We start from the raw sequence: 222,713 nt of genomic DNA, 5'->3' as shown, positions 1-222,713 counted from the left end.
ATGTGAGCTAATTCATGAGAGATCACACAAGCTAATTGAGTTGGCTTCCCCATAAAATCTTTCATTAGGGGAATATTTAAAAACAGTGTTCCGCTATTGCTGTAAGCAAATGCATTTGGACTCCCAGCCATTGTATTTACAACTTGTCTTGCCCATATATCAAAATTAGTTGACTTATCTATGTCTGGAAGTAATTGTAAAGCCTGACAAGCTTGATCATTCATATCACAAAAAGCCCCTTTTCTAACAGCTACTCTTATGGGTCTTTTTATTTCATTTGACTCTAATATTCTGTCAGTCAATCTATAAGTAAGATATAAATCTGGATCAAGTTTTTTCTTTGCTCTTTTATATGCTGTAGATTTTTCTGGATTAATACGCTCTTTATATAAATTGTTTACTACACCTATTGAAAATAAGGCAATTAAGCCAATTAAAATATTCTTTTTCGAAAGGCATTCTTTGAATTTCATTGAATAATCTTTAAATTTCTTTTTTTACTCTTGCCCACTTTACTAGTCAACCTAGTTCATGTAGATAGTGTTTACCTTTTGAATTCTTGTTGTATCGATTAATTCAAAGGAGTTAAAAGATTAGAAACCAATATTTTTGATTTTCGAAGGTTAAATCAATTCTTTAAAAAATGGATGCTAATTCAAGGCTTGCATGGTTTCCAGCTTCAGTCTGGCTTTTTGCTATTTCTAATTAAAGATGTCTCGTCTGGTTGTCTAACTTTTTAGCGTTTATGTCTAACCGCGATTTTTGCTTGTAATCGATTGGTATAACTGAATGTGATTGAGTTTTTATTCAACGTATAAGCGTCAAGTTATACCAGAGGTTCTCGTCATTCTCAATAGGCTTCTATTCTAACTTTGTTCTAACTTTTATGCATGTTTTGTGGGTGAAATCCTTAATTGATAAATCATAGAAAATGATTTAATAATTGCTGGAAGGAATCGTTTTTATCGAGAAAATATAGATATACTAGAAGAAGTATAAAAAAAGAAGATGAAGAGTGAAGACAAGTCTCAGCTGAACATTAAGATTGATCCGAAACTCTTGCTTAGATTGAAGTCTAAGGCAATTAAGAGTGGAAAAACACTAACAGCTTTTATCACTGAACTATTAGAAGAAGGTTCTGTCAAAGCGAGTGGTGATTTTGAAATCCTTGAAAAGAGAGTCTTAAGAATAGAAGAACAACTTAATTTAAAAGATAATTTTTGGTCTGATAAAGAAGAAGATTTAAATCAAAGGGAGTGTATTTTTTCTGATAGTGGAGCAAAGAGATATGGTGATGTTGCTAAAGAATTGTTTGAACTTCATCGTAAAGAAAAGAAACTCTCTATGAAAGATGCTTTAGGAGAGTTATCTATTTGTCTTAAGAATTACGATAGTTATCCCGAATTAGTTTTTCAAATCCTCTCCGGTGTGCATGCGTTAACAGGCTTAGAAATGACAAATGCCTATAGGAATGGATCTTGTGGAATGAGAAGTGCTCTTCATGAATGGACTAACAGCTCTTTAGAACCATTAAATGAAGCTTTTCTAAACGCTGTGGAGGTTAAAAATCTTGTATGACTACAAATGGATAGGATTACTGCAAGTTTCTTATCCAGATTAAGTTATCTAATTTTGTTCCTGCTCTTCTAACCTACATCTAACCGCGATTTTTCCTTGTAATCGATTGGGATAACTGGACGATAAGGAGTTTTTATTCAACGTATAGCAGAATAGTCATACCAGGGTTTCTCAGTATCCTCAATGAGCTCCTGTTCTGACTTTGTTCTAAATTCTAAAAAAAATTCCTTATACGACTATTGATTAGAGAGATAAAGAGTCCTGTTATTCAAGTCAGTTGTTTAACTGAATAAAATATATCCTGTTATGAACTCCTTCTTGGATTTGCAGAATAAGCAGGGAATAAAACTCTTTTCACTGCAATGACTGGATTGAGTTAAAGATAATGAGCGGTAAGAGTAGAACTCATCCCTACCTAAGGTTGAGTAAGGATTAATCCTGATAGTTTAAATCAGTCGTTCTAAATTCGTCCTAGTCTTCTAACTTAGGTCTAACCGCGATTTTTGTTCCAATCAACTGGTAAGACGTGAAGCTATTGAGTTTTTATTCGATGTCTAGAAATCTGGGAAGAATCAATTTTTTGAAAGTCAAGCTAAGGTTTTGGCTAACCATTTGAGGAAAAAATGATTTTTTGAGATAAGAAAGACTTGGCTATTTGATCTTGATGTTTATAAAATCCTTTAACTTTGATGAAAGTTCTAAATGTTTTTATCTATTATCCCAGTCCTGTCATTTCAGTAAAGAGAGCTTTGTTCTCAGCTGATTCAGAGAATCCTAGAAGAACTTCGTATCGTGTTTCAGCCCCACTATTTAATTGACCCAACCAATAGTTCAATCCTCCAGTATCAGCATCACGTCCAAGAACATTTTTATAGAGTGTATTCACATAGGTTGAATCAGAAACGTTGTCTCCATAACGTTCAGCAAATTCAGCTGAACCTAAAAATGATGATGCAACGACTCTGATACTATTTCGTCCTGAACTGAAATTATCAATCCAATAAGCAAGCCCATCTGAATCAGGCAACCGTTTAAATGATGCGTTGTATAAACGAAACATACGCCCTGAATCTGTGTCTAAACCAGTGACTTGATCAAACGTTCCTTTGATATCAGCAATGGCACTAATGTCTTTAAAAGAACTTGTCGTTGATTCTCCTGTAAAGGTTAATAAGGGAAAGCCAGTAATATCGTCATAGCCAGAATCTGTTTTGATCTGATAAACACCATTGCCTTTATTGTAAAACTTGTAATCACTAAATTTACCGCTATAGCTTTTAACAACGTCTACTTTCGATTCTTCTACTGTTTGATCTGAGAACTGAATGTATTCAATATTTGAAAGATTGTCTTTCCCATCATTACTACCTGTTCTTAGATCGGTAATGGTTAATGAATTGACTTCTCTTGTAAAGGAATAATCAGAAAATTTTCCAGAATAAACTGAAGTGTCGTTACCTCCTTCACCATTAATTGTATCGGATCCTTCTGAGGCGAAGAAAGTTTCATTGCTACTACTACCAGTAAGCTCATCGTTTGAACTGCTCCCAGTGTTTGCAATATACCCAGAAAGCCCTTGATTTTTTTCTTTGAAAATTTTTTCTAGTTCATTGCTGGAAGGCTTACTAATTACTTTCTTAATATAGTTTTCATACAAGCTATGTCCTAAGGGATTTCCTTCTTTAATCTTATCGGGAGTTAAGTAATTATCTGACCATTCTGGATCAAGACTACCTGAATATTTTTCAATATATCCCCACTCAGCAAAAGTTAAAGCATATTGATATTCAACCATTACTGTTTTCCAATATGTGAAACTACCCACTCCCATGTGGTTGTAGCTTGAAGCATCAAAAACACCATTATTAATAGCTTCTTTTGCTGCTTCATAAAGCAAACCAGACAATATTGGCTCTTCTTTTGAGGCATCTCCACCATACTCAGGGCTTCTGTCTTCAATAAATAGAAATTGCGCTGGGAAAGCACCTGGCAAGGCAAATCTAACTAGTGTATGGAGTAAATGTTCGAGTACTTCTGTTATTTGAGTGTTAGCTGTTTTCTCTGAATCACCAGAAAGGTTGAATTGCCATATGAAATCGGTAAGACTATGCTTATCATTTGTTAAATCCCATCCTGAATAATTATCTCCGTTTAACCTAGGAGTGTAGGAATTCATTTCCTCAACTCCTATTCTTTGTAGGGTATTTATAGTTTTTAAATGCTTAATAGCTTTAATTTGAGAGTCTGAATCAATAGAGATGTCTTCTGGGTTGAGTAATAATTTTGTTGTTTGAGCTATCTTTCTAATAAATTCATCTTCTACGGCAACGTTTCCTCCTGTTGCTTTCAAGCCAGCTATTTTGACTCCATAAACTTCTATGTATCTGTTAAAAGGCTCTATTTCTATACTAGTTTCAATTTGATAGCATTTATATACAGCGTCTAAATTTCCCATTCTCAAAGCTAAAACTCTATCGTATCTAAAAATATATTTGAATGAGTAGTCTCGATCTGTCTCAACAATGGTCTAACTTTTTCAGCTGTTTTCATTAAAGATCTCTAGCCTGGCCCCTTACTTTTAATAAAGCTTTTAGCCTCTTAGAAGTGAATTTATATAGGTGTATGCACTGCATTTAATTAATGTTACGCCATGATGAATACTTGATTACTTGCCATAGCAATATTTGCTGTGAAGAAGTTATGAAAAAAAGTTATTAATACATAACTTCGACTTCTTAGAAAATCAGATGAAAGGTTTCAAAGATTTTCAGAAAATGATTAATAATTTGAATGAAGAAAATCTGACAGAGCTATGTGAGCGGTTTCTTACTGACCACGATTCCGCAATGAAAATGTTGTCTAAGTATTGTAAAGATTTTGGATTCACTTTCGATAATACAGAAATCAAAGATCATATGTCCACTATGCATAGTAATGGTGACTTTGATGATGTTGTTTGTTTTGGGATTGAATTATCAGAGAATCAGTTGTATAAAAAGTTTCATCCTGATTAGAGTATTACCCTCTTCTCAGTCCCTTTGAATTTTGATTGATATAGTTCAAATCTTTTTAAGTTTTATCACCGTTTTAAGATATATTTAAGCTCGTAATAAATGATATAAATCGAATTTTCATTATTTAATGAAAAAAATAAAAAAGCTGCAAATTCTTTGCAGCTTTAACTAAGAATTTTGATTTATTTGAATTATAATTGTGTTTACTTTTAACCAAATAAAGCTGAAGCTACGCCAGCTACGGCTATTACTATTCCACCCCATTTGATTGCGGGCTGACCCTTGTCATAGGTATTCGATACCAGAATTGCAGCAAGAAGGATTTCTACAAGGTTTTCGTTAATCATGGGTCGAAGCCAAAATAGTAGATGTTTATACTTCTTTAGCTGATCTTTGTCTAATGGGCAACTTTTATTAAGCATTTATCAGATTGATTTGTAATTTATTCTATGGTTGAAAATGATTGTCTAATGATTCCATTTAATTAATAAAATTACTTTAGTTTATAAATAATTTACTCTTACTGATCAGTTTTCCTCTTGTGTCTATCTCTTGTCTAGGGTCAGAACCTCTAAGATTTCTAAAGTAATAAATAACTGAAAGAAACCTTCTTGTCTCCTTTTGACGCAAAGCATAAATAGAAAAAAGCAAAAAAAAAAGCCCTCGAAAAGAGGGCCTTAAAGAATCAAGTTAAAGACTTAACCGATTGCAGGTGCAACAAGAGCTACAGAAGTAGACTCAGCAGCTGCTAGGTCAAGTGGGAAGTTGTGAGCGTTACGCTCGTGCATTACTTCCATACCAAGGTTTGCACGGTTAAGTACATCACCCCAGGTTGGTACAACCTTGCCTGAAGTATCTACAACAGACTGGTTGAAGTTGAAACCGTTCAAGTTGAACGCCATGGTGCAGATGCCCATAGATGTCAACCAAACACAAATTACTGGCCATGAAGCCAAGAAGAAGTGAAGGCTGCGGCTGTTATTGAAGCTTGCATATTGGAAGATCAAACGACCGAAGTAGCCATGAGCTGCAACGATGTTGTATGTCTCTTCTTCTTGTCCAAACTTGTAACCGTAGTTCTGTGAATCAAGTCCTGTGGTCTCACGTATAAGTGATGAAGTAACCAAAGAACCGTGCATTGCAGAGAACAAAGCACCACCGAACATACCTGCTACACCAGCCATATGGAATGGGTGCATCAAGATGTTGTGCTCAGCCTGGAAAACGAACATGAAGTTGAATGTTCCAGAAATTCCTAGAGGCATACCATCAGAGAATGAACCCTGACCGAATGGATAAACAAGGAATACAGCGAAGGCTGCTGATACAGGCGCTGAGTAAGCAACACAGATCCATGGGCGCATACCTAAACGGTATGAAAGCTCCCACTGACGTCCCATGTATGCAGAGATACCGATAAGGAAGTGGAAGATTACAAGCTGGTAAGGGCCACCGTTGTATAGCCACTCATCAAGAGTTGCTGCTTCCCAGATTGGGTAGAAGTGAAGGCCGATAGCGTTACTTGAAGGAACAACAGCACCAGAAATGATGTTGTTTCCATACATGAATGAACCAGCTACTGGCTCACGGATACCGTCGATATCAACTGGAGGAGCAGCGATAAATGCAACGATGAAACAAGTTGTTGCCGCAAGAAGGCAAGGGATCATCAATACACCGAACCAACCGACATATATACGGTTGTTAGTGGAAGTAACCCACTCGCAGAATTGTGGCCAACCTTTGAGCAACGAAGAACGCTGCTGCTGAATGGTGGTCATGAATAAGAGCGTTTAGTATTTGCTCGGAAGAGCAATAAGTAAGATCAGAAAAAAATCCGACGACTTAAATTTAGCTTTAACGTCAGAAAATTAGTATCGGTATACCGCCCACCTTTTCCTTGTTTCTTATAAGGATTTCTATTCTAAAAAATAAATATTTTTTATGTTATTAGTTTTACATTGATAAATTTAATTATCAATAATAATAGCAAATAATTATTTCTTAATTTTTTTGATCTTAAGCTACTGAAAAACGTTACGGACAAATGACTATTATTTTTATTGTCACCATATTCTTTTGAACGAAATAGGCATAGGTGTTTAGCGTTTAATTTACTATATTATCTAGTATTTATAGATCAGCTATAGATTCTTTTTTTTAGGTCTTAAATTTTGTATAATCATGCTTGTAGACTTACAAGAAATGACTATAGTTGTTTAATAAAGTTGAGATTAAATGATCAAAAGTCAGTTTAATATAAAAATCTCAAAAGACTTGTTAAGCAAAATCAAGAAACAGGCAATGATGTCTGGGAAAAGCCTTACTGAACACATTACTGATTTAGTCACTAAATCGTTATCAGAAAATGATTCTCCAAAATCAGAAGACTTTTACAATAAAAGGATTCAAACTTTAGAACAAAGGTTAATAAACATTGAGTCCATAGTTAGTAATCGTGAATACTTAAGTCAAAAACTCAAGCCATTTTCCAACCCAGAGGCAGTTAACTGTACATTGTTCATGAAAGGACTCTTTGATAAAGAAGTTAAAAAAAGAAACTTTGTTGATAAAAATCAAGCCTTTGATGACTTTTTTAATCATTTAGTAAATTATGTACAAGTAGATCATTTCCCGACTGAACGATTGAGGGAAGTGATGCTTAATGAACAACCTGATCCTTGGACAGGCAAAGAACTTAATGAATTAGCTAGAGACAACAAATGTAATTGTCCAATTAGAAAAGGTTTAATTGATTGGACTGGAAAGTTTAATTGTCCTTCTCAGCAAGAAATTTGTGATAAAGGAGAAAAACTACTTGCATCCATCTAATTGTGGTTAAGTATCGTTAATGAGGTCTTTACTGACGTCCCATAATCTTTTTCTTGAAAGATGATTTAGAGCTTTTGGGGCATTTCTACATACCTTCGGGGTCCCTCTAAAGTTAAATCTTGGACCATACTGTTGGCCTCCCCTCACCCCAGGCAAGGTCGCTGCTGCTATTTGAGGGAGTGCGCCCATTTTGGCGCTTTGAAATATAGGATCCATCAATTTATAAGCAGTTTCTTCTTGCCATGATTGATTCGCTTTAACAGATTTTGGCTGTAAGTTTGTACGAGCTAGTCCAGGATGAGCCAATAAAGAAATAACTTTTGATTTGCTTCTCTCAAGTTTTAAATTAAGTTCCAGACCAAACATTACGTTGGCAAGTTTACTTTGCGCATATGAAGCCCAACGATCATATTTAAGTTTTCCTTGCAAGTCATCCCAATAAATATTACCCAAATATTGAACCCCCGAGGTGACGGTTACAACTCTGGCATCACTGGCATGTTTCAGCAACGGCAATAATTCAAGTGTTAAGGACATGTGAGCAAGGTGATTAACAGCAAATTGTATTTCTAATCCTTGTTCGCTAAGAGTAAAAGGTGGAGCCATTATACCGGCATTATTTATAATTACATCTATATGATTAAATTTATTTTTAATCTTATTTGATGCACTCTTTACATTAATTAAATCAGATAAATCTAATTCAACAAGTTCAATATTACCAGTATAATTATGCTTTGAAAGTTCTTGCTTAGCTTTTTCACCTTTGATTAAATCTCTACAACACATGATTACAGTTGCACCCTTTTTCAGGAGGAATTTAGATGTCTCATAGCCAAGTCCACTATTAGCACCAGTTATTAAGAATATTTTTTCCTTTTGCGATGTTATTTTGCTTAATTCAACTTTCATTGATCTAAAGTTTTTCTAATCATAGTTAAAATTTGTATGTATGTGAGTTTTAGAACTTTTTACTTTTGCTTAACTATAAATCAAAGTCTTAATAATTATCGCTATTAATAAATGATTTTTTAAATCTATAAAAACCGGAATTTGCAAATTTCCAATTTAGCAGATCTTTATCTCTATAAATATAATTGATATTGTTTCCATTTAGCTTTGAATAATTATTTATTAAGTCTAGGTTATTTCCCACTCCAGGGTAGATAATATCGATAGATTTTACATCTTTTAGAATTAAATCAATATCATTTGAATTTGATATCTCTGAGTTTGGGATTAGTTGGTTGACTTTTTCAAGTAAAGTTTGTTTAAAGTAGCATACTTTGTTACTTCGCCTTGAATTATCTTCCATCAAATCATTTTGCAATATATAAACTTTTGCATATGAGTTAAATAAGCTAGACCTGTTATTAATATTTAAATCGTTATCAAACATAACTAGATGATTATTATTGGATATTTTCTTAATTGGTAGTTTATTTGATAGGTGCTCACTTCCATTGATTGGACTTACTCCATTGGGAAGTTTAATATAAATATTATCAAACCTATTATTGGTGAATTTATCGATATTTTCTTTTGATGCTAAATAGGGTTTTTTATTTGTATGTAGCCCCGCTACCCATCTCCAACTAAGAGTATTTGATGCGGCATCACCATCTAATAGATGTTTCATGAAAAACCTAGAGCCTAATTCCCATGGTAGTTTTAATGTGAATATCCATATACTTGCAAACCACATTCTAGAGTGATTATGCAAGTAGTTACTGTCTCTAAGTTCTTCAACCCACCTATCAAAAAAATCTATACCTGTATTTCCATTTTGTGCGATCTTTAGAAGATTTGAATTGTATGATATACCCTTAAAATTTTTGTACTTTATCCAAATTGAATAGTAATTTTCCAGGTAACCTTTCCAATATAATCTCCATAAAATTTCATCACTAAATTTTCTTTTCTTGTCAACTAATTTTAATTTTTCAAGGATATCATATTCGTAAAGAATCCTATGTGATGTATATTTAGAAATTTGTGATACTTTAGAGTGCTTGCCAATTCCGTAATCATAATTCCTTAACTCATGGTATTTATTAAGATTATTTTTAATAAAGTATTCTAGACAACTGTTGGCTTCTTCAAAAATGTTCATTTTAAATATTATTTTTTACACTTGAAGCTCTTTCAATGCTCGTATTGCCTCTTTTATATGGGCTGGCCCATTTAAAAGGTCTTCGTATATGTGAGTAATTATTCTTTCTGAATTTATTATGTAAGTTACCCTTCCTTGAATAAACCCAAGTGCTTTTGGAACCCCGAATTTTTTCCTGAGCCTATTGTTTATATCGCAGAGTAATGGGTATTGAAGATTATTTTTATTAGCAAAATCAAGATGACTTGTGCTGTTGCCATTGCTTATCCCCCAAACCTCGGCTCCTAGAATTTTGAAGAGGTCGTATTTGTCGCGGAATCCACAAGCTTCAATTGTGCAACCAGGAGTGTCGTCTTTAGGATAGAAAAATAAAACTAACGGTTTTTTAATTTGCGCTGGTGACCTTATGTTTCCATATTGATCTTTCAAAGAAAATGATGGAATTTTATCCCCAACTTTCAAATTCACTTTGATAGAACAAAATTCAATTATAAGTATTTTTGTGTTTTCCGAGAGTTTCAGAAAGGAATAAATACAAGACCTTATTTTAAATAAGTCTTGATATGAAATTTTTTGCGATAGTTCTATGAAAGTTTTTTTTCTTGATATCCATTTTTTCAAGATTTTTTAAAATCATTGAAAATCTAAATTGACTTTTAAACACGTCTTTATAATCATCTATAAATGTCCAAAAAAGACCATCCCAGATTTCAGACCATTTACCTGGTTTATAATTAGACATTTTTCTTACGTAATTGGATCCGGATATATATGGTTTAGTAGTAAATAATCCCCCATTTGAAAATTGACTCATTCCATATACATTAGGGACCATAACCCAATCATATGCATCAACAAATAGCTCCATAAACCATTTATAAACTTGATTTGGATGGAATCTACATAAAAGCATAAAATTTCCAATTATCATTAATCTTTCAATATGGTGAGCATAACCTGTTTCTAAAATATTATTTATTGAATCATCAATTGGCTTAATACCTGTCTCTCCGGTGTAGAAACATAATGGTATTGATTTATCCTCAAAGCCCCAGAAGTTTCCATTTCTAAGTTCTAAACTATTACGCTTGTAGATTATTAACATAAACTCTCTCCATCCAATAATTTGTCTAATAAAACCTTCGTATGAATTGAGTGCTATTTCATTTGATTTAAAATAATTGTCGGCTTTGTCAATTATTTGTTTAGGCGTAAGTAATCCAGTATTTAACAATGGAGAGAGGACACTATGCCAAAGAACTCTGTGCTCTGAACTAATTGCATCTTCATAGTCTCCAAATAGAGAGAATCTTTCAAGCAGAAATATATCAAGCCACTCTTCTGCATCTTTATGCGTAACTGGATAATTAAAGTTATTAGTATTACCAAAATAGTCTTTATAATTCTTAGAAACATCATTTTTTGCTTTCTCTATAAATTTATTTGTAGTTAAAGCAGGTACTTTTGGTACTTTAATTTTTTGTGGTAATTTTTTCCTATTGAGTTTGTCAAAACTCCAATCTCCCCCTGTGGGAGAACCATCTTTTTCGATTAAAATTTTCAGGCTTGTTCTTTGCTTCTTATAGAATGTTTGCATGCCGTAAATTTTTTTTTGTTTTATTAATTCTTCTACCAGTCTTGCATTAGTTAAAAACATACTATCTTTTTTAATTTCTATTATGATTTTATTCTTTATACAGAAATCTTTTATTCTTTTATTCAATGACCAATCATATACTTCATAAGTGATAAAATGATTAAATCCTTTTCTAACCAAATAATTTAGGTTATCTTCAGTTCTATTATTTTTTTTGTGATCTAATTTTATTACTTTATAACCTTTATCTTCGAGATTTTCCTGATAAGCTTGAATTGCGGCTTTGTGAAATATAATTTTTTGTTTATGAAACTTCTGTTTCCACTCCGAATCGCAACCAAAAAATAAAGAATCTTCTATTAGAGCAATATTTCTTATCTCAGAAAATTGATTTTCTATTTTGAATAGTTGATTTGGAAAAATTAAAAATATTTTTTTCACTTTTCAAACTAGTTATGATTAAAACACTAACTATATTATTTGTTAAACGTGAATTTATAAGTAACGCTTACTTTATTTTTTCTTCTTCTGCATCTTTCAGAACAATAGACAACGTTCTCCCAGTCTTTGGACCATTTTTTTCTCCATTCGAAATCCTTTTTACACTTTGGACAATTTTTCGTCAATTTTATTTTCACTTTTGATTAGGCGATTTGAATTTTGTTTTGAACTCAGGAAATCCATGTTTTAATTTCCTTCCTGAAACTCTCTTCCTCCATTTGTTGAATGAAGATCTTTTTAAATTGGATCTCATAAGTTGAATTACATCTTTTTCTTTTAAATTAAATTGAAAGTTGATTGCTTCGAAAGGTGTTCTATCTTCCCAAGCCATTTCAATAACTCGTTCAAGATCAATTTGATCGATATGTTTGTTTATGGTGCTTTAAGTTAAGTAATAACATATTAATAAATTTCGCTCGTCACTGTATGGGCTTTATTTAGTCTGGCTTCTTAAAAGTATTGGGTTTTCATTTTGTTTTGGATGCATAAAATGATTTGTAAGTTTCCCACGCTCTTAGAAGTTTTTTGTTATGACTACCGTGTTGTAGGGAATTGAAGTCGAAGTTCTTTCTCTATCAGCACAGGAAGAGTGCTTGCACTCTTCCTGTTAAACATAAAAAAATATTAACAGTTAAGAAAATTTTATCAAATGTTTAATTTTGTATTAACTCATTATATGTAATAATTTCATCCTTTCTGACTGTTAAGTTATTCTTATCAATTTGTATAAAATGATATTTGATTATTAATCAATAGCTATTTATCTTCGTTTTTAATAGTTAAAAAGACTTGTAACTTGTAGTGTGGAAAATATATTTACTCCCCCCTGAACTGATATGCAGACCTATGGAAACCCAGATGTCACCTACGGGTGGTGGGCTGGCAATTCAAGGGTTACTAACCGTGCTGGAAAGTTTATTGCAGCCCATGCTGGACATACCGGCTTGATTTCTTTTGCTGCTGGAGCCAGCACTCTTTGGGAATTAGCTAGGTTTGATCCCTCTATAGCTATGGGGCATCAAAGTTCCATTTTTCTAGCTCATCTTGCATCTATTGGAATTGGATTTGATGATGCAGGTGTTTGGACTGGAGCCAATGTTGCTTCGGTAGCAATTGTCCATATTATTGCTTCTCTTGTTTATGCAGGAGGAGCTCTCTCTCACTCTTTGCTGTTTGACGGTGATTTGGCTGATGGGCCAGGACCTACTACTCAAAAATTCAAGCTTGAATGGGACAACCCTGATAATTTGACATTTATTTTGGGTCATCATCTTATTTTCTTCGGGGTGGCATGTATTGCTTTTGTTGAATGGGCGAGAATTCACGGAATTTATGACCCCGCAATAGGAGCTGTTCGCCAAGTTGAGTACAACCTTAATTTGACCAATATTTGGAATCATCAGTTTGATTTTTTAGCTATTGATAATCTTGAAGACGTTTTGGGAGGCCATGCTTTTTTAGCATTTGTTGAGATAACTGGTGGTGCTTTCCATATCGCAACGAAGCAGGTAGGAGAATACACAGAATTTAAAGGAGCTGGGATCCTTTCTGCCGAGGCTGTTTTGTCTTTTTCATTGGCAGGTATTGGTTGGATGGCGATTGTCGCAGCATTCTGGTGCGCAACAAATACAACTGTTTATCCTGAGCCTTGGTTTGGAGAGCCTTTAGCTTTGAAATTTGGAATTTCTCCCTATTGGATTGATACTGTAGAGGTAAGTGAGAGCACTGCACTAGCTGGCCACACCACAAGAGCTGCTTTAACAAATGTCCATTATTATTTTGGATTCTTCTTCTTGCAAGGTCATTTATGGCACGCTATTCGTGCATTAGGCTTTGACTTTAGAAGGGTTACCAATGCTGTTGCTGGTCTAGATAGGGCACAAATCACTCTTAATGACTAACTGATTTAATTGCTTGATATTCAATAAAAGCCCCGTATTGTTTTTTGCGGGGCTTTTTGTTGGAAAAAAATTGACTTGTATTTATTCAGAATTCTCGAATCCTCTCAGAAACTAGTTTCCTACGGAAAATTAAATAATAAGAGCAACTCTTTTATTATTTAGCTTTGACCATTAAATAAAGACCTTTTACGATTTCAAGCAAATTTATTGGACTAAATGTAAGGTAGGTCGAATTTCGACTTCAATTTCCTCAATTATGCAGACCTACGGAAACCCAGACGTCACCTACGGGTGGTGGGTTGGTAATTCTGTTGTAACAAATAAGTCTAGCCGTTTTATTGGCTCGCATGTTGCTCATACAGGATTGATTTGTTTCGCAGCGGGTGCAAACACACTTTGGGAGCTCGCTAGATACAACCCAGATATCCCAATGGGTCATCAAGGAATGGTAAGCATTCCGCATCTTGCCTCTATTGGTATTGGTTTTGATCCAACCGGGACAGTTTTTGATGGAACATCAATTGCTTTTATCGGTGTATTCCATTTGATTTGCTCAATGGTTTATGCAGGAGCAGGACTTTTGCATTCACTTCTTTTCAGTGAAGACACTCAAAATAGTTCAGGTTTGTGGGCTGATGATCGTCCTGAGCATCGTCAGGCAGCAAGATACAAGCTTGAATGGGATAATCCAGATAATCAGACTTTTATTCTTGGTCACCATTTGATTTTCTTTGGTGTCGCATGTATCTGGTTTGTAGAGTGGGCTCGGATTCATGGAATTTACGATCCTGCCATTGGAGCTGTTCGGCAAGTCGAGTACAACCTTAATTTGACCAACATTTGGAACCATCAGTTTGATTTCTTGTCTATCGATAGTCTCGAGGATGTTATGGGTGGTCATGCATTCCTAGCATTCGTTGAGATTACTGGAGGAGCATTTCATATCGCTACTAAGCAGGTAGGCGAGTACACCGAATTCAAAGGAAAGAACATTCTTTCTGCTGAGGCAGTCCTTTCTTGGTCTCTTGCTGGGATTGGATGGATGGCAATTATTGCCGCTTTCTGGTGTGCAACCAATACAACTGTTTACCCAGAGGCTTGGTACGGAGAAACATTAGCTCTTAAGTTTGGGATCTCTCCTTACTGGATTGATACTGCCGATATGACTGGAGTTGTCAGCGGTCATACTTCAAGAGCTTGGCTTGCGAATGTTCATTACTATCTTGGTTTCTTCTTCATACAAGGTCATCTATGGCATGCGATACGTGCTTTAGGCTTTGATTTTAAAAAGGTTACTGCTGCGATTAGTAATCTTGATGGAGCAAGAGTTACTCTGACTGACTGATAATCGGAATCTTTCAGAATAAAAAAAGAGTCCCGTCTTTTAGACGAGACTCTTTTTTTATTAAAAATTAAAGAGGATTTAACTTCCTTTAGTTTTTGAAGTTGTCAGGCTTAGCCCAAGGATCGATCCTTTTTGAATCATCAGAATAATAGAAGAACTGTGACGCTCCAAAAACTGCTCCAAGTCCACAAAGAGCTGCGGCTATATTAAATCCACCGGATGGTTTGATTAAACCAATATCTGATGGGTGTGGAAGTTGAGTGGCAAAATCAAGAAGGTGAGAAAAATCAATCATTGAGTAAAAAAATTGTTTTTATTGTTAACCCAGGTGGCCACTATGCCAGACCCGTGTTTGAGGATATTACATTAAATTGAGAAATAACATTGAAAACCAAAATTTTCTTAGTGATTTAAAACCCTTTTGGTCGAGATTTGCTCTCTTTTGTAGAAACCTCGACTTTTTTTCTTTTGGATAAGGAATTTTTTTGAAATAAGTAAAAAACAACAGCTAAAAGAGAAACTGCAAGCAGTACGAACCAAACTATTGTTGCGATATAAGGAAGACCATGAAGGTCTTGCAATTCAAGTTGTAAAGCAGATTTCATTTTTGATATTTAAATTTTTCTTTAATATTTCCATGAAAACCTAGTTTAGTTGGGGGTTAAGCCAATTTGAAGAAAAAAAACTTTACTAATTGTTTATACGCCTTATGACTATTGGTAGTTTTTGAATTCAGCTGCCTGTAAGGTGTGGTCACCGTATTACGCCAAAAATCTTAAATCATGCAGACCTACGGAAACCCGGATGTCACCTATGGTTGGTGGGCTGGAAATGCTGGGGTTACAAACAAATCAGGTAAATTCATTGCTGCACACATTGCTCACACTGGCTTAATAGCCTTTGCAGCAGGTGGAAGTACCCTTTGGGAACTAGCAAGATACAATCCTGAGATTCCAATGGGACATCAGAGTTCTATCTTTCTTGCTCATTTAGCTTCAATTGGTATCGGCTTTGATGAGGCTGGTGCTTGGACTGGGGCAGGAGTCGCCTCTATTGCCATAGTCCATTTGGTCCTTTCAATGGTTTATGGAGCCGGTGGCTTATTGCATTCAGTGCTATTCGTTGGCGATATGCAAGATTCAGAGGTCCCTCAAGCAAGAAAGTTTAAACTTGAGTGGGATAACCCAGATAATCAAACTTTTATTCTTGGCCACCATTTGCTTTTCTTTGGTGTTGCATGTATTTGGTTCGTTGAATGGGCCAGAATTCATGGAATTTATGACCCTGCAATAGGAGCTGTTCGACAAGTCGAATACAACCTTAATTTGACAAACATTTGGAACCATCAGTTTGATTTCTTGGCTATTGATAGTCTTGAAGATGTTCTAGGAGGTCATGCTTTCTTGGCTTTCTTAGAAATAACAGGTGGAGCTTTCCATATCGCTACTAAACAAGTAGGTGAATACACCAAATTCAAAGGAGCTGGTCTCCTTTCTGCTGAAGCAATTCTTTCCTTCTCATGCGCAGGCCTTGGTTGGATGGCTGTTGTTGCAGCTTTTTGGTGTGCACAGAACACAACTGTTTACCCTGAAGCTTGGTATGGTGAAGCGTTGATCTTGAAATTTGGTATTGCTCCTTATTGGATCGATAGTGTTGATCTTTCAGGAGGCCCTGCTTTCTTTGGTCATACGACTAGAGCTGCTCTAGCAAATGTTCATTATTACTTTGGGTTTTTCTTCCTTCAAGGTCATCTATGGCATGCTTTAAGAGCTATGGGATTTGATTTTAAGAGAATTCTTAAGGAGCCTCTTCCTGCTCAGCTTTACGAATAAACAGTAAAAAAACTTTTTTCTTAAAGAGAGGATTTAATCCTCTCTTTTTTTTTATTTTTTCTTTTGCTGTAATAATTTCTTTAGCAGCATTGATTTGTTAAAGCTGATAAGAATTGACGTCTCTCTTAATTATCCGGAAAAAAGAATTTCAAACATAACGACCTTTAACTATTCTGCACATATCAATTGAACAGAGTGTAATCTGCATCCATATTTCCCTGATTCGCTTAGACATTATGCAGAGCTATGGAAATCCAGACGTTACTTACGAGTGGTGGGCTGGTAATTCTGTGGTCACCAGTCGTTCCGGTCGTTTCATCGCCTCCCATATTGGGCATACAGGCTTGATCGCATTCGCGGCTGGAGGAAGTACCCTTTGGGAACTTGCTCGCTACAATCCAGAGATCCCTATGGGGCATCAAAGCTCCTTATTCTTGGGGCATCTTGCCGCTTTTGGAGTAGGTTTCGATGAGGCTGGAGCTTGGACTGGTGTTGGTGTGGCTGCCGTAGCCATTGTTCACTTAGTGTTGTCAATGGTTTACGGAGGTGGCGCTTTACTGCATGCAGTTTATTTTGAGGCTGATGTTGCAGATAGCGAAGTTCCAAGAGCTAGAAAATTTAAATTGGAATGGAATAATCCAGATAATCAGACTTTTATTCTTGGCCACCATTTGTTTTTCTTCGGAATGGCTTGCATAGCCTTTGTTGAATGGGCAAGAATCCACGGTATATACGATCCAGCTATTGGTGCAGTAAGACAGGTTAATTACAATCTTGACTTGACAATGATATGGAATCGTCAATTTGATTTCATTGGAATTGATAGTCTTGAAGATGTAATGGGTGGACATGCTTTTCTTGCTTTTGCGGAATTGACTGGTGCAACTATTCACATGGTTGCAGGTTCAACAAAATGGGAAAACAAGAGACTTGGTGAGTGGAGTAAGTACAAAGGAGCTGAATTGCTTTCTGCAGAAGCGGTACTTTCATGGTCTCTTGCAGGTATTGGTTGGATGGCAATTGTTGCTGCGTTTTGGGCTGCTACTAACACAACCGTTTATCCTGTTGAATGGTTTGGGGAGCCTTTGAAGTTACAATTCTCAGTCGCACCATATTGGATAGATACAGCTGAAAGCACAGACATAACTGCTTTCTTTGGTCATACAACTAGAGCTGCTTTAGTGAATGTTCACTATTACTTTGGATTTTTCTTCCTACAGGGTCATTTCTGGCATGCTTTACGTGCATTAGGATTCGATTTCAAGAAGGTTTCCGAAGCAATTGGTAACAGTGAAGGCGCAACAGTCAGAGTTGAAGGCGCTGGTTTTAATGGAAGAGCTCCTAGATAAATTAAACAAAAAACATAAAATATCCCTTCCTTTTTGGGGGGGTATTTTTTTGTCTAATTTTCAGTAAAAAGAGATTTTTTGGTAAAAAAAGAGAGATACCTATAAAGACCTCTAACTATTCTGGTAAAAACAATTCCAATAAGTGTATGGTAGCCCAAATTTCGACTTTAATTCCTTAATTATGCAGACCTACGGAAATCCAGACGTCACCTATGGGTGGTGGGTTGGCAATTCTGTGGTGACCAATCGCGCAGGTCGATTCATAGGGTCACATATAGGCCACACAGGTCTTATTTGCTTCGCAGCAGGCGGAAGCACACTTTGGGAGCTTGCCCGGTATAACCCAGAAATACCAATGGGTCATCAAAGTTCCATATTTCTTGCTCATTTAGCTTCTCTTGGAATTGGCTTTGATGAGGCTGGTGTATGGACCGGAGCTGGTGTAGCAACAATTGCTATTTTCCATTTGATATTTTCAGCTGTATATGGAACGGCTGGATTAGCTCACTCACTCTTATTTGATCCCGACTTGAAAGATGGTCCAATCCCTACCACCAAGAAATTCAAACTAGAGTGGGATAATCCTGATAATTTGACATTTATTCTTGGTCATCATTTGATTTTCTTTGGGGTTGCAAATATTTGGTTCGTTGAGTGGGCTAGATGGCATGGAATTTATGATCCAGCCATAGGTGAAATCAGAACAATCTTCCCTGGATATGGGGATTTTGGAATGGTTTACGGGCATCAGTTCGACTTCCTAACCATTGACAGTCTTGAAGAGGTAATGAGTGGTCATGCATTCTTGGCATTTGTTCAAATAAGTGGTGGTGCGTGGCACATAGCTACAAAACAGCTTGGAGAATATACCGAATTCAAAGGTAAAGGATTGCTTTCAGCGGAAGCAGTCCTCTCATGGTCTCTTGCCGGTATTGGCTGGATGGCAATTGTTGCTGCATTCTGGTGTGCACAAAACACAACTGTTTATCCAATAGATTGGTACGGAGAGCCTTTGGCTTTGAAGTTTGGTATTTCTCCTTATTGGGTAGACACAGGAGATGTCTCAGATAGCACTGCTTTTTTAGGTCATACAACTAGAGCAGCTTTGTCAAACGTTCACTATTACTTTGGATTTTTCTTTATCCAAGGTCATATATGGCATGCTCTTAGGGCTATGGGATTTGACTTCCGTCGTGTTGTTGGATCAGTAGCTTCTCTCGCAACGACTGAGAGCTAGTTAATTCAAGCTCAAATTTCCCTAATAAAAGCCTCATCAAATTTGATGAGGCTTTTATTTTGAAATGACATTTAATTTAAAGTTACTCCCTTTTTATCTCAATATTTTCGTCATCAATTGAATCTTCAGAGGAGTGCTTTGATTCGCTGGTTGTGGTGATTTCCTGTTCAGCGTTCACCTCTGGCTGAGCAGGCACCTCAGGCTCAGCAGGTACTTCAGAATCAGCGGTCACTTCAGGCTGAGCAGGTACTTCAGAATCAGCGTTCACCTCTGGCTGAGCGGTCACCTCTGGCTGAGCAGGCACCTCAGGCTCAGCAGGTACTTCAGAATCAGCGGTCACTTCAGGCTGAGCAGGTACTTCAGAATCAGCGTTCACCTCTGGCTGAGCGGTCACCTCTGGCTGAGCAAGCACCTCAGGCTTAGCAGGTACTTCAGAATGAGCGTTCACCTCTGGCTGAGCGGTCACCTCTGGCTGAGCAAGCACCTCAGGCTTAGCAGGTACTTTAGACTCAGCGGTCACCTCTGTTTGGGACTCGCTTGCTTCATCTTTCTGTTGAGTTGCTTCTTGATCTAATCTTTCCACAATTAGCTCTTTAATTATCAAAAAAAGCTTTTTCAAGTTTGAAAAGAGTTCTTTGAAATTTTCATATATGTCTTTAAGAATGCTTTTAATCTCTTGAGATTTCTGTCCTTTATTGAAAAAAAGTAAGGCTGAAACTATTAATACTGAGATTAATGTGAAAATAAATAGGGTAAGCATTTTTTTTATCAGTTAGATATCATTAAGATCCCTCTTTCTTCGCATGCTTTCAAGTGTTTATTTACATTGAACAACGAAGATACTGTTTCCTTGCTTAAATTCAATAACTTGTGAGTAATTAAACTTTATGAATACAGTCAAACTTACTATTTTTTTTGATGGTGGGTGCCCCTTATGTAAAAGAGAGGCTGATTTCATGCAATCAAGAAATCAAAAAGGATTTTTAGAATTTATTGATATTAATAGTTCGGATTTTTCGTATCGTTTTAATAATAAAATTACTTACAAACAAGCCATGGAGAAAATCCATGCTTTGAAGAGTGATGGTTCAATTATTAAAAATATTAAAGTTTTCCAAGAGTCCTATGATTTGATTGGCTTGGGTTGGATTTATGCCCCAACAAAAATCCCTTTTTTTGACAAATTTTTTGAGTTTATTTACAGATTATGGGCTAAACACAGATTGAAAATCACTTTCAGACCTTCTATCGAAAAGCTCTGTGAAGAAAGAGGTTGTGATATATATTGATTATATGTAGAACTATTTTCCTTGATACTACATGGTTAAAGATTATGAACTATAGATGATAGACTTATTATCCAAAAGTTCTACAATTAAATCCCCAATTTGAGGCTCTTACGTCTGTAAATTCAATGTAAATTCTGCTAGTGCTTATATTTGTTTTAGATGCAATTAATTCGCACAAAGACTTGCTCATTGAGGAGGGACTAAGTGACCCAATTGATTTAACTTTAATAAAACAGCATGGTTCATCGGATCCAGCAAACGTCATCTTGATATCTCTTTGAAGCATTGTCATTACGTAATTTTCAGGTTTTCCAGTAAGTTCAGCAACCATTTTTGAAATATCATTTTGGAGCAAAGCATCATCTTCTAAAACACTTTTGGAGGAGGTGTTGACTTGAATGAATGGCATGAGTTACTAGGTCTTTAAAAAATACTAATACTGAAACGGGAGATTGATTTTTTTTAACTTAGAAAAATCCTTATATTCTTCGTTAAAAATATGAGTAAAAGATTTTTGAAATCTTAAAAAATTAGGAAGATCTTGTTAATTATCCTGTTGGAGCCTCAATAATTTTATTTTTCCAGTAACTTGGTGCTGTCTTTTAAGGAAAAATGAATCAGAATTTTCAGGCAATAGTGCAAGAAACTGCAAAAAAAAATATTTCCTCGAATGACCAGACTCTTTTGCTTGGTGGGGCTCTGATACTTTTTAATTTGCTTGTAATGCTATTCGTAGGGTTTTATTGGATGAACCCTGAAATGCATGAATTCATCTCTGGAAGCCCTCTTTTGTAAATTGATAGATTTAAATAAATCTCCTTTACATTAATTTGTCTTATCAATGAGCATAAAATTCTTTGACAGGGGAGATAATTGCACTATTCAGGTTGATTATCATTTTTTACTCATGAGTTTAGATCTCTTTTTTACTAAAATAATCAAATATCTATTCAGCTTTTTTATTATATTCTTTGCTGTGAATCCAGTTTTTGCCGGGGCTAATGTTGCGGTTAAGGGTGAAGGAGATGAAGTGCCAAGCTACGTTAGATCTGACATAACTGGTTTTGATTTTCACGGAGAAGACTTGCATCTCTCTTCAATAGCCGGAGCCATGGCAAGAGATGCTGATTTCAGTGATGTTGATCTTCATGGAACAACATTAACTTTGTCTGATCTTAAAGGTTCAAATCTTAACGGCATAGACCTTACTGATACTCTTTCAGACAGGGTTAATTTTCAGAAAACAGATCTTAGAAATGCAGTTTTGATAAATATGATTGCTTCTGGCAGTAGCTTTGCTGGTGCACAAATTGAAGGAGCAGATTTCACTTTCGCAATTCTTGATAGCGAGGATCAAAGAAACCTTTGTAAAATAGCTGATGGTGTAAATCCAACTACTGGTGTATCCACTAGGGAAAGTCTTGAATGTGTAGGAGATAAAGATTCATATAAACCTGCTATGCCATCAGCTTAAATTCTAAGTTTAACTAAATAGATTTGTTATAAAAAAAAAAGGATTAGTTGCAATTTTATTATTTTTGGGTTTCTTGATAAAAGAGTCTAATTTTTATCTTGAAGAATTTCTGGCCTCATCGATCTAATCCAAAAGGGTTCTCAATTCAAAATTTTGCTCGTAAATATTGTTCGAAGATTCCAAGTATCTCTTCTAATAAAACTTTAAATCAATTTCAGGATGATAAGAATTTGATATCTATGAAACAAGAAATTAAAAAGATTTCAATCTATGATCTATCTATACAAAAAATGCACTGGGCTAATAGAGATTTTTCAGAATATAAAAAGGTGGTTTAATTTTTACTTTTTAGAAGATGTATTTTTTGCATCTTGTATGTTTTTAGTAAGAGGAATTGTTGATAATATAAAAGAGATGACAAATAATAAAGTAATACCAACAAGGCTCCAAAAAGTTAGGTTAGATAGTTCTAACTCCCCAAATGATACTGTTAAGTATAAATTCAATTTGAAAGTACTGATAGATTACAAATATTTTAACAATAATTAGATTTTTTTATAATGATTATTTTTTGTCTTTTAAAATTTACACATATTTTTTCTTTCCATCAGCACTTATTTTGTAAATACCTCCTTTAGGTCCAACAAATAGCATTTCACCGTTAATTTTTGATTTTCCAAATTTACTTAGTCTTGATCTATGAATATTTGCTTTTTCTCTTAGTTCTTCCTCTGAATACCATGTCCCTATAGGTATATTCTTGGAAGGGTCAAGTAAAAGTGAATTTGTAAATTCTTCCGATATCCTTTTTCGACGAATATTTATATTCTTGAATCTTTTCTTGAATCTTTCCATTAAAGTCTTTCGGTTAGAAAACTTTTTTCTCTTATTTGATATTAAGAATATATATATAAAGAATATTATTGAAAATATCAGAATTAATTTCACTATGTGCAAATATAACATAATCCTATTAAAGCAATTTCTTGGAATAAAGCCAGTTGATTGAAAACGATAATATTGATTTGTCTTGACTTGCCCTCTTTATTTTCTCTTGATAATTAAATCGAAGCCAAGATTAGTTTTTTTTGAAAGTATTTCTCTTTTTAAAATTCCTTTTTTGGATAAACTCATAATTATTATTATTGATTCAAAAAAAAGAGATATAACTGAAAATATTAGGATTATAAAATTATGAGTAATCGAATTATTTTTTTTTGGATTTGTGTTTTTGGTGTCTTGATTTTTCATCCTAATAAGGTCCGTAATGCGTTGAGCATTCGGCTCCACAATAGGCTCCTATATTAATCGCCTGATTTAAATTTAGTTTTGCAGAAAGTGCAGTAGTAACTCCTCCTGCAAAGCAATCTCCACATCCGTAGGTATCTAACTCTTTTGAGCTAGGTGTAATTGATTTGTAGTGTTGATTTTTAGGGAAAATGGTTCCACCTGATTTCCCTTTTGTTGCTATGTATAAATCTGGTTGAGGTAAAAGTTCTTGATGATTTATTTTTTCGCCAGGATCAAGAGCACTGCCAATTAATGCGTTAATTCTTACTTTTGATTTCCTTAAGGTGTTTTCACCTGCTCGCGGAGTCGCAGAGAGAAATTTGGCTTCTCTGGCCAGCCTTAGTCCCTCCTTGTCAGTAGCGGTTACAAAAATACCATCGTAATTTTTCATGTCACTCCATGGGAGATTGTCAGAAGCGATTGGTTGTAATCTCTCTCCAATAACAGTAATAGCTCTTTCTCCATCTTTGGTGATAAGGCTAATACCTTTTCTAGTTGGTTTTTTACGCCAAGCAACTTTTAAATTTAAACCGAGTTTGGTAAGTCTTTCATAGCATTTTTCACCATAACTGTCTTTCCCTAGTGATGTGAATAAATCAACAGGCTCATTTATTAATCTTGCCATCTGAACAGCTGCAACTGCCGCACCTCCTGCTGCTTCCTCTAAGCATTCGTTCGCATGTGAAATTTCTCCTGCCAATGGAAGCTGATCGACTTTTAAGAATGTTATCCATTCAACATGGCCAATCACCGCTAATTTAAGTTTAGGCAGGTTAAATATTTCTTTGGGCGCATTATTAATTTCCATTCTTAACTATAAAAGTTGTCTCTAATATAGTTATTTTAGTTCATAGATAAAACTATTATATTTTTTTTATCAAATAGAAAAGGTTTCTAATGTTTCTGATATGTTATTTTGTGTCAAATAAAAAAAACCTTATGATTAGTCAGATTAAATGGTTGAAATGGGTTTATTTGTTATTAGCTATATTAGGAGCTGTTTTACCTACACTTGCTAATATTGAATTCGCGAAAAGTTTTGGCCCTTCTTTTGATATTCAATTATTTATAGAGTTGGCTAATAATAATCCAGCCTCTCAGTCCTTGTCTAGAGATCTGTTAATTGGATCAACGGCTGTCTTTATTTGGATAATCTCCGAATCAAAGAGATTAGAGATGAAAAATTTATGGATTGTAATATTAACTACATTTACAATCGCATTTGCCTTTTCTGCCCCTCTATTTTTATATTTAAGGGAATTAAGAATAGAAGAAATTAATAGGAATTAAATTATTTAAAGGTCTAGATGTTTTTATTTAATATTCTTAGAAATAGGTAGTAAAAATATACAAATAAGACTAATAATTAACCACAATTGAAATGCTGTTCCGTAGTTATCCATTAATTTGCCAGCAATCCATGGTACGGTTAGAGAACTAAAGCCAAAACACTGAGAATATAAAGCTATAGCTGAACCTTGATATTTAATTGGAGAAGTTTTTATTATTGCATCTGAAGCAGATGGTAGGAATATACATAGGGAAATTGTTAGAGGCACGAAAGCTATAAGTATTAATAAATATCCATGAAGTAAGAAATTTGATAGCGATAAGAAAATAGAACCTATAAGAAGTGATATTAAGCATATTCTAAATTTAAAAGATGATCTTTTATCTCTTAAAATATAACCAACTGGCCATTGAAAAATAGCAACTAAAACAAGTTTAATTGTTACTAATGTGGCAACTCTTTCCTCCGATAATGGTGGTCTTATGATTCCTCCATTTGCCAAATCAAGTGGTAGAATACTCTGCAATAAACTCATCACTCCTGTTATAAATAAAGTTATTAATAATAAAGGCACTAACCTTATTAACCATTTTTTATTTGATAGTTTATCTTTCCCTTTGTATTTGGCTTTTAAATCATCTTTGGATTGGCATTGATTATTTTTATTTTCTGATTCTAACTTATTAATTAGCATGTTAAATATATACAACATGCAAGAAATGTCTATAAAATATATCATTCTTGCCAATTCAAAGTATGTTCCAAGGGTGCCTAAAAAAACCCCAACAGTTACACCAATTGCATCAGCACTTCTTGCAAGTGAATACCCTTCGCTTGACTTGATGTCATTATTGCAATTCAAAGGGACTCCTAATTCTGCTGAGGGCCAATAAATTCCAGCCGCTGCACCTAAAAAAAACTGACCACAAAGATAAGCTGTATAGTTCTGCGAATAAAAAAGAATAAAGTCAGAAAATATTGCCACTAAGCATGCAGCTTCAATTGCTTTTGCATAGCTTAATTTTTTGTCAAGTAAATACCCTGTCCCTAATCTTGTGGTTATTCCCGCAAATGCAGCAATAGTGATCCCACTCCCGATTTGTCCAGCTGTAAAGCCTAGAGTATTAAAAATTATTGGACTTAAATACAATACCCCGCCTGCTCCTATCGCTGTCCAAAATCGAGCCTTTATGATTAATCTTAGGGATACGGGGAATCTTTCCCAATAATTGCTAACACTAGAAGTTGAGAACAAATTCATTCATTAAAAAATTAGTTGTTCTTGGAACAGTTGGAAGCTTACTAGCTCCTTATTCTATTTATCCAAAACTTCATGCAGCGGAGAGATTTGAAATCCATTTTGATGGAATGTCTATTCCAATTTCTATTAAAGAATTGATTGATTGGAGTAATGGTTTAGAGGAAACAAATTCAGAATTGGCAAGCTGGCTCAATTTACTTGGATTTAAAGAAAGGAAAGGGTTGGCAAAGTTTTTAAATACACCCTTGGTAAGAGATAAAAGTATGGCAAGACAAATTTTACGAAGTTGGTCTGGCCGCAAATTACTTGATGAAGTAAGTGATCTAATACTCATGGATGAAGATAGCTCTGGTGAGAGTGTTCTAGATACTTTGGAAAACCTTCTAGTGAAAAAGGATGAGGTGACAACTTTTGATCTTCTAAATTCACTTTCTGTTAAAGCAATTCATATAGATTTAGATGGGTGGATTGAAGTTGCTAAAAATTGGAGAAGTGAATTAAATAAACAGCAAAAACTCATTTCAGATTTGGGAGCAATTAATGAAATATCTTCTAAAAGGGAGGAACGCAATGTATTACCTTTCGAGATTAAAGAAACTGAATATAAATTGGTTTCCTTAATTGTGCCTCATCGAGATGAGCCCTTAAATTTAGAGGTTTGGAACCCAACCTTTAGAGAGGAAACAAGAAAGAACTGGGTTTTGTTAATGCCAGGATTGGGAGGTGATCGTAATCATTTTAATTGGCTGGCAAGAAGTCTTAGTCATAATGGTTGGCCTGTTGTAGTTCTTGATCATCCAGGAAGTGACTCGTTAGCATTAGAAGCCTTGGTCAAAGGAAGACTTCCCCTCCCTGGCGCTGAAGTTATCCCTGATCGATTGAATGATTTAGATAGTGTTCTCAAGGCAAAAGAATTAGGCAAGATTGATATTTCAATTGAGAACGTTGTCTTGATGGGTCATTCTTTAGGTGCTCTTACAGCTATTTTGGCTTCAGGAGTTGAAATAGATGATCTTCTTGAGAATAGATGTCAGAAGGTACTTGATAATCTTTCTCTTACTAATTTATCTTCGCTATTGCAATGTCAGCTAGTTGATATCAGTTTGCCAGAAAGAAAAAGCATGGAAAATCTTTCATCAATTATTGGTATGAATAGTTTTGGGAGTTTCTTGTGGCAAAAGAATTTAGCTAAACAGATAAATGTTCCTCTTCTTCTGACTGGAGGAACTTTTGATTTGGTCACACCATCTATTAGTGAACAACTTGGATTATTGCTTTCTTTGAGTTCTAGCCCATCTAGCAGAGTCCTTTTAATAGAAGGGGCTAGTCATTTCTCACCTATTAGAGTGGAGGGGCAAATGTATCAGTCCGAAGGTAAAGATTTATTTAATCTAGGAGAATCAATCGTTGGTTATCACCCACTTTCTGTACAGAGTTTATTATCTTTTGAGATAATAAACTTCTTAGAAAAATTAGAAGATAAAGAATCAATTACTTCTAATACAAATTTAACTAGAGATGAGCTAACATTTCATATTTTGGACAGAAATACAATTCAAAGGCTTATCGATATTCAATAGCTTACTCTTGGATCAATAAATGCATTAAGAATATCTATAAAAATACTAATAAATACAACAATACTTGATATTACAACAACTATGCCTTGAACAACTGCATAGTCTCTCTGGTTAATTGCCTCTTGGAGTCCAAGAGCAATACCAGGCCATGAAAATGTGATTTCAATTAAAAGGGCACCACCAATTAAAGAAGAAACTGTTAATCCAGTAATTGTCAATATTGGAAGAAGTGTATTTGGTAAAGCATGTTTAAAAAGCAATCTGATATCACTTATGCCACGACTTCTTGCAGCCTCGATATAATCTTTTTTAAAAATCTCCTCCAAGTTCAATCTTAATGAACGACTAAATATTCCGCTTAATAATATCCCTAGAGTGAGAGAAGGTAATAATAAATGTTTAATAGAACTAAAAAATACTTCAATGTTTTTATTTAAAAGACTATCTAAAAGTAAAAAACCAGTAAGGGCAGGAGGCGAACTCAGCCCAGGAGCTAATCTTCCACCAATGGGTAGCCAACCAAGCAATACGGCAAAAATTATTTGAATTAGCATCGCTGCCCAAAAAGGGGGTAGAGCGTAGGTTCCAATACCAAAGAGCCTTCCAAAAAAATCTATTTTCCCTTCTGGTTTAACTGCACCTAAAAAACCAATTAAATATCCAAATAATGATGCTATTAATAATGCAAATATAGCTAATTCTATACTTGCTGGAAGAGCTCTAGAAATAATTACTTTTACAGGTTCTTGTGTGTTTAACGAAATTCCTAAATTTCCATGCAGTAAGTGATTTATATATTCAAGGTATTGATTAATTAAAGGTTTATCTAATCCAAGTTTGATTCGAAGACTTTCTCGTGCAAATTCATTAGCACGAGTTCCTAGAATTGCATCTACGGGATCGCCTGGTGCGATTCTAAGTAATATAAAAACCAAGCTGGAAATGATCCAAAGCATAATTGGCAATAGAGCTAATCTCGAGAGGACATATTTGAATAGTTCCTTTTTAGGTGTCAAAACTAATCTCTTTTTAAGTTTTTTAGAATAATTAATCCATCCCTTGAGAATTCTGGTTGACTTATATCTTTTAAAGACCAAGCTTTAGGATTAACTAGCCAAACAGGGAGGTAGGCACTTCCTTTTGCTGCAAGTTGTTCCACTTTTATTAAAATATTTAATCTTAATTCCCCCTCTAATTCTTCACTTTTTTGCAATAATTCTTTCACTTCATTATTACCCCAGAAACTACCACTGAAAACTGCTTCGCCCTTAAGGCAAATATTATTTTCTATTTCATTACAACTTAATAAAGGATTTAAATATGCTTCTGGGTCTGGATATGCTCCAGTCCAATCTAGTATCACTGCTTCAAAAGCTCCTTCAGAAAGTTGCTTGTAAACGGTGGTTGATTCAATTCCATTTAAAGTTATTTTGATACAATCAGATAAATCTCTTTTGATTTGATCTTTCCATGTTAGGGCAAGTAATTTATCAGCAGGTACATTTGATCTAAACGTTAGTGGAATAGTAAGAATATCAGTTTCACAATAACCTTCTTTCTTTAATAAGAATCTTGCAAAATCAGGATTATATTTAGGCCATGGAGAAAGTTCTTTTTTATGTAATTGAGTAGGCACTATTGATCTGAGTGGTTTTCTAAGCCCAAAACTTACTTGCTGACTAATTAGTTCTCTATCAAGCGTATAAGAAATTGCCTCCCTAATTGTTTTACTTTTTAAAGGAAACTTGTTGCTTCTTAAAGTTATAAACCCTATCTCTAGCGGCTCACCTTGACCTGAGTTAAGCTTTTCATTCTTGACCATATTATTTAATGCTAAACGCTGCATATCATCTATTGAATTTGAGATAAGTACGTCAACTTCTTTCGCTTTAATAGCTCCAAAAAGAGTACTAGAACTACTATAATTAATAAAGTCAATACCTTTGTTTAATGGCTTTTGACCCCAATAGTTTTTGTATGGTTTGATTATTTGTTGATTTGAGCTGAAATCTTCTAATAAGTAAGGACCAGTTCCTATAAAAGTTTTATTGTTAAACTTATTTTTGTATTTCGAATATGAACTAGGAGATATAGGTGTTAAATTTACTGACGTTAATAGGCTTTTTAAAGAACTCGAGGGCTTCTTTAACTTTATTCTTAGGAGGAATTCATCTTTGACTTGAATAGCCTCTACCTTGTCATTTAATAGATAATTTAAAGTACCTATCTTCATGAAGCGATCAAGACTAAACTTCATCGCTTTTGCATTGAAAATAGTTCCATCGTGAAAAGTAACATTTTCTCTGAGCGGTACATCTATTTGCATTCCATCCTTGCTTACTTTTGGTAAATCATTAGCCAAGCTTGGGTAAAGATTCCCTTCCTTATTTATTTTGTATAAAGTGTCACCTAGAGCACTTAATATTTGTATTGTTCTAAGAGTATTTGCCTGAGCAGGATCAAGAGATTCTATTTTACCTGCACTTGCTACAATAATATTTTCTCTTTTATTACTTTGAACGCATGAAAACTGTAGAAGGATTAAGAGAATGCTTGATAGGTATAAAATATTATTAATATAATTTTTTTTGAACATTTAGTGTAATTTTCTAAAAAGATTTTTAAGGTCACTTCTTAATGATTTGGAGATACTTGTTTGATTGATATCTCAAAGACAGGAGATCCATTAGAATTAAGCGGCCATTCACGAACCCAGCATTTTTTATAAGCATTATCTATTCCTAATACTTGAAAAAGTTTTTTTTGATTTTTTAGGTAAACACAATCTCCTTGATTAATATTCTTTTCTACTTCTTTTCTGGTTTTTTCAATTACGTTTTTGGATGATGTCATGGTTTAGTTTCGAAAAGAAACTTAAACGAAAATTTCTTTTGTTCTATTTATATAACTAGCAACTTAATTTTGATTTGACTAGTTTTCGTTAGCTAAAGGCAACCCATTGTTGCAGCAATTCTTTTAACTTGTGATAAATTTTTTATATCTAAAAGAGCCTCTTCAAGTTGACCTTGCTTAATCTTGTGAGTAATAACTACTATCTCTGCTTCCTCCTCGGTTATATCAAACTGGACAATTGACTCAATAGATATTCTCTTTTGTCCAAAAATAGTACCTATTTCTCCAATAACTCCAGGACTATCTATGGCAATTAGCCGTATGTAATTCTTTTTCGTGATTTGCTTCTTTTCTGCTACGTGACAAGTTCTCCAACTCTTTGCAGATAGAAGTGGGTCTAAACTAAATATATTGCTATCACTCATAGACTGAATACCTGCAATATTAAGTATGTCTGCAACGACAGCTGAGGCGGTTGGACCTGATCCCGCACCTGGTCCGAAAAACATTACCTGCCCTATAGGATTTCCTTCAACAAGAATTGCATTATTCACTCCATTTACCCCTGCTAATGGATTATCTTCTGGTACCAATGTGGGCTCAACCCATATTGATAGGGGTTGACTCCCGTTGATCTGGGATGGAGAGTTATCCTTTTCGGAAATAGCCAAAAGTTTAATTCCATATCCTAATTTTCTGGCGTAATTAACATCTACCGCTTCTAGACGGTTTATTCCAGTTGTTGGAATGCTAGATCTATTAATTGCTCCCCCAAATGCAAGTCCACTAAGGATTGCAATTTTGTCGGCTGCGTCTGATCCCTCTACATCAGCTGCAGGGTCACTTTCTGCATATCCAAGCTCTTGGGCGTCTTTTAAAACATCAGCATAATTAACTCCTTCTTTATCCATTCTGGAAAGTATGTAATTAGTTGTTCCATTTATTATTCCGCTTACTTTTGTTATTTGATTCCCCCCTAAAGATTGCTTTAGAGGCTCGATTATTGGGATTCCTCCTCCTACTGCTGCTTCGATGAGGACATAAACCCCAGCGGCTCTAGCTTCATTTGAAATTTCTTCACCATGCCTTGCAATTACTGCTTTATTTGCTGTGACAACAGACTTGCCTGCTCTTATGGCTTGGATGATTAGTGATTTTGCAGGCTCGATACCACCCATAACTTCAACCACTATTTGAATTTGGGGATTTTTTACTATTTCTATTGGATTTGTCGTAAGGATTGAATTTGGTATGTTGATTTGTCTTTTCTTTTGAAGATCTCTTATTGCAATGCCAACAAGTTCAAGTTCACCAACCAATGGATGTCTATCATTTGGGTTGTTAATGATATTTGCAACACCCTGCCCAACAGTGCCTAGGCCAAGTAAACCGATACCAATTTTTTTCATGTTTTATAAGGCGATAATTTTGTTCAAATACTATTTATTCGTTATTTGAGCTTGGTAATGACAGGTTTTTAGCTTGAGATCTCATTTTCAGGAATATGTTGAGAAAACCATTCGCTCTTGATGGAGTCAAGCTTTTGCTTAATCCTGTCATCTCAATGAATTTTTCATCTATCGAGAGTACTTCAAAAGGGGTAAGTTCATTCAAAGCTTTTATTAGAAAAGCTAGCAATCCTTTTGTTATGAGTGCATCTGAATAGCCTTTCCATTGAATTTTTCCATTCATAAGAATTCCAAGAACATATACTTCTGAAATGCATCCATTTACTTTAGTAGTCTCCATACGAAGATCCTCATTTAGTAATGGCAAGCTTTTAGCTAGCCATAAGATATATTCATAGCGCCTTTTGGGATCTGAGGTTGATTGTAGACGCTCTATGAGATTATCCAATGAATCACTTCCATAAGATTTTTCTTTGATTTCAGTCACCTCTTTAGATCAGAATTGATTTATCTTAAACCCTAACTAATTATTTAGTTGCTTCAATTTGATGTAGCCCTTTTTCGCTAATCCAACCATTAAATGGCAGGTCCCATTTATCTCTAGGGAGTGGTTTTTTAGATATGCAATTATCACTGATCACTACAAATGATGGTATTGAAAACCACAAATCTTTTTGTCGAAGACGATCAAAGTACCCTCCTCCATAACCTAATCTGTAGCCATTTTGATCTATAGCTATTGCAGGAACAAGCAGAATAGAAATATCAATAGGGTTAATAGAATTTTCTTGCTTTGGTGCTGGAATTTTGTTTGAATCCAGTACTAATTGATTGTTTGACCAATGATGATAACTAATTGTTTTATTTTTACAACTTGATGGTAAAGCAAATTTTTCATCGCTATTGTCTTTGATAAATCGTATATCTACTTCTCCTTTTAATGGCCAATAAATACCTATAAATTTATCTTTAACATGATATTTAGGTAAAAGTATTTTTAAAGCTAATTTTACTTTGTTTTGTATCCTATCATGTACTAAGGATGAGTTCGATTTGCGTATCAAATTATATTCTTTTCTTTTAATCTCTTTAATTAATTTAATATCTTTATGCTTATTTTTCATGAACTATTATAGTTAAATTTTATTCGAATTATTTAAGAAAGATTCCAGTAAGAGCAATTGCTAGTGCATCTGCAGCATCATCAGGCTTTGGCGGTGAAGTGATACTAAGCTCATCCATCACAGAGCTCAACACCTCATCTTTATCTGAATGACCATAGCCAGTAACTGCAAGTTTGATTTGCATTGGTGGGAATTCTTGAATTGGAAGATTGTGTTTTCCTAAAGTCATCATTATGACTCCGCGAGCCTGGACAACGCTAATTGTCGTGCTTGAGCGATAGAAAAAAAATTTTTCTACTGCGGCACAACTTGGATTCCACTTTCTTATTATTGAGCTTAAATCATTTGAAATTTCTAAGAGTCTATTTTCTTCTTTTTGTGTTGATTTTGTTTCTATGATCCCGCAATCAATCATTATTTTCTTTCCTTCTATGTCATCAATAATTCCATAACCTACCCTTGCTAGTCCTGGATCTATTCCAATTATTCGCACTTAATTTTTTGTAGCTAATTCAAATTCAGAAACATCATCACTTTCATTTCTCTCAAATACTTTACAAAAAGCTTTTATAACTCTATCTCCTGAATCGACTGTTTCTAGAGGGTCTTTTCGAAGTCTGTGCCTTAAAGCCGTTGAGACAACACGAGCAATATCCTCTTCGGTTACCTCTTTTCGTCCTTCAAAGGCTGCAAGAGCTCTAGCTGCTCTATTGGTAACAATATCTCCTCTAAGACCATCAACATCAAGTTCACCACAAACTGCAGAAATCCTTAGTCTGAGATCTTCATCGATAGAAACCTCGTTAAGCAAGTTTTGAGCATCAACCACTTTTTTCTGAAGGATGTCTTGTTTTGCCTGAACCGAATCGCTAAAAGCATCAGGATTATTGTCAAAGGCTGTGCGTTGGTCTACAACTTGAACGCGAAGTTGTGCTTCCCTTACAGTTCTTACCTCTACGCTCATTCCAAATCTATCAAGTAATTGCGGCCTTAATTCTCCTTCCTCAGGGTTGCCTGAACCAATAAGTACAAACCTTGCCGGATGTCGAACCGATATACCTTCTCGTTCAACTGTATTCCAGCCTGAGGCAGCAGAGTCAAGAAGTACGTCAACAAGGTGATCGTCTAATAAGTTGACCTCGTCAACATACAACAACCCTCTATTCGCTTTCGCTAGAAGTCCTGGCTCAAAGGCTCTAACTCCCTCACTAAGAGCCTTTTCAATATCAATAGTTCCACAAAGCCTATCTTCAGTAGCACCTAATGGAAGATCAATCATCGGTACTTGTTTCTCTCCTTTTTGAATGTCACCCCCACCGTCTATTTTCTCTCTGACGTCATTGCTTTGAAGGTCTGGATCATCAAGCGAACTGTTGTAGGGATCTCCTTCAACGACTTCAATAGCAGGTAAAAGATCCGCAAGAGCTCTTATTGTAGTTGATTTCCCAGTGCCTCTATCACCCATTATCATCACTCCGCCAATCCTCGGGTCAATAACATTTAAAAGAAGCGCTAGCTTCATTTCCTCCTGTCCAATCACTGAGGTGAACGGAAAAACTCTGCGTTTTCTAGTTGAACTCACTTTCTTAGTACTATTAACAAGATTGTTTCATAAGCAGGCCACTTTAGATTGATTAAGTTCAAAAAAAAAACGATAATAAATAGCAAAAGTTTATTTAAGCCGGTAAAAATTTTAATTTTGATTACTTGATTTTTGATCTGGAACTAAAAATGGTACTAATTCTGCGGATAGATTTCTTATCAACTCTGCAGACCTTGGGTCGTTATAGGGGCCTTTAACTATAAAACTTGCGAATGCTCTGGAGTTATAAGGAGTTTGAATTAGAGCGGTATCTGAATAAGCGATTCCAATATCACCAGTTTTGTTGTGAACTAAATAACCTTTCAATGAAAGATGATAGTCAGTTTCTTGAGACTCTTTCCCCAGACCTCTTAAAATTCCAGATGGTATTAGTGTATTTGTTTTTGATTTTTGCATTATTTCTCTAAAAATATCTCTAGAACTAACATTAAGTAGATAACCATTGTCTACAAGAGCCATTGCTAATGATAGATCCTTTGTAGATGTAAGATTTGTTCCATCTAGGTCAGGAAGATAGTTATTTAGCTGTGTATTTTTCAACCCAATTTCTTTGAATTTTTCATTAACTATGTTTATTCCTCCTATTCGTTTTATTAGTAAATTAGTTGCTGTATTATCACTAACTCTGATCATTTCTGAAGCTACTTCAAAAACAGGGAATCCTTCTCCAATTTTTTGATATGCCATCCATCCTGAACCACCACCAATTGTATCTTCTGTCAGTATCAATTTTTCATTCCAAAATATTTCTTCTTTCTCTAGCATCCTAAGTAAAATAATTAATATAGGAACTTTAATGCTACTTGCTGCAGACAAACTGGTTTCAGATTCTATTCCAGCATAGATTTTATTGTCTAATGACAAGAAAAAAGCACTAACATTTAAATCTGGATTTTTTACTATAAGGGTTTCCCATTTATTGATTAATTCTTTTTGCCTTTCAAATCCCTCTAATTTATTACTGTAAAATAATGACAAGTTGGATCTTCTGGTTAGCAATTCTTTTCCCAAAGACCTTGATGATTTTTTTCCTATATTGATTTTTTTGTTTATTTTATAGCTTTGATTAATAGGACCAATTATGCTTAGTAAGGTCCCAAGTAAAACTGATATTCCGATACTCGTTAAGAATATGTTTATTATTAATTTGAGATAACTTTTCACTTTGAATTAAATGTATATAAATCTTTCCTGTTTATTGTAGCTTGTTATTTTAATAATTCATTCTTTATTTTTAATCTTCCATCTTGCTTGACTAATTATTCCTCTAATTAGAGCAACTTCATCATCTTTTATCTCACCTCTTACAAGCAATTTTTTTATTTTTGCCATTTTGGCTTTGTAAGTATGTTTCATTAAAAAACCAATATCAAGTAAAAGGCTACCTGCATCATCAATACAATCTTCTAATTTAATTAAATTAGCAGGATAGCTTATTGTTTTATGGTGTTTTGATAAACCAATCTCATTAAATTGATTTAATTCATGAAGAATGATTGCTACTGCATGAGAAAGATTTAGGGATGGATAATCTCCACTTGTATTAAGACTGATTACTTTGTTTGCTTTAAGAAGTTCTTCGTTAGACAAACCTCGATCTTCTCTTCCGAAAACCAAAGCTATTGTTTCTTCTCGTTTTGACTTGAGAGCCCAGCAGAGTGCATCTTTATTTGAATTAAGAGGGATATCTCCATGTTCTGTTCTCCCGCAAGTAGCGATAATCCTAGAGCAGTCTGAGAGGGCTGAATTTAGATCCTCATATACAATTGCTTCTTTTAAAATGTTTACTCCTCTGACGGCCATCCTTTTTGCTTCTTGATTTAAATAATCACATTTAGGAGAGACTAGCCTTAATTCATTAACACTAAAGTTTTTACAGAGTCTTGCGACGCTACCAATATTGATTGGTCCTGATGGCTCAACCAGCACTACAATCAGAGTTTTTTTATTAATCACTATTTATTAAGAGAGTGCATATAGGCCAATAGATCTGCCATTGATTGAGGGTCAATTTCAAAACTTGGCATTGGCGGAGTCAATCCACGAATAACTTGATTTATTATCTTTTTATCATTCATTTCTTGGGTAGCTTCATGGAGGTCGGGGCCTACAAAACCTTGAGCGGAAATCCCATGGCAACCGACACAATTGATTTTGAATAATTTGCTGCCAGATAAAGCTTCACCTTGAATAGACAAAGTTTCAGTTATGAAAGGGTCTTGTTTAAAGCTTCCCATGCTCCAAAGAAAGATAATGAAGACAAAAGTTGCAGAGGATAACAAGAATATTCTCCAAGGACTAATCTTTTGATCCTTATTAATTAATGCTTTTGATGACGGAGTATTCACTAAAACCTCTTTGACATGAAAGAATTGTTTTTAGTAATCAATAGAAATCTTAGCCAATGATTGAACCACTCTTGTGTGGGATTGTTCTTGGGCTTGTTCCAATAACTTTATTAGGTCTTTTTGTCAGTGCATGGAATCAGTATCGTCGAAGTAGTTCAATGCCTGATTGGGAATAAGAAAAAGAAGAGAGGTGTTTCCATAAAATTTCTCTTTGTTTAGTTCCCAACCATTATGTATTCTTGGCATTGATTTTGATGAGCATTCGCATATCAAAGTAGATGATTCTTTAACCCATTGCTTAGACAATAAAAGTTCTTGAGAAAGTTCATATAAACCAGATTCGTATGGAGGATCAAGAAAAACAAAATCAAATTTTTTCTCAGTACTTTGAGAGTCTTTTGTAAATTCAATTTTTTTGTTTTTTGGTCCTTTTTTTAAAAAGGAGATCAGTTCATTGCATATGACTTCAACATGTATTGAATTATCCATACTATTAGATACTTCGATAAGGTTTCTCTTGCATGTTTTTGCTGTTTCCCTCTGATTCTCAATTGCAAGTACCCTTTTTACACCTTTTTGAAGTGCCTCGCATGCCATTGCGCCGCTTCCACTGCAAAGATCTAACCAACATGCTCCTTCCAGGTCTTTCCCAAGAATATTTATTATTGCCTCTCTGACTTTGGAAGAAGTAGGCCTTGTTTTTTTGTTTAAAGGACTTTCTATTCTTTTCCCCGAAATAAGTTTAAGTTTTCCTTTCAAGTTAAAATGTTGTTTTTTTCAACCAATTAATCCAATTGAAAATAAGTTTTTGTCCTGCGATTCCTGATTTTTCGGGATGAAATTGACAGGCACCAGTATTTTTATGCCAGACCATGGATGAAAAATCAGTCTTACCGTATTTTGTAGTGGCAACGGTGTTTTTCTGTTCTAAAGGACATGCCGAGTAAGAATGGACGAAATACATCCAGCTAGAATCAGAATAATTTTCTAAAATAGGACATTTATTTGTTTTATATATTGGAGACCAACCAATGTGAGGAATCCTCTCATTTTTTTCTTGAGGTAATTTACGAATATGTCCTTTTATAACTCCTAAACCTTTTGAGTTTCCCTCATCACTAGTCTCGAAAAGAAGTTGTAACCCTAAACAAATTCCAATAAGAGGTTTTCCGTTATTTATCCAGTCAGTTATTGAAGGAATTAAATCAGTTTTTTTTAAATTACTCATAGCAGGATCAAAAGCACCTACTCCAGGAAGAATTAACGCATCACAAGAATTGAGTTTTTTTACATCGCTGATAACATCCAAAGGTTGATTAACCCTTTTAAAAGCTTGACATACTGAAAAAAGATTACCCATCCCATAATCTATTAATCCAATTTTTGCCAATAGATCTACCCTGAAATCATTTAATAGGAGCTTGAAAAGCGAAATCTACAATTTGCCATTTAGAGATGCTTGGATATCGTCCCAGAGAGGGTTGCTTTAGGAACTGCACCAACAACAGTATCTACTTTCTGCCCTCCTTTAAAGATCATTAAAGTTGGAATGCTTCTGATCCCATATTGACTAGCAACATTGGGGTTCTCATCAGTGTTTAATTTGAAAACTTTTATTTTTCCTTCGAAATCTTTTGAGATCTCCTCAACAATTGGTGCAACCATTCTGCATGGCCCACACCATGGTGCCCAAAAATCAACCAAAACAGGCACATCACTCTGGAGGACTTCTTGTTCGAATGATGAATCAGTTACTGCAGAAGCTGTGGACATACCTTGGAAGTCTTAAGAACTTGATCATAACAATTGTATTTTGCCTAAAAAAAGCTTTGCTGCCATTTTTAAACGAAGTTTGAATATTGATTTAAGTGCATTTAATAATAAAAACCCGAACGTGTCGGGCATTTTTGTGTGTGAGGAGTGTGAAAGCTGAGGCTCTCACTACTTAATTTTAGCGATTGTATTTAATTATGAAATCTTTCGGTAACTTTATTTTCCCATTCCAAGTTGTTGTGCTTTTTGGTAAACCTTTCCTTCTGTTAACAAAGATGGTGCCACAACTACCTCAACTTTTTGCATTTCTTTGATATTGGTAGCACCTAAAGTTCCCATAGAGGTTTTGATTGCACCCAATAAATTGTGCGTTCCATCATCAAGAACTGCAGGGCCACATAGGATACTTTTTAAACTTCCTGTTGTACCCACTTTGATCCTCGTTCCTCTTGGTAGGACAGGGCTTGGAGTTGCCATCCCCCAATGAAAACCTTTCCCAGGAGCTTCCTGAGATCTTGCAATTGGGGATCCAATCATAACTGAGTCGGCACCACAAGCTAAGCACTTGCAAATATCCCCACCAGTGATAATTCCACCGTCAGCAATGATTGGAACATATTTTCCGCTTTCTTTTTGAAAATCATCTCTTGCGGCAGCGCAGTCAGAAATAGCTGTTGCTTGTGGAATACCAACACCTAATACCCCTCTTGAGGTACATGCTGCTCCAGGGCCGATACCAACCATTACCGCGGCTGCTCCTGCTCTCATTAGCTTTAAAGAGACTTCGTATGTAACACAATTTCCAACGGCAACTGGCAATCCAATATTTTGGCAAAGATCATAAATGTCGAGGTTTTGACTACCTTCTTTCCCCAGGTGTTCTGTTGAAACAACAGTTGCCTGTAAAAAGAACAGGTCAGCTTCTGATTCTTTGATTAACCCCTTGTACTTAATCGCGGCTAATGGGGTTCCGCTTACTGCAGCAATTCCCCCACCTTTTTTAATTTCTTGAATTCTTTTTGAAATTAATTCTTCTTTTATCGGTTGCTTATAAATTTCTTGCATTAAAGGAACAAATCCTTCCTTCCCAATTGATTGGATTTTGGTTAGTACTTCTTCAGGATCGTCATATCTAGTTTGAATTCCTTCTAGATTTAAAACACCCAGGGCTCCTAAGCTCGAGAGGGCCAATGCCATCTTTACATCCACAACGCCATCCATTGCACTAGCGATTATGGGAATATCTCTTTTAATGCCACCGATTTCCCAATTGGTTTTTGTGATTTCAGGGTCAACTGTTCTTCCTCCGGGAACTAATGCAATTTCATCAATTCCGTAGGCTCTTCGAACGGTTTTGGTGCGTCCTAGTTGAATATTCACACCTAAATTTTGTAAGTTCTCGTCAAACTACCAACTCAAGTGCCAAATTGAGCAAATGTTGGGAATAGATAATCAAGATTTTGGTGTTTCTTTCATTATTGGAAGATTATTTGGGCTGCTTTGAGCCAATTTATATCATGTTTTTGTAATAGTTGATTTCGTTTAGGGTGATTTACTTTCAGATGTATGGTTATTCACTTTAAAAGGTTTATTAATTCACAGATGTTCTTATAATTGGTAAAACACTTATATATGGCTGATCCATTGGGGCCTAATAGTACTGGTCCTGGGGAATCCGACGATCGGATCATACAGACTGATTTAAGAAACGAAATGTCGCGTTCCTACTTGGAATACGCGATGAGTGTGATAGTTGGCAGAGCTTTGCCTGATTCGAGAGATGGACTTAAGCCTGTTCATAGAAGGATTTTGTATGCCATGTATGAGCTTGGGCTAACTAGTGATAGGCCATACAGGAAATGTGCACGTGTGGTTGGAGAAGTTTTAGGTAAATTCCATCCCCATGGTGACACAGCCGTTTATGACGCCTTGGTTAGGATGGCGCAAGATTTTTCAATGCAAATGCCCCTCATTGATGGGCATGGGAATTTTGGATCTGTTGATAATGATCCACCGGCTGCAATGAGGTACACGGAATCAAGATTGCAATCTTTGACCACTGATAGCTTGCTTGAAGATATTGAATCTGAAACAGTTGATTTCGCAGATAATTTTGATGGATCTGTTCAAGAGCCAACAGTATTGCCTGCAAGAATACCTCAATTGTTATTAAACGGATCTTCTGGAATAGCTGTAGGTATGGCAACAAACATACCTCCCCATAATCTGGGGGAATTGATTGATGGATTGATGGCTTTAATTTCTAATCCTGAGTTAGAAGAAATAGAGTTGATGAATATTATCAAAGGCCCGGATTTTCCAACTGGTGGACAGATACTTGGCAGAAGTGGAATTAAAGAAACATACATTACAGGCAGAGGATCAATAACAATGCGTGGAGTTGCTGAAATAGAAACAATTGAGAATACAGGTAGACCAGATAGGGATGCAGTGATAATAACTGCACTTCCTTATCAAACAAATAAAGCAGCATTAATAGAGCGAATCGCTGATATGGTTAATGATAAAAAACTTGAAGGGATTGCAGATATAAGAGATGAAAGTGACAGAGATGGAATGAGAATTGTCGTTGAGTTAAGAAGAGATTCTTACCCTCAAGTTGTTTTAAATAATTTATTTAAGCTCACTCCTTTGCAGACTAATTTTAGTGCAAATATGCTTGCATTAGTCAATGGTGAACCAGTTACATTGTCACTTAGAAAGATGTTGCAAGTATTTCTAGATTTTAGAGTAGAAACTATTGAAAAAAGAACTAAATATCTCCTAAAAAAGGCAGAAAGTAGAGATCACATATTACTAGGATTATTATTAGCTTTAGATCAATTAGATGAAATAATTAGTCTCATTAGATCAGCCTCTGATTCGGCTACAGCTAAAACTAAATTACAAGAACTTCATGGCTTAACAGATATTCAGTCTGATGCTATTTTGCAGATGCAGCTAAGAAGGCTGACTGCATTAGAAGCAGATAAAATAAGACTAGAACATGAAGATTTAGTTGAAAAAATAATTGATTTAAAAGATATTTTAAATAAGAAAGAAAGGGTTTTTGAAATCACAAAAATAGAATTAAATGAAATAAAAGATAAATATAATTCTACAAGAAGAACAGAAATACTAGATCTAGGGGGAGGTCTTGAGGATATTGATTTGATTGCAAATGAAAGATCAGTTGTTTTGTTGACCGAAACAGGATACCTAAAGAGGATGCCTGTGAATGAATTTGAAGCAACGAGTCGAGGTACTAGAGGTAAAGCAGGAACCCGAAGCCAAGGAGAGGAGGAAGTGAAAAAATTTATTAGCTGTAATGATCATGATAGCCTCCTCCTTTTTAGTGATAGAGGAGTTGCTTATGCACTTCCCGCTTACAGAGTTCCTCAATGTAGTAGAACTGCAAAAGGCACTCCCATTGTTCAATTGCTTCCAATTCCAAGGGAAGAAGCTATTACTTCATTACTTTCTGTGAGTTCTTTTGATGATGAAAACTATTTGTTAATGCTTACGAGGGGAGGCTTTATAAAAAGAACACCTCTTTCATCTTTTAGCAAAATTAGAGCAAATGGATTAATTGCAATAGGTCTAGAGGGTGGAGATGCTTTGACTTGGGTTCGATTGGCTGAATCTGGCGACAGTGTTTTGATTGGTTCTAAAAATGGAATGACTATCCATTTTAGATTAAATGATTCCGAATTACGTCCTTTAGGTAGAGCAGCAAGAGGGGTTAGGGCAATGAATCTAAAGTCTGGAGACTCACTTGTAAGTATGGATGTTTTATCTACTGAGTTAGCTGACCATGTTGATAAAAGTGAGGTGCAAGAAGAACTAGAGGATGAGTCATCAGTCTCTGAGGGCCCTTGGGTTCTTGTTGCGTCAGGAAATGGACTTGGGAAAAGAGTTCCTGTTACACAATTTCGTTTGCAAAAGAGGGCAGGCATGGGACTAAGAGCAATAAAATTCAGAAAAGATGGTGATGAGCTTGTAGGTCTAAGGGTTCTAGGAAAAGGAGAAGAATTATTATTGGTTAGTGAAAGAGGAGTAATTGTTAGAACTAGTGCCGATAAAATCTCTCAACAATCAAGAGCTGCAACAGGGGTAAGAATTCAGAAACTTGATAATGGTGATAAGTTGTCGGAGGTTGTTTTAGTCCCTCGAGAACAAACAAATGATGAGGAAGGGAGAGAATCATCCACAATTGATGAACCAATAAATACTGATCCAATGTCTAACAATTGAAATTGATTGATTCTGCTGACGTATTAGTTATGGGAGCAGGACCAGCTGCTCTTTGTATTACTGCTGAGTTGGTTCAACAAGGAATTAAAGTTCAGGCAATAGCTTCTAAGTCTCCTCTAGAACCCTGGCCAAATACTTATGGGATCTGGGCCTCTGAGCTTGAGTCTTTAAATATGCAGGAGTTACTTAAATATAGGTGGAAAGATACTGTTAGTTTTTTTGGAGATGGTTTGAATGAAGAAGGCAATATTTGTACAAACCATTCTCTTGATTACGGTCTGTTTAATTCAATTAATTTTCAAGAAGCTCTTCTAGAAAGATGCAATGGACTTTCTTGGCAAGTTGAGACAGTAAAAAAAATAGATTTTCGTGAAAAAGAAACAACTGTGATTTGCACTTCTGGAAACAAATATTTCGCCAGGCTTGTAATTGATGCAAGCGGTCACAAAACCCCTTTTATTAGAAGACCTGATCATGATGAAATTGCTAAGCAGGCGGCGTATGGTGTAGTTGGGAAGTTTAGCTCTGCTCCAGTAGAGAAGAATCGTTTTGTCTTAATGGATTTCAGACCTGACCATTTGAATTCAAAGCAACTAAGTGAGCCCCCTTCTTTCCTTTATGCAATGGACTTGGGAGATGGAAGTTATTTTGTTGAGGAAACTTCCTTGGCATGTGCGCCTCCTGTTTCTTTTGAAATTTTAAAAGCAAGATTAATTGCACGATTATCAAGCAAAGGAATTCAAATTGAAGAGATAATTCATGAAGAGCATTGTCTTTTTCCTATGAATTTGCCATTGCCATATAGAGATCAACCTCTTTTGGCTTTTGGAGGCTCGGCCAGTATGGTTCATCCTGCATCTGGTTACCTTGTCGGATCACTTTTAAGAAGAGCACCTTCATTAGCAAAGGTAATAGCAAAAACAATTAAAAAAGATCCTTCTCTGCCTACATCTCAGATAGCTAGAAGAGGATGGAATACTCTTTGGACTACTGAATTAGTCCAAAGACATCGGCTTTATCAGTTTGGACTTCAACGTCTAATGAGTTTTGACGAATCCCTCTTAAGATCTTTTTTTGATACTTTTTTTAAATTACCCAAAAAAGATTGGTATGGATATTTAACTAATACGCTTCCTTTGCCAAGACTTTTTATTGTTATGCTCAAATTATTTTCTATTGCCCCATTCAAGGTTCGGTTAGGAATGATTAACTTTCTAATAAAAAAGAAAATTTAGATTTTCTTTTTCCAATCTATAGGAGAGATTAGAGGAAAAATACAATCCTCTCTCTCTATTTCTTTAAATGTTTTTTGATTGATGATTTTACTATCTTTAATAGCATTAATTAACATCCAAAATCTTTTTAGATGCAAGTTGATTCTCTCTCTAGCAAGCTCTGTAGTTGTTCCTGCCTTGAGAATAAAACTCCAATCAGAGGATTGACACAATAAAAGTTCTCTCCCAGCCTGTCTAATTATTTTTATATTTGATTCATCTATTAAACCATCTGAGCAAATACTTACCATCTCTCTCCCAGCTTTACTCCATTCATGAACAATCCATGCATTTGATTTGTCTAACCAATAATCATGAAAGCCACCTTGTCCCCAACTAGATGGAGAAGGATTGCATAATTGGATTTTAGATGTTGATTGAAGAGCCTCTTTTAGCGTGATTAATTTAATACCTTCATTTTTTGATTTGACAAATATATTTGAGAGAAATTTTGGTCCTTCAAACCACCAATGTCCAAAAAGCTCTGCATCAAATGGAGCAATTAACAATGGCTCTATTTGCATTGAATTAGATAGATTTATAAGTTGCTTCTTTCTTGCTTTTAAAAAATTTTCGGCGTCTTTTTTAATACTTTCTTTTGCAGCTTGTGGATCATATTCTTCTTTGTTAGCTAAAGATGTATTTTGAGAAGTAATCTTAAATAATTTAATTCCTAATGGCCTTTTCTCGTTAATACCTATTTTTTTTAAACTCTCTATCGATAAATCCCATCCCAAGTCTCTATGGAATTCTCTGTAGTTTGGATTGCCAGGATAACCATCCCTTGCTGACCAAACTGGAAGAGTTGATTCACTATCCCTACCAAAAAAAGCAACTCCTTTTTTAGTGCAAATTGGAGCATACAATCCATATCTTGGTCTGGGTTCTGCATTCAATAATCCATGTCCATCAAGAACTGCATATCTAAGGCCAGCTTCAGCCATTAATTCATCTAAGCCTTCGTAATACGCACATTCGGGTAACCAAATGCCTAACGGAGCGTTCACAAAAAGTCGTTGATGTTCTCTGACTGCAGTTCTTAATTGAGCTCTAACTGCTTCCGGGTTTTCTCTTAAAAGCGGAAGATATCCATGAGTGGCTGCACAAGTAAGAATATCAATTACTTCTGATGATTGTAATTGCTTAAATCTTCCTACTAGATCACCTTTGCACCTCTTCCAGCTTTCTAATTGTTTTTTAAAGTGATTTTTTAGATGCAGGACTGCTGCTCTGCAGTTTGTTTCAAATGTATTTAAGAGTTCTAATCTAATAGCTACCCATGCTTCAAAGCGATTCTTTAATAGGTCATCCTCTAAAAGCGAAAGCAAAGTTGGCGATAAACCTATTGTGATCTTAGGTGTTTGATCTTTTGCATTCGAGGCCTCTTCAAGGGTTTCTAAAAGTGGTAAATAACATTCCACCAGAGCTTGAAAGAACCAATCCTCCTCAAGTGAACCAGGTTCTTCTGATCTCACGTAAGGTAGATGGGCATGCAGGACTATGGCGAGATTGCCTTTAGCCATTAAAACTCCAAGATTTTCGAAATAGATCTTTGGATACTTATACTCTTTAGTCGCACTAGAATAGATAAACTTTAAGTTCTAATCCAAATCTAGTTAGATTAGACACGTGATTTAGTAAGTTAGAAATAGTTAATTTTGAACTATTACTTAGAATTTCTTCATGCAAATTTGAGGTTCAATCTTAAATTTTAAATTTTTAGAAATAAAAAAAAGAAAAAGATCAATTGATTAGTTAGAAACTTAATGTTTTTTGTAAAAATTTGTTAGAAATATACTACAATTAAATTTATTCTAGACTTCAAAAAGTCTAGTTATTTTTATATTTTTCATGCTATGGCCAAAGATCCAGGCCGAGTGTTAATTTTTGATACCACATTAAGAGATGGAGAACAATCCCCTGGCGCGAGTCTGAATTTAGAAGAAAAGTTGGCTATTGCTCAACAATTAGCAAGACTAGGCGTAGATGTTATTGAGGCAGGATTCCCTTTCGCTAGCCCTGGCGATTTTGCTGCAGTTCAGAAAATAGCTGAGCAAGTAGGTGGAGAAGAAGGACCTATTATTTGCGGATTATCAAGAGCCTCAAAACCTGATATAAAAGCTTGTGCCGATGCAATAGCTCCAGCACCAAAAAAAAGGATACATACCTTTATCGCAACTAGTGATATTCATCTTGAACATAAATTAAGGAAATCCAGAAAAGAAGTTCTCGATATTGTTCCAGATATGGTTAGCTATGCTAAAGGTTTTGTAGATGATGTTGAGTTTTCTTGTGAAGATGCAGCAAGAAGTGATTTGGATTTTTTATATGAAATAATTGAATTAGCCATATCTTCAGGTGCCAATACTATAAATATTCCAGATACCGTTGGATATACAACACCTTCTGAGTTTGGAGATTTAATATTGAATATTAACAAAAATGTTCCAAATATAAATGAAGCAGTTCTTTCTGTTCATGGCCATAACGACTTAGGACTTGCTGTGGCAAATTTCCTTGAGGCGGTAAAGAATGGAGCTAGACAACTTGAATGCACGATTAATGGAATCGGAGAGAGAGCAGGTAATGCTGCTTTAGAGGAATTGATTATGGCTTTACATGTAAGAAGATCATATTTTAATCCTTTTTTTGGGAGACCTCCTGAATCTCCAACCCCTTTAACAGCAGTTAGAACAGAGGAAATAACTAAGTCCTCACGATTGGTCTCTAATTTAACTGGTATGGTCGTTCAACCAAATAAAGCAATTGTTGGAGCGAATGCTTTTGCGCATGAGTCTGGAATACATCAAGATGGAGTTTTGAAGAATAGGCTCACTTACGAAATTATCGATGCAAAAACAGTTGGCTTGTCAGACAATAAAATTTCTTTAGGTAAATTAAGTGGTAGGAGTGCAGTTCGAGCTAGATTAGAAGACCTTGGGTATGATTTGAATAGAGAAGATCTTAATGATGCTTTTGCTAGATTTAAAGACTTAGCTGATAGAAAGAGAGAGATAACAGATCGTGATTTAGAAGCCATTGTTAGTGAGCAAGTTCAACTTCCAGAAGCTTTTTTCCAATTAAAATTGGTCCAAGTAAGTTGTGGCACATCGCTAAGACCCACTGCAACCGTAACTGTCGTTGGAGAAGATGGTGAGGAAAAAACCGCTGTTTCCCTAGGTACAGGTCCTGTTGATGCAGTAGTGCGAGCTTTAAACTCTCTAACTGAAGAACCGAATGAATTAATTGAATTCTCTGTAAAGTCCGTTACGGAAGGAATAGATGCTTTAGGAGAAGTTACGATTCGAATAAGAAGAGATGGAAGCCTGTTCTCGGGTCATTCAGCTGATACTGATGTTGTTGTTGCAGCTGCGCAAGCATACATAAATGCGCTTAATAGATTAGTAGCCGCTGAGGGAAGGAAATCCATTCATCCGCAACATGATCTCGCCAAGGCAGAGAAAAAAGGTGTTTAACTTAGGCCCTTTTTGATATGTGAAATAGGGTTGCGTAAATTTTTTTTTAGAAAAACTTCATTAAACATTATTCAAAGATTAATATATCTTGTGACGATTCGATAAGCGCACATAAATGGCTTTAAAAAGAAATCTTTACCGACTTACAGGACTTGATGGGGCTCCTCATCATGTCCTAGATGCTCCTTATGAAAGTATTGATGCAGCACTTTTTGCTGCAAAATCTTGGTGCAATGGACAAGGATTGAAGTGCACAATTAAAGACAGAGGAATAGGTGTACAAGTGCTTGCAGGAAATGGAACTTGGAGAACAGTTTGTTATCCATCTAATTGTTTGCAATTGTCTCTCGCTTAAAATAAATTGTGATTAAGGTCGTATGTTTCTATTGGAAGGAATAATTTTTTAAAAATGGGTTCAGGAATGCGCGGCTACTGGACACTTGCTTGGTTTGGCTTAGTCTCAAATACTCTTGCAATTCCATTTATTGCCTATGTAGTTGGATCAGGACCACCTCTTCAAACGGCAAATATAACAATTGCTATCAGCCTTGCTTGGCCATCTGCAGCAACTGGGATTGTCGCTTCTGCGGGTTTATTTGCTCAAAGAGGTTGGGGTGTGATTTTATCAATAGTTGCTTTGTCTATGACTCTTTCAGGAACTTTGCCTTATGGGATAATTAGGTTGATCAAAGTAAATGATCTTTTTGGTATTAGCGGCTTATCATTACTTATTGCTTTTCTGAATTTATTAGCCCTACTCTACTGGTGTAGAAGAGGTCACAGAAGAATTAGGCTTTAACTCATTAAATGTTTCATTTCAATAGATACTAATTTCCTACCTTGAATTTAAACTGGGATATTTCAACCTTCTGTGGCGCATCCTCCTCCAGACAGAGACGAAAGCCCTGAGTATTATTTCTATTTCTGCTCTCGTTAAACTACTTTCTTTTAATTGGCCATCAATCTGACGAGACTGAATTATTTTCCTTACTGTTTTGCAAGCATCATTATCCGATGATGATGCGTCTAGAGCTCTTAATGCTGCTTCGCAACCATCTGCAAGCATGAGTATTCCCGTTTCTTTGGAATGAGGAATAGGGCCTTTATATCTGAAACGTTTTTCAGAAACAGAAGGATCTCTTTCTTTGGCTTTATGAAGAAAATAACCCATTTTTAAAGTACCTTGATGTTCTGGAATGAAGTCAGCAATGGGTGATGGAAGTCGATATCTCCTTGCAAGCTTTAATCCTTCATCAACATGTGCTTGAAGAATATCTGCGCTTTTATATGGATTTTTGATTTCTTCATGGGGGTTTATTCCATCTTTCTGATTTTCAATAAACCAATTAGGAGCGTGAAGCTTTCCAACATCATGGTATAGGGCTCCAGTCCTTATTAAGTCAACATCAGCTCCAATTACTCTTGCTCCTTCCTCTGCAAGACTTAAAATTGTTAAAGTATGCTCAAATGTACCTGGTGCTTCTCTAGATAATCGGCGAAGTAACGGACGTTCTTGATCAGCTAGCTCCATTAATCTTGCTCTTGTAAGTAATCCAAAAGTATTTTCCAATATAGGAATAATTAATATCGTTACCATCAGCATTGCACTTATAATAAGTGTTTCATTCAGTAGAGAATTAGTATCAAATGATAGATTATTAAATTCTAAATTTTTTGCTTCAATTAGTTGATTAAATATAAACCATTGTCCTAACAATGCCCCAAAAGGTATAAAAACTGCTATTTGAAGAATTTGTGCACGGCTTCTCATCCTTCTGCCTAAAAAGGCTATAAATGATCCAGCAATGCAAGCAATTATTAATCTAATTTCATTTGAGCTATCAAGAGATGTTGGCCATATTAAACTTGCAGCAGCCATCCAAGCTAATGAGGTCGTTGTACCTATTCCTTGTGAAAGAAGGAGTGTAGGAGGTAATATTAAATGCAATGGGCTTGCAAGCGGACCAAGCCAGTCTTTTGTTAGTTGAACTACAAATAATAAAGTTAAAGAAAGTAATGCATGCTTAGCTTTAAGTCTGGGCTTCTCTCTTCTCATGATCATAAGAAGTAACCCACAACTTCCCATAGATTCTATGAAGGTTATTAACCACTTTAATGGCCTAGGACTTCGACTTACCTTGTTAAAATGTTCTAAGATATCAAAGTCTTGAGAACTTATTGGCTCTCCTTTCTTTGATATTAAGCTACCTTTTTTAACTTTAATAATTTTTAGTCCGTCATTATTTATTAAATTTTCAAGTAATATATTTGTTTTCGAATAATCAATTTTTAAATTACTTTTCTGATAAAAACTACTCGATAATACTTTCGCTCCTAATGATCTGCTTGGATATTCTTTGACACCTAGATCTAGTAACTGTAGAGATGAAGCTTCATTAAGCTGATCAAATGCAAGCGTATTTATAATTCCTTGAGATAACATTCTCTTTGATGCTTTTTTCATCTCTTCTTCCCAGCTTTTCCATTCACTATTGGAAACATTAATCAGCCATTTCTTTTCTGAATCGGTTGGATTAATTTTATTTAGATCTGCTTCGAAAGTAGAATCTTTTAAGGTGCGAAGTTTTTTTATTTTCTTTAAAACAATCTTTTCTAAATTATTTGTTTGATTTTCATCGATAACTTGGAGGAAATTGTCTTCTAAGCCTTTTTTCTTCTCTTTTAGTGCTTTTGTATCTATTACTAATGCATCTTTTGGTGCTATTTCGTTGATTTGAGCAATATCTCCAGGTTTGAGATCCGGAACAGCAAGTAACTTATAACTTGAAAATATTGCTACTAATAGGCAGACCAATAGTAGACCTAACTTGTCAGTTGCTGACCAGCGAAGTATTGGACGTCTGGGAGATTGGCTCCCTAACCATATTCTCCATATTTTTTTTGGACTCGGTAATTTAGCCATAGGCTTTTTTCACCTACGCCTAACGCTAGGTTTAATGCGTTGATTAATTGTAATTGTATTCATTTTTATTTATGCCAAACATTTTAGATGGAAAAAAACTTGCTCAGGAGATTGAACTAATTCTTAAACAGACTATAGAATCTGGATCACAATTTGCGAAGCGACCCCCAGGTTTAGCTGTGATAAGGGTTGGTAACGATCCTGCAAGTGGAGTTTATGTCAATTACAAGGAAAAAGCATGCGATCGAATAGGTGTTAGAAGTTTTGCTAATCATTTAAAAGAAGATATTTCATTGGAAGAACTTAGAGAAATCATTAAAAGTTTGAATGAGCAGAAGAATGTTGATGGAATTTTATTGCAACTTCCTTTGCCTTCGCATCTGGATGAGGATTCCTTGCTTAGGAGTATTGATCCTGACAAGGATGCTGATGGATTACACCCTTTGAATCTTGGACGATTAATAAAGGGTGAAAAAGGCCCAAGATCATGTACCCCTGCAGGTGTTATGGCTCTGCTTAAGAGAAACCAAATAACAATAGAAGGAAAAAGAGCTGTGGTAGTTGGAAGGAGCATCCTAGTTGGCAAGCCAATGGCTCTAATGCTTGAAGCCGCAAATGCCACTGTTACGGTTGCTCATTCAAGAACTAAAGATCTAGTCTCTATAACTAGGGAGGCTGATTTGCTTGTTGTAGCTGCTGGAAAGCCCTATTTAATAGGAAAAAATCATGTAAGTGATAATTGTGTCGTTATTGATGTAGGTATTCATAGACTTAAAGCTGAAGAAGAAAATCTGAAAGAGAGAAAAAAGATCAAACTGTGTGGAGATGTAAAGATGTTTGAAATTGAAGATAAAGTAGCTGCTTATTCTCCTGTGCCTGGAGGTGTGGGGCCTATGACAGTAACAATGCTCCTAGCAAATACCGTTGATAGGTGGCAGAAACATTGTGGATTACCTTTAACTATTAGTCATTTACTTCCATGAATCACAATGTCCTGACAGAATTGATACAAATTAATTTTTTGCATGCAGGAAGCAATCGCTTCTTTTGACTTCGCGGAGTATCTAGAAAAATCTAGAGCTCGCGTTGAACATGCGCTGGATGCCTCTCTGGGCCCTGAAAAGCCTGAAAAATTAAGAGAATCTATGCGCTATTCCCTTTTGGCCGGAGGGAAAAGATTAAGGCCGATTCTTTGTCTAGCTGCTTGTGAACTTGCTGGAGGAGAAGTCGAAAAAGCTCTCCCTACAGCAGTAGCTCTGGAAATGATTCACACGATGTCTCTTATCCATGATGATCTACCTTCAATGGATAATGATGATTTACGTCGAGGACGTCCTACTAATCACAAAGTCTATGGAGATGCTGTAGCAATACTTGCTGGAGATGCTCTATTGACTAGGGCTTTTGAGATGGTATCAATTCGGACCAAGGGTATACCATCAGAGAGACTCTTGAAAGTAGTAGGCGAGCTCTCATTAGTGGCAGGAGCTCCTGGATTAGTGGGAGGGCAAGTGGTTGATCTTGATTGTGAAGGTAAAGAGGTTGATTTGGAGACCTTGGAATATATTCATCTTCACAAAACAGGAGCTTTGCTAAAGGCATGTGTTACTTGTGGAGCATTAATTGGTGGGGCTGATCAGAAGCTTCTGGAAGCATTAAGTGTCTATGCAAGAGGGATTGGATTGGCATTTCAAATAATTGATGACATTCTTGACGTAACAGCAAGTAGTGAAGTGTTGGGCAAAACAGCAGGAAAAGATTTAATTGCTGATAAAACTACTTATCCAAAATTACTTGGTCTTGAGGAATCTAGAAGGAGAGCGGATCTATTAGTTGCTAAAGCAAAAAATGCTCTTGATCCTTGGTCTGAAAAATCAAAACCTCTTCTTGCATTGGCTGATTACATAACAAGTAGAGATAGATGAGTACCAATCCGGCTTTCGAATCTCAATTTATTTATATTCTTGATAACGCTGTATTGGCTTGGGGCCTTGCAGCATGTGGTATTGCTCAATTTTCTAAATTATTATTTGAATTAATTTTTAAGCAAAGATGGAGACCATCAGTACTTATAGAAACGGGCGGTATGCCCTCCAGTCATTCGGCTTTGGTAACAGGAACTGCTGCAGGAATTGGGCTTCAGCTTGGTTTTAATGATCCTTTATTTGCTTTGGCTTCAACAATTGCTTTTGTCGTTATGTATGATGCTGCTGGGATTAGAAGATCGGCAGGTTTAACGGCGGCAAAAGTTAATGAGATTTTTAAAGATAATTACAGTGAATCATCGACTGAAACTATTTTAAAAGAGTCTTTAGGACATACTAAAATTGAAGTATTAGTTGGCAGTTTTGTTGGACCTATGGTTGCTTTGCCAGGTATTTTCTTCCTTGGCTCTCCTTTACATATTTTGCAAACGATAGGATTATTTGCTGTGTGAAAGAAGTAAAAATAAAAGAAGATTGTGTTTTTTTAACCAAGGACCAAGAAAAATCTCTCGAATTATTTTGTGAGTGGTTAAAGGAACCATATTCCTTTAAACCTTTTGTAATGAAAGGCTTTGCAGGTAGTGGAAAAACATATTTGTCAATGAAACTATTAAAAAAGGTAGATGAATTAGGTTTGAGTTGGACTGTTGTTGCACCAACTCATAAAGCTGTAGGCGTATTAAGGCAGGGATTGAAAAGTGAATCTATTCAGCCAACATGGTTCCCTTCTACCATTCACCGTTTGCTTCGTCTTAAGTTAAAAAGAAAGGCGGATGCCGAAATATGCGAGAAAACAGATCAAACGGAGAAATCTTTAGAGAATTTAGGACTTGTTCTGATTGATGAGGCATCAATGATTGATTCCAAATTATTGGAGATAACTCTTGAATGTGCAAGATGTAACTCGACTCGGTTGGTTTTTGTTGGTGATCCTGCTCAACTCCCACCAGTAGGAGAAAGCTCTAGCTCAGTTTTTTTAATGAAAAGAGCAATAAATACAGAACTTAGAGAAGTTGTTCGTCATCAAGGACCTGTTCTTAAATTGGCAAAGATAATTAGAGACGGGCAAATCCCTTGTAATCAGCCATCGATACTTCCAATTTTTCATTCTAAGAAAGGTAATGTTGGAATATTAGATAGAAAAAGTTGGCTTGAAAGAGCTAAGGCAACATTACGATTATCTTCTTTAGAGGATGATCCAGATAAAGCAAGAATTCTTTGCTATACAAATAGAATTGTTGATAATCTAGTCCCTCATGCAAGAAGAGCTATTCATGGTGATATGGCAGATCAATATCAGGTTTTACCTGGTGAGGTTTTAATTAGCCGTAAGGCTGTAATGGTAAACGCTTCATTAAATGAGGATGAGCTTGGAGAAGAACCAGATATTTTGATTGGTTCCAACAGAGAACTGCTGGTAGAAGATGTAATCCCAAATAGTTTTGACTTAGCCCCTTTAGACATTAATCATAGTTTTGAAAATCTTTTACCTGTTATCCAAACTCAGATAGCTAAAGTTAGCTGTGATCAAAAAGAATTCTCTCTAAGGTTAATGCCTCAAATAGGTTCTAAATCTCGAAGCGAGTTGGACTTCTCTTTGAATAAGTTGAGCAATTTAGCAAGAGAGAGAGGAAAAAAAAATAGCGCTTCGATTTGGAAACTTTTCTTTTTTATTAGAGATTCATTCGCTTCTTTAGGTCCCGCTTCTGTCCTTACAATTCACAGAAGTCAAGGAAGTACTTTTGGAGAAGTGTTTATAACTTCCGATGTTTTTTGGCCTAAAGATCTTGAATTTAGAAAACGACTTGTATACGTCGCAGTAAGTAGAGCAAGCGATGGCGTTTGGATTGTTGGTGACAGTAAAAGCAATAAGAATAAAGCTCTTTTAGAGAAACTATTAATTGATTAATTTCTAAAAATCTTATTTTTGAAAATAAATTTACTTTAGGCATAATTCCTAACACTTCTTTTCCAGTTTTCTATTATGAGAGGCGAACTTGCCCAATGTAGATGTATCCAACTTGCATGAATTAAATGATTGCAAAAACCTTCCTTCTTTATCTTCATATTCCATCCTTTGATATCCCATATGTGATTTATTTGTGAATTATATTTTTCATTAATTAATTCCCATCGATGAAATTCATGCCCTATTAGTTTATTCCCAGGACTGGTAATAGGACTTTTATTTTTACTTCTTGCTTCTCTATAACCAATTTTTAAATCACCTTTTTTGACCTTAAAAGGTAATACGCCAGACATTGAATGTTCTCTTCCTTCAAGATCAAATATACTTTTACCTAAAAGCATCATTCCACCACATTCAGCGTATATAGGAAACTGTTGAGAAAAAATTCTTAATGAATTAAGGCTATTTTTTGAATTACTTAATTGTTTTGCATGTTGCTCAGGAAAACCACCAGGTATTATTAATCCTCTAGCTTCTTTTGGAATTTGTTCATTTTCAAGAGGTTTCCAAGTAATAGTTGGCATACCGTGATCTTCTAACAATTCTTTTGTTTCTTGATACCTAAAATGGAAAGCTTTATCTTCAGCTATAGCGATTGGGTGAATAAATCTTGGATCTTTCCTTGGCAAAAAGTGATATATTTTGTGGTTGGATTTTGGAGCTAATAAAAGTTTTTTAAAACTTTCAATGTCTATATATTCTTTGGCTATTGATGCCCACTTCTTAACTTTAATTTCTAACTCAAGAATTTCATGTGCTGGTGCTAAACCTAAATGCCTTGTAGGAAGATATAAGTCTTCGCAGGGAGGTAAAGAACCCAATGACTTTATATTGATTTGATCAAGAACCTCCAATAGTATCTTTTCATGTCTAGGAGTTTGAACATTATTTAGAACAACGCCTGCGATTTTTAATTCCTTATCATGTTCTCTAAATCCTTTTATTAAGGCTGCTATTGACGCAGCCTTCCCTCTGGCATCAACAATTAGAACTATTGGCAGATTTAAAACCTTAGCTAATTCAGCTGTACTCCCTTTGGTACTACTGCCAATTCCATCAAATAATCCCATTACACCTTCAACAAACGAATAATCAGTTAATCCTCCAAAGCGATTAAAGTTTTCTCTAACCCATCTTTCTCCAGAGAGAATTAAATCAAGATTTCGACAAGCTTTCTTTGATACCGCTGCGAGTTGTTGAGGGTCTAAATAATCAGGTCCAACTTTAAAAGTTTGGACTGTTTTATTGATACTTTTTAAATAAGAAATTAAAAGAAGACTTAAAAGAGTTTTACCGCTGTTACTTGATACAGCAGAAATTACGCATGCCATCTAATGACTATATTTATTTGGATTGATTAACTAAATCAAGGATCTCATTTGCTATTGGTGCCGCACTCGCAAGTAAAGGACTTGTGTTTCCTCTACTACTGGAAAGTAATCGAGCAACATCACTCTCTAAAGAGGTCTTTTGAATAGGAACTACTTGTTCAATAAGTTCCATTCTTGCCATGCCTCCAGCTTCTAATCTCATACATTCCCCAGATTCTGATGCCAGAATTACACAAAGATCGTTTTTTTGTTTGTTCTTGGCTTTTGAAATTAATCTTAAACCAACTATTTGGCCAGGATTAATGCTTGGCTTACCAATAGGTAGAGAAGTTATGCTGACTTCAACAAGAGTGTTGTCTTGACGTAGAAAATTAACTTTCAGCTGATCTTTTTTTGAGCAGATGAACTTTTCAAGTTTCCAGTTGAGACGATCGGCAATCCATGCACCAAGTAAAAGCCCTTGAACTGTTTGAGAACCCTCAATATCGATGTCAATTTTTTGTAAATTCTCAAGAGCATTTCTTCTTTGAAGTGGATCAAACACCATCGCTAAAGTCTCTCTCCAGCTTCTAAGACGAAGCCAATTAAGGTCGTTAACAGCTTGGCCCGATTGAATCCTTTGAAGTAATAAATTTAAGCAAACGCTTGGTTCTCCATGCGCAGTATCAATAATTAATCTTCGATTTGGCAGAGCTAGAGCATGAAGGAATTCTGGAGCCTCATCAACTCTTCCATTCCACCACAACCAAGAAGGAAGTTCATCAGGGACAAGAGTCTCAACAATTTCAAGCCCATCATTAATTACGTTTTTATTACCTCGTAAAACAATTACGTCGCCACAAGCTGTTTTGCCTCCGCCCTCTTCGGGAAGAGGACAATATGCGGCAACTAATGTCTCTAAATTATTTTCTTTCTCAATTGTTGGTGCAATAGTTATTAGTCTTCTAGGTTGTAAATTACTAATTGAAGTATCAATGTGTTGCCCTCTAAGGTCTTCTACATTTTTAATTAGCTCTTCACATTGTATTGAAGATTGAACTCTAAAATCTAATGGTGAAGTACTGTTGGGGAGATTACCTTTTAAAATAATTTCTCTTGCAGCCTCTATAAGATCATTTCTTTGACTACCTACTACTGGCCCAGATATTTTTCCAGTTTTGACTAGTTTTTGTTCGATCCAAGCAGGTTGCCAGACAATTAAACAAAAAGTGTTGGCTCCTTTGTCTCCTCTTTCTTCATGAGACCATAGTTGCTCAAGGTAAGTAGGAATTTCAGCTGGAGGTAGCTGAAGAGGCGTTTGAAGTGTTAGTTGAGGAGACATTTAATTTGGTTCGAATAAAAGATTTAGATTCAATTTTTTCAAGGTCTTCTCCATAGAAGCTGATCTTTTCCAATTAGTAAGTCTGATTCAGTAGGCCCCCATGTCCTTGATTCATATGGATAAACAGGTAATTCCCAAGGGGAATCCTCAATTTTATCTAAAAGAGGAGTATATAAACGCCAAGCAGCCTCTACTTCATCGCTTCGAGTAAACAATGTTGGATCTCCAAGCATTGCATCAGCTAGGAGCCTTACATAACCCTCATCTGATGGCTCTCCAAAGGATTCATCATAAGAAAACTCCATATTTACAGGTCTACTTCTCATACCAGAACCTGGGGATTTCACCTCAAAACTAAATTCAGCTCCTTCATTGGGTTGAATTCTGAGTATTAATTGGTTTGATGTTGGGCATCCCCCAGCTGCATCAAAAAGATGAACAGGAGCTTCTCTAAATGTAAGAACAACTTCACTAAGTCTTTTAGCTAATCGTTTTCCTGTCCTCACGTAAAAAGGGACCCCTTGCCATCTCCAATTGTCTATGAAAAGCTTCATTGCTACATATGTTTCGGTTGTACTGTTTGGATTAACACCAGGTTCTTCTCTATATCCAAGGAGTGGATCCGCATCGCTTCCTCCTTTTGAATACTGTCCCCTTACGCAGCATTCCCATGGCTTCTCTTCATTGGCAAGCTTTACTGCTTGTAGTACTTTGGCTTTTTCATTCCTTATGGCTTCTGGATCAAAATGCCCAGGTGGTTCCATTGCGGTTAGTGCAAGCATTTGAGTTAGATGGTTTTGAACCATATCTCTTAACGCTCCTGAAGATTCGTAATAGCCTGCTCGATCTTCAACTCCAACTGTTTCGGAACTGGTGATTTGAACACTCGATATATAATTTCTGTTCCAAATAGGTTCAAAAATCGTGTTTGCAAATCTGAGAACAAGAATATTTTGAACTGTTTCTTTGCCTAAATAATGATCTATTCGAAATATTTGATTTTCTTGAGCACAACTCTGAACCAGAGAATTGAGTATCTGAGCGCTATTGAAGTCTCTTCCAAAAGGTTTTTCAATAACAACTCTGCTTCGCTTAGGATCTTTCAATAATCCTGCTGCTGCTAAAGCTCTACATCCACCTCCATAAAATTTGGGAGAAACTGAAAGGTAGAAAGTTCGATGGCCATGCGTTGCTCTTAATTTATCAATTACTTCTAGTCTTTCTCCAAGCTTTACGAGGTGCTCAGGTTGTTGAAGGTCTACAGGTTCATAGAAAAGATTTTGAGAAAACAATTCCCATTCTTTAGGACTTTCTTTTATTCGAGAAGAAAGAGCTTCTTCCATTTTTTCTTTAAATATTTCATCAGTCCATGCTCTTCTTGCACAGCCTAAAACTGCAAACTCACTTGGTAATCTTCGTTGCTTAAAGAGCTCGAATAAAGCAGGAACAAGTTTCCGGTGAGTCAAATCCCCTGAAGCACCAAAAATAACCAGACATTGAGGAGGTACTACTCGCTCTTGGCGAAGTCCAATTCTCAAAGGGTTTGTTACTGGCATGCTCATTGATAAATTCCTTGCCAATTGGATTTGAAATATTATCCAAATTGCTTCTAATCATTCCACCATTTCTTGGTCGGATGTCCAAAAACAAAATTGATATTGATTGATTAAATATAGAAAAAATATTTATAAAGTAATTAATAATTATCGCTTTCCAGACTTTCTTATTTTACTAGTAAGTCTCAGCATGCCATCTTCCTGCTTTTCTTAGCTTAGGTCTTAGTTCAGACCAGTCCAAACCTTTCGCAGAAGCTGCTGTTGTCATTGCTTCATCTATTCCTGGCTCCATTCCTTTTAGTCCACACAAGTAAATATGTGTTTTAGGATTCTCAATCATGGTAAATATTTCGTCAGCATGTTCTAGGACCCTATCTTGGATATACATTCTTCCACCTTTAGTGTTTTGCTGTTCTCTGCTGATTGCTTTTGTGTATCTGAGATTTTCTGGGAATTTTGATTTGTAGTGTTCAAAGTCAGCATCGTATAGAAGGTTTGCTGTTTTTGGTGCACCCATAAACAACCAAGCTTTTCCTTTAAAATTCCACTGATGTTTTTCAATTTCCGTCGGTTCAAACATTCTTCTTAAATAGGCTCTCATTGGAGCAATACCAGTTCCTGTGGCAAGCATTATTATGTTCGAATCTTCTTCCTCTGGAAGAAGCATCTCTTTGCCTACCGGACCACTAATTTTTACTTTATCTCCAGGCGATAGGTTACACAAATATGTAGAGCAAACACCATTTATTGTTTCACCATCTTTTTCGTATTGAAGTTGGCGTACACATAATGAGAGTGTGTTCCCTGCAAAGTTATCACCATACCTAGTGCTAGCAATTGAATAAAGTCTTGGCCTATGTGGCTTACCTTTTGCATCCTCGCCAGCAGCAAGTATTCCGCAACTTTGACCTTCAACATATTTGAAGTCTGGTTCACCTCCTGATATATCAAAAGTTATGTGTTGAACTTTCCCTATTGCTCCTTCTTTGAGAGCTGAATAATTCTCGGTTACTGTCCCGGTGAAAGGTGCTTTTGGTTTGTAAGTATTTACTGGCACATCTGCATGGGGTTTCTTTGCTGCCGGTACTTTTGCAGGTGAAGAGGGGGTTGATTCGGACACAGGTTTTGCAGTTGCAGAGGTTTTAGCAGCAGCTGGCTTTGCAGTTGCAGGGGTTTTAGCAGCAGCTGGCTTTGCAGTTGTGGGGTTTTTAGCAGCAGCTGGCTTTGCAGTTGTAGGGGTTTTAGCAGAAGCTGATTTTACAGGTGCAGAGGTTTTAGCAGCAGTAGTAGTTTTTGCTTTAACTTTGTCGCTTAATGCATTTTTACCAGTTCGCAAAATTGCACCAAATGAATATTGCCTTTGAATTAGGTAGAAAAAACCAATTATGATAGGAATATGTGCAAGACCACCAAGAACTACCTTTGTCTCTGAGTAAGCCATAAAAACTTAAATTAGATTCTGAGATTACCAATAAGTGGTAACTTTTAGCTGTTTTATCATCATATTACTAATTTCTGGTTCACCTTTTTAGACCGTCACAAGCTGATTTCTTCCAAAATGCATCTATTAAATTCTTTTAGATATTGATTTTGATTAACCGAAAAAATTTTTTCTAATTTTTTACTTTCATTGTTCTACTAGTGGTGGATTAAAAAAACGGTAATACCATTTAAATTTTTGCCATCAAAATAAGCGGTTTTTGCACTATAAAAAGTTTTAAATAAATTTTATTTATAGCCCCAAGGGGATTCGAACCCCTGTCGCCTCCGTGAAAGGGAGGTGTCCTAGGCCTCTAGACGATGGGGCCAGATGAAGTGACAAATCACTCAATAAGTAATTGTTGTCACAATTGAAAGTTACGGGCCCGCCTTGCCACTCGTCAAGGCTTCTTGATCCTTGTTTTGTCCTCGCCATACTGGAACGGTGAAGTAAAAACATGCACCTTCAGTCGGTTTAGAAACTACCCAGATCTTGCCACCATGGACTTCAACAATTCTTCTACAAACTGAAAGACCAATGCCAAAGCCAGTTGTCTCTTGAGAAGTTTGTGGAAGTCTCACTCGATCAACAAATATTCGATGTTGTTCTTCTGATGGGATTCCAGGTCCATTATCTCGAACAATTACTTCAACCCATTGATTTGTTCTGTGAAGCATTGTTATAAAAATTTCACCTTTGTCTTCGGAAAATTTCAAGGCATTTTCGATGAGGTTTAGTAAAACCTGCATCATTCTTCTTTGATCAGCGAAGACCGAGGGCAAATCAGAAGGAATATCAGTATTTATTTTGATTTTGCGATTGAGCCATAGCTTCTCAAGCTCGAGTATCGCTTCGGCAGTTAAGTTAGCTAGATCGACTTTTTGAGGATTAAATAAAGTTTCCCACCGAGTGCTTCCAACTTCTAATAAGTCCTTTGAGAGTAGTTCAATCTCTTCTAACCTTCTCTTTAAGACTTCTTGAAATTTTGACATGCTTATTTGTCCAAGCTTTTGACTTTGGAGAGCCAATCCTGCAGCTGTTAAAGGAGTCCTCAATTCATGAGCAACCATTCTTAAAAGACTTTCTTGCGAATGTATTTTTTTAGTGAGTGTTTCGTTTTCTTGTCGGAGAACTAGAAGATCATCCTCTAGAAGAAGTTCTTTTTGTGTTTGATTGGATTCAAGTGTCTTTGCTCTAAGACTGATGCCAACAGAGTTTATTAGCCCTTCATGTTGCCATCTTGGTACCCAAGTTTTAACTTGTGAACAAATCGAACTTCCAGCAAAAATTTGTTTGGGCGAAGGCTCTAATTTTATTAGAGCAGGAAGTGCTACCAATCTATATAGCTCGAGTAACTCTGGGTTATCAGAAGGATCTGAAAATTCTAAGTTTACAATGAAACCACTATCTTCTGTTTCTAAATATTCAATTAACGATCGAATATCTCTCCTTGAGAGATGATGGCGAGATGCCACAAGCAACAGTTTTAACTGTCGTCGGTCCTGAGCTTCGGCACTATCCACAGTGTCGAGCGATCCAAATAATTACGCATACCTTAAGGTAATGAGACTCATTTTAGGTATTGGCTAATAATTAAGTGAATACTTTTTAAATCTCTCAGTTCCAGAAAATGGCTATTTCACATTCATCTGGTATTGAAAAGACTAGAGACTCTCCTGTAGGCATTGATAGACTGCGAATCAACTTTGACAGTAATTTAAGGCGATGGTTTGGTCGAAATATTGGTTTGTGGCATTCTAAAAGACAATATTTTTTTGATAAAGAAAAGGCTATTAATTTGGAAATGTACATAAATGTAAGCAAGTTAAATCAACGAGATTCGGAATTTGAAAGCTATCGGTTTAAGTGGTGGTGCGAGGATAAAAAAGATTTTTTTATTAAACGACCAACTTATAAAAGTGAAGGAGAAATAATTGCTCGATTACAAGGGCATCAACTAATACGTGATTGTTCTTATTTAACCGATTCTTCAGGAATATCAAACATTAGGCAAGTTGATGAACACGAATTGATTTTTGATACTAATTACGATAATTGGCACGTATTGGAACATACGCGCTTAATAGACCAAGATAAATTTAGATCCAGAACTATTTATAGTTGGTTTAACGATAAGTTGAAGATAGTTGAAAATCATCATGAAATAAGGATTAAGAATCCCAACTGAAGAGTTTGTTAAATCTATTTTGATAGAAATCAATGTATGTTATATATTTAATTTGCAAGTGAAGAATTTTCAATAGATTTTTTCCCTGCATCATATGTTTTTTACCGACTAAAATCTCTTGAGAAAAATTAAAAATTCACCAAGACACAAAATCTTGGCTTTATCAATTATGTTTGCTTCAATATTTTTATCAAGTTGCAGCAACTCCATAAAGTCCGAATCTAATACACCTAAAATTAGAACTGACAAAGCGGAAATTAATATTATTCCTGCTAGTGATGAAGATATTTTTTTATATAGACAAATAGGAATAAACTATTTGTGTATGGCGAGACAAATTGAAGTTGAATTCCCGAAGGCTATTTCCTTGGCTGCGAAAAATTATGAATTGCTCATAACAAGCAGACATGGTGGATTAATTAAAGAATTAGGAAAAGAAAAATTACCAGAAAAAAATATATATAATGGAGCAATTTTGCAAATTCTTGATGGTGCCATAAAGAATTGCCCGGAGATGGTGCCAGATGAAGATAAGAAAAAATTCTTAAAAACTGTTGAACAATTAAACCAAAAGAAATAAATTATATTCGAAACTAAAGAAATTTATTTAATATGTTTACTCAGGAATCTATTAAATTATCAGACTATATTGAATATCCTTTCTTAATACCGAGAATAGATTTAAATTTTGATATTCGAACTGATTGTGTTTTTTTGCAATCAAGAATGATAATTAAACCAAAGCACAAAGAATCCACAAAGCTTATTCTTAATGGTAGTCAAATTGAATTGTTATCAATATCAATAAATGCAAGAGAACTTAAGTCAGAAGAATATTTAGTTACCGATAAATGCTTGATTATAAAGAGTCCGCCAGTGGCAGAGTTTGAATTAAAAATAAGATCGCGAATTGATCCTTTTAGAAATACATCATTAGAAGGATTATATATAAGCTCAGGGATGTTAACTACGCAATGCGAAGCTGAAGGATTTAGACGTATCTGTTATCATCCTGACAGGCCTGATGTCTTAAGTAAATATACAGTAAGATTAGAAGCTGACACTAAATTATATCCTGTCTTATTGTCAAATGGAAATAAGAAATATTCAGGAAAATTAAAAAATAATGTTCATAGACATCAAGTGGTATGGGAAGACCCTTTTCCTAAACCAAGCTATTTATTCGCTTTAGTTGCTGGTAAGCTTAATTCAGTTTCTGATAAATATATCACAAACACAGGAAGATTGATTGATGTTCTAATATATGTTGAATCTGGAGATGAAAAATATACAAAACATGCTATAAATTCTCTAAAGAAAGCAATGAAATGGGATGAGGATACTTATGGTCTTGAATATGATTTAGATGAATATAAAATTGTTGCGGTTAGGCATTTTAATATGGGGGCAATGGAAAATAAGGGACTAAATATTTTTAATTCAAAATTGGTTTTAGCAGACTCAAAGACTGCGACTGATGATGAATTAGAGAGAATAGAAAGTGTTATAGCTCATGAGTATTTTCACAATTGGACCGGTAATAGAATTACATGTCGAGATTGGTTTCAGCTTTCATTGAAGGAGGGATTGACAGTTTTTAGAGATCAATCTTTTACTTCAGATCTGCATAGCACTGGACTTAAACGAATAGAAGATGTTTCATTTCTTAGGAATTTTCAATTTGCTGAAGATAAGGGACCTACTTCACATGCTGTGAAGCCTAAAGAGTATGTGGCTATCGATAACTTTTATACAACAACTATATATGAAAAGGGTGCTGAGCTGATAAGAATGCTTGAGCTATTACTTGGCAGAGAAAAGTTTTTTAGAGGTATCGATAATTATATTAAAACTTTTGATGGCACTGCCGCAACAACTGAGGATTTCATTAATTCATTAATCAAAGGCGCCTATATAGAAGAAAGCAATTGTCCTTTTGATGTATCAAAATTTCTTAATTGGTATTATAAATCAGGTACACCAAAAGTATATGTTAATCAATCCTGGGATTCGAAAAATTCAATTTTAAATGTCTCTTTTAAGCAAAAGATAGAGAGTGATCAGAGTAGTGAAAATATTGAAATGATTATTCCAATTCTTTATTCTTGTTATAGCAGAGAAAAAGGACCTATACCTATATTTGAGGAAAATTTATTTGTCTTAGATAAAAATAATAAGAATCTAAAAATTAAACTCCCATTTGAGAAAGATGCCCCAGTTCTATCAATTTTTAGACGTTTCTCTTCCCCTGTTGTTTGGGAATCTGATTTGTCTATAGATGATTATCTTTTTCTTTTCTTAAACGATAATGACTATTTCTCGAGGTGGGACTCTGGTCAATTTTTAATGCGTGAAATGATTAAAAATAGGCTTTTTAACAAAGCAAATTCCTCATTGGAAGATAAGTTTATTTTTGCTATAAAGCAATCCATGAAATCTTTAGAATTAAAAGATCCTTTTTTCTTGGCAACTCTTTTAAAAACTCCTGGTTTAACGGAATTGGAATCTCTATTTGAAAAAGTGGATCCAGTAAATATTTATAGAAAGTCACTTGATTTTAAAGTTTTAATTGGTAAAGGAATTCTTCAAGACTTAAGAACACTAGCTTATAAATTATTTGCCAATATTAACCATGAATGGCCTGAGGGCAAAGGTCAAAGAAAGCTATTAGGAACTATTTGGTCTTATTTAACTCTTGCGGGCGATAATAATGTTAAAAAGAATTGTGTTGAAGCAATCAATCATTCTTCAATGACTATCTCAAAGGCAGCACTAGGAGCATTGAAACCACTTGATTGCGTTGAGACAAATGAAGCTTCAAATTTGTTTTATAACCTCTGGAATGATAACGCAGTTGTTTTGGATTCATGGTTCGCATATGAGGCGTCAAGACCTAATAAGCAAGGAATTGATGTGATTGAAAAATTATTATCACACCCTAAATTTGATTGGAAGGCTCCAAATGCAATACGAGCTGTTCTAGGAGGATTTAGTCAAAATATTGAGTTGTTTCATTCTCTTGATGGACAAGGCTATTTATTTTTTGCTGATAAATTAATAGATTTAGATAAAATTAATCCAATAACTGCCTCAAGAATGGTGAAAATCTTTAGTAAATGGAAAACATACGTCGATCAAAATAAGGAGGGAATGTATAAATCAATTTTAAAAATTAATAGAGCAAATATTTCACCAAATACAAGAGAGGTAGTGGAACTAATTTTGAAGTGAATTTACAGAATTATCTGAACATTGAGCTAACAGAACTTTCTTCGTGAATTCTCCAAATAGCTTCTCCAAGCATATTTGCAACTGATAAGACCTTTAATTGAGAGAAATCTAATTTAGTAGGCACTGGAATACTATTAGTGACAATAACTTGTTCAAAAAGGCCTTCTTTTGAGAGTCTCTCGTAAGCAGGTGGAGAGAAAACAGCATGAGATGCACATGCAATTACTTTTTTTGCACCTTCTTTCCTAAGTAATTCAGCTCCTGCACAAATAGTTCCTCCAGTGTCAATCATGTCATCAATCAATATTGCAGTTTTGCCTGAGACTTCTCCAATTACTGTTAGGCTTTCGGCAACATTATGCCCTGAGCGGCGCTTGTCAATAATGGCTAAAGGTGAGTCCTTCATTTGTTTGGCAAAGGCTCTTGCTCTAGCTACACCGCCTACATCAGGAGAGACGACCACTATCTCATCAAGTTTCATGGTTGATAGATAATCAACTAAAACCGGTGAACCATATATGTGATCGCAGGGAATATCAAAATAACCTTGTATTTGTGCCGAATGTAAATCCATAGCCAATACTCTATCTACTCCTGATTTGACAAGAATATTTGCGGTTAGTTTCGCGGTTATTGACTCTCTACCTGCTGTCTTTCTGTCTGCCCTGGCGTAACCGAAGTATGGAATTACAGCTGTAATTTGTCTGGCAGATGCTCTTTTGCAGGCGTCCACCATGATCATGAGTTCCATTAAGCTGTCATTAACAGGAGCACAGGTTGGCTGTATTAGAAAAACATCACATCCTCTTATTGATTGCTGGATTTGAACGTAAAGCTCTCCATCCGCAAACCTTTTTGAAACTAGAGGGACATTGGTTATCCCCATATAAGTCGCAATCTCTGTTGCTAATGCTGTATTCGATGTCCCGCTAATCAATCTGAGTCTATTAGTGTCATGCTTGAGACTAGTAGGGTCAGGATTTGCTGCAGTTATAAAACTAGTCACCGTTCCACCGCAAGCAAGAAATAGTATTTACTAATCTACCTTTATGTTGATACATGATCATCTAAAAGCTTTGTTTAATTTTTTCTTAAAAGATCTCATCATCTTTTGTGAAACCTGGAATCATTGCCCTGTCTTCTTTTTGGGTGGTGGGGTACTATAAATATCTTCTAAAGAATTTTCTTTTGAAAACATTAATAATTTGACTTCTGGTAAAGGCCTAAAGATTTTTAAAGGTGCTTTTGCTGAAAACACAAAGATAAAGAGAGCTGAATTATCGAAATAGGGGCCATCTAGAGGAGCAGGCTCCTTGAATGAAAAATATAAAATCTCAAATTAAATCATCGCTTTTTTATATTGGCTTAATAAAGAAAAATTTTTTTGGCAGTTTGCATAAATAATGCTATTGATTGAAAGAAATATAATAAGAATTTTTGTTTTAATTCAAAAAAGATTTGGTTTTTCTAAAATAAATGTTTAATTATTATTAGATTTGTTAGTATATAAATACTAAATATATTTTTTTAATACTTAAGAAAAAGATTTCCCATTTTACAGTGAAATCCATTTTGAATTTAATAAAAAAATAGCATTATTAGTTTTTCTTCGTGTTTTTTAGAGATAAAAAAAGTGAAATTAGAAAGAAATTCAGGGATCCTTCTTCATCCAACCTCATTGCCTGATAGCCCTGTCTGCGGTACTTTTGGCAACCCTTCTCGAATTTGGCTTAATGAACTAGCTGCATCTGGGATAGGAGTTTGGCAATTTTTACCTCTTGCTCCTACGGATTCTTTTGGATCTCCTTATAGTTCTCCATCAAGTTTTGCCTTTAATCCATGGTTCCTTGATCAGAATGATTTAGTGAAAGACGGTTTCTTAGCTAATAATCTAGAAATAGACTCTTCTGAAAATATTTTTTGTGTTGATAGAGTAGATTTTCAATTAGCTAATTCAAAAGTTAAGGCCTTGCGGTCTTCTTTGGTTGATTATTGGGACAAACAGAACAGAAATACTAAAGAAGAATTTGAAATATGGTGCTCAAGACAATTTTGGTTGGATGATCATTCCATATTTATGGAGCTAAAAATTCAAAGCAACGATCTTCCATGGTGGGAATGGCCAGATAAATATGCAGCCAAGGATAAGAAAGAATTAGCAAAGTGGAAAATTAATAATCAAAGAGAATTGTTAGGTCATAATCTGCTCCAATGGCATTTAGACAGGCAGTGGAAATCAATCAGAAAACTTGCGAAAGATCTGGGGATTTTTTTATTTGGAGATGTCCCTTTTTACGTGTCTAAAGATAGTGCTGATGTTTGGAGTAATCGATCATTGTTTTCTATTTTAACGAATTCAAATACATACCTTCAAAGTGGAGTTCCTCCTGATTATTTCTCTGAGACCGGCCAGCTTTGGGGGAACCCTGTTTATCGCTGGAGTAGGCATAAAGCCGGCAAATATAGATGGTGGAGAAAAAGAATTTCAAGACATCTAGAACAAGTTGATTTTTTACGACTTGATCATTTTCGTGCTTTTGAAGCTTTTTGGGCAATTCCTGGTAAAGATAAAACAGCTGAGAATGGTTTTTGGTTATCTTCCCCAGGGAGAGAGATCCTAGGTTTAATAAAAAAAGATTGCAGTGGTTTTCTTCCTTTAGTTGCAGAAGATCTGGGCCTTATCACATCAAATGTTGAAAAGTTGCGCGATGACTTTGAATTAGCAGGAATGAAGATACTTCAATTTGCTTTTGATGGGAATTTAGATAATCCATATTTGCCAGAGAATATTAAAAATGATAATTGGATTGTTTATACAGGAACGCACGATAATTCAACTTCTCAAGGCTGGTGGAGAGAAATGGATCAAGAAAGAAAAGAACAAATTAGAGAAAGAATTCTTGATTTTGATAATTTCACTTCTTGGGAGTTGATTCGAATTGGTATGGAAACAAAAGCCAAATTATTTGTAGCGCCTATGCAAGATTTATTAAATCTTGATAATAATTCTCGTTATAATAAACCTGGGACAGTAGAAAATAATTGGTCATGGAGATTATCTAGAAATGATTTGAATATTCAAGAATCTTTAAAAAGATATGGTGACATAGCTAAAGAAAATAAGAGATAACATTACTTGTCTTTTTTATTCAATTTATTTTCATTTTTTAGAATAGTATTTTCTAACATTATTGGTTCTGTCGAAACACTATTTATTTTTATAAGATATCTTTGTTGAATATTAAGGGCTAATATCGATGAAAGCATAAAGACAATATATAATAAGCTCCCAATCCAGCTATTAAGAAAGTCAATATTTATGAAATTAAATCTAAACCTAGATATTTTATCAATACTATCTTTTTGTGCGAGTAAACCGTTTAAACTACCTTTCTCTAAATTGAACTTAGTCTCAATACTTTTGATCATTGAAATCAAATAAGTTTTCTCTGGCAAATACTTTTTCCATCCATTTTCAATAGATATTAAGACATTTTTTGAAATCTTGGTCTCATTAGATAGTTGCTCTAAAGAAATCCCAGATTTTTTTCTTTCAGCTTTAAATAAATTAATTGCTTCTGAAAAATCATTCTCAGAAACAGGTTTATCCTGCTCCTGAGAAAATTTGGATGAGGATTTTTTGAAGTAAAAATTTAGAGCCATAAAATGCAAATGTTTTTAATTGATTATTGAGCTCCATTCCTTCCTTTTTAGCTCTCGCCACTTACCTTCTTGTAGTCCATTTAAGTTTATATTTGAGATCGATATTCTTTGCAAATCTTGAACTGGATGTCCAATGAGATCTGCTATTCTTCGAATTTGGCGATTGCGACCCTCTTTCAAAATAACTTTAAGAAGAGTTTTGCGAGAGTCGTTATCCAAAAATTCTATTTTCGCTGGCAGTGTTTTTTTACCATCAAGTAAAATCCCCCTTCTCCAATTATCTAGTATTGATTGACTTGGCTTGCCACTGACCCAAACAAGATAGGTTTTTGTGTGGGAGTATTTTGGATGTGTAAGCCTAAGTGTTAACTCTCCATAATTGGTCAATAGAATTGCTCCTCTGCTATCAAAATCTAACCTTCCCACGGGGTGAATACCAAGACGTAAGTGTGATGGAATAAAACTTAAAATTGTTTTCCTTCCATGATTATCTTCGCAGCTAGATATGACTCCATAAGGTTTATTTAATAGAAAAACTTTATGATTTAACTTTTTAGGTAAATCTCTTCCGTCGACCAAAATTTGATCAAGGGTTGGATCTGCTTTCTCTCCGAGAACAGCTTGCCTTCCGTTTAATGTTACTCTTCCCTGTTTTATTAATAAGTCAGCTTTCCGTCTTGATAAAAGGCCGGAGTCGGATATAATCTTTTGTAATCTATTAAGTGGCATTATTTATAAACTAAATACTATATTCATTTCAAAATACAGTGTATAAAATCTAGTTTCATTAAAAAAATTCATCTATTTCTTTAACTGTTCCCTCCTCTACTTGGATTAGTAAATCTTTAATTGCTTTCCACATGCTTATGCCAGAAATTATTGAGATGATTGAGGAAAATATTACTGACTTAATAATAGAAAAGTTTATGATACTTAATGCACTTGCGAAAATAATTGTTAGGCCTGTAAAGAATGAAAACCAACTTGATATTGTTCTAGGATTTTGTAGCGGATTTGGTGAAATATTCTTTGATGACCAATTATTTAGTTTTGATTTCATTATGTCTGCAAATATCAATCCAGACATCAGGCAGATAAATGCTCCACAAGACAGCCAAAAAAAAGGATCTTCAATTGGCTTTATTTGTTGGTAATTAGAGATGAATTCATTTATATCTGGAATATCTTCCGCTTCTAAGTTAGCTAAAATAAATGCGAAAATATTTTTAATACTGTTATTGATCATGCTTTTAGGCTTATTTAACTTTTTTGGCTATTGTATTTTATAAAAATATTCTACGCAACTTGTGTTTTGTTTTGTTTTGTTAGACTTGAAGCCATTCTTAAAGGATTGAATGTTTTTCTTACTAGCTTAATTAATTGTTTCATATCTTTTGTATCTATTCTTTCATCTTTAATAATGCTCATTAATAAGTTCTTCCTTATTAGTGAGCCTCTAGAGCTAGTTAAAAGCTTAATACCTGCCCCTGCTACAGGAATCAGTTCTTTTGCCGGGGTAGTTGAATCCTGTACTAGAACATTAAATAAATTTTCTATTCGCTCGACTCTAATGTGTCCGTTATGATCAAAAATAACATCTAATAAAATATTTATCATTTCATTTGTATCTGATGTAAGTAATCTTTTTGCTACATAAGGGTACGCTAGATCTATAATTTTAAAATCAGGATCTAAGCGTAGAGCAAGTCCTTCTTGGCTAATAACAGCTCTTATAATCAAAGCAAATCTTGCGGGAACTCTAAAGGGATAATCAAACATTAATTCAGAAAATTTATTAGTAATTTCTTTAAAATTAAATGATGCAACATCTTTACCAATTGCGCTTCCAAGAACTTCTTTTAATACAGGTATTAGAGGCTTAAGGTCTTGATCTTTGTTTAAAAAGCCAAGATTTTGAAAATCTTTTGCTACGGCATGAAAATCGTTATTTATCAAGTGAACAATTGCGCCAGTAAGGGTTAATCTGTCTTCTTCTGAAATTGAGTCCATCATTCCAAAATCAACGTAAGCGATATTGCCTAAATCATCATTATGACCTTCAAGAGCAAACATATTTCCTGGATGAGGATCTGCATGAAAGTATCCAAATTCTAATAACTGCTGAATTCCGCTTATAACTCCAGTTCTAATGATTTTTGATGGATTCAAATTATTTACAACTAATTCATTTCTGTCTTTTAATTTTGTACCGTTAATCCAGCTTGTAGTTAATACCTTTACAGTTGATAAATGTTTTTCTACTTTTGGTATTGTGACTGACTTGTTATTATGGAAAAGTGTAGAAAATCTCTCAGCATTAATAGCTTCTTTTGTATAATCAACTTCATCAAATAAGCTTCTTCCAAACTCATCTATTATTTCACCTAATCCAAAACCAAGATTTAATGGAAGTATTGGTGCACTAAGAACACCAAGTATTTTTATAATTACGATATCTCTTCTTATATTGAAAATAAGAAGAGGCCTTTGGACTTTAACTGCTACCCAGTAATTGCTAGTTAACTTTGCTTTATAAACCTGTCCAAGACTTGCTGAGGCTATTGGTATGGAGGGAAATTCTTCAAAAAGATCATTCGCTGGTTTTCCTAGCTCACTTTCAATAATCTTAAGTGCTTTTTCGTGAGAAAATGAGGGTAAGTTATCTTGAAGGTTTGTTAATTCTTCTAACCAATCTTTCCTTATTAGATCTGGCCTGGTTGAAAGGGCTTGACCTACTTTTATAAAACAGGGACCCAGACTAATAAGTGTTTTAAGTAGAAATTTAGCTAGGTTTTTTTGAGTCTTCGCGTCATTGCTTGAACCTTGAAAAATAAGTCTTGCTAACAATAGTGATATCGCGCCAACTATTTGAATAAATCTAGGCACCAAAATCCACGGCCTAGTAATTAGCCAGATTAAATCTCTTTTGAAATCGTATTTCATGAATTCATCATAAGTTCTTTTAGCTACCGCTATATGAAGTTCTTTTGATTTGCTTACTGATTAATTTAACTACATTGATCTTAGGTATTCCTTTTACTCAATGAGGCTTTTTAACTTGCTTTCTGTTGATAGAAGCGAAAACCTTTTTTTGCCAGCCCATGTGAGAGGAAATGCTCTTCCAAAAAAGATAAAAAAACTATTGAAACTAAAGCCAGGTATATGGGATTTGCCAGAGCTTTTCGAGATTGGTGGCCCTTTAATTAGTGAAGGGGCCATAGCTGAAAGTCAAAAGTCTTCTGCTTATCAAGCGGGTGTTGATAGATGCTGGTATGGAGTCAACGGGGCGACTGGTTTACTTCAAAGTTCATTACTAGCTCTCGCTCGTCCTGGCCAAGCTGTTCTTATGCCCAGGAACATACATAAAAGCTGTATTCAAGCATGTTTGTTTGGAGGATTAATACCATTACTTTTCGATGTGCCTTACTTAACTGATCGAGGTCATGCCTCTGTCTTTGATAGTAAGTGGCTTAAAAGAGCTCTAAAAAAAGCAAAAAAACTTAAAGAGGACATAGCTGCGGTGGTTTTAGTTAACCCCACATACCAAGGATATTCTGCAGATATGGAATCCCTGATTAAGGAGATTCATGCACATTCTTTGCCAGTATTAGTTGATGAGGCTCATGGCGCTTACTTCATAAGTGAAATAAGACCAGATTTACCTAAGTCAGCCATATCTTATGGTGCAGATTTAGTTGTTCACTCTCTTCATAAATCTGCTCCGGGATTGGTTCAATCTGCAGTTTTATGGTCGCAAGGTGAGAAGGTTGATCCATTCAAAATCAATAGAAGTATTGAACTGCTTCAGACTTCAAGCCCAAGTTCTTTATTGTTAGCTTCTTGTGAAAGTTCGATAAAGGAACTTATCTCACCCCAAGGGCTAAAGAAGTTGAAATCCCGAATAGAAGAAGCTGAGTTATTAAAAGATTTTTTGATTAATAAAAAAGTTCCTCTTCTTGAAAACAGTGATCCATTAAGAATCATTCTTCATACCTCAAGATTCGGTTTGAGTGGTATTGAAGTTGATAAAAGGTTTATAAGTAAAGGAATAATTGGTGAATTAGCTGAGCCAGGAACACTAACTTTTTGCCTTGGGCTTTCATCTCACAACAAATTAGGAAAAAGATTTGTAGGAATTTGGAATGAAATCCTTACAAATTTTGGCCAACAGAAATCGTGTTTTTTTAAAAAACCACCTTTCAGCATCGTTTCTAAGCCATGCAAGCCAGTTTCATATTCTTGGGGATCGGATTTTGAGATTGTAAATCTGCAGAATGCTATTGGAAGAATTTCAGTTGAGATGGTTTGTCCTTATCCTCCAGGAATCCCATTATTGATTCCTGGTGAGATCTTGGATGAAGCTCGTGTTGATTGGTTGATAGAGCAAAAAAGATTTTGGCCAGAACAAATCTCTGACTTTATAAGAGTACTTCTTGATTAAACATATCTACTTATCAGCTATAATGAAATTATTATTAATAAATCCTTTAAAGTATGTTTTGTAGAAGAAATCTATATTTTTTTCATCTAATTTAATGTTTTTAACTGTTTCTAAAAAAAGATTATTAAGTGGACTTTTAGTTGGGGCTTTTGGCTTTTTAATAGTCTGTTTAGGTGATTGGTGGTTTTCTATCGCAATAAGTTTAATTGTTCATTTGGCTCTTCTAGAATTTTTTCGGATGGCAGAGTTTACGGGGATAAGGCCAGCTACGAAGACTACATTATTGGCCTGCCAAATATTACTTTTTTTCACTCAACTATCTTCTCTTGGATATATCTCAATTGAAATATCAGATGCTATTTTGCCATTGTCAGGTGCCGCTATTTGTGGTTGGTTGTTGCTACAACCAATAACTGGTTCCATTGCTGATGTAGCGGCATCAATTTTCGGGTTGTTTTACTTAGGATTCTTACCAAGTCATTGGATTAAGTTACGAAATCTTTTAGAAAGTGATTTAACAAATAATTTTAACTTGATACCCATTGACTGGCCAACATCTGTTACTTTTGGAATGCTAATAACTTTTTCTACATGTTTTATGATCGTTGGATTTGATATAGGTTCCTATTTTGTAGGTAAGAAATTTGGTAATCACTTATTATCTCCAATCTCACCTTCTAAAACTATAGAAGGTGTCATTGGGGGACTTTCTTTTTCAATAATAATCGGAGCCTTTTTTGGTTATCTACTTAGATGGGAATTTGGAATATTGATTGGAATATTTATTGGTGTTTTAGTAGCATTGTTTTCTCTCGTAGGAGACCTTACAGAATCGATGTTGAAGAGAAACGCAGGATTAAAAGACTCAGGTGATTTTTTACCTGGTCATGGAGGTATTCTTGATAGGATAGACAGCTATTTATTTACTCCGGCAATTGTTTTTTATATAGTAATTTTATTATCACCATTAATTACTTCTTGAAATATTTATATACTAATAGGAGAATTTGCTATAATATTAATTAAATTATTTTCTATATATATATTTTCAATAAATATTTTATCTTCAATAGGAATCTGAATACTCTTTTTATTGCTTTTTTTTCGCAGGTAGATTTTTCCTTTTTCAGTTTTAATATTAATCTTTTCTTCTTTGTTTTTAGTGATATTCTTTTCAGAGGTTTTAATTAATAATTCATCATTGATTATTTCTATATCTTTTAACTTCTCTTGATTAAAAACTTCGTTGCTAATCACTTCACTAATCCAATACCAGCTATTAGAAAATAAAATTGATTTTAGTGATTTTTTGGATAAAGAAATTTTGAATTTTATTATAGGATTTTTCACAAAGTATAATTCTTTATTGATTAACTTAAAAATTATTTTAATATTATCTCCTTCTAGTTCAATTTTATCGAATAAAAGATCTTTGTAATTAATATTTTCAGCGAAAATATTAATTTTTTCTATTTCTCCTTTAATTATATTAGCAGAACTTGAGATAATATTTATTTTAAGATTGTTAATTTTCTTACACTCTTTTAGTATTAAGATCCTTACACATTGCTCTAATAATTTAGCAAGAATTCCTTTTCCTTGAATCCGCTTCACTATCATTTTGTTTTATAATTTTTTCCATAAATCAGCAACTAACTCTGGTTCTTCCAAATGTGGAAGATGTCCTGAATTTGATGCTATTTCTATTTCTTCTTTATAGTTCCTGTAGGTTTCTTCCTTTTCATTCTTAGGAATGATTCGGTCATGTTTTCCCAAAATAATTTTGAGAGGTTGAGTTGGTTTTGGGAGTCCGCAGTCAGAAACTCCCCCATCGGCTGCAAAATCTGCTAGAGATGATTGCCATCCAGGAACTTTTAAATGAATGGATGCGATCTGTTCTTCTGCAGGACCAACACTATTTCTCGGATCTGCGAATGCCTGTCTACATAACCCCTTGCGAACAAAAGGCTGACCAAGGAAAAAGGCCCCAAAATGATTTAAGGGCCACGGTATTTTTGGATTTTTTCCTGCCAATCCCGCTGGTGATAATAGCAGTAACTTATTCACCTTCTTTGGGTTTTGTCTTGCGAGTTCTAGAGCTAAAGCCCCGCCCATTGAGGCACCTATAACTCCTATGGGTTGATTCGTTGAGAAATAGTCCAAAACATAATTCAAATGTTTCATTAAATATTTAAATCCATATCTATTACCATTAGATCTAGGACAAAATCCAAAGCCATATAGATCTGGAATTATTAATTTATTATTTTTCTTTAGAAATGGTGTGAGACGTCGATATTCAAGAAAACAGCTATCAAAGCCATGGATTAGAAGTATTTTTTCTCCTTTTCCTGTTAAAACTGTTGGAAATAGATCAGATGGATTCCGTGAAATATTCTCAAGTCTTAACCATTTAAGATCTTCAATAAGTTTACTTGCTTGTTTATCAATAATTTTGTTTCGAATTTTATTAATGTACGCCTTCGATGCATTTGTTTTATCTATATTTTTATTCACTTCTTGATTCAATGCTATTAATTATTTTTTATTATTATTTTGGAGGTTTTAGTCAATGGTTGATAACTTTGAATTGCTTCGAAAAGATCTTTTTCATTTATTTGAAAAGGTAATTGATGAATATCTGAGTTATTTTTACAGGCAAATTCACAGGCTTTATGAAGTTCTTTCGAGGTCGTATCTCTAAGACAAATTGACTCAATTGAAATAGGAAGGTTTAGTTCTGAGAAGAAATTTATAAGCTGTTTTTTAGATTGTTTTGGTAATTGACTTGTTGAATTTTTCTCTTCTAGATCTAATTGCAATAGTAAGCCAAATCCAACAAGTTCTCCATGAAGTGGTTTGCTTGTATATGCAAGTTGTGTTAACCCATTGTGAATGGGATGAGCTGCTGCAGTTCTGCATTTTGCACCACCAAGACCTCCAATGATTCCAGCAGTCAGAGCACATCCTTCTGCAACAGTTTCCCAAGAATTGCTTAGTGGATCTATGAAAGCCTGGTGGCCATTTAATAATAATTGATCTCTTAAAACCCGAGCCATCTGAACTGCTTGTTGCACAAAACCGTCTTGGCTTTTACTGCTTGTTAAGGAAGATTCGTACCATTTTGCTACGGCATCTGCTATGCCACTAGCAAGAGTTCTTGGTGGGGCATTTCTGACAATTGTGTGATCGAAGATCAATAAGCTTGGGCAGGTTTTTAAAGCTACATCTTTTACAAATTTGCCATCGGGAGTATAAATATTAGATAAAGCAGTCCATCCAGCACATGTTGAAGCGCTTAATGGAACGGTTATGCAATTGATGCCGAGCAAATCAGCAATTAATTTCCCTGCATCAAGTACTTTCCCTCCTCCTGCTGCAATAATCCCATCGCATTTGTTGTTTTTTGAGACTAGACATGCATTTTGGATATCTAGTTCACAACAATCATGATCTAATTCGAAAGAGATTGGTTGAATACCCCTTAAAAGTAAATCTTTTTTGAAAGAAGCTCTTATTTTTTTTGTAGAGCTACTTCTACCTACTATTAAAGGCCTTTTGCAAAGTATGGTGATTAGACCAAGGGATTTAATCCAAGCTCCCTCTCCTCTAACAACCTTTGCAGGTGAAATACTGTGATTATTTATAGACATTAAACTTTTCTATTGAAAGTTAAACAGCAGCACTAGCTAATTCTGGTGTAGAGCTATCTTTGCCAAGATGTTTGACTATTACTTTTTTACTTTCATCAATGTCAACTTCTGCCTTGTCTCCATCTTTTATCCTTCCAGATAAAACTTCTTCGGCAAGGCTATCTTCTAATAACCTCATTACTGCTCTTCTTAAAGGTCTAGCCCCGTAAGATGGGTTGTAGCCTTCTTCAACTAATCTTTCTTTGAAGTCGTCTGAGACAGTTAATGATATTCCTTTTTCTTTTATCCTTAAGAATACTTCTTTTAACATTATTTCAGCGATATCTTTCACTTCGTTTCTAGTTAGTTGTCTGAACACAATTATTTCATCCAATCTATTAAGAAATTCAGGTCGGAAATATTGTTTTAGTTCTTCATTTACTAATGATTTTATCCTGTTGTATTGAGTATCTTCTAAATTCTCCCCTGAGAACTCAAATCCCAATCCGCCACCACCTTTCTCGATAACTTTAGATCCAATATTCGAAGTCATTATTATCAAAGTATTTTTGAAATCAACAGTTCTTCCTTTTGAGTCGGTTAATCTTCCTTCCTCAAGTAATTGAAGGAGCAGATTAAAGACATCTGGATGTGCTTTTTCTATTTCATCAAATAAAACAACTGTATATGGTCTTCTTCTTACAGCTTCAGTAAGTTGTCCCCCCTCATTAAAACCCACGTAGCCAGGAGGCGAACCTATTAATTTACTAACAGTATGTCTTTCCATGAATTCAGACATATCTAGGCGTATCATTGCTTCTTCACTTCCAAAGAAATAGGCCGCCAAAGCTTTAGTAAGTTCAGTTTTTCCGACTCCAGTTGGGCCAGAGAAAATAAAACTGGCAATTGGTCTGTTTGGATTTTTAAGACCAACTCTTGCTCTCCTAATTGCTTTTGAAACCGCTTTGACTGCTTCGTCTTGACCAATCAATCTTTGATGCAAGGTATCTTCCATATTTAAAAGTTTGACTGACTCGCTCTCTGTTAATTTCTGAACGGGAACACCTGTCCAAGATGCGACAATATGAGCAATATCTTCCTCGTTAACTATTGGTTGAGATGCTTTTGATTCATCTGACTGATTAATTGATTGATCAGCACTTTCATTAGTTTTATTTTGATTATCAATAGGGTTAGCCTCAGAATTTGGTGAGGTTTTTTGTCTAATATTTTGCAAAAGATTTCTAATTTTGTCTCTAAGTTCGACTTCTTTTTCCCTAAGTTCTCCTGCTTGGGTGAAATTTTGATCTCTTACTGCTTCTTCTTTGCTCTTTTGTATTTCCCTTAATTCTCTATCAACTTCTTTTGCCTCAGGTGGTAATTTTGAATTGAGTAATCTAACTCTGCTGCCTGCCTCATCTATTAGGTCTATAGCTTTATCAGGTAAAAAACGGTCTGATATGTATCTATCCCCAAGATTGGCGGCTGCATCTAGTGCTTCGTCAGTAATCTTTAATCTGTGATGTTGCTCATATCTTTCTCTCAATCCTTTAAGGATTTCTATTGTATCTTTTATTGAAGGTTCTCCAATCATTACAGGTTGGAATCTACGTTCCAAAGCAGCATCTCTTTCTATATGTTTGCGATATTCATCAAGCGTTGTTGCTCCAATACATTGAAGTTCTCCTCTCGCTAAAGCTGGTTTCAATATGTTTGCAGCGTCGATGGCTCCTTCAGCAGCACCTGCTCCTATTAAAGTATGAACTTCGTCAATAACAAGGATTACATTCCCAGCTGATTTTATTTCTTCCATAATTTTTTTTAACCTTTCTTCAAATTCACCTCTGTATTTTGTTCCAGCGACAAGTAAACCAATATCAAGTGTTAGAACCCTTTTCTCTTCGAGAATGTCAGGAATGTTGCCTTGTTGAATTCTTTGAGCTAAGCCTTCGGCGATAGCTGTCTTTCCTACTCCAGGCTCTCCAATTAGAACAGGATTATTTTTTGTCCTTCTGCCAAGTATTTGAATTACACGATCAATCTCAGAATGCCTTCCGACTACAGGATCAAGCTTTGATTCGCTAGCTAATTTGGTCAGGTTAGTTCCAAATTCATCAAGTGTTGCAGTTTTGGCTGATCCTTTTGATGACCCTCCACCAGTTGTAACTTCAGCGGTTTCACCGAGCATTCGAACAACCTGTGTCCTGACTTTAGTTAGATCAACACCTAGATTTTCAAGAACTCTTGCTGCAACTCCTTCTCCTTCTCTAATAAGGCCAAGTAATAAATGTTCGGTACCAATGTAATTATGACCAAGTTGTCTAGCTTCTTCTAATGAAAGCTCAAGTACTCTTTTTGCTCTTGGAGTAAAAGGTATTTCTACAGCAACGAATCCAGAGCCTCTTCCTATTATTTTTTCAACTTCTACTCTCGAATCTTTAAGGTTTACCCCCATTGATTTTAGAACTTTTGCTGCAACACCAGTGCCTTCTCCTATAAGACCTAAAAGGATTTGTTCCGTTCCAACAAAATTGTGCCCAAGGCGTCTGGCCTCTTCTTGAGCAAGCATGATGACTTTTATAGCTTTTTCTGTAAACCTCTCAAACATTTAGTTTTAGCCATTTACTGTTGTTTCTAATTTATCAGGGTTAAGTGTGAAATGTGTACGGTTAGGTTTTTTTTTATAAAGGATAAATATTAAGTGTTCGTTGAAAAATAATTAAAAGTATTAATTGATGCAAAGAATGATCGATTTATTTGTGTTTTGTTTCGGTAAACCGTACTGAAGTATTACTTTTTTTTGTTAATTATTGATTTCTTTTATAAGAAGTAGAGCACTAGTTCCATCTTCATAAAAGTTAGATCTATTAGTTATTGTTTTAAAGCCCATGGATTTGTATAAAGCTTTGGCCGGCTCGTTTGTCTCTTTAACTTCTAAATGTATTTGATTTGTTCGTAAAGACCTTGAACGTTTGATTAAATCTGACAACAGAAATTTACCTAGTCCTTTCCTTTGATGTAATGGATGAACAGCAAGGAAAGTTAAGTGTAATTCGTCCAATACTAACCATGAAGAACAAAGCCCTAAAATTTTTTCCGTTTTTAGGTCCATTATTCCTAGACAAATCCTTTTAGAATCTTTCAATTCTCTCTCCCATTGAGATTTAGTCCAAAGACCTTTTAATGATTTTTGGTCTAGCTCCAAGCAATCATTTATATGCATCATCCCAAGTTCAATTATTTTGAGATTCATATGCAACTTTTAATTGATTGATCCTTCTTTCTTTAAAAAGAATACCAATTGGTTGATTGATCTCTAGATTGGCTAAATATTCAAGTTAAAATTTTTCCATGCAAGGCTCAAAAGCTTTTGAACCCAATAGGGATATACATAGTCCAAATCTAAACATAGCCCCAATTTCTTCGGAAATTAATGAAAGTGAAAAATTATTAGTTGGTGGATGTCAACTTAGTGAACTCGCAGAAAAATATGGAACACCTCTTTATGTCTTTGATGAGTTGTCACTTAGGACTGCATGCAAAACCTATGTCTCTTCTTTGAAAAAGCATTATCCAGGAGATAGTCTTCCTCTTTATGCTTCAAAAGCAAATAGCTCATTAGCAATTTGTGCCGTAATTGCCTCTGAGGGTTTTGGCCTTGATGCAGTATCGGAAGGTGAATTACTTACTGCTCTGAGAGGAGGAATAAAAGGGGAAAATATTGTCTTTCATGGAAACAACAAATCTTACGATGAGTTGAATTTTGCCTATAAAAATAACGTGACGATTGTTTTAGATAATCATCATGACATTACGTTGCTAAAAAATATTGCTAACGATAAAAAACCAGCAAAATTAATGTTGAGATTTACTCCTGGAATTGAATGCCATACTCATGAATATATTAGGACTGGACATTTAGATAGCAAATTTGGTTTTGATCCAGATGATATCAAGTCAGTTTTAGAAGAATTAAAAGCATATAAATGGGCAAATTTAACTGGTTTACATGCTCATATAGGGTCTCAAATTTTTGAAATTCAACCTCACATTGATCTTGCTGGTGTAATGGTCGATACGTTCAAGATTGCAAAGGAAATTGGTCATCCAATAGCTGATCTGAATGTAGGAGGTGGCCTAGGGATTAAATATGTCCAAGAAGACAATCCGCCATCTATTGAAAGATGGATTGAAGTTATTTCTAATGCTGTTATCAGGGCTTGTAATGAAAGAAATATAGATTTGCCAAGATTAATGTGTGAACCTGGCAGATCTCTTGTAGCTAATTCTGGGCTTACTATTTATAAGATTGGAGCCAAAAAAGTTGTTCCTGGAGTTAGAACCTATTTATCTGTTGATGGAGGTATGAGTGATAATCCTCGTCCGATAACTTATCAATCTCTGTACAGTGCGAGCTTGGTAGATAAACCATTGAATACAAATCTTGAAAAAGTTACTATTGCTGGGAAGCATTGTGAATCTGGGGATATTTTGTTAAAAGATTTTTTTCTTCCTTCCTGTGAAAGTGGAGATTTTCTGGCTGTTTTTGGAACTGGTGCTTATAACTACTCAATGAGTTCTAATTACAACAGAATTCCAAGACCAGCCACAATTATGGTTCGTGATGGTCTGGACGAGTTAATTCAAAGGAGAGAACTTCCTGAAGATCTATTGCAATTAGATGTATTACCTGATCGCTTTATTCGCCGGTATTAGGTAAGTTGAAATAACGTTGGGGAGTAGGAGTGAATTTTTGGTGGCTTATAAACTTGAGTGTCCTACTTGATGTCTTGTTTGCGTCTTCTCTTGGAGTTCTTCTTTTTACAAGAGTTAAAGAGCAAAGAACATTATGGCTTTTGAGAGGTTATCTATTTTTGGTTTCATTAGCTTGGTTTGTTCAGAGATTTGCGAATTTACCAATTACTTCAAAACTTGTTGATGCCTTGGTTTTGGCCTGCTCATTATCTTTAGCAATTCTGTGGCAAGGGGAATTAAGGAGATTAATGGAATTATTAGGTACTGGAAGATTAGCTGTGATTCTTGGCAATACTCAAAAAGAATTTAGGGCAAGCTCTAATACTTTCGCTCAATTAACTGAAGCAGCTGGTCGTTTATCACAAAACAGAAAAGGAGCCCTAATTGTTGTTGATATGGGCAGTGATTTACGCCCTGAAGATTTCCTCTTCCCAGGAGTTCCAATAGATGCTCAATTATCATCTGAATTGCTATTAAACCTTTTTGCCGCAGACACCCCTCTTCATGATGGGGCTGTTTTGGTAAAGGGAAATAGAATTATTTCTGCAGGGGTAATTTTGCCTCTTTCAAGACAAGGTATTAGTAGGTATGGAACTAGGCATCTGGCTGCTCTAGGAATAACTGAACGATTTGATCGATGTATTTGTGTTGTGGTTTCAGAAGAGTCAGGTACCTTATCTTTAGCTAGCCAAGGACGACTCGAAAGACCTATCACAAGCAGCAGATTACTTGACCTTTTGCAAGAATTGTTTGATCCTTCTAATTCATCTTCAACCAAATCCACCAGCCCTAATTCTTCATTAAAAACATCTTCCGCTAATAATGACCCTAAAAGTTCTCAGTCCAGAGTTAATCTTGGGATAATCAATGACGGCAAGGAGTCTTTAAATTGACTTACCCTTCTGTGATAAGTACTGATAATTCAGGAGAGGTGTCTCCAATACCCAAAGATTTGGATGGTCTCCGGATGCCCAACCATATTGCGGTAATTATGGATGGAAATGGAAGGTGGGCAAAATCAAAGGGTTTACCTAGAACGGTTGGACATACTGCTGGTGTTGAGGCTTTAAAAAATACTTTGCATTTATGTAGTCACTGGGGAATAGGAGCTTTGACTGTATATGCGTTCTCAACTGAAAATTGGTCTAGACCTAGGGAAGAAGTGAATTTTCTAATGACACTTTTTGAAAGTGTTCTCAAGCGTGAATTGACTAATTTAAAACTAGAAGAAGTAAAAATTAACTTCTTGGGCGACCTTGACCCTTTACCCGCCGCATTAAAGGACTTAATAAAAGAATCAGTTGAATCAACTTCTCATAACCAAGGCATTCACTTTAATGTTTGCACTAACTATGGGGGACGACGTGAATTAGTAAGAGCTGCAAAGAAGTTGGCTGAACGTTCAGTTAAAGGTGAATTAGACCCTTCTTTGATTGATGAAAATTTATTCGCCTCTGAATTATTTACAGCAAGCGAGGTCGATCCAGACTTGCTTATTAGAACTAGTGGTGAAAAAAGAATAAGTAATTTTCTATTGTGGCAATTAGCTTATGCTGAAATTCATGTTACAGATGTATTATGGCCAGATTTCAACGCTGATACTCTTAAGAAGGCTCTGATTGACTATCAGTCTCGAAGAAGGCGATTTGGTGGCGTATAACTTTAATAATTGAATATATTGCTTTATATGTTTTTTTATAGATTATTAGCTAAAACTAAATAGGAATTATATTTTTTTATATTTAAATTCTTTTATGACTCTTATTAATCCTAATATTCAAGAATCTGATAAATTCGATATTAAAGATGACTTATTTTTAGATTTTAATTCAATAAAAGGAGGTGATATTAGGCATGATTGGTCTTTAGAAGAGGTCAAAGAGATACATGAATTGCCACTAATGGACTTGTTGTGGAGAGCTCAAATAGTTCACAGATCTTATAATCCAGGTTATAAAGTCCAACTTGCTTCTCTGCTTAGTGTAAAGACAGGAGGATGCTCAGAAGATTGCTCATATTGTCCTCAATCCGTTCACAACGAAACAAGAGTTCAACCTGTCCCTTCACTTCAAGTTAAGTCAGTTCTTGACAAAGCAAGAGCTGCTAAAGATGCAGGAGCAGATAGATTTTGTATGGGTTGGGCCTGGCGTGAGATCAAAGATGGGAGCGCATTTGATTCAATGCTTGAAATGGTAAGAGGTGTTAGAGAACTTGGCCTCGAGGCCTGTGTTACTGCTGGGATGATTAGTGATTCTCAAGCCTCTAGGTTGGCAGATGCAGGTTTAACAGCCTACAACCATAATTTAGATACTAGTCCTGAACATTATTCCAATATCATTTCAACAAGAACATACCAAGATCGACTTGAAACCTTGAAAAGAATACGAATGGCTGGAATTACAGTGTGCTGTGGTGGAATTATTGGTATGGGAGAATCTGTTTCCGATAGAGCATCTTTACTTAAAGTTTTGGCAACTTTAGATCCTCATCCTGAGAGTGTTCCCATAAATGCTTTGGTTGCCGTAGAGGGTACACCTATGGAGGATTTATCTTCTATTGATCCATTAGAGATGGTTAGGATGGTAGCTACGGCAAGAATCATTATGCCTAAAAGTCGAATAAGACTTAGTGCAGGAAGACAGCAGCTAGGTAGGGAAGCTCAGATTTTATGTCTACAATCTGGAGCTGATTCTATTTTTTATGGAGATACACTTCTTACTACTAGCAATCCGGAGGTAGAGGCAGACCGCAAGCTTTTGGCTGATGCTGGGATCACGGCTAACTTTTCTTGAAAATAATTAAGTATGAAAAAAGAGAATAGCCTCAAGAAATTAAAATATAAAGTGGCTGCGTTTTACAACTTTATATCGATTCTTGATCAAGAAATTTTATTAATCAAAGAAGAATTAACAAATTTAGCATCGAGTGAAGAAATAAAAGGGACAATCTTATTGGCCTCTGAGGGTGTTAACGGTACGGTTTGTGGAAATGAGGATGCGATTGTTCAATTCATTGAGACATTAAAGAAACTTTTAAATGTTTCGGATATCAATATTAAATATAGTTGGACTGGGAAACAGGCATTTAGACGCTTTAAGGCTCGCAAGAAAAAAGAAATCGTCACGATTGGGCTAAAACAAATCAATCCTACTAAATCTGTTGGTAAGTATATAAAAGCTGATGAATGGAATGATTTTTTAGAAGATCCTGATAGTGTCGTTATTGATACTCGCAATGAGTATGAGATAAAAATTGGAAATTTTCAAGGTGCTCTAAATCCTCATACCAGCTCATTTCGTGAATTTCCTGCATGGGTGCAAAAATATTTAAAACCTCTAATTGAAGAGAATCCATCGATAAAAATAGGAATGTATTGTACGGGTGGAATTAGATGCGAAAAAGCCACCTCTTATTTGATAGAAGAAGGCTTTCCCGACGTAAATCATCTTGAGGGTGGAATACTAAAATATTTAGAAGATGTCACTCCTGAAAAGAGTTTATGGAATGGTGAATGCTTTGTTTTTGATCAACGTGTTTCTCTAGATCATGAGCTTTTACCAGGTTCACACCGAATGTGTCATGCTTGTGGATTGCCTATTTCTCCGGAGGACTTGAAAAAATCAACGTATATTAAAGGATTACAATGTGATGCTTGTGTTGATAAATTTACAGATAGCGATCGAGCTAGATTTGCAGAAAGACAACGACAAATTGATGAAATAATGAAACGTCTACCTGAGAATTCTATATGGCCCTCTTCATGACTAAACCTAATTTAACTCTATTAGAAAAAGAAGCATCTGATAGAGGTTTATTGCTGCGAATACAAGTTAGAAGACCTCTTAGTCTTTGGTCTTTTAAGCTAGTCGTTGGCGAAATAACCAGTAATGAAAGAATTCAATTACTAGGTGAAATGAAAGGATGGGCATATCAAAATATTAAAGGACTTCAGCTGGACACTATGAAGGTTGGTAGGAATGTTAACTCTTATGTAGGTGATTTAATCTGGGCGGCAACTATGGCCTGGGCTTTAGAAGAGACCCCATGTCGAAGTGCGAGGTTATTGGCTATTTATGATGAAAACAATCAACATGAAATCTTGCAACGTTATTTTCGTCGTCGTGGTTTTAATCTTGTCCGTAAAGTTGGATCTTCTCCTTTGGATTTACCTCTAAGACTTGTTTGGGGAGGTGCAGGCGCGTTTATGGTAGGTAATTGTGAGACAGTTTTTGAGAGAAGTTATAGGTGTTGGTCGGAGTAGCTACAGATTTTTATGGATTAATCCAAAGTGTTATTTGCATGGTAACTGCTTCTGACTAACGGACCGCTGTTTACTTTTTTAAAACCTAATTCTTTTGCTATTTCTGCAAAATCATTGAACTTTGTTGGTGACCAATAATGAGAGACTGGAATATGAGCAAGTGAAGGTCGTAAATATTGACCGATAGTCAGATATTGACAGTCAACTTTTCTAAGGTCTTTAAGAGTTTGAATTATTTCATGAAATTTCTCTCCCAATCCAAGCATTATTCCCGACTTTGTAGGAATTTCTGGATCAATTTCTCTGGCAAATTTGAGAAGATTGAGCGAATGTTCGTAAGTAGCTCCTCGCCTGACTTCTCTTTGAAGTCTCTTGACAGTTTCAAGATTATGGTTGAAGCAAATAGGATTAGCAGAGAGAACTAGCTTAAGTCGCTCTTTTTGCTTTTGTATATTGTCCTTGTTGTTCCCACCCCAGAAATCGGGTGTTAGTACCTCTATTTTGACAGTGGGGTTCAATGATCTAATTGCATCCATTGTTGTCGTGAATAGACTTGCACCGTGATCAGGTAAATCATCTCTAGCGACTGCGGTTAGTACTACATATTTAAGATTTAATATGTGTACAGCATTTGCTACTTTTTCAGCTTCAAAAATATTTACTTTCTCTGGTGACTTACCTTTCTCTACCTGGCAAAATGCACAGCTTCTTGTACAGATCGAGCCGCCTAATAAAAAAGTAGCCGTGCCAGCGGCATAACATTCCCCTCTGTTCGGGCATCTACCTTCCTCGCAGATTGTATGTAATTTGTTTTCCTTTACGAGTTTCTGAACTTTTTCTAGTTGAGATGCATTACCTATTGATGGCTTGATCCAATCAGGTAAACGTTGTTCTGGGATGATGTTGCTATATTTAGTTGTTTTTCTTGTGGTTGTGGTCATTTTTCTTTGATGGTTAATCTAGATCTCTACGTCCTTCTAAAGCACGCGAAAGTGTTACTTCGTCGGCATATTCCAACTCACTTCCAACAGGAAGTCCATAGGCAATACGAGTGACTTTTGTGAAGGGTTTTAATAATCTTCCAACATAAAGACTGGTAGTGTCCCCCTCAATACTTGGTGTTAAGGCAAGTATTACTTCTTTGATGCTTTCTTTATCTACTCTTTTTATAAGACTTGATATTTCAAGCATTTCTGGACCAATACCATCCATCGGAGAAATTAGGCCACCAATTACATGATAAAGCCCTTTGTACTCGCGAGTTCGCTCAAGAGCAAGCAAATCTTTTGACTCGGCCACAACGCATATGAGATCTTGATTTCTTTGTTTATTTAAACAAATTTCACATTGCTCTCCTGCCGTTAAATGAAAACACGTCTTACATTGACCTACCTGACTCTTGGCATTAACCAAGGCTTCAGAAAAAAGTCTAATTTTTTCCTCTGGTTGACGCAAAAGATGCAAAGCTAATCTTTGAGCAGTTCTGGGACCTATACCCGGCAATTGCTCAAATTGATCAATTAATTTTGATAATGGTTTTGTGAAGCCGCTCAGAGTTCAGAAGCAATTAACTTGAATTTAGTCAGAGTTTTATCTTGGTTGCACTAATTTAAAGAAGATTACCGTCAGTTAAATTGGAAACGTAGCAAAATATTGAAGGTGAGCCCTCCAAAATGAACAAATTTTTTCGAACATCTTTAAAAGCCCTTTTGGCAATAGCGCTAGTTTTGACACTGGGAGCATGCTCTACAGGGGGAGCGTCTGGATTGGAACCATTCAAAAGTCAAAATGGACAGTATGGTTTTCTTTTCCCAACAGGTTGGACAAGAGTGGCTGTCGATAATGGCCCAGAGGTTGTTTACCATGATCTCATTAATTCGGATGAAACTCTTAGTCTTGTAATTTCAAAATTGGAAAATGAAGTTGACTTAGATGATTTGGGTGGGGCTGATGCAGTAGGTGAAAGACTCTTTGGTGAAAAAGATATGAACAATCCTATTAAGTTGATCGAAGCTTCAGAGAGAGAAGTCAATAATCATAAATTTTATGATCTTGAATACTTTATAGATTTTGAAGAAAAAAGTAGGCATGAAATTGCAACTGTCGTTGTGGATAGAGGCTATTTATATACACTTGCTGCTAGTACGAATGAACAACGCTGGCCAAAAATGAAAGATACTTTTAAAAGAGTAATTACTTCTTTTACTCTTTTTATCTAATTTAAGTATTATTTTCACCAGCTTGGATTTTCCAAAGATAGTAATAAAAATCTTTATTTTTTAAAAGAGAATAATGTGTTCCTTTCTCAATAATTTTACCTTTATCTAAGACGATAATTTCGTCAGCATCTATTACTGTGCTTAGACGATGTGCAATAACAATTGAAGTACAATTATTTGTTATCTTTTTTAAAGACCTTTGAATCGCAGCTTCAGTGTCATTGTCAACAGATGCTGTTGCCTCATCCAAAATAAGTATCGGTGCTTTTTTTAATATTGCCCTTGCTATGGCAATCCTTTGCCTTTGTCCACCAGATAATTTTTGTCCTCTTTCTCCTACTATTGTGTTTAGCCCCTGGGGTAGTTGATTAATAAATTCAGTTGCTTCTGCAATATCTGCAGCATTTTTGATTTCTGACTTATCAAAAATATGTGATCCATATGAAATATTTTCCTCAATTGTGCCTTGGAATAAATATGTTTCCTGGCTTACTAATGCAACACATCGTCTTAGACTTTTTAAATCTAATGATTCAATTGAGTTTCCATCAATTTCTATTGAACCTTTACTGATTTCGTATAGCCTTAATAACAGTTTTACAAGAGTACTTTTACCAGATCCGGTCGCACCTACAATACCTATTTTTTTGCCAGGTATAATATCTAAATTAAATTTTTGGATCACTTTAGAACGGCCTTCATATGTAAAATCAACATCTTTAAATGTTATTGCACCTTGAACACTCTTAGGATCTAATTTTATTTTCCCAGTTTTAATTTTAATTGGAGTATCTATTAAATCTAAAACTCTATTTGTTGATGCCATTGATCGTTGATAATCATCCAAAATATGCCCTAATGTCGTTAAGGGCCATAACAATCTTTGAGTTATAAATACTAAAAAACTATAAGTTCCAACAGGCATTAGTCCTTTCCATGCTTGGAAGCCTCCAGCAATTAATATTGCAAGGAATGCGAATAAGATTGCAAATCTTATTAAGGGGATAAATGCGGCTGAGAACTTAATCGCTTTTCTATTGCTTTCTTGATATAAATTGCTATCGATTCTTAGCCTCTCAAGTTCCCAATCCTCAGTAGCAAAACTTTTAATTGTAAGCATTCCACTGAGATTATTATTAAGTCTTGAGGCAAGATCTCCAGCTTTTTCTCTGACTTCTCGGTAACGAGGGGCTAGGTTTGTTTGAAAATTAATAGACCCCCATAGAATAAATGGAATAGGGATGAAGGCAAGCAATGCAATTCCAGGAGCCAATAAAATCATTGCCCCTCCAACAATAATAACAGTAATTATTAATTGAATTATTTTATTAGCTCCCTCATCTAGGAATCTTTCAAGTTGATTGATGTCGTCATTAAGCACAGTCATAAGCCTTCCTGTATTATCTGATTCGAAAAATGTCATCTCTAGTTTTTGTAAATGGTCATATGCCTTTATTCTTAAATAGTGCTGTGTTCGCTGAGCCAAATTTCTCCACATTAATCCATATAAATATTCAAAGAATGATTCAGCTGTCCAGATCAAAAATGAAATTATTGCAAGTGCAATTAATTGCTCTGAGACGGTACTTAATCCAAGTGAACCAAGCCAAGAACTTTCTTTTCTTACGACTACATCAACAGATATACCAATTAATACAGGTGGTGCAAGATCTAAAAATTTATTTAATGTTGAGCATATAATAGCTGAATAAATTAGACGCTTTTGACCCCTAAGATTACTTAAAAGTCTGGCCAATGGTTTTTTCTTTTTGTTTGAAATTGATTTATACATTTTATTTAGTGTGTTATTTTTTTAGAGATTATATTTCTCAGAAGCTTTATCTCTACAATAAATACGAGAGCTTTTTAGCGAATATCCAGAATTATATTTTTCAAAAAAACATTTACATGTAAAATTACTAATTTCTTTTAAATTTTGCTTATTCTTCATGTCCAGTTTTGATTTTAATGTTGCGATACAGATTTTATTGATAAGTCTATTTTTAGTACTAATTATTTTTTCCTTAGCTTTTAAGGTGATACTCATATCTAAAATACAGAATATGATCATACTGCTGAATAATAATTTATTTAGCATTTTATTTATCGTTTTTTCGATTAGTCAGCTCTATTAATTTGTAATTCTCGATTCATTACTTTGACTTTTTTTAATGCCTGAAAAATATTATCTGGCATTTGCTTTGGCAAATCTACAAGGCTGTAAGTCTCAAATATTCTTATTCTGCCTATCGACCTCCCCTTTAGACCTGCTTCGTTAGCAATTGCCCCAACTAAATTTCCAGGCTTAACTCTATCTCGGTGCCCAACTTCAACCCTGAATCTGTCCATTTCATCCTCAAGTCTGTTGTTATCAAAATCACCTCTTCGGCGTTGCTTGTATTTATTATCTCTTCGATCATTTCTTGTATTCCTTTGAGCTGATTGCTTGATCCAATCCTCATTTCCTTTCTCAAGGAGTGCATTAAAACCAACTGCTAAATTTAATGCAGCAAGTGTTAAATCTTTTGGATCTATATCTAGCTCTTTTTCAACATTGTCTATTAACTCTTGTAAAATGTTGATTTCTTCTGGGTTATCTCTCTCTGTTGAAGCGGCTTTTACTAATTTTGCTTGAAGTTTTTTAATTCGGTTACTGTTAATAAGTTCATTGTCTGGAATATCCATTCTCTCAATTGGTTGACCTACAGCTCTTTCAAGATTACTTAAAAATGATCTTTCTCTTGGATTAACAAAAAGAATTGCCTCACCATTCCTTCCAGCTCGACCAGTCCTACCAATTCTATGAACATATGCTTCGCGATCAAATGGCATATCATAATTAATCACTAAACCTATTCGATCAACATCCAGACCTCTGGCCGCCACATCTGTTGCAACTAAAATATTTATAGAACCTTGTCTTAATCTTTCAACAGTTCGTTCTCTTTGATTTTGAGGGATATCTCCATTTAAAATAGCTACGTTATATCCATATGATTCTAATTTTTCGGCTACGATAATAGTAATAGCCTTAGTCCTAGCAAATATTATTACACCTTCTTCAGATACAGCTTCAAGTACTCTCTGAAGTGCATTTACTTTATAAACATTTTGAACAGTTATATATCTTTGCCTGATAAGCCTTTCTCTCAATTCAGTTGCTTTTATTGTTATTTCCGCAGGACTATTTAAATATTTTTTTGATAATCTTCTTATCTCAGTTGGCATTGTCGCGGAGAATAAAACTAGTTGTCTCTCATCAGGCAATTGTTCTAAAATCCACTCAACATCATCAATGAAACCCATCCTTAACATTTCATCGGCTTCGTCCAAAACTAAGCAACCCAGATGACTTGTATTTAGTGTCCCTTGGCGCATATGATCCATGACTCGCCCAGGTGTCCCTACGACCACATCAACTCCTCTTTTAAGGGTGTTAATTTGATTTCGGAAATCTGAGCCTCCATATATTGCAAGTACTTTTAAATGAGGGTGACCAGCAGCGTAGGAGCGAAATGATTCGGCCACCTGCATCGCCAACTCACGAGTTGGAGCTAAAACTAAAACTTGTGGATGTTTAACGTTTTTTTTCAGTCTTTCTAGAATTGGCAAAGCAAAAGCAGCTGTTTTCCCTGTGCCGGTTTGAGCTTGCCCAACTAAATCTCTACCTAGAAGTAATTCAGGAATAGCAGCTTTTTGAATTGGGGTTGGCGATGAGTAGCCTTTCTCTGCAAGTGTTTGAACTAGTTCCTCACTAAAATTGAACGAAGAAAATCCATTTTCTTGATTTTGTTCGCTTTCATCTAATATCACCTCACTAGACTCTTCAAGAACATCTTGATCTACTGGACATGAGGAATCCTCATGTAGATTTTTAGTCGTCATCTAATAATGGTTGCCTTTTTGTCCTTCAAATTAGGCAGACAACTTCCGATCGGTATATAACCGTGCTTTGCTGACTCGCCTTGTTAAAGGGATTGTAATTTTAATTTTATCATCTTAAAAATCCTTTTAGGAATAAGTTGATCACATCTTTAAAAGTTTTCTTCTTTATTAGTTATTACAAGTAATTGTTTTTTTGCTCTAGTTATTGCTGTATAAAGCATTCGTTTTTCATAATCATCAGAATAAAAATTTTTGAGACTATTTTCTTTTGAAACTTTTGAGGTGTCTGGCCAAAGTAAAAGGACTTGATCAGCCTCACTCCCCTGTGCTTTATGAATTGTCATTGCATATGCTGCATCATAGCTTTTTAATCTTGAAGGGTTTATTAATCGAGTTGCTAGTCTTTGTTCCTCAGAAAAAACATTAAATAAAAAACGTCTTTTCATACCATTGCCTATAATTATCCCTACGTCTCCATTAGCTATACCTATTTCTGGTTGATTACTTTTTGCCATGATTGGTGTTCCCTCCTCCCAATTGTGTAAGTCCTTCTCAAATCTTTTCCCTAACAGGAACTCGTGGATTCTTTTGACACCCCAGGGGCCATATCTTTGCGGACAAAGTATGAGAAGATTATCCATAAATTTAAATAGTTTTAGTATCTCAACTGATTGTTCTACCTCAATCATGCTTGATTGCCATGCTTCATTAGGAATATAATTAATACAATTAGCTGTTAGCTTCTTAAGTTTCCTTTTATGGTTGAAAAGAGTCCTTGCTACGGGATCTGGAATACTTTTTAGGGATGAAAGGTACTGACTTGTATTTGATGAATCTTCTTTCATTGAAAGCAGGTGCCAAAAGGCATCTACTCCTTCACCTTTTAGTGTATTTCTTAATAAAGCAATATCTCCTTTGTTTCGGTATGACTTTGTAAGTTTGACCGAGTTTGATTGAAAGTTTGTTTTTGTTTCTTTCTCTTGCAAGATTCTCCATATGCCACCACTTCCTATTGGTAATAATTGGTCAGGATCACCTACTAAAATTATTTGACAGGACTTTGTTAATGCATCGAGTATTCCATTAATGGTTGACAAGTCAACCATTGACATCTCGTCTATGACTATTAGATCTAAATTTAATAGACGTCGAGAGTTTCTCCTGAACCCATTTGGTCCTGCCTCTAACCATTTATGTAATGTTTTAGAAGGAATATTTGAAAGCCTATTTTTTATAGGATCTTCAAAATCTTCAATACCCGCCTGAATAGTGTCTTTTAGTTTCTTTGCGGCTTTCCCTGTTGGAGCAGCCAATGCAATATTAAGAGTCGGATTTCTTGTGAGTGCTTGTAAAAGCATTTGAAGGATGGTACTAGTTTTACCTGTGCCTGGGCCTCCACTTAATAAGATGATTTGTTGACTTTGTACAAGGTTAACAGCTTCTATTTGTTGAATATTTAGATGCTCTAGATTCTTAGCATAAATTCGATCAGGTAATTCCTTAGAAAGATTATTAATAGGTTGATTCCTTACGAGTATTTTATTAATGGTCTCAACTATCTCATTATGTGTTCGACGCCAACTTATTAAATCCCCTCTCAATACTATCGGAGAGTTATCTCCTTTAGTCCAGCCACTCTTTAACAAAGCTTCCACATGACAGCTGGGCCAACCTGAGTATTTAAGTTCAAGACGTTTAGGGATTTCTTTCATGTTTATATAAACATCACCTCTTGAAAATCCATCCATTAATACATTTACGACATCAGTTAAAGCCTCATCAAACTCAACAGGCGGGAAATAGCGAATTAGAGTAGCTAATAATGCTTTATTTAAATCAGTTGAAAATTTATTTTTCAGGGATACTTTCATTTATGTTGTCCTTTAAATAATAGATCTAATTTCTTAATTCTTTCAATGGGAGCCGCTTCGACGATTAAGCCTGGAGTACTTTTAGTGAAATTTCTTTCTTCTAAATCTTCATTATCTGGGAGTCCTCTCAGAAACACATAAATGTAACCTCCAAGATGTTTTTGAGGTGAATAATCGGGGAGCCTCCAATTTAAAAATCTATGTAAAGCAAGTAAATAAATATGGGCTTGTAGTGGATAGTGGTGATGGCACATTTCTTCATCCATTCTGGAAATTGAATAATTTGAGGGACCACAAGAAAAGCCATCCCCTTTTGATCGCGGAGTGCCTATCCAGTTACTTTTCCAATCTAAAACCCACCATTTAGCAGTTTCATGATTTGAGTTTTCTGCAAAAACTTGGTCTATGGATCCGGTTAGGAACCCGCTGCTATATATATTTAGATTCATCAATTTATTGATATAGTCTGAGCCATATTTATTTTGAACATCTTCTCTAAATATTGATGATAATGTGTGAGTATTAAGGGGATTAGTTTCATGACAAATTGGAATATCAAATTTTAATTCTTTGAGAGAGCTTTTAGAATTTAAATTTTTCATTTTAAATTTACCTAAAGGACCTCCTAAAGGGATATTTGCAATTCTCTTTAATAAAATCTTAATTGGTTCAACAAATGAATTACTTATATTAACTATATTTAATTCTTCTTCTATTATAGTTGAAATTTGTAGTTGATTTTCAATATCATTGAAATCTACTCTTTCAAGTATTTTATGAAGACAAGTTCCTGCTATAGGTCCTCGAGGGAAATTACTAATAGGACTTTCTGACCATATCTTAGCTTCTAATCTTTTATTTCTTTGATCTTGATCTTTAAATACTTGATCAATTTCTTGTAGAGAGTCATCTTCAATTTCATTTTTAAATGTATGATCTTCATTTAATTCATCTGATAAGTCTTTTAGAATCAATTCCTCATTTTTTTGTGTTATCCATTTTGAAAAACTATACCTTCCCCAACTATTCTCAAACTGATGGTTAGGGATTTCTCCAAGTGAAAATTTAACTTCACGTTTAGTTTGAGTCCATACTTTATTAGTTTCAACTGCTTTCATATCTTGAATATCAACTTTTAGTTCTCTTTCCTTGAATGACTGTTCCATCATTTCTCTTGTATGCTTTTCTATATCTAGATTTATTGATTCAGATCCAAATAAAAATCCTGAAAGAGGGTTCCCTTCTTGACCAGCAGCCTTTGCCCAAAGAACTATTAATTGTTTTTTAGCTCTTGTAAAAGCAACGTAAGCTAACCGCTCTGCTTCATTTAATGATTCTTTTCTGATAAAATTTTGATACGTAATATATTTTTTATGCCATTTATACTTTTTAGAAATCAATAGATTTTGATTGTCTTTCCATAAATGACTTTTTTTATCTGGAGGTTTTTGCCACAAATATGGACAAATTACTATTTTAAATTGAAGTCCTTTACTCTTGTGGATTGTAATTATATTTACTGAGCTATTACTAATGGCGCTATTAGGTTGATATTCTTCAGGTATTGACTCGAATGACTGGAACCGTTGACTACTAAGCCATTGTGATGCTCTTAAAGCATTAAATTTCTGACGATGAATCTGTTCGTCTACTAACTGAGAGCTTTGATAAAGATCACTCAACAAAGTTCCCCTATTTGAAAGATCGGCTATTGATTTTCCTTCTAAAAATTTTGATAAACAGCCTAATAATCCAATCTTAGGAAATAATTTTGCAAGTTTATCGAACTTCGAAGATAATGAATCAAAATCACCATTAATTTTTGATTCAATCAGTTTTTTCTTTTTCCATTGCATCAGCTCGGAACAAGCTAGAAGTGCGAGCTTTTCTTGATTATGTGGACTGACAATACAGTTAATAAAAAACTGTAGGATTTGAGCACCTTCTTTAGTAAATATATTTTCATTACTTAGGAGTTGTGCAGGAATCTTTATTTTTGATAAATACCTATGTATGCTTGTAGCTTGATCGTGTCTATTGACTAGTATGCAAATATCTGAGGGGTTTAAATCTTTGGGATTATTGCTTAAAAGCTCTAACAAATAATATCCAATAACTTTCGGGATTTTATCCTCTATTTTGCTTTTTGATTCTAATTTTAATCTTTGTATGTTTTCTATATTATGATTATCTATTAGGTTTATTATCTTTAATGGTTCTTTTATTCCTTTCAAGTTTAGTGGATCTTCTTGTGAACATGGATTAAGTTCTTGAGTTGATAGATTTGATCTTTTTAATCCATCAATAAATAATTTATTTAGTATTAGAATTAAAGGTTTTGTACTTCTATAATTAGCATTCATTAAATGAATTTGATCACAAGTTTCTCTGGCTTTCATATATGTATTTAAGCTTCCACCTCTGAAACTGTAGATTGCTTGTTTTGGATCTCCAATCATTAGTAATAGATGTGATGATCTATTGCCAAAGGCTTCTATTAGTAATCTTAACTGGACTGGATCAGTATCTTGGAACTCATCGATTAAGGCTACTTTGTATCTATGTTTTAAGTTTTTATAGATATTAATTGTATTAACTTCATCTTTAGTTTCATTGCTATTTAAATTTTTAGGATCTAATAATTTAAGTAGATCTGAATAATTTATCAACCCCTTTTTTGATTTTCTTTTTTCAAGCTCTCTCTTAGTCCACAACAAAGCATGTTCCCAAACTAATTCGGCTGGACTATCATATAAATCTCCTATAATATCAAGAATAGATTTAATTTCTTTTGAACAAAAATCAATTTTATACTTTCTCTCTAATTGGTAAATATTTTTAGGATGAAAATATTTATTTATAAGGCTTTGACTTTGAATATCCTCATATGATGGCCGCTTTGTCTTTTCATACCCTTCAATCCAGCCATTTAAAAGATCATAACGATTTTTTCTAGGCTTGAATGAGTATGGCTTTGTATCTGTAATACCTTGAGACTTTAAATCCTCAGCAATCTGTATGAATCTATCTTCAAGCTCCCTGCCCTTTTCTTTCCATAGAGTAGTAAATTCTATCCACAATGAATCAATATAATTATTTAACTGATTTGAAAGACTTTCTTCTATTTTTAAGTCATTAAATGTTTTTATGAAAGTATTATTTGGATCATTATCCAATGCATTAAGAACTTCTATTAAATTCTTACGATTGAAATTAGTTTTAAAAATCCCTTTTAATTCAGAAATTTCTATTCCTAATATTTCTTTTTTCCAATATTCTTCTACAATTTCAATTATTAGTGATTTTGAATCTTTTTCAATCGTTGGGTTTAAACTATTTCCATTTTCAATAGCCTCTCTACGAATTGACTTACTACAAAATCCATGAATTGTTGTAATATCAGCAGTTTCAATTCTCTCTAATGCCTCTAAGAGTAACGAAGATATATATAAAGCACGTTTTTTAGATGTTATATTTAATTTCACCCATTCATTTAATACGTTGTCAATTTTATATGGTTTCAGATTTGTATTTATTGATTCAATTATTTTTAATGCTAAAATTAATCTTTCAATAATTCTTGCTTTTATTTCTGATGCTGTCGCTTCTGTAAAACTAACGACTAGTATCTCATTTATAGAATATTCTCTTTCAGCCAATAACCTTAATACAAGATGAGAAAGAGAAAATGTTTTACCTGTTCCAGCACTAGCTTCTATTAGCCTCATTCCATTGGCTAATGGATATTTATTCGCTTCAAATAATTTTATATTAGCCATATTTATTTCATAGGGATTATAAAAAATAATATTTAAGTATTTTTGTGTATTTTATGCCTTGGTTAGGATTGAATAAATTTATTATGTTTAACATTTAGGACCTCCAATCTAAATATTTTACATTTTTTATAATAGCCGGTACTTCTTTTATATATTCTTTGTATTCAGGAAATCTAACTTTCAGTTTTTCTTCTTCTTTTAAGGCTTTTATTTTTAAAATGTAGGCTAATGATATGAGTAGAGTAAAATGTATTAAACTCAATGACAAAATACATATTCCTAAAGAAGTAAATATTAATCCTTTATAAAGAGGGTGACGAGCATTTTTGTATGACTTATTTTTTATCAGACTTGATTCATTCATTGGATAAGGAAGTGGTGTGAGGTTCTCTCCTAAATCTATAAATGCTTTAACGATAGTGAATAGACCTATCATCGAAATTGCTACCCCAAGAATTGTACAAAATGTATCTATTGAAAATGCTATATGCTTTATTTTTGGATAGGGAGGTATAAAATGTAGGATGATTAAAAATATTTGTGAAAATAAATACCACTCTCCTTTTGAATTATTCAATAACCCCTTTTTACTGAATCCCCATTTTGATAAGAGAGTTTTAATATTTTTAAAGAGATTGCTTTTATTTGGCTTCATTTTAGTTTCTAGATTAGTTACTGTTTTTTAGGAGTGGTTCATAGAGACTCATTAATACATCTTTAAATGATACAAATTCTAGAAAAGTAGAGGCTTTACATTTTTTGCCAAAGCAAAGTTCCATTGATAGAGTTTCTCGCTCTCCTTTCATATACAAATCACCTTCCCATTTCTTTTGAAATAAATCTTGCTCATTCTTATTCTTGTCTTTGGTAGCTAGTGCATATGTCAGCCCACTTTCTGGTGGTATGGGCCAACAGTCAGTTCTTCCTGCGGCTGCTAATTGATGCAATTGTCTTAGAGTGTCAGTTGCTTCTTTTGCATTGATTGGTAAAAACTCCTTGCTTATTTCGAAATTAATCCTTTTGTTATAATCTGTTTTTTTTGAAATAATTAGTGTTTTATAATTAAATGAACTATTGGCAGATAAATATAAATGATTTAGCCATCCATTCATAAGAGCTTTATATTTTAAACTTCCAACCTCAATCTGTATCAAATTCTTCCCTCCAAAGTAAAATTCACCCTCTAACTCTTTCATCTCAATGCTCTTTTTCGTGATTCGACCGGTAGCATATATTGAGGATATTAAATTATTCCATCGCTCCTCAAGAAGAGCCTCTTCTATTAACCCTGAACCTTTTGGAGGGAAAATACCTTTGCCATAATAGGTCTCTCTCCAGTAGTTTAAATTATTTTTTGTATCGTCAATCTTTCTGAGATCACTATTCTCTAATCGGTGTTTAAGAATTTTATATCGTTCTAATTCTGAAAGCTCGAATAAATCATTGTCTTCGATAATATTGACAAATTCTTTTGATTGGATTTCATGCTCTTTTAACCATGTTATTTGTGGATTGAGTAACCATTCTTTTGTTTTCTCGAAGGAATAAGATTTTATTTCGTTTATGTTTATTTCTTTCCACTTTATCGGTAATGCTAGTGAAATATTTTTTGTTGGTATTGCTCTTTCAATCCATTCTCTGGCCTCTAGATTCTTCCTATCACAACTCATGATTTGTGGACTTTCGGTTTTTATAAAGTTGTAATGATCAAGAGGGCTTGCTGGTGGCTCAATGAGAATCTCTTCAAAGGTGTTGGCTCCTAATTTGATTTTTAAGTAATTCAGCCATTGTTGAATAGGACTTGGAGGTTCAAGATCTTCTCCTGTCTTTTCATCTTTGGAATTCCAGGAAAGCAAAAGATTTTGACGACTTGAGATTAAAGCTTCCAACAATGAATAGCGGTCTTTATCATATTGGTTTGGGTCTCCAAGCTCTCTTTTTCTGTCTAGGAGATTAAAACTCCTTCTATTATCTATTCTTGGGAAAGTTCTACTGTCTAATCCCATGATGATGATGATTTGATGAGGGATTGCTCTCATTGGTTCTAAGGCACTGATCGTGATTTTCCCAGTCCTATGACCAAATTTGCCATTTGTAGAACTTATTGCTTTGTTGATAATATCTTTGACTACTAGACAATCAATTTCTAGCTCACAATTATCTGCTACGAGACCCCAGTTATTAACAATAGTTAGTAGTTGTTGTTTTTCCCATGCCCATACTCCACCATCTCCAAATAAATCCTTTACGAGCGATGTTATAAGTTTTATCCATTCTTTACATGAACGTTTACTACGAATCGCATCGATATAATTGCAAAGTTTTGAAAGTATATTCCAAGCTTTTATAAACTCTGTACTTGAAATATTCTCAGAATAAGGGGAGATATTGCTTATTCCATTAATTGGATCATCTGGTAAAACAAGGCCAAGTAGAAACCTTTCTAGACACCAACATAGGCTATGAGTTTCTTCCCCAAATCTTTCTGAGGAATCAAGTCCCCAAGTAAAGCCAGCAGATTGAAGGCTTTTAGTTATTTCAATCGCATCGTCAATAGTTATATTCTGTTGTGTTATTAATGCTGGATTAGTTAATAAGCTCTCAAATATTGAGGCTGTTAGGCGAGATGCAGAAATCTCTAGTAGGTTTAACACAAAATGTGTTAAACCTACTTTATCTTCTTGACTCTTGTCTGTTATTACCCAGGGTAGCTGAGTAGTGTTGTGATCTATATTGTTGAAAACTGAGGTAATTATTGGCGCATAGCTATCAACTTGTGGTGTCATTATTAAAATGTCTCTTGGTCGAAGTTTCTTGTCATTACTGAAGAGCTGTAATATATGGTCTCGTATCAATTCAACTTGTCGATACTTCCCTGGAGATTTAAGGAAAAGGAGTGATTTATCAGATTTTTCTTTAGTTAAGGTACTCTCACTTTTTGTGGATAACAATTCTTGTTGCAGTTGCTCTAATAGATTTGGTTTGTTCCCTTTATTAGTGGCGATATCTGCTGTAAGAGAAAAAATATCTTCCTCATTTCTTTCTCCCAGTTGATATTCACCACTCCCTTCTAGCAACTGTTGAAATTCAGCTCCCATACGTCCAAGGAAGGCTTCAAGTCTTGGAGATTCTAGTAACCATTTTCTGTCGTGAGGAGTATTCCATGTGTTTCTAAATTGCAGTCTTCTCGCTTCACATCTTTGCCAAAGATCATTACAAGGAGAAATCAGATAAATTTTTATATTTATTACTTTTGATAATGCTTGAATCAATTCTATTTGCAATGGTGCCAAACTAATTATTCCATAGACATATAGATTTTTTGGATAATCTAGTTTAGGAATATCATCTTTCTTTAGACGTTTAATAGCTTTTTCGACTTGGATGCAGAAAGGATCTTTATTTATCTTTGTATATAGTAAATTAAATAATATTTCTTGCCAAAGGATGTTTTTATTATCACTAATTACTCTAGAATCTTTCTTCGTTTTTTTGCTTAGCCATTGCTTGATAATTTCAGGTCTATAAAATATGTAATCATCAAATGTCTCTGCAATATTGTTTGCTAAATCCCATAAATTAAGATTGATTTGCTCATTATCTTTATTGCTTATTTTTAGCCAGGATCGAATTACCTGTGCCTCTTCCTCTTTCATTAATTCTGGTAATAATTCTAGTATATTCCATACAAGTTGATTCTTTTCCCAAGGATCTTTTTCATTAGGATCTATACCAATAATTCTCTTAACTAATCTTTTTAAATATGTACCAGGAAAAGGGTATTTAACTAATGCGTTGATATTATTAATTATTGAATGTTTTTCACTTAGCCATCTGCTTGTTGGCCATGTACTTACAATAATATTAACTTCTTCTGTTATTTCAGGAGGGTTTAATCGGAGTTCCTGCCCCAGTATCTCTGCTAACCATTCAGCTTTATTACTTCGATAAATTGTTAGCAAGAGTCAAAATGCGATTTAAAGATATTTTTTAAAGTAAGAAGTTGTCTTTTCTTGGATTGATAATTAGGCTTTTCATTTCCTTTACTGCCTGAGATAGACCTACTGAAAGTGCTCTAGAAATAATTGTATGACCTATATTTAATTCTTCAATCCCTTCAATAGCCGCAATCGGTTCAACGTTTTGATAGGTCAATCCATGCCCTGCGTTTACTCTCAAACCATAGAATTTTGCTTGGGCTGTGCTTTCTTTAAGAATTGATAATTCAAGACTTCTTGCCTTGTTTTTTGTGATTGCATATTTACCCGTATGAAGTTCAATCCAGGCGGCTTTTACTTCAGCACAATTTTCTAATTGAGCTTGGACTGGATCAACAAAAAGACTAACTGGAATATCCTCATCTGAAAGACGTTGGATTATTTCCTTTAATTTGTTTTTGTGTTTAATGACATCAAGTCCTCCTTCTGTAGTGACCTCTTCCCTTTTTTCAGGAACCAATGTAACCATATCTGGCTTGAGATTAAGTGCAATTGAAGCCATTTCTTCAGTTGCTGCCATTTCCAGATTTAGTCGAGTATGTACAGTCTCTTTTAGAAGATTTAGATCTCTATCTTGGATATGCCTTCTATCCTCTCTTAGATGAACTGTTATACCGTCGGCACCACCTAATTCCGCTAAAAGAACCATTTTTACTGGGTCAGGTTCAAATGTCTTACGAGCTTCTCGGACATTTGCTATGTGATCAATGTTTACGCCAAGACTTGCCATAGGTAACTCAGATATACTTAGATTGTATTCATCAAAAGCAAATAAGGTTTAGCCGCTGTAGTAACTGCCCAGTCTGATCATTAATAGTAAAGCTCTCGGAGTTAACTTCATAGGATAGTTCGTTTAAGAGGGTTTTTTTGCCCCTTCTTCATAGAGAAAAAAAAATATGCCTTGGGGTTGATCCCTTCTGGAGTCGATTAGCTATGTTGGTTACACAAGATTTTGCGTTGAACAATTTTTTTCGAAGAAGAATAGTTATTGGCGGAGAAAATTTACCTTTAAGTGGTTCTGTCGTACTTGCTCCCACTCATAGGTCTAGATGGGATGCTTTGATGTTGACTATGGCTGCCGGGAGAAGGATTACAAATAGAGATTGTAGATACATGGTCACCCGATCAGAAATGAAAGGGTTGCAAGGTTGGTTCTTAAACAGGTTGGGTTGTTTCCCAATTGATCAAGGAAGACCTTCTTTAACCACTCTTAGATATGCAGTTGATTTGTTGATTTCAAGTCAGCAATTAGTTGTTTTCCCAGAAGGAAAGATAAATCGACTTGGTGAGCCTGTGAAATTGAAAAAAGGCTTGATTCGCTTAGCTCAACTTGCGTCTAACAAAGGTTTGGAAATTAAAATTGTTCCAGTTGGTTTGGCCTATAGCGATGTTGTTCCGAAGTTTTATGGATCGGCATCAATTTGTTTCTCTAAACCAATAATTATTTCCAGGGATTTTAAGCAATCTACAAATGACTTTAACATTGAACTTTCCAGAAGTATGAGAAGTGCTGAACAATCCGCTCTGTTAGCTGTTGGTAGAAGATAATATGATTTTACTTAGTTGAATCTTTAGCACCCACATTGACTTTATTTTCACCAAATTCACTTTAATTCCTTATTCAAAAATGATTACAGCTCAAGAAGTTATTATTTTAATTAAGCAAACACTTCCCGATGCTCAAATTGATGTGAAAGATATGGGCGGCGGTGATCATCTTGAAGTCAATGTTGTATCTGAGCAATTCTCTGGGCTATCCCTTGTACAACAACATCAACTTGTTTATGGTGCATTAAAAAATGAATTGAAAACAGAAACAATTCATGCTTTGGCCTTGAAAACCTCAACTCCTCAATAACTTTTCAGAAATGGATTCTACAACTCGTTCAAAAATTGAACTCTTAATTAATTCAAAACCAATATTTGTTTTCATGAAAGGTAATAAGTTGATGCCACAATGTGGTTTTTCCAACAATGTTGTTCAAATTCTTAATTCCTTGGGAATGAGCTTTGATACTTTTGATGTGCTCTCTGATATGGAAATTCGAGAGGGAATAAAGGAATTTTCAAATTGGCCAACAATCCCTCAAGTTTATGTTAATGGCGAATTTATTGGAGGCTCCGATATCTTGATAAGCATGTATAACTCTGGGGAATTGAAAGAAAAATTAGAAATCGCGCTTGCTTCATAACTTGTTACTTTTCTGATTTATCTCTAGGCTTCTTTTTGAAAAAACAGGTTATTAATATCACCATCAGGCCCAATAAAGCTTGATGGATCCAATATCCATCTATCAATTAATGCTTCTAACTTCTCTTGATCCTTTGAGCCTAATCTCTTGCAATTCCTTAGGGAATGTAAATATCCGTCTGCATAGATCCGAAGCTCAGAAGGACTGTGGTATCGACTTGTGAGCTCCTGACAGGCATCACAAATTGATTGGAAGTGTTTTATTGCTTCTGGATTATCAAAAGATGTCATGGTTTGCTAAGACACAGACTATTCTTGTTAGTCAGCGAACAGTCTGCTTTAATATCTTCTCTAGTCTAAGGGTCTACATTTCCGACTTGTGACATTAATACCTGCAGATCAGCTCGGTACTGAGCAAATTCAAGGATCCTCATCAGGTTCTTCTCCTATTCAAGCAACCACACAATCACCTTCGAAGGTGCTTGTGGTCGAACCCCATCCAACTCTCAGAACTGTTTTGGTTCAGAGGCTTAGGCAAGATGGGCAGCTAGCCGCAGCAGTAGGTTCTGCTGAGGAGGCAGTTGATCTTTGTCGGGATCAATCACCAGATTTGTTAGTTAGTGCAGAGATATTGGAAAAAAGTTCAGCCCTTCGACTTGCACAACAATTGGGCTGTTCAGTGATTGTTTTAACTGCAAGAACAGGAGTTGAACCTGTTGTTGGTCTTTTAGATGAGGGGGCTGATGATGTTTTAAGGAAACCTTTTGGCCTAGAAGAATTAGCTGCTAGATGCAGGACTTTACTCAAAAGAGGAAGAATTGGTTTACAAGAACGCGTCGCGGTTGGTCCCCTTGAGGTCCATCTTCTTCTTAGACAGGTCACATTGAGAGAAAAACCTGTGGAACTCAGTCCAAGAGAATTTGCTTTGTTGTGTGCTTTGTTGATGCCACCAGGAATGGTAAGGAGCCGACATGAGTTGCTTCGAATGGCTTGGCCTCCATTTAGTGGTGGACCTCGCTCTGTTGATACTCAGGTTTTGACGCTTAGAAGAAAACTAGAGCAAGCTGGTCTTGGTGATGGTGGAGGAATTACAACTGTTCGTCAGCAGGGGTATAGGTTTAGTCTTGATAATTTGCCTTCATAATTTTTTTTGTTGGTGTATGAAAATTATTCTGGAAGCTCCCACTTGTTAATTCCTAGCAGGGTGCCAATCTTATGAGCACAAGCGTACCCGCTAAACGCCACTGCATTTAACCCTTGTCCAGGGAACGAAGAATCACCTACACAATAAAGTCCTTTTATCTTTGTAGTATTAAATGGCATAGGAAGTAGGCCAGGTAATCTCATTGAAGGAATTGGCCCATAACTACCTTTGGCTCTAGAAAGAAACCTTTTATGTGTTCTTGGACTACCTATCTCCTTGTGTAAAATACTTTGACTAAGACTTGGAAATAATTTTTCCAACTTAGATATAAGTTTATCTCCATCTCTCTTCTTTTTCTCAAGATATTCTGTATTGCTTAATCCCTCCCAGTAATCCATTGAAGAAGGAGTAAAGGCATGAACAATATGGCTGTCTGAAGGTGCTAATGATGGATCTAGTAAGGTCGGTATTGATAGAAAAGTTACTCCTTGTTCATTTTCCATTTCTTCCCATGCGTCGAGAAGTAAGTGATGGCAATCTGTATTCGGAGGAATGGAGTCTTTACTTACGCCCAAATGTAAAGATAAAAATGAAGGAGAAGGGATGTACCTGTTACTCCATTTTGTCTCGGCCTGAGGGGCTTTATCTAGTTCCACAAGTGGATCATTGATTCCTTGGCCACCAAATGTATCCCATCTTGTTGCATTGGAGACTATCGTTTTACCAAAAAATTCTTCACCATTATCTAATGAGACACCAATTGCTTTTCCGTTCTCAAAAATTATTTTTTTTACTTTAGATTTGTATTTAATTTCTCCTTTGAAATTTTTAATTCCTTGCACTAATTTTTCTGCAATAATTCCAACACCTCCTTTTGGATAGTTTATCCCTCCATAATGTCTATCAGAAAAGACCATCCCTGCGTTTATCATAGGCGTTAAGTCGGAGGGCATGACTGACCAGCAAAAACATTCAATATCTATAAATTTTAAAAGAGCGGGATCTTTGATATGTCGTCTCGCAACATCTCCGGCATTAACTGGTAACCATCTGGCCAATCCTAGGCATGATAAAGGTGATTTAAAGAAAACTTTCATTAGATATCCCGGATCTTCTATTGAAAGTAAAGGCATCGAATTCAGACAATTAAATACTTTCCAACATGTTTCGTAGAAATGATTTATTCCTTTTTCTTCATGAGGAAATAAATCAATTAGCTTGGTAATGAATTTTTTATAGTCTCTATCTACTGTAATTTCTAAGTCATTAGGTAGATGATAGGCCAATTGTGTTGGGTCAGGAACTGTTTCACATTCTTGTCCAACATCTTTGAGAGCTCGCGTTAGTAAATTTGTGTACCCCTTTTTACCAAATCCAAAGATCATTGATGCTCCAACATCAAAAGTGTATCCTTTCCTTTTAAATGAACCACCACTCCCACCAGGGATTTTATACTGCTCAAGGACGAGAACTTTAGCACCCTTGCTTGCTAGTTGACTTGCAGTCACTAATCCACCAAGACCTGAACCGATAACGATCGAATCCCAGAGTGAAGAAGGTTTAGTTTTATTTGTTAATTGAGTCATGAGATACAAGAAATTTTAGATGGTCGTGTAAGAGGGGTTTTTGTCTAATAATTTTTCCTTTATTTTTTTTATATGACTCAGAGCTCTATCTCTATATTTTTTGTATCTTTCACGTTTGTTGTGAACTCTATTATCTAGTTCAGGTAGTAATCCGAAATTAGCTGGCATGGGTTGAAAGTTTTTTTTATTTTGAACTCGTAAGCTTGCTTGACTATTGCTGACAAAGTTTGTTAAGGCTCCAATCATGGTTGACGATGGCAAAGTGATTGTATTTAATCCCTTTGCTAACAATGCTGCGTTAGTTCCTGCTAACCAACCTCCAGCTATAGCAGCAGCATACCCTTCTGTCCCAGTGAGTTGTCCAGCAGCAAATAAAGTTTTTCTATTAATGAACTGAAGTGTTGGCTCTAATAACTTTGGAGATTCGAGAAAAGTATTTCTATGCATTACTCCTAACCGAACAAATTCTGCCTTTGACAAGCCAGGAATCATCCTGAATATACGTTTTTGTTCTCCCCATTTTAAATTTGTTTGAAAACCTACCAAATTCCATAATTGACCTGCCTTATCTTCTTGTCTTAATTGAATGACAGCATGAGCTCTTTTCAGCCTTCGGAGACTTTTGTCGTTTACATCCCCCCATCTTGGATCCCACAGCCCTATTGGCTTCAATGGGCCAAAACGCATTGTCTCAAGACCTCTTTTTGCAAGCTCCTCTATGGGAAGGCATCCTTCAAAAAAAAGAGCTGATTCTTTTTCAAAATCCTTTAATTCAGCTTGTTCAGCTTTAATTAACTCAGAGTGAAATTTCAAATATGACTCTTGATTCATTGGGCAGTTGATGTAATCAGCGTCGCCTTTGTCGTATCTACTTGCCCGAAATGCTGTTGAAAAATCAATGCTTTCACCAGTAATTATTGGGCTAGCAGCATCAAAAAAATGACATTCATTTTCTCCTGTAAATTGTTTAATGTCATTAGCTAACGATTCGCTTGTTAAAGGACCTGTGGCTAAAATTGTTATTTCTTTAGCATTTGGTAGGCAAGGACATTCATCCCTAATGATTTTTATTAGGGGGTGAGAAGAAAGTGTATTTGTGATTGATAGGCTGAATTGACTTCTATCCACTGCAAGTGCTCCTCCTGCAGGAACAGAGTGTTGATCAGCTTTTGCTATGACAATAGATTTTAAATTTCTTAACTCTTCTTGTAAAAGCCCTGCTGCTCTATCACTACTAATCGCTCCAAAGCTATTGCTGCAAACAAGTTCTGCAAATTCGGGTGAGTGGTGAGCTGGAGATTTCTTCTTTGGCCGCATTTCAAAGAGAGTTACTTTGACTCCTGCACTAGCTATTTGCCATGCTGCTTCTGAGCCTGCTAGACCAGCGCCTATTACGGTTACCGATGGAATTTCTGTCAAACTGTCGTTTTTTTCTCAATTAAAAGCTTAATTACATAGTATTCTCATATCCCTCAACTTTTTATTAAGACTTCAAAAATATCTGAAAAATCAATGAGGATGGAAAAAAAATGATTTTGAAATTGTTTTTTAGTCCTCAAAAAGGAACATTAAAGCGGTTAATGCTTCGACAACGTGATATTTTTCATATTGGACTATTACTATTGGTCTATTATGGGTCGCTAGCTCAGTGGTAGAGCATCCGGCTTTTAACCGGCTGGTCCTGAGTTCGAATCTCAGGCGACCCATTTCATAAAACTCTTACCAAATAAACTGAAGTTATAACTACTTCTGAATTTTTGAAGAATTATTGTTTTCTGTTTCTTTGGATTTCAAGCTTCTTATGCGTACATGCTGGGGTGAATAGTTTTACTAATTTGATTTTTATTGAAGATTGGCTTATCGAGAGGAAAGTTGATTTAACTCTCAATGAGACAAAATGCAGAGCTTCAATACCTTCACATGCAAATTGGTTTGGAGCTCGGGTAAGACTTGGACCCAATGATGAATTGATAAAACCTATTTGGATTCCTGTTAAAGCTGACCAAGTGCTTGATTCAAAATTAGTTAAAATCAAAGGACTTCTTGATGATTGCAGATCAGGACTTCTTTTCATTCCTAAAAATCCATAAAGCTCTTAAAATACTTATGTGTTGATGAGGGTATAAATACTTTCTAAAAAGAGATTTTTTTGCTGAATTAAAAATGCGATGATTTACTTTGGTATGAAGAAACTAACAGTAGGAGCTGCCATTGCATTAAATATATCTTTGTATATTTGGGCTTTAATGGATCTACCCTTAAAATTTTAATCACTTAGTAAACTATAAATGTTTTTATGTGGTGGTTGACTTATTAAAACGTTTGAAATTTTTTTGATATCTTAATTTGATCATCTGAAATAAAAAAATTTCTAGGTTTATAGTATTTAATTTTTTTTAGTATTTTTAAGAACTTTTAAACTTTCATTTTTTTTTGCTTTCTCAATCCTTTTTTTTTACCAGTACGGGTTAGGGTCTTTGTTAGGCGAAAAACGCCTTTATTTCTTATAAAAATGGAAGTATGGTTAAGAAATCTTCTTCTATCACAAAATCGAATTCTAATTGGCTATGGAGGTGGGCAGAACCAGAAAGTGAACTCTCCGTAATTCCTAAATCAAAAACCAAACGTTTAGCCCAGCAAGCAAAGTTAGCAAATGTAGATGCTGAAAGAGCCGTTTCTCGTGCTTATCAAATTGAATTATCCAGAACAAAGGCGATCGGAGAGGCGATGTTTAAGTCTGGCAAAGCTTTAAGGTTTACATTATCTAGTTCTGGAAGGCAATTAATTCTAAGAACACAGGCTGCACGAAGACAATTTGAGCCTGGTTTTAGGAATAAAAAATAATTTTCAGATAGAATAAATTCGTTACTAAAAAAAAATGCAACTTTATATAGTCACTTGGAAATTCGAATCATCTGAGGATCAAAATTATTCATCTGAAGCATTTGTAGATTATGTCGAAAGTGGAAAATCTGAGGATCTCATTGATGGCTATGAGAGGATTGAATGGGCTCATACTCCACAAGATGGTACTGGAGTGATCATTTGTAAAGCTTCAAGTGCATCAGTTTTATTTAAGGTTTTTGGGTCCTGGAGAGATAAATTCGGAATGACTTGGGAGTATAAACCAGCCTTAACTACTGAAGAGTTTGTTAGTTTAATAAAAGAAAAATAGTTATAAACTTTCGTATTCATTATTTTTGTATATCTAAAAAATAAACTTCTGTCTAAAAAACTTTAAAGATTGTGCAATTCAACTTAGTCTTTTTATAGTATTTACTTATTTAATGATAGCTCATTTTTTCTTTGCTTTGACTGCTAGTGAAATGGGTCTTAGTCCGACAATACTAACCCTTATTCTGGTATCGTCTGTCGTTTTTATTGTCGGCTTTGCAAAAAGTTCAAGAGAGAATGAATATAAAAAATTGATGGATTCATTTATTCAAAGGAAAGAGGAATCCGATTGATTATTTATTCAGATTAGTAAGAAGATCTTCTTACTGATCTGAATTCTCATGTCTAATGAGGCAGGATGGTAAAAGCGTTGTTTTGAAATTGAACAATTTTTTAGCCAAGGAGAGAATAGTCTCTCCTTCTCGCGATGTGCTTGCTGGACTAGTTGTTGCATTCGCGATGATTCCAGAGGCGATAGCTTTTTCTGGCATTGCAGGTGTTGATCCAAGAGTTGGGTTGTTTGGTGCCTTTTTGCTCTCTGTAACTCTGGCAATTTTTGGGGGCAGAATGGCCATGATTACCTCAGTAACTGGCTCAACTGCTCTTTTGATGACTGGGATTGTGCAACAAGGAGAAAACATTAGCCCTGGCCTTGGCCTGCAATATCTTTTGGCTGCTGGATTGCTTACGGGAATTCTTCAAATCGCTTGGGGGTATTTGAGACTTGCTCATCAGATGAGATTTGTACCTCAACCTGTTATGGATGGCTTTGTAAATGGTTTGGCCATATTAATCTTCCTTGCTCAATTGCCTCATTTGGGTATTGAGATTGCACATTCTGAAAGAGTAGTTACTGCAGTTCAACTACCTGCTGTTTGGGGTTTGACCATACTTACATTGTTAATTATCTATTTGCTGCCAAGAATTACTAAGCTTTTGCCCTCAGCATTGGTAGCCATTTTTATTTGTACTGCAATTTCTATTGGATTTAAATTAAATATTCCAACTGTATCGAATTTAGGAATCCTTCCAAATGGATTACCTCGCTTTGGTTTCCCACAAGTTCCTCTCAATTTTGAAACGCTCGGTTTGATACTTCCAACAGCTTTAGCAATTTCCTTAGTTGGTCTTATGGAGACATTTCTTACTCAAGATATTCTTGATGATATGACTGATAAAACCACAAATAAAAATGTTGAGGCTCGAGGACAGGGTATTGGTAATATTGTTAGTTCTCTCTTTGGAGGTATGGCCGGATGCGCTTTGGTAGGACAATCGGTTATGAACGTTGGATATGGGGGAAGAACTCGCCTTTCAACATTGAGTTCCGGGGTTTGTTTAATAGCAATGATCCTTGCTGCTAAAGATTGGGTGAATCAAATACCAATGGCGACATTGGTTGGTGTAATGATAATGATTGCAATAAACACTGCTAATTGGATCTCAATTAAAGATATACGCCGTATCCCTCGAAGTGATAGTTCGGTTATGGTATTAACTGTATTCGTAACTGTTATTACACATAATTTGGCCCTAGGACTGCTTTCAGGGGTTGGCCTTGCCGCAATATTATTTAGTAGAAAGGTTGCAAAAGTTATTAAGGTTGAGTCTTCTTTAAATAGCGAAGATCACAGGGTTTATAAAGTAAAAGGCCAATTATTCTTTGTTAGTAGCATTTACTTTAGGCAAGGATTTGAACTTCACGAACATCCTAAAAAAATTACTATCGATATGGCAGAAGCCCATATATGGGATCAAAGCGGCGTAACGGTGCTTGACCAAGTAATTAGGAGAATAAAATTAGGCGGATCTGAAGTCGAAGTGATTAATTTAAATGATGAAAGCTTAAATTTATTTTCTCGAATAGGACAAGCCTCTGAAGCTGGAGGAAGAGGAGGTGAATTTAAATCTGCTCATTAAATTCTTCTAATCTTTTACTTGAAGTTTCTGCATACTTTTTGAATAGCTTGTATCAAAGGCTTATAAGGATTCATTTCCATTTGACTGAGTTTTGTAAATTTTGTACATTTAAATGTATAAGCCAGCGCTGCAACTAATCAACCCTTATTTCTAATGGTCATGCTGATTATAAGATTTACTTATGTATTGGCTAGGCTTTGTTTTATTAAATTTAATTTTTTCTAGATATTTTTTTGACTTCAGCCATTTATTTTGGTGATTTTGTTTATTTATTTTTCAATTGCAATTGAGATAAAAAATGAAAGTCCATCAAGAGTAAAAACACTTGATGGATAAAGATCTTTTTTATTTGAGAGTTTGATTCGTTAGATAGATTTTGGCAATCTAGAAATTGTTAGTTAGGGAAATTAGCTCATAGATTTAGCCTATGAGCTGTGTTCCTAGGCTTCAGAATCAAATTTTGATAGATTAGGACCAGCAATTACACCAACTAGTCCAAAAAGAACAACGGATAGAACACCGACAATTGTTGCTGAGAGGCTTCCTCCTCCCAAAGCAAAGGTTAAGAATGGCAAATGAATCATTTTTTTTTAGATGCAGGTTATATATAAACCTAAAACTGCCCAAATTTAATGAAGTTGTAGCACCTTGATAAATTCAGACATTTTTTAAAGTCTATAAAGTTACTCAAGCGGTAGGGAAATTGTTTGGAAATCTTGAAGTCAAGTCGTCTTTAGTTGCATTGGTTTCCCACTTGAGCCAGTCTTTCACCCCATTAGGCTTGACCTTTTGAGCGCTACGAGCTGCAAAAATAATTACATGAAATGGAATCACAATTGCAAAGAAGAAAAAATGAAGTAAATATAAATCCCAAGGAATGCCTTGGTAACCATAATCAGGGAAAAATATTGCGGTAAGGAAAGGGAGGACCATGATGTTCGAATTTCAACTGTGTTAATCATTATCCATAAAGCATTAATTTTTTCGATAAAGGTGGATATTTTAACTTCTAGAAATGCTATGTACTTTGCAAAAGCATACTTTGAGGTCTTGCCTCTTAAGCTTTTAACTTGATTTATGAATCGATTCTTATTTGAAATTACCCTTTTGAAAAGAATAATTAGTAATAATGTTTTTCTATAATTCTATAGATATTTTTTAAAAACCTTAAATATTTAATTAATAAGTCTTTCTATTAATTTAACTAGCCTGAAGCTAAAATAGACACTAACTATTACCCATGTTGGAAAAATTATATTCCATAACTTTTGATGCTTTAAAAGGATAATTTTATCTAAAAGATAAGCTCCACCAAGTGGAATAGTTACTAATAAAGTCATTTTTACAAAAATCTCAAGGAATCCTAGAGCTGCTGTTGGATTTATTAGCCATGCTATTAATATTCCACTTAGTAAATAACCACCATATTGTCCTAGTTTCCTTATCATCATCAACTTCTTTTTTGTAAGACTAACTCATTCTATCTAAAATCGTACAACTAATACTAAAAGGTATTTGTTTTTTGACTTTTTGACTTTAAAGTAACTTTTTCAGAGAATAACTAAGGCTCTAACTTTTTATGAATATATAAACCTTTTACTGGTTTATATATTCAATCAATCTTTTGACTCAGGGTATAGCTTTCTTATGGCATCAGCCTGATTCTTTTCCTTTTTCTTTATCTGCTTTGATTCATTATACCGTCTAACTATAATTCCTGGAATGAACCAAATCACTGTTATTACTGCTAAAATAAAAAGAGGATTGTTAATAGTCATATTTAGTAGAGTTGTCTTTATTAACATGAAATATAAATTATTTATGGAAAACAAGTGATAATACATTTTTATAAAATGATTAATCCTATTATAGTTTAAAGTATGAATCATTTTTTTTTATTTAATCTCTCTTTATCCTTTTTCTATTTTGAATTGTTTGCTATTATTCTCCCTCTTTTTTAGACTGGTTTTCTAAATAGATTTTTGATTCATCAGCAATTATTTTTAAATAGTTATCAATTTCTTTTGCCTCTGAAAATTCTTTTGACTTGTTATATGTAATTGTTATATCTTTACCAGACCAAGCGGCTTGATCTTTGAATAGATTCCTTTTTGCAGAATAAAGAATTTTCTTCCCAATGAATAAAAGAGCTAATATAAATATAGAGAGGAGAAGTAATATTCTCATTTTTTCTTTTGTAATAACATGATTATAACTTCTTAGAAATGCCATTTTTAAATATGAAAAAAAAATATATAATTGTTTAAAAGATCATCGAATCATAATTCTGATAATTTTATTTGCTTAATTTAATGATGCCAATCTTCAGGGGCCTTGATTTAATTGTTTATCAGAATGGAATTTATTTTCTATTAATTTTTATTTGAAAATGGCCATTCCATTAATTGTTTGCTAAAGATATAAATATTTGTATTCGTATAAACGATGATTTTTTCAATTATGCAAAACAGAGTTGTTTATACTTTATCTAATTTGTTTGTTTTGCCTGCTGTCATTATTCCTTTTTTTGACTTCATATCAAATGTTTCTTTTTTTGCGGCTCTGGCTTTATGTATAAACACAAGTGTCTTAAAAACATTTATATTATCTGTTGTATTTATTATTAAAAACAACTCAAACTATCGTTTTAATCTTTTGTTAAGTCGAAAAGGTGATGAAATTTCTAAGTCAGATTATGAATGTGTTTATTTGTATGCATGGTGTACATTATTAAGATATTTGCTAATTGGATTAGCAGTGAATCAAATATTTTTGTCTTTTAAATAGGTTAATCTCTTTTATTTATTTTTAAAAGGATTAGAGAAAATTCTTTTTCCTAAATTTTCAGGTGGATTGATTCTTCCTGTTTCAGCATTTATTCTTTTTTTGATGTCATGAATTATTTTTTGATGTTGAGCCTCATTTATGTCTGGGTCTAATGAGTCAAACCAATTATTTAGATCCCAAGTTTGATTACCTTGATTATCTACCTCAACTTTCACAAATCCCTCTTGACCTGTAAAGAAATAAGCACCTTCTGGAAGGTTTTCGAAATCAATTTCCCCAGCTTTTTCATTTCTTACGTTATCCATTCTTTTTGAAAAAGGTTTTTCTCAGTTAAACATCGTATAACACATGCAGTGTTGAATTACTTTGTTGTATCGGACTTAATTCTTCTATTTAAATATTTAGGAATTATTATTTTTAGTTGCTTTTATCTTTAGGAGTGTGAATGATTGAATAAATGCATAAGATTTATGTGCCCTTTTAGTAAGGAATTCTCTCTTCTTGCCAAAACATTCGAGTATTCAGATTACCTTGAAGATTCAGATTGGAAATTTCAGAAATATAACTTGGTAAATGCCTCTTGTTACTCTGATCTTCTCGAAGACACTGAGTGGGGTACCAGATCTGACGATTTAACTATTGCTTGAAAGTCTATAGAGGAATACGGTATGTGTTTTAGTCTTGGATACTTAATTCTGTAATGAATTCATAGCTTATCCATTCAAGTTTGTGATCTTCGCTTGAATTTCTTCCGAGGATAATTATAGGTATGCGAACTTCTTTATTTTCAATAATATTTCTATATCCTATTAGGAGTTCAGCGTATTTTTTAAAAGTCCACCCGTTATTTCCTTTTAATTTCCATTCTGATGAGTTTCTTAGAGATCTATGAAAGTCTTCAATTCCAAATTCATTCCAACATTCTTGAATGGCAAGCAAATGATCGTGTCCATCCTTGAGTAATTTTTGATATTGAATTAGTTCTGGGGCTTCTTGTGAGTTGTCTGGCTTAAGTTCTCTAGCTAAATCATAGAGTTTTACTTTTTTAAGTTTAAACCAATCTCTATCAAAAATAAAAACGGGAAAATTCAAAGACCATTCGTTTCCCCTTAAGCTTTCGAAAGTTTTGGTAAATTCATTTACGTGTTTTTCTAGAAACTTGTATCGTTTTTTCATAGATACCTCCTCTTATGTAATTACTTTTGGTCTTCAACTTTTAGAATTAACGTTAAGCATTATAAGCTTGTAGTCAAATAACATATTTAGAAAGTATATTATATTGACCATATTTTTATTAGATTAAATGAATAATGGTAATGAGCGTCCAACTTGGCTTAATTGGGTTTACCTTTCTATATTTTTATATTCATCATATTTCTTGTTTAATTATTGGTCTACTATTTTATCAAAATAGTCATACCTTTTAAAATTTTAAATTGAATTAATTTTTTTGTTCATTATTTACTATGTTTACTTGGTTATGAGATTGTAATATTATTTTAAAATATATTTAAAAGTAATGGCTAAAGTTAGATTAACTAAAGTAATTTGAATTTGTATTCAAATTATCCTGCGAATACAGGCAAACCAATTGTAGCGGTGCTTAATAATGCTCCAGCAAAAATAATGAAAGGAAGCAAGGGGTACTTTTTAATCATGCGTTTCAAAAACCTTTAAGTCTTATAGGTAATTATACCATACTAAGTATTTATACTCCAGCCTGGTTTAAATATGGTCATGATTGCTTGTTCGTTCATTCGAGGAGTTGTTCTACTTTTTACGTCTTCTATGGCTTTTTTGTAATATCGATATTTTCGTTGGTGGTCACTAAAAATTTTTATCACACGCCATTGTTCTAAAGGAAATCTTTTTTTTACATCTTCAGCAATTTCTCTCTCTTTGTTGCTGAGGTTGTTTTTTTTGAGTTTGTACTTCATATTTATCCACTCGAAGAGTTTTTCAAGTTCACATGTGAGTTCTCCGTTTTTTATCCATTTTCCTATATATTTTTCATCGCCATCCTCAATTAAAAAGCATTTTTCTGGCGATGGTAATTTAATCTCATGAAGTAACTCAGCAAAATTTGGTATCAGCTTCACTGACTGACCTGAATGCATATATGAATTATGAAAGAATTTTATTCTTTTCGTGAACAGAATTGGATCCTGCTGATCTATTATTTTAAATGTGAATCTAAAATTTCATAAAATTTTCATATGGTAAAAGAATAGAAAGCTGAGGCTTGACATCAATTAAATAAATTGTCCTCTATCTTCGTTTGACGGAGGATGATCTCTTGAAAAAGTTCTTTTCCTTTATAAATACTTTTTTCTATGACTTTGAAATGCCAAATAATTTAATAATTTCTAATAAAATATCTATTTTTAATTCTAAAAACTTCAAAGTAAATTTAATACAAATTTTTCTATATTTAACAATTTAATTTGATGAAAGTTATTTGTATATTAATTAATAAATTAGATTACAGAAAAAAGAAGTGTTCTGCTATTAAAATAATTTCTCATATGAGGCCTAGGCTACCAAATGTAAAACCGATACCGCAGAAGAAAGCAAACTCAGCTAAATCTCTACACCCAGATGGGATTGAATTCAATGCAACGTTTATTCGTTGAGCCATTTGACCTTGTACTCGCAGGGGAAAACAAAAAGATAATAGAAAAACTTCTCAGTTGTGGAGTATTTTTCGGTGTCTAACCGTACCTTTATAATTTCTACTTATTTTAAGTTTATATTTTTTTGATTACAGAGTTTTCATTGGTTTTTCAGTCAGATTAACTTATGAGTTTCCACATGGAAAATTCAATTAGCTTGAGTGGAATTTTTTGGCCAACAAAAATTGTTTTACTGTCTCATATTTATCAACCAAAGATTTTGCCTCTTATTTGGTCAAGAGAAGGACCTCTTTTCTTCTCATCCTTTGTCAATGGAATCCAGTTCCAGTCACAACTTACAGTAAGCAGATATCCAACAAGTAAGTGCCAGATTAATATTAAAAAAGGGTGTTCTAAATGAGGAGCCAATGGTTTGGATTTTTTTATATTTTAATCAACTTGAAGGTTTCCCACGAGTTTATGGATTGAATCTGAAAGATTAGGCCTGATAATCACCACTCCAATAGGCTTGCAGAGGATTGCAAGCTTTACAAAAATAAATACTTAGGAAAATTTTTTTCCATCTGTAAGCGATCATGGGCCTGGATGTAAAAAAGTTCAATTTTGAGTTGTAATGATTGGCTCCTTTGATCTTTTTGGTGCAAATGCAATGACAGTCAAAATTGTTCTAGGTATCTTTTGATTTGAAAACAATATACATTTGCTAAAATTTCAATCGTTGTTCTTTTGAATGACTTTTGCAATTTTAGCATTTCAATATAGTAAGTAAGTTGTATTTTTTTAATCTTCATCTTGAAATATTTTTTTTCTAATTATGCTTCGTTCTTCTATATTTTTATTTATGAATGAATATAAGTTTAGAAATATTTATTAGTCGTGAACCTAATAGTTGCTGTTTTCTCAATAATAATTTTCAAGTTCGAACTTATCTAAATAAAGTAAAGTAATTCATAATAAATGTAAATAATATTTGACAAATTAATATTTTTATTCTTTTTTTTGATAGTGAATTTTTGTCTTAGGTTTTTAATCTAAATAATTAAAATTGTGAAATTAATTTAACAGATTTATTAGAAAATAACGGTAAAATGAATATATTTTTTGATTCCACGTAATTAATTGCCTTTAAAGCATTAAGATTAGTTTGTTACGGGGCGTGGCGCAGCTTGGTAGCGCGGGTGCTTTGGGAGCACTAGGTCGCAGGTTCGAATCCTGTCGCCCCGATCAGTCACAGCAAGGGTTCCCAGCCCTTGCTTTTTTGATGGGAAATAATTCTTCACGCAAAATTCACGCAAAAGAACTTTCTGACTTTGTCAAGAAGCTTGATAGGGACTACAGAGCGGGCGATGCTCAAGTAGGTGATAAGCAATTTGATCAATTAGAAAATAGGCTTAGGGAAATAGATCCTCAGAACTCATTTTTTCAGAAGAAAATGAAGTTGCTTAGTTTGGATAAATATTGCTTCAGCGAATGGTGGGCCAAGTCTGCCAGAGGTGAAACGATGATCATTCAACCTAAATTTGATGGTTGCGCTTTGGGGTTGAGATACCAGTCTGGAACCTTAGTAGCAGCCTTCACTAGAAGTGGAAAAGATGTTACGGAGGCAGCTAGAACTGTTTGCAATCTTCCTGTAGAACTTCCAGAAGATGGAATTGCAGTTTCTGAAGAACCACTTGAGATCCGTGGCGAACTTTATGCACCAAACCTTTCTAGAACTAAATCTCAAGCATTAGCCGCTGGACATTTAAGAAAGAAAAATCCAACTGGAGCTGGCCTCAGCACTGGCTTATGAAATTCTTGGAAGTACTGAAAATGAAATTGATGATATTAAACGCTTAGAAAGTTGGTTCTTTGAAATTCCTCCAACGAATAGAACAGCCGATCCAAAGCAAGTTAAAAGATGGCATCGTGAATGGTTGGCTGGTGAATTATTTGAGAACCTTCCTTGTGATGGATTAGTCGTCAAGATTAACTCAGGTGAAGTCAAGCGAAAGCTTGGTGTAAATTCAAAAACACCAAATTGGTCTTTGGCTTTGAAATGAATCCTATAAATGCTTTCAAGAAATGGTTATTAAATATCTTGGTGCCTTACATAGAAGGAATGCCATGCCTCGAAGGCAATAACAAGAAAAAGAAGGATTTATCTCAAGAGCCAAGATTTAGAGACTTATTTAAGAAAAGAAAAAGTGCCTTAATCGTTGGGGTCTTAGTCTTCTGTTTAATAGTATTTGGAATTGGTAAAAGCTTTCGTTTCGTCACTGGACTAATAGCATTAAGCCCATTTGTTGTCATATTTTGGAGTTCATTTGGTGAACAAATAATGGGTATCTTTAAATTTAAAAAGAATAAAAAATGAAACGCCTACTACTTGCGCCGATGCTGATTGCACTAACTGGTTCTTCTAATTATCTATCAGTAAAAAACAAATGTTGGTGAGGTGGAAAAGTTCCGAACCAAGGAACTTAGCTTCTGAAGTTAAAAAGAATTTTCGAATCAATTCTCACTATAAATAAATTTGTATTGATAGAAATTATATTTATCTAGAATTTATTAGATACCGTATTAGTTTTGGGCATTCTTAGTGCATATATAGGTTTCTGAAAAATCTTTTGACGTCAAAAGTAAAACAACTCGTTCTGATTACTTATGGGTTAACGGCTTAAATGGTTTTTTTCTATTGATTCTCTATGCTCTGAATTTTCAATCATTTCAGTCTCAAATTTTATCTTCTTATGAAACAGGAGGAATTTCCTCATTCTTTCCATTGCCAGCTTGGTTTTATGCAATATGTCTCATTTTTGTTGTACCTGGATGGTCAATTACTGTTCGAACGCTTAATGATGTAGAGGAACCTTGTGCATATGGATCCAACAGCTGAGATAGTTGCAAATAAATATTGCCCTCTAAATAAGTGGAACAAATTGCCCCTGGATACAACTAAATAATCGAAGGTACTTTTTAGAAATAACTTTTTGGGGGTTGTCTTAGGGCTCTAAAATTCTCTAGAGTCGGGCTTCAGCTTTTGGGAGAGCGTTATAGATTAATAAGCACAAATAAGCTGATATAACAGCGTTTAAGGTTTAGGAGAGGTTAACTGTTTGGTTAACTCTTTTAGTCTGCTCGCTTCTTCTTTTATGTATTGCTTAGGGGCAAAATCGATCACTTGAAAGTCAGCTTGCCAGTTCACTAAGGTCATTACATGACGTGCAAGAGTTGGTTTTCTTCCTTCCCCACCCATATCTAAATAAGCTTCACCTTCTATTCTTTCGACGTAATCATCAAGCATTCCACTATGGAGAAGACGATACATTGTGCTTGTAGATCTATAACCAAGAAATGTTGATGCTTGTTTAAAAGATTAAAGGATCAATCACAAATCGGAATTAATAGAATTTATTGAGAGTTATCTTCTTTCTTTGCAACAGGTTGAACTTCTTCGACAGGCTGAGTCTCTTCAACAGACTTAGCTTCTTCAACAGACTCAGCTTCTTTGACAGGTTGAACTTCTTCGACAGGCTGATTCTCTTTAACAGGCTGAACTTCTTCAATTGGTTGATTTCCTTTAAAGAATTCAGAAATTTTGTCGCTAAGTCCCTTTAAAAGCTCAGCGATTTTCTGACTTATCTCTTTTAAGTAGTCAGAAAGTTTTTGCAGAAAGTTTTGCATTGATTTAAAACACCTATAAAAATCAGATAACCTTATGAAGATTGCGGACTCATATAAACATTTTTAATACAGAGTGTCACTGGAGGCTAATACTCAAAACAAATGCAGTTGTGCTTTATTGTCGCTCAAATGATTAATTCGGATACATTAGGCGTTGAGAATAATATTCTTGGTATCTTCTTTACTTACTCTTATATGTCTAATTCGTACTTTTCATTAAATGAATTAACTCACAATATATCTATAAATCGTAGTTAAAAACAAATGACTCTTGAGATTTCAGAAATTGTTCTCGCTAAATCCTTTTTGGTTTTAGGCTTACTTGCGTTTGCTTGTATCGGATTCGCATCTTTAGTTAATCAAAAACAAAAAGGAGCAGCTGTTAAATAAACTTATGCTCTCCTTTTTAATAAAGCAATACCTTCTGAAAAGAGCCAAATAGTTAATCTCCTTTTTTATGTCTTCTCATAAAGGCCCGCAAATAATCAGATACTGCGTCATTACATCAACAGCCGCATTGATCGGGATTGCAGTTGGGTTGATTCCTCAATTCAAAGTAAATAAAGCAAAACTTTTATGTGCTGAACATTATTCACAGAATGAGACAATTAAGGGATTGAGTGCAGGCGAAAAGATTCAAAAAATGTTTATTGGCAATGAAGAAGGTAATGTTGGAGATTACTGTAGGAGTCTTTAAATAATGATCTTTGCTCAAGAAGGGCTTGGTGTTGAAATCTTTTCTCCTCTAGGGATTTTAATTCTTGTTGTCGGAGTTACTTTTACTGTTGGTCTTCCTGTTGCAATGATTAAGTACGGAAAGAAGGATTAGATAACTACTGAATTCCCCCTTTGTTAGGACTTAACCCATAGACCACTGCCTGACAGGATGAATATTTATTTAATACGCTATCGAATTGCTATCACTTCATACGCACTTAGTTCGAAAGGGTAAAAGTTGAGAGGATTAAAAATCGAAAGATTTATTTTTGATCGGTTTAATAATTGTATATTCTTTCTCTCTAGAGCGTTTAAGTTGTGAAAAAGAAGGACTTATATATTTAATTTTTTGTAGCTTATTTTTAGAGGTGATAGATATGTTTTGTGGATTAAATGTTAATGACTCAGATTTGGTTGATTTAACTTTGATTGGATTGTTGAAATTACTTGTTTTAATAATATTAGGCAAGTTCTTATTAGCAGCTTGCAAAGCTAGAAAACCTGACCCTCCTAAGGCTATAAAAGCTAGACTTCCGAGTCCTACTATTTTGGGAGATGAAAAGCTACTTAGTTTATTTATTATTGTCTTTTCCGGGGTTAATGTTTCTTGAACACATTCTTCAAAGTCCAATTGATTTTCAATTTGATTTTTAGAAAGAACAAAAATCTTTCTTTCTTGTAATTCTCTAAAAATATATTGACTGCAAGAAATTATTAAACCAAGTCCAATCAAAATAGGTAGAAGAAAGATTGAATCTGAAGTTATTGGAATTTTAATCGTATTGAAGTTGCCAAATAAAAGTTCAGTAATTACAAATGTCATATTTAATGTATAGCTCAATACATTAAACCTCTTTATATTAGTAATGCTATAGACGGTTTACTTGTTCGTATAATTTGAATTTATATTAATACCGATTATACAACCTAGATGAAGAATAAACTCATAGTAGTCAATTCCAAAAACAGAGTAGGGGTAATACTAGGTTAAAAGTACTAGACAGGCCTAGTTATAAACACTTAATAGCTTTTACATCAAGTTAAAGCCGTAGCTCCATTTCTCTAGTTGCAAGTTTTCTTTCGTTATTCATAATTCGAGCGCCTACCCATACGAGTCCTAATCCAATAGCAGCTGGTAAGCCGATAGTTGTAATTCTTGTAAGGTTGTTCGTTGATTTTTATCGTATTAGATAAGAAGCAAGTATGTCTCTAGAGGATTTTCCTGACGGAAGGTTATACCTGTGATATTAATGAATTAGCAGCCATTATATAAATAAATTATTTGTGTATAGAGTCTTTATAAGTTTGTAAATCATATATTTCCTCTAATTGATTTTTAAGCGTATCTAAATGAATTTTATAGACAAATTTTGGCCGTCTTCTTGCGATATAGGTTGACGTATAAGTAAAAAATATCACAAATAAAAGTATAGTTGAAAGGCAATAAAACATTGCGAAAGACATAGCCCCTGAGCTTGGTTTAATATTTTCTTTACAATCTAATATAGTTGAGCGTTGCGAATAAAAATATTCAGAATATCTATTTGTAAAAAGGGAGCACTTACACAAATAAATTGGCTACAAAAATATAGGTATAGATAATACAAAAATCAATCAAATATTTTCTTGGATATATTCATACAATTTAAATTTTCAATCAAATCCATACTTAGTTAATTCCTAGCTTGCCAATATACTTAAAAATTATTGCATCTTGACCTATCCCTTTGTCGCCAAACCCCTCAATCCACTCTTTGTATTCCTCAAAAAGACATTGCCTATAAGGCTCATTTAATTCTTCAATTCGTTTTAATGCATGTTCGAACATGATTTCTATTGATTTATGAGCATTATCTTTAGAAAGCATAATTCCTATTTCGTTTTTAATAAACAGCTATACAAAAAATACATTCAAGAAAAAATATGAAAAGTCCATATGTACACTCAAAATGTAAGTGCTTATTTTCTCTTTATATTTTCCTTTTAAATTTATAATTTCTTTGATATTCAGAGGGCAATGGCTTTATCTATAAGCTTATAAAAGGCTAATAAAATAATTAGATTAATATAACTGTTTTCTAATTCTCGCCCGTCAGGTCTTGGAGGGTAAAAAGTTGATATTCACAAAGTGCATCAAATAATTTATGTGCTCTTTGCTTACCAGTCTTGACTGGTCTAATTCGATCAAGTATGGAAGCATTGCAAATAATCCAAAAGCTTCCTGGCTCAAGATTACAAGCCTCACATATATCTATGTTAGCAATGGAAGGATAAATTATCTCACTAATAGAACTCATTGTTCTTATGTGTTCTCTCTCAAGGAAATCCACTTCATCTTCTGAAAGTTTGCCCGTTACGCAATAATTTTCGATTAAAGTTTTAAAATAATATGCCATAGGTAATGTATAAAGTTGTGCAGAGTTGAGAAATCATTAATCTTGGAATATCAAAAAAGTCGTATTTCATAGTTGCTTTGCAAATCTTTTTGGAGTTTCAATTTGCTCATGATGGTGATAATTTTCTAAGATTGCAAAGCTAAAATATTAATCCCACCATCAAAGTCATCATCATCATTGTCATTTTTGAATTTATTTATTAGTTCAAAAAATAAAAATGGAAGTAAAGGAGTAAAACACAATAAAAGTATTTGAAGAACTGAAAAGCTTTCTGGAATTGCTTGAAATAGACCCATCTGTGAAATCTCGTAAAAAGTTGAGCAAAGTTAAATTAATTAAATAAAAAAAAATAGATCGGCTTACTCGTAAGTATTTATATTTAGTAGTTCGGTTCTTTAAGAATTGCTAATATGAAATTTGTTTAAATCGATTTCTAAAGGATTTATCTATAAAAAAAGAGTCATCAATCTATTATTTGCTACATTCTTAAAATCATTTAAATACAGATAAATTACATATATCTTATTTCTAGTACTAAAAAGCTTTTGCTATATTAGCTTCTTTCTAATTATTTTATTAACTTATGATTATTGCTTCATTAATTGGTACGCCTGCTCCAACAGCAGTCTTAGCAGGTGCTCTTTCGATAGCACTTTTTGCGATTGTAGGATTAATAGTTGGTCCTAATTTTGATGGTGTAAATGCTCCAGCTATTGGGAGTAGCCCGACCAAGAAAGATGATTGATCAAAGAATATTAATAAACTAAATTTCAAATGATTACATAAAAAGCATTTAAAATTTATTGATTCTGTATATTTTGATGTTTTCCTTGTAACTTAAAATTCACGCTTAAACTGATTGCATCTATAGTTGATTTGATAAAGCATTTCAAGTTCTCTCTAACCCATGGAGAGGACTTTTTTTTGAACATAAATAACTTTTTTCATTTTTTTCTAATTAGCATTTGAAAGTTAGAATTAGATTATAAGTCACATTGAAACATGTATTTTAAATCTGCCTGATCAACTTTTAATTACTTCGTATGTTTTTAAAATGATTATTTTAGAAGAAGTTAGATTATTTTGTAATGGGTTTTACTGGCAACGAACTAATAAAGGCTGCTGATTTTTTGAATTTTCAATCAAGTTCAGGTTTATTCATCCTGTTTTTATTTTTAAGTGCATTCTTGGCTTTCTTTATCTTAACTTTTACTTATTTATTTATAAACAATCCTTTAACATCAAAAATCATTGCAGAGATTAGATACAGATTGGTTCGATGAAATGAAATCAGCCTCCGATGAACTTAAAAAACTTTGATTAATGGCAGAAAAATCATTAATAAAAACTGATGCACTAGATAAAGGGCTTGCTCAAGTTGAGGCGAAACTTGCACGAACTGAAGCCCGAAAAGTTTCAGATAAAAACAAAAGTGCTTAATTAATAATCAACGTACTCTATCGAAAAGCTCTCCTCAGCCTTGCGTTGAACTTGATCATATAGAAAGACGTAGTAATAGAAAAAAGCTTCAAGTTGGTTAATATGTGACAAAAAAAAGAATCATATTTTATTTTTTTGATTTTATAAATTGGATACTTTGTTTTTATAGCGTCTTAAATTTTTATCATTAATGGATTTGCATAGCTTATATCTATTGATTTTGGTTCCAATAGCTGTTGTTAAATTTATTTTGTTTTTTAATAAGGTCATATGGTTATCACAAGATCAACTCACAAGGGAAAGAAAAAAGCTTGAAAAGATTTTCATATCAAAAAGTGCTATGAGCACCTCATAAAACTTGTGAACTTTTCCGCTCAGATATTCATTTATTTAGATGCTTTAGCTTTTTTACTGCTGTTGGCAATGTTTTTTCTTTTGTTTAAAAGTACTAAGTGGTTTCAAAGTTCTCGATCTTTATCAAAAAAAAGATGACTAAGTCTGCGATAAATACGCCAAGTTCTAAATGAAACGCTTACTACAGTCATGGGAATAGCAATCACATATGCCATTGCAAATCTTGCAGTACTTGGATTGTTCTTTTATGTCACTTATCGAATGACTAAGAAGTAGCTAATAGTTGATTGCCGTTGATTGATATGTATCGGTTATTGCGTCCATTGCTCGTTGATTGAAATATTGAGCGTTCATTGCGTCCATTGCGTTGATATAATTTTTACAAATGCTTTAATTCAGAGTAAGAACAAATAATTAGATGACTTACTTTTACATAATTGCGATGGCTTGTTTTATGTATTTGTCTGCTTGTTTATGGAGAGATTTAAAAAGAAAAAAAACAGAATGAAACGCTTCTTCCTACTCGCCCTAACCGCTGGGCTTCTCTCTCCTATCGCTACCAAGGCTGAGCCCATACCAAAGATTAGTGATTGGGATGCAGAGTTGAATTGGCCAGTAAGAATTGATTTCAGATGTCCAGTGAAAGTAACTTATGAAATGGAAAATGGAAGACGAGAAAAAATAACAACAAAGCTTTACCCGAAATGTTGGGCGGACTTTCATGAAAGTCATATAAATATCATGGATAGGCAAGTCATCAAACGAGAAGATGTACTTGGTACTTTTGAACCTTTTCAGCTGCGATTAGCGAATATGTATGGATTGGTGTACAGGAAAAAAAATAATGAATTAGCTGTTTTTAAAATGAGTAAAGATATGCCTTTCAACCTTGGTGTAAGCCATGAACAAATGAGATGGATTAGTAGAACAACAAAAGTAATTAATGCTTGGATGGGGCTATAGATATGAACCGCTTCTTACTACTCGCCCTAACCGCTGGGCGATAGCGATGAAGTAAGGCAATATTGCTTTATAAACCACTTCCCAAAATGCTCAGAAAAAAAGAGAAAAAGGCTCTTGCTTCAATATTCATGTTGATAATTGGTTGGCCTGTTGGATTAGATCAATTCTTCGAAGGAAAGAGAGAAAAAGGTATTTCTACAACTATTGGTTGGACGTTGACAGCATTATTGTTTTTATATGGTTTGGGTTTAAAAGGTTATTACACCGGAGTTGTTCTGATAATTGCCGTGCTTTTGACCTTGGCAGGTAGTTTTCAAGCTTGTAAAAAACTAATTAAAATCACGCGAGCTTTCGTTGATGCTGAGGATTAATAATGAACGAACTTGTCCATAACCTTTTAGCCCCTTGGCATCTTGCTCTTGATGCAACATTGCTAATTGGATTTCTTTCTTGGGTTTACTTTCTTAGAAGTAATAAGGCTGATAGCTAATGGGAATAGCAGTTACCTATGCTTTTGCAAATCTTGCAGTACTTGGTTTGTTCTTTTATGTCACTTATCGAATGACTAAGAAGTAGCTATTCGGTCATTGCGGCATGTCTAAAACCCTCGGTTTTGCGGTCATTGCCCGATCATTGAATCAATTCCCGTTCATTTCGGTTATTTGGGTTTTAAGGATGCTTTAATTTAGAGTAAGAACAAATAATTAAATGACTACTGCATTTTATATAATTGCGATGGCTGGTTTTTTCTATTTGTCTGCTTGTTTATGGAGAGATTTAAAAAGAAAAAAACAGAATGAACTGCTTCTTACTACTCGCCCGAACCGCAAATTAAATGGATAAAACAACTACTTGGAATAGTTGTTAGAGAGGATATTTACCCCTCTTAGTAGTAGTTTTCCTAACCCTGCATAGATCGCAGTTCCCCTTTTTGGGAATAGTTAAGGGAGTAAAGAGTCTCATAAGACCTCAATTCTGACATATTTGGTTTAATCCACTTTTTAGTGGGAAAGGAGTAGGAAAACACTACTTAAATTGACGTAATAGCGGCTTTAACTTCTAATTTTTTTGTTACTATTGTTTTACGTTCGCCCTGACTCATAGGGTGCATAAAATGGAAGTAGGGAACGGGATTTCCAGTAATTGATTAGGCCATGAACAATCTGGTTTTAACTAAAAAACGAATCGAGAAAGCTGAAAGGCTCCACGCTGCACAACTCGCAACATATAAGAAAGGAGTATTTACCTCTTATAAACCTTCAGTTAATGAAGATAGACAAAAGCAAGCACGTGGAGAAGTTTCAGCATTTGATTCTTAATTCTGAATTGAACTGTTTAAAGTCAATTTTTTTTGGGGCCAGTTTGGGCCCCTTTTTTATGCTATGAATAACTGAGACATAGGTAAAATTGATTTCAAGTGTCTACCTCTTTGAGAAATAGATAATTAATAATAAAAAAATTTTGTACCTTTCTTTAATTTATTTTAATTAGACCCCTTCAACGATTGAAAGTTGTACTTCAGAGAAGGTAGTTCTCATAGCAATAATATCTTGATATTCAAGCGATTCATACGCAGAAATAGCAGCTAATTTTGAAGAAAATCTAATTACAATTGTTAAAGGGCCAATACTTCCCTCCTTTTGAATTGATTCAAAATCTTTAATTAAAATCTTTCCTCCAACTGTAGGTAGCCATTTTTCAATCGCTTCTAAATACGTTTTGATTTCATGTGTGTTAATGTTTACTGTTTTTATCCAGTAACCTTTTGCTATCAAAATGAATTCCTAAAAATCATGAAAGTAGAGATTTAGCAAGATTTAATCAGAGGTATCATTACTGGAGTCAATTTCAGATGAAGTTTCTGCACTCACTAGTTCCTTCTTCTCGTCAGCAGAACCATTTTTCGGAGCTTGTTCTGGATTTGTCACATCCTTTCCTTCGACAGAAATATCCTTTGAATCATCCTTTGAATCATCCTTTGAATCTTCTTTTATTCTTTTAATTCCAAAATCATCCTTACCAATAGCAAAAAATGCGATACCCAAGATAAAAAATGCTGCAATAGCTATTAATGGAAACATGTTATTTATAAATACAACTTATATATATATTGACTTTTATTTTTTTTAACAATAAGGATTTAAAAATTCATATTAATGTTCATTTCAAATATACATTAATAACTTTGCTTACAATTTTAAGTTAAAAAACTTGCAGAAATTCATAAGATTAAAACTCATATCGTCTTTTATTCTCTGAGGGATTATATAACCACGGATAGACAACAGGCCAAACTTATAAAACTTCAAGCTAAGTCTGAGGAATGCCTTTCAAGAGCAGAGACACAAAAAATTATAAAAATCGAAAAAGACAAATAGTTAAGCTCATATTTTTTTTTCCTTGTCGGCTTTAATTGGATTTAAGTAGATCAGTAGACAAAAATTTGATAGGTAAAAACTACTGTCACTCTCAAGAAAGTTAATGAAAAAGTAAACCACTTTTACTAATTTTACGCTACGAGCAAATGCAACGAAAGTAGCATTGAACTGATTTATTTTTAGCTCTAATTCGTATTACCTTGCTTGACTTTTATTATCAGACTCTATACACGAATAAAATCTTCAATCAGACTTCAGTTATATGAATCAATTAATCAGAGATACACTGCCAATGCCGACAGGCTGGTTAGTCTCTCCGAGCAAAGACTTATGTATGTTTTTTATTCATGATCAGAAATCACTCATGAGTCGTTCAAGCGTAATGACTCAACTTTGGCATTGCACACAAAAAGGAATACCTACCAAAATTAAAAACTCAAGAATGTTGGATTATAAAAATGCACTAGAAACATGGCATGAGCTTCAATCGGATGGTTGGCAATTAATAGAACGTCAAATCAATGATTATGTTAGCTAGTTATGAATTTTGTAATCATTCCATCAAAACTTTTTTACTGACTTGCCTGCAAAATTCATTTCTAGACTTTGCTGCTTTCTCAGCATCTTAAAAGTGTTTTGTTGTTTAGTCTAAACCTCTCATACTTGTAGACAATTAATTTACTTAGATAAATCATAAGTTTCAATGCTGGAAATTTTTTCAAATCGTGTGAAAACTTATGTAGTGTAATAAGTTCTCTGGTTTCGTAAATAATAGTTTTGGAAAAGATAAATAAGTTTTTACAACTTGTATAAATCTTAAATGTTAAATTCCAAAATTTGAATATCTTTAAAATAAGTAAATTGATTGTCAATGAAATTTAAAAAATGTGTTTTTGTCTCATGTCTTATAATCTTTGGTTCAGCACCTATTGCTAGAGCTAGTGATGTTTTCAATATTGATAATAATTTATTAAATCAAAAGAATATTGAGATAGCACTTTCAGAAGGAGAAATTGCTAATAAAAATTTTAAAGATGTAATCACACTCAAAAAGCTCCTGAATAATTTAAAGAAAGGAGGTTATGTTATCTATTTTAGGCATGCAGAAACATTTCGAGATTATGCAGATCAAGCAGATCCAAATTTAGATTTAACAGATTGTTCAACACAAAGACAATTAAGTTTTAAAGGTATCCAGGATGCAAGAGACATTGGAAAGGTATTTACAAATAAACAAATTCCAATTGGAAAAGTAATTACTAGTGAATATTGTCGTTCATGGAAAACAGCAAACTATGCTTTTGGCAGAGTTGATCAAAAAGATTCTCGTTTAAATTTTCTTCCTTTTGAAGAATATACTTCCGATTATGTTGAGCTAATGCGTAAAAATGTAAATCCTATTTTATCTGCAGAACCAGAAAAAGGTAAAAATACAATAATTGTTGGGCATGATGATATTTTTGAATCAGCGACCGGTATTTATCCTGACCCACAAGGAATAGCTTATGTAATACAACCTCTTGGTTCTGGGAAATTTAAATTACTAGCTAATATTTTACCTAATGAATGGGCAAAATTATAATTAAAATTTGATTGGAATTAATTGATAGTGTTTATTCATCTCTCATTATTTTCAAGAATAAAAAGCACAATTAATTTTATTATTCAAGTTTTTCAATGAAGAAAATAATTGACTGGCATAGATCATTCGTTGAAAAAGCTCAGAAAGAATTGGAGCTTACAAACTATCAATTGTATTGGTCTGGTTTTCTTGAAGGTGCTTTGTTCTTGTTGATAGTGCTGAAAGTTACTTTCGCTGTTAAAGGCAGTTCTGATTTTCCTTTTTAGAAACCTTTGTATGCAAAGATTTGATTTTTGTTGAGTGAAATATAACTAGACCGCAAAAAGAATCATAAGTAGCAGTAGTAGGTTGATGTATGGGAAACCTACACGGCTGATTAATTACCTATCTAAAGTGATCAACTACTAGAAAAATATTAAACGTAATAAAAAATTCCTGGAGTAGATGCAACTTTTACTAAAGCTGGAATGCCCAGCAAGCAGACAAATACATAAAACAAGCCATCGCAATTATGTAAAAGTAAGTCATCTAATTATTTGTTCTTACTCTGAATTAAAGCATTTCTAAAAACCATATCAACGCAATGGACGCAATGAACGCTCAATATTTCAATCAACGAGCAATGGACGCAATAACCGATACATATCAATCAACGGCAATCAACTATTAGCTACTTCTTAGTCATTCGATCGAATGACTAGAAAGTAGCTAGAAAGATATAAGGAAGATTATTGAGTAATGCCTAAACAAGTTTGGCAAGCAGATGATGGAACTCAGTTTGATAATGAGAAAGAGTGTCTTTTGTATGAGAGGTTTTTAAGACATTTATGCAAAAGGACTATTCCTGAAGAACTTAGATTCCTTCCCAATGGAGAGACTAGCCAGTCAATAGCTATGAACTTTTATGAGGTTTTAAATGCAGTTAGAAAATCCTTGGTTTTCTTGGAGTCAGTAGAGCTTGAAGCTGCCCCAAATGAAAAGCTACTTAAGGAAGAGAAAGAGAGAATGGAACAAGAACAAGAAATAAACAATAGAGTTGAGAATGAAATTGCAAAATTAGCAAGTACGTTTGTAGAAGAATTAAACAATGCTAAGCGTACAGATATTAAAGAAATCCTTTGCAGTTGTGATTGCAAAGGGGAAATTGCTTCAAGTTACTGGAAGGAAATTATTGAGACCAAAAATGGTAAGGATCCAAATTATGCCCTAATAGCAGCGTTTTTTGAAAGTTTTCATGATAGAAAAGTTTCTAACATAAAAATGTACGAAGAATTGACAAAGAAAATTAGTCTTGATGAGATATCAAGTATTTTTAGAGATATTGAAATTAACCATAAACAGTTCGCATGGGGTGATTCATGAAACTCCTACTACTTGAATATATGTCAACCATTAGGTTTAAAGATATTGCGTAAAGGTTGTGGTTATTTCCTTCTGGGCCTTTTAGGTATAGGCATTATAGGTGCTTATCCTCAGTTCTCATTACTTGTAGGGGTTGTAGTCTTAGGGTTATGGGCTTTGAATTATTTAGATAAAATAGGTAGTGGTCCTTCAAAAGAGGAACTAGCAAAAAGAGAGGATGAGAAATTTAAAACTGGTAAAGAGTTTGAGGCTATCTGTAGGGACTTAATTGAAAAGAATCGGAATGGTTTAGCCTTAGAAAAGAAAAAATATATTAAGAAAGACTCATATGGAAAACAAATAGATAAAGGATGGAGTTGTCTTGATTCAAATGTAAATACTGGAATTAATTATTTTTATAACGAGGTTATTCAACCTGAGATCACTAAGCAGATGAGTAACTGTATCCCAGAAGATTTAGCACCTGAGGAGATTGATTACGTAGGGATCAACCCTATAACGTGGGCAGGAGATTACTGTTTTGAAAAAGTTGTTTTAAAATCTACAAAATATGAAAATAAATTCCAATGGTTAGAAGAAGTAATTGATCAAACTCTCGATGGGATTATTTCATTAAAGATCAATGGACAAAAAATTAATATCACTAAAGAATTAGAAAAACTAGGAGCTTTAAAAGAAAAAGGGTTGTTAACTGATGAAGAATTTTTAGCTGCGAAGGCTAAGCTACTTAGCTAGCAATACACTTCTTACATTTGTTACACCACCCAATCGTTGAGAATCATTGCGAGGGAATAACTCTCAGACCTATTCCCTCGCAATTATTCTCAAGGATTCATAGGTGTAACGAATGTAAATATTGGGGACTGCTTTTCAACCCAACCCAGTCATTTCAGTAAAGAGAGTTTTGTTCTCTGCTGATTCAGCAAAACCTAAAAGAACCTCATGTCTTTGTTCAACTCCATTATTCAGATTACCTACCCAGTAGTCATATCCACTTTGGTCTAATTCTCTATTTAAAACATTCAGGTATAAGTTTTGAACATAAGTTTCATGTGTGATGTTATTTCCATAACGTTCTTTAAACTCCGCAGAGGAAAGAAAAGAAGATGAGACTGCTCGCTGATCATCAATACCCGAACTAAAATTATTTATCCAATACTTCAAACCATCAGAATCAGGAAAGCGTGCAAAGGCGGCATTATAGAGACGGAACATTTCACCACTAGCAGTCTCTTTGCCTGTGACTTGATCAAAGACTCCTTTGATATCAGCGATAGCACTCACACTTTCATCCCCAGTTTTATCAGCAAAGGTAAGTTTTGGTATTCCTGTAATGTCATCTGTTGATCCGCTAGTATCTTTGATTTCGTAGTTGCCATCTCCTTTGTTATAGAACTTATAGTCTCGGAAGTTACCGCTGTAGGCCTTCACAACATTGACTTTGTCGGCAGCCACAAGTTGATCAGTGAACTGAACATATTCAATGTTTTGCACCGTATCAACACCATCGGGTGAGGTGACTCTGATATCAGAAATTTGAATTGTGGTGGTTGTTTTGGTGATGGTGTAGTCGTTGAACTGTCCTGTGTAAGTGACGGTGTCAACTCCTGCACCACCATCAATGACATCAGCTCCACCACCACCTTTGAGGTTGTCATTCTCTGTGCTGCCATTGAGGACTTCGTCGTTATCTGATCCAGCAATATCGTTGTTTTTGATTGTTCCAGTCGCAATCACTTCACTGCTTAAGGCAGCACCAGAGAACTTGACTTGAATGGTTTCATCGCTTTCAACATTTGCATCACCATTAACGGAGATATTAAGTGTGGCAACTTTTTGACCTTTAGCGAAAGTGACAACACCAGCTGCAGTGACAAAGTCTTCTCCAGTTGTCGCTGTGCCAGAGGTGAGAGTTTGATAATTGATGGTTGTTGCCTCTGTTGCTTCTTGGTCAAGGGTGATTGTGTAAGCAAGCGTTTTTGTCCCAGAGTCAGGTTCTGTCAATGAGGGATTATCAACAGAGGCTTTATAAATAGATGCGCCTTTATCGTTGTTGGTAATTGTTCCTGTCGCAATTATCTCTTCTTTTAACTTGCTGCTGCTGAATTTAACTTTGACTGTTTCATCTTCCTCTAAAAGAAGATCACCATTGATCGTGATATTTAGGGTGGCAACCTTTTGACCTTCTAGGAATGTAATTACACCAGCTGCTTTGACAAAGTCTTCTCCTGAGGTTGCGGTACCTGTTGTTAATGTCTCGTAGTTAATATTTGTGTTTTCTGTTGCTGCTTGATCAAGTGTGAGTGTGTAGGTTAGAACTTTCGTATTAGTGTCAGCTTCAATGGCTGATGGACTATCAGTACTTAAGGTATAGATGGTACTACCACCAGTAATGGTGATGGATTTTGTGGCTCCAACTTGAGTACTACGAGCACTATCAGAGAAAAGCTTGATTTCTAAGGTCTCATCACCTTCATTGAGGAGATCCTTGGCAAGGGTATGAGAGAAGGAGAAGTCACCATTACTATCAACTGTGCCTGATCCAGTTAAAGCTCCAGAAGAAAAGTCAGCACTAGTAATTCCTGTTCCGCTTAGTGAGTAATAGAGTTTTGTATCTGCAGCAACGTTTGTAGTAGATATCGATGTGGTTAATGTTTCACCTTCATTGATTGATGTTGTAGAAGGACTGATTGTGTAGGTAGGAGTTTTAGATGTATCGGTAATTGAAACAACAGAGGTTGTTCCAACTTGAGTTGATCTAGTTGAGTCAGAAAAGAGTTTGATATTAAGAGTTTCATTCCCTTCTGTCGTGGCGTCACTCGCAAGAGTGTGTGCAAAAGAGAAGTCACCATTACTATCAACAGTTCCAGAACCAGTTAGAGAGCCAGAAGAAAAGTCAGCACTAGTAATTCCTGTTCCGCTTAGTGAGTAATAGAGTTTTGTATCTGCAGCAACGTTTGTAGTAGATATCGATGTGGTTAATGTTTCACCTTCATTGATTGATGTTGTAGAAGGACTGATTGTGTAGGTAGGAGTTTTAGATGTATCAGTTATTGTGACTCTCTTCGTTTTACCTAGTTGTGTCGTTCTAGCAGAATCTGAATAGAGTTTTATCTTTAATTTTTCATCACCTTCAGTGAGATTGTCATCAGCAATAGTATGAGAGAAAGAAAAGTTACCATTACTATCAACTGTCCCAGAACCAGTTAAAGCGCCCGAGGTGAAGTCAGCATCTTTTATTCCATTACCGCTTAATTTCCAATAAATTGTTGTACCTTCTGCGACATTTGTTGTAGAAATATCAGTAGTTAAATTTGAACCTTCTGTTACTGGAGAAAGAGAAGGGGTGATGGTATAAGTGGGCTCATCAATATCAGTAATGGTTACATCTACAGCTTGGTAGGAGTCTGTACCATTTGAATGAGTAGCTACAACTAGGACGTCATAACTATTCTGTTTTTTTATGTCAAGCGGATTTTCATAATCAGGAGCATTTTTAAAACTCAACAAACCAGACGAACTATCTATTGTGAAAAAATCCTCTTCACCCTCATTCCCTGGCCATGCTGCTACAGACCATGTAACGGGTAGGTTTGCTGTAAAAGTAAAAATATTTTTATTGTTTTCTGCAATTGAGATATCACTATTTACTTCGTCAGGATTAGGAATAGGTCCATTAGGACCTGTTATGACAACTGAAGTTTTAGATGTATCGGTAATTGAAACAACAGAGGTTGTTCCAACTTGAGTTGATCTAGTTGAGTCAGAAAAGAGTTTGATATTAAGAGTTTCATTCCCTTCTGTCGTGGCGTCACTCGCAAGAGTGTGTGCAAAAGAGAAGTCACCATTACTATCAACAGTACCAGAACCTGTTAATGCACCAGAAGAAAAGTCAGAACTGGTAATACCTGTTCCACTGAGAGACCAATATAGTGTCGTGTCTGCCGCAACGTTGGTAGTAGATATAGAGGTAGTTAATGTCTCTCCTTCCTTGATTGATGTTGCAGAAGGACTGATGGTATAAGAAGAAGGAGTTTTAGACGTATCAGTGATTGTGGTTTCAAGGGTTGTTATAAGACTGTCTCGCCAGTTAGTTTGGCTATATGGTGCTATGCTGAAGAGCTCGATTCTTAACGTCTCATCTCCTTCAGTTGTCCCGTCTGCAGAAAGGATGTGTTGGAAAGACAATGTATTATTACTATCAACAGTACCAGAACCAGTTAAAAGCTCAATTGGCACAGAGAAATCAGCAGTGGTGATTCCTGTACCGCTTAGAAAGTAATAATAGTTGGTGTTAGTTGCAACATTTGTGATTAAAACTGAAGGTAATGCTTCTCCTTCATTAATCGTTGTTTTAGTAATTGTGTAAGTTTGTGTCAGAGACGTATCGTTGATTGTGACTGTTGACGTACTACCAACTTGAGTTGATCTAGATGAATCAGAAAAAAGTTTGATATTTAAGGTTTCATTTCCTTCTGTTGTGATGTCATTAGCAAGGAAATGCGAGAAGGAAAAGTATCCATCACTATCAACCGTTCCTGATCCTGTTAGAGAGCCAGAAGAAAAGTCATTACTAGTTATTCCTGTTCCAGATAATGAGTAATAGAGTGTTGTATCTGCAGTAACGTTAGTGGTTAAGATTGAGGTGGTTAATGTTTCTCCCTCATTAATTGTTGAAGCAGAGGGATTGATTACATAAGTTGGATCGTCATCTTCAATCTTGATGGTCGCGCTGTTATCACTGATCTGAGCTGGGACAGTATCCGTACTTGATGCCGTTAACGTTAACGAGAAAGTCTCATCTGATTCTGTTGTCGTATCCTCTATCGATGAAATTGATACTGTTTTCGATGTCTCTCCTTTTGCAAACGTAACCGTCTGATTGATCGCTGTATAATCAGTTCCTGCTAACGCTGTTCCATTGCTTGATGCCAACGTCAAGTTCTGAACTGTATTACTTCCTCCTGTTCGACTGATTGTGATGTTTCCACTATCTCCTTCTGTAATCGTTGCATCAGATATGGAGAAATAAGAAAGCGGAACTTCTGCTATTCCTTTCTGGTCTCGACCTTGATCGTTTAGGGATGTGTTCCATACCCCCCCCCTTATGTTGACTTGCCATGATTCTTTGATTAGCTCAGCACTTGGTGCCCAAATCTCAGAGTAAGGATAATTTGTGAAATAATGATTTTTGTTTCCCTCTACATCAGGGTGCCAATTACTGTAAGAAATTGATTCACCTGTTATCCAGTTCGAATTTTTAAATCCTATGAAAGCTGAATTATAGACATTTGCCTCTCCCATTAATTGGGTGATAAATTCATTTTCACCAGAGGATGTAATAACAGCTAGGTTCCCACCCATGGCAAGGGCGTTTGCCTCAGCATCTAGCCAATTAGGACCATTAACAAAGGTGTAAAAACTTGAACCATAAATTCCTTCTTTTTGGGTGAAATTATCATCATTATTTATTGTTATTAATGCGCTTCCATCAGTAATTTGAGCAGGTACACTATCTGCACTTGAAGCTGTGAGGTTTAATATAAAAGTTTCGTTTAATTCAAACGTTGAGTCTTCTATTGAGGCAATAGAAATCGTTTTCGATGTCTCTCCTTTTGCAAACGTAACCGTCTGATTGATCGCTGTATAATCAGTTCCTGCTAACGCTGTTCCATTGCTTGATGCCAACGTCAAGTTCTGAACTGTATTACTTCCTCCTGTTCGACTGATTGTGATGTTTCCACTATCTCCTTCTGTAATCGTTGCATCAGATATGGAGAAATAAGAAAGCGGAACTTCTGCTATTCCTCTGAAATTAGCCGTTCCATAAGGGCTTTTACCATCATCCCAATAGTAGGTACCAGGACCTTGACCAAACCCTGCGGTGACATTAAATATTCCAGCTAAATAGTCATAACCTCCAGCTCCAACATTATTTGGTAACCCTGGTATCCATCCATCAAAGGACCAGTTCTCTCCACTTACCCATTCCCATGTCCCCTCTACGTTTTTATCTGTTCCACCAAGCCAAAAATGTGTCCAAGTCTCAGGATCACCTGGATTAGAGTCTCCTGAATAGTAATATTTTTCTTTTGAGAACTCACTAGCGATCCATGAATGCTCACTTGCATCATTAACAGTGACTAAATGTCCACCAAGACTTACTGCATTCACTTCTGCATCATCCCAAGTCGGACCTAAGACGATCTCGTAGAAGCTACTATTTCTTAAAACACCCATTATTTTGAACCTCTTTTTTCAAGCTAGCAAATCTATAAAAATTAGCCTAAGTTTTAAGAGATAAGTCATTTCTTGCTGTTCTAATGTCGTTCTACTCTTCTAACTGACGTCTAACCGCGATTTTTGCTCGTAATCAATTGGCATGAATGGATGTTATAGAATTTTTGTTCAACGTATAGCAGTTCTTTTATACCAGGGGTTTTCAGGGATTTTTAAAGTTCCAACCCTGCTACTTCTTTTGAACTTATTTTATTCCGCGTCATATAACTCAGCTGTTCGATCAGGTGTAAATCTTGCGTAGTTTTCTAAATGCACTGGGATCGTATGACCCATGGCACTGGCAATATTGGCAATAGGTATGACTGGGTCATTTTTTTGATGTGAGGCCTTGGCGTAGCGATGCCTAAATGTGTATGGCACTAAAACTTCTCTAACTGCTTCTGCATCAGCTTTGAGTTGTTGCCATTTCTTATTCCTTTTAAGATACGTCCCTAAAGCTCGACCAGCACAACCTTCTGCCCCTAAGGGTGGTAAGGCTTCTTTCTTCATTAACCTGTCTTTCAAATTCCAGTTATAGTACTTTGCATTTTTTAATTCACCAAAGAGTGGAAATAAAAACCGTGTAGATGTTCTCTCTCCTTTCATCCCGCCCTTACTCTTTTGATAGGTCGTTTTAAGCTTTCCATCTTGCACAACTAGATAACGTAATTCTTCCGGTCTTAATCCATAAACACTCAAGATTTGAATTGCAAATCTCCATTTCTCGTTGGGAATTGCATCTAATAATTCTATGATTTGTGTATCACTTAAAGCAAAACCAATTCGTTTTGGTTTTCTAGTCTCTGGAAATGTTGTGGGTGGTAAATAACAAGGCTTGAGGTGATTTGCTCCCACAGCCCAATTAAGAAAAGCACTTAAGCATTGCCTAGAGATTTGCCGTGCTCTTGTCCCTTGTTCCCACTTCTCTAAAACTTTCATCATTAAGGCTGTGCCATCTACAGGTTTCTTGCTCTTACTATCAAAAATGGCGGCAGTTCTTTCTAATACAGGTCGATATTTAGTGTTCCAAGTGCTGTCATTGGCATTAGGCCGGTAGCTTCTGTATTGGAGAAATAAATCATTCCAATCAATGGTTTGATTGCTATTAGAAGTTTCAACAGATTGAGCAGCTTTCGCTAGAGATAGATTTTCTTTTTGATAACGCTTAAAGATTTGCTGGATTCTTGGTAAGGCTCTCGCTGCTCCTTCTTCTGTCCAGTCATAAGGAAGCATCAATGATTGGGTCTTCTTACCTTCTTCTCGTACCTGCAGTCGCATCCGTCCACGCGATTCAATTAAGTTCCAACCATCAATGCAGGTCTTCCTGATTTGCCTTCTAAATGGTTTGACCCAATCTTGGTTGGATGTCACAAATCCGTGGAGCACTTAGTCATATTGTGTGCAGCTGGTGTGCAGAAGGCTACATCTGTGATCATCTGTTAACATCTAATAGTGTCAAATAGAGCACTAAAATTTAGTAGTAGTCTCAAAGCTCAGTCAGGGCAATATCATGACTACGTTATTCGGGAGCACTAGGTCGCAGGTTCGAATCCTGTCGCCCCGATCAGTATTGGCAAGGGTTCCCAGCCCTTGCTTTTTTATTGGAATGAGAAAGGGTAGCTAGGAGGGTAGCTAGGAAGTTGCAACCGCTTGTCTTTACTGGCTTTCGTGCGAGGCTTAGCTACCCCTAATCCCATTGAGGACTAACTCTCTTCCATCCACTAGCCAAAAGATCCTTCCATAGGACAATTGCAAGATTCCTTCTCATCCTCTTTCTACTTTTCAAAAGAGGTATCCCGTTTGGCATCAATCTTCCTCTTTCTATTAATACTTTTGGATTCCCTTCCCAACTATTCCAATCGTATCTAAACCTCAATATCCATAAGCCATCTACATCCCTCACCCACCCGTCACGCTTCATAAACCAGAAGAGCAGTACAAATATATTACTATAAGTATGATGATATCTGTTGATCAGGTGGAAGACGGCAATAGCTTTTTTTCAGCAGTAGATGGGAATAGCTAGAGATGAAAACCGAACACCTATGACACACGTTTTATTGTCTGTCTACTAAGAATAGATACATGTTGAGGGATCAGTACCTCGCCTAGAAACTAAGAAGCGTGGTTGTAGGCTTCTTAGTTTTGGCATGATGTGGGAAGTTGACTGAGCAGGATTCTTCCCCGTCGTGTTTAAAGTCAAAAAGATAGTTAACTAAAAGGGATTATCCTTTTCACGAATAAGATCCTCCATTTGATTTTGATATGTTTGATAATTGTCTTCTTCGTTTTCAGGCTCTAATGCAAAAGGCATATCATTCATCAATCTCACAGAGTCACAAATATCTCTAACTACAAATCACAATTGATCATCTGGGAACGATTTCAAGAATTTTAGAACTTCACAAGAATAACCATCGTAGTCCTAATTTTTATATCCCAAAGCTTCAACTAAAAAATCTCTTCTTTTTAAACCAAAGTTAAACCCAGCTTTTTCATATTCCTCGCATCGATACTTATTCATAAAAAACACACCATCACTTGCTTCATAGACCCTGGTATTGATCTCTTTAATCATTGGAATAATTTTATTCTCCCCAACTTAATTAAATATCTAAAACTCTTCCAACCTGTAAAGCTTGTAATTTCTCCATCATTCCTTGGAGCATTTCTTCCTGTCTTCTCTCAGTAATACCTTTTTCAATTACTCCAAAATAATCTCGAAACAAGTTTTTTATACTTCAATCCGATCAAAGAACTCTTATTATTCGGCCTGATCTGAATAAGATGATGGGAGAAGCCAGGAGAAGAAAAGAACTTGGATTACCTCTAAAATCCTCTAAGCAGAGAAAGATAAGTAGAGAAGAAAAGCTTTTCACTTGGTTACCTTGGCCTACGAAATACCAAATGAGTCGATACCCATATGCACCAATTGTGACTATGGCTTTGGGTTTGATTTTTCTAATGTGGGGTTTCGAATTAAACAGTTGAGTTGGGTAACAATAAAAAAAGGGCTGATCGAGGTAAGCCCTTTTCATTATTTAGTTCGAGACATCAGATCTAATTAACCAGAAAATGGGCATGCTCCAGACATTGCACTAGCAAGGAAATTCTTGAAAATTGGTGCTTGGCCTAGTCCATATAGGAAGAAGGTAGAAGAAGTCAAAGTAAGAGCAATCTTGGATACTCTGTTTAACTTGATGCCTTCGCCTCCTCTGGTAAGAGATGAATTCATTAACTATGTGAGAAGTGGAACAAATCTAACGAGTTATAAAAGTTTCTGTAGTAAAGGAGGATACGTTGTCATATAAGGAGTGGAGGGCAGTAGTCCCTCAGTAATAGATATTTAGACAAAAAAAGACCCTCAAGATAGAGGGTTAGCTAAAAATTGTGTGAGGAAGATTCTGAAGGGAAAAAGTTGAACATTCCACCCCTTCAAATTCTCAAAAAAGTGGAGACCTACTTTTTCTGAGTTGTAGAGCTAAGGGACAGGATTTCGGCGACTGTCCCCTTCTCTTTCTAGAGCTTGAACGCAACACAGCCTTGAACCCAGTTACTCGCTCTCGATATGTAAACCTTAAAAGTAGCTTTTTAATTACTGTGGTTCGGTTGAAGTAGGGCTTTCCAACTTGCCTGCGTTTTTTAGGTCATATCAAATGAGACCAGCCAGATTAATCATTTTTATTAAATACCTTTTCAAAAATCACTTTGAAGTTCTCCTGTGAAAAACAAATTTTATTTTAAAAGGCTTTATGGATAGGGCTAGTGTGGGGGCTAAGAGAGCTATCCAAGAATTCTTTAATTCAGCTCCAAAGGCTTTTACAAGCGAAAGACTCACACCCTAAAAAAAGTTTCACTATATTTTCTTTATATTTTCTTTAGATTCAATGTCCATATCCATGGCTGCAGGTTATAGCGAGCAGACAGAGGGGGCTATGTTGTGCATTGAAGCTGCCAAAGACTGGGCGCTTGATTGCGTTTCCTCCCTTCCAAAATTAGATCGACATGTATTTATTGATTACGGTGCTGCAGATGGGGGAACTGCCAGAGATTTCTGGAGTGCGCTACTTTCAAAAGCTAAGATTATATTTCCTAGATCGGAATTGACTCTTATTGGGAATGATCTTCCCACAAATGACAATCAAGCATTAGTAAATTCATTAAATTATCAATACGAAATTGATAAAAATATCAATACATATCTTTGTGCAAGAAGCTTTTACGATCAATTGTCGTCTTCAGGCAGTGTTAGTTTTGGTTTCTCAGCTACAGCGATGCATTGGCTTAGTCGACATTTGGAATTAAAAAATCATACTCATATTCAAGCAAGTAGTGATAATGAAAATTTCGAAAAATTCCGTAACCAGGCATTAGCAGACTGGGAATTAATTTTGATGCAAAGAAGTAATGAATTAATTAAAGGAGGAAAATTTTTGGCTGTTAATTTATCAAGAGATTCAAATAATAATTACCTGGGGAATAACGGTGGTAAAACATTAAATGTTCACGATCAAATACATGAAATATGGTATGAACTTTTGCAAGAAAAAATAATTGATTCTCAAGAATACGAAGCAGGTACTGTTCAGAATTTTTATAAATCACCAGATGAATTTATTTCGCCTTTGATAAACAAAGGGTCAAGTGCGTATAAATCTGGATTAAGGTTGGTAAAAGAGAGAACCGTCTATATTGATTGTCCATATAAAGATAGATGGCTAAAAAACAAAGATGATGAATTGTTTTCAACACAACTAATGGAGACAATAAGAAGTTGGAGTATGCATAGCTTTAAATCTGCAATAAAAAAAACAAATATTTCTGATTTAAATCCTGTTAATCTTTTATATCAAAGACTTAAAGAAAGAATTCATAAAAATCCAGACAATTGGAGTCTTGATTATGTAGAACATCATCTTGTCATAGAGAAGGTATAGTCATGGTCAATGAGATATCTTCAAGTAAAGAATTATGTATTCTTGCTGAGCATAAATCAGATGATTTATCAGTTTTTATTGTTGGTGAAAAAATACAAGAAAACAAGCCAGCGAATGGTGGTCTGAGGTTGTTATGTTATCCATCAGATGAAGAATGCATTAATGACGGATTAAGGTTGGCGAATCTTATGAAATATAAACACGATATCTACTCTACTGGTTTCTCTGGAGGCAAAGTTGTTGCAAGAGCAAATAATCCCATATCAATAAAACGAAAATTAATAACAATTACTGCTGAATTACTTGAGTCTCTAAATGGGAAAATGATTACAGGGTGTGATTTGAATACCACCATTAATGATATGGAGCAACTTCAACAACTAACCCCTCATGTTTTGGCTGCTGTTGGTAGTGATATTGATGCTAGTACAGCAACAGCATACGGTGTTATTGGTGCATTAGATGCTTACCAAAAAAGTTTAAAATCTCAAAACAGAAAACAGAAAACAGCTTTAGTTCATGGCTGCGGTGCTGTTGGGCGCGTTGTTGCTGAATTATTGATTGAAATGTCATGGAAGGTTTTGACTGTTGATATTGATCCAGTTAAAAGCAATATTGATGGAGCATTAGCTTTAGATGCATCTTCAGAATGGTGGAATGAGAATTTTGACGTTTTAATCCCATGTTCAATATCAGGCCTACTCACTAAAAATATTGTAAAGTCGCTTGGAGCTCATGCAGTGATTCCTGCAGCAAATGCACCTTTTTCAAATCCTTCAAATATAAATATTTTGTGGGAAAAAAATATTGTCGTAATTCCAGATCCAATAGTCAATGCTGGCGCTGTTATCGCAGATTCTATTGAATTGTTTGATCCAGACTCATGGAATGACTCTGACCCTAATGAAATATATAAGTTTGTAAAAGGATGCGTGTTTGACCACACCTCAATTTTCTTGAACCTTAAGGAAAAAGGTCTATCTGTTGAGAACATCATTGAAAAAATAATTGAAATGAAATCGAGTCAACCTATTGGCTTAAGTTTTTCTAAGAGGTGAAAATGAGAGAAACCAAGTTTATTAAAGATAAATATCAAATCATAATTATCGGTGCTGGCATGGCTGGCCTGAGCTGTGCCTCCGCGTTAGCAAAAATCGGAATAGAAGACGTTTTGATTATGGAGGCTAATACTATTAGTCATAAAAAATCTAGTAGCTTCGGTCGATCTAGAATGTTTAGAGAAATGTATTCTGATTTGCAACTTTGTCAATTATCAAAGCACTCGAACAGATTGTGGAGAGAGGATGAATCTCTCTCAGGTAAAAAATTACAGACTCATCATGGACTACTATTTTATGGTGAAAGCTGGGATGAAGAGACAATTGAAGGATCAATCCCAGGAGCAAAAAAAGTAATGGAAGAGCAAAATATACCTTTTGAAGAATTAGATTATAAGAAAATAAATAATAGATTTCCTCTGAAAGCAAAAGAAAATTTTACAGGACTATTCGAACCCATGGCAGGTTCAATTAATTGTGAAGATGCAATTGATTTTTGGGTGAGAAATGCCTTAAATAAGGGTCATCAAATAGTTGAAAATATTAAAGTTGAATCCATAGATCCAAATAGAGTATTGGTTAATATTAAAGATAGATCAATAAGATGTGATCAAATTATAATTACAGCTGGCATGTGGACTAATAAACTATTAGAGTCTATTGGTTATTCTCTCAATTATAAAATATGGCCTATGTTATGGGGACATTACGTAGTTGAAGAGAAATATGCTGTAGATTATCCTCAATGGTTTTGTTTTCAGAAGTCTAGAGGTGTTGACGGTGGTCTTTATTATGGATTTCCAGTATTAAGTTATACCCCTGGCGGTGCCCCTTTAATAAAAGTCGGATTAGATTGGACACTACCAGAATTAACTTTGAATGATTCTGACTCATTTCCATCAATACCACCTGATAAACTCATTAATTTTCTGGACGACTTTATTTATGAGAATATAAAGGGTATAAAGAAACGTTTTGATAAATTTATGAGTCCATATTCTATGACTAAAGATGTAAATTTTATTCTTGACCGCTTATCTGAGAATATTTGTATTTTTAGCGGTGGTTCTGGACAGGCTTACAAGTTTGCTCCACTCATAGGTGAATCGCTTGCAAATTTAGCAATCAAAAATCCTCCCTTAGCCGATATTAGTTGTTGGAGTAAAGACCGCTCGACTATCAATTAAATCATGTTGATTTTACCTTAAGTTTTTCCTGATCAAATAAATGAATCATCATCAAAACAACAACATATTTTTGTTATTCAAGAAAAATATGTCTCTAATTGTTGCAGCCTTACCCTTACTGATATTTATTATTCTTGCTCAAATAGACTTAAACATAGCTAAAAACATAACAGAAGTTGCTAAGCAATTTGCTCTTAATAGGCTTGGTGGAATCTGGTTATGGATGGTAGTAAGTATATTCGTAGTAGCTATTTGTTTAGCAATAAGTCCAATTGGATCAATAAAACTTGGTGGAGAAAATTCTAGACCCTCATTAGGTATTTTTGAATGGTGCTCAGTTTTAATTTGTACTTTACTTGCAGGCGGCGGTGTCTTTTGGTCCGCAGCTGAGCCTCTAATTCACTTCCTGACACCCGCAACATATTTCTCACAATATGAGGGGAATACGAAATCTGCAATCGATCAAGCTTTTGCAGTAAGTTTTCTACATTGGGGTTTTTTGGCTTGGGCTTTAGTAGGTTCAACAATCGCAATAACTTTTTCTCTTTTATCTCAAAAAGGTTTTTCTCTAAGACCGAGAAGTTTATTAATTCCTTTAAGTTCAGAAAAATTCTCCAATGGTTTAATAGGAGACTTTGCAGATGGATTATGTGTCGTCGCAGCCATTGCCGGTACTGTTGGACCACTTGGATTTTTGAGCTTGCAACTTAGTAATGCTGCAGGACGATTGACCTGGGTTTCAGATTCTTTGCTTTTACAGGTAGGCATAGTAATTTCTTTGACAATAATTTTCTCTATCTCCACTGTTAGCGGTATACAAAGAGGTATCAAATTCCTCTCAAAATTAAACATTTGGCTGACAATAATTTTGGCACTTTCATTGACATTACTAGGTCCAACACTTTGGATTTTCAAGCATTTTGCTTCAAGTATGAGTCTATATCTTAAAAACTTTCCTATGATGTCGCTTCCTGACCAAAATGATTCTTGGGTTCAAGGGTGGACAATATTTTATTGGGGATGGTTTTTGGGTTATGCACCCTTGATGGGTTTGTTCACTGCAGGAATAAGCAAAGGTAGAAGTATAAGGGAACTTGTGATAGTGGTAGCAGTTGCTTGTCCATTAATAACAAATTTATGGTTCATGATTCTGGGGGGGAATGGTATCTATTTAGAGTTGGATAATCCCGGTCTCATAACTTCTGAATTTAATGCTGGTGGTTCTGCTGCAGTATTTTTTGCTATTTTGAACAATTTGCCAATATCCAAACTTCTTATTTTCGTTGGACTACTGTTGATTATTTTGTTTATGTCGACAAGTGCTGATTCGATTAGCTACGCAGCAGCGATTGTCTTAAGTGGTGAAGAAGTGCCTCCCAAGAAACAAAGGTTGTTTTGGGCTATTTTAATAGGATTGTTGACAATATCACTTTTAAGAATTGGATCAGATAGCAGTGGGCAAACCAGTATTGATGCATTACAGTCATTCATTATTTTAACGGCAATCCCTGTAACTCCCATTCTATTGACGACTTTATACACCGCACCACTGTTGGCTTATAAAGCCTATAAAAATAATCTGAAAAAATAAAAACAACAAAATACTTATAATTTATCTATACAATCCTTTAACAACCATCCAAAAAAAGCTTCACGTAGAGGACTAATTATTTGATTATATTATCCAAGATAAAAATATTTTCCCCTTGGGTTTCTCCATTAATCCATTCTTTAAACTCTTGAGAAATTGCAATTTAACTTTTCCTATCAAGTATTAAAGATCTTGTAAAATTTCTGTCAGAGAATAAGTAATTAAATCTAAGTAATAACTTCATACTTTGCCCTTTTCTCTGCCTCTGCTATTGCAGCCTCTACTGACACCTCAATATTGTCATCTGTGACAAATTGCCAATAGTTACGATTGTGAACATTAACACTATGTCTCATCAGAAATGCCACTTCGGGAACAGATAGCTTGAACTTCATGTGAGCTTTTCTTGCATAGCTATGCCGCCATACATAAGGAACTAAATTTGGGTATTGCTGTTCCAATTTCAACCAAGCAGAATTAAATCTTAAAAAGTTCTTCCACTTATCACCAGCTTGCGATTCAATAATTTCATTTCCATCTTCATCTCTTCCAACTACCTTCACAAGATCTGGCAAAGGTTCTTTCTTCTCAAGTCTTTCAATCAAATTCCACTTTTTCTCTCGATCTTCAAAACTCCATAATCTTCCAGTAGGTGATGCACCTTTACCTGTCCTTTTGACGTAACTGCAATAAACATATTTTTTGATCTTGCCCCTGACCTCTAAGTATGTGTAGGAGGCTTCACATGGCCTTAGACCGTATGTAGCACAAAGTTGGATACAAAATTGCCACTTAGCTTGGTTAAGTCTCTTGGCCTCGTTAAACCCGTCTCTAATTGGATTTTCTGGAGTATCAACTCGACATGCTGCTATCACTTCATCAATCTCTTCATCCGTAAGAGTTGGTGTTGGTGCATTTTGTTTTGCGAGTAATCTTGCAGACTTTTGGCCTATGTAATCCTCTATCTCATCAGGTGGTATGAAATCCTCTGACAAAATGTAATTGGATTTTGATCCACTAGCCCATTTAAGAAAACTTTGAACAGTTTCTAGAGTTCTTTTTCTTGCGACACTCCCAGCGGGTTGGATTGTACCTTTTGTATTTTTTAGTTTGATGATGTTGGCAAAGAGTTTTCTTGCATTAGAAGAATCAGCAACCTGTCTCAATCTCCATTCAACTTTCTTTTGATATTCAGCTTTCCATGTAGTTGGTTTAATTTTTCCAGTAGTAACAACTTTGTACTCTCCATATTCTTCCCAAGCTTTCAGAATTAATTGAGGATCACTTGGCTTTCGTGGTTCATCAATAGTTGGAACTGAACTTTTAACTTGAGTAAACGCTTCATCTATTGGAAACTTCTTACCTATGTGAAGCTTGTGAACATCTTCTACAAATTGTCTGATTTTTCCTTGATTTGCCCTCTCCCAGCGATAGGGAAGATATTTATAAGTTCTACTGCCATCATCAAATCTGATCCCTAACATTGCCTTCCCCTTGTTTTTTACTATTTGCCAATTTGTTCCAAGTTCATCTCTAAGAAAAGTTCTAACACTTTCAACCCAATCTTCTGTTGATCTTTTTGCTGGCATTTTTGTTCAACTATCTTTCTTCTCTTTCTTTGACTCCTCGGGGGGACAGTACATGCTTTCACATTCTTCCGAGCAATCACTATTTCCCCCATGACTCAAAACAGGATTTAAGAGAGAGCAAGATAAGCAGACTATTGCCAGAGCAAAAGGTTTCATTTTGGTACTGGGAAGCAGAAGGGGTAGCTAGGGGGTAGCTAGATTCTTTGAATATGTTCTAACATGCTAATACTTTGATCAATAGTTAGTCTCATACACGTTGATTTGACTGACATAATTCCAGTTGCAGACTAAAAAATTGGTTTGTCTCAGTTTTACCACCTTGTCCTTTGGGAGCACTAGGTCGCAGGTTCGAATCCTGTCGCCTCGATCAGTCATAGACAGGCTTTCCAGCCTGTCTCTCTTAAATGGTGAGTAGGACTGGGATCTCCTGAGTGTTTACTCGCTAGTGGTAGCTTTATTTCTTGTTTTTCCAGCCGAACATCTCAGCCATTTTGCCTGTTAAGGCAAAGTATCCAATCGCTCCAAGAAATAACCCAAAAGCAATCAGATTGGGAACGATGCCACCAATAATTTGAGCTTTGGCTAAAAGAATCATTTTTATTGATGAGGAGGTACTTTCTCTCCTAGTCTGACTTTTGCTTTTCTGGTTTGATCAAAATAAATAATCACACCGCAGAAAACCGCTAACCCAATCAAATTAGGAATGATTCCACCAATTATTTCGAACTCATCAAAGAATTCCATTTAGGTATTCAGCTATTTAGCGAGAAACCCCATTGCAAAACTATTAAAACCAAAGCAGTAGTCACAAAAGGAGCTGCCGGATACTGATTCTTTAGTTTGTTAATCGAGAATTGTGACCATGAGAACTGTTTTTCGTTGGTCTTTGTTTTCTTCTCTTTTTTTGACTTTGGAGGTAATCCCAGTTCTCTTCTTCTTTTGGCTTCTCCCATGCTTATCTGTTAAAAAAACGATATTAAAAGGAGAATTTTCTAACTGTGACCTCAACAATTATTTGAATAAGTAATGATCTTAAAAAGTAAACCGTAACTAGTTAGCCCTACCTCGACCGAACTATTTTTCTTAAAAGCTTCAAGTTATGCTGATTTGAGATTGGTTCCTGTAGTAGTGAATCAATTAGAGTTAAGGAAGCTGTACTGCATAGTATCTTCCTTTTCTCGCTAAACATTATTCACCTCATTAACTGTTTTTTTTTAATCCAATAATGCCAAAATTCTCTGCTGATTTTTACGAATCAATTATTGAAGCTTCAGACAAAGGAGAACTATGGGGAATAGAAAATACTGATTTAACGCCATTAGAACTTCATTTGATTCTTTCTCATACTTCTATTAAGTGATCGATTTGAACAACAAATCAAAGTTCGTCAAATTAGCAAAAGAATGTAAAACGGATATTCAAAAGATCGACTTCTTTAACACTTTTCAAGAAGCTTTTGTCCCTAATAAAACTGATGGTACATTTTCTCTTAAAGAAAATGTCTCTAAGGAAATTGATGATGCTCTTTACGTCTACGCAAATATGAAAAGAATGACGGAAGACGAATTAGATGAACTAAGAGAATTGGCTTGGAATAACTATCCAGCAAATTTTAAAATATTTCTTTTTGACTTTTGTTTTTTGAATACGAACTGAGTGAACTTTAACTTGGTTATTTGAAATGCTGTTGTCATGATTCCGATTTTCGCTACCTCTACTAAAGCAAACCTACTTATTTATGTTGGTGGTAGTGGATTCATTTTGCTTGGAAGCTTTTTCTTTGGTCGTTTAGTAACTTTTTTCTTTCCAAAGAACCCATTGATCAGAAAAAATAGAGAGAAATAATCATGAACGATTATCCAATGATCGTACTACTAATTTTTTTTTCTTCTAATAATTGATCTTTGTGGGTATTTGGTTTTGAGTCGATTAAATATTCAGCCAAATACAAAATGAAAGTCTCCTTATTAGGGGAGGCTTTCTTATGTTTAACCTGAGCTAGCGGTTGTTAGCAGAGCTAAGTCTTAACTTGATAGTTTGAGTTTAGCCTTTCAACTGAAGAACGCGGTTAGTCGAATACGAAATCGAATCTTTGCTTGTAGAGATTTTTAAATAGTCGATTTATGAATGGATTCTCAACTACTTTTTGCTTATTCTTTTCAATCCTACAAAGATCACAATTGTTTTTTTGAGGAATGGTGAAAGGAGCAAAGAGTTTCATAGACCCTCCTCACTACACCTCTTATTAGTAAGAAGGGAGTAGGAAAGCCCTACCTCAACCGAACATCAGTTTTAAAGAAATTCTTTTTTAGTTGTCCACGCGAGAGCTAGTAACTTCTACCAAAGACACTTTGCTTTCAAGCTCTAGTCAGAGAAGGGAACAGTCAGTGAAATCCTGTCCCTTTGCTCGCAAATTTATTAAAGGTAGTCCTCCGATTTCCTTGATAAACAAATCTAAGCTCTGCATTTCCTACTACATACCGGGCTTAACCAAGTCACTTAAAGAATCCCATTTGGAGCTTTAAGTAGCTATCAAAGTAAAAACCCCCTTTTTTTAAGAAGGGGTTTTCTATTGCAAAAATTCAAAAAATGCAAATTAGAGAACCTTACGAGTCGGCTTTCCTCGATCAGGGCCTAAAGTTGTTAGTTAGTTGTCTTGGTTTTTATCCAATATTGGATGAACCTGGAGAAACACACGCCAGCTTTTAAAACTTCAAGATAAAGCGGATGCTTTTACTTCAAGAAAAGAGGCTCTTAAGATTTTAAAAAAGTCTGATAAGGCTACCCAAATACTTTTTTAAATTGATGACCTCATTGACTTCAGTTAAAGCAAAGAAAAAGTCTAGATTCGTGTTAGGAATGTCAATAGGCCAACTTTTATTTAATTAAAAAAGGAGCTAATTGCTCCCTATGTTTCAACTATCAGCAATGGATTATGAATTAAGGATCCATTGCTGCGACTTCTTCACTAGCTTTCTTTTGTCTATCCTCAAAAATAGAAGATTTGTAAGAAGTGAATACTCCTTTTTTAAAGGTTGCAAGTTGAGCAGCATGAAGCCTCTCTGCTTTTTTGATTCTCTTTTTAGTTAGAACTAAACAGTTCATGACTTTTTTTGATTACTGGAAATCCCGTTCCATACTTCCATTTAATGCACCCCACAAGATGGAGCGAACGTCTACTTAAGTTAGCAAGCCAAGCAAAACAACTGAAATGAACTTCAAGTACGGTTTCTTAGATAGTCCTCAGTAATTATTCCCTCACCACCCGAACTGGTTAGCCCTACCTAAACCGAACAACGGCTTAACGGTTAGTTTCTTTAAAGTGTATGAACCAGTGAATCAAGTAATCGGTTTACTGATAAATCAATCAGACTCCAATTAAACATGACTGCTGCTACTTATAAATCAGCTGCCTTAAAAGTTTTTGTTCTATGGAATCTTCCAGCATTACTTCTTTTGGTGGGTGCTTTTGAAACCGGATCTTCAGTAATCGCATAGGACTTAACAATGGATTATGAATCCCCTCAGCATTGCGAAGAATATTATGGAAAATTGCTTGATTTGAAAGATCCACTAAATAAGCTTTATTTAAAATTACGCTTAACCAAAGCCACTCTGAAATTGCTCTTGGGTTAGGGTTAGATAAAACTATGGAAATAAAACAATTTAATAACGATGGTTTAGATGCCATTGGGATCCATTGGATGCAATATCTATCAATGACTATGGTTTCTATGTTGATATTCTTTATTTGTTTAGATAAAGCTATCCCAAGTTTTCATCATTTCGTTTTATCACTCTTATTCAAGCTTCAGTGCAGCGGCTTAAACTGCAACGGAGTAAATTTTGAAATAAAATAAGGAAATAAGGAAATAAGGAAATAAGGAAATAATTGTTGAGCTCTATCTAATTTTTATTCTTGGTTGGTGGGACAGATTTAGTAGTTATTTAATAATCATTAATTCAATCTCATCAAATTTAGTAGCTATGTCATTAATGTGAATATGTGTTTATCCCGTATAGTTTTCATTGGGACATTCTTAGTGCTAGAAATAAAATTACTTCGGCTTCCAAAATAACCTTTGTATGATTGACAAATGGCCATCCTTGCAGACATTCTCGCTAATGCACTTTTGTTCTCATCTTTACTTCTAGTTGTAGGTGTTCCAGTCTTTTACATGACTCAAGATAGCCCAGAGGATAATAGAAATTCAAACATAAGGAAAATAGAAGCTCTTGGCGGTGTGTGGTTCGTATTGGTATTACTGAATGGATTGGCAGGAGGAATCGTTCAAGGTTTTGCTGGTTAACTTCACAATCAATTTATACAAAAAATAGTTTTCTAGAACATCACAGTTCTTATTTTTTAATTTTAGAATAAAAATAAAATTTACATGAAGCGTTTAGATAAAACAGGAATGTTCTTGATCGTGTTTAGTATCACTAGCACTCTTCCATATCAATTTCATTACCTAAGTAATATTGGCTAGGTCATGTTTAAGCATAACCTTTTTGCTAGCTAACTAAATATGGTAATTCTATGAAACTTAAAGAATCATACTTATAAGTCTAACTAATACCCGGAAACCCTACATTTAAGTGGGTACGTTTTTAATTTTTTTCTTTTAGATTATCAAGCGTGTGAATACAAGTTTAAATGGATCAACGTATTAACGTCGCACTAAATTCAATTCCAACAGCAAGTAGAGATTTAATTGAGTTTATTTTTTTCTGTACAGTTGGTTTTACTGCTGGGAGTTTAGGCTTAATATGACTTCTATATTTTTTCTAATTGCTTCTGCTGCTTTTTTATATGTAATGGCGTGCCTGTGGAGAGACTTGAATAATAATCCAAAATATTATTATTTAAAAAACTAAGTTGAGAACAAATTTTAAATTTAAGCCTCTCTATCTAAACTTTTTATTAGTTCTTAATCTCAAAGATTTTTGTAGATATTCCTCTCTTATTTCTTGAATATGAGGTTGCTTTTCTGCACAATCGATTGGCATTTCTCTTGAAGCCTTTACTAGCTCAAAGGCATATTTATGTGTTTCTTTGTGAGAATCCATAGTCGAAGTGAGGATCTGCATATCCATATTGGACACGCTCATTAGCATTTGTCTACTAACAGAAAATAAATGAGTATTAATTCTTTTTGGCTAGTTAGTAGGGTTTTCTAATTATTCAACGCCTTCTCAATTCTGTAGGACTAATAAGCAAAATATCCCACGAATTGTTCAGAATCCTTTTAGTCTATAAAAAAAAATAAATTGTTCCTTCATATGAGCCTGTTATCGACTGCCTTGTTTTTTCCCGATTATTGAAGTTCAGGAGTTCCTTGGGACCTTCTTTTATTGCATTTTTATTTCTTTGCAATAGCTATTCCATTCCTAATAATTTTTAATGCAGCAAGAAACTCAGATAGTGAAAATCCAAACAGAGTTAAAGATGAAACGACAAGGTTCCCAGATTTACATCCGAGAGCTTAATTGTCAGTAGGACTTTCTTATTGGAACCTTTATTAGATACCAGTTTTAACGCTGTATATAGCTAAATTTTTTTTAATTAACATCCTTTAAAGTATTTATCTTATGGCTTCGTTTTTGGCTACTACGATAGATAGTGCATATTGATAACCAATCATAAGTCAATGAAGGATATCTGAAATGTTTAGCTTTTAACTATTTTTCTGGTTATTTTTTGTCAATAAAAAGTAAGTATGAACATAGTCGATTGGTTTTTTACCAATCAGTGTCTTCTAGAAGATTTGATTACTCGTTGTAATCAAAGAATAGGTCTTCCTCTAATACTTCTTCCAGAGTGATTCTATTAAAATAAGTCACACTTCACCTCGAAAAGGTGAGTTGAAATAAGCTTTGTTCACTGTATAAAGTGTGTAAAGAGATACAGCGATCCCTAAAAAACCTACAACTAGGATTGGAGAGAATGAAGGAAAATCATAAGTAGGAATTGAAGTCATAGTGATATAATGATGACTTATATGTTCTAAGGCATCTGCATGCTTTTGGATTGAGGCTTATACGACAATTTTTTACGCTTAACACGACAAAAGCTAAGGATTAAAAAACTCAGTAAGTGATAAATCATTTCTTTTTAACAACGCAAAAGTTGTACCCTTGTAACCTTTGCATATACGTAAGTCGGGAGATAATACAGTTGTATCTAGCCAACCTTTTTGAGTCTTTTTTATTTCTGATAGGAAACCAATCTTTTTACCTAGTAATTTTGGACCTATTATTCCTGCTTTTTTAAAGCTAACGTTTATACGTTTCTGATCAATGATTACTAAGCTAGCAAGAATGTTAGTAGAAAATAGCTTTCCTGCAAAACCTTTTGGTCTTAATAAATTTAGTCCTCTACTTCTCTTTGGCTCAAGTATCTGTAAGTTATCTAGAAGTGGTGAATAATTTAAAAGAGGTGAGTTAGAAGTACTCCATCTAAGTTCCCATACACCTGTGAGCAGATCAATTTGTTTTGTTATGTCTACAAAAGATTCGCTCTCAGCGAGTTTTATGAGCTCTGCGATCTGATTTGATTTAGGGGTATGTTCAAGAACTTTTATCAATTTTGATACTGCATTCATGATTATTGTTTGTTTAAAACCTACAGTTGCTCGATATTTATCTGGTTGACGTAAAGAACGTGTGGCTGGTCTTTACTCCCCTCACTTGCTTGAATCCATTCTTCGTACTCTTCTGTTGGAACTTTTTTATCAAGCCCATCAAGTTCTATTGGTCTCTTTGAAGCATCATTCATTGTTACTTCAAGAGTTTTTTTTAAGCTAATAGTTGGAATGTTCATACAAAGCTACCAATAATAGAGTCAGCTATAAAAGTACAAACAATAAAAGATAAAGTCATTGCTAAAGGCTTGTTAAATAAATCATTAGAAGAGTGCATGGAATTTCTTAGTAGTGACCAATTGAGCTAACGAAACAAGCTAGAGCTCCGCAATAAATAAAAAACAAACTCATTTCTAATGGTCTACGACTAAAAAATGAAAGGTAAAAACTTGGAGATTTCATTGTGTCAGCTAAAAGTCTAAAAATGTTTGATTGTTTTTTTCTTTGCTGCTTTTTGAATACGGCAAAGCTCATTCATCTCTGGCTCTGGAATGCTGAAAGGAGTAAACAATTTCATAAATTCTCCTGTAGGACACCTAAGTTCTAAAGCATTTACATGGTACTCTTGACGTGTAGAAACCCCTAATAAAAGTAGTAGTTGCACTACAATGTTTGATCATCAAATCTGGCTAATAGGTTGATGTTCTGTCATTATGTTTACTCCTTATCGGGTAATATTGTTTGGAATCCTTTAAACAGTCAACCTGCTTCGATTTTTCAAATTTCTACGGCAGAGCAATATTTTTCATTGTGGTATAAATTTTCTAGCTAAGTTGCTATAACAATATAAGTAAATTGTATGAGTATAGAAAATTGATAAAAATCATTCACTAGATATTTTGAAATTATTTAAAAAATGCTTTAATACTCCAAATCCATCTGACCATTCTTGATGAAAAAGTAAGAGATTAAGTTAGTAGATCTATTTGCTCCTGCCAATTTTTGTAATTAAGCTCAATTTCGGTTTGTGCAATATCAAGCTTTTGAAATTGAATAAAGCAATCATTGTTATCTTCCCAGTTGTCGATATTTGACATTAATTCTTTAATCCCCAATTCTGCAGCTATTATTTTTTCTTATCTTGTCATAATTTAACCCCTCATCATATAAAAAGAAATACATAAAAAATTGATAATTTCGCAGCTATACTGTGTGCAATTACTTTCCCGTATCTTTTGTTATTTCTAATATTGTTCGTTGAAATTATTAGTTATTAAATAGTAGTCATATAAGCAAGGAAGCCAACTGGAACGAAAAGCAATGCCGCAATCGTAAAACGAACAAATTTGCCTGTGCCTGAATCTCTTGAATAATCAGTGAAATGCTTTGTGTTATTCCATTCGGACCAATTCTTAGGTCTTTTATTAGATGATGTCATTTTTAGTTAGGTAAACACGGTAGTAACAATTTCATAAGCACCGACTAATAAAAGTAGTGCAGGAAGATTCCAGAGAACGATTAGCTTTGCAGCAGTAGTTTTATTGATTGCAAGCATGACTAAAGGTTGGTTCTAACTGGTTTGAAAAAGAAGTTTAACTATAAACAGAAGCTCTCAATTGTAGTAGGACGGTAGAAGTAGGGCTAACCAGTTCGGGCTATTAATACTTATTAGAGTCATCAATAGATCTAATCAATGGAAAAAATCTCTCTAATTAGTTGCTGTCATTGGTATTTGAGACTTATTTCTGTTGGTTATTAGAAGAAGCCGTACCCGACCGTATCATTGATTAACAAATTTAATACTTTATGTTTATCACACCGAAACAACTCCAGTAATGACAACTTCTTCTTCATCTCAAGTAATCACTGAGTACGGCAAGCAAAACATCTTTGGCCGTGAAACACAGCCTCAGCTAGTAGAGGATTACACCAGCTATCCAGAAGAAGCAGAAAAGACAAATGGCCGTTGGGCAATGATCGGCATGATCAGTCTTCTAGGCGCTTACTTCACAACAGGTCAAATCATTCCTGGAATTTTCTAAATCATTAACAACCAACAACAATGCAACCATCTAACAAAACAATCCTAGAAAGAAGCATCGGAAGACCAGCCATGATGGCATTCGTTCTTCTAACAGGTATCTACCTAACAACAGGTCAACTTATCCCAGGTGTCGTTTAATGAAAAATTCAACTGTTGAAACTCCAAGAGTCGAAGAAGGCAAAGTGTTTGCTGAACGACTCAATGGTCTAGCTGCTTCTGTTGGCTGTTTAGCTCTCATTGGCGCATATCTAACAACGGGTCAAATTATTCCAGGTTTCGTCTAATGAATAATGAAACTAACTACTGGAAAACAGCTGAAATAATGAATGGTCGACTTGCAATGATGGGTCTTCTAGCAGCTGTTATTAATTACGGTTTCACTGGCTGGATCATCCCAGGAATTGTTTAAGGCTGATTTTAAAAAATCTAATAAAAAAGACCTCTTCTCTTTAATTACGGAAGGGGATTTTTTATGTTTTGAGGCTAATCCCCATGAGGAACTGTTGATATTCGACTAATTCCTTTTGCAAAATTCTTTCTCTTTACAAAGTTGCTCTAGAGATGGACGTCTGGTGAGAGGTAAACGCCATTGTGCCCATACCTTATAAACTTGATTTATCAATTGACCTAATACTGGCCATCTTGTTGGAGCGTATATCCACCCCAGCACCTAACAAATAGAGCCGTAAACTTTGGAACACCTATTGAATTATCAATCTTATCTTCAGGTAAAAGCATTAGGGTAATCTTTTTTTGATCTGTCATTGGATCAATTTTTACGCCATATTTTAATTGTCCTGAATATGCAGGCGAGGAAAGAGCAGCGAGTAGGGGAAGTAGTAAGCGTTTCATCTAATCCTCCTTAGATCTTGTAATTCTTGGTCTGAGTGTTAGTCGTCCCCAAGTTCTTTTATTTGATAGGATATTAGATAGTGATTTTGTAGGCACCATCAGATGTAACTAGTTGCCAATATCATTGGAAGATAGACAGTTGTAAATTCAAATACTTTTGCTGGGCTGTATGATTTACCCTGTATTGCATATATATGAGGTAATGGAGGAGAAAAGCTTGCATCAAAAAAACAATTATTCTGATCCAAGCCCAGAAAATAATAAGCGCTGCAAACAGCCACCAAAGAAGAACAAGAGCAATATTGATAGCAAGGCGAGCAAGTTAATTTTTTGGAAGTTGTAGGCGTTTCATTTTTAAGACCTAAAGCTTTTTTGCGAAGAGTCTCATATTTCTACTGAGAGATGAGTCCCTTTTCTTTCATGGAAAGTAACTCTTGTAATCGTGATTCAGTTGAGGGCTCAACGTCAGACTTTTCCTCTGTCTTCTCTAATTGTTCTAAAGGTCTAGATTTTATACCCGGGTCTGGCTTGCCAGCGTCAATCCATTTAGCAACAACTGCTTTCGTATCTCGTTCGTATTGATTGCCGTTATACCAAAAAAAAAAAGTATCAGTAATCCAGGGACTGCATACGCATAGACTCCTGTTACGATAAAAAAGTAGTTAAGCATCCGTCCCATTTTGTAGGGACTGGATAGCCCATTGATTCGGCCCATTGGATCGCTCTTTTTTTTAGATCTTCTTCAGTTTGATGAGGTACGAATTTATAGACATTTGTTTTCTGTGTCTGATTTTTGAATGGAGGGTTAGATTTTTTTATCGAAGCAATTGAAGGACCTTCCCTTTCTCCCTCAGGTTTCTGAACTTTTTCTAATGGGATTTCTGCCTGTGTCCGTCCGTTTGTATTATTCAAAATCACTTTTTTGGAAGTTAAATATGAATCCCTTGGACTGATTTCTTCTCGATTAGAGATTATTCAGTTCTCGAAAGCATAATTAATTGCAATTTCTATTGACCTTTGTTTGTCCATACAATTTATAAAATTTCTCTTTTCTGTTCTACCTTTCTAGCTGATCTAGATCCACTAATCTTGTTGATTTAAATAAAGTTACTTTTAAGCTTCTAAAGGATTCTTAATTTCAGATGGCGCGCTTTAATTCCACTAATTAAATATGTTAATTTATGGGTGAATCATTACAGAAAGCATTTTTCGGTGTCATAGCTCTAGGTGTTTCTTGTATTGCTATCGAATTAATACCTGTTTCAAGGCAAGCAGCTTACTGGAATCGCTGCTTAGATAGCACAGTTAAATTGTTGGATCAGAAAGAGAATTTAAAGGGTTGGGAAAAGAAAACTAAAGAATCATTTGCAGTTGGTATATGCAACGGAGCTGTCTACGAGCCGACCATTAGAACTAAATAACGTAATCACAACAACAACCTGGGCCCAGTTATCAGCGAAATTCATTTTCCCATTATGATTCTTTTTAAGTAAGACCTGAGAAGATGAAATACCAAATAAAGACTATTGTGTTTAAACCAAAGGTCACTGAAATCCCTAGATCTTGAATTTCATCCCAACATCATCGGATCCAGAGTTTAATTTCACATCAGCCATCGTTTTTCTCCTTTGTTTGATTTGAGGCCTTCTCAAGAAAATCGACAAATTCTTTTTGTTTGGGTGTAAGCCTCTCGTTCTCTTCATTTTGTCTGTTGGACATTCTCTGAAGTTTTTTCACCATGCCAGTAATCTTCCAGCCTGCTATTGGAACTAAAACGAGTACCGAAAACAATAAGGCTATTTGATAATCATCCATTACTTAAGAATTAAATATCCGTAAACAGTAATTATGAGAAAAATTGGAATTGCTAAGTAAGTGATTACGAACCACTTAAACGTATTATCTTTTTCCATACTGATTCAGAGAAAGAGAATTGCAATAGCTAATCCCATTACTAATCCGATTGCCCAACTAAGGCAAAACATTTGATAGTTGCTGAAATTTAATTTTTTCTGAATACGCTCGGCTAAACGTTTATCAGCCTTGATCAATCTCATTAAAACCATTTCTACTTAAAAAGGTATTTTCATTATCATGATTCTTTTTGTTGTTCTTTCAACAGTCAAGTAGATAGGCTGTGGTTTAATTTCTAAAATTTTCTTACTCAATGGCAACTGAAATCACAGTTTTAGACTTCAAGTTGAGCAACACATTTGAAGAATATTGCACGTATATGAAGGCTCCTGAACAACAAGCAATGTTCAAGGAGATGGGTGTGAAGACTTTTTATATTGGCCAATGCAAGGACGATCCCAAACGAGCAACCGTTATGTTCGAAGGTCCTGAAAATGTTTTATACGACATCTTCACCAATCCAGAGACAAAACCAATAGTTGAGGCATCAGGTCATATTTACGAGCCAACAACAATAACTCGATGGATCAATACTTGCCCTAATTGCTAGAATTGTTGCCAACTTGGCTAATTCTCCAAATGAACAAACTATTCAATTAAGAAGATAAAAAGGCAAAAGAAAACCGCTCTTTTTAAGGAGGGTTAACTAATTTTATTTGGTTAATTAACCAGAGAATGGGCAGGCTCCAGACATGGCACTTGAAAGGAAATTCTTGAAGATTGTTGCTTGGCCTAATCCATATAGGAAGAAGGTAGAAGAAGTCAAAGTGAGAGCGAGTTTTGAGGCTCTGTTTAACTTTATGGCTCCGCCTCCTCTGGTAAGAGATGAATTCATTTGCTTTGTGAAAAGTTGGACAAACCTAACGGGTTATAAAAGTTTCCCTAGTAAAAGAAGATACGTTGTCATATAGAGGAGTGGAAGGGAGTAGTCCCCTCAGTGATAGATATTTAAACAAAAGAAACCCCCCCAATGACCAAAAAAGGGAGTTAACTCAATTGCTGAAGGGATCGATATTGTGAGAAAGGGAACTGCTATGCATTACAGCTCCCCGATTCTGATTAGTAGAAAACTCACTTACTACTAACGTATTGAAAATCTAAGAAAAAATATTTTATCTGGCAGTTTGGTTGAGGTAGTGCTTTCTTTCTACCTTGGGAAGAGGATTGCTTTTAAGTAGGTAAAAGAAAACCCTCGCTGTGGAGGGTTAACTGAAACTTAGTGAGGAAGTTTTGCGAAGAGACGACAGGATTTCACCAACTGTCCCCTGATCTAGCTTGAGCTTGGTGAACGCAACACAGCCTTTAACCCAGTTACTCGCTCTAACCTCTAATAATAATAAAAGGAAGTTGTCTAAAATAACAGTTCGGTTTAAGTAGGGCTAACCAGTTCGGGCTAGTTATTCTTATGTGAATTATCAATAGATCTAATCATTGGATAAATATCTCTCTAATTATTTGCCGTGGTTGGTGTTTGAGATTTATTTCTTTTGATTATTAGAAGAAGCCGTACCCGACCGTATCTTTGATCAACAAAATAGTACTTTATGTTTGTCACATTAACGCAATTCTAGTAATGACTCCAGAAGCAGAAAAGTTTAACGGTTGGGCAGCGATGCTTGGCTTCGTAGCAGCATTCGGCGCATACGCAACAACAGGCCAAATCATTCCTGGAATTTTCTAAATCAATAACTACCAATAACAATGCAACCATCTAACAAAACAATCCTAGAAAGAAGCATCGGAAGACCAGCCATGATGGCATTCGTTCTTCTAACAGGTATCTACCTAACAACCGGTCAACTTATTCCAGGTGTCGTTTAATGACTACTCAAAACAACAACAACAGCAGAAACATTGATCCTGAAAAGGTAACTGCTGAAAGACTTAACGGCTATGCAGCATTGTTTGGATGCATTGCTCTAGTCGGTGCATATGCAACAACCGGTCAAATTATTCCAGGATTCGTGTAATGAACAAAGCAACTAATTATTGGAAAACAGCAGAGCAAATGAATGGTCGTCTAGCAATGATGGGCTTCTTTGCAGCAGTCATTAACTACGGAATAACAGGCTGGATCATCCCAGGAATTGTGTAATTCTGATTCTTAAAATCTAATAAAAAGGCCTCTTCTCTGTCATTACGGAAGAGATGTTTTTAAGTGCTCTTGAGGTGGAATTTAAATAGTTGATCTAAAACGTAGATTCTCAACTTTTTTTTTTTTCTTCTAAATCCTGCCGAGATCGCAGTTGTCTTTTTTGGGAATGGTGAAGGAGTAAAGAGTTTCATAAAGCCTCCTTTCTCATAACTTTGTCTAATCCTTCTTTTTAATGGATGGGAGTAGGAAAGCACTACCCCAGCCGAACATCATTACACAAAGACTACTTTTTACACTTAAACCGTCGGTGAATGAAATGTTCAACACTCGTTTCATCCAAATTTCTTCAACGTTCTCCTAGTCCTAATTATGAAATTCTTTGCAACTTCACTTTGCGCATTGGTTTGCTTGTTAGGCATCCCTGCAATTTATCAAGTTTCATCTACACCAGGAATTTTCTACGTCTAACCATGTACGGAATTAACGAAGCAACAATCATTGCTAGTTTGGCTATACCTGCTGGATTGTTTATTGGCTTTTCAACAATCCTTGTTAATAGACTTCGCCAATGTATGTAATTACTTCTTCTAATCCAAGTAAATCATTGAATAAGTCATTGTTCGGTCTAGGTGAATTGATTGGCGGGATTCTATTTGATATTTACGCTCGTTACTAATTCATTAGCATTCTCCTTGTAGTAGTCCGAGAAACACTCCAGAAACATTCGCTTTGTACTACAACATTGCCACATTTCAACCTACTAGGTTTTTATAAGTCCGAGTTATTGAAATGTTTACTGAATATCACGCAATCATGTTCTCTGCTTATCGATAGGTGGTTCTGGTGTTATTTTCCAAGCTTCCTCAAGGAAAGAGTCTTAACAGATAATCCAATTCCAGTCAAAGCTACTGAATCAGAATTCGACTTAAACACTTACTAGGTTGACAGTCGATTTATCTTGGGGACATTGGCCCCCATTTTATGGATCAAATTACTGATTCAACTCTTACAGTCTTAGATCCAAAGACAACAAAAAGAAAATATCCAGAAGCAAGGATAATAGTTCTAGATGACAATTTTAATTCATTTGAACATGTGGCTAATTGTCTTGTGACAATCATCCCAGGAATGAGTGAAAAAAGATCATGGGAACTTGCCGTCGAGGTAGATAGGGAAGGTTCGGCAGAGGTATGGAGAGGCCCGCTTGAACAGGCAGAGCTATATCACCAGCAATTGGTTAGCAAAGGATTAACAATGGCACCAATTGAAAAAACATAAAATTTCCCAACCACATAAAGACTCTCTAATGTGATTCTATTAGTAATTGATTTTTTTAATGCCAATTTTTTGTTGAACCCAAAAGCTAGATGAGATAAGGGGATTTAACTGGATTTAACGGACTTAATCAGAAAAATTTGTAGTAACTAGTTGCTTTGTTGGTTTGGTGCACAAATAAAGATTCCAAAGCGGTACAAGCACCCAAACCCAATTCTTTCCTGCATCTCTCAATTTTCTAATCGTTACGTTCAGATTCATCAAAATCGATCCAAAATAATGGAGTATTGCTGAAATACCGATTACCCAGAACAGATTAGTTGCATTTGCTCTGGGATCATCCAGAACAAATCAAGCCTTAGGTTCCTACTTCTCAACATGTTTTATAGGATGAACTGTATGGATGATTCTTGAAGCATGTTCTAGAACCGTTAGTCGCTCGTTGGCAACCCTTCATGTAGCTACTTATTTTACATTTCTAAGTGTGTAAAGATCAGCAGTTCCCTTTCTCGCAAAATCCTGGAAGGAAAGGTTAAAATAATCACATCAAGTTAAGGCTTAATTCTGCTAGCAACTGCTAGCTCAGGTTAAGAAGCAGAGCCTCCCCTAAAAAGGAGGTTTTCTTTTGCCTAGTCCTTTAAGTCATAGACCACAGCCTGAAGTTAAACCTCTTCACAAAGAGATGCTTGATACATAAGAAAAATTTATTCCACGGTTAGCCCTACCCCAACCGAACGTCATTAGTAACTGGATACTTTTTATTATTAAAAAGTGATCCAAGTCTGAATTTCACTCTTAATTTTTAATCTCTACTTTCCATGACTTCAGTCAATAATTCATCAGCAGTTAAGTTCCTTGCTTTTTTTTACATCTCTGCGTTAATCCTTGCATCAGGTTCTTTTGATGTTGCTACTTCCGTAGTCGTTTAATTAGCACAATGCCTAGAAATTTTTCACCTGATTTTTACGAATCCATTCTTGAAGCTTCAGACAGAGGTGAGCTTTGGGGAATAGAAAATACTGATTTAACCCCGCTAGAAATTCAGTTGCTACTTTCTCATGACTTCAACTGATAAACCAGTATTTGACAAAGCAGCATTCGAAAAGAAGGCGTTTAAGTTTGTACCATATCTCGTTTTAGGAAAAGTTATTTTTGCTGCTTGGTTTATTTCCTACTTGTTGAAACTCTAATTTTTAAGATATTGACCACCGCCTAGCAGTGGTTGGTCCAATTTCATAAATTTCAGCGTAACTTTGTTTACAGCAATAAGGTAAGTTGAACTAGATCAGCTAAAAGATTTTTTGAAACTCTTTTCGATTCAATCATATTTTTACAAAAACTCCATAAATTAAAAAACGTCCAAAGAAGAGGATAGTATTTTTTTGGGATTATTCTTGAAATTTGATTTATCCAAAGACATTACAACTTGAATCTGGAAGTGATCTTCTTAATAGTCTTCAAAATCTGGCGATAAAAGAGAATAAATTTGGATATATTTTGAGTGTAGTAGGTGATTTATCTATAGCTAAATTTCAATGTCCAGGGAAAAGAGAAACCACTATTGTTGAGAGTCATCTAGAAATAATAGCTTTAAATGGAACAATATCTCCAAATAAATGTCATCTTCATATAAGTCTTTCAGATGGAGAATGTAAAGTATGGGCCGGTCACCTAGAGGAGGGAACGGTAATACTTAAAGGCGCTGACTTATTAATAGGATTTCTTGATGAGACCACAAATAAAAAAGAATTAAATACTAACAAACAAACAGTCGAAATATTTATACTTCCGAATTGTCCATGGTCCTCGAGAGCTGTTCGGATGCTGAGAACATTACAAATACCACATAAAATAAAAGTGATCGAAAATGATGATGATTTTAAGTCCCTTCATAAAAGAAGTAATTATTCGAGCTTTCCTCAGATTTTTATAGATGAAGAATTTATCGGTGGTTACTCAGAATTAGCTGAACTTCACGCTTCTGGCAAATTAAGCAGTTAATGAGTTATTAAACTCCACTCCTAACTGTTTTAGAACTTACTTTTCCTCTGTCCGAAAATATTATTTAACACTGCTGTTGGTGGACTAGGTGCAGCAATGCCCCTGGATTAGTTGAAGATGTCGCAATTCCAAAACGTACTGGTGACAATTCCGTTACATGGTTTGGAGCAGATAACTGTGGTGGTATCTCTTAAACCACTGGCACGATTGGGCAGGTAACTATGTCACGTAAAACTGTTGGCGCTTTTACAAAATTTTCTCGTTTAATGAGGTTAAAATTCATGCCAGAAATCGAGCAGGTTATTAGGTCTGGCTTTGTTTCGATCATTGCAAACGCTATTGATGAGGCAGCATTAAATGGAAGCAGTTCGTCTTCTCAACCAACTGGAATCCTCAACACTTCAGGCATTGGATCCGTGGCAGGTGGCACTAATGGGGTCACTCCTACTCTTTACTACATTATTGACTTTAAGAAAGCTTTCTCTGTAGAAAAAGTTGACACTGTTACTGCGCCTTATGTAACTAACGCAAAAGTCGAAGCGGTTCTATCAAAACTAAAAGACGGATATTCTGCATATCACCTATCGTTCTAAGAAGGGGAAATTTGAAAGCAGAAAATAGCATCACGACACTTTGAAGTGTCTACCGCTGCCTAATACAAAATATGTTCTGCGATATTTGTAAAAAAGATTGCTTAGTTCAATATCGAGTAACCAATACTCAATCCAAAAATTGGCTCTTTACTTGTAAACAGTGTTGGCAAAACTTCTCTAAGACAGATGGCTATAGATATGGCGGTACTAGAAAAGCTAATCGCAGAAAGAATAAAAAGTTATAGTCCCCTACCTTTTAGCTGACTCCTAAATCTGATTGACTTGATATGCTCAAGCTCTTCGGCCTTGTGGAGTGGCATTTCTCTAGCAGCCTTTGCAAGCTCGAACGCATACCTATGGGTGTCCTTTAAAGAAGAGTCCATGGTCGAAGCCGGGAATCTATAGGAATACAGTTGCGGGAACGACATCCATTTGTCTATGTACAAATGATACATATATTGGCAAACAGGGCTATGAGACGGAATTTGGGTCTGTAATGAATAAATAGCTGAGTCAAAGAAGTGAAAATACTTTTATCGTTTTTCTTGCTCTCCTTTTGTTTTTCTGTCCTTTTGCAGTTCAAGCAGAAGATATTGAGTCAATGCTTCAAGAGGAAATAGCTGAAGTACCTTTACTTGACCCAATAACGGAAGCTGAGATAAATGATCTCTTAGGTGAAGACCCTTACATAGGAGAAACTGATTGGCGTGGTAATAAGGTTTCAACTAAAAGGGATTACAGCAAGAAAAATAGATAGGAAAGCCCTACCTCAACCGAACATCAGGACTCAATAAATTCTTTCTAAGGTGAAAGCATATTGATGGCGTGATACGGAACATCATCAAGCTAGATCGGGGGACGGTCGTCGAAATCCCAGTCCCCTCTTCGCTAATTCATTAAAAGTTTATTAGGTCTGCACTTTTTTTGTATTCAAAACCATTAGTTAACCCTCCAACGCGGGGGTTTTCTTATTCAGTAATCGTTTAGGACTAAAAAAATGGACATGAATCCTTTCAAGCCGTTACTCCAACATTGCGAAGAGGTCTACGGAAAAATACTTTCCATAAAAGAGCCACTTAACAATTTTTATTTAAAACTACGACTAAGCAAAGCTAACGCCAACGCTTAAAAAATTATGTACGGAATCAACGAAGCAACAACTATTGCAAGGTTGGCTACATCAGCTGGATTGTTTATTGGCTTTTCAACAATCCTTGTTAATAGACTTCGCCAATGTATGTAATGACCACATCTACCTCAGGTCAGTACGTTCTTATTTACTAGGCAAGTTAACTATTGAGTTCGAAACCCCACATTTGAAAGAGCAAACCTAGGGCCATAGTCACAATTGGAGCATAAGGATATCGGCTCATTTAATATTTAGTTGGCAAAGGGGACTAAGAGAAAAACCTTTCTTCTCTATTTATTTTTTTCTGCTTTGAAGATTTTGGTGGTAATCCAAGTTCTCTCTTCTCTTTGCTTCTCCCATCGATTATTTGGATAAAAACAAAATAATAAGAGTTCTTCAATCAATCTGATGATGAATCCTTTTTTCGAGATTATGAGGCGGTTCTCGTCTGAGGCTTCAACTTTCAGGCGCTAGTCTTTGTTTAGTTTTTATCCTTTGATTGATTAGAAGCCTTCTCAAGAAAATCCACAAACTTTTTTTGTTTAGAATTAAGTTTCTCTTGTTCTTGATCTTCTTGTTCCCACGCTTGAAATTGAAAATAAAATATTGCTGCCAGCGCTACGAAAATTAAAAGAAGTCCAGCCCAACCCCAAAATTTATTTTCAGTAAAAAGATTAGTCAAAGATGACTGTTCTACATATCTTGCATCCATTTCGCTTTGAATACGCCCAAGCCATGGGTCAGCAGTAATTATAAAATTTCCAATTAAATCATTCATAGCTGCAACATTCGGTTGAAAAAAGTTAGAGTTGCACCATGTGCGAAATAAACCAAGCAAGTGTGATTTTTCACAAAATTAGAAAAGGAAGGAACTTAAAAGCCTTTTTTTCGAATGCTGCTTTATTTGTTGAAGTCATACAAGAAAGAAAACCCTATGGGAGAAAATTCTTTATGAGAAAAGAGAAAAAATCTCGAAACTTTCACCCTCAAATTTTAGCTTTACTCGTAACAGTACTTTAAAAGTCGTTACTCGCTCTTGTGAGAACAGGGACTGATATGCAGTACAGCCCCTATTCTAATTAATGGTGCTTTCGTATAACGCTACTTATATAAGTAAATTTAAAGAGTAATTATTAAATTTATGGATCGCTTGAGGTAGGGCTTTTCCACTCCCTTATTAAAAGCAGGAGGGTTAACCAAAAATGTGTGAGGTTTTCGAAGAGAAAAGATTGAAATTCCATCCCTACAGGTCTTCAAAAAAAGTGCAAACCTAATGAACTTTTTTGAATTAGCGAAGAGAAGACAGGATATTGTTCTCATCATTAATAACATCGATTAATCTTTGAGCGGCTAGAGGAGCAGCTGCAATGAGTTTGCTATGGCTTTTATCCAATGCGTCTAGTGTTTTGCGTTCTAGGAACTAATTCGCGTCAGGATGATCTTGTAAGTATTTCGTGAGTGTTCGATCACCCATTTAATCGAATTCAGCAGCAAATTTCCATTTAGATACATTGCTCCTAATTACAAGTGCTCGTTGTACGTGAGGAGGCAGTGGAATCTCATTGATTGAGGACCTCCCGTTCCTTTTCTTTTTTAATTTAGTTATGGTCATCTCTTTCTCTCCACTTTCACGCGAAGATCCCAAGCTGATAGCTCTTGTGGAGTCTCTTCATCATAAACAATCACCATGAGAAGAGTCGGTAGATCTATCTCCATAGAATGTTTATGTACACGTTGACGTAGACGTTAATTTTCTTTTCCTAGTCTCATATAATCAGGCTTTTTCCTGTGGTTATTTTAGATTTTTTAAGTCATAAAAAGTTCCATTAAGCTCAAATTCGAGCAAGATAGTAATTAACTGGTTTCGAGTTTAGGCATGACAAGTTTTTATGGTGCATACAGTTCAATTAGTTCTCTTTTCCTTTTCACTTTTGTATTTGGACTTCCCTGTGGATTACTTTGCGCATCGTTGGCAAATAATAAAGGCTATAGCCCTTGGAGATGGTTTGCTGGTGGAGTCCTCTTTAATATTCTTGGACTGATCGCTGCTGCTGGTTTGCCAGATAGATTGTTGAGAAATCAGCTTCGTGAAGTATTGGAAAACAAGTCTTGGGCTTCAAAATAGAAAAAAATATCTAATCTTCACCTTTCCAGCAGAAAATGAAGTTGCTCAGTTTAGATAATTATTGCTTTAGCGAATGGTGGGCAGAGAAAGCCAGAAATGAAACCATGATTGTGCAACCTAAATTTGATGGTTGTGCTTTAGGTCTTCGATACCAATCTGGTACTTTAGTTGCTGCGTTTACTCGATCTGGAAAAGATGTTACTGAGGCAGCTAGAACTATTTGCAATCTTCCCTTAGAACTTCCAGAAGATGGACAAGCCGTTTCTGAAGATCCACTTGAAATAAGAGGAGAACTTTACGGGCCAAGTTTAAGTGGAGCTAAATCTCAGGCTTTAGCTGCTGGACACCTAAGAAAGAAAGTTCATATTGGTCATGGACTTAGTTTTGTTGCTTATGAAATTCTTGGATCAACTAATGATGAAATCGAAGATATTAAACGACTTGAAAGTTGGTTCTTTGAAATTCCTCCTACAAATCGAACTGCTGATCCCAAGCAAGTGAAGCGATGGCACAAAGAATGGCTTGCTGGTGAATTATTTGAGAACCTTCCTTGTGATGGATTAGTCGTCAAGATTAACTCATGTGAAGTCAAGGAGAAGCTTGGCGTAAATTCAAAAACACCAAATTGGGCTTTGGCTTTGAAATGAATCCCCTAAATGCTTCCAAGAAATGGTTATTAAATATCTTGGTGCCCTACATAGAAGGAATGCCATACCTTGAAGGCACTAACAAGAAAAAGATGGATTTTTCTCAAGTGCAAAGATTTAGAGACTTATTTAAGAAAAGAAGAAGTGCCTTAATTGTTGGGGCTTTAGTCTTCTGTTTAATAGTATTTGGAATTGGTGAAAGCTTTCGTTTCCTCACTGGTCTAATAGCATTAAGCCCATTTGTTGTCATATTTTGGAGTTCATTTGGTGAACGAATAATGGGCATCTTTAAATTTAAAAGATTAAAAAAATAAAACGTCTTGGCGGGACGAGCTGCGGGATTAAGCCATAGACAACTTCCCAATAGCTTTAGGACTAAAACCCTGTACATCAACAATCGAGATAACTATCCATTTGATACAAAGAATGGTTTAAAAAATCATTTCCCGGAGACGAATTATTAGGCATAAATAAAAAAGAGGTTACTTTTTTATGGAATTTCAACTAAGAAAAAGTATTTTATTTGATGTCATTGATGGAATCCCTCCTTCAGGGAACGAAAGTAAAAAGGTGGAGAATTATAGAAAAGAAATCGAACAAAGTCATTCAACTTTGGAAGAAGAAGCGATGAAGCTTGGAATAAGCAGAGACCTTATTGAGTTCACTGAGGATTTCAGATAGATGACTAGAGAAGCTCCCTCAGAAAATGAACTTTTTGAAATGTGTGAATATTTTGAAAAAGTTTTAAGAGATGGATCAAGAAGCTCTATTGCATCAGCTCTTGAATTGCTTAGCAGAGATAACTGCCCATACACGCCGATTCTTAAAGCAAAAGGAATCATTCAGAAGTAATAGACCACCGCCTGATAAATAATGGTAAAGCCAGGATTAAATGAACTATTTTCATGTCTTAAATATCAATACTTATATAAAAAAAAGAGACAACAAAAACAAAATCGCTTTGTTAGCATCCTATTTTTAATAAAAGCGCTTGGAAATATTAATAATCTGTTTTGGAATAATTATTGGACTAGCGACATATATTTCTCATGGAATACTTTTGAAAAGCTTGTTTTTTACATTATTAGGATTTTTAGGATTGGATTTTGGAATGAGATTTTTAAATGATAATGATGATGATGATTTTGATGGGGGGAAAATGATCCCTATTTTACAGAGGAGTTAAATACAAATTTCATTATTATCTATTAACACATTGTAAATTCTCGGTTGATGTCGATTTATTTTGGTATCAATTAGCTACTTTTTTTATGTCACCACATAAAGGTCCTCAAATAATTAGGTATTGCGTCATAACCTCAACTGCAGCTTTGGTTGCGATTGTTGTCGGATTAATTCCTCAATTCAAAGTAAATAAAGCAAAACTTTTATGTGCTGAATATTATTCGCTTAAAGATTCAAATAGGGGATTCCTTGCTAGCGAAAAGATTCAAAAAAAGTTTATTCGTAATGAAGAAGGTAATGTTTCTAATTACTGCAGGAGTCTCTAAATAATGCTTTTTGCTAAAAATGGACTTGGTGTTGAAATCTTTTCTCCATTAGGGATTTTGATTCTTTTTATCGGAGTTGCGTTTACTGTTGGACTTCCTGTCGCAATGATCAAGTATGGGAAGAAGGATTAGATGACTACTGAATTTTCCCTTTGTTAGGACTTAACCTATATACCACCGCCTAACTTTTGAGGTGCTGACGAAGTGTATATCAACTACATATTGAAGTATGAAATGAGGCTTTAAAAATCCTGATTGCAAATAGTTAATAAAGTAAAAATCACTAGCAGAAGATGAACATGGCGGCTATTGCAATACAATTTTTTAATGGCATTGATGAAAAAGTAGTACCTCAAATAAGACTTAGCAAAAGCAAGTCAGGGCAAGAAGGTCAAGCTTATTTTAGATTTGAGAATCCAGAAGCACTGTTATCAGATGATTTCAAAGAAATACAGGGAATGTATTTACTAGATGAGGAAGGACAAATTACTACTAGAGAAATACATATAGCTGTATCGAGAAAAAATGGGAAATATACAGCTATTGAGGCTATTTACAGCTGGAGAACAGAAAGAGATTTCAATAGATTCATGAGATTTGCTAATAGATATGCAACGAAGTATGGTCTTTCATATGAGGGGAGCTAAGTCATACTCCACCGCCTTATAGTAGTAGGACTCACACCATAAATATCAGCAATCTTTCTCCAGCTATACCTGTGTTTTATATACTTATTAATTCTTATTTTCATTGCCTCTATTGCCTAAATGAACCATATTAAAGTGATCTTATACTCAAGAGCTTGGTGATTATTTCTACGATCACTTGTAATTAACAGTTCTACAACAGCTAAGTATTCTTTTTAATATTTTAAATAAGAATTTCAAAATAAATTGACTAAAAAGCAGAAAATACCCTTAGGTTCTCCAGTGATTATTGATACTATTAAAAGTAAATATAATTTAAAAGATGAGTCAAACAGAGAAATAGCATTTATGCCTGAGGGTATACTTACTGATTACAGTAGTGAACTTTCAGGTGAATTTCTGATTATAAAACTGCGTTCCAATATTGAAATAAAAGTTACTGAAAATGAACTTTCTGAATGTACAAGAAATTATTATTTTTCTAATGAAATTGTTTCTTCAGGACTAGTTAAACGTATTAAAGATTTTCTTAAAATAGAATTTGTTTTAACCGGTAATAGAGAAATTAAATCCTTATTAAATCCATTTACTTTTTTAAAATGGATTAAATTTACAATTAAAGACATTTTTTAAGCTAATCAAATAATTACAAACCTGTAAAAAGAGTGATCTGTTCAAATAAAAATACTACGAAATAAGACTAATTATTTTACAAAATTAGATAAAAGAAGTTCGATGCTAGTTACTTTATCTCAACCAAGTTAAAAAGTTGTTAGTTTATTTAGATAATTTTTATCGATAATCATGCAAACACTTTTTGGAAGAACTTCTACAATAAATTCCACTAATCCAGCCAAAAATAATACCACCAAACATAAATTAAAAATTAGATTTGGGAAAATAATTACTTTCGGTATCGCTGCAAAAATAATTATTGGTGTTGCTTTTATATTTTTTATGATGGCTAACTAGAATTTCTACTCCATGGATGACTATAAATTAGGCGTAGCTTTTTCGATTTTTGTTTTATTTCCCTTAGGAATCTTCAAAATTTCAGGAATGCTTAATAAGCTTCAGAGAATGTCATCTTCCAATAAAAACAGTAAACCAAGCTAGGTTATTTGCCTAGTAATTGAGGCTGGTCATTCGAAAAACTATTTACTTGCTAAAGTTACGGCCTTAATCTTCTAAAAAATTGATATTAGTCATGCACATATTTCAGCCTTCTAATCTATTTCTAAGGATCATTCATTCTTTATCCCTTCCTTTGTGCTTCCTTTTTCCTTCTATAAAAGGAACTAATATATTTAGGAACCATTTTTTGAAAAAATTTATAGGATTCATTCCTTAATTCAAATTGCTTGGGTGAAATAAATGTTTAGTTGATTTGGGGTTTGCCCATATATTTAAAGATCATCGCATCTTGTTCTTCCCCTTTATCGCCAAGACCTTCTATCCATTCTTTATATTCTTCGTAGAGGCAGCTTCTGCCAGATTCATTTAGTTCTTCCATACGCTTTACTGCTTGTTCGAACATAATTACTACTGCTTCATGAGCATTTTCTCTAGAAAGCATAATTATTAAAATTGTATTTCTAACAAACTACATCCTTTTAAAAAAATTGAATAGTTCATATTTTCATCAAAAATGTAAGTGATAATTTTTTCTTTAGATTATCTACTTCATCCTGTATTAAACACGAATAGTTTGATTAAAAAACATTTTCAACCATGAACACTTTTTATTAATTGAATTATGTATTTTGTCCATAAAGCTTATATTGACAAAGAGCATCAAATAATTTGTAAGATCTTGGTTTTCCCGTCCTAACTGGACGAATCCTATCAAGGATTGAGGCATTACAAGTAATCCAGTAACTTCCTTGTTCAAGATTACAAGCTTCGCAAATATTCCAATGGGCAATTGAAGGAGATAATATTTCACTAATTGTATTCATTGTTTTAATATGCTCCCTCTCCAAGAAGTCAACTTCTTCTTCTGAGAGTTTTCCTGTTCCACAATAATCTTCAATTACAGTCTTAAAATCAAAAGTCATATATTTAGGCTTGATAAATTTAAGGCTGAACAATACTTACTTTTGGATTGTCAAAAGGGTCATCTGTTAATACTGCCAAACAAATCCTTTTTGGAGTCTCAATTTGTTCATGGTGGTGACAACTTTCCAAGCAATAAAAATATCTATCTTGAGCTGATTTCATTAATTTAGATTAAATTAATCGAAATCTTATCTTATGAACTACTAGTTCTAGTTTCAACCTTTACTTAATTAATACTTATGTTTTAAAAATATATTATTTGGTATCAAATTGTCAACTAGAAAGAAAGAAAGTTTACAGAAAATATACCTATTGGTCTTGGGGAATAGGTATAAAGATAAGAATTATTTTGCCTAGTTTATTGAAGCTTGATAAGCTAGGACATTGATTTCAATACCTCTATCATCGTCTTTCTTTAGTAATTTAGAAGCAAATAAAAAACGGATAAGCTTTCATGTAATGCTTAAATTTTATCCATAAATAAATGAAAAGAATCGGATTTAGGTAAATTGATTAAATAAAAATAATAAATCGGCTTACTCGTAAGTATTTATATTCATTAGTTCGAGTCTTTAGTAATAGCTACTACAAAATTGATCTAAATCGATTTCTAAAAGATTTATCTCTACAAAAAAGAGTTAGCAATCTATTATTTGTTACATTTAATAATTTAAATACATATTAATTGCATATCTCTTGTTTCTAGCACTAAAAAGCTTTTGCTAAACTGGCTACTTTCTAATTATTTTATTGACTTATGATTATTTCTTCATTAGTTGGCACTCTTGCTCCGACGACAGTTTTGGCTGGTGTTCTTTCGATAGTACTTTTTGCGATTGTTAGAGTAATAGTTGCTCCAAATTTATGGTGTAAATGCTCCAGCGATTGGTAAAAGCCTTTCCAAGAAAGATGATTAATCAATAAATTTAATCAACTGAATTCTGAATGCCTACATAATAAAGTATTTAAAATTTGTTTGTTATGTATATTTTGATATGTGCATTTTATATAAAAAGTTGCTCTTAATCTAATCATATTATAGTTAAATTAATAAATCATTTTTAGTTATCTCTAGCCCATATAGAGGATTTTTTGAATTTAGATAATTTGACTTTCTATTCAATTAGCATTTGGAAGTTAGAATTGGATTATAAGTCACATTGAAATATGTATTTTTAGTCTGTCTCATCAACTTTTAACTACTTCATATATTTTTAAATTGATTATTTTAGAGAAAGTTAAATTTTTCTTTATGGGTTTTACTGGAAACGAACTAACAAAGGCTGCTGATTTTTTACATATTGAATCAAGTACAGGTTTATTCATACTGTTTTTATTTTTAAGTGCATTACTAGCCTTTTTCACCTTAACTTTTACTTATTTATTTATTGATACCCCTTTAACATCAAAAATTATTGCAAAGAGATGACATGAAATCAGTCTCTGATGAACTTAAAAAACTTAGATTAATGGCAGAAAAATCATTAATAAAAACTGATGAACTAGATAAAGTACTTGCTCAAGTTGAGGCTGCGCTTCACGAACTCGAGCCTGAAAGGTTTAGCTAAAAACAAAAGTATTTAATTAGTAATCAACTTCCTCTATGGCTTGGTGGTGAATTCTTTGAAAATCTTCCTACCGATGGAATAGTCGTCAAAGTTAATTTTGGAGCAACTAAACAAAAACTTGGTGTTACTTCAAAATGTCCGAATTGGGCAATTGAAATAAGGGACTGGAGCTAACTTAATCCTTTTAATCTGATCTTTTTCCCAAACCCAGTAAACAGGATTTTTCTTTTGAGCTTCTTGCAGATCTTTTCTGTCTCTTAAACTAACTGGTATAAATTCATTTTCAGGATTAAATTTTTCATCTCTTACGGCTTGGTTTAGAACAATACTTCCTTCTTTATTAGAGATTGATCGATGAAATGTTCCGACAGGAATTTGAAGTGCGCCCATCGCACGATTTAAATAAATAATGTGATGAGGTTCATCCCATCCTGGATTGATCAAAGTAAAAACACGACTACCTTCAATGACTAAATTGTGATCAATTTGATGTCGATGTACGTAATATTGTTCAAAATCTCCATCGTTTGGAGGTGAGATGGCATTGCCGTGATGAATTACGACATCAGATCCATTGGATCCTTTTACTCCCGCATCGAAGAACGATACTTGAGGTGTTTCACGGAAAACATGAGTAGGAACAAAATTTAAACGCATTGCAAATCCTCCTTTACTGTTGTGACCATTGAAGATTAATTTTTGTCGACCTTTCAATATTCCTCAATACAGGGCAATCTTTTATTTCTTTTTTTAATCCATTCAATTGATCAGTGGTCAGATTTGATGGGGTGAAAATATTAATAACCAAAGTATCGATTTTCCTGGGACCAAGTTTAGACATCTGTTTGTGAACTTCTAGTTTTAGACCATCTAATGACCACCTTTCCTTTTTCGCTTTGATACCCATCACTGTTAGTAGACAAGTCCCTAATGCTGTCGCTACTAGATCTGTAGGACAGAAATCTCGGCCTTTCCCTTCATGATCTAGGGGGGCATCAGTTCGTAAGACAGAACCAGATTGTTGATGAAGAGACTCTGTTTTTAAATCACCAAGATATGTACAAATGATTTTGTTTACACTTCATATGTCTTACAGGTTGATTTGGTTGGGTGTAGATCGCATTCATTTCCCAAAAACTCTTCTCTTGTTTCAGTAGGAATTTCGTAATTGAAATCATGCATCACTTGAATATCACTCAACGCATTTTTGATAATAGAGAACGGAGTTTTTAGTTTCATAAGCCTCCTATTCGGATACTATTGTTTTACTTGATCCTTTCTGATTTTGATACCTCGGTTATTACTCAAGTATTACTCCCTACTCATTAGAATAGTCATAGAAAAAGATGGATTTTAATTAGCCTCTTGAGTAATGGCAGATACTAGGAAGATCGGAACAAATTAAAAATGACGGTAAGAAGCAGACTAATGGCAATACAGCTAACGACTGGGAAATAGAAAGTTGAGTTCTCACCTCTAAGAATGATGTCCCCAGGTAATCGTCCCAACCCTATTTGTTTTAAATAGGGATATAGAACGCCAATCGAAGCGATTACAAGTCCAAGGGTAATTAGTATCCTTTGCATTATTAGTTATTAATTAACCCAACTGTACTAATACTTGGGTGATAGCACCCTTTTCAATTATTACGCTTTCAATTAAACCTTTCCCAGGGTCTCTGCCTACACTTTGATTTATGGCTCTGGCTTTAGGGAGGCTTCAATGCCTCCCGCAAAAAATACAAGATAAAGCAGTAATTTATACTGATTGGCTTTTTAGATCACTTTGATTAGAAAAGAATTATCAGAACTTTTATTTTAAGACTCGGTTCTGATCGTAGAGGGGAAGGCATTCAAAGTCATATTGGATGGAATGCCTCCCCAATATTTTTAGGAGGACTTATTATGTCTTGTGGAAATCCCTTTAATCATCTACTAAAGAATGTCAAAGGATCTTTCCTGAACCATAAGCTGTTTTCTACTTCCAAACCCAAATATGACGATGATGTGATTGAGTGCATGCAATTTGGTATTTGCTCCTCTAATCCTCCTCGTCTTAAAGATATTCCGTATTTTCATTTTTAACGAGTTATATTTAAATTTCAGAGAGCTTTTGAAAATAGTAGTAGCTATAAATCAAACGGACGGCATATATTAGAAATTAATAGCGCATATAGCTTAAATTTAGTGTAGGGAACATCCAAGAATGAAACACTTACTACTTCCTCTTATTTCTGCTTTTGTATTGCCGATCACTGTAAAGGCTGAATTCTCAGAAGAGATTCACAAACGTTGCCTAGAAGCTAGAGATTACTCAGGTTGTGTAAGAACTAATCAAGGGGCAATTACAAGATTCAAAAGGGAAATGACTGGTATTGGTATAACGCTTTTTCTGAATAGTGATACAGCAGAATTAACAATTCAATCAGTTATTAATAGCTCTCCTGCCAGTGATGCCGATTTGGAATCAAGTGATGTAATCCTAAAAATAGATGGAAAGTCTACGAAAGGAATGGGTTTAAAGGAGGCAATTAAATTAATCAAAGGTCCTAAAGATAAGCCAATTAAATTAGTCATTGCTAGAACTAACGAAAAAGGTAAAAGAAAAAAAATTGAGGTGAACTTGATTCGAGATACATTTGTTATTCCTGAAAGAGAATCTTTAGATCAATTGAACATAAGAGAATTTTTCAAGTATGGTTTTCCACGGGATTTACAGCCAATGAATCCACAAAGAAATTACCCTATTGAGCCAAAAAAAGAATTATTCCCTAATAATCAAATCTAATTCTATAGCTAACTCCATTTTTACTAATTATTAGTAAAGAGTTTTGTGCAAGACTTATTATTAATCTATCGGCATACCCAACTAATTAGTGGTAGCAGCCGATCTTGGTCTTAAAGGCCGTATCTGATTCCTCGGTTTGTAATATTTTAAATTCTTAGTGGTCGAGTCAAAGTAGATATGACCTTTGAAATAAATGTAATGTATTCCTCTTTATTTGACGCTGTTAACTTAGGCTATGCCTCCCCAGCGAGCTTATATCGTCTAATTAATGCAGGGTTATTAAAGGAATACATCGAAGAGTATGAGGGGCTACTATTACTCAGGATGGGTTCTAAGGGTAAATCTCCAACTTTAGCGAAGCGTGTTAGATTACTAGTCAACTTCCGAGGAAGGCATGAAATATTCATATTTGACCCTAAAGAGCAAGAATCCCTGCAATAACCATGGATAGACATTACGAAAAAGCTCTAAAAATATTTCCTAGAAATGATAATCATTCCTGAAAGTTGTTAATAAAAGATCATTTTTTACTGCTATCTTTGACTTTATAGGAATTTATCTTTATATTTGTAGGATCTAATTATTAATAGTGATTGTTATGTCTTTAACTGATCTTATGGCAGAGACATCAGTTTCTAATGAAAAAGAAGTTTGTCCAGGTTGTGGTTGTACTTGTCCTTGCGATTGTACAGATTGCAAAGAATGTTCAAATTGAAAAGATCATTAACTTCAAAAATCAACCGAAGCTAAACAATAATTGTTAATCCTTAAATCGTCTTAAAAGCTCTTAAACATTGCTATTTTCTTGTTGTCAGCAGTAGATCATTCTCAAAATTTGAAGGTTTGACGTTGAGAAACCATCGGGCGATTGGATGACCCCCAAGAAGTTATTCCTGAAAAGTACCTTAGACCCTATTTATTGGGCTAGCCAAGCATTAAAAAAAAACTGATGTTTTAAAGCTAGAAAGACTTGATCCAAAAGCAGCAGCAATGCTAAGAGAAGAGATCCCTATCAAAAGCATTCGGAAATCAAAGAGGCTGAAAAGGTGGCTGCCGAAAAACAAAGACAACTATCGATAAATCGCTTGCTCAATGTCAATTACAACGTCTCCAGCAAGCTGGCATGGCAATAAGAATTAAATCTATTAACTCTGATATGACTCAACAGATCTTTAGAGCAAAAGCAACTCGTCAACGAATTGCTGCAACGATTAGATCTGCTTCGCTAAGCATTGAAAAGTTCTCCTTTCTTCGTTGTTCGGGAAAGAGGCCAAGCAAAAAATCATTACTCTAAAGAACGCTCTAAAGATACTTATCAAGCAGTGACTTCCTCTTTCTCCTTCTTAGCTGGAGCGAGAGCTTTTATCTCTTCTTGTATTTCATGCTCTCGATCATCAAGAACCTTGACTCGAGCTTGATAACTCTTCTCTAGTCTCTTACGAGAAGCCTCGATATTTTTTTCGAGGTCTTCTTCTCTTTGGTTAAGCTTGATTTCTTCGAGTTGACTATCAGAGACAACATAAACTGTTCTCATAGGAGAGAAGAAAAAATCAGCGAATAGCATCAAATAAAGAGGAATACATTACGTTTATGTCAAAGAACACATCTACTTTGACTCGACTAATTGGAATTTAAAATGTTGCAAACCAAAGAATTAGATACGGCCTTTACGACCAAGATCGGTTACTACTACGCATAATTCGTAGATACCGATAAGTGATAAAGAAATAGAAACATCTTCTTCATGCATTTAATCAAGTAGATATAATAAAGACTGCCAAATTGTTTCTACACTCGATTCGTGAACCCCATTTACCGCACTAATTAGATAAATTGTATTGAAGAACCACTGACTTAAATTTGACTAAAGCGAAGCTCACATTACTTTTTGATGGAGGTTGCCCTCTTTGCTTAAGAGAGGTCAAATTCTTAAGATCTAGAGATACACTTAAAAATATTAGTTTTGTAGATATTGATTCATTAGATTATGAGCCAGATATTTATTCAGGAATAAGTTACAAAGATGCAATGGGACGAATACATGCAATTAATGAATCAGGTGAAATCCTTAGAGATGTCACGGTTTTCAGAGAAGCATATCGATTAGTTGGACTGGGGTGGATATACGCTCCAACAAGATGGCCAGTATTAGGTCAATTGATAAATCAAGTTTATAAGGTATGGGCACAATGGCGTTTACCTCTCACCAGACGTCCATCTCTAGAGCAACTTTGTAAAGAGAAAGAATTTTGCAAAAGGAATTAGTCGAATATCAACAGTTCCTCATGGGGATTAGCCTCAAAACATAAAAAATCCCCTTCCGTAATTAAAGAGAAGAGGTCTTTTTTATTAGATTTTTTAAAATCAGCCTTAAACAATTCCTGGGATGATCCAGCCAGTGAAACCGTAATTAATAACAGCTGCTAGAAGACCCATCATTGCAAGTCGACCATTCATTATTTCAGCTGTTTTCCAGTAGTTAGTTTCATTATTCATTAGACGAAACCTGGGATGATTTGACCAGTTGTAAGATATGCACCGATGAGTGCCCAGCATCCAACAAATGCTGCGTAGCCGTTGAGTCTTTCGGCAATTACTTTACCTTCTTCGACTCTTGGAGTTTCAACAGTTGAATTTTTCATTAAACGACACCTGGGATAAGTTGACCTGTTGTTAGGTAGATACCTGTTAGAAGAACGAATGCCATCATGGCTGGTCTTCCGATGCTTCTTTCTAGGATTGTTTTGTTAGATGGTTGCATTGTTGTTGGTTGTTAATGATTTAGAAAATTCCAGGAATGATTTGACCTGTTGTTGCGTATGCGCCGAATGCTGCTACGAAGCCAAGCATCGCTGCCCAACCGTTAAACTTTTCTGCTTTTGGAGTCATTAAAGGAATTACGTTTTATCTGATAAACATAGGGTATTGACTTTGTTGATCAAAGATACGGTCGGGTACGGCTTCTTCTAATAATCAAAAGAAATAAATCTCAAACATCAACTACAGCAACTCATTAGAGAGATCTTTATCACATGATTAGATCTGTTAATGAATCTAATAAGTATAAATAGCCCGAACTGGTTAGCCCTACTTCAACCGTCCTACAGCACCTGAGAACTCTTTTTAAAATGGTCTTTTTAACCAACCTAAGAAAAACTTTTAGTCATGCTTGCAATCAACAAAACTACTGCTGCAAAACTAATCGTTCTCTGGAATCTTCCAGCACTTCTTTTACTTGCTGGGGCTTTCGAAGTTGGTACTAACATAATTGCTTAATTAACAATGACATCATCTAAAAGCCCCAAAAATTGGTCCGAGTGGAATAACACAAAGCATTTCACTGATTATTCAAGAGACTCAGGTACTGGCAAGTTTGTTCGCTTTACGATTGCTGCCTTGCTATTTGTTCCTATAGGATTCCTTGCTTATATGACTACTATCTAAAAATCAAATGACTTCAACGAACACTACTAGAAATAACAAAAGATTCGGTAAAGTGATTGCCTACGGCATAGCTGCGAAATTATCAATCTTTTCTGTATTTCTTATTTATATGATGAGGAGTTAGGTTATGACAAGACAAGAGAAAATAAAAGCCGCTGAAGAGAGAATCAAAGAATTAGAAACTCTCATAAAGCATTTTAAAAAGTAGAATTTATCTTTAACTGATAAGTTGATTAATCAACCAACAAGAAATAAGTTTTGCATTAATGAAACTTATCGCATATTAATTTTACGTTTTTTAAAGCCACTACCACTATCAGTCATGGAGACTGATTCTAATTAGATAGACATAAATGAAAAGCCAATAAAGGTTAGTGCTAACGACGTAAAGATCAAGAGAAGTTCAGTGAATTTCATTAGTCTCTGTAACCAAAGAACAATTCATCTGGTCTCGGTGAGGTCATTGGTTTGGAACAGAAACCAAACTGCAAACACTCCATTTCCTCATCATTGATATACTCGTGATCTTGTTTAGGCAAATTGAGAATAGATTCTCTTACATTGTTGAATAGATGATTAAAGGGATTTACGCAGGACATGGCTAAAACTACTATCGATTTCTATCCATATCTAGTCCAACCGCTTGCTGAGTGACATGAGGAAGATCACTCAAGTATTTATTACTGATATTTCTATTTATCACTTATGAAACTAGCAACTTTTCTGCAAGTTGAACTTTAAATTCCTGGATCATTCATTTTTGTTTCGTACGTTTTTAGTGCCACATTGCTCAAGTTCTGTAATTATTTCTTGGAAAGTATTCTTGCTCTCCATCTGATGCCACAAATGATTAGCCTCTTTTGCTAAATCTTTATATTCATTTCTGCCAACAGCCTCTTCCATCTTTAATAATGTGGAAGCGTATCTAATAGTAAGTTTCAAAGTCATATCTAAAAAATTTGTGGATAAGAATCTTATGTCACTCATAAGCAAAGAGACTATCCTTCACAACCTAATTTCTTCATTATGCTTTAACCACCCAATTCTTCATTAACTTCTGGTATTGCTTCAGGCGTTGTAAACACAGTTATGTTTTTTTATTGATCCTTTAATCTTTTAAACAAGCAGGCATTTGTCATAATCATTCCTTTGTAATCATCAGGGAAAGATTTCATCCAGATAGGAATTGTGATTTCCGAAGGCATTGGGCTTTCCAAGTAGAAAATCACTTCTTTCGATTCTTGAAGAACTATGTGTGGTGGTAGCTTCTTTTTTGTCATGCCTCAATATTAATCCGTTCAAGAAATTTTTTCTCTAGATTGAATTGGCTCAAACTTAATCCTTTTAATCTGATCTTTTTCCCAAACCCAGTAAACAGGATTTTTCTTTTGAGCTTCTTGCAGATCTTTTCTGTCTCTTAAACTAACTGGTATAAATTCATTTTCAGGATTAAATTTTTCATCTCTTACGGCTTGGTTTAGAACAATACTTCCTTCTTTATTAGAGATTGATCGATGAAATGTTCCGACAGGAATTTGAAGTGCGCCCATCGCACGATTTAAATAAATAATGTGATGAGGTTCATCCCATCCTGGATTGATCAAAGTAAAAACACGACTACCTTCAATGACTAAATTGTGATCAATTTGATGTCGATGTACGTAATATTGTTCAAAATCTCCATCGTTTGGAGGTGAGATGGCATTGCCGTGATGAATTACGACATCAGATCCATTGGATCCTTTTACTCCCGCATCGAAGAACGATACTTGAGGTGTTTCACGGAAAACATGAGTAGGAACAAAATTTAAACGCATTGCAAATCCTCCTTTACTATTGTGTTAAAGGTCAGTCGGAAACGAAATCAAACCTATCGCTGTAGAGGAATTTAAATAATTGATCTAAGAATCGATTTTCAGTTGCTTTTCTTTTATTAGTTTTAATCCTGCAAAGGTCGCAGTTTTCCTTTTTAGGGATAGTGAAGGGAGTGAATAGTTTCATAAGACCTCCTTCTTCTTACATCTTTGGTATACTCCTTCTTTTGGCCTGTAGGGAGTAGGAAAACACTACAAAAATATGAATAAAAAATTAACTCTTCAAGCCATAGACACAAGAAAATAGTATTCCTAATTGTTAGCTAAAAATTCTATATATTTTTTCAATGTATAGCCATGACAATCACAAGGATATTTAGCTTGTAGACCTACAGCATCATCTTGCCCTCTAAATCTTCGACAATTACAAACAAGATCAATATCATTTCCAGCTTTAAACTCTTTCACTCTTGCTTCAAACCACTTTTTAGCTGCTTTTGGAATATTTCCGTCTTCATGCCAACTCTGCCAAACCAAACTATCAAACATTCTTATTCCCTCTGCCCTAACCACTCCATCGATTCTGTCAAAGGGGTTTCTTACTGGGCATTTTGGTTCATTTATAAAGAATCTCTTTGGTGACTTTGGACCATGGATCCATGAACGCTTTTCCATAGAGCCAAACACCTCTATTTGGTCAAAATATTTCTTTGGATGGACTTCAGGTTCAGTCATATTTTGCAATTATCAGTATTTTGAGCCATAAAAATGGGGGCTAATGCCCCCAAGATAAATCTACTGTCAACAATTCAATTCTGAATTAAGAATCCATTGCCGCGACTTTTTCACGAGCTTGCTTTTGTTTTTCTTCATAAACTGAAGGTTTGTAAGAAGTAAATACTCCTTTCTTAAATGTTGCAAGTTGAGCATTGTGAAGCCTTTCAGCTTTCTCAATACGCTTTTTTGTTAAAGCTAGGTTGTTCATGACCTTTTAATTACTGGAAATCCCGTTCCCTACTTCCATCTCATGCACCCCATAATATGGGACGAACGTCTGAACATAATAACAAATAAGAATATCTAGTAAGCCAGCATTACGACAATTTAAGTAGTGTTTCCCTACTTCCATGGGAAGAGGGTTGCTTATAAGTAGGCAAAATAAAACCCTCGCTAAGGAGGGTTTGAAAAACTTAGTGAGAAAGTTTTACGAAGAGACGACAGGATTTCACCAACTGTCCCCTTATCTAGCTCGAGCTTGTTGAACGCAACACACCCTTTAACCCAGTCACTACTCTAAATGAAACGATACAAAAGTAAGTTCTTTAAAACTGGAGTTCGGTTGAAGTAGGGCTTTCCAATCTTTTCTAAGCTCTTTTGTAATAATTAAGCACCTTTTTTACATGCTGGGCAAATTGAGTTATTTTCTAGATTCACAAATGATTATCCTTTCGACATCGTGTTAGAACTATTCCATGCTTCGACTATGGGTCTTAAGCAAAAGATACACATAGGTATGCTTTCGCAATGGTTGAAGCAGCGAGGATAATGCCAGCGGATAAAGCAGAGAAACTAGATCACATAAAGCAATTAAGATTCAATGTTCAATTAAAGAATTCAAGAAAAAGAATCAACATAAGAATCACTTAGAATTTATTTTTTGTACGAAGACTATGTCTCTTTTGGCAACAATAATTAGTAGACGTTTTTCTATTACTTAACTAAGTGGATATATTGGATAAGCTTTGATGATTCTCCTTATGTTATTACACCTGAATAAGCAATGGCTGTGAATATCGTTATCTTTGAAATCAAAAAGAACTGTATACGCTTATTCACTTTTAGGACATTGGATGGAACAAAAGATCTGGGAAAAAGTAATTAAAAATAATGATGTTGGTAGCTGTGATCGACATAAAAATTGTTGCAACAACTGGGGCTGATCTAAACCATTTAGTTCGAAATATTTTGAATAACGATTTCATAATCTTTAAACGATTACAGAGGAACTAACTTGTAATGCACCAGCAAATAAAAGTAAAGCGGGCAGATTCCAAAGAATCAAAACTTTTAATGCAGTAGATTTATAACTTGCAAAAGTCATTTCTGATAAGTGGAGAGAATGTGTTTTCAGTGAAACGCAGACCGAATATTAATTTAAGGGCTTCCTCCTTTTTTTGTGATTAGATCGGGGTAGGGCTAACCGTTGAATAAATTCTTCTTATGAATCAAAATGTTCCCTGGAACTCAGGAAAAGTCATCCCATCTCCATCATTGTCATCATCATCAAAGCCAGAGATCAAAACCCATATACCACCAAGAGCAAGCAAAGCTGCTGCACAAATGACAATTACTTGGCTTGGCATTTTTAGATTTGTTTAGTAGGTGTTTAAGTCGAATTTTGATTCAGTAGCCTTAACTGGAATTGGATTTTTTGCTAAAGAATCATCTCTTGAGGAAGCTTTGAGAATGACGCCAGCCCCACCTACTAGTAAAACGCCGAACATAATTGCGTGATATGCCGTAAACATTTCAATGATTCAAACAAAACCAATTCTAATTAGTTAAAATTTTGGAATGTTGTAGTACAAAGCGAATGATTGTGGAGTGTTTCTACTACTCATGTCTTGGAGTGATCTATTAATTAATAACGAGCGTACAGATCAAACATAATTCCACCAATAAACTCACCTAGTCCGAACAATGATTTCTTCTTTGGTTGTGCTGAAGTAAATGAAGTCATTACATACATTGGCGAAGTCTATTAACAAGGATTGTTGAAAAGCCAATGAACAATCCAGCTGATGTAGCCAACCTTGCAATAGTTGTTGCTTCGTTGATTCCGTACATAATTTTTTAAGCGTTGGCGTTAGCTTTGCTTAGTCGTAGTTTTAAATAAAAATTGTTAAGTGGCTCTTTTATGGAAAGTATTTTTCCGTAGACCTCTTCGCAATGTTGGAGTAACGGCTTGAAAGGATTCATGTCCATTTTTTTAGTCCTAAACGATTACTGAATAAGAAAACCCCCGCGTTGGAGGGTTAACTAATGGTTTTGAATACAAAAAAAGTGCAGACCTAATGAACTTTTAATGAATTAGCGAAGAGGAGACTGGGATTTCGACGACCGTCCCCCGATCTAGCTTGATGATGCTTCCGTATCACGCCATCAATATGCTTTCACCTTAGAAAGAATTTATTGAGTCCTGATGTTCGGTTGAGGTAGGGCTTTCCTATCTTTTCTAAACCTCTCTAGTAATAAGTAAGCGATTTTATTTACATGCTGAGCAAATTGAGTAATTTTCTCGATTCACAAATGATTATCGTTTCGTCATTGTACAAAGACGATTCCGTACTTCGACTATGGGTTCTTTGCCAAAAGATACGCATAAATATGCTTTCGCAATGGTTGAGGCAGCAAGAATAATGCCAGCAGATAGAGCAGAGAAACTTGATCACATAAAGCAATTAAGATTCAATGTTCAATTAAAGAATTTAAGAAAAAGAATCAATAGAAGGATTACTTAATCAGCAATTAAACAGGCAAAAGAAAACCCTCGCTGTGGAGGGTTTCAAAACTCAGTGAGGAAGTTTTACGAAGAGACAACAGGATTTCACCAACTGTCCCCTGATCTAGCTTGAGCTTGTTGAACGCAACACACCCTTTAACCCAGTCACTACTCTAAATGAAACGATACAAAAGTAAGTTCTTTAAAACTGAAGTTCTGTTGAAGTAGGGCTTTCCAATCTTTGCTTATTCTCTTGTTCGTATGTGGAAACTATTTCTATTACCTCCTCTCCATGCACGAATTTAATTTCACCTGTATCGATATTTGCGACTTGAAGCAGTTGTTTTCATATTGAATTCTTTATATTATTTTAGCTTAACTGATACCTAATTAACTGCCTAACAAATAATTGTTCTTTATAACTCAGATGCTACTCGAGGTTATCTAATAATAAAGAGATATGAGCTAGCCTTTGATTTTAAAAAATGCTTATATGTTGAATGAGAACTAACAATCACTTTTACTTCGACAAAGAATTTGTATTTAATGGATTTAAAAAAAGCACTAAATCTCAACAGCTATGAATGGTGGAGAAACCATAGAAGAGTCGTTACTTTTGGTGGATTCTTAGTTCTGTTCGGATGCTGGGTCAATCCTGTCATTCAAGAATCAAGGAATAAAAATTCGTGTGTTCGTACCTATTCAGAGCTTTATACCGTCCCTGAAGTTCTTGAAAAATTTAATGCGAAGCAATTAGAAGAATTTGGACTCGATACAAATGACTTTGCTAAAGCTTTGGCATATCAAACCTGTACGAGTCAAAAAGCTATTGGTAAATAAATGAAAATAAAAACAATCCTAAAGAGTGTTGGATCTCTTCACTTGTTATTGGGGTAGTTCTAATAAGAGTGTTGATTTTTTCTGTTGATACCATTGCCCCATCAGTCTCAGCAGAAACATTGTTATTTGTTAGAGGGACAGCAGATGTTGTTGCAGCAATAAATATAGGTATTGGCTTCTCTTTAATAATTTCTAGTTCCATCAGAGATCACGAATCTGCCAAGAAAGTTTTACTAGGTGAATTGGTATTGATGCTTTGCCTCTTAATAGTTGCAGTATTCAATACTCTTAATGCAGGAGTCATTGTTGATGCTGGTCCACCTCCACCTTTTTGGATTGTTCTAATTGCAAACCCAGGTTTGTGTACTTATGGATTACTGAAAGGCAAATAAATGAAACGTCTACTATTTTCACCGTTAATATTTGGAGTCACCGTACCTGTTAGGCTTGAATCTATTATTACCCCTCTTGTCAAGATGGAATAGAAGATCGTTGCATGGATTGAAGGCCTAAGAACCTTGTAGAAATCACTAAGTCTGGAAGAGGGATAAAAATTAGAAGGATATTGCGAAGATCAATATGCATGGCCGATAACTTATTTATTCCCAGAAGCCCCCAGATGATAAATATAAATACTTCCCTTCTACTGCTGGCACTCAATGCAGCTTTCGAAAACTAGATCAAAAAGAAAAACCTCATTAATACTCAAAACCTTCAAGACATGTATTGCTACTGAAGGAGATACAAAGACTCAATTAAAAATAAGGGATAAATATTGCTTTGGGTGGAATTAGATGAAAAGCTTTCTAGCTGATCTGTTTTTATTGGGCATTACATAAAAAAAGACTGACCTAAGTCAGCCCATTTGATTACGATAGCAATCGGATGTTTTTTTTTTTTTTGACAGGTTTATGAGAAAACTCTTGGATATGGAGTTTGTTCGTTCATTAATGATGTGTCTATTGGCTTGCAGATATTCATTAATGCACTCAGTCCAAAGCCAGGCCCTGTAGGACCGTCAATGAATTCCTGGAATTCTTCAATAGAAATTTCTTCTTTTGTTTCCCAAATACAGTAGATAGGACCATTTGCAGTAACAGCATTAGCTGAATGGTTGTAAAACCCTTTTTCTTTGTTGGCTGCTACAGCTTCATCCCATCCTCCGCCAGGAGCCATTGCTGCATAAGCAGTTTCCCACCACTTAGAGGAAGTACCAGCTCTGAATTCGTGATGAACGATATAAAAGTTAGAAGCCATTGAGAATTTATTTTGCAGGATATTTTTAACTTAAAAAACGATCATTAAGTTAATTCATCCTGTTTTCATGACTTTGATTTTGATAAAGGTAAAAATTAATACAAGCATTAACTATCGCCAAGGCATAGCTATAAAAAAAAGGAGTAAATGATTGACACTCATGCCTAAAAGAACATGGATGAGCGGTTTTAAATTAAATATTCATGCACCAGGAACGGGATTTGCACTGATCTATTAGCTCTAACTCAAGTGCCAGTAGCAATTAAAACCACAGCGGAAATTTATTGCATTGAAAAGCTAGGTCAGAAATATAATTCTGCAGTTTTAGCGATTATCCAATGTAATGGTGGTAAATGAATCCATTTCAATTATCAATCGCTTTATTAGCTGTTTTGATTTTAGTGATATCTATTTGGTGGATCTCTAGAACACTTAAAGAAGGTAGAAAAGCCGTAGAAGATATGAAACGGGAACAGTTAAATGATCATTCAGCTTGATATGCAGAACATTTATCGGTATACCAAACTAATCAGTAGTAGCAACCGATCTTAGTCGTAGAGGCCGTATCTAATTCTTCGGTTTGCAACATTTTAAATTCCAATTAGTCGAGTCAAAGTAGATGTGTTCTTTGACATAAACGTAATGTATTCATCCTTACTTGACGCAGTATTCGCTGATTCTTTCTTCTCCCCTATTAGAACAGTTTATGTTGTTTCTGATAGTCAGTTAGAAGAAATCAAGCGAAACCAAAGAGAAGAAGAACTCGAGAATATCGAGACTTCTCGTAAGAGGTTGGAAGAGAGTTATCACGCTCGAGTCAAGGTGCTTGATAAACGTGAGCATGAGCTACGAGAAGAGATCAAAGCTCTTGCTTCTGCCAAGAAAGAGCAAGAGAAAGTAACTGCTTAGTAAATACGGTCAGTGGATGAGAGACAATTATAAGGGAGCAATTAGCTCCCTTTTTTTATTGATTTCTTTGTGTGATTGCTCTGAACGGACCCTTTACTATTAAAAGGTCTGCAGATCAATTATTGATTCATTAATAAGCCCAAATCAACTAATATAAAAGGGATTTAGGACGAGAGGAAGGTAAAGAGCCCTAATCTTTAAGCATTAAGACTTATTGATATACTGTAGCCGTTGATACAAAAATAAGCATCCTTCTAGAAATGGAGCATTTGCGATGCCCCTTAAAAAACCACTCCACATAACACCTCAGGGTGGATCAATTCTTTGCTTAGAGGGCTTGACTGGAAGAATTTTTAGAGCTTGTTCTGTGAATCAATGCACCTATACAGGTAATCTTCACAGTGCAAAATCGTTTTTAGACTTTATCGAAAACAAAACTAATAAATTTCTTCCTTCTGGAAAAAATAACGAAAAAATCCCATCTCAACGTAAAACAACTCTTAAATGGAATGAAGACGGAAGTCTATCTTCTATTGATATGGCAAGAATATTGAATCGTCTTGAAAAAACACATTTGACCGAATGTGATCTTTCTTGCGAGTGGGGAACTTCGAATTTGTAGCTACTTAGCCTCTCTTTATCAATTAATCAACTAAAAGAATTTTTAGTTGTAACTTATAGTCATCATTACGGAGGTGGCTATGTCTGTCAGAGACCCCTCTCTACACTTTTTATTGTCGTAGGCAGAGGCGATAGCTCGAATTTATACCGCATGTTCAATAGGCGATGATGGCTTGCGATGCACCTTCCATGCCGTTGAAACAAGCCTACAAGGGAGGCGTTATGAAGATTTCCCAGAAGCTCGCTAAATATCTGATAAAAATATCGTGTCATCTTCTTGCTGTAAGCAAAGTTACTAGGCAGCTTTCAATTTATTTTTGTTTTACTACCAATCTGGGTATTCACCTTGAACTGGTTCTTCGTAGAAATCACCTTTTTCTATACCAGTAAAATATTCAGTTAAAAATTCTGGCTGGTAATGTACTTCATTCATTACTCCAAATCTGATTGACTATACGAACTAACCATTCTCACAATCAGATTTCTAAATGTCTAGAGTTATTAGATACTAAAAACAAATAGTTATGATTCAATTAGAAAATATCTTACAAAATCAAGTATTGATGACCTTGTTGATTGCATCAGTGTGGATAATTCCTGGGTTTGTATTCACAAGAATGACAAATCAAAAATTCAAGAGAAGAGAGCTTGAAAGGCAAGCAAAGAGAGTGTCAAAACTCTATCCGTCCTAAAAGCAGCACTCACTTTGTGAATTTGTCCCTGGGCACTAATACTCAAATTTATATTGTATATAGACAAATGGTTATCGTTTCGCCAATGTACTAGAACGATTCCTTGCTTCGACCATGGATTCATATTTAAAGGACACCCATAGGTATGCATTTGAGCTTGTAAAGGCTGCTAGAGAAATGCCACTTCACAAGGCCGAAGAGCTTGAGCATATCAAGTCAATCAGATTTAGGAGTCAGCTAATAGGTAGGGGACTATAACTTTTTATTCTTTCTGCGATTAGCTTTTCTAGTACAGCCATATCTATAGCCATCTGTCTTAGAGAAGTTGTGCCAACACTGTTTAAAAGTAAAGAGCCAATTTTTGGATTGAGTATTGGTTACTCGATATTGAACTAAGCAATTTTTTTTACAAATATCGCAGAACATATTTTGTATTAGGCATCGGTTTTTACTAATAGTGATGTTTCATCAAAGGTACTAGCAAGATCTTTCGTTTGGAATCTGGAATAACTCAGGAGGTGCGTATCCAGAGTGTGGCCTATCGCATCAGCAACTTGTTTAGGTGCTCTATAAATACCATCTGCCTTGGGTCTGTTATGTCTGTAATAGGCATATCGATGCCTGAAAGAGTATGGAGTTAATTTCTGTTTTTCTCTTGCAACTTCTTCTTTAATTGCTCCCCATGCTTGGCGGCGCGCTAAATAATGCTTGCATTTATCACCTGCCTCTCCGGCTTGCCCTAGGTTAGGCAGCAGGTTTCTACCTTCTTGTTCACATAGATAAAGTTGCTCTTTTAAATGCCAACTAATTGGGCCTTCAATGTTATGAACAAGTAAGGGATATAACCGACGTGGTTCTGTTTTTTCTCCTTTCTTGCCACCTTTACTCTTTTCGTAATTAGTCCGCATCTCTTGACCTGCGTTGCGTGTGTGAATGTATCGGAGGTCCTCTGGTCGAAGCCCATAAACTGCCATGCACTGAAAACCAAATCGCCATTTGTTTCCTGTTTCATCTTCTGGAAAAGAATCAAGCAATCTGAGAATTTGAGAATCAGTTAATGGATAACCTATCCGCTTTTTAGTAGTGACTAAATCTTTATCTGTTACTGCTGGCGGTAACCATGTGGACTCGAACTGCCTCTCCTGAACACAGAATCGCAGAAACCCAAACTAGGCTAGACGCATGTGTCTTCTTTGGGGTGTTCCTTCTTGCCATTGCTTTAATGCAACTTTGCAAAGTGCCGGACCATTTAAAGGTGTGCGTGAACCTTTTCCAGTTGCCTTGAGTAAGTTCTTAAAAACAGGGTCATATTTGCTACGCCATGTTGAATCTTTTACAAGATCTTTTTTAAATTCTCTGTAATCCTCGATTGATTGTTTCCAGTTGATTTCGGTTTCGCTTGAAACTGTATGAGCAATATTGAAGCAAGTTTTTATTTCTAATCTTTGATTTGATTTTTCATAAGCTTTTGCGGCTGATCTAATGCTTAAAGTGCATCAGGCCAATCCGATTCATTCCAGGCATAAGGAATAGTTACATCACCAATAATCTTTTTGTCCTTCCAAGCTTGCACCCTCATGCTTTCCTTCCTTCCTGGCATCACAAGCCAACCTTTAGGGGTAGAAGCTTTAACTGCTTTTCTAAAATCTTTTACCCAACTTGGTTGAACTGTTTTAGTAGGCATCAGGATTATCCCTTTTGTGCTGTCTTGCTTTTGAGTGACAACTATCAGGAGACCATTGATTCTTGACTATCTCTAAGAAGTTATAAATAAAATCGTCAGGACAATTCAATTCTTCTTGAAGGTCGTTTAGCTCATCAGTGAAGAAATCGAATGTTCTGGTGATTGGGCCCGACTGTTGTTCTTGAGTGGGTTTCCATTTGTCCATGGAGTACTAGGTTTCTTGTACCTTATTTTTACACTCACTTGAGTGTAAAAGTACCTCGTGTGCAGCTGGTGTTGAGATCAAAGCTGAACCCAAAAGTTAGATGGAATAGGGGAAGTTAAAGGGTTCTCTAATATTTATATACAAAGTAGTTGGTGTATGTGAAACTCATTGGAATTGTGTTTGTTTTTTGATGGCTAAGGGTCTTTGGCTTGTTACTACAACAGTAACGAATCCAGCTTTTGCTGAATATGTTGAAGCCTTTCAACCTTGGGTTGAATCAGTAGGTGGTTTTGTTTATGCCAAAGATATGGAAGCTGAAACTGTTGAGGGAAAGGGTGGAAAATTGGGAGTTATTATTGAGTTTTCCTCAAAGCAAGCTGCAATTGATGCTTTCAATAGTTCGGAATATCAAGAACTAAGCAAATTACGTTGGGCAAATTCAACAGATACGAATATCACCATTATTGATGGCGGAGTAACTCATTAATGATGGTTCAGTTTGATTTGACTGGATTTAACGGCTAATGAAAAATTCACTTAGGATATTGAATCTACTTACAAATTCAAAGTGAAAAAGGTTATTTCATTAGTTTTTGCTCTTTCAGTTATTGGAAGTCCATCCCTTTCATGGGGTTGGGGTGATGGTGGTTGCTCTTATTCAAAAGAAAAAACAAAACAAGAAACAAAAACTGAGCAAGTAAAAGAAACTGACGCTTAACTTTGAAGACCAAGCCAACCAGGAAGAATTTTTAATTGAATATTATGCTGTTATAAAAAAAGGTGATTTCTACGAGGAACCAATTCAAGGGGAGGATCCCGATTGGTAGATTTATATCTCGGTTGACAGTCGATTTTCAAGGGGGTCTATAGCCCCCTACTTTTTTTGGTATAAATAAACTACAGCACTTCGACTGACTGGCTTTATCTATTAATTCTAGTTAGATGCACGAAATAGAAGAAAATCCACTATTCCTCCAGGTCAAATCCAGAGACACTGTTTTAGTTGGTAAAGATGAAATTTGCAAAGTTCTATCATTTGTTGGAGGTGCAAGAGATCCATTAGCTCCCACGCTTTTTCAAGTCGCAAATGTTGATACAGGTGAAATTAAATTTGTGCATGGTGAAGAGGTTAGAGAGATAGTTTCTACTTACGAGCAAGAAGTACAAAAAAGACTTGAATCTTCGACTGAAGGGCCGATAACTAATATCCTTCCAACGGTTGAAAACTATGAGAAAAAAATAGGCAAAAAGAAATTGAGTGGAAATTAGATGGAAAGCCCTACTTCAACCGAACTTCAGTTTTAAAGAATTTGCTTTTATACTTTTATAAGCAAGAGCGAGTAACTGGGTTCAAGGCTGTGTTGCGTTCAAGCTCTAGTCAGAGAAGGGGACAGTTGTCGAAATCCTGTCCCTTAGCTCTTTAAATCATTAAAAGTTCATATGGTCTGCACTTTTTTTGGTAAACAAAAACTCAAGGTTAGCCTTGCATTTCCTACTTACCAGGCATAACCAATCCTCTTCAATCTTAGAATAGGAGTTTTGAGTAACTATTAAGGCTAGAAAACCCTCTCTAAAAAGAGGGTTTTCTTGTATCGGTAAGTACTTTTGCTACAACAGATTTTGGGAAAATTAGTTAAGGTTATAAAAATTGGTTATTTGTTTGTTCACTCCCTATCACGCAATAGTGTTTGGAATAATGCTCATTTCTGGTGGTGCTTCTCTTTGGCAAATGGGTGAAAGAAAAGACTTCATTTAAAGATCAAAAATAAATGACTTCCTCTCAAACCGTAACGAAGAAAAAATCCAAGTTTGACCTTGGTGAATTAATTGCTTTACTTTTGTTTGATTTTTACGCTCGTTACTAAGCATAAGGCTACCGCCTGAAAGTTAAAGCCTTCATATAGGCGCCGCCTAATCAAAATAATCTCGAATCAAAGCTTTTCTATCAATCTGATTGAGGAACTCTTATTAATTGTTTTAATCCAAATAATCGGTGGGAGAAGCAAATAAAAAAACAATTGCTATTTCTAGATAAGTTATGCATCCAGCTTAGAAGTCCTTTGTTTCAGTAATAAAAATGAAGAGGAATGAGAGAAGAAGGTTGGTTCAAATTCAATAAAGAAGAAAATGAGCAAGATTAAGAAATTGCTTTTTTAGACTCAAATCTATGTATGACAAATCGTAGTCGATAAAATACAAATGGAGTTATTGATGAGTTTGAAATAATAGGTGGGATTATTTCTAACTTGATTGGATTAGCATTTTTTTGTGGGTGATTATTTATTTCGATCAAATCAGAAAAGCAAAAGTTAGACAAGGAGAAAAAGCACCTCCACATCAATAAAAATGATTCTATTTGCAATAGCTCAAAAAATTAGTGGAACAGTTCCTAACCTGAGTGCTTTTGTATTATTTCTTGGTTCAATTGGCTATTGTCTCTTCCTGCTTTCTCTAGAATTTGAATCGTTTTCTAATGTTGTATTAATCAAGCCTTGGAAGTCGCCAAAGGCAGAGGCAATACCAAACATCACGATAAAACTTGAACCAGCAACAATCGTCACAATCCAAGTACCTGTTCCCATATTGAGTGGTACTGCAAAAAAAGGACTAGGCATTCAAAAATAAATTACTAATTAACTCACCCTAAAGAGTTTTGGATATTTAACGGTTCATTCTGTAAATAAAGAAATAAACAATCCAAAAGACAGTCAGGTAAATAAAGAAAACTGTTATTGGGTTTAAACCTGCCACCGAAGCAAATTTCAGTCCTAAAGGAATTGCGGCAAGAATTACCCCATAGCCAAGAATCCGAGTGAAAACTTCCCAGCTTCGTAAGTACCAAGAAATGACAAATCCAAAGAGAACTATAACTGCGAATATTGCCATCTATTCTTTTTCCTTTTTCATATCGTAATTAAATTTGGTAGATGCTTGGTTGCCTTGCCAACTAAGAGTGCCTTGATACATGTCCTCAACTTGTAAATATCTAATTGCCTCATTCGACATTGAATCAGGTGAGGGTGTTTCAATTATTTCCTCTTGAGGAATTGGTTCGACATTATCTGCTTCAGCGGCAAGAGGGCAAATAAACAAAAGAAGACAAAGAGCAAAAGAAAAGAAGTTTTTCATTGTTTTTTTGAGAATTTCTATATGGATGAGAAATTTTATGTTTTTTCAATTGGTACAATTGTTAATCCTTTGCTAACCAACTGATGATGATATAGCTCTGCCTGTTCAAGGGGGGGCTCCAAACTTCCGCAGCACCTTCCCTATCTACTTCGACAGCAAGTTCCCGTGATCTTCTCTCACTCATTTCTGGGTTAATTATCACAAGACAATTTGCTAAATGTTCAAACGAATTAAAATTGTCATCAAGAACTTTTATCCTTGCTTTTGGATATTTTCTTTTTGTTGTATTTGGATCCAAGACTGGTAGTTGTTGAATCAGTAATTTTATGCATAAAAATTGCGGGCAATACCCCAAGATAGATTGACTGTCAACTGAGCTTTGAATCTACCAATCTGGATACTTCTCTTAGACTGGTTCTTTATGAAATCACCTTTTTCAAGGTCTCAGAAATATTCAAATAAATTGTGGGTCTTCTGTTAGGTCAGTCATTTTCGAAACCAATGCCATTCTCCTGCTTTGGGTCGATGTAAGCTATTAATAACATTGTGATTGGTATATGGGTATTCGGAATGTTCTTAGAATTGGGGATCCAGCATTGCGCACATGCGCGGCAGAAGTCCCTGATGCCTGGTTCGGCAGCCAACGTCTACAGCAGATAATAGACGATCTGTTCGATACAAAATTGTATTGTTCTGGAGCAGGTCTAGCGTCACCGCAGATCAATGAACCCTGGAGGATTTTCGTGATTGGCATGGGACATAACCCTCGATACCCCGATGCAGATCCTTTGCCAGAGCGTGTACTTATCAATCCTGTCATTAAATCAATTGGAAATGATTTAATCACTGGTTGGGAGGGTTGCCTTAGTGTGCCTGGTTTGCGCGGTCAGGTGAAGCGTTGGAAACGTATTCAGATAAAATGGCAAGATCGAGAAGGTGCTTTCCACTCAGAAGAGTTGCAAGATTTCCAAGCACGAGTCGCTCAGCATGAAAATGATCACTTGAATGGTGTACTCTTTCCTGACCGTCTTATCAGTCCACTAGGTTTTGGATTTACGGAAGAGCTTCAGGCTCATGGACGGATTCCATAAGCCTCAAATTTTTCATAAAAAGTCTGATACTTTTTATGAAAAATTCAACAGCTACACCAACAGCAACAATGAAGCATTTTAAAAATCTATTCCCTTTTATCGCTGCTATTGGAGTTTTCTTCTTGGCTAGTAATTCGATAAACTGGAAACAAACGAATCAAAAGCCGTCAGTCGAAAACAATATCAAACCTATCCCTGTAAGGGAATTTAAATAATAGATCTATGAATTCATTTTTCAGTTACTTTTCTCTTTTCGCTGGAGTTAAAGCTTTGATCTCTTCTTGGAGCTCTTGCTTAACCTTATCTAGTACTTTTACTTGAGATTGATAATTCTTTCCAACCTTATAAGAGAATCCTTGATACTTTCCAGTTTTTCTTCTCTTTGGTTTGGCTTTATTTCTTATGTCTGACTATTAGAAACAAGGTAAACTGCTCTCATAGGACAGAAGAAATAACCAACGAATACTGCTTCAATTAGAGTCTAATTCATTACAGTGATTCTGAAGGATATATCTATTTTGGCTCGACGTTTTTGATTAAACAATATTGTGAACTTAAATTATATATGTTTTCTACTACCAAGATCGGTCGTTACTACTTTCTAGTCAGGCATCAAAATTATATTGAATATTCCTCTAGTTTTTTCACTTATTAGTCTTACATAGAATTATCTTAACGGCAAAGTGCAGTTTATTTAGTTTGAATTTAAACCTTTTTCTAGCTTACACAAACCAAAATTAATTTTACGCCTATCCAAAGTTTAGGAATGTTCCCGAATAGTTCATAGGACAACAACTTTTTAGATATAAATACCCATTAATGCTGACCAGTAGATTCGTTGAAAATTTATGTAATAATTTAGTTGAAATTTTTTTCCTTTAAGCCTGTTGTAGATAGTTCGCCCTTCGTGCTAATAGTTAGAGATACTTCGGCTTCAGAAATGACCTTTAGATTATCCAAAAATGTTTATTATCGCAGGCATACTTGCTAATGCACTTTTGTTCTCATCGTTGCTGTTAGTGGTAGGTGTTCCGGTTTTTTACATGACTCAGGATAGTCCGGAGGACAATAGAAACGCAAATATAAGAAAAATAGAAGCTCTAGGCGGCGTTTGGTTTGTTTTGGTTTTATTGAATGGATTAGTAGGCGGCATTGCACAAGGTTTTTCTGGTTAAATAAAAACCAATTTATACAATCATTATTTGGAATATCACGGTTTTTATTTATGGCAATTATGTTGATTAATAGTATTAATTAAAATCTGGTCATGAAACGATTGACTAAAGCCAGTATGTTTTTGATTGTATTTAGTGTTGCTACAACATTGCCTTACCAATTTCATTACATAGCACTACTTAAATAAATACATTTAATGTTTTCACCACAACACTCTCTTACATAAACCTCTTTGGTAACAACCTTCATCTACAGAAATATCTACAACCTCATGTAAATAGATGCAATTGAAAGTTTGAAGTTCTTAATTTGTTTGTAACTTTCTTTTCTAGAGAAACTAGCTACTTTTTACTATTCAAATAAAGAGTATACAAATATTCGCAGCGCGATGATAGGTTTATTTTCTGCAGGGATTGATTACTAAATAACAGGTTGGATCATTCATTAACGTAAAGTCCTAACTTTCAAATCTAAGAAGATTCCTCCTCTTTTTAATTGCGTAAATTCTTTTTTGCTTTATAGCTCTAGGTTCGCTCTATAGAATCCTCACATAATTAGATTCGTCTAGGACAGTTTTTCTAACCTGTCTTTATTCATGAGACAAAGAGATCAATCAGCGAAGAATCTCTTTGTTACTTGTCTTTGCTTTATGAAAAAGTAATTAATGGATGATAAGTAGTTTGATTATTAATTTTTATAATTAAGTAATTTTCTTCATTCGCAAAAATGGTATCAACCGCTACACTTTTAGTACGTTCGATTTCCTCAGGGGAATGCATGTTTGGGCAACAGGGAACGGGGTTGCCTCTGCTGAGAAACGTGATGAATCACCTTCCTTTAATCAGAAAAAACATCTGTAGGAAAAACTCACTCCACAATGCTGAGTTGTTTTTGTCTTCCAGGCCAAGTCACTCAAGTCCTACAGAATTAAATATTCGATTACTCAAGCAAAAGTCAAAAAGAAAAGCGATACATCAATCCGAATTGAATCTTGCTTCTAAAAGCAGCTCCAGCTCCTCTCAGTTAAACAGTCACTTGGCTAAAAAAAGGGAACACGAAAAAAGACTTCATTTGGCTCAACTAATTTCAATGAATAGGTGATTATGGCTAAATATTCACCTAAAAAACAGTTCTAAATATTCTTTTGAATTTAAAAGAATATTTAGATTGTATTTAACTGATAATCAGTTAATATTTATACATCGGTTTTTTTGACACTGTATTTTTTGCAATATTAAATATTATTTCTTGTAATACTAGAAAAACATTTTACTCTGCTATTGATACTTTCTGAATTGGCTATTTCGATAAACTAGATAACTTTTTTTAAGGTTAGGGTTCAAAATATACAAAGTTGGAAAACTTTCGAGCATTCATCCCTCGGGTAAAGAGCTTGGTTGTTAAACTGCACGCTGTTTTTCTTATATGACCATGACTCTTCTTGGAAGAGCCTCAATGTTAGCTTTTGTTTTTATGACAAGCAGCTATTTAGTAACTGGGCAAATTATTCCTGGTGTTGCATGAATTTAGAAAAGCACCATGCCAAGCTTTTAAAACTTCAAGCTAAAGCAGAAGCTTGTATTTCAAGAAAAGAGGCACAAAAAATATTAAAAAAATCTGCTAAGACTATCCACAAAATTTCTAGGCCTTAGCAAAATGCTACCTAGCATAATTAGATTTTATGTATGGTGGGAATCAATCTTTTTCAATTCAATCGACAATTTAAATACCTTGGATCCTTTTATTTTTGTATCTAATGCACGTGTAAAGATTATCAATGTTTACAATCTTTGCCACAAAGAATCACTGTCGTGCTCGAGAGTGATGTTATTAGATTGAAGAAATGCTAAAAATTTATTTGTAGAGTTTCTTCGCTTACGACAACCCACCAGTAAGTCTGAGAACGATAAGGACTCTTCCTGTTGTCATCACAACCACGACAAGAAAAATTATTTATGGTGTTTATTACTAAAGTATTTCAAAAAAAAATCTTAAACATTATTTGTATTTTTAATGTTCCAAAGATTACACTTTATATGATTAATCAATTAGGAGTTGAGAAAGAGGCATTGACTACCTATTAGAGTTCAAAAATATTCTTCTTTAGTAAAAAATTATCATTATGGTTTTGTTTATTCTGCTAGATTTAAAAAATGGGACTTTATTATAATCTTACTTCAACTTCCACATCAATTGCAATGATAGGAGCTCTCTTATCATTCGCAGGTGTAGGTTTATTGATTTTGATTTTCAGTGAAGGAATGTTTCATGGACTCAGTAAATTAATTTATTTTTTTGGTAATCAGATATTGATCTCTCGAAGATTATTCTTAAAAAAAAATATAGAAGAGCAAAAAGTTTCAAATAATCAACTTTATATTAATAAAACAGAGATCATAGAAAAAGAAGTCTCCCTAGCAGAACAAAAAGAGTGGCTAGAAAAAATCCTGAAAATGAAAGTTTAACTAAATGAAATTATTAAATAAAATATATCTTGATTTTAAGTATTTATAGCTTCTTTATTGATGCACTGAGTCTTTGAAAGTATTCAAATTGTATGCATTCTCTAAGTGTGTCTTGACCATCTCTACTTGAATCATATGAACAAACTTTTGCTTCCTTCTTACAAAATAAGTTGATGTATAAGTAAAAAAGGTCAGAAATAAAAGCAAAGTTGATAAGCAATAAAAAATCGCTAAAGACATAGGAATAGTTCACCTTAATAATTTACTTATAATTTATAATAGTTAAACAATTTGAAAAGGATGGAAGAATTAAGGTCAATGTAAAAAAAGATGCTTTTTAAAATAAAAAACGTTATTTAAATAACTCTTGTCATAACAGATTTTAATTAAAAAGATATTGGACCTAACATGTAAAAACTAAATTAAACTAAACTAAATATTATGGCTATAGTATAAATTATATAAATATAATAAATTGTTTTAACGAACTTTTCGTGTTTAATAGGAAATAAATGCTTTTTGTATGATTACTATATTTGTAATATCAATAAACAGATAAGTAATTATGGAATCAAGAGATTGTTATAATTCGATACCTCTTAGATTATTTATGAAAACGAGAAATGTAAATAAAGTGCATAAAATATAATTATAAATTACATCAATATAAAGTTATAAGAACAAAGGACTAACTTAAACAGAAAGTCTTTATATATATAATAGATATTTAAAAAATTAAATGTTTCCATTAATAGCCACTGCCGCATTCTTCATATTAGGAATTGCATTTTTTGCTTTTGGTAAGGATGATTTTGGTATTACCAGATTAAAAGAGGATCAAAGTAATACTTCTATAAAAAAAACAGAAATATCAACTTCAAATCAATTAGCAGGAAAATAATCTATTTATAACAGACGTGTAAAATGAATAAATCTCAACTTGCATATCTTTCAGCAATCACCTTTGTCTCTGTAGGTTTAATACCAACAGCAAGAAGCATTTTTTCCGTTGAGTTGTTCAACGATGCACCTATTTTCTTTTTAGCAGGAGGGATATGGTTACTATTGATAATTGCTTTCTTGTATTCCTCGAGGGAGTCTCAACGACAATTTCCAACAGGAGGAAAGAGTTAAATTTTTCAATTGAGTTTATCGAGGGACCCAAGGGAAATAATAAGACTAAGTTCTCTTAAGAAGAAGATTGCTATCAGATCGATTTCGACTGACTACTCTCTATTGTTTTAGATGTTATATCTAGTGTAATAATCAGGAAATGAGGCATGATGTGTATACATAAAATATAAAATCAATGTCGTTAACACAAAAATTATGGGAAAGCAATTATGATCTTGCATTACTAAGCCTTAATACTAAATTCGTCCAGGGTATAAAAAATGGAGATCTTCCTAAAAGAAAATTCCAAGAATATTTAGCTCAAGATTATTTTTTTTTAGAAAGTTTCGCTCGTGCATATGGATTAGCTGTTTCTAAGTCAAGAAATAAAAAAAATATCAAAACTCTGAGCGTACTTTTATCAGGAGTATCAGATGAGTTGATTCTGCATGAAACATATGCAAAGGAATGGGATATAGATTTAACTACTAATCTAATAGAATATGCCACCAAAAAATATACTGATTTTTTAGAAGAAGTCTCCTTAAACTTAAGTTTAATTGAAATAATGAGCGCAATGACACCATGTATGCGGCTATATTCTTGGCTTGGAAAAAATTTATTAAATATGATTTCCGGAAATCCTTATAAAGAATGGATCTTAACTTACTCCGATAAAAGCTTTGACTATCTTGCAAAATCACTAGAATATCTAATAGATGAATATAATGAAGATTATGATATTAACCAAGTTAATTTTCTATATAAAAGAGCTATGGAATTGGAACTAGACTTTTTCAATGCCTATTCTTCTTTCTCTTAAATTTTCACGGATTTATCTTTTAAGGAGTAATTATGTATTCTAAAATTGTTCTTTCCATCGGTGGTAGTGATTCTAGTGGTGGTGCGGGAATTCAGGCAGATCTAAGGACTTTTATGTCTATTAAAGTCCATGGTTGCACAGCCATTACATGTATTACAGCACAAAATAGTATGGGAGTAACTGGTGTAGAAGCTGTTGAAAGTCATATATTAATCAATCAGATTGACGCTTTGTTCTCAGATTTCGAGATACAGTCTTTGAAAACTGGAATGCTATTAAACGAAAGAATAATTATAAATACTGGGACAAAACTGCAGGAATATTCTATTCCTAAAATAATTGATCCAGTGATGGTTTCAAGGACTGGTGCGAAATTAATCGAAGATAGTGCAATTAATGCTTATAAGAAGTTCCTTTTTCCCGTAGCAGAAATAGTAACTCCAAATATTTATGAAGCTAATTTACTTTCAGATGTACAAATTAAAAATGAAGAAGATGTAGAAAAATCAGCCCAAGAAATTTTAAAAATTGGTCCTAAAGCTGTATTAATAAAAGGAGGAGGATTAAATTCCTTGAAGGGTAAAGATTTTTACATTGATAAAGATGGCAATAGAGATTGGTTAATCAATAAAGTTATTAATACCTCAAATACACATGGTAGTGGATGTACACTAAGTGCTGCTATTTGTAGTTATGTTGCTTTAGGATTTAACCTAATTGAGTCAATTAAAAAGGCAAAATATTTTATTGAAAAATCTTTAGAAAAATCCTACAAGATAGGATCTGGTCCTGGACCTCTTGGGCATTATCAGTAAAAGATAGATTCACATTTAACTTATTTCTTTATGTTAATGAAAAAATAATATTGAGGACTAAAAAATTTACAATCAATTAATCAATTAATCAATTAATCAATTAATCAATTAACAAAACAATTCATATAAAAAGATTTAATTTAAAATTGTCATTAGAGAATCAGTCATATCTTCTAATGTTTTTTTAAAGGGGGTTGGCTCCCAATCGAAAATTGAAATGGTTTCGGATACATCTGCTCCAAATCGACCCCTTTTTATCATATTGGAAGTGTTTCTCATGTCTCTATTGAAAATTCCAAGACTGTTTATTAGTTGAGTAGGAACCAATCTCTTTGGAGATTTATTAAATCCAAGTTCTCTTAAAATTTCTGAAATTTCTAGAAACGGAATACTTTTTTGAGACGTTGCAATTATCCTTTTATAATCACTATGGTGATTCGTTAATGCTTGAACATGTAATTTCGCGACATCTCTAACATCCACCACAGTAAAATAAATATCTGGCAAAGCAGGGAATTTACCAGTAATCATTTTTGTAATTAAACTTGCTGATATTCCCTCTATATCATTGCTAAGTAAGGGTCCAAAAACCATTCCAGGATGAATAGTAGTCATTGAAAATGACTCGTCTCTATAGCTGTCAACAAAATCCCAGGCTGCTTTTTCTGCGATGGTTTTGCTCTTTACATAAGCCCCTATGTTCTTTGATGTATCAGTCCAATCATTAGGGTTGCAGTGGCTCTTGTTATGTCCGTAAGCTATTGCACCTATTGAAGAAGTTAGCACTACCTTTTTTACTTTTGATTTATACGCAGCTTTTAGTGCCCTTAGTGTTCCCTCCAATGCAGGAATAATTAAATCATTTTCATTCTTTGGCTCTTCGACAATGCACGGAGAAGCGATATGAAAAAGATAATCACAATCTGAAGCCGCATCGTCCCAGCCTTCATCATTCAGTAAATTTAACTTACAAAATTCAAGATTGTTATTGCTAATTTTTGTTCCTAGGCATTTTCTTACCTCCTCCCCACGATTAAGATCTCTTAGAGATCCTTTTACTTCATATCCATTATTTAATAATTCTAAGATGCAGTGCAGAGCAATATAGCCTGAAGCACCAGTTACTAGAACTTTCCCTTTATTAAGAGTCATTAGATAATTTTATCAAAAAATATACAGATTTTTTTTTCCTAGCAGCTTAAGTTCTTTGGTACATTACATCTTTTTTGAGCTGATCTTTAATCCTGAAAATCCGTCTTTCGCAATATTTTTAGCTTCATCTACCTTTGTCAGAACAACTTATATCTTCGCCGCTGTTTATGTTCATTTATAGGCTTGTTTAACTATCACCCTTTTTATGATGATGAGTAATGATAAAACATCCATTTTTATTGATGTTTCTTTAGTATTGGATGTGCTAAAAGTACATTGTCTTATCTAAGTATGATTGAATCTTGAGATGACAACTTCTTATTGCTCTTTTAAAAACATCATTATGGACATATAAACTTTACTGATAAATGTCTGATGTTGTTCTTCTGATTGTTTTTCTTACTTTTAACGATAACTAAGACGTAACTAAAAAAAAGTATGGAATGTTATATTTTGCCGGCTAAAAAATGATAAGTAAGGTGTGGTAAATTATACCCTTAAGCATCGTTATGCAAAGGCTTCTTATGCAGCTGATATTCCATTGATTAACATTTATCCGTTGCTATGAGTTACACCACAGAAGTGCATCATCAAAGTTATGTAAGATCCATCCCATGCGGTATAACCTATCTATATGCTAAGCGCAATGCGAGGGGCAACTAAATATGAAAAAGAAACTCAACTCGCTCAAATATTTTGCTCCTCTAGTTCAGCTGGCTCTCTGCCCTGTAACTATTTTGTTTTTATGGACTGTGCTTACGGGCCCTGAGGTGATTCCTGAAGTCAATGATGAATCAGTTCGTGAAGATAGTATGATAAATAAAGTTATGAATAACAATTTTTCAGCAGTTAAGAAGAATATAAGACAAAAGAAAACTCTCTTGTTATTAAGAGTTCACTATATATAGTTTGAGGATGATTTCGAAGAAAATAGGTTCAATATCTCAAATCTTTAGTTATGCAGTATGGGGATAAACTTCCTTTGACTATTTTGGCGAACTAAGGACAGGATTTTACCCTCTATTCCATACGCTAATTGATTTTGCCTACGTAATAAGACATCGAAATAATAATAAAGTGTATTCTCTAAAATTACGTCACTCGATTTAGTGTTTTGGATCGCAAATTTTTTAATGGTTTGGTTATTGCAAATCCCATTATTTAGTACTTTTATAATTTGTCTCATTTGGGTCTATTCCACTCTCACCGAAGCTATAGGATGGAGATGTATCTTGTTTTTTGATTTTTACACCAGCAATATTCACTTTTGACGCTGCTTTTAATTCATCGCCAGTAAATTTATAACCAAATTCTGAGGCTATTTCTGCAATTTCATTTGCGGTAGCAGCAACTTTTATGGCATTGAGTAACTCTTTATTTCTTTGAAGATCTGAGAGAAAAGCCTTTATTTCATCCATAGTCATATACCCATTATGACGAAACCTTTACCCTTAGGAAACTAGATTTGAATGTTTTAACCAGTTGGCGATTGTCACACAGACAGAAAAGTTCACTAGCATCATTCCAAGTGCTCCCAACATTTTGTAGTTAGGGTTATTGTTCATAAGAGAAAATATTCTAGATAAAAAACCTTCTTGTGTTTTTTTAGGTTTAAGCTCTAAAGATTTTTCTGAATGAGTTACTTCTTCAGAGTTGATTTCAGTCACGCTTTAAAAGAAAATTTTTTTGTTCGTAAGAGCATAAAGAGTAACTAGCTTAAATGGCTGATTATTTATACAAACCAGAGTAATGAGTGGATTTCGAAAAGATTGCTCAAATTCATGAAGTAAGTCCTAAAACCTTTAAGCAATTAAAAAACTAAGGTTAGTGCATATTATTACCAGGTTGTGTACGTTATTGGCTAACCCTTTTACACGTGCTTAGTTAGTATTTTTTTTATTTGTGTTGTTCTTCATTGTGTTTCAACTGTCAAAGCTAAAAATTATTGAACAAATTATTGAAGAGTGGATTTATTGCTATCCAAGCAGAACCCTCTCAGAAGAAAAGATTGAAATCCTAAAAGAACAACATTATCAAAATCTAAGAGATGATATAAGAGGCGTTGTTAGTGGGATAGTTTTTGCCCCAGCATGGATTTGTCGTGAGATTGACTTGGAAGAAGGGGCTAGTTGGTTCTTAGTACTAGCGACTTGCTTGGATTTAATCCACTCCAATAAAGATGGGAAAATAATCACTAAATATACTGATCATTTTCTTAACAACCTTGGCTGATCAATAATTGTCTAGTTATTTCAGCTCCTAACTAGCTAATGGCTGATATTAATAACAAGATTATTTGGTATTCAACTTAAATTTTTAACCTTCTATATTTGTCGATAACTTTAAGAAAAAAGTGACTTATGTATTTTGTTGATTTTTTATACATCAAGAGATTATCCTTTTTAGCTATAAATGATTTTTATTTTAAACCTAATGTGGGCTAACATTCGTCTTTCTATTTATGGAGTAACGGCACTAGCTGGGTTGATTTGGCCTTTTTACTTTATAGCGAAATTTGTCAGTCAAGTACAAAGTGGTTCTGTTGGAAGCTCAGTTATCGAAATAGCTAATACCTTCATTGATGGAGCTTGGGCAACACCAACATCTGGCTTCGTTTCTGCTGATACAGCAGTTTTATTAATTGCAATATTTACTTTTTATGCAGCCGAGGGGAAAAGACTGCAAATGAAATTGTGGGGTATTTACTTCCCTCTTACTTTTCTGATTTCATTAGCTTTCTCATTTGGTGTTTTTATGTTTATGAGAGAAAGAACAATCAATGGTGATTAGAAAACTGAAGGTTAAGATTATAATCTTTGTTTTTAATGACTGGTCATCATTCCCCTTATGAGCAAGTGTTTGGCATGTTGATTTGCCTAACGCATGAATCTATAAAAATCTCTTTGTGATCCTGAAGAGTAAACAGACTCCATAGAAGTAGATTTGCCATTTTTTTTAAAACAGTAATATTTGGTAATCGAGTAGTTATTATCCCTTCTTCGTATTTAAATACATTCCTTGAATTTCATTGAAATTATCTTACAAAAATACGTCAGGATTTTCTAATCTGAAATAAGCCCTCCTCCTTCTACATCTTTGCTTTTTGTACGCCCTTTTTTATGGAATAATTTTTTCGTCAACACCATTAAACTATTGGATTGCAAAATTTTACTTACTTTGGTTTTATTTTAGGTGCTTTCATGAGAGAGTCTTTTGTAAAGATCTTCAACACATCGACATGTAATCGCTATTACTAGTAGGAATGATCAAAGAATTCATGTAAATAGTTGGATGACTAAAAATTATTGATATTTTAAAAAAACAATAAGTTAATCATTAAAATAGTTTTTAAGTTAATTCCTTTCAGGTCTTCTACTAAATCATGAATAAATATATTGAACAGCCAATAGTTATCCTTGGTGGTTTCTTGATCGAGGGTAGTTCTTATGGGGATATGAGAGAATATCTTAAAAGTCGATCAAATAAGAAGGTAGTAATAGTTCCAGTAAATAAAATAGAATGGCTTAGCACTAATTGGTCATTTGGTTGGAAGATTATTCTTGATAAGGTTAGTAAAATTGTGAAAGAATTATCGGAAGAATCACCTAAAAAAAAAGTCACTTTAATCGGTCATAGCTCTGGAGGAATGATCCTAAGATTATATTTATCAGATCTTTTATTTAGTGGAAAGATATACAATGGGAAGGATTACGCTAATTGCCTAATTACTCTAGGAAGTCCTAACCAAGCTAAAAGAGCTACGCATCTACGTAATTTTGTAAGCTCTAATTTGCCAGGTAGTTTCTACAGCGCTGATGTTTGTTATGTATCTGTTGCTGGAGAATTAGACTTGAACGGACCTATTGCGACAAAAACCTCACTGAGGTTGAGCAGGTCATCCTATAGAGCATTAAATGGGAATGGAGACGTTATTGGAGATGGACTAGTTCCTAGAGATTCAGCATTGCTAATTGGCTCAAAACAGATAGTTATGAAAGAAACAGCACATGGAAAAGCTTTTGGTGAAGATTGGTATGGTTCTAAAAATAAAGTTGAAGAATGGGTGAATAAATCATTTGAATGAGATGGGGGTAATTTAAATAATATTTTTTCTTTACGTATCTCATTATTGACTAAAGATATATAAATCAAGAACATAAATACACTTAATATGTAGCAATTAATTAAACAAAGAGAGAAAAAAAAACTATAGTAGTAATTTGTTTTCATAATATGGAATTAGATCCAATTACTAAATGGTTAATCCGAATTTCTTCTTCTATGATAATTTCGTTAGTTTTAATTTTGATTATTGCAATACCACTAATAGTTTTTAAAACGAGCTCTTTGATTTATTTAACAAAAGAGATCATTCAGAATGACGTGAAAGATATTCTTACTGGATTGATAGCTAAGATTTAGACTCTACTATATAGTAGAAATAATAGATACAAAACCATCTTTAAAATAGTACTTTAATAATGAAGATAATATGTTCATTTTTTGTTCTTCCCTTGTTATTTTAATAAGTTGTTAGTAGATGCACTTTTCAAGGATGAGAAATAGAAAGAATATTGAGGATTTAATTACTTGTTCTCTGACAGAAGTTTTAAAAAGATCGTTATCTTTAGAGAGAGAGGATCAAATTGCAATTTCTCAAGAGTTTAAAGAATGGATTAATGGTGTGGCCAAAGAGGAGGATATTTGGGTTGTAAATAATCAAATTAATTGATTTAAACAGTAATTGCTTTGATCCCCTTGTCTTAAAGATTTGAGAAACTGTAAGGTAAATATGAAACAATATTTTGTTTCATTTCTTCTAGACTTTTTCGGGCTATTTGAGCGAAAATCACATATCTTAGGACTTAAGAAAACATATGTTTTTATCATCGGCTGATTCTATATTCTTTAAGAATCGAGCGGAATGTTTTAGTAATAGTAAGCTTCATGCCTTAGATCAATATTGGAGTATTAACAATTCACACCCTGTGCACCAGCAAATTCATGAAATAATTGAGAATATTTTAAATAGTAGAGGCGAAAAGAGTATTAGGCAGTCAAGGTCAGATCTCATTAAGAATTTTGAAAGATCCTTATCAATCTCAAACCCTATGGGTCGCTTAAGTGCAAGTATAATCTCTTTTATTTCATATTTTGTTGTTACTAATGTTGATCAAGATAGTCAAATAATATTAAAATGAGTAGTCAATATCAATCTTTAATTGATGCCAGAAATCAATGGCAGAGTGATATAAACATGTACAAAGATTTTCTTAAGGGTGATACTAAAACTTTTGAAGGTAGGTACGGTGCAGAAGAATATATTGCTATGGCAGAGAATAGATTGAATGATATAAACCTAAAGTTAAGGAAAATTGAACAAGAAAATCTAGAGAAATAGATTTAATTCTTAATGTGATAATTATAATTTGACTGTGTATTTGATTTTTCATTTTTTCCAATTAGTAGATAAATAATTGATTCCCACATGATTAAAAAAAATTTTGTGGACTATATCCTATTATTCGAATTTAATTTACTTATAAGATACAACTTTAATAGTAGAATTTAACCATTAGAACAAAATTTTGTACATTCAGTTCCTTCCTATGGATTTGGAGGAAATCACGATCCTCCCCAGCATGTGATCTGGGGATTGATACCTGTCGTTAATTTATCTGCCATACGTAGTGCTAAAGCAATAATCGTCAGGCCATGACCAACACTTGGACAGCTTGGGAAAATACTTGAATCAACAATATATAAATTCTCCAGGTCATGGCATTTACCATTTAGATCTACAACGGAGGAATTGGGTGATGTTCCCATACGACAAGTACCACATGCATATCCAACAACACTTAGAGGCGCTGCGCCTCTTGGGTGAGTAGGGGTTCTTGTTACTACAGCTGTTTTTTTGTCCCGCTCGACCTTGTTTAAAGTATCTAACCATCTATAAACAAGTCGATCATGTGCTTCAAGATTATTATGTAAATAGTTAATTCTGATCTTATTATCGTCAACCCATACTCTATTTTCAGGGTCCGGTAATACCTCCGTCATTGCCCACCAAGTAATAGACCTAGAAGCTAGTCGTTTAAGCCCAAAATCTGGTATTAATTTTGTAATCAATGATAGTACTGGTGGAGATTCGGCAAACAATGCATCTTTCAGGACTCCGCCACCAGATTGAATATGCCCAAGAGGGAAATTTACATTTTTGTCTCCCCAGTAATAGTCATTAATACCAAATGATCTGTTGAAAAGACCATTATTTGGCTCACTAGCTCTTTGCAAAATACATGTTAGTTGAAGATTCATCAAATTTCTTCCTACTTGACCTGAGCTATTACTTAATCCATTAGGATGTTTTGCTGTCCTAGAGTTCAACATTATTACTGGTGTATTAATAGCACCAGCAGCCAAGACAACAATATCTGATGAAAACAACCATATATCGTCTTCTAATTTTACCTCTACACCTTTAATTGCTTTACCACTTGGATTGACATGCAATTTTAAGACATTGGCATTAGTTTTTACTTCTAGCCTGTTCTTATCGGAAGCATATAAACCAAATAATTGAGCATCTCCTCTAGGGAAAAAAGAACAATTTTCATAATTATTATTGTCTTCTTTTAATGAGTCAGGCCAGCTTATTGGCAAGTCATATGGGTGGCATCCATTCCTAATAAGTGACTCTCTAATTAACTCTAAAAAATTTTCTAATTTTCTTGGAGCATTATTGTATTTTCTTTTACGAGGGGGATCTGTTGGGTCTATACCTGCTTTACCATGAACATTAAATAATTTTTCGGCATATTCGTAGTATGGTTCAAGGTCTTCATAACTAAAGGGCCAAGATGGAGATATTCCTTCTTGTAGAGGCGATGAAATAAAATCTTTTTCCCTCATTCGTTGTAGAACCGCACCCCAAATCTTTGTATTACCTCCAAGTGAATAGGCAGTTTGAGGTGCGAAAGGATCTCCATCTGGACCAAACCACTTTTCTCCTAAAGGGTGATATTTTGTTTTTCTAAATAAATCAGTACCTTTTATATTTTGATCTTCAAGAGGTAACTGACCTCCACGTTCAAGTAGTAGTACCCATTTACCTTGTCTACTTAACTCACTGGCAAGAGTAGAGCCTCCCGCCCCACTCCCAACAATTATACAATCATAATGATGATCATCTATAAACATTATTTTCGATATTTTTTTTGAATCTGCATATTAAAATGAAAACTATTGCCACACATAAATTAATACAAATAATATAATCCAAATTACATCTACGAAGTGCCAAAATAGACTTATTGATTCGACTCCCATTTCACCCTTTTCATAATTTCCAGGAATAAATGAACGAAATAACATTAAACCCATTAGTAATATTCCTGTAATAACATGTAAACCATGGAAACCCGTTAGTAAATAAAATAAACTGCCAAATACACCGCTGCTAAGGCTAAATGTTAATTCAGACCATTCAACATATTGACCATAGATAAAATATGACCCCATTAACATTGTTATTAACCAAACGATCCTAAATCCCCAATAATTTTTTTTATGTAAGTATCTTTCAGCAAAATATATAACGAAACTTGAGCTAACTAAAATGATTGTGTTGATTAATGGTTCTCTTACCGCTATACCACTTACGCCGTCAGGATACCAAGTCGGTGCTGAAATTTTTAATACACCATAGCCAATAAAAAAAGCAAAGAAAATAATACTTTCTGAGCATAAAAAAATAATAAAACCTGTTAAATTATGTCCATCATGTTTAACATGACCAGGTGTGTGAAGTAGTGATTCCGATTCTGTTGAAGTCATTTAGGTTTCATCTAGGGCTTTTTTAACATAAAATTCCTCATCAACAACAAAAGGTTTGTTTAACCCATAACAGTAAGGTTCATTAAGTACAGTTGGAATATCTTCTTCAAAGTTCTCATGAGCAGGTGGTGATGGTAATAACCATTCAAGTCCAATAGCATTCCAAGGATTTGGAGGTGCTTTTTTACCTCTAGACCATGAACTAACCATATTTAATATAAATGGAATAGACGCGACACCAAGCATGAAGGCTCCGATACTCGCAATAACATTCCAAATAGCAAACTCTGGATCATAGGAAGCAACTCTTCTTGGCATACCTAGTAAGCCAGCCCAATGCAATGGCAACCAATTAAGTGTTGCTCCAATAAAAGTTAAAGTAAAGTGAACCTTGCCCAGCCCTTCATAAAACATACGACCAGTAAATTTTGGGAACCAGTGATATATTCCTGCAAATATTCCAAATGCAATTGTATTGAAAATTATGTAATGAAAATGGGCAACAACAAAGTATGTGTTCCCAACATGTATGTCAATTGGGACTGTTGCAAGCATTACACCAGTAATGCCTCCAAATATAAAATTAAAAAGTCCCCCTAAGCAGAACAACATAGGTGTATTCAATCTTAAATTGCCACCCCAAAGAGTTGCTATCCATGCAAAAACTTTAACCCCAGTAGGAACAGCAATTAACATTGTTGTAAACATAAAAATATTTCTCATCCACATTGGTGTACCGGTATAAAACATATGATGTACCCAAACCACTAGAGATAATATCGTTATTCCAAAGGAAGCTATGGCTACAAATTTATAGCCAAATAATGGTTTACGAGAATAAACTGGGAACAATTCGGAAAAGATACCAAATACTGGTAAAACCATTACATATACAGCGGGATGAGAATAGAACCAAAAAAAATGTTGAAATAAAACTGGATCCCCACCTGTTTCAGGATTAAAAAAGCTTGTTCCAAAATTAAGATCAAAAAAAAGCATTATTGCTGCACCTGTAAGTGCTGGTAGCCCAAGTAGTTGAAGAATTTGTGCAGCCAATACAGTCCAAATAAAAATAGGCATTCGAAAAAACGACATACCAGGTGCTCTCATTCGAATAATCGTTGTCACAAAATTAAGGGCACCAATAATTGAGGAAACACCCGACAACCCAATTGCTGTTATCCATAACATCTCACCATTAAAGAAAATACCAAGCGGATTTTGAATGCTTACTGGTGGGTAAGACCACCAGCCAGAGGAAGCTGGGCCTCCGGGAACAAAAAAGCTTGCAAGTAATACAATTGAAAAAACTGGCACTAGCCAAAAGGCAAGAGCATTTAATTTTGGGAATGCCATATCTGGTGCACCAATCATTGGTGGTACCAATAGATTTGTTAATCCACTAAGTACTGGAAACAAGAACAGAAATAGCATTACTGTTCCGTGCATTGTGTACAGACCGTTATAAACACTTGGATCAAAAAGATCTGATGGTGGTGTGATCAATTCACCTCTTACTAACATTCCGAGTAACCCACCTAATAACAAGAAGAAAAGAGCGGTTACTATGTATTGGATTCCAATAACCTTCGCATCTGTATTAAATCCAAAAAATCTTCTCCAATTATTTGGAGCTCCAGGTACTGGATGGGTGGCTTTTAAGACACGTTCGTCGTAATTAGTTATTGTCATAAATCAAATCTATCCTTCATGTTGTTGCTGATAATCTCCAGGCTCATTAACCAGAGGTGCTGATTTTGGAGGTACAGTTGCCCATCCTCTATTACCTTTTTCTAATCGTTTTTTGTAAAGAATACCAGCTTGATTTAAACCACTAACAGGTACTTTTTTTACAGTCTTATTTATCCATTTTTGGTAAGAATCTTTTGATTCAACAATTACATTAGTTTGATTTTCAGAAAAATATGTTCCACTGAACATTGAATCTCTTAGACGATAAACACCAGATCTTGTTGGTGTGAGGCTATATTCAATTACACTGCCTGGAATAATATCCTGTTTTAATCGAAAAGCAGGAATATAGAAACCATGTAGTACGTCCTTAGAAATCAATCTAAAGTTAATCTTTTTATTGATTGGTAAATGTAACTCTGAGCTGGAAAAGCCTTCAGGATATACAAACTCCCAGTTCCACTGTCTTGCTATTACATCAATGGGAGCATCACTAAGTTTTAGTCCAAGTTCAGAATTTTCAATTAAATTCTTTTGTGGATCATATTTTGATTTGGATCCTAAATTCTTAAGGGTGCTATTAACATTAGTTGAGTAAATTGCAATTGCAATAACAAGCAAAAGGGGAATTACTGTCCAAACAATTTCTAAATTTGTATTTCCTTCTATGGGCTCTCCAAAACTCTCATCATATTTTGGAGCTCTATTAAATATTAATACCCAACCAATTACACCTGAGCAGCCAAGAAAAATAAAAGTTCCAATTCCTGTCTCAAAGGCAAAAAGATTATCTACATATGGAGCTGCTGCTGATGCTTGAACTGGGAGCCAAGAATATGACCAATTTGCCATTAATTTACTAATAAGCAAATCAATAAATATTGCTATTGATATACCAACAATAGATATAAACCTCTGATTAAAAAGTTTTTTTACTAACGTATTCATTATAAAATACTTGTAAGATCAATTCCTTTAACTAAAAGTTGATCCGCTGTAATATGGACACCAAAATCACTTGCCAACCATGCACCTAAACTACCATGTAATCCCATAATTAAAAGAATGATAGTACCTGAAAATAAATAAGCCCATGATACCTGTCTTCCAAAATCTTTTCTAAATACAAATCTCTGATAACCTCTCCAAACTGTCATAGTAATTAAAATAAATAATATTAAAACTCCTCCTACCCCATGCCAAAGCATAGTAGTAATAGCACCTTGTCCAATAATACTTTTTATCCCCCCTATAGGCACAGCTAAAAGCATTTCAAAGAAGCCTGTAGCAACTGTAAAAAATGTAATAAAGGCAGCCGCAAGTATGTTATACCAACCAACATCATGAAACCCCACTCTAGTCACCGGAAAAGCTAGAAATCTAAGTATTCTCTTCTCAAAAGGATAAAATGCTCCTGCAAAATCAAAAGCTATAGCAATAGCAAATAATCCAATAGTTAAATGGACCAAGTTGGGATGAATTGGTATTTTATAGGGAAGGTCATTAGGACCTAGTGAACTCTGTATCTCTGTGATTGGTGATGTTATTTTAATTAAAATATTATTTATAATCATTATATTATTCCATCTCTTATGGCATTAACTACTGGAACAGTATGTAATCCATAAATCCAAACAAGTTTATCACCTAAATAAACTTGAATACATACAAGAAAACCAAGCATTATGTCTACAAATAAAAAACCTATTGATAGATTATTAGGGTTATTTTGCCTTGAGACATAACGCCAGCCAGTTATTACTGAGAGAATAGCTGCTAATGACCAACCAATCGTACTGTGATAGTTCAAAATATCTTTTGAAGATCCATATGGATTTGCTAATCCTGCTTCAATTTGGCCGAAAATGATAGCAATAAAAATTGCTATCGTCGCAACTATTAAATTAAGAAAACTAACCTCAAAAAGATTAGATCTTTTCGTAAGAATGCCAATAATATCAAAAACAACTGCTATTAATGTCATTGCAATAACAAAGTGAACAATTATTGGATGTATTACATCGATCCAAGGTAGATTCTTTTCATTAAGTGCTGGCAGCAGACTCATTACTACTGAATCAAGCTGGAAATACATAGCATGTTAATTCAATAAAAATGTTAATGGTTTGCTTTTTATCAGGTTGGTTTGTCGAAAAAATATGACATTAAAAGTCCTGATAGAAACTTTCTATAAGTTTATTTTATGATTGCGGGTAAAGCCTAGCTATTTTTTCTTTTTGCTCCTTAATTTTTTTATCTGTTGACGAAAGAGATTTGTTTGAATACATCTCTCGAATTGAGATATATCCTACATAGAACATCATCATTGAGAAAATGAACCCTGTAACTAAGATGAGGATTCCTAATACACTCTGCGGAGCAAGAAATTGTAATCCCAAAGTTTCAGCTAAATACATCAATTAAATAACCACCTTTTAAAATATTATAAAAAAACTCAGATAAACCCATAAAAAAAGATTCATTTGAGGAGTAAATTTAATACATAAAGCATGTTTTAATTTTGAATTAGGTGATTTCACTCTATTAGATATTTACTTGATGATGACAATATTATTTTTTGATCTTTGAATTGATGAAAGCATACAAGATATTCTCAAGGATAAAAAGCGAGACTGATTTTAAAGATATTGATAAAAACCTATTACAGGGCTTAGAATGCAGTCAATTTAATTGTGAAAATAAAAAATTTCTATCAATGATAAAGGAACAAACTATTTCAGCTATTCATAATAAAAAGTATTTTACTACAAAGTCACTAGCAAAAATTCGCAAATTACTTGTATAAAATTAATCTTTTCATAAAAAAAATATTAAAAGTTAATTTGTTCTTTTTTTTATTCAAGGTTAAAAAATAGAAATTCACATAAAAGAAATTCTATTTATCATTTTCAGACTTAACTTATATAAGAAAAAAATATATTCCAAAATCTTCCTCAAGCGATGATATACGAATTTGAATTATTTATTAAGTGTATTTTGAGTTTAATCAAAATGAAAAATTACAAAATTATGATATTGATTTAGATGATAAAACAATAGATAGTGCTCATGCAACAAAAATTTAAATATAGTTCTAGCTATATCTTTCCACTTTATGTCGAGTGATTTTGTACATAAACGCTATTCAAGCTAAATATGTAGAAATAAAAAAACAGCTTTTTTGTTTGATTTGTATAAACTGAAACTTGTAGAGTATAAATTGTTCAAGAAAACATATTGATATCAAGTATATTAAAAGTAAAAAGTACAAACATGGATGAATTAATAAATCCACAACCTACTAATAACACTATAAACATTGGAGAGTATAGAATTTTCTTTAAAGGTATTTGGACCGGTGTGTTGATTTCTTTGGTTGTACATTATTTTACAAATCACTAGAAATGTGATTTGTAAAACTGATTTAGAACGGTTTTAAGACTCCTTTTCCTTCCTCATCTTTTTCCTCTCCTGTATTGGATTCAATAGTATTATATTCAAACTTTCCAAAGAAACCAGACATAAGCCAAATTATTGCAGTCCCAATCGCAATTATTAAACTACCAAAACCTAGTATAAATAGACCTTTAAATAATAAAATCAAACCTGCAGTTACAAGTGTTAGAGAAAAATTAAATAAAATTTGAGGATTCATTTAATTATTTTATTTTGTCTATTTAGTGTAGGTTGTAATCCTTTTTGTTCTTCATGATTATTAGCTTTATCGATAATATTTGTCGGATAATTGTTTCATTTTATAAGTTTATGTCTATCATATTTTACTCTATGATTAATTAACTTGAATTTACATTTAATAAACTTATGTTTTGTTTCGTTAACGATTAATTTAGCTGAAATTTTATTATAAAATCAAATCAGCGCAAGGTAGATATTTTAAATGTTTGGAGTATTTCGCAAACATGAGCAATTGGAGAAACCCATATAATTTTTTGTGGCAGCTTTAAAATATGATCCTTTTGAAAATCCAAAAGTAAGTATTCATATGAACTAATTTTCTAATAGTAAATAATATACTTTTATTTTTAAAGTACTAATTTAAGATTACTATTGACTAACAATATACTAAAAAATAATTGTCTTTAAATTGATTCCTGGGATTATTTCCATTATGTTCTTTAATCTATATTTATTGAACATGTAATATTTGTACATTGCATAAATATCTAAATGCCTATCGTAAAGTTGTAATATTTTTTTTCAGGTGTTTTATAAAAAGCTTCTATATTTATTTAAACAAAAGAATTTGTTTAACGCCACTGTTCTCTTAGCTTTTATTGGTTTAGTCATAATTTTGTCCTTAAGTAGAGGTTCCGTTCAGCTTAGTAATCAAGAAATATTCAAGGCTTTTTTACGACAAGGCGACTTAACTAACCAGATTATTTTTTGGGAACTTCGATTACCTAGATTAATTGCCTCATTATTAGTTGGGTCTGCATTAGGAATGTCGGGTGCTCTCTTGCAGGGAATGCTTAGAAATGGTTTAGCAAGTCCGTATTTGCTTGGAATTTCTGCAGGTTCAGGTTTAGTTATTGTTTTGTTAATTAGCATGGGTTTATGGCTCTCTTGGATCCCAATTGCTGCTTGGGTTGGAGCTATTTTTACTACATTGATTGTCTATTTTTTAGCAAAATCAGGTACTTCCATATCAGTTGAAAGATTGATTCTTGGAGGTGTTGCTCTAAGTAGCCTTTTTGGGTCTATTCAGTCAATGCTACTTTTACAAACTGAAGATGGAAGAGTTCAAGCTGCTTTAACTTGGTTGATAGGTAGTCTTAATTCAAGAGGTTGGGCTGAAATTAAGCTGGCTGCTCCACCAATAGCCTTTGCTTTAGTTGTTGGTTTGTTACTCTCTAGGCAATTAAATTTATTAGGCTTGGGAGATGAATTGTCAGTAGGGTTGGGAAACTCTTTATTTCGTTCAAGATGTTTGATTGGTGCATCGGCAACTCTTTTAGCTGCAAGTTCAGTTAGTGTTGGTGGTTTGATAGGTTTTGTAGGTCTGATTGTCCCCCATGCCGTCCGATTTTTATTTGGAACAGACTATAGAGTTGTTCTTCCATTTTCTGCATTGTTAGGTGCTTTAACACTTAGCGCAGCTGATTTAATTGCAAGATCAGGGACTATTGAATTACCTGTGGGAATCATTACATCACTATTAGGTGCTCCGATTTTTATAGTCTTATTGTATAAAAGACAAAAAGCTTTATCTAGTTTGAGATAGACGTAATGACACTAATAACAAAAGATTTCTCTACCGGTTATGAAAAAAATAATATTATTAAACTTATAAGTCTCTCATTGAAAAAATCTGAGTGGTTAGGAATTGTAGGAGCGAATGGATCAGGCAAATCCACTTTCTTAAAAGGTATTAGTCGTATCCTTAATGCACATAATGGCACAGTTTATTTAGATGGACATGATATTCATAATACCTCTACAAAAGAAATTGCTAAAAAGATTTCTGTATTACCTCAGCATCAAAGATCAAACTTATCACTAACTGTCTATGAATTGGTTTGCCTTGGACGTTCTCCTCATAAAAAATGGTGGGAACTAGACCTTAATGAAAATGATCATTCAAAAGTTGTGAGATCAATTGAATTAACAGATATGACAGCTTTTAAAGATAAACCTGTTGATATATTGTCTGGAGGACAAAGGCAAAGAGCTTTCCTTTCTTTAGCTCTTGCTCAAGATGCCAAAACACTTTTATTGGATGAACCAACAACTTTTTTAGATCTTCGATATCAACTACAATTTTTGGATCTACTCAAAAAAATTAATAAAGAACAAGAAATTTCTATTATTACTGTTATTCATGACTTGAACTTAGCTGCAAGATACTGCGATCGAATAGCAGTACTTAAAGAGGGTCAGTTATTAGCTATTGATTCACCAAGGAAAGCACTTAATAACGACCTTATGAAAAAAGCATTCCAAGTTGAGACATGTCAAATAGAAACACCTATTGGTCTTCAAATCTGCACAATTAAATATGACTAATCCTATCAAAGCCTTAATGCGACTTTCTTTACGTATATTTTGCTTCTAAAGACTGATCTAATTGATACTATTTTGCCCAGCTACAGATTGAATGAGTATTTTTACCGATCATCTTGTATAAATGGCTACTTTTGTTGAATGTTTAAACTCGATTATTGCTTTATAAACCATATATATCTTCTTGTGTGAGGCAAGGGTGAAATTTTTTCGTCAGTTGTTGGTTATTCCAGCAGCAATTTCAGTAGCGGTACCAGTTTCTGCTCAAATAAGTTTTGAAAAAGAAAATTCTAAAATAAAACATGATGAAGTTTCTCAAGATATTTCATCTGGTGGATATTTGATTGCCGATTCGAGTTCTGGGCTTAACAATGACGAATCTGATTCTCTACAAATAACCGTAACTGGAACAAGAAATGAAAAATTTGCAGACGAAGTTCCTGCTTCAATAAAAGTAATTAACTTAGAAGATGCAAAAATTAAAGGTGCTTCTGAATTAAAAGATGTTCTTAGATACGAAACAGGTGTATCTGTTGAGGAAATCAAAAAAGGCGGTTATGCGCCTGGAGCTGCCTCTGAGGGCAATGTAAATATTAGAGGTCTTGATAGAAATAGAGTTTTATTCCTTCAAGATGGAATTAGATTACCCTCTGATTTTGGAGATTCACTTGGTTATAAATATGGTAGAGGTGATTATGTAGACTTTAACACCCTTAAATCAGTTGAGATCCTGAAAGGACCTGGTTCTACTCTTTATGGAAGTGATGCTTTGGGGGGAATACTTTCATATAGATCAATAGAAGCTAAGGACCTTCTTGATAAAGGAGAGAGTTTTTCAGTAGAGATTCCTATTAATTACACTGGTTACAATAGTGGTAAAAGTGGATCGATAAAAATTGCTGGCCAAGATGAATCTATTGGGATAAGTGCGGTAGGTGTTTTTAGTATTTTGGCTTCATCTGAGACGAAACCAAAAGATTTTACAAATCGAGATGAGTGGATAAATAATGTTGATAAAGATGGTCAAACTTTTTATATCAATGCGGAAAAAAAGTTTGATGAATCACAAAAAATCGGAATAATTGTTGAAAAGGTAAATAGAGATTCAGATGTTAGTAGAGGTGCAGAAGCAATAGCCTATGAGAATAGCTCCACATATGTTTATAGTCAGAAAAATCGTGATCTTGAAGTTGAGAAAGATAAAGTAGTTCTTTCTTACAAGTATAAAAACGGTGAACTTGATAAAATTATCGATTCATTCACAGCCAAGGCTTATATTCAAAATAGTAAAATTGATGATACTTGGGATGATAAACTGGTTCTAAGAGGTACACCTCAACATAGAGTTTCTGATTATAAATTAAAAGATGAAGCTTATGGAGTTGATCTTCAATTTGGTAAAGATATAAACGGAAATAAGCTTACATGGGGGCTTGATTTTTCAAACACAAGCAACGAATACTTACAAGATAGAACTACAACATATATAACATCAGGTGTTGTAATTCCGGACAATAAAAAAAGAGTCCCAGATAGTGAAACACAGAGATTAGGTTTATATATTCAAGATGAAGTTACT

General features: G+C 34.6%; 270 protein-coding genes, 3 tRNA genes and 2 pseudogenes (2 of these 275 running past the window's edge). 135 read left to right on the top strand and 140 right to left on the bottom strand.

Annotated features, from left to right (window positions below; genetic code table 11):
- Positions 1-473: the 5' portion of a M48 family metalloprotease gene (locus AC6EI2_RS04445; RefSeq protein ID WP_498463189.1), read on the bottom strand. The gene continues 1,000 nt to the left of window position 1, outside the view; only the first 473 of its 1,473 coding nucleotides appear in the window; it begins with the start codon at positions 471-473; its stop codon lies off the left edge, out of view.
- A 535-nt stretch (positions 474-1,008) separates the two neighbouring features.
- On the opposite strand from AC6EI2_RS04445, the gene AC6EI2_RS04440 reads away from it, so the two are divergent.
- Complete coding sequence (locus tag AC6EI2_RS04440; protein WP_498463188.1) at positions 1,009-1,578, top strand: hypothetical protein; 570 nt, start codon at positions 1,009-1,011, stop codon at positions 1,576-1,578.
- A gap of 715 nt (positions 1,579-2,293) precedes the next feature.
- Here AC6EI2_RS04440 and AC6EI2_RS04435 read toward each other — a convergent pair.
- Positions 2,294-4,033, bottom strand: coding sequence for a DUF4214 domain-containing protein (locus AC6EI2_RS04435; protein ID WP_498463187.1), 1,740 nt, complete (start codon positions 4,031-4,033; stop codon positions 2,294-2,296).
- A 292-nt stretch (positions 4,034-4,325) separates the two neighbouring features.
- Between AC6EI2_RS04435 and AC6EI2_RS04430 the strand changes: the two genes are divergently transcribed.
- Entirely contained in the window at positions 4,326-4,592 is a 267-nt protein-coding gene (locus tag AC6EI2_RS04430; RefSeq protein WP_498463186.1) for a hypothetical protein, read from the top strand.
- 209 nt (positions 4,593-4,801) lie between these two features.
- Here the strand turns inward: AC6EI2_RS04430 and AC6EI2_RS04425 are convergent, their stop codons facing one another.
- Both AC6EI2_RS04425 and psbA read right to left on the bottom strand, forming a co-directional pair.
- Positions 4,802-5,014, bottom strand: a complete 213-nt coding sequence (locus AC6EI2_RS04425) for a hypothetical protein (protein ID WP_498463185.1) — start codon at positions 5,012-5,014, stop codon at positions 4,802-4,804.
- A 276-nt stretch (positions 5,015-5,290) separates the two neighbouring features.
- The gene (psbA, locus tag AC6EI2_RS04420) at positions 5,291-6,373 is read right to left on the bottom strand and encodes a photosystem II q(b) protein (RefSeq protein ID WP_011294225.1); all 1,083 of its coding nucleotides are present in this window, start codon (positions 6,371-6,373) and stop codon (positions 5,291-5,293) included.
- A 457-nt stretch (positions 6,374-6,830) separates the two neighbouring features.
- On the opposite strand from psbA, the gene AC6EI2_RS04415 reads away from it, so the two are divergent.
- On the top strand, positions 6,831-7,424 hold the full coding sequence (locus AC6EI2_RS04415) for a hypothetical protein (RefSeq protein ID WP_498463184.1): 594 nt from the start codon (positions 6,831-6,833) through the stop codon (positions 7,422-7,424).
- A gap of 6 nt (positions 7,425-7,430) precedes the next feature.
- Here the strand turns inward: AC6EI2_RS04415 and AC6EI2_RS04410 are convergent, their stop codons facing one another.
- The 6 genes from AC6EI2_RS04410 to AC6EI2_RS04385 form a co-directional block, all read right to left on the bottom strand.
- Positions 7,431-8,336: an oxidoreductase gene (locus AC6EI2_RS04410; protein WP_498463183.1), complete on the bottom strand. Its 906-nt coding sequence runs from the start codon at positions 8,334-8,336 to the stop codon at positions 7,431-7,433.
- A gap of 88 nt (positions 8,337-8,424) precedes the next feature.
- The gene (locus tag AC6EI2_RS04405) at positions 8,425-9,537 is read right to left on the bottom strand and encodes an FAD-binding domain-containing protein (RefSeq protein WP_498463182.1); all 1,113 of its coding nucleotides are present in this window, start codon (positions 9,535-9,537) and stop codon (positions 8,425-8,427) included.
- 15 nt (positions 9,538-9,552) lie between these two features.
- The gene (locus tag AC6EI2_RS04400; RefSeq protein WP_498463459.1) at positions 9,553-9,999 is read right to left on the bottom strand and encodes a peroxiredoxin; all 447 of its coding nucleotides are present in this window, start codon (positions 9,997-9,999) and stop codon (positions 9,553-9,555) included.
- An 85-nt stretch (positions 10,000-10,084) separates the two neighbouring features.
- The gene (locus AC6EI2_RS04395) at positions 10,085-11,575 is read right to left on the bottom strand and encodes a cryptochrome/photolyase family protein (protein ID WP_498463181.1); all 1,491 of its coding nucleotides are present in this window, start codon (positions 11,573-11,575) and stop codon (positions 10,085-10,087) included.
- A gap of 35 nt (positions 11,576-11,610) precedes the next feature.
- A complete protein-coding gene (locus tag AC6EI2_RS04390; RefSeq protein ID WP_498463180.1) occupies positions 11,611-11,772 on the bottom strand; it encodes a DUF2256 domain-containing protein in 162 nt (53 codons plus the stop codon).
- A complete protein-coding gene (locus AC6EI2_RS04385; protein ID WP_498463458.1) occupies positions 11,769-11,999 on the bottom strand; it encodes a TIGR03643 family protein in 231 nt (76 codons plus the stop codon). The genes AC6EI2_RS04390 and AC6EI2_RS04385 overlap by 4 nt, the downstream gene beginning before the upstream one ends.
- 472 nt (positions 12,000-12,471) lie before the next feature.
- Here AC6EI2_RS04385 and AC6EI2_RS04380 point away from each other — a divergent pair, with 472 nt between their 5' ends.
- Both AC6EI2_RS04380 and AC6EI2_RS04375 read left to right on the top strand, forming a co-directional pair.
- Complete coding sequence (locus AC6EI2_RS04380) at positions 12,472-13,536, top strand: chlorophyll a/b binding light-harvesting protein (RefSeq protein ID WP_011294812.1); 1,065 nt, start codon at positions 12,472-12,474, stop codon at positions 13,534-13,536.
- 256 nt (positions 13,537-13,792) lie between these two features.
- Positions 13,793-14,881: a chlorophyll a/b binding light-harvesting protein gene (locus tag AC6EI2_RS04375; RefSeq protein ID WP_498463179.1), complete on the top strand. Its 1,089-nt coding sequence runs from the start codon at positions 13,793-13,795 to the stop codon at positions 14,879-14,881.
- An 88-nt stretch (positions 14,882-14,969) separates the two neighbouring features.
- On the opposite strand, the gene AC6EI2_RS04370 is transcribed toward AC6EI2_RS04375, so the two are convergent.
- Both AC6EI2_RS04370 and AC6EI2_RS04365 read right to left on the bottom strand, forming a co-directional pair.
- Positions 14,970-15,176: a hypothetical protein gene (locus tag AC6EI2_RS04370; RefSeq protein ID WP_498463178.1), complete on the bottom strand. Its 207-nt coding sequence runs from the start codon at positions 15,174-15,176 to the stop codon at positions 14,970-14,972.
- 115 nt (positions 15,177-15,291) lie between these two features.
- A complete protein-coding gene (locus AC6EI2_RS04365; protein ID WP_498463177.1) occupies positions 15,292-15,486 on the bottom strand; it encodes a hypothetical protein in 195 nt (64 codons plus the stop codon).
- Positions 15,487-15,663: 177 nt separating this feature from the next.
- Here AC6EI2_RS04365 and AC6EI2_RS04360 point away from each other — a divergent pair, with 177 nt between their 5' ends.
- From AC6EI2_RS04360 to AC6EI2_RS04350, 3 genes are all read left to right on the top strand, one after another.
- Positions 15,664-16,713 (top strand): chlorophyll a/b binding light-harvesting protein, encoded by a 1,050-nt coding sequence (locus AC6EI2_RS04360; protein WP_110861311.1) that lies wholly within the window; start codon positions 15,664-15,666, stop codon positions 16,711-16,713.
- 236 nt (positions 16,714-16,949) lie between these two features.
- Positions 16,950-18,062, top strand: a complete 1,113-nt coding sequence (locus AC6EI2_RS04355; RefSeq protein WP_498463176.1) for a chlorophyll a/b binding light-harvesting protein — start codon at positions 16,950-16,952, stop codon at positions 18,060-18,062.
- Between the two features lie 181 nt (positions 18,063-18,243).
- Positions 18,244-19,299: a chlorophyll a/b binding light-harvesting protein gene (locus AC6EI2_RS04350; RefSeq protein WP_269610935.1), complete on the top strand. Its 1,056-nt coding sequence runs from the start codon at positions 18,244-18,246 to the stop codon at positions 19,297-19,299.
- An 82-nt stretch (positions 19,300-19,381) separates the two neighbouring features.
- Here the strand turns inward: AC6EI2_RS04350 and AC6EI2_RS04345 are convergent, their stop codons facing one another.
- Entirely contained in the window at positions 19,382-19,882 is a 501-nt protein-coding gene (locus tag AC6EI2_RS04345; RefSeq protein ID WP_498463175.1) for a hypothetical protein, read from the bottom strand.
- A gap of 373 nt (positions 19,883-20,255) precedes the next feature.
- On the opposite strand from AC6EI2_RS04345, the gene AC6EI2_RS04340 reads away from it, so the two are divergent.
- Positions 20,256-20,588: a thiol-disulfide oxidoreductase DCC family protein gene (locus AC6EI2_RS04340; protein WP_498463174.1), complete on the top strand. Its 333-nt coding sequence runs from the start codon at positions 20,256-20,258 to the stop codon at positions 20,586-20,588.
- Positions 20,589-20,655: 67 nt separating this feature from the next.
- Here the strand turns inward: AC6EI2_RS04340 and AC6EI2_RS04335 are convergent, their stop codons facing one another.
- Positions 20,656-20,997: a phenylpyruvate tautomerase MIF-related protein gene (locus AC6EI2_RS04335; protein WP_498463173.1), complete on the bottom strand. Its 342-nt coding sequence runs from the start codon at positions 20,995-20,997 to the stop codon at positions 20,656-20,658.
- Between the two features lie 203 nt (positions 20,998-21,200).
- On the opposite strand from AC6EI2_RS04335, the gene AC6EI2_RS04330 reads away from it, so the two are divergent.
- Positions 21,201-21,383: a hypothetical protein gene (locus AC6EI2_RS04330; RefSeq protein WP_498463172.1), complete on the top strand. Its 183-nt coding sequence runs from the start codon at positions 21,201-21,203 to the stop codon at positions 21,381-21,383.
- A 112-nt stretch (positions 21,384-21,495) separates the two neighbouring features.
- Positions 21,496-22,062, top strand: a complete 567-nt coding sequence (locus tag AC6EI2_RS04325; protein WP_498463171.1) for a pentapeptide repeat-containing protein — start codon at positions 21,496-21,498, stop codon at positions 22,060-22,062.
- 585 nt (positions 22,063-22,647) lie between these two features.
- Here AC6EI2_RS04325 and AC6EI2_RS04320 read toward each other — a convergent pair.
- Both AC6EI2_RS04320 and AC6EI2_RS04315 read right to left on the bottom strand, forming a co-directional pair.
- On the bottom strand, positions 22,648-22,917 hold the full coding sequence (locus tag AC6EI2_RS04320; protein WP_498463170.1) for a hypothetical protein: 270 nt from the start codon (positions 22,915-22,917) through the stop codon (positions 22,648-22,650).
- 397 nt (positions 22,918-23,314) lie between these two features.
- Positions 23,315-24,160 carry a PfkB family carbohydrate kinase gene (locus tag AC6EI2_RS04315; RefSeq protein ID WP_498463169.1) on the bottom strand — a complete coding sequence of 282 codons (846 nt, stop codon included), beginning with the start codon at positions 24,158-24,160 and terminating at the stop codon, positions 23,315-23,317.
- Between the two features lie 131 nt (positions 24,161-24,291).
- On the opposite strand from AC6EI2_RS04315, the gene AC6EI2_RS04310 reads away from it, so the two are divergent.
- Positions 24,292-24,642 (top strand): DUF2834 domain-containing protein, encoded by a 351-nt coding sequence (locus AC6EI2_RS04310; RefSeq protein ID WP_498463168.1) that lies wholly within the window; start codon positions 24,292-24,294, stop codon positions 24,640-24,642.
- Positions 24,643-24,665: 23 nt separating this feature from the next.
- Here the strand turns inward: AC6EI2_RS04310 and AC6EI2_RS04305 are convergent, their stop codons facing one another.
- Positions 24,666-25,904 (bottom strand): MFS transporter, encoded by a 1,239-nt coding sequence (locus AC6EI2_RS04305; protein ID WP_498463167.1) that lies wholly within the window; start codon positions 25,902-25,904, stop codon positions 24,666-24,668.
- On the opposite strand from AC6EI2_RS04305, the gene AC6EI2_RS04300 reads away from it, so the two are divergent.
- Positions 25,889-27,484 (top strand): alpha/beta hydrolase, encoded by a 1,596-nt coding sequence (locus AC6EI2_RS04300; protein ID WP_498463166.1) that lies wholly within the window; start codon positions 25,889-25,891, stop codon positions 27,482-27,484. The genes AC6EI2_RS04305 and AC6EI2_RS04300 overlap by 16 nt on opposite strands.
- Here AC6EI2_RS04300 and AC6EI2_RS04295 read toward each other — a convergent pair.
- From AC6EI2_RS04295 to AC6EI2_RS04245, 11 genes are all read right to left on the bottom strand, one after another.
- Positions 27,478-28,500 carry an ABC transporter permease gene (locus tag AC6EI2_RS04295; protein WP_498463165.1) on the bottom strand — a complete coding sequence of 341 codons (1,023 nt, stop codon included), beginning with the start codon at positions 28,498-28,500 and terminating at the stop codon, positions 27,478-27,480. The two genes, AC6EI2_RS04300 and AC6EI2_RS04295, sit on opposite strands and share 7 nt — an antisense overlap.
- Positions 28,501-28,502: 2 nt before the next feature.
- Positions 28,503-30,080: an ABC transporter substrate-binding protein gene (locus AC6EI2_RS04290; protein WP_498463164.1), complete on the bottom strand. Its 1,578-nt coding sequence runs from the start codon at positions 30,078-30,080 to the stop codon at positions 28,503-28,505.
- 38 nt (positions 30,081-30,118) lie between these two features.
- Complete coding sequence (locus AC6EI2_RS04285) at positions 30,119-30,337, bottom strand: DUF8657 domain-containing function (RefSeq protein ID WP_498463163.1); 219 nt, start codon at positions 30,335-30,337, stop codon at positions 30,119-30,121.
- 92 nt (positions 30,338-30,429) lie between these two features.
- Positions 30,430-31,746, bottom strand: coding sequence for a homoserine dehydrogenase (locus AC6EI2_RS04280; protein WP_498463162.1), 1,317 nt, complete (start codon positions 31,744-31,746; stop codon positions 30,430-30,432).
- Between the two features lie 34 nt (positions 31,747-31,780).
- Positions 31,781-32,233, bottom strand: coding sequence for a SufE family protein (locus tag AC6EI2_RS04275; RefSeq protein ID WP_498463161.1), 453 nt, complete (start codon positions 32,231-32,233; stop codon positions 31,781-31,783).
- A 40-nt stretch (positions 32,234-32,273) separates the two neighbouring features.
- Positions 32,274-32,870 (bottom strand): 5-formyltetrahydrofolate cyclo-ligase, encoded by a 597-nt coding sequence (locus AC6EI2_RS04270; protein WP_498463160.1) that lies wholly within the window; start codon positions 32,868-32,870, stop codon positions 32,274-32,276.
- Between the two features lie 28 nt (positions 32,871-32,898).
- Complete coding sequence (ruvC, locus tag AC6EI2_RS04265) at positions 32,899-33,363, bottom strand: crossover junction endodeoxyribonuclease RuvC (protein WP_498463159.1); 465 nt, start codon at positions 33,361-33,363, stop codon at positions 32,899-32,901.
- Positions 33,364-34,452 (bottom strand): magnesium chelatase ATPase subunit I, encoded by a 1,089-nt coding sequence (bchI, locus tag AC6EI2_RS04260; protein ID WP_498463158.1) that lies wholly within the window; start codon positions 34,450-34,452, stop codon positions 33,364-33,366.
- Between the two features lie 111 nt (positions 34,453-34,563).
- Positions 34,564-35,637, bottom strand: a complete 1,074-nt coding sequence (locus AC6EI2_RS04255) for a serine hydrolase (protein ID WP_498463157.1) — start codon at positions 35,635-35,637, stop codon at positions 34,564-34,566.
- Between the two features lie 57 nt (positions 35,638-35,694).
- Positions 35,695-36,432, bottom strand: a complete 738-nt coding sequence (locus AC6EI2_RS04250) for an RNA methyltransferase (RefSeq protein ID WP_498463457.1) — start codon at positions 36,430-36,432, stop codon at positions 35,695-35,697.
- Positions 36,429-36,821 carry a c-type cytochrome gene (locus AC6EI2_RS04245; RefSeq protein WP_498463156.1) on the bottom strand — a complete coding sequence of 131 codons (393 nt, stop codon included), beginning with the start codon at positions 36,819-36,821 and terminating at the stop codon, positions 36,429-36,431. Before AC6EI2_RS04245 ends, AC6EI2_RS04250 begins: the two co-directional genes overlap by 4 nt.
- A 56-nt stretch (positions 36,822-36,877) precedes the next feature.
- On the opposite strand from AC6EI2_RS04245, the gene petG reads away from it, so the two are divergent.
- Positions 36,878-36,997 carry a cytochrome b6-f complex subunit V gene (gene petG, locus AC6EI2_RS04240; RefSeq protein WP_011294783.1) on the top strand — a complete coding sequence of 40 codons (120 nt, stop codon included), beginning with the start codon at positions 36,878-36,880 and terminating at the stop codon, positions 36,995-36,997.
- Here petG and rsmD read toward each other — a convergent pair.
- From rsmD to AC6EI2_RS04220, 4 genes are all read right to left on the bottom strand, one after another.
- Positions 36,945-37,580, bottom strand: coding sequence for a 16S rRNA (guanine(966)-N(2))-methyltransferase RsmD (rsmD, locus tag AC6EI2_RS04235; protein WP_498463155.1), 636 nt, complete (start codon positions 37,578-37,580; stop codon positions 36,945-36,947). The genes petG and rsmD overlap by 53 nt on opposite strands.
- Position 37,581: 1 nt before the next feature.
- Entirely contained in the window at positions 37,582-38,211 is a 630-nt protein-coding gene (gene hisH / locus AC6EI2_RS04230) for an imidazole glycerol phosphate synthase subunit HisH (protein ID WP_498463154.1), read from the bottom strand.
- A 59-nt stretch (positions 38,212-38,270) separates the two neighbouring features.
- Positions 38,271-38,594 carry a thioredoxin gene (gene trxA / locus AC6EI2_RS04225; protein ID WP_038653576.1) on the bottom strand — a complete coding sequence of 108 codons (324 nt, stop codon included), beginning with the start codon at positions 38,592-38,594 and terminating at the stop codon, positions 38,271-38,273.
- Positions 38,595-38,810: 216 nt separating this feature from the next.
- Positions 38,811-39,974 (bottom strand): GuaB3 family IMP dehydrogenase-related protein, encoded by a 1,164-nt coding sequence (locus tag AC6EI2_RS04220; RefSeq protein ID WP_498463153.1) that lies wholly within the window; start codon positions 39,972-39,974, stop codon positions 38,811-38,813.
- A 252-nt stretch (positions 39,975-40,226) separates the two neighbouring features.
- Between AC6EI2_RS04220 and gyrA the strand changes: the two genes are divergently transcribed.
- Together gyrA and crtL are read left to right on the top strand one after the other, a co-directional pair.
- On the top strand, positions 40,227-42,848 hold the full coding sequence (gene gyrA, locus AC6EI2_RS04215; protein WP_498463152.1) for a DNA gyrase subunit A: 2,622 nt from the start codon (positions 40,227-40,229) through the stop codon (positions 42,846-42,848).
- A 5-nt stretch (positions 42,849-42,853) separates the two neighbouring features.
- Positions 42,854-44,083 (top strand): lycopene beta cyclase, encoded by a 1,230-nt coding sequence (gene crtL / locus AC6EI2_RS04210; protein WP_498463456.1) that lies wholly within the window; start codon positions 42,854-42,856, stop codon positions 44,081-44,083.
- Here crtL and AC6EI2_RS04205 read toward each other — a convergent pair.
- Positions 44,080-45,645 (bottom strand): glycoside hydrolase family 57 protein, encoded by a 1,566-nt coding sequence (locus AC6EI2_RS04205; RefSeq protein ID WP_498463151.1) that lies wholly within the window; start codon positions 45,643-45,645, stop codon positions 44,080-44,082. The two genes, crtL and AC6EI2_RS04205, sit on opposite strands and share 4 nt — an antisense overlap.
- A gap of 333 nt (positions 45,646-45,978) precedes the next feature.
- Between AC6EI2_RS04205 and AC6EI2_RS04200 the strand changes: the two genes are divergently transcribed.
- The 3 genes from AC6EI2_RS04200 (at position 45,979) to AC6EI2_RS04190 (ending at position 48,397) form a co-directional block, all read left to right on the top strand.
- Positions 45,979-47,598: a 2-isopropylmalate synthase gene (locus AC6EI2_RS04200; RefSeq protein WP_498463150.1), complete on the top strand. Its 1,620-nt coding sequence runs from the start codon at positions 45,979-45,981 to the stop codon at positions 47,596-47,598.
- A gap of 115 nt (positions 47,599-47,713) precedes the next feature.
- The gene (locus AC6EI2_RS04195) at positions 47,714-47,953 is read left to right on the top strand and encodes a hypothetical protein (protein WP_498463149.1); all 240 of its coding nucleotides are present in this window, start codon (positions 47,714-47,716) and stop codon (positions 47,951-47,953) included.
- Between the two features lie 54 nt (positions 47,954-48,007).
- Entirely contained in the window at positions 48,008-48,397 is a 390-nt protein-coding gene (locus AC6EI2_RS04190; RefSeq protein WP_498463148.1) for a hypothetical protein, read from the top strand.
- Positions 48,398-48,433: 36 nt separating this feature from the next.
- Here the strand turns inward: AC6EI2_RS04190 and AC6EI2_RS04185 are convergent, their stop codons facing one another.
- Entirely contained in the window at positions 48,434-50,521 is a 2,088-nt protein-coding gene (locus AC6EI2_RS04185; protein ID WP_498463147.1) for an HDIG domain-containing metalloprotein, read from the bottom strand.
- A gap of 71 nt (positions 50,522-50,592) precedes the next feature.
- Between AC6EI2_RS04185 and folD the strand changes: the two genes are divergently transcribed.
- The 4 genes from folD to AC6EI2_RS04165 are packed head-to-tail and all read left to right on the top strand — an operon-like array spanning position 50,593 to position 54,415.
- Positions 50,593-51,504, top strand: a complete 912-nt coding sequence (folD, locus tag AC6EI2_RS04180) for a bifunctional methylenetetrahydrofolate dehydrogenase/methenyltetrahydrofolate cyclohydrolase FolD (RefSeq protein ID WP_498463146.1) — start codon at positions 50,593-50,595, stop codon at positions 51,502-51,504.
- A 42-nt stretch (positions 51,505-51,546) separates the two neighbouring features.
- The gene (gene crtE, locus AC6EI2_RS04175) at positions 51,547-52,446 is read left to right on the top strand and encodes a geranylgeranyl diphosphate synthase CrtE (RefSeq protein ID WP_498463145.1); all 900 of its coding nucleotides are present in this window, start codon (positions 51,547-51,549) and stop codon (positions 52,444-52,446) included.
- On the top strand, positions 52,443-52,958 hold the full coding sequence (locus AC6EI2_RS04170; RefSeq protein ID WP_498463144.1) for a divergent PAP2 family protein: 516 nt from the start codon (positions 52,443-52,445) through the stop codon (positions 52,956-52,958). The genes crtE and AC6EI2_RS04170 overlap by 4 nt, the downstream gene beginning before the upstream one ends.
- Positions 52,955-54,415, top strand: a complete 1,461-nt coding sequence (locus tag AC6EI2_RS04165) for an ATP-dependent DNA helicase (RefSeq protein ID WP_498463143.1) — start codon at positions 52,955-52,957, stop codon at positions 54,413-54,415. Before AC6EI2_RS04170 ends, AC6EI2_RS04165 begins: the two co-directional genes overlap by 4 nt.
- A gap of 35 nt (positions 54,416-54,450) precedes the next feature.
- Here the strand turns inward: AC6EI2_RS04165 and AC6EI2_RS04160 are convergent, their stop codons facing one another.
- The 6 genes from AC6EI2_RS04160 to AC6EI2_RS04135 form a co-directional block, all read right to left on the bottom strand.
- Entirely contained in the window at positions 54,451-55,806 is a 1,356-nt protein-coding gene (locus tag AC6EI2_RS04160) for a cobyrinic acid a,c-diamide synthase CobB (protein WP_498463142.1), read from the bottom strand.
- 13 nt (positions 55,807-55,819) lie between these two features.
- Entirely contained in the window at positions 55,820-57,127 is a 1,308-nt protein-coding gene (locus AC6EI2_RS04155; protein WP_498463141.1) for a glucose-6-phosphate dehydrogenase assembly protein OpcA, read from the bottom strand.
- 38 nt (positions 57,128-57,165) lie between these two features.
- A complete protein-coding gene (gene zwf / locus AC6EI2_RS04150; protein WP_498463455.1) occupies positions 57,166-58,689 on the bottom strand; it encodes a glucose-6-phosphate dehydrogenase in 1,524 nt (507 codons plus the stop codon).
- A 169-nt stretch (positions 58,690-58,858) separates the two neighbouring features.
- The gene (locus tag AC6EI2_RS04145) at positions 58,859-60,124 is read right to left on the bottom strand and encodes a ferredoxin-NADP reductase (RefSeq protein ID WP_498463140.1); all 1,266 of its coding nucleotides are present in this window, start codon (positions 60,122-60,124) and stop codon (positions 58,859-58,861) included.
- A 294-nt stretch (positions 60,125-60,418) separates the two neighbouring features.
- Positions 60,419-60,491: transfer RNA gene (locus AC6EI2_RS04140), tRNA-Glu, on the bottom strand.
- A gap of 49 nt (positions 60,492-60,540) precedes the next feature.
- Positions 60,541-61,686, bottom strand: coding sequence for a histidine kinase (locus AC6EI2_RS04135; RefSeq protein ID WP_498463139.1), 1,146 nt, complete (start codon positions 61,684-61,686; stop codon positions 60,541-60,543).
- A gap of 107 nt (positions 61,687-61,793) precedes the next feature.
- On the opposite strand from AC6EI2_RS04135, the gene AC6EI2_RS04130 reads away from it, so the two are divergent.
- The 3 genes from AC6EI2_RS04130 (at position 61,794) to pepN (ending at position 65,582) form a co-directional block, all read left to right on the top strand.
- The gene (locus AC6EI2_RS04130) at positions 61,794-62,351 is read left to right on the top strand and encodes a hypothetical protein (protein ID WP_498463138.1); all 558 of its coding nucleotides are present in this window, start codon (positions 61,794-61,796) and stop codon (positions 62,349-62,351) included.
- Positions 62,352-62,505: 154 nt separating this feature from the next.
- Positions 62,506-62,931, top strand: coding sequence for a DUF8650 domain-containing protein (locus AC6EI2_RS04125; RefSeq protein WP_498463137.1), 426 nt, complete (start codon positions 62,506-62,508; stop codon positions 62,929-62,931).
- 32 nt (positions 62,932-62,963) lie between these two features.
- Positions 62,964-65,582, top strand: a complete 2,619-nt coding sequence (gene pepN / locus AC6EI2_RS04120; RefSeq protein ID WP_498463136.1) for an aminopeptidase N — start codon at positions 62,964-62,966, stop codon at positions 65,580-65,582.
- Between the two features lie 10 nt (positions 65,583-65,592).
- Here the strand turns inward: pepN and AC6EI2_RS04115 are convergent, their stop codons facing one another.
- Entirely contained in the window at positions 65,593-66,588 is a 996-nt protein-coding gene (locus tag AC6EI2_RS04115; protein WP_498463135.1) for a ribose-phosphate pyrophosphokinase, read from the bottom strand.
- A gap of 627 nt (positions 66,589-67,215) precedes the next feature.
- Here AC6EI2_RS04115 and malQ point away from each other — a divergent pair.
- Complete coding sequence (malQ, locus tag AC6EI2_RS04110) at positions 67,216-68,712, top strand: 4-alpha-glucanotransferase (RefSeq protein ID WP_498463134.1); 1,497 nt, start codon at positions 67,216-67,218, stop codon at positions 68,710-68,712.
- A 2-nt stretch (positions 68,713-68,714) separates the two neighbouring features.
- On the opposite strand, the gene AC6EI2_RS04105 is transcribed toward malQ, so the two are convergent.
- Genes AC6EI2_RS04105 through AC6EI2_RS04090 form a run of 4 tightly spaced genes read right to left on the bottom strand, consistent with a single transcriptional unit; the run spans position 68,715 to position 72,188 of the window.
- On the bottom strand, positions 68,715-69,245 hold the full coding sequence (locus AC6EI2_RS04105; RefSeq protein ID WP_498463133.1) for a helix-turn-helix domain-containing protein: 531 nt from the start codon (positions 69,243-69,245) through the stop codon (positions 68,715-68,717).
- A 15-nt stretch (positions 69,246-69,260) separates the two neighbouring features.
- Positions 69,261-69,974, bottom strand: a complete 714-nt coding sequence (locus AC6EI2_RS04100; protein WP_498463132.1) for a pseudouridine synthase — start codon at positions 69,972-69,974, stop codon at positions 69,261-69,263.
- Between the two features lie 58 nt (positions 69,975-70,032).
- A complete protein-coding gene (locus AC6EI2_RS04095; RefSeq protein ID WP_498463131.1) occupies positions 70,033-70,491 on the bottom strand; it encodes a hypothetical protein in 459 nt (152 codons plus the stop codon).
- A 50-nt stretch (positions 70,492-70,541) separates the two neighbouring features.
- Positions 70,542-72,188, bottom strand: a complete 1,647-nt coding sequence (locus AC6EI2_RS04090) for an ABC1 kinase family protein (RefSeq protein WP_498463130.1) — start codon at positions 72,186-72,188, stop codon at positions 70,542-70,544.
- Positions 72,189-72,288: 100 nt separating this feature from the next.
- Between AC6EI2_RS04090 and AC6EI2_RS04085 the strand changes: the two genes are divergently transcribed.
- Both AC6EI2_RS04085 and AC6EI2_RS04080 read left to right on the top strand, forming a co-directional pair.
- Positions 72,289-73,686, top strand: coding sequence for an Orn/Lys/Arg family decarboxylase (locus tag AC6EI2_RS04085; RefSeq protein WP_498463129.1), 1,398 nt, complete (start codon positions 72,289-72,291; stop codon positions 73,684-73,686).
- Positions 73,687-73,780: 94 nt separating this feature from the next.
- Entirely contained in the window at positions 73,781-74,668 is an 888-nt protein-coding gene (locus AC6EI2_RS04080; RefSeq protein ID WP_498463128.1) for a phosphatidate cytidylyltransferase, read from the top strand.
- A gap of 5 nt (positions 74,669-74,673) precedes the next feature.
- On the opposite strand, the gene AC6EI2_RS04075 is transcribed toward AC6EI2_RS04080, so the two are convergent.
- From AC6EI2_RS04075 to rimI, 5 genes are all read right to left on the bottom strand, one after another.
- Positions 74,674-75,306, bottom strand: coding sequence for a hypothetical protein (locus tag AC6EI2_RS04075; RefSeq protein ID WP_498463127.1), 633 nt, complete (start codon positions 75,304-75,306; stop codon positions 74,674-74,676).
- Between the two features lie 6 nt (positions 75,307-75,312).
- Positions 75,313-76,203, bottom strand: a complete 891-nt coding sequence (locus AC6EI2_RS04070) for an alpha/beta fold hydrolase (RefSeq protein ID WP_498463126.1) — start codon at positions 76,201-76,203, stop codon at positions 75,313-75,315.
- A 17-nt stretch (positions 76,204-76,220) separates the two neighbouring features.
- Complete coding sequence (locus tag AC6EI2_RS04065) at positions 76,221-77,339, bottom strand: iron-containing alcohol dehydrogenase (protein ID WP_498463125.1); 1,119 nt, start codon at positions 77,337-77,339, stop codon at positions 76,221-76,223.
- Positions 77,340-77,358: 19 nt separating this feature from the next.
- Positions 77,359-79,926: an ATP-dependent Clp protease ATP-binding subunit gene (locus AC6EI2_RS04060; protein WP_498463124.1), complete on the bottom strand. Its 2,568-nt coding sequence runs from the start codon at positions 79,924-79,926 to the stop codon at positions 77,359-77,361.
- Between the two features lie 195 nt (positions 79,927-80,121).
- Complete coding sequence (gene rimI / locus AC6EI2_RS04055; protein ID WP_498463123.1) at positions 80,122-80,571, bottom strand: ribosomal protein S18-alanine N-acetyltransferase; 450 nt, start codon at positions 80,569-80,571, stop codon at positions 80,122-80,124.
- 98 nt (positions 80,572-80,669) lie between these two features.
- On the opposite strand from rimI, the gene lysA reads away from it, so the two are divergent.
- From lysA to AC6EI2_RS04025, 6 genes are all read left to right on the top strand, one after another.
- Positions 80,670-82,034 (top strand): diaminopimelate decarboxylase, encoded by a 1,365-nt coding sequence (lysA, locus tag AC6EI2_RS04050; RefSeq protein ID WP_498463122.1) that lies wholly within the window; start codon positions 80,670-80,672, stop codon positions 82,032-82,034.
- A 29-nt stretch (positions 82,035-82,063) separates the two neighbouring features.
- Positions 82,064-82,966 (top strand): diadenylate cyclase CdaA, encoded by a 903-nt coding sequence (gene cdaA / locus AC6EI2_RS04045; RefSeq protein WP_498463121.1) that lies wholly within the window; start codon positions 82,064-82,066, stop codon positions 82,964-82,966.
- Complete coding sequence (gene uppS, locus AC6EI2_RS04040) at positions 82,963-83,733, top strand: undecaprenyl pyrophosphate synthase (protein WP_498463120.1); 771 nt, start codon at positions 82,963-82,965, stop codon at positions 83,731-83,733. The genes cdaA and uppS overlap by 4 nt, the downstream gene beginning before the upstream one ends.
- A gap of 94 nt (positions 83,734-83,827) precedes the next feature.
- Positions 83,828-84,865, top strand: coding sequence for a biotin synthase BioB (bioB, locus tag AC6EI2_RS04035; protein ID WP_498463119.1), 1,038 nt, complete (start codon positions 83,828-83,830; stop codon positions 84,863-84,865).
- Positions 84,866-84,877: 12 nt separating this feature from the next.
- Positions 84,878-85,837, top strand: coding sequence for an oxygen-dependent tRNA uridine(34) hydroxylase TrhO (gene trhO / locus AC6EI2_RS04030; RefSeq protein ID WP_498463118.1), 960 nt, complete (start codon positions 84,878-84,880; stop codon positions 85,835-85,837).
- Positions 85,834-86,334 carry a hypothetical protein gene (locus AC6EI2_RS04025; protein ID WP_498463117.1) on the top strand — a complete coding sequence of 167 codons (501 nt, stop codon included), beginning with the start codon at positions 85,834-85,836 and terminating at the stop codon, positions 86,332-86,334. The genes trhO and AC6EI2_RS04025 overlap by 4 nt, the downstream gene beginning before the upstream one ends.
- Positions 86,335-86,351: 17 nt before the next feature.
- Here the strand turns inward: AC6EI2_RS04025 and lipA are convergent, their stop codons facing one another.
- Entirely contained in the window at positions 86,352-87,275 is a 924-nt protein-coding gene (gene lipA / locus AC6EI2_RS04020) for a lipoyl synthase (RefSeq protein WP_498463116.1), read from the bottom strand.
- Positions 87,276-87,288: 13 nt separating this feature from the next.
- The gene (gene recR / locus AC6EI2_RS04015; protein WP_498463454.1) at positions 87,289-87,888 is read right to left on the bottom strand and encodes a recombination mediator RecR; all 600 of its coding nucleotides are present in this window, start codon (positions 87,886-87,888) and stop codon (positions 87,289-87,291) included.
- Between the two features lie 119 nt (positions 87,889-88,007).
- Between recR and psbP the strand changes: the two genes are divergently transcribed.
- Complete coding sequence (gene psbP, locus AC6EI2_RS04010; protein ID WP_498463115.1) at positions 88,008-88,553, top strand: photosystem II reaction center PsbP; 546 nt, start codon at positions 88,008-88,010, stop codon at positions 88,551-88,553.
- Between the two features lies 1 nt (position 88,554).
- On the opposite strand, the gene AC6EI2_RS04005 is transcribed toward psbP, so the two are convergent.
- From AC6EI2_RS04005 to AC6EI2_RS03975, 7 genes are all read right to left on the bottom strand, one after another.
- Positions 88,555-90,345 carry an ABC transporter ATP-binding protein gene (locus AC6EI2_RS04005; RefSeq protein ID WP_498463114.1) on the bottom strand — a complete coding sequence of 597 codons (1,791 nt, stop codon included), beginning with the start codon at positions 90,343-90,345 and terminating at the stop codon, positions 88,555-88,557.
- 326 nt (positions 90,346-90,671) lie between these two features.
- Positions 90,672-92,438 carry a DEAD/DEAH box helicase gene (locus tag AC6EI2_RS04000; RefSeq protein ID WP_498463113.1) on the bottom strand — a complete coding sequence of 589 codons (1,767 nt, stop codon included), beginning with the start codon at positions 92,436-92,438 and terminating at the stop codon, positions 90,672-90,674.
- Positions 92,439-92,587: 149 nt separating this feature from the next.
- Complete coding sequence (locus AC6EI2_RS03995; protein WP_498463112.1) at positions 92,588-94,309, bottom strand: AAA family ATPase; 1,722 nt, start codon at positions 94,307-94,309, stop codon at positions 92,588-92,590.
- Positions 94,306-98,088, bottom strand: a complete 3,783-nt coding sequence (locus AC6EI2_RS03990; RefSeq protein ID WP_498463111.1) for a UvrD-helicase domain-containing protein — start codon at positions 98,086-98,088, stop codon at positions 94,306-94,308. Before AC6EI2_RS03990 ends, AC6EI2_RS03995 begins: the two co-directional genes overlap by 4 nt.
- A gap of 94 nt (positions 98,089-98,182) precedes the next feature.
- Entirely contained in the window at positions 98,183-98,743 is a 561-nt protein-coding gene (locus AC6EI2_RS03985) for a methyltransferase (RefSeq protein ID WP_498463110.1), read from the bottom strand.
- A 13-nt stretch (positions 98,744-98,756) separates the two neighbouring features.
- Positions 98,757-102,050, bottom strand: a complete 3,294-nt coding sequence (locus AC6EI2_RS03980) for an exodeoxyribonuclease V subunit gamma (protein ID WP_498463109.1) — start codon at positions 102,048-102,050, stop codon at positions 98,757-98,759.
- A 28-nt stretch (positions 102,051-102,078) separates the two neighbouring features.
- Complete coding sequence (locus AC6EI2_RS03975; RefSeq protein WP_498463108.1) at positions 102,079-102,816, bottom strand: pyridoxine 5'-phosphate synthase; 738 nt, start codon at positions 102,814-102,816, stop codon at positions 102,079-102,081.
- Between the two features lie 137 nt (positions 102,817-102,953).
- On the opposite strand from AC6EI2_RS03975, the gene AC6EI2_RS03970 reads away from it, so the two are divergent.
- The 3 genes from AC6EI2_RS03970 (at position 102,954) to grxD (ending at position 104,278) form a co-directional block, all read left to right on the top strand.
- Positions 102,954-103,634, top strand: coding sequence for a lysophospholipid acyltransferase family protein (locus AC6EI2_RS03970; RefSeq protein ID WP_498463107.1), 681 nt, complete (start codon positions 102,954-102,956; stop codon positions 103,632-103,634).
- A gap of 79 nt (positions 103,635-103,713) precedes the next feature.
- Positions 103,714-103,944: a BolA family protein gene (locus tag AC6EI2_RS03965; RefSeq protein ID WP_498463106.1), complete on the top strand. Its 231-nt coding sequence runs from the start codon at positions 103,714-103,716 to the stop codon at positions 103,942-103,944.
- Positions 103,945-103,954: 10 nt separating this feature from the next.
- Positions 103,955-104,278, top strand: a complete 324-nt coding sequence (gene grxD, locus AC6EI2_RS03960; protein WP_498463105.1) for a Grx4 family monothiol glutaredoxin — start codon at positions 103,955-103,957, stop codon at positions 104,276-104,278.
- Between the two features lie 23 nt (positions 104,279-104,301).
- Here the strand turns inward: grxD and AC6EI2_RS03955 are convergent, their stop codons facing one another.
- Positions 104,302-104,568, bottom strand: a complete 267-nt coding sequence (locus AC6EI2_RS03955; protein WP_498463104.1) for a DUF6761 family protein — start codon at positions 104,566-104,568, stop codon at positions 104,302-104,304.
- 88 nt (positions 104,569-104,656) lie between these two features.
- On the opposite strand from AC6EI2_RS03955, the gene AC6EI2_RS03950 reads away from it, so the two are divergent.
- Positions 104,657-105,421: a response regulator transcription factor gene (locus AC6EI2_RS03950; RefSeq protein WP_498463103.1), complete on the top strand. Its 765-nt coding sequence runs from the start codon at positions 104,657-104,659 to the stop codon at positions 105,419-105,421.
- Positions 105,422-105,444: 23 nt separating this feature from the next.
- On the opposite strand, the gene crtH is transcribed toward AC6EI2_RS03950, so the two are convergent.
- Both crtH and trmFO read right to left on the bottom strand, forming a co-directional pair.
- Positions 105,445-107,007, bottom strand: a complete 1,563-nt coding sequence (crtH, locus tag AC6EI2_RS03945) for a carotenoid isomerase (RefSeq protein WP_498463102.1) — start codon at positions 107,005-107,007, stop codon at positions 105,445-105,447.
- A gap of 15 nt (positions 107,008-107,022) precedes the next feature.
- Entirely contained in the window at positions 107,023-108,426 is a 1,404-nt protein-coding gene (trmFO, locus tag AC6EI2_RS03940) for an FADH(2)-oxidizing methylenetetrahydrofolate--tRNA-(uracil(54)-C(5))-methyltransferase TrmFO (RefSeq protein ID WP_498463101.1), read from the bottom strand.
- Positions 108,427-108,641: 215 nt separating this feature from the next.
- Here trmFO and AC6EI2_RS03935 point away from each other — a divergent pair.
- The 5 genes from AC6EI2_RS03935 (at position 108,642) to AC6EI2_RS03915 (ending at position 112,101) form a co-directional block, all read left to right on the top strand.
- Positions 108,642-108,713: transfer RNA gene (locus tag AC6EI2_RS03935), tRNA-Lys, on the top strand.
- Between the two features lie 111 nt (positions 108,714-108,824).
- Complete coding sequence (locus tag AC6EI2_RS03930; protein WP_498463100.1) at positions 108,825-109,097, top strand: hypothetical protein; 273 nt, start codon at positions 108,825-108,827, stop codon at positions 109,095-109,097.
- Between the two features lie 430 nt (positions 109,098-109,527).
- Positions 109,528-109,851 carry a hypothetical protein gene (locus AC6EI2_RS03925; RefSeq protein WP_158466806.1) on the top strand — a complete coding sequence of 108 codons (324 nt, stop codon included), beginning with the start codon at positions 109,528-109,530 and terminating at the stop codon, positions 109,849-109,851.
- A 34-nt stretch (positions 109,852-109,885) separates the two neighbouring features.
- A complete protein-coding gene (locus AC6EI2_RS03920; protein ID WP_498463099.1) occupies positions 109,886-110,182 on the top strand; it encodes a DUF3303 domain-containing protein in 297 nt (98 codons plus the stop codon).
- A 347-nt stretch (positions 110,183-110,529) separates the two neighbouring features.
- Positions 110,530-112,101, top strand: a complete 1,572-nt coding sequence (locus AC6EI2_RS03915) for a SulP family inorganic anion transporter (RefSeq protein ID WP_498463098.1) — start codon at positions 110,530-110,532, stop codon at positions 112,099-112,101.
- A gap of 440 nt (positions 112,102-112,541) precedes the next feature.
- On the opposite strand, the gene AC6EI2_RS03910 is transcribed toward AC6EI2_RS03915, so the two are convergent.
- The 5 genes from AC6EI2_RS03910 to AC6EI2_RS03890 all read right to left on the bottom strand — a co-directional run bounded on the left by AC6EI2_RS03910 (position 112,542) and on the right by AC6EI2_RS03890 (position 114,333).
- Positions 112,542-112,685 carry a hypothetical protein gene (locus AC6EI2_RS03910; RefSeq protein WP_498463097.1) on the bottom strand — a complete coding sequence of 48 codons (144 nt, stop codon included), beginning with the start codon at positions 112,683-112,685 and terminating at the stop codon, positions 112,542-112,544.
- 103 nt (positions 112,686-112,788) lie between these two features.
- A complete protein-coding gene (locus AC6EI2_RS03905; RefSeq protein WP_498463096.1) occupies positions 112,789-113,034 on the bottom strand; it encodes a hypothetical protein in 246 nt (81 codons plus the stop codon).
- Positions 113,035-113,276: 242 nt separating this feature from the next.
- Entirely contained in the window at positions 113,277-113,552 is a 276-nt protein-coding gene (locus AC6EI2_RS03900) for a hypothetical protein (RefSeq protein WP_498463095.1), read from the bottom strand.
- A gap of 165 nt (positions 113,553-113,717) precedes the next feature.
- Positions 113,718-113,879 carry a hypothetical protein gene (locus AC6EI2_RS03895; protein WP_498463094.1) on the bottom strand — a complete coding sequence of 54 codons (162 nt, stop codon included), beginning with the start codon at positions 113,877-113,879 and terminating at the stop codon, positions 113,718-113,720.
- A 163-nt stretch (positions 113,880-114,042) separates the two neighbouring features.
- Entirely contained in the window at positions 114,043-114,333 is a 291-nt protein-coding gene (locus AC6EI2_RS03890) for a hypothetical protein (RefSeq protein WP_498463093.1), read from the bottom strand.
- A 213-nt stretch (positions 114,334-114,546) separates the two neighbouring features.
- Here AC6EI2_RS03890 and AC6EI2_RS03885 point away from each other — a divergent pair, with 213 nt between their 5' ends.
- Positions 114,547-114,888, top strand: a complete 342-nt coding sequence (locus AC6EI2_RS03885) for a hypothetical protein (RefSeq protein ID WP_498463092.1) — start codon at positions 114,547-114,549, stop codon at positions 114,886-114,888.
- Positions 114,889-114,899: 11 nt separating this feature from the next.
- Here the strand turns inward: AC6EI2_RS03885 and AC6EI2_RS03880 are convergent, their stop codons facing one another.
- From AC6EI2_RS03880 to AC6EI2_RS03870, 3 genes are all read right to left on the bottom strand, one after another.
- Entirely contained in the window at positions 114,900-115,193 is a 294-nt protein-coding gene (locus tag AC6EI2_RS03880) for a hypothetical protein (RefSeq protein ID WP_498463091.1), read from the bottom strand.
- A 370-nt stretch (positions 115,194-115,563) separates the two neighbouring features.
- On the bottom strand, positions 115,564-116,064 hold the full coding sequence (locus tag AC6EI2_RS03875) for a hypothetical protein (protein WP_498463090.1): 501 nt from the start codon (positions 116,062-116,064) through the stop codon (positions 115,564-115,566).
- Between the two features lie 524 nt (positions 116,065-116,588).
- Complete coding sequence (locus AC6EI2_RS03870; protein ID WP_498463089.1) at positions 116,589-116,987, bottom strand: hypothetical protein; 399 nt, start codon at positions 116,985-116,987, stop codon at positions 116,589-116,591.
- A 1,684-nt stretch (positions 116,988-118,671) separates the two neighbouring features.
- Here AC6EI2_RS03870 and AC6EI2_RS03865 point away from each other — a divergent pair.
- The 5 genes and pseudogenes from AC6EI2_RS03865 to AC6EI2_RS03845 all read left to right on the top strand — a co-directional run.
- A tRNA-Pro gene (locus AC6EI2_RS03865) sits at positions 118,672-118,745 on the top strand.
- A 37-nt stretch (positions 118,746-118,782) separates the two neighbouring features.
- A complete protein-coding gene (locus AC6EI2_RS03860) occupies positions 118,783-119,313 on the top strand; it encodes a hypothetical protein (RefSeq protein WP_498463088.1) in 531 nt (176 codons plus the stop codon).
- Positions 119,279-119,563 carry a hypothetical protein gene (locus AC6EI2_RS03855; RefSeq protein WP_498463453.1) on the top strand — a complete coding sequence of 95 codons (285 nt, stop codon included), beginning with the start codon at positions 119,279-119,281 and terminating at the stop codon, positions 119,561-119,563. Before AC6EI2_RS03860 ends, AC6EI2_RS03855 begins: the two co-directional genes overlap by 35 nt.
- On the top strand, positions 119,560-119,877 hold the full coding sequence (locus AC6EI2_RS03850) for a hypothetical protein (RefSeq protein WP_498463087.1): 318 nt from the start codon (positions 119,560-119,562) through the stop codon (positions 119,875-119,877). Before AC6EI2_RS03855 ends, AC6EI2_RS03850 begins: the two co-directional genes overlap by 4 nt.
- Positions 119,878-120,189: 312 nt before the next feature.
- A pseudogene (locus AC6EI2_RS03845) lies at positions 120,190-120,399 on the top strand (hypothetical protein); the annotation flags it as partial.
- A 195-nt stretch (positions 120,400-120,594) separates the two neighbouring features.
- On the opposite strand, the gene AC6EI2_RS03840 reads toward AC6EI2_RS03845, so the two are convergent.
- Together AC6EI2_RS03840 and AC6EI2_RS03835 are read right to left on the bottom strand one after the other, a co-directional pair.
- Complete coding sequence (locus AC6EI2_RS03840; protein ID WP_498463086.1) at positions 120,595-120,831, bottom strand: hypothetical protein; 237 nt, start codon at positions 120,829-120,831, stop codon at positions 120,595-120,597.
- 83 nt (positions 120,832-120,914) lie between these two features.
- Positions 120,915-121,187 (bottom strand): hypothetical protein, encoded by a 273-nt coding sequence (locus AC6EI2_RS03835; protein ID WP_498463085.1) that lies wholly within the window; start codon positions 121,185-121,187, stop codon positions 120,915-120,917.
- 264 nt (positions 121,188-121,451) lie between these two features.
- Here AC6EI2_RS03835 and AC6EI2_RS03830 point away from each other — a divergent pair, with 264 nt between their 5' ends.
- The 3 genes from AC6EI2_RS03830 to AC6EI2_RS03820 all read left to right on the top strand — a co-directional run bounded on the left by AC6EI2_RS03830 (position 121,452) and on the right by AC6EI2_RS03820 (position 122,016).
- Positions 121,452-121,577 (top strand): hypothetical protein, encoded by a 126-nt coding sequence (locus AC6EI2_RS03830; protein ID WP_498461872.1) that lies wholly within the window; start codon positions 121,452-121,454, stop codon positions 121,575-121,577.
- A gap of 67 nt (positions 121,578-121,644) precedes the next feature.
- Positions 121,645-121,884 carry a hypothetical protein gene (locus AC6EI2_RS03825; protein WP_498463084.1) on the top strand — a complete coding sequence of 80 codons (240 nt, stop codon included), beginning with the start codon at positions 121,645-121,647 and terminating at the stop codon, positions 121,882-121,884.
- A 3-nt stretch (positions 121,885-121,887) separates the two neighbouring features.
- Entirely contained in the window at positions 121,888-122,016 is a 129-nt protein-coding gene (locus tag AC6EI2_RS03820; RefSeq protein WP_498463083.1) for a hypothetical protein, read from the top strand.
- A gap of 135 nt (positions 122,017-122,151) precedes the next feature.
- On the opposite strand, the gene AC6EI2_RS03815 is transcribed toward AC6EI2_RS03820, so the two are convergent.
- From AC6EI2_RS03815 to AC6EI2_RS03800, 4 genes are all read right to left on the bottom strand, one after another.
- A complete protein-coding gene (locus tag AC6EI2_RS03815) occupies positions 122,152-122,727 on the bottom strand; it encodes a hypothetical protein (protein WP_498463082.1) in 576 nt (191 codons plus the stop codon).
- 846 nt (positions 122,728-123,573) lie between these two features.
- On the bottom strand, positions 123,574-123,771 hold the full coding sequence (locus tag AC6EI2_RS03810) for a hypothetical protein (protein WP_498463081.1): 198 nt from the start codon (positions 123,769-123,771) through the stop codon (positions 123,574-123,576).
- A 211-nt stretch (positions 123,772-123,982) separates the two neighbouring features.
- Positions 123,983-124,300 (bottom strand): hypothetical protein, encoded by a 318-nt coding sequence (locus tag AC6EI2_RS03805; protein ID WP_498463080.1) that lies wholly within the window; start codon positions 124,298-124,300, stop codon positions 123,983-123,985.
- 125 nt (positions 124,301-124,425) lie between these two features.
- Complete coding sequence (locus tag AC6EI2_RS03800; RefSeq protein WP_498463079.1) at positions 124,426-124,596, bottom strand: hypothetical protein; 171 nt, start codon at positions 124,594-124,596, stop codon at positions 124,426-124,428.
- Between the two features lie 287 nt (positions 124,597-124,883).
- Between AC6EI2_RS03800 and AC6EI2_RS03795 the strand changes: the two genes are divergently transcribed.
- From AC6EI2_RS03795 to AC6EI2_RS03775, 5 genes are all read left to right on the top strand, one after another.
- Entirely contained in the window at positions 124,884-125,045 is a 162-nt protein-coding gene (locus AC6EI2_RS03795) for a hypothetical protein (protein WP_498463078.1), read from the top strand.
- A 1,553-nt stretch (positions 125,046-126,598) separates the two neighbouring features.
- Positions 126,599-127,057, top strand: coding sequence for a hypothetical protein (locus AC6EI2_RS03790; protein WP_498463077.1), 459 nt, complete (start codon positions 126,599-126,601; stop codon positions 127,055-127,057).
- Between the two features lie 86 nt (positions 127,058-127,143).
- Positions 127,144-127,428 carry a hypothetical protein gene (locus AC6EI2_RS03785; protein WP_498463076.1) on the top strand — a complete coding sequence of 95 codons (285 nt, stop codon included), beginning with the start codon at positions 127,144-127,146 and terminating at the stop codon, positions 127,426-127,428.
- Between the two features lie 337 nt (positions 127,429-127,765).
- A complete protein-coding gene (locus AC6EI2_RS03780) occupies positions 127,766-127,900 on the top strand; it encodes a hypothetical protein (protein WP_498463075.1) in 135 nt (44 codons plus the stop codon).
- A gap of 311 nt (positions 127,901-128,211) precedes the next feature.
- Positions 128,212-128,376 carry a hypothetical protein gene (locus tag AC6EI2_RS03775; protein WP_498463074.1) on the top strand — a complete coding sequence of 55 codons (165 nt, stop codon included), beginning with the start codon at positions 128,212-128,214 and terminating at the stop codon, positions 128,374-128,376.
- A gap of 168 nt (positions 128,377-128,544) precedes the next feature.
- Here the strand turns inward: AC6EI2_RS03775 and AC6EI2_RS03770 are convergent, their stop codons facing one another.
- Together AC6EI2_RS03770 and AC6EI2_RS03765 are read right to left on the bottom strand one after the other, a co-directional pair.
- Positions 128,545-128,832: a DUF1330 domain-containing protein gene (locus AC6EI2_RS03770; protein ID WP_498463073.1), complete on the bottom strand. Its 288-nt coding sequence runs from the start codon at positions 128,830-128,832 to the stop codon at positions 128,545-128,547.
- Positions 128,833-128,874: 42 nt separating this feature from the next.
- Complete coding sequence (locus tag AC6EI2_RS03765; protein ID WP_498463072.1) at positions 128,875-129,138, bottom strand: hypothetical protein; 264 nt, start codon at positions 129,136-129,138, stop codon at positions 128,875-128,877.
- 559 nt (positions 129,139-129,697) lie between these two features.
- On the opposite strand from AC6EI2_RS03765, the gene AC6EI2_RS03760 reads away from it, so the two are divergent.
- The 4 genes from AC6EI2_RS03760 (at position 129,698) to AC6EI2_RS03745 (ending at position 133,114) form a co-directional block, all read left to right on the top strand.
- Positions 129,698-129,973, top strand: coding sequence for a DUF1651 domain-containing protein (locus AC6EI2_RS03760; protein WP_498463071.1), 276 nt, complete (start codon positions 129,698-129,700; stop codon positions 129,971-129,973).
- Positions 129,974-130,306: 333 nt separating this feature from the next.
- Positions 130,307-131,017 (top strand): histidine phosphatase family protein, encoded by a 711-nt coding sequence (locus AC6EI2_RS03755; RefSeq protein ID WP_498463070.1) that lies wholly within the window; start codon positions 130,307-130,309, stop codon positions 131,015-131,017.
- A 738-nt stretch (positions 131,018-131,755) separates the two neighbouring features.
- On the top strand, positions 131,756-132,379 hold the full coding sequence (locus AC6EI2_RS03750) for a hypothetical protein (protein WP_498463069.1): 624 nt from the start codon (positions 131,756-131,758) through the stop codon (positions 132,377-132,379).
- 12 nt (positions 132,380-132,391) lie between these two features.
- Positions 132,392-133,114 carry an SHOCT domain-containing protein gene (locus tag AC6EI2_RS03745; RefSeq protein ID WP_498463068.1) on the top strand — a complete coding sequence of 241 codons (723 nt, stop codon included), beginning with the start codon at positions 132,392-132,394 and terminating at the stop codon, positions 133,112-133,114.
- Between the two features lie 135 nt (positions 133,115-133,249).
- Here the strand turns inward: AC6EI2_RS03745 and AC6EI2_RS03740 are convergent, their stop codons facing one another.
- From AC6EI2_RS03740 to AC6EI2_RS03720, 5 genes are all read right to left on the bottom strand, one after another.
- Positions 133,250-138,619, bottom strand: coding sequence for a Calx-beta domain-containing protein (locus tag AC6EI2_RS03740; protein ID WP_498463067.1), 5,370 nt, complete (start codon positions 138,617-138,619; stop codon positions 133,250-133,252).
- A gap of 249 nt (positions 138,620-138,868) precedes the next feature.
- Positions 138,869-140,029, bottom strand: coding sequence for a site-specific integrase (locus tag AC6EI2_RS03735; protein WP_498463066.1), 1,161 nt, complete (start codon positions 140,027-140,029; stop codon positions 138,869-138,871).
- A gap of 316 nt (positions 140,030-140,345) precedes the next feature.
- A complete protein-coding gene (locus tag AC6EI2_RS03730; RefSeq protein WP_498463065.1) occupies positions 140,346-140,579 on the bottom strand; it encodes a DUF1651 domain-containing protein in 234 nt (77 codons plus the stop codon).
- A 504-nt stretch (positions 140,580-141,083) separates the two neighbouring features.
- A complete protein-coding gene (locus tag AC6EI2_RS03725; protein WP_498463064.1) occupies positions 141,084-141,236 on the bottom strand; it encodes a hypothetical protein in 153 nt (50 codons plus the stop codon).
- Positions 141,237-141,264: 28 nt separating this feature from the next.
- Positions 141,265-141,387 carry a hypothetical protein gene (locus AC6EI2_RS03720; protein WP_498463063.1) on the bottom strand — a complete coding sequence of 41 codons (123 nt, stop codon included), beginning with the start codon at positions 141,385-141,387 and terminating at the stop codon, positions 141,265-141,267.
- 58 nt (positions 141,388-141,445) lie between these two features.
- Between AC6EI2_RS03720 and AC6EI2_RS03715 the strand changes: the two genes are divergently transcribed.
- Complete coding sequence (locus AC6EI2_RS03715; protein ID WP_498463062.1) at positions 141,446-141,649, top strand: DUF2839 family protein; 204 nt, start codon at positions 141,446-141,448, stop codon at positions 141,647-141,649.
- Between the two features lie 73 nt (positions 141,650-141,722).
- Here AC6EI2_RS03715 and AC6EI2_RS03710 read toward each other — a convergent pair whose 3' ends face one another.
- Positions 141,723-141,893: a hypothetical protein gene (locus AC6EI2_RS03710; protein ID WP_498463061.1), complete on the bottom strand. Its 171-nt coding sequence runs from the start codon at positions 141,891-141,893 to the stop codon at positions 141,723-141,725.
- A 652-nt stretch (positions 141,894-142,545) separates the two neighbouring features.
- On the opposite strand from AC6EI2_RS03710, the gene AC6EI2_RS03705 reads away from it, so the two are divergent.
- The 4 genes from AC6EI2_RS03705 (at position 142,546) to AC6EI2_RS03690 (ending at position 147,431) form a co-directional block, all read left to right on the top strand.
- Positions 142,546-143,595 (top strand): class I SAM-dependent methyltransferase, encoded by a 1,050-nt coding sequence (locus AC6EI2_RS03705; protein ID WP_498463060.1) that lies wholly within the window; start codon positions 142,546-142,548, stop codon positions 143,593-143,595.
- Between the two features lie 2 nt (positions 143,596-143,597).
- Positions 143,598-144,653 (top strand): Glu/Leu/Phe/Val dehydrogenase dimerization domain-containing protein, encoded by a 1,056-nt coding sequence (locus AC6EI2_RS03700; protein ID WP_498463059.1) that lies wholly within the window; start codon positions 143,598-143,600, stop codon positions 144,651-144,653.
- A gap of 2 nt (positions 144,654-144,655) precedes the next feature.
- On the top strand, positions 144,656-145,840 hold the full coding sequence (locus AC6EI2_RS03695; protein ID WP_498463058.1) for an FAD-dependent oxidoreductase: 1,185 nt from the start codon (positions 144,656-144,658) through the stop codon (positions 145,838-145,840).
- Between the two features lie 88 nt (positions 145,841-145,928).
- Positions 145,929-147,431 carry a BCCT family transporter gene (locus AC6EI2_RS03690; protein WP_498463057.1) on the top strand — a complete coding sequence of 501 codons (1,503 nt, stop codon included), beginning with the start codon at positions 145,929-145,931 and terminating at the stop codon, positions 147,429-147,431.
- Between the two features lie 227 nt (positions 147,432-147,658).
- On the opposite strand, the gene AC6EI2_RS03685 is transcribed toward AC6EI2_RS03690, so the two are convergent.
- From AC6EI2_RS03685 to AC6EI2_RS03670, 4 genes are all read right to left on the bottom strand, one after another.
- Positions 147,659-149,020 carry a hypothetical protein gene (locus tag AC6EI2_RS03685; protein ID WP_498463056.1) on the bottom strand — a complete coding sequence of 454 codons (1,362 nt, stop codon included), beginning with the start codon at positions 149,018-149,020 and terminating at the stop codon, positions 147,659-147,661.
- Between the two features lie 454 nt (positions 149,021-149,474).
- Positions 149,475-149,615 (bottom strand): hypothetical protein, encoded by a 141-nt coding sequence (locus tag AC6EI2_RS03680; protein ID WP_498463055.1) that lies wholly within the window; start codon positions 149,613-149,615, stop codon positions 149,475-149,477.
- A gap of 2 nt (positions 149,616-149,617) precedes the next feature.
- Positions 149,618-149,764 (bottom strand): hypothetical protein, encoded by a 147-nt coding sequence (locus tag AC6EI2_RS03675; RefSeq protein ID WP_498463054.1) that lies wholly within the window; start codon positions 149,762-149,764, stop codon positions 149,618-149,620.
- An 8-nt stretch (positions 149,765-149,772) separates the two neighbouring features.
- Positions 149,773-149,973, bottom strand: coding sequence for a hypothetical protein (locus AC6EI2_RS03670; RefSeq protein ID WP_498463053.1), 201 nt, complete (start codon positions 149,971-149,973; stop codon positions 149,773-149,775).
- Positions 149,974-150,245: 272 nt separating this feature from the next.
- Between AC6EI2_RS03670 and AC6EI2_RS03665 the strand changes: the two genes are divergently transcribed.
- Positions 150,246-150,380, top strand: coding sequence for a hypothetical protein (locus AC6EI2_RS03665; protein ID WP_498463052.1), 135 nt, complete (start codon positions 150,246-150,248; stop codon positions 150,378-150,380).
- A 5-nt stretch (positions 150,381-150,385) separates the two neighbouring features.
- Positions 150,386-150,676 (top strand): hypothetical protein, encoded by a 291-nt coding sequence (locus tag AC6EI2_RS03660; protein ID WP_498463051.1) that lies wholly within the window; start codon positions 150,386-150,388, stop codon positions 150,674-150,676.
- A gap of 1,284 nt (positions 150,677-151,960) precedes the next feature.
- Here the strand turns inward: AC6EI2_RS03660 and AC6EI2_RS03655 are convergent.
- Complete coding sequence (locus AC6EI2_RS03655; protein ID WP_498463050.1) at positions 151,961-152,125, bottom strand: hypothetical protein; 165 nt, start codon at positions 152,123-152,125, stop codon at positions 151,961-151,963.
- Between the two features lie 289 nt (positions 152,126-152,414).
- Positions 152,415-152,711 carry a hypothetical protein gene (locus AC6EI2_RS03650; protein WP_498463049.1) on the bottom strand — a complete coding sequence of 99 codons (297 nt, stop codon included), beginning with the start codon at positions 152,709-152,711 and terminating at the stop codon, positions 152,415-152,417.
- A 406-nt stretch (positions 152,712-153,117) separates the two neighbouring features.
- Here AC6EI2_RS03650 and psbZ (AC6EI2_RS03645) point away from each other — a divergent pair, with 406 nt between their 5' ends.
- A complete protein-coding gene (psbZ, locus tag AC6EI2_RS03645) occupies positions 153,118-153,330 on the top strand; it encodes a photosystem II reaction center protein PsbZ (RefSeq protein ID WP_498463048.1) in 213 nt (70 codons plus the stop codon).
- Between the two features lie 598 nt (positions 153,331-153,928).
- Here psbZ (AC6EI2_RS03645) and AC6EI2_RS03640 read toward each other — a convergent pair.
- The 5 genes from AC6EI2_RS03640 to AC6EI2_RS03620 form a co-directional block, all read right to left on the bottom strand.
- Entirely contained in the window at positions 153,929-154,111 is a 183-nt protein-coding gene (locus AC6EI2_RS03640; RefSeq protein WP_498463047.1) for a hypothetical protein, read from the bottom strand.
- Between the two features lie 983 nt (positions 154,112-155,094).
- On the bottom strand, positions 155,095-155,625 hold the full coding sequence (locus AC6EI2_RS03635) for a PAP/fibrillin family protein (RefSeq protein ID WP_498463046.1): 531 nt from the start codon (positions 155,623-155,625) through the stop codon (positions 155,095-155,097).
- 20 nt (positions 155,626-155,645) lie between these two features.
- A complete protein-coding gene (locus AC6EI2_RS03630; protein WP_498463045.1) occupies positions 155,646-155,843 on the bottom strand; it encodes a hypothetical protein in 198 nt (65 codons plus the stop codon).
- 239 nt (positions 155,844-156,082) lie between these two features.
- The gene (locus AC6EI2_RS03625) at positions 156,083-156,268 is read right to left on the bottom strand and encodes a hypothetical protein (RefSeq protein WP_498463044.1); all 186 of its coding nucleotides are present in this window, start codon (positions 156,266-156,268) and stop codon (positions 156,083-156,085) included.
- A gap of 609 nt (positions 156,269-156,877) precedes the next feature.
- Complete coding sequence (locus AC6EI2_RS03620; RefSeq protein ID WP_498463043.1) at positions 156,878-157,042, bottom strand: hypothetical protein; 165 nt, start codon at positions 157,040-157,042, stop codon at positions 156,878-156,880.
- A gap of 397 nt (positions 157,043-157,439) precedes the next feature.
- Here AC6EI2_RS03620 and AC6EI2_RS03615 point away from each other — a divergent pair, with 397 nt between their 5' ends.
- From AC6EI2_RS03615 to AC6EI2_RS03600, 4 genes are read left to right on the top strand one after another with little or no spacing between them, the layout of a single operon-like run.
- A complete protein-coding gene (locus tag AC6EI2_RS03615) occupies positions 157,440-157,646 on the top strand; it encodes a high light inducible protein (RefSeq protein WP_498463042.1) in 207 nt (68 codons plus the stop codon).
- A gap of 20 nt (positions 157,647-157,666) precedes the next feature.
- A complete protein-coding gene (locus tag AC6EI2_RS03610) occupies positions 157,667-157,786 on the top strand; it encodes a high light inducible protein (RefSeq protein WP_011294968.1) in 120 nt (39 codons plus the stop codon).
- Positions 157,786-157,932: a high light inducible protein gene (locus AC6EI2_RS03605; protein ID WP_498463041.1), complete on the top strand. Its 147-nt coding sequence runs from the start codon at positions 157,786-157,788 to the stop codon at positions 157,930-157,932. Before AC6EI2_RS03610 ends, AC6EI2_RS03605 begins: the two co-directional genes overlap by 1 nt.
- Positions 157,932-158,057 (top strand): high light inducible protein, encoded by a 126-nt coding sequence (locus AC6EI2_RS03600; RefSeq protein WP_498463002.1) that lies wholly within the window; start codon positions 157,932-157,934, stop codon positions 158,055-158,057. Before AC6EI2_RS03605 ends, AC6EI2_RS03600 begins: the two co-directional genes overlap by 1 nt.
- A gap of 218 nt (positions 158,058-158,275) precedes the next feature.
- On the opposite strand, the gene AC6EI2_RS03595 is transcribed toward AC6EI2_RS03600, so the two are convergent.
- Entirely contained in the window at positions 158,276-158,500 is a 225-nt protein-coding gene (locus AC6EI2_RS03595; protein WP_498463040.1) for a hypothetical protein, read from the bottom strand.
- A 645-nt stretch (positions 158,501-159,145) separates the two neighbouring features.
- On the bottom strand, positions 159,146-159,412 hold the full coding sequence (locus AC6EI2_RS03590) for a hypothetical protein (RefSeq protein WP_498463039.1): 267 nt from the start codon (positions 159,410-159,412) through the stop codon (positions 159,146-159,148).
- 269 nt (positions 159,413-159,681) lie between these two features.
- Here AC6EI2_RS03590 and AC6EI2_RS03585 point away from each other — a divergent pair, with 269 nt between their 5' ends.
- The gene (locus AC6EI2_RS03585) at positions 159,682-159,921 is read left to right on the top strand and encodes a hypothetical protein (protein ID WP_498463038.1); all 240 of its coding nucleotides are present in this window, start codon (positions 159,682-159,684) and stop codon (positions 159,919-159,921) included.
- A 187-nt stretch (positions 159,922-160,108) separates the two neighbouring features.
- On the opposite strand, the gene AC6EI2_RS03580 is transcribed toward AC6EI2_RS03585, so the two are convergent.
- Positions 160,109-160,315, bottom strand: a complete 207-nt coding sequence (locus AC6EI2_RS03580) for a hypothetical protein (RefSeq protein WP_498463037.1) — start codon at positions 160,313-160,315, stop codon at positions 160,109-160,111.
- A gap of 352 nt (positions 160,316-160,667) precedes the next feature.
- On the opposite strand from AC6EI2_RS03580, the gene AC6EI2_RS03575 reads away from it, so the two are divergent.
- The gene (locus tag AC6EI2_RS03575) at positions 160,668-160,964 is read left to right on the top strand and encodes a DUF3764 family protein (RefSeq protein WP_498463036.1); all 297 of its coding nucleotides are present in this window, start codon (positions 160,668-160,670) and stop codon (positions 160,962-160,964) included.
- A gap of 114 nt (positions 160,965-161,078) precedes the next feature.
- Here the strand turns inward: AC6EI2_RS03575 and AC6EI2_RS03570 are convergent, their stop codons facing one another.
- On the bottom strand, positions 161,079-161,249 hold the full coding sequence (locus AC6EI2_RS03570; protein ID WP_498463035.1) for a hypothetical protein: 171 nt from the start codon (positions 161,247-161,249) through the stop codon (positions 161,079-161,081).
- 738 nt (positions 161,250-161,987) lie between these two features.
- On the opposite strand from AC6EI2_RS03570, the gene AC6EI2_RS03565 reads away from it, so the two are divergent.
- The 10 genes from AC6EI2_RS03565 (at position 161,988) to AC6EI2_RS03520 (ending at position 166,623) form a co-directional block, all read left to right on the top strand.
- The gene (locus tag AC6EI2_RS03565; RefSeq protein WP_011125327.1) at positions 161,988-162,095 is read left to right on the top strand and encodes a high light inducible protein; all 108 of its coding nucleotides are present in this window, start codon (positions 161,988-161,990) and stop codon (positions 162,093-162,095) included.
- Positions 162,096-162,115: 20 nt separating this feature from the next.
- Complete coding sequence (locus AC6EI2_RS03560; RefSeq protein ID WP_011294968.1) at positions 162,116-162,235, top strand: high light inducible protein; 120 nt, start codon at positions 162,116-162,118, stop codon at positions 162,233-162,235.
- Entirely contained in the window at positions 162,235-162,384 is a 150-nt protein-coding gene (locus tag AC6EI2_RS03555; RefSeq protein ID WP_011823187.1) for a high light inducible protein, read from the top strand. Before AC6EI2_RS03560 ends, AC6EI2_RS03555 begins: the two co-directional genes overlap by 1 nt.
- Complete coding sequence (locus AC6EI2_RS03550; RefSeq protein ID WP_498462225.1) at positions 162,384-162,509, top strand: high light inducible protein; 126 nt, start codon at positions 162,384-162,386, stop codon at positions 162,507-162,509. Before AC6EI2_RS03555 ends, AC6EI2_RS03550 begins: the two co-directional genes overlap by 1 nt.
- 311 nt (positions 162,510-162,820) lie before the next feature.
- Positions 162,821-163,087, top strand: coding sequence for a hypothetical protein (locus AC6EI2_RS03545; RefSeq protein ID WP_498463034.1), 267 nt, complete (start codon positions 162,821-162,823; stop codon positions 163,085-163,087).
- Positions 163,088-163,490: 403 nt separating this feature from the next.
- Positions 163,491-163,787: an ATP-dependent Clp protease adapter ClpS gene (gene clpS / locus AC6EI2_RS03540; RefSeq protein WP_498463033.1), complete on the top strand. Its 297-nt coding sequence runs from the start codon at positions 163,491-163,493 to the stop codon at positions 163,785-163,787.
- A gap of 934 nt (positions 163,788-164,721) precedes the next feature.
- Positions 164,722-164,856, top strand: a complete 135-nt coding sequence (locus tag AC6EI2_RS03535; protein WP_498463032.1) for a hypothetical protein — start codon at positions 164,722-164,724, stop codon at positions 164,854-164,856.
- A gap of 329 nt (positions 164,857-165,185) precedes the next feature.
- Positions 165,186-165,785, top strand: coding sequence for a PCC domain-containing protein (locus tag AC6EI2_RS03530; RefSeq protein WP_498463031.1), 600 nt, complete (start codon positions 165,186-165,188; stop codon positions 165,783-165,785).
- A gap of 221 nt (positions 165,786-166,006) precedes the next feature.
- Positions 166,007-166,378: a phage major capsid protein gene (locus AC6EI2_RS03525; RefSeq protein WP_498463030.1), complete on the top strand. Its 372-nt coding sequence runs from the start codon at positions 166,007-166,009 to the stop codon at positions 166,376-166,378.
- Positions 166,379-166,449: 71 nt separating this feature from the next.
- Positions 166,450-166,623 (top strand): DUF8622 domain-containing protein, encoded by a 174-nt coding sequence (locus AC6EI2_RS03520; RefSeq protein WP_498463029.1) that lies wholly within the window; start codon positions 166,450-166,452, stop codon positions 166,621-166,623.
- Here the strand turns inward: AC6EI2_RS03520 and AC6EI2_RS03515 are convergent.
- On the bottom strand, positions 166,618-166,761 hold the full coding sequence (locus AC6EI2_RS03515) for a hypothetical protein (RefSeq protein ID WP_498463028.1): 144 nt from the start codon (positions 166,759-166,761) through the stop codon (positions 166,618-166,620). The genes AC6EI2_RS03520 and AC6EI2_RS03515 overlap by 6 nt on opposite strands.
- 173 nt (positions 166,762-166,934) lie before the next feature.
- Between AC6EI2_RS03515 and AC6EI2_RS03510 the strand changes: the two genes are divergently transcribed.
- A complete protein-coding gene (locus AC6EI2_RS03510; protein ID WP_498463027.1) occupies positions 166,935-167,135 on the top strand; it encodes a hypothetical protein in 201 nt (66 codons plus the stop codon).
- 853 nt (positions 167,136-167,988) lie between these two features.
- Here AC6EI2_RS03510 and AC6EI2_RS03505 read toward each other — a convergent pair.
- Positions 167,989-168,285 (bottom strand): hypothetical protein, encoded by a 297-nt coding sequence (locus tag AC6EI2_RS03505; protein ID WP_498463026.1) that lies wholly within the window; start codon positions 168,283-168,285, stop codon positions 167,989-167,991.
- Between the two features lie 38 nt (positions 168,286-168,323).
- Here AC6EI2_RS03505 and AC6EI2_RS03500 point away from each other — a divergent pair, with 38 nt between their 5' ends.
- Positions 168,324-168,527 carry a hypothetical protein gene (locus AC6EI2_RS03500; protein WP_498463025.1) on the top strand — a complete coding sequence of 68 codons (204 nt, stop codon included), beginning with the start codon at positions 168,324-168,326 and terminating at the stop codon, positions 168,525-168,527.
- 454 nt (positions 168,528-168,981) lie between these two features.
- Here the strand turns inward: AC6EI2_RS03500 and AC6EI2_RS03495 are convergent, their stop codons facing one another.
- Positions 168,982-169,119 carry a hypothetical protein gene (locus AC6EI2_RS03495; RefSeq protein WP_498463024.1) on the bottom strand — a complete coding sequence of 46 codons (138 nt, stop codon included), beginning with the start codon at positions 169,117-169,119 and terminating at the stop codon, positions 168,982-168,984.
- Positions 169,120-169,383: 264 nt separating this feature from the next.
- On the opposite strand from AC6EI2_RS03495, the gene AC6EI2_RS03490 reads away from it, so the two are divergent.
- The 9 genes from AC6EI2_RS03490 (at position 169,384) to psb28 (ending at position 172,437) form a co-directional block, all read left to right on the top strand.
- Complete coding sequence (locus AC6EI2_RS03490; RefSeq protein ID WP_498463023.1) at positions 169,384-169,632, top strand: hypothetical protein; 249 nt, start codon at positions 169,384-169,386, stop codon at positions 169,630-169,632.
- A gap of 35 nt (positions 169,633-169,667) precedes the next feature.
- Positions 169,668-170,279: an NAD-dependent DNA ligase gene (locus AC6EI2_RS03485; RefSeq protein WP_498463022.1), complete on the top strand. Its 612-nt coding sequence runs from the start codon at positions 169,668-169,670 to the stop codon at positions 170,277-170,279.
- On the top strand, positions 170,276-170,593 hold the full coding sequence (locus tag AC6EI2_RS03480; RefSeq protein WP_498463021.1) for a hypothetical protein: 318 nt from the start codon (positions 170,276-170,278) through the stop codon (positions 170,591-170,593). Before AC6EI2_RS03485 ends, AC6EI2_RS03480 begins: the two co-directional genes overlap by 4 nt.
- Positions 170,594-170,771: 178 nt before the next feature.
- Positions 170,772-170,960, top strand: a complete 189-nt coding sequence (locus tag AC6EI2_RS03475) for a hypothetical protein (RefSeq protein ID WP_498463020.1) — start codon at positions 170,772-170,774, stop codon at positions 170,958-170,960.
- Positions 170,961-171,131 (top strand): hypothetical protein, encoded by a 171-nt coding sequence (locus AC6EI2_RS03470; RefSeq protein WP_498463019.1) that lies wholly within the window; start codon positions 170,961-170,963, stop codon positions 171,129-171,131.
- 139 nt (positions 171,132-171,270) lie between these two features.
- A complete protein-coding gene (locus AC6EI2_RS03465) occupies positions 171,271-171,465 on the top strand; it encodes a hypothetical protein (protein WP_498463018.1) in 195 nt (64 codons plus the stop codon).
- An 85-nt stretch (positions 171,466-171,550) separates the two neighbouring features.
- On the top strand, positions 171,551-171,790 hold the full coding sequence (locus tag AC6EI2_RS03460) for a hypothetical protein (RefSeq protein ID WP_498463017.1): 240 nt from the start codon (positions 171,551-171,553) through the stop codon (positions 171,788-171,790).
- A gap of 3 nt (positions 171,791-171,793) precedes the next feature.
- Positions 171,794-171,922 carry a hypothetical protein gene (locus AC6EI2_RS03455; RefSeq protein ID WP_498463016.1) on the top strand — a complete coding sequence of 43 codons (129 nt, stop codon included), beginning with the start codon at positions 171,794-171,796 and terminating at the stop codon, positions 171,920-171,922.
- Between the two features lie 167 nt (positions 171,923-172,089).
- Positions 172,090-172,437: a photosystem II reaction center protein Psb28 gene (psb28, locus tag AC6EI2_RS03450; protein ID WP_498463015.1), complete on the top strand. Its 348-nt coding sequence runs from the start codon at positions 172,090-172,092 to the stop codon at positions 172,435-172,437.
- Here psb28 and AC6EI2_RS03445 read toward each other — a convergent pair.
- Complete coding sequence (locus AC6EI2_RS03445; RefSeq protein ID WP_498463014.1) at positions 172,434-172,541, bottom strand: helix-turn-helix domain-containing protein; 108 nt, start codon at positions 172,539-172,541, stop codon at positions 172,434-172,436. The two genes, psb28 and AC6EI2_RS03445, sit on opposite strands and share 4 nt — an antisense overlap.
- Positions 172,542-172,683: 142 nt before the next feature.
- Between AC6EI2_RS03445 and AC6EI2_RS03440 the strand changes: the two genes are divergently transcribed.
- Entirely contained in the window at positions 172,684-173,070 is a 387-nt protein-coding gene (locus AC6EI2_RS03440) for a hypothetical protein (RefSeq protein ID WP_498463013.1), read from the top strand.
- Between the two features lie 745 nt (positions 173,071-173,815).
- Here AC6EI2_RS03440 and AC6EI2_RS03435 read toward each other — a convergent pair.
- The 3 genes from AC6EI2_RS03435 to AC6EI2_RS03425 form a co-directional block, all read right to left on the bottom strand.
- Positions 173,816-174,013, bottom strand: a complete 198-nt coding sequence (locus AC6EI2_RS03435; protein ID WP_498463012.1) for a hypothetical protein — start codon at positions 174,011-174,013, stop codon at positions 173,816-173,818.
- A gap of 178 nt (positions 174,014-174,191) precedes the next feature.
- Positions 174,192-174,494, bottom strand: coding sequence for a hypothetical protein (locus AC6EI2_RS03430; RefSeq protein ID WP_498463011.1), 303 nt, complete (start codon positions 174,492-174,494; stop codon positions 174,192-174,194).
- Positions 174,495-174,513: 19 nt separating this feature from the next.
- Entirely contained in the window at positions 174,514-174,657 is a 144-nt protein-coding gene (locus AC6EI2_RS03425) for a hypothetical protein (protein ID WP_498463010.1), read from the bottom strand.
- A 595-nt stretch (positions 174,658-175,252) separates the two neighbouring features.
- Here AC6EI2_RS03425 and AC6EI2_RS03420 point away from each other — a divergent pair.
- A complete protein-coding gene (locus AC6EI2_RS03420) occupies positions 175,253-175,387 on the top strand; it encodes a hypothetical protein (RefSeq protein ID WP_498463009.1) in 135 nt (44 codons plus the stop codon).
- Between the two features lie 538 nt (positions 175,388-175,925).
- Entirely contained in the window at positions 175,926-176,063 is a 138-nt protein-coding gene (locus tag AC6EI2_RS03415) for a hypothetical protein (RefSeq protein WP_498463008.1), read from the top strand.
- 129 nt (positions 176,064-176,192) lie between these two features.
- On the opposite strand, the gene AC6EI2_RS03410 is transcribed toward AC6EI2_RS03415, so the two are convergent.
- The 3 genes from AC6EI2_RS03410 to AC6EI2_RS03400 form a co-directional block, all read right to left on the bottom strand.
- The gene (locus tag AC6EI2_RS03410) at positions 176,193-176,720 is read right to left on the bottom strand and encodes a hemagglutinin (RefSeq protein ID WP_498463007.1); all 528 of its coding nucleotides are present in this window, start codon (positions 176,718-176,720) and stop codon (positions 176,193-176,195) included.
- A gap of 13 nt (positions 176,721-176,733) precedes the next feature.
- On the bottom strand, positions 176,734-177,129 hold the full coding sequence (locus AC6EI2_RS03405; protein ID WP_498463452.1) for an OsmC family protein: 396 nt from the start codon (positions 177,127-177,129) through the stop codon (positions 176,734-176,736).
- A gap of 316 nt (positions 177,130-177,445) precedes the next feature.
- Positions 177,446-177,649: a DUF2905 domain-containing protein gene (locus AC6EI2_RS03400; protein WP_413678091.1), complete on the bottom strand. Its 204-nt coding sequence runs from the start codon at positions 177,647-177,649 to the stop codon at positions 177,446-177,448.
- A gap of 619 nt (positions 177,650-178,268) precedes the next feature.
- Here AC6EI2_RS03400 and AC6EI2_RS03395 point away from each other — a divergent pair.
- Both AC6EI2_RS03395 and AC6EI2_RS03390 read left to right on the top strand, forming a co-directional pair.
- On the top strand, positions 178,269-178,850 hold the full coding sequence (locus tag AC6EI2_RS03395) for a S41 family peptidase (RefSeq protein ID WP_498463006.1): 582 nt from the start codon (positions 178,269-178,271) through the stop codon (positions 178,848-178,850).
- 177 nt (positions 178,851-179,027) lie between these two features.
- Positions 179,028-179,291 (top strand): hypothetical protein, encoded by a 264-nt coding sequence (locus AC6EI2_RS03390; RefSeq protein WP_498463005.1) that lies wholly within the window; start codon positions 179,028-179,030, stop codon positions 179,289-179,291.
- 874 nt (positions 179,292-180,165) lie between these two features.
- Here the strand turns inward: AC6EI2_RS03390 and AC6EI2_RS03385 are convergent.
- On the bottom strand, positions 180,166-180,384 hold the full coding sequence (locus AC6EI2_RS03385; RefSeq protein ID WP_498463004.1) for a hypothetical protein: 219 nt from the start codon (positions 180,382-180,384) through the stop codon (positions 180,166-180,168).
- 326 nt (positions 180,385-180,710) lie between these two features.
- Here AC6EI2_RS03385 and AC6EI2_RS03380 point away from each other — a divergent pair, with 326 nt between their 5' ends.
- Positions 180,711-181,115, top strand: a complete 405-nt coding sequence (locus AC6EI2_RS03380; RefSeq protein ID WP_498463003.1) for a thiol-disulfide oxidoreductase DCC family protein — start codon at positions 180,711-180,713, stop codon at positions 181,113-181,115.
- A gap of 105 nt (positions 181,116-181,220) precedes the next feature.
- Here AC6EI2_RS03380 and AC6EI2_RS03375 read toward each other — a convergent pair whose 3' ends face one another.
- Genes AC6EI2_RS03375 through AC6EI2_RS03360 form a run of 4 tightly spaced genes read right to left on the bottom strand, consistent with a single transcriptional unit; the run spans position 181,221 to position 181,739 of the window.
- On the bottom strand, positions 181,221-181,346 hold the full coding sequence (locus tag AC6EI2_RS03375; RefSeq protein WP_498463002.1) for a high light inducible protein: 126 nt from the start codon (positions 181,344-181,346) through the stop codon (positions 181,221-181,223).
- Positions 181,346-181,492 carry a high light inducible protein gene (locus AC6EI2_RS03370; protein ID WP_498463001.1) on the bottom strand — a complete coding sequence of 49 codons (147 nt, stop codon included), beginning with the start codon at positions 181,490-181,492 and terminating at the stop codon, positions 181,346-181,348. The genes AC6EI2_RS03375 and AC6EI2_RS03370 overlap by 1 nt, the downstream gene beginning before the upstream one ends.
- Complete coding sequence (locus AC6EI2_RS03365; RefSeq protein ID WP_011294968.1) at positions 181,492-181,611, bottom strand: high light inducible protein; 120 nt, start codon at positions 181,609-181,611, stop codon at positions 181,492-181,494. Before AC6EI2_RS03365 ends, AC6EI2_RS03370 begins: the two co-directional genes overlap by 1 nt.
- A gap of 20 nt (positions 181,612-181,631) precedes the next feature.
- A complete protein-coding gene (locus tag AC6EI2_RS03360; protein ID WP_269623464.1) occupies positions 181,632-181,739 on the bottom strand; it encodes a high light inducible protein in 108 nt (35 codons plus the stop codon).
- Between the two features lie 393 nt (positions 181,740-182,132).
- Here AC6EI2_RS03360 and AC6EI2_RS03355 point away from each other — a divergent pair, with 393 nt between their 5' ends.
- Entirely contained in the window at positions 182,133-182,294 is a 162-nt protein-coding gene (locus AC6EI2_RS03355) for a hypothetical protein (RefSeq protein ID WP_498463000.1), read from the top strand.
- Between the two features lie 750 nt (positions 182,295-183,044).
- Here the strand turns inward: AC6EI2_RS03355 and AC6EI2_RS03350 are convergent.
- From AC6EI2_RS03350 to AC6EI2_RS03315, 8 genes are all read right to left on the bottom strand, one after another.
- Positions 183,045-183,242 (bottom strand): hypothetical protein, encoded by a 198-nt coding sequence (locus AC6EI2_RS03350; protein WP_498462999.1) that lies wholly within the window; start codon positions 183,240-183,242, stop codon positions 183,045-183,047.
- A gap of 149 nt (positions 183,243-183,391) precedes the next feature.
- A complete protein-coding gene (locus AC6EI2_RS03345; protein WP_498462998.1) occupies positions 183,392-183,574 on the bottom strand; it encodes a hypothetical protein in 183 nt (60 codons plus the stop codon).
- 18 nt (positions 183,575-183,592) lie between these two features.
- Entirely contained in the window at positions 183,593-184,111 is a 519-nt protein-coding gene (locus AC6EI2_RS03340; protein ID WP_498462997.1) for a hemagglutinin, read from the bottom strand.
- A gap of 309 nt (positions 184,112-184,420) precedes the next feature.
- Positions 184,421-184,843, bottom strand: a complete 423-nt coding sequence (locus tag AC6EI2_RS03335; RefSeq protein WP_498462996.1) for a hypothetical protein — start codon at positions 184,841-184,843, stop codon at positions 184,421-184,423.
- A gap of 85 nt (positions 184,844-184,928) precedes the next feature.
- Entirely contained in the window at positions 184,929-185,093 is a 165-nt protein-coding gene (locus AC6EI2_RS03330) for a hypothetical protein (protein WP_498462995.1), read from the bottom strand.
- 853 nt (positions 185,094-185,946) lie between these two features.
- Positions 185,947-186,090, bottom strand: a complete 144-nt coding sequence (locus AC6EI2_RS03325) for a Photosystem I reaction center subunit IX (RefSeq protein WP_498462994.1) — start codon at positions 186,088-186,090, stop codon at positions 185,947-185,949.
- Between the two features lie 243 nt (positions 186,091-186,333).
- Positions 186,334-186,471 carry a hypothetical protein gene (locus tag AC6EI2_RS03320; protein WP_498462993.1) on the bottom strand — a complete coding sequence of 46 codons (138 nt, stop codon included), beginning with the start codon at positions 186,469-186,471 and terminating at the stop codon, positions 186,334-186,336.
- Positions 186,472-186,483: 12 nt separating this feature from the next.
- Complete coding sequence (locus AC6EI2_RS03315) at positions 186,484-186,636, bottom strand: hypothetical protein (RefSeq protein ID WP_498462992.1); 153 nt, start codon at positions 186,634-186,636, stop codon at positions 186,484-186,486.
- 828 nt (positions 186,637-187,464) lie between these two features.
- On the opposite strand from AC6EI2_RS03315, the gene AC6EI2_RS03310 reads away from it, so the two are divergent.
- From AC6EI2_RS03310 to AC6EI2_RS03300, 3 genes are all read left to right on the top strand, one after another.
- Complete coding sequence (locus AC6EI2_RS03310) at positions 187,465-187,629, top strand: hypothetical protein (protein ID WP_498462991.1); 165 nt, start codon at positions 187,465-187,467, stop codon at positions 187,627-187,629.
- 527 nt (positions 187,630-188,156) lie between these two features.
- Positions 188,157-188,450 carry a Notch domain-containing protein gene (locus tag AC6EI2_RS03305; protein ID WP_498462990.1) on the top strand — a complete coding sequence of 98 codons (294 nt, stop codon included), beginning with the start codon at positions 188,157-188,159 and terminating at the stop codon, positions 188,448-188,450.
- Positions 188,451-188,518: 68 nt separating this feature from the next.
- A complete protein-coding gene (locus tag AC6EI2_RS03300; protein ID WP_498462989.1) occupies positions 188,519-188,842 on the top strand; it encodes a hypothetical protein in 324 nt (107 codons plus the stop codon).
- Between the two features lie 517 nt (positions 188,843-189,359).
- Here the strand turns inward: AC6EI2_RS03300 and AC6EI2_RS03295 are convergent.
- Positions 189,360-189,707, bottom strand: a complete 348-nt coding sequence (locus tag AC6EI2_RS03295; protein WP_498462988.1) for a hypothetical protein — start codon at positions 189,705-189,707, stop codon at positions 189,360-189,362.
- Positions 189,708-190,060: 353 nt separating this feature from the next.
- Between AC6EI2_RS03295 and AC6EI2_RS03290 the strand changes: the two genes are divergently transcribed.
- The 4 genes from AC6EI2_RS03290 to AC6EI2_RS03275 all read left to right on the top strand — a co-directional run bounded on the left by AC6EI2_RS03290 (position 190,061) and on the right by AC6EI2_RS03275 (position 192,187).
- A complete protein-coding gene (locus AC6EI2_RS03290) occupies positions 190,061-190,204 on the top strand; it encodes a hypothetical protein (RefSeq protein WP_498462987.1) in 144 nt (47 codons plus the stop codon).
- A 145-nt stretch (positions 190,205-190,349) separates the two neighbouring features.
- Positions 190,350-190,616 carry a hypothetical protein gene (locus AC6EI2_RS03285; protein WP_498462986.1) on the top strand — a complete coding sequence of 89 codons (267 nt, stop codon included), beginning with the start codon at positions 190,350-190,352 and terminating at the stop codon, positions 190,614-190,616.
- A gap of 274 nt (positions 190,617-190,890) precedes the next feature.
- Positions 190,891-191,238: a DUF8633 family putative protein gene (locus AC6EI2_RS03280; protein ID WP_498462985.1), complete on the top strand. Its 348-nt coding sequence runs from the start codon at positions 190,891-190,893 to the stop codon at positions 191,236-191,238.
- A gap of 805 nt (positions 191,239-192,043) precedes the next feature.
- A complete protein-coding gene (locus AC6EI2_RS03275) occupies positions 192,044-192,187 on the top strand; it encodes a hypothetical protein (protein WP_498462984.1) in 144 nt (47 codons plus the stop codon).
- Here the strand turns inward: AC6EI2_RS03275 and AC6EI2_RS03270 are convergent.
- The 4 genes from AC6EI2_RS03270 to AC6EI2_RS03255 all read right to left on the bottom strand — a co-directional run bounded on the left by AC6EI2_RS03270 (position 192,182) and on the right by AC6EI2_RS03255 (position 193,818).
- A complete protein-coding gene (locus tag AC6EI2_RS03270; RefSeq protein WP_498462983.1) occupies positions 192,182-192,355 on the bottom strand; it encodes a DUF8622 domain-containing protein in 174 nt (57 codons plus the stop codon). The two genes, AC6EI2_RS03275 and AC6EI2_RS03270, sit on opposite strands and share 6 nt — an antisense overlap.
- 8 nt (positions 192,356-192,363) lie before the next feature.
- Complete coding sequence (locus AC6EI2_RS03265) at positions 192,364-192,837, bottom strand: hypothetical protein (RefSeq protein WP_498462982.1); 474 nt, start codon at positions 192,835-192,837, stop codon at positions 192,364-192,366.
- A gap of 578 nt (positions 192,838-193,415) precedes the next feature.
- Positions 193,416-193,613 carry a hypothetical protein gene (locus AC6EI2_RS03260; protein WP_498462981.1) on the bottom strand — a complete coding sequence of 66 codons (198 nt, stop codon included), beginning with the start codon at positions 193,611-193,613 and terminating at the stop codon, positions 193,416-193,418.
- Complete coding sequence (locus tag AC6EI2_RS03255; RefSeq protein WP_498462980.1) at positions 193,603-193,818, bottom strand: hypothetical protein; 216 nt, start codon at positions 193,816-193,818, stop codon at positions 193,603-193,605. The genes AC6EI2_RS03260 and AC6EI2_RS03255 overlap by 11 nt, the downstream gene beginning before the upstream one ends.
- 190 nt (positions 193,819-194,008) lie before the next feature.
- Here AC6EI2_RS03255 and AC6EI2_RS03250 point away from each other — a divergent pair, with 190 nt between their 5' ends.
- The 4 genes from AC6EI2_RS03250 (at position 194,009) to AC6EI2_RS03235 (ending at position 196,443) form a co-directional block, all read left to right on the top strand.
- A complete protein-coding gene (locus AC6EI2_RS03250) occupies positions 194,009-194,305 on the top strand; it encodes a DUF1330 domain-containing protein (RefSeq protein WP_498462979.1) in 297 nt (98 codons plus the stop codon).
- 81 nt (positions 194,306-194,386) lie between these two features.
- Positions 194,387-194,536: a hypothetical protein gene (locus tag AC6EI2_RS03245; protein WP_498462978.1), complete on the top strand. Its 150-nt coding sequence runs from the start codon at positions 194,387-194,389 to the stop codon at positions 194,534-194,536.
- A 224-nt stretch (positions 194,537-194,760) separates the two neighbouring features.
- Positions 194,761-195,087: a DUF3104 domain-containing protein gene (locus AC6EI2_RS03240; RefSeq protein ID WP_498462977.1), complete on the top strand. Its 327-nt coding sequence runs from the start codon at positions 194,761-194,763 to the stop codon at positions 195,085-195,087.
- 1,077 nt (positions 195,088-196,164) lie between these two features.
- Positions 196,165-196,443, top strand: a complete 279-nt coding sequence (locus tag AC6EI2_RS03235; protein ID WP_498462976.1) for a hypothetical protein — start codon at positions 196,165-196,167, stop codon at positions 196,441-196,443.
- A 36-nt stretch (positions 196,444-196,479) separates the two neighbouring features.
- On the opposite strand, the gene AC6EI2_RS03230 is transcribed toward AC6EI2_RS03235, so the two are convergent.
- The 3 genes and pseudogenes from AC6EI2_RS03230 to AC6EI2_RS03220 form a co-directional block, all read right to left on the bottom strand.
- Entirely contained in the window at positions 196,480-196,704 is a 225-nt protein-coding gene (locus tag AC6EI2_RS03230) for a hypothetical protein (protein ID WP_498462975.1), read from the bottom strand.
- Entirely contained in the window at positions 196,705-196,947 is a 243-nt protein-coding gene (locus AC6EI2_RS03225; protein WP_498462974.1) for a hypothetical protein, read from the bottom strand.
- Between the two features lie 35 nt (positions 196,948-196,982).
- Positions 196,983-197,279, bottom strand: a pseudogene (locus AC6EI2_RS03220) (ATP-dependent Clp protease adaptor ClpS).
- A gap of 225 nt (positions 197,280-197,504) precedes the next feature.
- Here AC6EI2_RS03220 and def point away from each other — a divergent pair.
- The 9 genes from def (at position 197,505) to thiD (ending at position 204,430) form a co-directional block, all read left to right on the top strand.
- Positions 197,505-198,038: a peptide deformylase gene (def, locus tag AC6EI2_RS03215; protein WP_498462973.1), complete on the top strand. Its 534-nt coding sequence runs from the start codon at positions 197,505-197,507 to the stop codon at positions 198,036-198,038.
- Positions 198,039-198,073: 35 nt separating this feature from the next.
- Positions 198,074-198,253: a hypothetical protein gene (locus AC6EI2_RS03210; protein ID WP_498462972.1), complete on the top strand. Its 180-nt coding sequence runs from the start codon at positions 198,074-198,076 to the stop codon at positions 198,251-198,253.
- Positions 198,254-199,000: 747 nt separating this feature from the next.
- A complete protein-coding gene (gene psbZ / locus AC6EI2_RS03205; RefSeq protein WP_498462971.1) occupies positions 199,001-199,213 on the top strand; it encodes a photosystem II reaction center protein PsbZ in 213 nt (70 codons plus the stop codon).
- Positions 199,214-200,036: 823 nt separating this feature from the next.
- Complete coding sequence (locus tag AC6EI2_RS03200; protein ID WP_498462970.1) at positions 200,037-200,315, top strand: hypothetical protein; 279 nt, start codon at positions 200,037-200,039, stop codon at positions 200,313-200,315.
- A 1,052-nt stretch (positions 200,316-201,367) separates the two neighbouring features.
- Positions 201,368-201,679 (top strand): hypothetical protein, encoded by a 312-nt coding sequence (locus AC6EI2_RS03195; protein ID WP_498462969.1) that lies wholly within the window; start codon positions 201,368-201,370, stop codon positions 201,677-201,679.
- 739 nt (positions 201,680-202,418) lie between these two features.
- Entirely contained in the window at positions 202,419-202,580 is a 162-nt protein-coding gene (locus AC6EI2_RS03190) for a hypothetical protein (protein ID WP_498462968.1), read from the top strand.
- Positions 202,581-202,603: 23 nt separating this feature from the next.
- On the top strand, positions 202,604-202,813 hold the full coding sequence (locus tag AC6EI2_RS03185) for a hypothetical protein (protein WP_498462967.1): 210 nt from the start codon (positions 202,604-202,606) through the stop codon (positions 202,811-202,813).
- 175 nt (positions 202,814-202,988) lie between these two features.
- Positions 202,989-203,615 carry a TenA family protein gene (locus AC6EI2_RS03180; protein WP_498462966.1) on the top strand — a complete coding sequence of 209 codons (627 nt, stop codon included), beginning with the start codon at positions 202,989-202,991 and terminating at the stop codon, positions 203,613-203,615.
- 32 nt (positions 203,616-203,647) lie between these two features.
- Complete coding sequence (thiD, locus tag AC6EI2_RS03175; RefSeq protein ID WP_498462965.1) at positions 203,648-204,430, top strand: bifunctional hydroxymethylpyrimidine kinase/phosphomethylpyrimidine kinase; 783 nt, start codon at positions 203,648-203,650, stop codon at positions 204,428-204,430.
- Positions 204,431-204,565: 135 nt separating this feature from the next.
- Here thiD and AC6EI2_RS03170 read toward each other — a convergent pair whose 3' ends face one another.
- Positions 204,566-205,582, bottom strand: a complete 1,017-nt coding sequence (locus AC6EI2_RS03170; RefSeq protein ID WP_498462964.1) for an SDR family oxidoreductase — start codon at positions 205,580-205,582, stop codon at positions 204,566-204,568.
- A gap of 665 nt (positions 205,583-206,247) precedes the next feature.
- Between AC6EI2_RS03170 and AC6EI2_RS03165 the strand changes: the two genes are divergently transcribed.
- Complete coding sequence (locus AC6EI2_RS03165; RefSeq protein ID WP_498462963.1) at positions 206,248-206,490, top strand: hypothetical protein; 243 nt, start codon at positions 206,248-206,250, stop codon at positions 206,488-206,490.
- 249 nt (positions 206,491-206,739) lie between these two features.
- On the opposite strand, the gene AC6EI2_RS03160 is transcribed toward AC6EI2_RS03165, so the two are convergent.
- Both AC6EI2_RS03160 and AC6EI2_RS03155 read right to left on the bottom strand, forming a co-directional pair.
- Complete coding sequence (locus AC6EI2_RS03160) at positions 206,740-207,000, bottom strand: Nif11-like leader peptide family natural product precursor (protein ID WP_498462962.1); 261 nt, start codon at positions 206,998-207,000, stop codon at positions 206,740-206,742.
- 33 nt (positions 207,001-207,033) lie between these two features.
- Positions 207,034-207,249: a hypothetical protein gene (locus AC6EI2_RS03155; protein WP_498462961.1), complete on the bottom strand. Its 216-nt coding sequence runs from the start codon at positions 207,247-207,249 to the stop codon at positions 207,034-207,036.
- Between the two features lie 250 nt (positions 207,250-207,499).
- Here AC6EI2_RS03155 and AC6EI2_RS03150 point away from each other — a divergent pair, with 250 nt between their 5' ends.
- The 6 genes from AC6EI2_RS03150 to AC6EI2_RS03125 all read left to right on the top strand — a co-directional run bounded on the left by AC6EI2_RS03150 (position 207,500) and on the right by AC6EI2_RS03125 (position 210,983).
- Positions 207,500-207,814: a hypothetical protein gene (locus AC6EI2_RS03150; protein WP_498462960.1), complete on the top strand. Its 315-nt coding sequence runs from the start codon at positions 207,500-207,502 to the stop codon at positions 207,812-207,814.
- A gap of 180 nt (positions 207,815-207,994) precedes the next feature.
- Positions 207,995-208,372 carry a DUF2834 domain-containing protein gene (locus tag AC6EI2_RS03145; protein ID WP_498462959.1) on the top strand — a complete coding sequence of 126 codons (378 nt, stop codon included), beginning with the start codon at positions 207,995-207,997 and terminating at the stop codon, positions 208,370-208,372.
- Between the two features lie 592 nt (positions 208,373-208,964).
- Positions 208,965-209,666: an esterase/lipase family protein gene (locus tag AC6EI2_RS03140; RefSeq protein ID WP_498462958.1), complete on the top strand. Its 702-nt coding sequence runs from the start codon at positions 208,965-208,967 to the stop codon at positions 209,664-209,666.
- A 456-nt stretch (positions 209,667-210,122) separates the two neighbouring features.
- Entirely contained in the window at positions 210,123-210,314 is a 192-nt protein-coding gene (locus AC6EI2_RS03135; RefSeq protein WP_498462957.1) for a hypothetical protein, read from the top strand.
- A 145-nt stretch (positions 210,315-210,459) separates the two neighbouring features.
- Positions 210,460-210,783: a hypothetical protein gene (locus AC6EI2_RS03130; RefSeq protein WP_498462956.1), complete on the top strand. Its 324-nt coding sequence runs from the start codon at positions 210,460-210,462 to the stop codon at positions 210,781-210,783.
- Positions 210,780-210,983 (top strand): hypothetical protein, encoded by a 204-nt coding sequence (locus AC6EI2_RS03125; RefSeq protein ID WP_498462955.1) that lies wholly within the window; start codon positions 210,780-210,782, stop codon positions 210,981-210,983. The genes AC6EI2_RS03130 and AC6EI2_RS03125 overlap by 4 nt, the downstream gene beginning before the upstream one ends.
- A 224-nt stretch (positions 210,984-211,207) precedes the next feature.
- Here the strand turns inward: AC6EI2_RS03125 and AC6EI2_RS03120 are convergent, their stop codons facing one another.
- The 7 genes from AC6EI2_RS03120 to AC6EI2_RS03090 form a co-directional block, all read right to left on the bottom strand.
- Positions 211,208-212,785 carry a GMC oxidoreductase gene (locus tag AC6EI2_RS03120; protein WP_498462954.1) on the bottom strand — a complete coding sequence of 526 codons (1,578 nt, stop codon included), beginning with the start codon at positions 212,783-212,785 and terminating at the stop codon, positions 211,208-211,210.
- Positions 212,786-212,827: 42 nt separating this feature from the next.
- Positions 212,828-213,421 carry a cytochrome c oxidase subunit 3 gene (locus AC6EI2_RS03115; protein WP_498462953.1) on the bottom strand — a complete coding sequence of 198 codons (594 nt, stop codon included), beginning with the start codon at positions 213,419-213,421 and terminating at the stop codon, positions 212,828-212,830.
- The gene (locus AC6EI2_RS03110; RefSeq protein WP_498462952.1) at positions 213,422-215,113 is read right to left on the bottom strand and encodes a cytochrome c oxidase subunit I; all 1,692 of its coding nucleotides are present in this window, start codon (positions 215,111-215,113) and stop codon (positions 213,422-213,424) included.
- A gap of 9 nt (positions 215,114-215,122) precedes the next feature.
- Positions 215,123-216,061 carry a cytochrome c oxidase subunit II gene (locus AC6EI2_RS03105; RefSeq protein WP_498462951.1) on the bottom strand — a complete coding sequence of 313 codons (939 nt, stop codon included), beginning with the start codon at positions 216,059-216,061 and terminating at the stop codon, positions 215,123-215,125.
- The gene (locus AC6EI2_RS03100) at positions 216,061-216,687 is read right to left on the bottom strand and encodes a DUF2231 domain-containing protein (protein ID WP_498462950.1); all 627 of its coding nucleotides are present in this window, start codon (positions 216,685-216,687) and stop codon (positions 216,061-216,063) included. Before AC6EI2_RS03100 ends, AC6EI2_RS03105 begins: the two co-directional genes overlap by 1 nt.
- Positions 216,687-217,181, bottom strand: a complete 495-nt coding sequence (locus AC6EI2_RS03095) for a DUF2231 domain-containing protein (protein ID WP_498462949.1) — start codon at positions 217,179-217,181, stop codon at positions 216,687-216,689. Before AC6EI2_RS03095 ends, AC6EI2_RS03100 begins: the two co-directional genes overlap by 1 nt.
- 1,356 nt (positions 217,182-218,537) lie before the next feature.
- Positions 218,538-218,768, bottom strand: coding sequence for a hypothetical protein (locus AC6EI2_RS03090; protein ID WP_498462948.1), 231 nt, complete (start codon positions 218,766-218,768; stop codon positions 218,538-218,540).
- A gap of 609 nt (positions 218,769-219,377) precedes the next feature.
- On the opposite strand from AC6EI2_RS03090, the gene AC6EI2_RS03085 reads away from it, so the two are divergent.
- The 3 genes from AC6EI2_RS03085 to AC6EI2_RS03075 form a co-directional block, all read left to right on the top strand.
- On the top strand, positions 219,378-220,355 hold the full coding sequence (locus tag AC6EI2_RS03085; protein ID WP_498462947.1) for a FecCD family ABC transporter permease: 978 nt from the start codon (positions 219,378-219,380) through the stop codon (positions 220,353-220,355).
- A 5-nt stretch (positions 220,356-220,360) separates the two neighbouring features.
- Positions 220,361-221,137 (top strand): ABC transporter ATP-binding protein, encoded by a 777-nt coding sequence (locus AC6EI2_RS03080; protein ID WP_498462946.1) that lies wholly within the window; start codon positions 220,361-220,363, stop codon positions 221,135-221,137.
- A 181-nt stretch (positions 221,138-221,318) separates the two neighbouring features.
- Positions 221,319-222,713, top strand: partial view of a TonB-dependent hemoglobin/transferrin/lactoferrin family receptor gene (locus AC6EI2_RS03075; RefSeq protein WP_498462945.1) — the 5' portion only. Its footprint extends 966 nt past the window's final position; the window shows 1,395 of its 2,361 coding nt (coding positions 1-1,395); its start codon is at positions 221,319-221,321; its stop codon lies beyond the right edge, outside the window.

The sequence above is a fragment of the Prochlorococcus sp. MIT2302 genome, from assembly GCF_059772385.1.
Note: the sequence above shows the minus strand (reverse complement) of the source record. Positions and strands in the feature narration are given on the sequence as shown.

What these genes read in the sequence shown, in the direction of transcription:
- AC6EI2_RS03130 (WP_498462956.1), top strand. Translation starts at nt 210,460, where the DNA reads ATGTTTTTATCATCGGCTGATTCTATATTCTTTAAGAATCGAGCGGAA.
- AC6EI2_RS03895 (WP_498463094.1), bottom strand. Translation starts at nt 113,879, where the DNA reads ATGACTATTAACAATCCTCTTTTTATTTTAGCAGTAATAACAGTGATT.
- AC6EI2_RS03520 (WP_498463029.1), top strand. Translation starts at nt 166,450, where the DNA reads ATGTTCTGCGATATTTGTAAAAAAGATTGCTTAGTTCAATATCGAGTA.
- AC6EI2_RS03140 (WP_498462958.1), top strand. Translation starts at nt 208,965, where the DNA reads ATGAATAAATATATTGAACAGCCAATAGTTATCCTTGGTGGTTTCTTG.
- AC6EI2_RS03180 (WP_498462966.1), top strand. Translation starts at nt 202,989, where the DNA reads ATGTCGTTAACACAAAAATTATGGGAAAGCAATTATGATCTTGCATTA.
- AC6EI2_RS03975 (WP_498463108.1), bottom strand. Translation starts at nt 102,816, where the DNA reads ATGGCAAGTCTTGGCGTAAACATTGATCACATAGCAAATGTCCGAGAA.
- AC6EI2_RS03985 (WP_498463110.1), bottom strand. Translation starts at nt 98,743, where the DNA reads ATGAAGCCAAATAAAAGCAATCTCTTTAAAAATATTAAAACTCTCTTA.
- AC6EI2_RS03910 (WP_498463097.1), bottom strand. Translation starts at nt 112,685, where the DNA reads ATGATTCATTTGCCATTCTTAACCTTTGCTTTGGGAGGAGGAAGCCTC.
- AC6EI2_RS04440 (WP_498463188.1), top strand. Translation starts at nt 1,009, where the DNA reads ATGAAGAGTGAAGACAAGTCTCAGCTGAACATTAAGATTGATCCGAAA.
- AC6EI2_RS03210 (WP_498462972.1), top strand. Translation starts at nt 198,074, where the DNA reads ATGAAAAATTCAACAGCTACACCAACAGCAACAATGAAGCATTTTAAA.
- grxD (WP_498463105.1), top strand. Translation starts at nt 103,955, where the DNA reads ATGGATTCTACAACTCGTTCAAAAATTGAACTCTTAATTAATTCAAAA.
- AC6EI2_RS03250 (WP_498462979.1), top strand. Translation starts at nt 194,009, where the DNA reads ATGGCTAAGGGTCTTTGGCTTGTTACTACAACAGTAACGAATCCAGCT.
- AC6EI2_RS03515 (WP_498463028.1), bottom strand. Translation starts at nt 166,761, where the DNA reads ATGGACTCTTCTTTAAAGGACACCCATAGGTATGCGTTCGAGCTTGCA.
- AC6EI2_RS03120 (WP_498462954.1), bottom strand. Translation starts at nt 212,785, where the DNA reads ATGTTTATAGATGATCATCATTATGATTGTATAATTGTTGGGAGTGGG.
- AC6EI2_RS03190 (WP_498462968.1), top strand. Translation starts at nt 202,419, where the DNA reads ATGTTTCCATTAATAGCCACTGCCGCATTCTTCATATTAGGAATTGCA.
- trhO (WP_498463118.1), top strand. Translation starts at nt 84,878, where the DNA reads ATGAAAAAAGAGAATAGCCTCAAGAAATTAAAATATAAAGTGGCTGCG.
- AC6EI2_RS03370 (WP_498463001.1), bottom strand. Translation starts at nt 181,492, where the DNA reads ATGAAAAATTCAACTGTTGAAACTCCAAGAGTCGAAGAAGGTAAAGTA.
- AC6EI2_RS03565 (WP_011125327.1), top strand. Translation starts at nt 161,988, where the DNA reads ATGACTCCAGAAGCAGAAAAGTTTAACGGTTGGGCAGCGATGCTTGGC.
- AC6EI2_RS04360 (WP_110861311.1), top strand. Translation starts at nt 15,664, where the DNA reads ATGCAGACCTACGGAAACCCGGATGTCACCTATGGTTGGTGGGCTGGA.
- AC6EI2_RS03105 (WP_498462951.1), bottom strand. Translation starts at nt 216,061, where the DNA reads ATGAATACGTTAGTAAAAAAACTTTTTAATCAGAGGTTTATATCTATT.
- AC6EI2_RS04005 (WP_498463114.1), bottom strand. Translation starts at nt 90,345, where the DNA reads ATGTATAAATCAATTTCAAACAAAAAGAAAAAACCATTGGCCAGACTT.
- AC6EI2_RS04405 (WP_498463182.1), bottom strand. Translation starts at nt 9,537, where the DNA reads ATGAACATTTTTGAAGAAGCCAACAGTTGTCTAGAATACTTTATTAAA.
- AC6EI2_RS03385 (WP_498463004.1), bottom strand. Translation starts at nt 180,384, where the DNA reads ATGAGAACAGTTTATGTTGTCTCTGATAGTCAACTCGAAGAAATCAAG.
- AC6EI2_RS03765 (WP_498463072.1), bottom strand. Translation starts at nt 129,138, where the DNA reads ATGTTTCCATTAATAGCTATTGCAGCATTTTTTATCTTGGGTATCGCA.
- AC6EI2_RS03110 (WP_498462952.1), bottom strand. Translation starts at nt 215,113, where the DNA reads ATGACAATAACTAATTACGACGAACGTGTCTTAAAAGCCACCCATCCA.
- AC6EI2_RS03080 (WP_498462946.1), top strand. Translation starts at nt 220,361, where the DNA reads ATGACACTAATAACAAAAGATTTCTCTACCGGTTATGAAAAAAATAAT.
- AC6EI2_RS03810 (WP_498463081.1), bottom strand. Translation starts at nt 123,771, where the DNA reads ATGCTTTCTAAAGATAATGCTCATAAATCAATAGAAATCATGTTCGAA.
- pepN (WP_498463136.1), top strand. Translation starts at nt 62,964, where the DNA reads ATGTTTACTCAGGAATCTATTAAATTATCAGACTATATTGAATATCCT.
- AC6EI2_RS03480 (WP_498463021.1), top strand. Translation starts at nt 170,276, where the DNA reads ATGAATCCCCTAAATGCTTCCAAGAAATGGTTATTAAATATCTTGGTG.
- zwf (WP_498463455.1), bottom strand. Translation starts at nt 58,689, where the DNA reads ATGAGCATGCCAGTAACAAACCCTTTGAGAATTGGACTTCGCCAAGAG.
- AC6EI2_RS03640 (WP_498463047.1), bottom strand. Translation starts at nt 154,111, where the DNA reads ATGCAGATCCTCACTTCGACTATGGATTCTCACAAAGAAACACATAAA.
- AC6EI2_RS03575 (WP_498463036.1), top strand. Translation starts at nt 160,668, where the DNA reads ATGGCAACTGAAATCACAGTTTTAGACTTCAAGTTGAGCAACACATTT.
- AC6EI2_RS03965 (WP_498463106.1), top strand. Translation starts at nt 103,714, where the DNA reads ATGATTACAGCTCAAGAAGTTATTATTTTAATTAAGCAAACACTTCCC.
- AC6EI2_RS03990 (WP_498463111.1), bottom strand. Translation starts at nt 98,088, where the DNA reads ATGGCTAATATAAAATTATTTGAAGCGAATAAATATCCATTAGCCAAT.
- AC6EI2_RS04315 (WP_498463169.1), bottom strand. Translation starts at nt 24,160, where the DNA reads ATGGAAATTAATAATGCGCCCAAAGAAATATTTAACCTGCCTAAACTT.
- AC6EI2_RS03905 (WP_498463096.1), bottom strand. Translation starts at nt 113,034, where the DNA reads ATGGTCCTCCCTTTCCTTACCGCAATATTTTTCCCTGATTATGGTTAC.
- AC6EI2_RS03570 (WP_498463035.1), bottom strand. Translation starts at nt 161,249, where the DNA reads ATGAATTCATCTCTTACCAGAGGAGGCGGAGCCATAAAGTTAAACAGA.
- AC6EI2_RS04075 (WP_498463127.1), bottom strand. Translation starts at nt 75,306, where the DNA reads ATGATAGTGAAGCGGATTCAAGGAAAAGGAATTCTTGCTAAATTATTA.
- AC6EI2_RS03255 (WP_498462980.1), bottom strand. Translation starts at nt 193,818, where the DNA reads ATGGACAAATGGAAACCCACTCAAGAACAACAGTCGGGCCCAATCACC.
- AC6EI2_RS03460 (WP_498463017.1), top strand. Translation starts at nt 171,551, where the DNA reads ATGTCACCACATAAAGGTCCTCAAATAATTAGGTATTGCGTCATAACC.
- AC6EI2_RS04000 (WP_498463113.1), bottom strand. Translation starts at nt 92,438, where the DNA reads ATGACGACTAAAAATCTACATGAGGATTCCTCATGTCCAGTAGATCAA.
- AC6EI2_RS03125 (WP_498462955.1), top strand. Translation starts at nt 210,780, where the DNA reads ATGAGTAGTCAATATCAATCTTTAATTGATGCCAGAAATCAATGGCAG.
- AC6EI2_RS03555 (WP_011823187.1), top strand. Translation starts at nt 162,235, where the DNA reads ATGACTACTCAAAACAACAACAACAGCAGAAACATTGATCCTGAAAAG.
- def (WP_498462973.1), top strand. Translation starts at nt 197,505, where the DNA reads ATGGGTATTCGGAATGTTCTTAGAATTGGGGATCCAGCATTGCGCACA.
- AC6EI2_RS03360 (WP_269623464.1), bottom strand. Translation starts at nt 181,739, where the DNA reads ATGACTCCAAAAGCAGAAAAGTTTAACGGTTGGGCAGCGATGCTTGGC.
- AC6EI2_RS03495 (WP_498463024.1), bottom strand. Translation starts at nt 169,119, where the DNA reads ATGACCATAACTAAATTAAAAAAGAAAAGGAACGGGAGGTCCTCAATC.
- clpS (WP_498463033.1), top strand. Translation starts at nt 163,491, where the DNA reads ATGGATCAAATTACTGATTCAACTCTTACAGTCTTAGATCCAAAGACA.
- lipA (WP_498463116.1), bottom strand. Translation starts at nt 87,275, where the DNA reads ATGACCACAACCACAAGAAAAACAACTAAATATAGCAACATCATCCCA.
- AC6EI2_RS03600 (WP_498463002.1), top strand. Translation starts at nt 157,932, where the DNA reads ATGAATAATGAAACTAACTACTGGAAAACAGCTGAAATAATGAATGGT.
- AC6EI2_RS04190 (WP_498463148.1), top strand. Translation starts at nt 48,008, where the DNA reads ATGGGTTCAGGAATGCGCGGCTACTGGACACTTGCTTGGTTTGGCTTA.
- AC6EI2_RS03740 (WP_498463067.1), bottom strand. Translation starts at nt 138,619, where the DNA reads ATGGGTGTTTTAAGAAATAGTAGCTTCTACGAGATCGTCTTAGGTCCG.
- AC6EI2_RS03955 (WP_498463104.1), bottom strand. Translation starts at nt 104,568, where the DNA reads ATGACATCTTTTGATAATCCAGAAGCAATAAAACACTTCCAATCAATT.
- AC6EI2_RS03885 (WP_498463092.1), top strand. Translation starts at nt 114,547, where the DNA reads ATGATTTTTTCAATTATGCAAAACAGAGTTGTTTATACTTTATCTAAT.
- AC6EI2_RS03610 (WP_011294968.1), top strand. Translation starts at nt 157,667, where the DNA reads ATGCAACCATCTAACAAAACAATCCTAGAAAGAAGCATCGGAAGACCA.
- AC6EI2_RS03560 (WP_011294968.1), top strand. Translation starts at nt 162,116, where the DNA reads ATGCAACCATCTAACAAAACAATCCTAGAAAGAAGCATCGGAAGACCA.
- AC6EI2_RS03690 (WP_498463057.1), top strand. Translation starts at nt 145,929, where the DNA reads ATGTCTCTAATTGTTGCAGCCTTACCCTTACTGATATTTATTATTCTT.
- AC6EI2_RS03185 (WP_498462967.1), top strand. Translation starts at nt 202,604, where the DNA reads ATGAATAAATCTCAACTTGCATATCTTTCAGCAATCACCTTTGTCTCT.
- AC6EI2_RS03830 (WP_498461872.1), top strand. Translation starts at nt 121,452, where the DNA reads ATGACTCTTGAGATTTCAGAAATTGTTCTCGCTAAATCCTTTTTGGTT.
- AC6EI2_RS04100 (WP_498463132.1), bottom strand. Translation starts at nt 69,974, where the DNA reads ATGCCACTTAATAGATTACAAAAGATTATATCCGACTCCGGCCTTTTA.
- AC6EI2_RS03595 (WP_498463040.1), bottom strand. Translation starts at nt 158,500, where the DNA reads ATGAAACGCTTACTACTTCCCCTACTCGCTGCTCTTTCCTCGCCTGCA.
- AC6EI2_RS04270 (WP_498463160.1), bottom strand. Translation starts at nt 32,870, where the DNA reads ATGAAAAATAAGCATAAAGATATTAAATTAATTAAAGAGATTAAAAGA.
- AC6EI2_RS03700 (WP_498463059.1), top strand. Translation starts at nt 143,598, where the DNA reads ATGGTCAATGAGATATCTTCAAGTAAAGAATTATGTATTCTTGCTGAG.
- AC6EI2_RS03285 (WP_498462986.1), top strand. Translation starts at nt 190,350, where the DNA reads ATGTATTCATCCTTACTTGACGCAGTATTCGCTGATTCTTTCTTCTCC.
- AC6EI2_RS03615 (WP_498463042.1), top strand. Translation starts at nt 157,440, where the DNA reads ATGACAACTTCTTCTTCATCTCAAGTAATCACTGAGTACGGCAAGCAA.
- psbP (WP_498463115.1), top strand. Translation starts at nt 88,008, where the DNA reads ATGAACAAATTTTTTCGAACATCTTTAAAAGCCCTTTTGGCAATAGCG.
- AC6EI2_RS04280 (WP_498463162.1), bottom strand. Translation starts at nt 31,746, where the DNA reads ATGAAAAAAATTGGTATCGGTTTACTTGGCCTAGGCACTGTTGGGCAG.
- AC6EI2_RS03390 (WP_498463005.1), top strand. Translation starts at nt 179,028, where the DNA reads ATGACCTTTGAAATAAATGTAATGTATTCCTCTTTATTTGACGCTGTT.
- AC6EI2_RS03685 (WP_498463056.1), bottom strand. Translation starts at nt 149,020, where the DNA reads ATGCCAGCAAAAAGATCAACAGAAGATTGGGTTGAAAGTGTTAGAACT.
- AC6EI2_RS03635 (WP_498463046.1), bottom strand. Translation starts at nt 155,625, where the DNA reads ATGAATGCAGTATCAAAATTGATAAAAGTTCTTGAACATACCCCTAAA.
- AC6EI2_RS04425 (WP_498463185.1), bottom strand. Translation starts at nt 5,014, where the DNA reads ATGCTTAATAAAAGTTGCCCATTAGACAAAGATCAGCTAAAGAAGTAT.
- AC6EI2_RS03850 (WP_498463087.1), top strand. Translation starts at nt 119,560, where the DNA reads ATGAATCCTATAAATGCTTTCAAGAAATGGTTATTAAATATCTTGGTG.
- AC6EI2_RS03375 (WP_498463002.1), bottom strand. Translation starts at nt 181,346, where the DNA reads ATGAATAATGAAACTAACTACTGGAAAACAGCTGAAATAATGAATGGT.
- AC6EI2_RS03790 (WP_498463077.1), top strand. Translation starts at nt 126,599, where the DNA reads ATGAAACGCTTCTTCCTACTCGCCCTAACCGCTGGGCTTCTCTCTCCT.
- AC6EI2_RS03100 (WP_498462950.1), bottom strand. Translation starts at nt 216,687, where the DNA reads ATGATTATAAATAATATTTTAATTAAAATAACATCACCAATCACAGAG.
- AC6EI2_RS03270 (WP_498462983.1), bottom strand. Translation starts at nt 192,355, where the DNA reads ATGTTCTGCGATATTTGTAAAAAAAATTGCTTAGTTCAATATCGAGTA.
- AC6EI2_RS03925 (WP_158466806.1), top strand. Translation starts at nt 109,528, where the DNA reads ATGGTTAAGAAATCTTCTTCTATCACAAAATCGAATTCTAATTGGCTA.
- AC6EI2_RS03485 (WP_498463022.1), top strand. Translation starts at nt 169,668, where the DNA reads ATGAAGTTGCTCAGTTTAGATAATTATTGCTTTAGCGAATGGTGGGCA.
- psb28 (WP_498463015.1), top strand. Translation starts at nt 172,090, where the DNA reads ATGGCGGCTATTGCAATACAATTTTTTAATGGCATTGATGAAAAAGTA.
- AC6EI2_RS04355 (WP_498463176.1), top strand. Translation starts at nt 16,950, where the DNA reads ATGCAGAGCTATGGAAATCCAGACGTTACTTACGAGTGGTGGGCTGGT.
- AC6EI2_RS03135 (WP_498462957.1), top strand. Translation starts at nt 210,123, where the DNA reads ATGCACTTTTCAAGGATGAGAAATAGAAAGAATATTGAGGATTTAATT.
- AC6EI2_RS03475 (WP_498463020.1), top strand. Translation starts at nt 170,772, where the DNA reads ATGGAATTTCAACTAAGAAAAAGTATTTTATTTGATGTCATTGATGGA.
- AC6EI2_RS03580 (WP_498463037.1), bottom strand. Translation starts at nt 160,315, where the DNA reads ATGGATGATTATCAAATAGCCTTATTGTTTTCGGTACTCGTTTTAGTT.
- AC6EI2_RS03310 (WP_498462991.1), top strand. Translation starts at nt 187,465, where the DNA reads ATGGGTTCTTTGCCAAAAGATACGCATAAATATGCTTTCGCAATGGTT.
- AC6EI2_RS03225 (WP_498462974.1), bottom strand. Translation starts at nt 196,947, where the DNA reads ATGAAAAACTTCTTTTCTTTTGCTCTTTGTCTTCTTTTGTTTATTTGC.
- rimI (WP_498463123.1), bottom strand. Translation starts at nt 80,571, where the DNA reads ATGAATCTCAAAATAATTGAACTTGGGATGATGCATATAAATGATTGC.
- AC6EI2_RS03825 (WP_498463084.1), top strand. Translation starts at nt 121,645, where the DNA reads ATGTCTTCTCATAAAGGCCCGCAAATAATCAGATACTGCGTCATTACA.
- AC6EI2_RS03430 (WP_498463011.1), bottom strand. Translation starts at nt 174,494, where the DNA reads ATGACTTTTGATTTTAAGACTGTAATTGAAGATTATTGTGGAACAGGA.
- AC6EI2_RS04155 (WP_498463141.1), bottom strand. Translation starts at nt 57,127, where the DNA reads ATGTCTCCTCAACTAACACTTCAAACGCCTCTTCAGCTACCTCCAGCT.
- AC6EI2_RS03365 (WP_011294968.1), bottom strand. Translation starts at nt 181,611, where the DNA reads ATGCAACCATCTAACAAAACAATCCTAGAAAGAAGCATCGGAAGACCA.
- AC6EI2_RS04430 (WP_498463186.1), top strand. Translation starts at nt 4,326, where the DNA reads ATGAAAGGTTTCAAAGATTTTCAGAAAATGATTAATAATTTGAATGAA.
- AC6EI2_RS04330 (WP_498463172.1), top strand. Translation starts at nt 21,201, where the DNA reads ATGAATCAGAATTTTCAGGCAATAGTGCAAGAAACTGCAAAAAAAAAT.
- AC6EI2_RS03260 (WP_498462981.1), bottom strand. Translation starts at nt 193,613, where the DNA reads ATGCCTACTAAAACAGTTCAACCAAGTTGGGTAAAAGATTTTAGAAAA.
- AC6EI2_RS03265 (WP_498462982.1), bottom strand. Translation starts at nt 192,837, where the DNA reads ATGCGGACTAATTACGAAAAGAGTAAAGGTGGCAAGAAAGGAGAAAAA.
- AC6EI2_RS03320 (WP_498462993.1), bottom strand. Translation starts at nt 186,471, where the DNA reads ATGCCAAGCCAAGTAATTGTCATTTGTGCAGCAGCTTTGCTTGCTCTT.
- folD (WP_498463146.1), top strand. Translation starts at nt 50,593, where the DNA reads ATGCCAAACATTTTAGATGGAAAAAAACTTGCTCAGGAGATTGAACTA.
- AC6EI2_RS03585 (WP_498463038.1), top strand. Translation starts at nt 159,682, where the DNA reads ATGGGTGAATCATTACAGAAAGCATTTTTCGGTGTCATAGCTCTAGGT.
- AC6EI2_RS03890 (WP_498463093.1), bottom strand. Translation starts at nt 114,333, where the DNA reads ATGGCATTTCTAAGAAGTTATAATCATGTTATTACAAAAGAAAAAATG.
- AC6EI2_RS03815 (WP_498463082.1), bottom strand. Translation starts at nt 122,727, where the DNA reads ATGACATTTGTAATTACTGAACTTTTATTTGGCAACTTCAATACGATT.
- AC6EI2_RS04285 (WP_498463163.1), bottom strand. Translation starts at nt 30,337, where the DNA reads ATGACATCATCCAAAAACGTAATTGAAAAAACCAGAAAAGAAGTAGAA.
- AC6EI2_RS04185 (WP_498463147.1), bottom strand. Translation starts at nt 50,521, where the DNA reads ATGGCTAAATTACCGAGTCCAAAAAAAATATGGAGAATATGGTTAGGG.
- AC6EI2_RS03445 (WP_498463014.1), bottom strand. Translation starts at nt 172,541, where the DNA reads ATGAAAATAAGAATTAATAAGTATATAAAACACAGGTATAGCTGGAGA.
- AC6EI2_RS04380 (WP_011294812.1), top strand. Translation starts at nt 12,472, where the DNA reads ATGCAGACCTATGGAAACCCAGATGTCACCTACGGGTGGTGGGCTGGC.
- AC6EI2_RS04310 (WP_498463168.1), top strand. Translation starts at nt 24,292, where the DNA reads ATGATTAGTCAGATTAAATGGTTGAAATGGGTTTATTTGTTATTAGCT.
- AC6EI2_RS03435 (WP_498463012.1), bottom strand. Translation starts at nt 174,013, where the DNA reads ATGCTTTCTAGAGAAAATGCTCATGAAGCAGTAGTAATTATGTTCGAA.
- AC6EI2_RS04325 (WP_498463171.1), top strand. Translation starts at nt 21,496, where the DNA reads ATGAGTTTAGATCTCTTTTTTACTAAAATAATCAAATATCTATTCAGC.
- AC6EI2_RS04320 (WP_498463170.1), bottom strand. Translation starts at nt 22,917, where the DNA reads ATGGAAAGATTCAAGAAAAGATTCAAGAATATAAATATTCGTCGAAAA.
- AC6EI2_RS04200 (WP_498463150.1), top strand. Translation starts at nt 45,979, where the DNA reads ATGGCCAAAGATCCAGGCCGAGTGTTAATTTTTGATACCACATTAAGA.
- AC6EI2_RS03780 (WP_498463075.1), top strand. Translation starts at nt 127,766, where the DNA reads ATGACTACTGCATTTTATATAATTGCGATGGCTGGTTTTTTCTATTTG.
- AC6EI2_RS04435 (WP_498463187.1), bottom strand. Translation starts at nt 4,033, where the DNA reads ATGGGAAATTTAGACGCTGTATATAAATGCTATCAAATTGAAACTAGT.
- AC6EI2_RS03695 (WP_498463058.1), top strand. Translation starts at nt 144,656, where the DNA reads ATGAGAGAAACCAAGTTTATTAAAGATAAATATCAAATCATAATTATC.
- AC6EI2_RS03115 (WP_498462953.1), bottom strand. Translation starts at nt 213,421, where the DNA reads ATGACTTCAACAGAATCGGAATCACTACTTCACACACCTGGTCATGTT.
- AC6EI2_RS04145 (WP_498463140.1), bottom strand. Translation starts at nt 60,124, where the DNA reads ATGGCTTACTCAGAGACAAAGGTAGTTCTTGGTGGTCTTGCACATATT.
- AC6EI2_RS03345 (WP_498462998.1), bottom strand. Translation starts at nt 183,574, where the DNA reads ATGACAAAAAAGAAGCTACCACCACACATAGTTCTTCAAGAATCGAAA.
- lysA (WP_498463122.1), top strand. Translation starts at nt 80,670, where the DNA reads ATGCAAGGCTCAAAAGCTTTTGAACCCAATAGGGATATACATAGTCCA.
- AC6EI2_RS03420 (WP_498463009.1), top strand. Translation starts at nt 175,253, where the DNA reads ATGATTATTTCTTCATTAGTTGGCACTCTTGCTCCGACGACAGTTTTG.
- AC6EI2_RS03550 (WP_498462225.1), top strand. Translation starts at nt 162,384, where the DNA reads ATGAACAAAGCAACTAATTATTGGAAAACAGCAGAGCAAATGAATGGT.
- AC6EI2_RS03730 (WP_498463065.1), bottom strand. Translation starts at nt 140,579, where the DNA reads ATGAAGCGTGACGGGTGGGTGAGGGATGTAGATGGCTTATGGATATTG.
- AC6EI2_RS03630 (WP_498463045.1), bottom strand. Translation starts at nt 155,843, where the DNA reads ATGAACATTCCAACTATTAGCTTAAAAAAAACTCTTGAAGTAACAATG.
- AC6EI2_RS04130 (WP_498463138.1), top strand. Translation starts at nt 61,794, where the DNA reads ATGGCTATTTCACATTCATCTGGTATTGAAAAGACTAGAGACTCTCCT.
- AC6EI2_RS03500 (WP_498463025.1), top strand. Translation starts at nt 168,324, where the DNA reads ATGTGCGAAATAAACCAAGCAAGTGTGATTTTTCACAAAATTAGAAAA.
- AC6EI2_RS03655 (WP_498463050.1), bottom strand. Translation starts at nt 152,125, where the DNA reads ATGAACTGTTTAGTTCTAACTAAAAAGAGAATCAAAAAAGCAGAGAGG.
- AC6EI2_RS03605 (WP_498463041.1), top strand. Translation starts at nt 157,786, where the DNA reads ATGAAAAATTCAACTGTTGAAACTCCAAGAGTCGAAGAAGGCAAAGTG.
- AC6EI2_RS03170 (WP_498462964.1), bottom strand. Translation starts at nt 205,582, where the DNA reads ATGACTCTTAATAAAGGGAAAGTTCTAGTAACTGGTGCTTCAGGCTAT.
- AC6EI2_RS03670 (WP_498463053.1), bottom strand. Translation starts at nt 149,973, where the DNA reads ATGGGAGAAGCCAAAAGAAGAAGAGAACTGGGATTACCTCCAAAGTCA.
- AC6EI2_RS03840 (WP_498463086.1), bottom strand. Translation starts at nt 120,831, where the DNA reads ATGTATCGTCTTCTCCATAGTGGAATGCTTGATGATTACGTCGAAAGA.
- AC6EI2_RS03900 (WP_498463095.1), bottom strand. Translation starts at nt 113,552, where the DNA reads ATGATGATAAGGAAACTAGGACAATATGGTGGTTATTTACTAAGTGGA.
- AC6EI2_RS03340 (WP_498462997.1), bottom strand. Translation starts at nt 184,111, where the DNA reads ATGCGTTTAAATTTTGTTCCTACTCATGTTTTCCGTGAAACACCTCAA.
- AC6EI2_RS03785 (WP_498463076.1), top strand. Translation starts at nt 127,144, where the DNA reads ATGCTCAGAAAAAAAGAGAAAAAGGCTCTTGCTTCAATATTCATGTTG.
- AC6EI2_RS03195 (WP_498462969.1), top strand. Translation starts at nt 201,368, where the DNA reads ATGGGACTTTATTATAATCTTACTTCAACTTCCACATCAATTGCAATG.
- AC6EI2_RS04290 (WP_498463164.1), bottom strand. Translation starts at nt 30,080, where the DNA reads ATGTTCAAAAAAAATTATATTAATAATATTTTATACCTATCAAGCATT.
- crtE (WP_498463145.1), top strand. Translation starts at nt 51,547, where the DNA reads ATGCAGGAAGCAATCGCTTCTTTTGACTTCGCGGAGTATCTAGAAAAA.
- AC6EI2_RS04370 (WP_498463178.1), bottom strand. Translation starts at nt 15,176, where the DNA reads ATGATTGATTTTTCTCACCTTCTTGATTTTGCCACTCAACTTCCACAC.
- AC6EI2_RS04350 (WP_269610935.1), top strand. Translation starts at nt 18,244, where the DNA reads ATGCAGACCTACGGAAATCCAGACGTCACCTATGGGTGGTGGGTTGGC.
- AC6EI2_RS04305 (WP_498463167.1), bottom strand. Translation starts at nt 25,904, where the DNA reads ATGAATTTGTTCTCAACTTCTAGTGTTAGCAATTATTGGGAAAGATTC.
- AC6EI2_RS03280 (WP_498462985.1), top strand. Translation starts at nt 190,891, where the DNA reads ATGCCCCTTAAAAAACCACTCCACATAACACCTCAGGGTGGATCAATT.
- AC6EI2_RS04095 (WP_498463131.1), bottom strand. Translation starts at nt 70,491, where the DNA reads ATGATCAATAACAGTATTAAAAATATTTTCGCATTTATTTTAGCTAAC.
- AC6EI2_RS03650 (WP_498463049.1), bottom strand. Translation starts at nt 152,711, where the DNA reads ATGGCATCTAAACCATCGTTATTAAATTGTTTTATTTCCATAGTTTTA.
- AC6EI2_RS03525 (WP_498463030.1), top strand. Translation starts at nt 166,007, where the DNA reads ATGTCACGTAAAACTGTTGGCGCTTTTACAAAATTTTCTCGTTTAATG.
- psbZ (WP_498463048.1), top strand. Translation starts at nt 153,118, where the DNA reads ATGGCCATCCTTGCAGACATTCTCGCTAATGCACTTTTGTTCTCATCT.
- AC6EI2_RS04415 (WP_498463184.1), top strand. Translation starts at nt 6,831, where the DNA reads ATGATCAAAAGTCAGTTTAATATAAAAATCTCAAAAGACTTGTTAAGC.
- AC6EI2_RS03305 (WP_498462990.1), top strand. Translation starts at nt 188,157, where the DNA reads ATGGATTTAAAAAAAGCACTAAATCTCAACAGCTATGAATGGTGGAGA.
- AC6EI2_RS03350 (WP_498462999.1), bottom strand. Translation starts at nt 183,242, where the DNA reads ATGACTTTGAAACTTACTATTAGATACGCTTCCACATTATTAAAGATG.
- AC6EI2_RS03425 (WP_498463010.1), bottom strand. Translation starts at nt 174,657, where the DNA reads ATGAAATCAGCTCAAGATAGATATTTTTATTGCTTGGAAAGTTGTCAC.
- AC6EI2_RS03795 (WP_498463078.1), top strand. Translation starts at nt 124,884, where the DNA reads ATGATTATTGCTTCATTAATTGGTACGCCTGCTCCAACAGCAGTCTTA.
- AC6EI2_RS03395 (WP_498463006.1), top strand. Translation starts at nt 178,269, where the DNA reads ATGAAACACTTACTACTTCCTCTTATTTCTGCTTTTGTATTGCCGATC.
- AC6EI2_RS03750 (WP_498463069.1), top strand. Translation starts at nt 131,756, where the DNA reads ATGCCTAAACAAGTTTGGCAAGCAGATGATGGAACTCAGTTTGATAAT.
- AC6EI2_RS03165 (WP_498462963.1), top strand. Translation starts at nt 206,248, where the DNA reads ATGAAAAAGAAACTCAACTCGCTCAAATATTTTGCTCCTCTAGTTCAG.
- AC6EI2_RS04105 (WP_498463133.1), bottom strand. Translation starts at nt 69,245, where the DNA reads ATGGCTCTAAATTTTTACTTCAAAAAATCCTCATCCAAATTTTCTCAG.
- AC6EI2_RS03335 (WP_498462996.1), bottom strand. Translation starts at nt 184,843, where the DNA reads ATGACTGAACCTGAAGTCCATCCAAAGAAATATTTTGACCAAATAGAG.
- AC6EI2_RS04410 (WP_498463183.1), bottom strand. Translation starts at nt 8,336, where the DNA reads ATGAAAGTTGAATTAAGCAAAATAACATCGCAAAAGGAAAAAATATTC.
- AC6EI2_RS04195 (WP_498463149.1), top strand. Translation starts at nt 47,714, where the DNA reads ATGGCTTTAAAAAGAAATCTTTACCGACTTACAGGACTTGATGGGGCT.
- AC6EI2_RS04340 (WP_498463174.1), top strand. Translation starts at nt 20,256, where the DNA reads ATGCAATCAAGAAATCAAAAAGGATTTTTAGAATTTATTGATATTAAT.
- crtH (WP_498463102.1), bottom strand. Translation starts at nt 107,007, where the DNA reads ATGACTCAATTAACAAATAAAACTAAACCTTCTTCACTCTGGGATTCG.
- AC6EI2_RS03275 (WP_498462984.1), top strand. Translation starts at nt 192,044, where the DNA reads ATGGATTCATATTTAAAGGACACCCATAGGTATGCATTTGAGCTTGTA.
- AC6EI2_RS04365 (WP_498463177.1), bottom strand. Translation starts at nt 15,486, where the DNA reads ATGAAATCTGCTTTACAACTTGAATTGCAAGACCTTCATGGTCTTCCT.
- AC6EI2_RS04170 (WP_498463144.1), top strand. Translation starts at nt 52,443, where the DNA reads ATGAGTACCAATCCGGCTTTCGAATCTCAATTTATTTATATTCTTGAT.
- AC6EI2_RS03835 (WP_498463085.1), bottom strand. Translation starts at nt 121,187, where the DNA reads ATGCAAAACTTTCTGCAAAAACTTTCTGACTACTTAAAAGAGATAAGT.
- AC6EI2_RS03725 (WP_498463064.1), bottom strand. Translation starts at nt 141,236, where the DNA reads ATGATTAAAGAGATCAATACCAGGGTCTATGAAGCAAGTGATGGTGTG.
- AC6EI2_RS03470 (WP_498463019.1), top strand. Translation starts at nt 170,961, where the DNA reads ATGACTAGAGAAGCTCCCTCAGAAAATGAACTTTTTGAAATGTGTGAA.
- AC6EI2_RS03490 (WP_498463023.1), top strand. Translation starts at nt 169,384, where the DNA reads ATGACAAGTTTTTATGGTGCATACAGTTCAATTAGTTCTCTTTTCCTT.
- AC6EI2_RS03235 (WP_498462976.1), top strand. Translation starts at nt 196,165, where the DNA reads ATGATTCTATTTGCAATAGCTCAAAAAATTAGTGGAACAGTTCCTAAC.
- trxA (WP_038653576.1), bottom strand. Translation starts at nt 38,594, where the DNA reads ATGTCCACAGCTTCTGCAGTAACTGATTCATCATTCGAACAAGAAGTC.
- AC6EI2_RS04065 (WP_498463125.1), bottom strand. Translation starts at nt 77,339, where the DNA reads ATGTCTATAAATAATCACAGTATTTCACCTGCAAAGGTTGTTAGAGGA.
- AC6EI2_RS03535 (WP_498463032.1), top strand. Translation starts at nt 164,722, where the DNA reads ATGCCTAGAAATTTTTCACCTGATTTTTACGAATCCATTCTTGAAGCT.
- AC6EI2_RS03315 (WP_498462992.1), bottom strand. Translation starts at nt 186,636, where the DNA reads ATGTTTACGGCATATCACGCAATTATGTTCGGCGTTTTACTAGTAGGT.
- AC6EI2_RS03410 (WP_498463007.1), bottom strand. Translation starts at nt 176,720, where the DNA reads ATGCGTTTAAATTTTGTTCCTACTCATGTTTTCCGTGAAACACCTCAA.
- AC6EI2_RS03355 (WP_498463000.1), top strand. Translation starts at nt 182,133, where the DNA reads ATGACATCATCTAAAAGCCCCAAAAATTGGTCCGAGTGGAATAACACA.
- AC6EI2_RS03705 (WP_498463060.1), top strand. Translation starts at nt 142,546, where the DNA reads ATGTCCATATCCATGGCTGCAGGTTATAGCGAGCAGACAGAGGGGGCT.
- AC6EI2_RS03415 (WP_498463008.1), top strand. Translation starts at nt 175,926, where the DNA reads ATGAAATCAGTCTCTGATGAACTTAAAAAACTTAGATTAATGGCAGAA.
- AC6EI2_RS03665 (WP_498463052.1), top strand. Translation starts at nt 150,246, where the DNA reads ATGCCAAAATTCTCTGCTGATTTTTACGAATCAATTATTGAAGCTTCA.
- AC6EI2_RS03710 (WP_498463061.1), bottom strand. Translation starts at nt 141,893, where the DNA reads ATGAATTCATCTCTTACCAGAGGAGGCGAAGGCATCAAGTTAAACAGA.
- AC6EI2_RS03800 (WP_498463079.1), bottom strand. Translation starts at nt 124,596, where the DNA reads ATGGGTCTATTTCAAGCAATTCCAGAAAGCTTTTCAGTTCTTCAAATA.
- AC6EI2_RS03095 (WP_498462949.1), bottom strand. Translation starts at nt 217,181, where the DNA reads ATGAGTCTGCTGCCAGCACTTAATGAAAAGAATCTACCTTGGATCGAT.
- AC6EI2_RS03880 (WP_498463091.1), bottom strand. Translation starts at nt 115,193, where the DNA reads ATGGATAACGTAAGAAATGAAAAAGCTGGGGAAATTGATTTCGAAAAC.
- psbZ (WP_498462971.1), top strand. Translation starts at nt 199,001, where the DNA reads ATGTTTATTATCGCAGGCATACTTGCTAATGCACTTTTGTTCTCATCG.
- thiD (WP_498462965.1), top strand. Translation starts at nt 203,648, where the DNA reads ATGTATTCTAAAATTGTTCTTTCCATCGGTGGTAGTGATTCTAGTGGT.
- AC6EI2_RS03295 (WP_498462988.1), bottom strand. Translation starts at nt 189,707, where the DNA reads ATGGCTTCTAACTTTTATATCGTTCATCACGAATTCAGAGCTGGTACT.
- AC6EI2_RS03675 (WP_498463054.1), bottom strand. Translation starts at nt 149,764, where the DNA reads ATGGAATTCTTTGATGAGTTCGAAATAATTGGTGGAATCATTCCTAAT.
- AC6EI2_RS03715 (WP_498463062.1), top strand. Translation starts at nt 141,446, where the DNA reads ATGATGGGAGAAGCCAGGAGAAGAAAAGAACTTGGATTACCTCTAAAA.
- bioB (WP_498463119.1), top strand. Translation starts at nt 83,828, where the DNA reads ATGACTCTTATTAATCCTAATATTCAAGAATCTGATAAATTCGATATT.
- psbA (WP_011294225.1), bottom strand. Translation starts at nt 6,373, where the DNA reads ATGACCACCATTCAGCAGCAGCGTTCTTCGTTGCTCAAAGGTTGGCCA.
- AC6EI2_RS03090 (WP_498462948.1), bottom strand. Translation starts at nt 218,768, where the DNA reads ATGAATCCTCAAATTTTATTTAATTTTTCTCTAACACTTGTAACTGCA.
- AC6EI2_RS03875 (WP_498463090.1), bottom strand. Translation starts at nt 116,064, where the DNA reads ATGAAAAAACGATACAAGTTTCTAGAAAAACACGTAAATGAATTTACC.
- AC6EI2_RS03505 (WP_498463026.1), bottom strand. Translation starts at nt 168,285, where the DNA reads ATGAATGATTTAATTGGAAATTTTATAATTACTGCTGACCCATGGCTT.
- AC6EI2_RS03400 (WP_413678091.1), bottom strand. Translation starts at nt 177,649, where the DNA reads ATGCAAAGGATACTAATTACCCTTGGACTTGTAATCGCTTCGATTGGC.
- AC6EI2_RS04335 (WP_498463173.1), bottom strand. Translation starts at nt 20,997, where the DNA reads ATGCCATTCATTCAAGTCAACACCTCCTCCAAAAGTGTTTTAGAAGAT.
- AC6EI2_RS03680 (WP_498463055.1), bottom strand. Translation starts at nt 149,615, where the DNA reads ATGATTCTTTTAGCCAAAGCTCAAATTATTGGTGGCATCGTTCCCAAT.
- AC6EI2_RS03915 (WP_498463098.1), top strand. Translation starts at nt 110,530, where the DNA reads ATGAGGCAGGATGGTAAAAGCGTTGTTTTGAAATTGAACAATTTTTTA.
- AC6EI2_RS03160 (WP_498462962.1), bottom strand. Translation starts at nt 207,000, where the DNA reads ATGGATGAAATAAAGGCTTTTCTCTCAGATCTTCAAAGAAATAAAGAG.
- AC6EI2_RS03920 (WP_498463099.1), top strand. Translation starts at nt 109,886, where the DNA reads ATGCAACTTTATATAGTCACTTGGAAATTCGAATCATCTGAGGATCAA.
- AC6EI2_RS04090 (WP_498463130.1), bottom strand. Translation starts at nt 72,188, where the DNA reads ATGAAATACGATTTCAAAAGAGATTTAATCTGGCTAATTACTAGGCCG.
- AC6EI2_RS04060 (WP_498463124.1), bottom strand. Translation starts at nt 79,926, where the DNA reads ATGTTTGAGAGGTTTACAGAAAAAGCTATAAAAGTCATCATGCTTGCT.
- AC6EI2_RS04085 (WP_498463129.1), top strand. Translation starts at nt 72,289, where the DNA reads ATGAGGCTTTTTAACTTGCTTTCTGTTGATAGAAGCGAAAACCTTTTT.
- AC6EI2_RS03145 (WP_498462959.1), top strand. Translation starts at nt 207,995, where the DNA reads ATGATTTTTATTTTAAACCTAATGTGGGCTAACATTCGTCTTTCTATT.
- AC6EI2_RS04160 (WP_498463142.1), bottom strand. Translation starts at nt 55,806, where the DNA reads ATGGCATGCGTAATTTCTGCTGTATCAAGTAACAGCGGTAAAACTCTT.
- AC6EI2_RS03545 (WP_498463034.1), top strand. Translation starts at nt 162,821, where the DNA reads ATGAAATGTTCAACACTCGTTTCATCCAAATTTCTTCAACGTTCTCCT.
- AC6EI2_RS03455 (WP_498463016.1), top strand. Translation starts at nt 171,794, where the DNA reads ATGCTTTTTGCTAAAAATGGACTTGGTGTTGAAATCTTTTCTCCATTA.
- AC6EI2_RS03805 (WP_498463080.1), bottom strand. Translation starts at nt 124,300, where the DNA reads ATGGCATATTATTTTAAAACTTTAATCGAAAATTATTGCGTAACGGGC.
- AC6EI2_RS03325 (WP_498462994.1), bottom strand. Translation starts at nt 186,090, where the DNA reads ATGAAATCGTTATTCAAAATATTTCGAACTAAATGGTTTAGATCAGCC.
- AC6EI2_RS03995 (WP_498463112.1), bottom strand. Translation starts at nt 94,309, where the DNA reads ATGAAAGTATCCCTGAAAAATAAATTTTCAACTGATTTAAATAAAGCA.
- AC6EI2_RS03820 (WP_498463083.1), top strand. Translation starts at nt 121,888, where the DNA reads ATGATCTTTGCTCAAGAAGGGCTTGGTGTTGAAATCTTTTCTCCTCTA.
- gyrA (WP_498463152.1), top strand. Translation starts at nt 40,227, where the DNA reads ATGGCTGATCCATTGGGGCCTAATAGTACTGGTCCTGGGGAATCCGAC.
- AC6EI2_RS03775 (WP_498463074.1), top strand. Translation starts at nt 128,212, where the DNA reads ATGAACAATCTGGTTTTAACTAAAAAACGAATCGAGAAAGCTGAAAGG.
- AC6EI2_RS04205 (WP_498463151.1), bottom strand. Translation starts at nt 45,645, where the DNA reads ATGGCTAAAGGCAATCTCGCCATAGTCCTGCATGCCCATCTACCTTAC.
- AC6EI2_RS03620 (WP_498463043.1), bottom strand. Translation starts at nt 157,042, where the DNA reads ATGACATCATCTAATAAAAGACCTAAGAATTGGTCCGAATGGAATAAC.
- AC6EI2_RS03200 (WP_498462970.1), top strand. Translation starts at nt 200,037, where the DNA reads ATGAATCACCTTCCTTTAATCAGAAAAAACATCTGTAGGAAAAACTCA.
- AC6EI2_RS03330 (WP_498462995.1), bottom strand. Translation starts at nt 185,093, where the DNA reads ATGAACAACCTAGCTTTAACAAAAAAGCGTATTGAGAAAGCTGAAAGG.
- AC6EI2_RS03860 (WP_498463088.1), top strand. Translation starts at nt 118,783, where the DNA reads ATGGGAAATAATTCTTCACGCAAAATTCACGCAAAAGAACTTTCTGAC.
- AC6EI2_RS04025 (WP_498463117.1), top strand. Translation starts at nt 85,834, where the DNA reads ATGACTAAACCTAATTTAACTCTATTAGAAAAAGAAGCATCTGATAGA.
- AC6EI2_RS03230 (WP_498462975.1), bottom strand. Translation starts at nt 196,704, where the DNA reads ATGGCAATATTCGCAGTTATAGTTCTCTTTGGATTTGTCATTTCTTGG.
- petG (WP_011294783.1), top strand. Translation starts at nt 36,878, where the DNA reads ATGATTGAACCACTCTTGTGTGGGATTGTTCTTGGGCTTGTTCCAATA.
- AC6EI2_RS03760 (WP_498463071.1), top strand. Translation starts at nt 129,698, where the DNA reads ATGAATCAATTAATCAGAGATACACTGCCAATGCCGACAGGCTGGTTA.
- AC6EI2_RS03240 (WP_498462977.1), top strand. Translation starts at nt 194,761, where the DNA reads ATGCACGAAATAGAAGAAAATCCACTATTCCTCCAGGTCAAATCCAGA.
- AC6EI2_RS03755 (WP_498463070.1), top strand. Translation starts at nt 130,307, where the DNA reads ATGAAATTTAAAAAATGTGTTTTTGTCTCATGTCTTATAATCTTTGGT.
- AC6EI2_RS04080 (WP_498463128.1), top strand. Translation starts at nt 73,781, where the DNA reads ATGTTTTTAACTGTTTCTAAAAAAAGATTATTAAGTGGACTTTTAGTT.
- AC6EI2_RS03290 (WP_498462987.1), top strand. Translation starts at nt 190,061, where the DNA reads ATGAATCCATTTCAATTATCAATCGCTTTATTAGCTGTTTTGATTTTA.
- AC6EI2_RS04375 (WP_498463179.1), top strand. Translation starts at nt 13,793, where the DNA reads ATGCAGACCTACGGAAACCCAGACGTCACCTACGGGTGGTGGGTTGGT.